At 58.2% G+C, this 228,320-nt stretch carries 215 protein-coding genes, 1 tRNA gene, 3 pseudogenes and 1 other annotated feature (2 of these 220 running past the window's edge); of the genes and pseudogenes, 112 read left to right on the top strand and 107 right to left on the bottom strand.

Annotated elements, in window-relative coordinates; genetic code table 11:
• Window positions 1-516, top strand: partial view of a ribose-phosphate pyrophosphokinase gene (locus ACWPM9_RS07255; RefSeq protein WP_428187300.1) — the 3' portion only. It extends 417 nt beyond the left edge of the window; 516 of the gene's 933 nt are visible here — the last part of the coding sequence; its start codon lies off the left edge, out of view; its stop codon occupies window positions 514-516.
• Window positions 517-690: 174 nt separating this feature from the next.
• Window positions 691-2,892: a methyl-accepting chemotaxis protein gene (locus ACWPM9_RS07250; RefSeq protein WP_484757242.1), complete on the top strand. Its 2,202-nt coding sequence runs from the start codon at window positions 691-693 to the stop codon at window positions 2,890-2,892.
• 243 nt (window positions 2,893-3,135) lie between these two features.
• On the opposite strand, the gene ACWPM9_RS07245 is transcribed toward ACWPM9_RS07250, so the two are convergent.
• Entirely contained in the window at window positions 3,136-5,229 is a 2,094-nt protein-coding gene (locus tag ACWPM9_RS07245) for a putative bifunctional diguanylate cyclase/phosphodiesterase (protein ID WP_484757241.1), read from the bottom strand.
• Between the two features lie 284 nt (window positions 5,230-5,513).
• Here ACWPM9_RS07245 and ACWPM9_RS07240 point away from each other — a divergent pair, with 284 nt between their 5' ends.
• From ACWPM9_RS07240 to ACWPM9_RS07220, 5 genes are all read left to right on the top strand, one after another.
• Window positions 5,514-6,134, top strand: coding sequence for a 50S ribosomal protein L25/general stress protein Ctc (locus ACWPM9_RS07240; RefSeq protein WP_428187303.1), 621 nt, complete (start codon window positions 5,514-5,516; stop codon window positions 6,132-6,134).
• Window positions 6,135-6,358: 224 nt separating this feature from the next.
• Window positions 6,359-8,734 (top strand): EAL domain-containing protein, encoded by a 2,376-nt coding sequence (locus ACWPM9_RS07235; protein WP_484757240.1) that lies wholly within the window; start codon window positions 6,359-6,361, stop codon window positions 8,732-8,734.
• A 36-nt stretch (window positions 8,735-8,770) separates the two neighbouring features.
• Window positions 8,771-9,511, top strand: a complete 741-nt coding sequence (locus ACWPM9_RS07230; RefSeq protein ID WP_484757239.1) for a substrate-binding periplasmic protein — start codon at window positions 8,771-8,773, stop codon at window positions 9,509-9,511.
• 64 nt (window positions 9,512-9,575) lie between these two features.
• Entirely contained in the window at window positions 9,576-10,313 is a 738-nt protein-coding gene (pth, locus tag ACWPM9_RS07225) for an aminoacyl-tRNA hydrolase (RefSeq protein ID WP_484757238.1), read from the top strand.
• Between the two features lie 102 nt (window positions 10,314-10,415).
• Window positions 10,416-11,384 carry an oxygenase MpaB family protein gene (locus tag ACWPM9_RS07220; RefSeq protein ID WP_484757237.1) on the top strand — a complete coding sequence of 323 codons (969 nt, stop codon included), beginning with the start codon at window positions 10,416-10,418 and terminating at the stop codon, window positions 11,382-11,384.
• Here ACWPM9_RS07220 and clpS read toward each other — a convergent pair.
• Entirely contained in the window at window positions 11,362-11,670 is a 309-nt protein-coding gene (gene clpS, locus ACWPM9_RS07215; protein WP_428187308.1) for an ATP-dependent Clp protease adapter ClpS, read from the bottom strand. The two genes, ACWPM9_RS07220 and clpS, sit on opposite strands and share 23 nt — an antisense overlap.
• 289 nt (window positions 11,671-11,959) lie before the next feature.
• Between clpS and ychF the strand changes: the two genes are divergently transcribed.
• Window positions 11,960-13,063, top strand: coding sequence for a redox-regulated ATPase YchF (gene ychF / locus ACWPM9_RS07210; protein ID WP_428187309.1), 1,104 nt, complete (start codon window positions 11,960-11,962; stop codon window positions 13,061-13,063).
• 71 nt (window positions 13,064-13,134) lie between these two features.
• Here ychF and ACWPM9_RS07205 read toward each other — a convergent pair whose 3' ends face one another.
• Window positions 13,135-14,292, bottom strand: coding sequence for a hypothetical protein (locus ACWPM9_RS07205; RefSeq protein WP_484757236.1), 1,158 nt, complete (start codon window positions 14,290-14,292; stop codon window positions 13,135-13,137).
• 307 nt (window positions 14,293-14,599) lie between these two features.
• On the opposite strand from ACWPM9_RS07205, the gene ACWPM9_RS07200 reads away from it, so the two are divergent.
• The 5 genes from ACWPM9_RS07200 to ACWPM9_RS07180 are packed head-to-tail and all read left to right on the top strand — an operon-like array spanning window position 14,600 to window position 17,521.
• Window positions 14,600-15,070: a MaoC family dehydratase gene (locus ACWPM9_RS07200; protein WP_484757235.1), complete on the top strand. Its 471-nt coding sequence runs from the start codon at window positions 14,600-14,602 to the stop codon at window positions 15,068-15,070.
• Window positions 15,071-15,072: 2 nt separating this feature from the next.
• Window positions 15,073-15,534 (top strand): MaoC family dehydratase, encoded by a 462-nt coding sequence (locus ACWPM9_RS07195; RefSeq protein ID WP_428187312.1) that lies wholly within the window; start codon window positions 15,073-15,075, stop codon window positions 15,532-15,534.
• An 11-nt stretch (window positions 15,535-15,545) separates the two neighbouring features.
• Window positions 15,546-16,019 (top strand): glutathione peroxidase, encoded by a 474-nt coding sequence (locus ACWPM9_RS07190; protein WP_484757234.1) that lies wholly within the window; start codon window positions 15,546-15,548, stop codon window positions 16,017-16,019.
• Between the two features lie 16 nt (window positions 16,020-16,035).
• Entirely contained in the window at window positions 16,036-16,875 is an 840-nt protein-coding gene (locus ACWPM9_RS07185) for an AraC family ligand binding domain-containing protein (RefSeq protein ID WP_484757233.1), read from the top strand.
• A 34-nt stretch (window positions 16,876-16,909) separates the two neighbouring features.
• Window positions 16,910-17,521, top strand: a complete 612-nt coding sequence (locus tag ACWPM9_RS07180; protein ID WP_484757232.1) for a LysE family translocator — start codon at window positions 16,910-16,912, stop codon at window positions 17,519-17,521.
• A gap of 35 nt (window positions 17,522-17,556) precedes the next feature.
• Here the strand turns inward: ACWPM9_RS07180 and ACWPM9_RS07175 are convergent, their stop codons facing one another.
• The 4 genes from ACWPM9_RS07175 to petA all read right to left on the bottom strand — a co-directional run bounded on the left by ACWPM9_RS07175 (window position 17,557) and on the right by petA (window position 20,982).
• Window positions 17,557-18,099, bottom strand: a complete 543-nt coding sequence (locus tag ACWPM9_RS07175; protein ID WP_484757231.1) for an adenine phosphoribosyltransferase — start codon at window positions 18,097-18,099, stop codon at window positions 17,557-17,559.
• 116 nt (window positions 18,100-18,215) lie between these two features.
• Window positions 18,216-19,097 carry a cytochrome c1 gene (locus ACWPM9_RS07170; RefSeq protein WP_428187317.1) on the bottom strand — a complete coding sequence of 294 codons (882 nt, stop codon included), beginning with the start codon at window positions 19,095-19,097 and terminating at the stop codon, window positions 18,216-18,218.
• A 23-nt stretch (window positions 19,098-19,120) separates the two neighbouring features.
• Window positions 19,121-20,389, bottom strand: coding sequence for a cytochrome b (locus tag ACWPM9_RS07165; protein WP_428187318.1), 1,269 nt, complete (start codon window positions 20,387-20,389; stop codon window positions 19,121-19,123).
• Window positions 20,390-20,403: 14 nt separating this feature from the next.
• Window positions 20,404-20,982, bottom strand: coding sequence for a ubiquinol-cytochrome c reductase iron-sulfur subunit (petA, locus tag ACWPM9_RS07160; protein WP_484757230.1), 579 nt, complete (start codon window positions 20,980-20,982; stop codon window positions 20,404-20,406).
• A 378-nt stretch (window positions 20,983-21,360) separates the two neighbouring features.
• Here petA and ACWPM9_RS07155 point away from each other — a divergent pair, with 378 nt between their 5' ends.
• Window positions 21,361-22,257, top strand: coding sequence for an endonuclease/exonuclease/phosphatase family protein (locus ACWPM9_RS07155; RefSeq protein WP_428187320.1), 897 nt, complete (start codon window positions 21,361-21,363; stop codon window positions 22,255-22,257).
• Here ACWPM9_RS07155 and ACWPM9_RS07150 read toward each other — a convergent pair whose 3' ends face one another.
• On the bottom strand, window positions 22,258-24,144 hold the full coding sequence (locus ACWPM9_RS07150) for an ABC transporter ATP-binding protein (protein WP_484757229.1): 1,887 nt from the start codon (window positions 24,142-24,144) through the stop codon (window positions 22,258-22,260).
• Between the two features lie 237 nt (window positions 24,145-24,381).
• Here ACWPM9_RS07150 and ACWPM9_RS07145 point away from each other — a divergent pair, with 237 nt between their 5' ends.
• Window positions 24,382-26,307: a HAMP domain-containing methyl-accepting chemotaxis protein gene (locus ACWPM9_RS07145; RefSeq protein WP_484757228.1), complete on the top strand. Its 1,926-nt coding sequence runs from the start codon at window positions 24,382-24,384 to the stop codon at window positions 26,305-26,307.
• A 75-nt stretch (window positions 26,308-26,382) separates the two neighbouring features.
• Here ACWPM9_RS07145 and ACWPM9_RS07140 read toward each other — a convergent pair whose 3' ends face one another.
• The 3 genes from ACWPM9_RS07140 to ACWPM9_RS07130 form a co-directional block, all read right to left on the bottom strand.
• Complete coding sequence (locus tag ACWPM9_RS07140; protein WP_428187323.1) at window positions 26,383-26,805, bottom strand: DMT family transporter; 423 nt, start codon at window positions 26,803-26,805, stop codon at window positions 26,383-26,385.
• A complete protein-coding gene (locus ACWPM9_RS07135) occupies window positions 26,805-27,272 on the bottom strand; it encodes a DMT family transporter (protein WP_484757227.1) in 468 nt (155 codons plus the stop codon). The genes ACWPM9_RS07140 and ACWPM9_RS07135 overlap by 1 nt, the downstream gene beginning before the upstream one ends.
• A gap of 162 nt (window positions 27,273-27,434) precedes the next feature.
• Window positions 27,435-29,291: an ABC transporter ATP-binding protein gene (locus ACWPM9_RS07130; RefSeq protein WP_428187325.1), complete on the bottom strand. Its 1,857-nt coding sequence runs from the start codon at window positions 29,289-29,291 to the stop codon at window positions 27,435-27,437.
• Between the two features lie 403 nt (window positions 29,292-29,694).
• Here ACWPM9_RS07130 and ACWPM9_RS07125 point away from each other — a divergent pair, with 403 nt between their 5' ends.
• Window positions 29,695-30,156, top strand: coding sequence for a tRNA (cytidine(34)-2'-O)-methyltransferase (locus ACWPM9_RS07125; protein WP_484757226.1), 462 nt, complete (start codon window positions 29,695-29,697; stop codon window positions 30,154-30,156).
• Window positions 30,157-30,165: 9 nt separating this feature from the next.
• On the opposite strand, the gene ACWPM9_RS07120 is transcribed toward ACWPM9_RS07125, so the two are convergent.
• Complete coding sequence (locus tag ACWPM9_RS07120) at window positions 30,166-31,122, bottom strand: flagellin N-terminal helical domain-containing protein (protein WP_484757225.1); 957 nt, start codon at window positions 31,120-31,122, stop codon at window positions 30,166-30,168.
• A gap of 156 nt (window positions 31,123-31,278) precedes the next feature.
• Window positions 31,279-31,539, bottom strand: a complete 261-nt coding sequence (locus tag ACWPM9_RS07115) for a hypothetical protein (protein ID WP_428187328.1) — start codon at window positions 31,537-31,539, stop codon at window positions 31,279-31,281.
• Between the two features lie 170 nt (window positions 31,540-31,709).
• On the opposite strand from ACWPM9_RS07115, the gene hemF reads away from it, so the two are divergent.
• The 3 genes from hemF (at window position 31,710) to ACWPM9_RS07100 (ending at window position 33,284) form a co-directional block, all read left to right on the top strand.
• Window positions 31,710-32,624 (top strand): oxygen-dependent coproporphyrinogen oxidase, encoded by a 915-nt coding sequence (gene hemF, locus ACWPM9_RS07110; protein ID WP_484757224.1) that lies wholly within the window; start codon window positions 31,710-31,712, stop codon window positions 32,622-32,624.
• An 86-nt stretch (window positions 32,625-32,710) separates the two neighbouring features.
• Window positions 32,711-32,986, top strand: a complete 276-nt coding sequence (locus ACWPM9_RS07105) for a hypothetical protein (RefSeq protein ID WP_428187330.1) — start codon at window positions 32,711-32,713, stop codon at window positions 32,984-32,986.
• A 112-nt stretch (window positions 32,987-33,098) separates the two neighbouring features.
• Complete coding sequence (locus ACWPM9_RS07100; RefSeq protein WP_428187331.1) at window positions 33,099-33,284, top strand: DUF1059 domain-containing protein; 186 nt, start codon at window positions 33,099-33,101, stop codon at window positions 33,282-33,284.
• Between the two features lie 10 nt (window positions 33,285-33,294).
• Here ACWPM9_RS07100 and ACWPM9_RS07095 read toward each other — a convergent pair whose 3' ends face one another.
• The 3 genes from ACWPM9_RS07095 to ACWPM9_RS07085 are packed head-to-tail and all read right to left on the bottom strand — an operon-like array spanning window position 33,295 to window position 35,803.
• Window positions 33,295-34,545, bottom strand: coding sequence for a CCA tRNA nucleotidyltransferase (locus ACWPM9_RS07095; RefSeq protein ID WP_484757223.1), 1,251 nt, complete (start codon window positions 34,543-34,545; stop codon window positions 33,295-33,297).
• Window positions 34,542-35,183, bottom strand: coding sequence for a CoA pyrophosphatase (locus ACWPM9_RS07090; RefSeq protein ID WP_428187333.1), 642 nt, complete (start codon window positions 35,181-35,183; stop codon window positions 34,542-34,544). The genes ACWPM9_RS07095 and ACWPM9_RS07090 overlap by 4 nt, the downstream gene beginning before the upstream one ends.
• Window positions 35,180-35,803 carry a DUF1285 domain-containing protein gene (locus ACWPM9_RS07085; RefSeq protein WP_428187334.1) on the bottom strand — a complete coding sequence of 208 codons (624 nt, stop codon included), beginning with the start codon at window positions 35,801-35,803 and terminating at the stop codon, window positions 35,180-35,182. The genes ACWPM9_RS07090 and ACWPM9_RS07085 overlap by 4 nt, the downstream gene beginning before the upstream one ends.
• Before the next feature lie 160 nt (window positions 35,804-35,963).
• On the opposite strand from ACWPM9_RS07085, the gene ACWPM9_RS07080 reads away from it, so the two are divergent.
• The 8 genes from ACWPM9_RS07080 (at window position 35,964) to ACWPM9_RS07045 (ending at window position 44,846) form a co-directional block, all read left to right on the top strand.
• Entirely contained in the window at window positions 35,964-36,971 is a 1,008-nt protein-coding gene (locus ACWPM9_RS07080; protein ID WP_428187335.1) for an AAA family ATPase, read from the top strand.
• Window positions 36,972-36,994: 23 nt separating this feature from the next.
• Entirely contained in the window at window positions 36,995-37,915 is a 921-nt protein-coding gene (locus tag ACWPM9_RS07075) for a DUF58 domain-containing protein (protein WP_484757222.1), read from the top strand.
• Window positions 37,912-40,716: a DUF4159 domain-containing protein gene (locus ACWPM9_RS07070; RefSeq protein ID WP_484757221.1), complete on the top strand. Its 2,805-nt coding sequence runs from the start codon at window positions 37,912-37,914 to the stop codon at window positions 40,714-40,716. Before ACWPM9_RS07075 ends, ACWPM9_RS07070 begins: the two co-directional genes overlap by 4 nt.
• Before the next feature lie 9 nt (window positions 40,717-40,725).
• A complete protein-coding gene (locus ACWPM9_RS07065; protein WP_484757220.1) occupies window positions 40,726-42,795 on the top strand; it encodes a hypothetical protein in 2,070 nt (689 codons plus the stop codon).
• Between the two features lie 272 nt (window positions 42,796-43,067).
• Window positions 43,068-43,571 (top strand): hypothetical protein, encoded by a 504-nt coding sequence (locus ACWPM9_RS07060; RefSeq protein ID WP_484757219.1) that lies wholly within the window; start codon window positions 43,068-43,070, stop codon window positions 43,569-43,571.
• An 82-nt stretch (window positions 43,572-43,653) separates the two neighbouring features.
• Window positions 43,654-44,055: a helix-turn-helix domain-containing protein gene (locus ACWPM9_RS07055; protein ID WP_484757218.1), complete on the top strand. Its 402-nt coding sequence runs from the start codon at window positions 43,654-43,656 to the stop codon at window positions 44,053-44,055.
• On the top strand, window positions 44,052-44,318 hold the full coding sequence (locus ACWPM9_RS07050) for a hypothetical protein (RefSeq protein WP_484757217.1): 267 nt from the start codon (window positions 44,052-44,054) through the stop codon (window positions 44,316-44,318). Before ACWPM9_RS07055 ends, ACWPM9_RS07050 begins: the two co-directional genes overlap by 4 nt.
• A 108-nt stretch (window positions 44,319-44,426) precedes the next feature.
• Complete coding sequence (locus tag ACWPM9_RS07045; RefSeq protein WP_484757216.1) at window positions 44,427-44,846, top strand: GNAT family N-acetyltransferase; 420 nt, start codon at window positions 44,427-44,429, stop codon at window positions 44,844-44,846.
• On the opposite strand, the gene ACWPM9_RS07040 is transcribed toward ACWPM9_RS07045, so the two are convergent.
• On the bottom strand, window positions 44,817-45,404 hold the full coding sequence (locus tag ACWPM9_RS07040; RefSeq protein WP_484757215.1) for a GNAT family N-acetyltransferase: 588 nt from the start codon (window positions 45,402-45,404) through the stop codon (window positions 44,817-44,819). The genes ACWPM9_RS07045 and ACWPM9_RS07040 overlap by 30 nt on opposite strands.
• 266 nt (window positions 45,405-45,670) lie before the next feature.
• Between ACWPM9_RS07040 and ACWPM9_RS07035 the strand changes: the two genes are divergently transcribed.
• Window positions 45,671-46,684 carry a glutathione S-transferase family protein gene (locus ACWPM9_RS07035; protein ID WP_484757214.1) on the top strand — a complete coding sequence of 338 codons (1,014 nt, stop codon included), beginning with the start codon at window positions 45,671-45,673 and terminating at the stop codon, window positions 46,682-46,684.
• On the opposite strand, the gene ACWPM9_RS07030 is transcribed toward ACWPM9_RS07035, so the two are convergent.
• The gene (locus tag ACWPM9_RS07030; protein ID WP_484757615.1) at window positions 46,662-47,144 is read right to left on the bottom strand and encodes an NUDIX domain-containing protein; all 483 of its coding nucleotides are present in this window, start codon (window positions 47,142-47,144) and stop codon (window positions 46,662-46,664) included. The genes ACWPM9_RS07035 and ACWPM9_RS07030 overlap by 23 nt on opposite strands.
• A gap of 50 nt (window positions 47,145-47,194) precedes the next feature.
• Here ACWPM9_RS07030 and ACWPM9_RS07025 point away from each other — a divergent pair, with 50 nt between their 5' ends.
• Complete coding sequence (locus ACWPM9_RS07025) at window positions 47,195-48,103, top strand: metallophosphoesterase family protein (protein WP_484757213.1); 909 nt, start codon at window positions 47,195-47,197, stop codon at window positions 48,101-48,103.
• On the opposite strand, the gene ACWPM9_RS07020 is transcribed toward ACWPM9_RS07025, so the two are convergent.
• From ACWPM9_RS07020 to ACWPM9_RS07010, 3 genes are all read right to left on the bottom strand, one after another.
• The gene (locus ACWPM9_RS07020) at window positions 48,093-48,902 is read right to left on the bottom strand and encodes an alpha/beta fold hydrolase (protein ID WP_484757212.1); all 810 of its coding nucleotides are present in this window, start codon (window positions 48,900-48,902) and stop codon (window positions 48,093-48,095) included. The genes ACWPM9_RS07025 and ACWPM9_RS07020 overlap by 11 nt on opposite strands.
• 3 nt (window positions 48,903-48,905) lie before the next feature.
• A complete protein-coding gene (leuA, locus tag ACWPM9_RS07015; RefSeq protein ID WP_484757614.1) occupies window positions 48,906-50,618 on the bottom strand; it encodes a 2-isopropylmalate synthase in 1,713 nt (570 codons plus the stop codon).
• Window positions 50,619-50,996: 378 nt separating this feature from the next.
• The gene (locus tag ACWPM9_RS07010; RefSeq protein WP_484757211.1) at window positions 50,997-52,178 is read right to left on the bottom strand and encodes a benzoate/H(+) symporter BenE family transporter; all 1,182 of its coding nucleotides are present in this window, start codon (window positions 52,176-52,178) and stop codon (window positions 50,997-50,999) included.
• A 316-nt stretch (window positions 52,179-52,494) separates the two neighbouring features.
• On the opposite strand from ACWPM9_RS07010, the gene ACWPM9_RS07005 reads away from it, so the two are divergent.
• Together ACWPM9_RS07005 and ACWPM9_RS07000 are read left to right on the top strand one after the other, a co-directional pair.
• Entirely contained in the window at window positions 52,495-53,589 is a 1,095-nt protein-coding gene (locus ACWPM9_RS07005) for a carboxynorspermidine decarboxylase (protein WP_428187348.1), read from the top strand.
• A gap of 51 nt (window positions 53,590-53,640) precedes the next feature.
• The gene (locus tag ACWPM9_RS07000; protein ID WP_484757210.1) at window positions 53,641-54,879 is read left to right on the top strand and encodes a saccharopine dehydrogenase family protein; all 1,239 of its coding nucleotides are present in this window, start codon (window positions 53,641-53,643) and stop codon (window positions 54,877-54,879) included.
• Between the two features lie 89 nt (window positions 54,880-54,968).
• On the opposite strand, the gene ACWPM9_RS06995 is transcribed toward ACWPM9_RS07000, so the two are convergent.
• Window positions 54,969-55,805, bottom strand: coding sequence for a DpnII family type II restriction endonuclease (locus ACWPM9_RS06995; RefSeq protein WP_484757209.1), 837 nt, complete (start codon window positions 55,803-55,805; stop codon window positions 54,969-54,971).
• The gene (locus ACWPM9_RS06990; RefSeq protein WP_484757613.1) at window positions 55,806-56,792 is read right to left on the bottom strand and encodes a DNA adenine methylase; all 987 of its coding nucleotides are present in this window, start codon (window positions 56,790-56,792) and stop codon (window positions 55,806-55,808) included.
• A gap of 611 nt (window positions 56,793-57,403) precedes the next feature.
• On the opposite strand from ACWPM9_RS06990, the gene ACWPM9_RS06985 reads away from it, so the two are divergent.
• From ACWPM9_RS06985 to ACWPM9_RS06975, 3 genes are all read left to right on the top strand, one after another.
• The gene (locus ACWPM9_RS06985; protein ID WP_484757208.1) at window positions 57,404-57,562 is read left to right on the top strand and encodes a hypothetical protein; all 159 of its coding nucleotides are present in this window, start codon (window positions 57,404-57,406) and stop codon (window positions 57,560-57,562) included.
• 69 nt (window positions 57,563-57,631) lie between these two features.
• Window positions 57,632-58,135 (top strand): hypothetical protein, encoded by a 504-nt coding sequence (locus tag ACWPM9_RS06980; RefSeq protein ID WP_484757207.1) that lies wholly within the window; start codon window positions 57,632-57,634, stop codon window positions 58,133-58,135.
• Window positions 58,136-58,236: 101 nt separating this feature from the next.
• On the top strand, window positions 58,237-59,403 hold the full coding sequence (locus tag ACWPM9_RS06975) for a metallophosphoesterase (protein ID WP_484757206.1): 1,167 nt from the start codon (window positions 58,237-58,239) through the stop codon (window positions 59,401-59,403).
• Here the strand turns inward: ACWPM9_RS06975 and ACWPM9_RS06970 are convergent.
• Window positions 59,400-60,263 carry a DMT family transporter gene (locus ACWPM9_RS06970; RefSeq protein WP_484757205.1) on the bottom strand — a complete coding sequence of 288 codons (864 nt, stop codon included), beginning with the start codon at window positions 60,261-60,263 and terminating at the stop codon, window positions 59,400-59,402. The genes ACWPM9_RS06975 and ACWPM9_RS06970 overlap by 4 nt on opposite strands.
• A gap of 108 nt (window positions 60,264-60,371) precedes the next feature.
• Here ACWPM9_RS06970 and ACWPM9_RS06965 point away from each other — a divergent pair, with 108 nt between their 5' ends.
• The gene (locus tag ACWPM9_RS06965) at window positions 60,372-61,775 is read left to right on the top strand and encodes an aminotransferase-like domain-containing protein (protein ID WP_484757612.1); all 1,404 of its coding nucleotides are present in this window, start codon (window positions 60,372-60,374) and stop codon (window positions 61,773-61,775) included.
• A 72-nt stretch (window positions 61,776-61,847) separates the two neighbouring features.
• Here the strand turns inward: ACWPM9_RS06965 and ACWPM9_RS06960 are convergent, their stop codons facing one another.
• Both ACWPM9_RS06960 and ACWPM9_RS06955 read right to left on the bottom strand, forming a co-directional pair.
• Window positions 61,848-63,326, bottom strand: coding sequence for a SulP family inorganic anion transporter (locus tag ACWPM9_RS06960; protein ID WP_428187356.1), 1,479 nt, complete (start codon window positions 63,324-63,326; stop codon window positions 61,848-61,850).
• Between the two features lie 68 nt (window positions 63,327-63,394).
• Window positions 63,395-63,450: a sequence feature (sul1 is cis-regulatory element that is thought to sense ions involved in sulfur or methionine metabolism; They are found in Alphaproteobacteria), on the bottom strand.
• Between the two features lie 144 nt (window positions 63,451-63,594).
• A complete protein-coding gene (locus ACWPM9_RS06955) occupies window positions 63,595-64,179 on the bottom strand; it encodes an ATP-dependent Clp protease proteolytic subunit (RefSeq protein WP_428187357.1) in 585 nt (194 codons plus the stop codon).
• 305 nt (window positions 64,180-64,484) lie between these two features.
• On the opposite strand from ACWPM9_RS06955, the gene ACWPM9_RS06950 reads away from it, so the two are divergent.
• Window positions 64,485-65,828, top strand: a complete 1,344-nt coding sequence (locus ACWPM9_RS06950) for an HD-GYP domain-containing protein (protein ID WP_484757204.1) — start codon at window positions 64,485-64,487, stop codon at window positions 65,826-65,828.
• Window positions 65,829-65,831: 3 nt separating this feature from the next.
• On the opposite strand, the gene ACWPM9_RS06945 is transcribed toward ACWPM9_RS06950, so the two are convergent.
• A complete protein-coding gene (locus ACWPM9_RS06945) occupies window positions 65,832-66,263 on the bottom strand; it encodes an Lrp/AsnC family transcriptional regulator (protein ID WP_484757611.1) in 432 nt (143 codons plus the stop codon).
• Window positions 66,264-66,388: 125 nt separating this feature from the next.
• Between ACWPM9_RS06945 and ACWPM9_RS06940 the strand changes: the two genes are divergently transcribed.
• Together ACWPM9_RS06940 and ACWPM9_RS06935 are read left to right on the top strand one after the other, a co-directional pair.
• Window positions 66,389-67,507 (top strand): saccharopine dehydrogenase family protein, encoded by a 1,119-nt coding sequence (locus ACWPM9_RS06940; RefSeq protein ID WP_484757203.1) that lies wholly within the window; start codon window positions 66,389-66,391, stop codon window positions 67,505-67,507.
• Between the two features lie 210 nt (window positions 67,508-67,717).
• Window positions 67,718-69,055, top strand: coding sequence for a putative bifunctional diguanylate cyclase/phosphodiesterase (locus tag ACWPM9_RS06935; protein ID WP_484757202.1), 1,338 nt, complete (start codon window positions 67,718-67,720; stop codon window positions 69,053-69,055).
• Window positions 69,056-69,127: 72 nt separating this feature from the next.
• Here the strand turns inward: ACWPM9_RS06935 and ACWPM9_RS06930 are convergent, their stop codons facing one another.
• From ACWPM9_RS06930 to ACWPM9_RS06905, 6 genes are all read right to left on the bottom strand, one after another.
• Window positions 69,128-70,588: an aromatic amino acid transaminase gene (locus ACWPM9_RS06930; RefSeq protein WP_484757201.1), complete on the bottom strand. Its 1,461-nt coding sequence runs from the start codon at window positions 70,586-70,588 to the stop codon at window positions 69,128-69,130.
• Between the two features lie 225 nt (window positions 70,589-70,813).
• A complete protein-coding gene (locus tag ACWPM9_RS06925) occupies window positions 70,814-71,131 on the bottom strand; it encodes a BrnA antitoxin family protein (RefSeq protein ID WP_484757200.1) in 318 nt (105 codons plus the stop codon).
• Complete coding sequence (locus ACWPM9_RS06920; RefSeq protein ID WP_484757199.1) at window positions 71,107-71,391, bottom strand: BrnT family toxin; 285 nt, start codon at window positions 71,389-71,391, stop codon at window positions 71,107-71,109. Before ACWPM9_RS06920 ends, ACWPM9_RS06925 begins: the two co-directional genes overlap by 25 nt.
• Before the next feature lie 121 nt (window positions 71,392-71,512).
• Window positions 71,513-74,074 (bottom strand): GcvT family protein, encoded by a 2,562-nt coding sequence (locus ACWPM9_RS06915; protein ID WP_484757198.1) that lies wholly within the window; start codon window positions 74,072-74,074, stop codon window positions 71,513-71,515.
• A gap of 228 nt (window positions 74,075-74,302) precedes the next feature.
• Window positions 74,303-75,994 carry a methyl-accepting chemotaxis protein gene (locus tag ACWPM9_RS06910; RefSeq protein WP_484757197.1) on the bottom strand — a complete coding sequence of 564 codons (1,692 nt, stop codon included), beginning with the start codon at window positions 75,992-75,994 and terminating at the stop codon, window positions 74,303-74,305.
• Between the two features lie 278 nt (window positions 75,995-76,272).
• Window positions 76,273-77,736 (bottom strand): protein adenylyltransferase SelO, encoded by a 1,464-nt coding sequence (locus ACWPM9_RS06905; RefSeq protein WP_484757196.1) that lies wholly within the window; start codon window positions 77,734-77,736, stop codon window positions 76,273-76,275.
• A 267-nt stretch (window positions 77,737-78,003) separates the two neighbouring features.
• On the opposite strand from ACWPM9_RS06905, the gene ACWPM9_RS06900 reads away from it, so the two are divergent.
• Window positions 78,004-79,506 carry a S10 family peptidase gene (locus tag ACWPM9_RS06900; protein ID WP_484757610.1) on the top strand — a complete coding sequence of 501 codons (1,503 nt, stop codon included), beginning with the start codon at window positions 78,004-78,006 and terminating at the stop codon, window positions 79,504-79,506.
• A 173-nt stretch (window positions 79,507-79,679) separates the two neighbouring features.
• The gene (locus tag ACWPM9_RS06895) at window positions 79,680-80,252 is read left to right on the top strand and encodes a HupE/UreJ family protein (protein WP_484757195.1); all 573 of its coding nucleotides are present in this window, start codon (window positions 79,680-79,682) and stop codon (window positions 80,250-80,252) included.
• A gap of 76 nt (window positions 80,253-80,328) precedes the next feature.
• Here ACWPM9_RS06895 and ACWPM9_RS06890 read toward each other — a convergent pair whose 3' ends face one another.
• The 3 genes from ACWPM9_RS06890 to ACWPM9_RS06880 form a co-directional block, all read right to left on the bottom strand.
• Entirely contained in the window at window positions 80,329-82,563 is a 2,235-nt protein-coding gene (locus ACWPM9_RS06890) for a putative bifunctional diguanylate cyclase/phosphodiesterase (RefSeq protein ID WP_484757194.1), read from the bottom strand.
• Between the two features lie 224 nt (window positions 82,564-82,787).
• Window positions 82,788-83,252 (bottom strand): preQ(1) synthase, encoded by a 465-nt coding sequence (queF, locus tag ACWPM9_RS06885; protein ID WP_428187371.1) that lies wholly within the window; start codon window positions 83,250-83,252, stop codon window positions 82,788-82,790.
• Window positions 83,249-84,163 carry a cation diffusion facilitator family transporter gene (locus ACWPM9_RS06880; RefSeq protein WP_484757193.1) on the bottom strand — a complete coding sequence of 305 codons (915 nt, stop codon included), beginning with the start codon at window positions 84,161-84,163 and terminating at the stop codon, window positions 83,249-83,251. Before ACWPM9_RS06880 ends, queF begins: the two co-directional genes overlap by 4 nt.
• Before the next feature lie 279 nt (window positions 84,164-84,442).
• Here ACWPM9_RS06880 and ACWPM9_RS06875 point away from each other — a divergent pair, with 279 nt between their 5' ends.
• A complete protein-coding gene (locus ACWPM9_RS06875; protein WP_428187373.1) occupies window positions 84,443-85,009 on the top strand; it encodes a dual specificity protein phosphatase family protein in 567 nt (188 codons plus the stop codon).
• A gap of 257 nt (window positions 85,010-85,266) precedes the next feature.
• Here ACWPM9_RS06875 and ACWPM9_RS06870 read toward each other — a convergent pair whose 3' ends face one another.
• Window positions 85,267-87,456, bottom strand: coding sequence for an anthranilate synthase (locus ACWPM9_RS06870; protein WP_484757192.1), 2,190 nt, complete (start codon window positions 87,454-87,456; stop codon window positions 85,267-85,269).
• A 299-nt stretch (window positions 87,457-87,755) separates the two neighbouring features.
• On the opposite strand from ACWPM9_RS06870, the gene ACWPM9_RS06865 reads away from it, so the two are divergent.
• Window positions 87,756-88,580, top strand: a complete 825-nt coding sequence (locus ACWPM9_RS06865; protein WP_484757191.1) for an extensin-like domain-containing protein — start codon at window positions 87,756-87,758, stop codon at window positions 88,578-88,580.
• A gap of 50 nt (window positions 88,581-88,630) precedes the next feature.
• On the opposite strand, the gene ACWPM9_RS06860 is transcribed toward ACWPM9_RS06865, so the two are convergent.
• The 3 genes from ACWPM9_RS06860 to putA form a co-directional block, all read right to left on the bottom strand.
• Window positions 88,631-90,796: a TonB-dependent hemoglobin/transferrin/lactoferrin family receptor gene (locus ACWPM9_RS06860; protein WP_484757190.1), complete on the bottom strand. Its 2,166-nt coding sequence runs from the start codon at window positions 90,794-90,796 to the stop codon at window positions 88,631-88,633.
• Window positions 90,797-91,069: 273 nt separating this feature from the next.
• On the bottom strand, window positions 91,070-92,749 hold the full coding sequence (locus ACWPM9_RS06855) for a formate--tetrahydrofolate ligase (protein ID WP_428187511.1): 1,680 nt from the start codon (window positions 92,747-92,749) through the stop codon (window positions 91,070-91,072).
• A gap of 176 nt (window positions 92,750-92,925) precedes the next feature.
• Entirely contained in the window at window positions 92,926-96,045 is a 3,120-nt protein-coding gene (gene putA, locus ACWPM9_RS06850; RefSeq protein ID WP_484757189.1) for a bifunctional proline dehydrogenase/L-glutamate gamma-semialdehyde dehydrogenase PutA, read from the bottom strand.
• Between the two features lie 110 nt (window positions 96,046-96,155).
• On the opposite strand from putA, the gene ACWPM9_RS06845 reads away from it, so the two are divergent.
• The 3 genes from ACWPM9_RS06845 (at window position 96,156) to ACWPM9_RS06835 (ending at window position 98,161) form a co-directional block, all read left to right on the top strand.
• Window positions 96,156-96,617, top strand: a complete 462-nt coding sequence (locus ACWPM9_RS06845) for an Lrp/AsnC ligand binding domain-containing protein (RefSeq protein ID WP_428187378.1) — start codon at window positions 96,156-96,158, stop codon at window positions 96,615-96,617.
• A gap of 163 nt (window positions 96,618-96,780) precedes the next feature.
• Complete coding sequence (locus tag ACWPM9_RS06840) at window positions 96,781-97,503, top strand: helix-turn-helix transcriptional regulator (RefSeq protein ID WP_428187379.1); 723 nt, start codon at window positions 96,781-96,783, stop codon at window positions 97,501-97,503.
• 202 nt (window positions 97,504-97,705) lie between these two features.
• A complete protein-coding gene (locus ACWPM9_RS06835; protein WP_428187380.1) occupies window positions 97,706-98,161 on the top strand; it encodes a PAS domain-containing protein in 456 nt (151 codons plus the stop codon).
• Window positions 98,162-98,199: 38 nt separating this feature from the next.
• Here ACWPM9_RS06835 and ACWPM9_RS06830 read toward each other — a convergent pair whose 3' ends face one another.
• The 6 genes from ACWPM9_RS06830 to ACWPM9_RS06805 all read right to left on the bottom strand — a co-directional run bounded on the left by ACWPM9_RS06830 (window position 98,200) and on the right by ACWPM9_RS06805 (window position 105,432).
• Complete coding sequence (locus ACWPM9_RS06830) at window positions 98,200-99,309, bottom strand: DUF2333 family protein (RefSeq protein ID WP_428187381.1); 1,110 nt, start codon at window positions 99,307-99,309, stop codon at window positions 98,200-98,202.
• A complete protein-coding gene (locus ACWPM9_RS06825) occupies window positions 99,302-100,600 on the bottom strand; it encodes a DUF6638 family protein (protein WP_484757188.1) in 1,299 nt (432 codons plus the stop codon). Before ACWPM9_RS06825 ends, ACWPM9_RS06830 begins: the two co-directional genes overlap by 8 nt.
• Window positions 100,597-102,516 (bottom strand): AAA family ATPase, encoded by a 1,920-nt coding sequence (locus ACWPM9_RS06820; protein WP_484757187.1) that lies wholly within the window; start codon window positions 102,514-102,516, stop codon window positions 100,597-100,599. The genes ACWPM9_RS06825 and ACWPM9_RS06820 overlap by 4 nt, the downstream gene beginning before the upstream one ends.
• Window position 102,517: 1 nt before the next feature.
• Complete coding sequence (locus ACWPM9_RS06815) at window positions 102,518-103,666, bottom strand: hypothetical protein (RefSeq protein WP_428187384.1); 1,149 nt, start codon at window positions 103,664-103,666, stop codon at window positions 102,518-102,520.
• Between the two features lie 61 nt (window positions 103,667-103,727).
• Window positions 103,728-104,816 carry a hypothetical protein gene (locus ACWPM9_RS06810; protein WP_428187385.1) on the bottom strand — a complete coding sequence of 363 codons (1,089 nt, stop codon included), beginning with the start codon at window positions 104,814-104,816 and terminating at the stop codon, window positions 103,728-103,730.
• A 229-nt stretch (window positions 104,817-105,045) separates the two neighbouring features.
• Entirely contained in the window at window positions 105,046-105,432 is a 387-nt protein-coding gene (locus tag ACWPM9_RS06805) for a c-type cytochrome (protein ID WP_484757186.1), read from the bottom strand.
• A gap of 385 nt (window positions 105,433-105,817) precedes the next feature.
• Here ACWPM9_RS06805 and ACWPM9_RS06800 point away from each other — a divergent pair, with 385 nt between their 5' ends.
• The 8 genes and pseudogenes from ACWPM9_RS06800 to ACWPM9_RS06765 all read left to right on the top strand — a co-directional run bounded on the left by ACWPM9_RS06800 (window position 105,818) and on the right by ACWPM9_RS06765 (window position 112,928).
• On the top strand, window positions 105,818-106,771 hold the full coding sequence (locus ACWPM9_RS06800; protein ID WP_484757185.1) for a choline ABC transporter substrate-binding protein: 954 nt from the start codon (window positions 105,818-105,820) through the stop codon (window positions 106,769-106,771).
• Between the two features lie 142 nt (window positions 106,772-106,913).
• Complete coding sequence (gene choW / locus ACWPM9_RS06795; protein ID WP_484757184.1) at window positions 106,914-107,708, top strand: choline ABC transporter permease subunit; 795 nt, start codon at window positions 106,914-106,916, stop codon at window positions 107,706-107,708.
• A complete protein-coding gene (gene choV / locus ACWPM9_RS06790; RefSeq protein ID WP_428187389.1) occupies window positions 107,705-108,757 on the top strand; it encodes a choline ABC transporter ATP-binding protein in 1,053 nt (350 codons plus the stop codon). The genes choW and choV overlap by 4 nt, the downstream gene beginning before the upstream one ends.
• Window positions 108,758-108,803: 46 nt before the next feature.
• Window positions 108,804-109,298, top strand: a pseudogene (locus ACWPM9_RS06785) (HugZ family pyridoxamine 5'-phosphate oxidase); the annotation flags it as partial.
• Window positions 109,299-109,662: 364 nt separating this feature from the next.
• Complete coding sequence (locus tag ACWPM9_RS06780) at window positions 109,663-109,980, top strand: ArsR/SmtB family transcription factor (RefSeq protein ID WP_428187390.1); 318 nt, start codon at window positions 109,663-109,665, stop codon at window positions 109,978-109,980.
• Window positions 109,981-110,466: 486 nt separating this feature from the next.
• A complete protein-coding gene (aptA, locus tag ACWPM9_RS06775) occupies window positions 110,467-111,795 on the top strand; it encodes an omega-aminotransferase AptA (protein ID WP_428187391.1) in 1,329 nt (442 codons plus the stop codon).
• 235 nt (window positions 111,796-112,030) lie between these two features.
• Window positions 112,031-112,306 carry a hypothetical protein gene (locus ACWPM9_RS06770; RefSeq protein ID WP_484757183.1) on the top strand — a complete coding sequence of 92 codons (276 nt, stop codon included), beginning with the start codon at window positions 112,031-112,033 and terminating at the stop codon, window positions 112,304-112,306.
• Between the two features lie 238 nt (window positions 112,307-112,544).
• Window positions 112,545-112,928: a hypothetical protein gene (locus ACWPM9_RS06765; RefSeq protein ID WP_484757182.1), complete on the top strand. Its 384-nt coding sequence runs from the start codon at window positions 112,545-112,547 to the stop codon at window positions 112,926-112,928.
• A gap of 7 nt (window positions 112,929-112,935) precedes the next feature.
• Here the strand turns inward: ACWPM9_RS06765 and ACWPM9_RS06760 are convergent, their stop codons facing one another.
• The 5 genes from ACWPM9_RS06760 to ACWPM9_RS06740 all read right to left on the bottom strand — a co-directional run bounded on the left by ACWPM9_RS06760 (window position 112,936) and on the right by ACWPM9_RS06740 (window position 116,087).
• Window positions 112,936-113,748: a transglutaminase-like domain-containing protein gene (locus tag ACWPM9_RS06760; protein WP_428187394.1), complete on the bottom strand. Its 813-nt coding sequence runs from the start codon at window positions 113,746-113,748 to the stop codon at window positions 112,936-112,938.
• 9 nt (window positions 113,749-113,757) lie between these two features.
• Window positions 113,758-114,033, bottom strand: a complete 276-nt coding sequence (locus ACWPM9_RS06755; protein ID WP_428187395.1) for a DUF1488 family protein — start codon at window positions 114,031-114,033, stop codon at window positions 113,758-113,760.
• A 146-nt stretch (window positions 114,034-114,179) separates the two neighbouring features.
• The gene (locus ACWPM9_RS06750; RefSeq protein ID WP_428187396.1) at window positions 114,180-114,329 is read right to left on the bottom strand and encodes a hypothetical protein; all 150 of its coding nucleotides are present in this window, start codon (window positions 114,327-114,329) and stop codon (window positions 114,180-114,182) included.
• The gene (locus ACWPM9_RS06745) at window positions 114,322-114,624 is read right to left on the bottom strand and encodes a hypothetical protein (protein ID WP_428187397.1); all 303 of its coding nucleotides are present in this window, start codon (window positions 114,622-114,624) and stop codon (window positions 114,322-114,324) included. The genes ACWPM9_RS06750 and ACWPM9_RS06745 overlap by 8 nt, the downstream gene beginning before the upstream one ends.
• Window positions 114,625-115,409: 785 nt before the next feature.
• Window positions 115,410-116,087: an SDR family oxidoreductase gene (locus ACWPM9_RS06740; RefSeq protein WP_484757181.1), complete on the bottom strand. Its 678-nt coding sequence runs from the start codon at window positions 116,085-116,087 to the stop codon at window positions 115,410-115,412.
• 136 nt (window positions 116,088-116,223) lie between these two features.
• Between ACWPM9_RS06740 and ACWPM9_RS06735 the strand changes: the two genes are divergently transcribed.
• The 6 genes from ACWPM9_RS06735 to ACWPM9_RS06710 all read left to right on the top strand — a co-directional run bounded on the left by ACWPM9_RS06735 (window position 116,224) and on the right by ACWPM9_RS06710 (window position 120,736).
• The gene (locus ACWPM9_RS06735; protein WP_484757180.1) at window positions 116,224-116,619 is read left to right on the top strand and encodes a rhodanese-like domain-containing protein; all 396 of its coding nucleotides are present in this window, start codon (window positions 116,224-116,226) and stop codon (window positions 116,617-116,619) included.
• An 83-nt stretch (window positions 116,620-116,702) separates the two neighbouring features.
• Window positions 116,703-117,572, top strand: a complete 870-nt coding sequence (locus ACWPM9_RS06730) for an aldose 1-epimerase family protein (protein ID WP_484757179.1) — start codon at window positions 116,703-116,705, stop codon at window positions 117,570-117,572.
• A gap of 87 nt (window positions 117,573-117,659) precedes the next feature.
• A complete protein-coding gene (gene ade / locus ACWPM9_RS06725; RefSeq protein ID WP_428187401.1) occupies window positions 117,660-119,354 on the top strand; it encodes an adenine deaminase in 1,695 nt (564 codons plus the stop codon).
• Between the two features lie 55 nt (window positions 119,355-119,409).
• A complete protein-coding gene (locus tag ACWPM9_RS06720) occupies window positions 119,410-119,673 on the top strand; it encodes a type II toxin-antitoxin system Phd/YefM family antitoxin (RefSeq protein WP_428187512.1) in 264 nt (87 codons plus the stop codon).
• Window positions 119,674-119,675: 2 nt separating this feature from the next.
• Complete coding sequence (locus ACWPM9_RS06715) at window positions 119,676-119,942, top strand: Txe/YoeB family addiction module toxin (RefSeq protein WP_428187402.1); 267 nt, start codon at window positions 119,676-119,678, stop codon at window positions 119,940-119,942.
• 8 nt (window positions 119,943-119,950) lie between these two features.
• Complete coding sequence (locus tag ACWPM9_RS06710; protein WP_428187403.1) at window positions 119,951-120,736, top strand: potassium channel family protein; 786 nt, start codon at window positions 119,951-119,953, stop codon at window positions 120,734-120,736.
• Between the two features lie 33 nt (window positions 120,737-120,769).
• Here ACWPM9_RS06710 and ACWPM9_RS06705 read toward each other — a convergent pair whose 3' ends face one another.
• Window positions 120,770-121,114, bottom strand: a complete 345-nt coding sequence (locus ACWPM9_RS06705) for an Atu4866 domain-containing protein (RefSeq protein WP_484757178.1) — start codon at window positions 121,112-121,114, stop codon at window positions 120,770-120,772.
• Between the two features lie 34 nt (window positions 121,115-121,148).
• Window positions 121,149-121,286 (bottom strand): hypothetical protein, encoded by a 138-nt coding sequence (locus ACWPM9_RS06700; RefSeq protein ID WP_428187404.1) that lies wholly within the window; start codon window positions 121,284-121,286, stop codon window positions 121,149-121,151.
• A 193-nt stretch (window positions 121,287-121,479) separates the two neighbouring features.
• On the opposite strand from ACWPM9_RS06700, the gene ACWPM9_RS06695 reads away from it, so the two are divergent.
• Complete coding sequence (locus ACWPM9_RS06695) at window positions 121,480-122,385, top strand: AraC family transcriptional regulator (protein WP_484757177.1); 906 nt, start codon at window positions 121,480-121,482, stop codon at window positions 122,383-122,385.
• Between the two features lie 2 nt (window positions 122,386-122,387).
• Here ACWPM9_RS06695 and bglA read toward each other — a convergent pair whose 3' ends face one another.
• Window positions 122,388-124,028, bottom strand: coding sequence for a beta-galactosidase BglA (gene bglA, locus ACWPM9_RS06690; protein WP_484757609.1), 1,641 nt, complete (start codon window positions 124,026-124,028; stop codon window positions 122,388-122,390).
• Between the two features lie 207 nt (window positions 124,029-124,235).
• Between bglA and ACWPM9_RS06685 the strand changes: the two genes are divergently transcribed.
• Entirely contained in the window at window positions 124,236-125,300 is a 1,065-nt protein-coding gene (locus tag ACWPM9_RS06685; protein ID WP_484757176.1) for a glycosyltransferase family 4 protein, read from the top strand.
• Window positions 125,301-125,304: 4 nt separating this feature from the next.
• Here ACWPM9_RS06685 and der read toward each other — a convergent pair whose 3' ends face one another.
• The 3 genes from der to ACWPM9_RS06670 form a co-directional block, all read right to left on the bottom strand.
• Entirely contained in the window at window positions 125,305-126,726 is a 1,422-nt protein-coding gene (gene der / locus ACWPM9_RS06680) for a ribosome biogenesis GTPase Der (protein ID WP_428187407.1), read from the bottom strand.
• 32 nt (window positions 126,727-126,758) lie between these two features.
• Entirely contained in the window at window positions 126,759-127,430 is a 672-nt protein-coding gene (locus ACWPM9_RS06675; protein ID WP_428187408.1) for a tetratricopeptide repeat protein, read from the bottom strand.
• Window positions 127,431-127,532: 102 nt separating this feature from the next.
• A complete protein-coding gene (locus ACWPM9_RS06670; protein ID WP_484757175.1) occupies window positions 127,533-128,120 on the bottom strand; it encodes an NnrU family protein in 588 nt (195 codons plus the stop codon).
• 125 nt (window positions 128,121-128,245) lie between these two features.
• Between ACWPM9_RS06670 and ACWPM9_RS06665 the strand changes: the two genes are divergently transcribed.
• Window positions 128,246-129,238, top strand: a complete 993-nt coding sequence (locus ACWPM9_RS06665; protein ID WP_484757174.1) for a polysaccharide deacetylase family protein — start codon at window positions 128,246-128,248, stop codon at window positions 129,236-129,238.
• 63 nt (window positions 129,239-129,301) lie between these two features.
• Here the strand turns inward: ACWPM9_RS06665 and sbmA are convergent, their stop codons facing one another.
• Both sbmA and ACWPM9_RS06655 read right to left on the bottom strand, forming a co-directional pair.
• Window positions 129,302-130,549: a peptide antibiotic transporter SbmA gene (sbmA, locus tag ACWPM9_RS06660; RefSeq protein WP_484757173.1), complete on the bottom strand. Its 1,248-nt coding sequence runs from the start codon at window positions 130,547-130,549 to the stop codon at window positions 129,302-129,304.
• A 218-nt stretch (window positions 130,550-130,767) separates the two neighbouring features.
• The gene (locus tag ACWPM9_RS06655; RefSeq protein ID WP_484757172.1) at window positions 130,768-131,952 is read right to left on the bottom strand and encodes a YbfB/YjiJ family MFS transporter; all 1,185 of its coding nucleotides are present in this window, start codon (window positions 131,950-131,952) and stop codon (window positions 130,768-130,770) included.
• A 157-nt stretch (window positions 131,953-132,109) separates the two neighbouring features.
• On the opposite strand from ACWPM9_RS06655, the gene ACWPM9_RS06650 reads away from it, so the two are divergent.
• A complete protein-coding gene (locus tag ACWPM9_RS06650) occupies window positions 132,110-132,340 on the top strand; it encodes a hypothetical protein (protein ID WP_484757171.1) in 231 nt (76 codons plus the stop codon).
• A 122-nt stretch (window positions 132,341-132,462) separates the two neighbouring features.
• Here ACWPM9_RS06650 and map read toward each other — a convergent pair whose 3' ends face one another.
• Window positions 132,463-133,212 carry a type I methionyl aminopeptidase gene (gene map, locus ACWPM9_RS06645; protein ID WP_484757170.1) on the bottom strand — a complete coding sequence of 250 codons (750 nt, stop codon included), beginning with the start codon at window positions 133,210-133,212 and terminating at the stop codon, window positions 132,463-132,465.
• Window positions 133,213-133,240: 28 nt separating this feature from the next.
• Window positions 133,241-134,317 (bottom strand): LLM class flavin-dependent oxidoreductase, encoded by a 1,077-nt coding sequence (locus ACWPM9_RS06640; RefSeq protein WP_484757169.1) that lies wholly within the window; start codon window positions 134,315-134,317, stop codon window positions 133,241-133,243.
• Window positions 134,318-134,535: 218 nt separating this feature from the next.
• On the opposite strand from ACWPM9_RS06640, the gene ACWPM9_RS06635 reads away from it, so the two are divergent.
• From ACWPM9_RS06635 to ACWPM9_RS06610, 6 genes are all read left to right on the top strand, one after another.
• On the top strand, window positions 134,536-135,309 hold the full coding sequence (locus tag ACWPM9_RS06635) for a 3-hydroxybutyrate dehydrogenase (RefSeq protein ID WP_484757168.1): 774 nt from the start codon (window positions 134,536-134,538) through the stop codon (window positions 135,307-135,309).
• 57 nt (window positions 135,310-135,366) lie between these two features.
• On the top strand, window positions 135,367-136,836 hold the full coding sequence (xdhA, locus tag ACWPM9_RS06630) for a xanthine dehydrogenase small subunit (protein ID WP_484757167.1): 1,470 nt from the start codon (window positions 135,367-135,369) through the stop codon (window positions 136,834-136,836).
• Window positions 136,836-139,199 carry a xanthine dehydrogenase molybdopterin binding subunit gene (gene xdhB, locus ACWPM9_RS06625; protein ID WP_484757608.1) on the top strand — a complete coding sequence of 788 codons (2,364 nt, stop codon included), beginning with the start codon at window positions 136,836-136,838 and terminating at the stop codon, window positions 139,197-139,199. Before xdhA ends, xdhB begins: the two co-directional genes overlap by 1 nt.
• A gap of 4 nt (window positions 139,200-139,203) precedes the next feature.
• On the top strand, window positions 139,204-139,995 hold the full coding sequence (gene xdhC, locus ACWPM9_RS06620) for a xanthine dehydrogenase accessory protein XdhC (protein WP_484757166.1): 792 nt from the start codon (window positions 139,204-139,206) through the stop codon (window positions 139,993-139,995).
• Window positions 139,996-140,165: 170 nt separating this feature from the next.
• A complete protein-coding gene (locus tag ACWPM9_RS06615) occupies window positions 140,166-141,746 on the top strand; it encodes a sulfotransferase family protein (protein WP_484757165.1) in 1,581 nt (526 codons plus the stop codon).
• A gap of 396 nt (window positions 141,747-142,142) precedes the next feature.
• Complete coding sequence (locus ACWPM9_RS06610; RefSeq protein ID WP_484757164.1) at window positions 142,143-143,051, top strand: LysR substrate-binding domain-containing protein; 909 nt, start codon at window positions 142,143-142,145, stop codon at window positions 143,049-143,051.
• Between the two features lie 23 nt (window positions 143,052-143,074).
• On the opposite strand, the gene ACWPM9_RS06605 is transcribed toward ACWPM9_RS06610, so the two are convergent.
• Complete coding sequence (locus ACWPM9_RS06605; protein WP_428187421.1) at window positions 143,075-143,413, bottom strand: hypothetical protein; 339 nt, start codon at window positions 143,411-143,413, stop codon at window positions 143,075-143,077.
• A 231-nt stretch (window positions 143,414-143,644) separates the two neighbouring features.
• Here ACWPM9_RS06605 and puuD point away from each other — a divergent pair, with 231 nt between their 5' ends.
• The 5 genes from puuD to ACWPM9_RS06580 all read left to right on the top strand — a co-directional run bounded on the left by puuD (window position 143,645) and on the right by ACWPM9_RS06580 (window position 148,846).
• Window positions 143,645-144,883 (top strand): urate hydroxylase PuuD, encoded by a 1,239-nt coding sequence (puuD, locus tag ACWPM9_RS06600; RefSeq protein WP_484757163.1) that lies wholly within the window; start codon window positions 143,645-143,647, stop codon window positions 144,881-144,883.
• A complete protein-coding gene (gene guaD / locus ACWPM9_RS06595) occupies window positions 144,880-146,184 on the top strand; it encodes a guanine deaminase (protein ID WP_484757162.1) in 1,305 nt (434 codons plus the stop codon). The genes puuD and guaD overlap by 4 nt, the downstream gene beginning before the upstream one ends.
• Window positions 146,185-146,438: 254 nt before the next feature.
• Complete coding sequence (locus tag ACWPM9_RS06590; RefSeq protein WP_484757161.1) at window positions 146,439-147,017, top strand: TetR/AcrR family transcriptional regulator; 579 nt, start codon at window positions 146,439-146,441, stop codon at window positions 147,015-147,017.
• A 94-nt stretch (window positions 147,018-147,111) separates the two neighbouring features.
• A complete protein-coding gene (locus ACWPM9_RS06585; RefSeq protein ID WP_484757160.1) occupies window positions 147,112-147,594 on the top strand; it encodes a hypothetical protein in 483 nt (160 codons plus the stop codon).
• A gap of 100 nt (window positions 147,595-147,694) precedes the next feature.
• The gene (locus ACWPM9_RS06580; RefSeq protein ID WP_484757159.1) at window positions 147,695-148,846 is read left to right on the top strand and encodes an alpha-hydroxy acid oxidase; all 1,152 of its coding nucleotides are present in this window, start codon (window positions 147,695-147,697) and stop codon (window positions 148,844-148,846) included.
• Window positions 148,847-148,848: 2 nt separating this feature from the next.
• Here ACWPM9_RS06580 and ACWPM9_RS06575 read toward each other — a convergent pair whose 3' ends face one another.
• The 5 genes from ACWPM9_RS06575 to ACWPM9_RS06555 all read right to left on the bottom strand — a co-directional run bounded on the left by ACWPM9_RS06575 (window position 148,849) and on the right by ACWPM9_RS06555 (window position 152,466).
• Window positions 148,849-149,589 (bottom strand): metallophosphoesterase family protein, encoded by a 741-nt coding sequence (locus ACWPM9_RS06575; RefSeq protein WP_484757158.1) that lies wholly within the window; start codon window positions 149,587-149,589, stop codon window positions 148,849-148,851.
• Window positions 149,590-149,601: 12 nt separating this feature from the next.
• Window positions 149,602-150,342 carry a metallophosphoesterase family protein gene (locus ACWPM9_RS06570; protein ID WP_484757157.1) on the bottom strand — a complete coding sequence of 247 codons (741 nt, stop codon included), beginning with the start codon at window positions 150,340-150,342 and terminating at the stop codon, window positions 149,602-149,604.
• A 2-nt stretch (window positions 150,343-150,344) separates the two neighbouring features.
• The gene (uraH, locus tag ACWPM9_RS06565) at window positions 150,345-150,701 is read right to left on the bottom strand and encodes a hydroxyisourate hydrolase (RefSeq protein WP_428187429.1); all 357 of its coding nucleotides are present in this window, start codon (window positions 150,699-150,701) and stop codon (window positions 150,345-150,347) included.
• Window positions 150,698-151,198, bottom strand: a complete 501-nt coding sequence (locus tag ACWPM9_RS06560) for an ureidoglycolate lyase (RefSeq protein ID WP_484757156.1) — start codon at window positions 151,196-151,198, stop codon at window positions 150,698-150,700. The genes uraH and ACWPM9_RS06560 overlap by 4 nt, the downstream gene beginning before the upstream one ends.
• A gap of 233 nt (window positions 151,199-151,431) precedes the next feature.
• A complete protein-coding gene (locus ACWPM9_RS06555) occupies window positions 151,432-152,466 on the bottom strand; it encodes a glutamine synthetase beta-grasp domain-containing protein (RefSeq protein ID WP_428187431.1) in 1,035 nt (344 codons plus the stop codon).
• A 400-nt stretch (window positions 152,467-152,866) separates the two neighbouring features.
• Here ACWPM9_RS06555 and ACWPM9_RS06550 point away from each other — a divergent pair, with 400 nt between their 5' ends.
• Entirely contained in the window at window positions 152,867-153,049 is a 183-nt protein-coding gene (locus ACWPM9_RS06550) for a DUF2735 domain-containing protein (protein ID WP_428187432.1), read from the top strand.
• A 24-nt stretch (window positions 153,050-153,073) separates the two neighbouring features.
• On the opposite strand, the gene alc is transcribed toward ACWPM9_RS06550, so the two are convergent.
• The 5 genes from alc to ACWPM9_RS06525 all read right to left on the bottom strand — a co-directional run bounded on the left by alc (window position 153,074) and on the right by ACWPM9_RS06525 (window position 157,623).
• Window positions 153,074-154,096 (bottom strand): allantoicase, encoded by a 1,023-nt coding sequence (gene alc / locus ACWPM9_RS06545; RefSeq protein ID WP_428187433.1) that lies wholly within the window; start codon window positions 154,094-154,096, stop codon window positions 153,074-153,076.
• A 1-nt stretch (window position 154,097) separates the two neighbouring features.
• Window positions 154,098-154,592: a 2-oxo-4-hydroxy-4-carboxy-5-ureidoimidazoline decarboxylase gene (gene uraD, locus ACWPM9_RS06540; protein WP_484757155.1), complete on the bottom strand. Its 495-nt coding sequence runs from the start codon at window positions 154,590-154,592 to the stop codon at window positions 154,098-154,100.
• A 4-nt stretch (window positions 154,593-154,596) separates the two neighbouring features.
• Window positions 154,597-155,517 (bottom strand): allantoinase PuuE, encoded by a 921-nt coding sequence (gene puuE / locus ACWPM9_RS06535; protein ID WP_484757154.1) that lies wholly within the window; start codon window positions 155,515-155,517, stop codon window positions 154,597-154,599.
• Window positions 155,518-155,633: 116 nt separating this feature from the next.
• Window positions 155,634-156,341, bottom strand: a complete 708-nt coding sequence (locus ACWPM9_RS06530) for a DUF1045 domain-containing protein (protein WP_428187436.1) — start codon at window positions 156,339-156,341, stop codon at window positions 155,634-155,636.
• Between the two features lie 106 nt (window positions 156,342-156,447).
• A complete protein-coding gene (locus tag ACWPM9_RS06525; RefSeq protein WP_484757153.1) occupies window positions 156,448-157,623 on the bottom strand; it encodes an NAD(P)/FAD-dependent oxidoreductase in 1,176 nt (391 codons plus the stop codon).
• Between ACWPM9_RS06525 and mnmC2 the strand changes: the two genes are divergently transcribed.
• On the top strand, window positions 157,622-158,347 hold the full coding sequence (gene mnmC2, locus ACWPM9_RS06520; protein WP_484757152.1) for a tRNA (5-methylaminomethyl-2-thiouridine)(34)-methyltransferase MnmC2: 726 nt from the start codon (window positions 157,622-157,624) through the stop codon (window positions 158,345-158,347). The genes ACWPM9_RS06525 and mnmC2 overlap by 2 nt on opposite strands.
• A 12-nt stretch (window positions 158,348-158,359) precedes the next feature.
• Here mnmC2 and ACWPM9_RS06515 read toward each other — a convergent pair whose 3' ends face one another.
• Window positions 158,360-162,394: a response regulator gene (locus ACWPM9_RS06515; protein WP_484757151.1), complete on the bottom strand. Its 4,035-nt coding sequence runs from the start codon at window positions 162,392-162,394 to the stop codon at window positions 158,360-158,362.
• A gap of 263 nt (window positions 162,395-162,657) precedes the next feature.
• On the opposite strand from ACWPM9_RS06515, the gene ACWPM9_RS06510 reads away from it, so the two are divergent.
• Complete coding sequence (locus ACWPM9_RS06510; RefSeq protein ID WP_484757150.1) at window positions 162,658-164,244, top strand: trimethylamine methyltransferase family protein; 1,587 nt, start codon at window positions 162,658-162,660, stop codon at window positions 164,242-164,244.
• Here the strand turns inward: ACWPM9_RS06510 and ACWPM9_RS06505 are convergent, their stop codons facing one another.
• Window positions 164,245-164,925 (bottom strand): helix-turn-helix transcriptional regulator, encoded by a 681-nt coding sequence (locus ACWPM9_RS06505; RefSeq protein ID WP_484757149.1) that lies wholly within the window; start codon window positions 164,923-164,925, stop codon window positions 164,245-164,247. It lies immediately after the preceding gene.
• An 84-nt stretch (window positions 164,926-165,009) separates the two neighbouring features.
• Here ACWPM9_RS06505 and ACWPM9_RS06500 point away from each other — a divergent pair, with 84 nt between their 5' ends.
• Window positions 165,010-165,309, top strand: a complete 300-nt coding sequence (locus ACWPM9_RS06500) for a hypothetical protein (protein ID WP_428187442.1) — start codon at window positions 165,010-165,012, stop codon at window positions 165,307-165,309.
• Between the two features lie 112 nt (window positions 165,310-165,421).
• On the opposite strand, the gene ACWPM9_RS06495 is transcribed toward ACWPM9_RS06500, so the two are convergent.
• Window positions 165,422-165,994, bottom strand: coding sequence for a cytochrome b/b6 domain-containing protein (locus ACWPM9_RS06495; RefSeq protein ID WP_484757148.1), 573 nt, complete (start codon window positions 165,992-165,994; stop codon window positions 165,422-165,424).
• A complete protein-coding gene (locus ACWPM9_RS06490; protein ID WP_428187444.1) occupies window positions 165,994-166,260 on the bottom strand; it encodes a PepSY domain-containing protein in 267 nt (88 codons plus the stop codon). Before ACWPM9_RS06490 ends, ACWPM9_RS06495 begins: the two co-directional genes overlap by 1 nt.
• Before the next feature lie 133 nt (window positions 166,261-166,393).
• Here ACWPM9_RS06490 and ACWPM9_RS06485 point away from each other — a divergent pair, with 133 nt between their 5' ends.
• From ACWPM9_RS06485 to ACWPM9_RS06465, 5 genes and pseudogenes are all read left to right on the top strand, one after another.
• Complete coding sequence (locus ACWPM9_RS06485; RefSeq protein ID WP_484757147.1) at window positions 166,394-166,747, top strand: PepSY domain-containing protein; 354 nt, start codon at window positions 166,394-166,396, stop codon at window positions 166,745-166,747.
• Window positions 166,747-167,412 (top strand): response regulator transcription factor, encoded by a 666-nt coding sequence (locus ACWPM9_RS06480; RefSeq protein WP_484757146.1) that lies wholly within the window; start codon window positions 166,747-166,749, stop codon window positions 167,410-167,412. The genes ACWPM9_RS06485 and ACWPM9_RS06480 overlap by 1 nt, the downstream gene beginning before the upstream one ends.
• The gene (locus tag ACWPM9_RS06475; protein WP_484757145.1) at window positions 167,409-168,779 is read left to right on the top strand and encodes a sensor histidine kinase; all 1,371 of its coding nucleotides are present in this window, start codon (window positions 167,409-167,411) and stop codon (window positions 168,777-168,779) included. Before ACWPM9_RS06480 ends, ACWPM9_RS06475 begins: the two co-directional genes overlap by 4 nt.
• A 29-nt stretch (window positions 168,780-168,808) precedes the next feature.
• Window positions 168,809-169,720 (top strand): purple acid phosphatase family protein, encoded by a 912-nt coding sequence (locus ACWPM9_RS06470; RefSeq protein WP_484757144.1) that lies wholly within the window; start codon window positions 168,809-168,811, stop codon window positions 169,718-169,720.
• Between the two features lie 327 nt (window positions 169,721-170,047).
• Window positions 170,048-171,442, top strand: a pseudogene (locus ACWPM9_RS06465) (DEAD/DEAH box helicase); the annotation flags it as partial.
• Between the two features lie 59 nt (window positions 171,443-171,501).
• Here the strand turns inward: ACWPM9_RS06465 and ACWPM9_RS06460 are convergent.
• Window positions 171,502-172,386, bottom strand: a complete 885-nt coding sequence (locus ACWPM9_RS06460; protein ID WP_484757143.1) for a DMT family transporter — start codon at window positions 172,384-172,386, stop codon at window positions 171,502-171,504.
• 12 nt (window positions 172,387-172,398) lie between these two features.
• Between ACWPM9_RS06460 and ACWPM9_RS06455 the strand changes: the two genes are divergently transcribed.
• From ACWPM9_RS06455 to ACWPM9_RS06440, 4 genes are all read left to right on the top strand, one after another.
• The gene (locus tag ACWPM9_RS06455) at window positions 172,399-172,539 is read left to right on the top strand and encodes a hypothetical protein (protein ID WP_484757142.1); all 141 of its coding nucleotides are present in this window, start codon (window positions 172,399-172,401) and stop codon (window positions 172,537-172,539) included.
• Window positions 172,540-172,769: 230 nt separating this feature from the next.
• The gene (locus ACWPM9_RS06450; protein WP_428187451.1) at window positions 172,770-174,179 is read left to right on the top strand and encodes a circularly permuted type 2 ATP-grasp protein; all 1,410 of its coding nucleotides are present in this window, start codon (window positions 172,770-172,772) and stop codon (window positions 174,177-174,179) included.
• Between the two features lie 9 nt (window positions 174,180-174,188).
• Complete coding sequence (locus ACWPM9_RS06445; protein ID WP_428187515.1) at window positions 174,189-175,130, top strand: alpha-E domain-containing protein; 942 nt, start codon at window positions 174,189-174,191, stop codon at window positions 175,128-175,130.
• Window positions 175,131-175,156: 26 nt separating this feature from the next.
• Window positions 175,157-175,981, top strand: coding sequence for a transglutaminase family protein (locus tag ACWPM9_RS06440; protein WP_484757141.1), 825 nt, complete (start codon window positions 175,157-175,159; stop codon window positions 175,979-175,981).
• Window positions 175,982-175,994: 13 nt separating this feature from the next.
• Here the strand turns inward: ACWPM9_RS06440 and ACWPM9_RS06435 are convergent, their stop codons facing one another.
• A complete protein-coding gene (locus ACWPM9_RS06435) occupies window positions 175,995-176,867 on the bottom strand; it encodes a LysR family transcriptional regulator (protein ID WP_484757140.1) in 873 nt (290 codons plus the stop codon).
• 77 nt (window positions 176,868-176,944) lie between these two features.
• Between ACWPM9_RS06435 and ACWPM9_RS06430 the strand changes: the two genes are divergently transcribed.
• Window positions 176,945-177,910, top strand: coding sequence for a quinone oxidoreductase family protein (locus tag ACWPM9_RS06430; RefSeq protein WP_484757139.1), 966 nt, complete (start codon window positions 176,945-176,947; stop codon window positions 177,908-177,910).
• On the opposite strand, the gene ACWPM9_RS06425 is transcribed toward ACWPM9_RS06430, so the two are convergent.
• On the bottom strand, window positions 177,907-179,280 hold the full coding sequence (locus ACWPM9_RS06425) for an FAD-dependent oxidoreductase (RefSeq protein WP_484757138.1): 1,374 nt from the start codon (window positions 179,278-179,280) through the stop codon (window positions 177,907-177,909). The two genes, ACWPM9_RS06430 and ACWPM9_RS06425, sit on opposite strands and share 4 nt — an antisense overlap.
• A 149-nt stretch (window positions 179,281-179,429) precedes the next feature.
• Between ACWPM9_RS06425 and ACWPM9_RS06420 the strand changes: the two genes are divergently transcribed.
• Window positions 179,430-179,894, top strand: coding sequence for a hypothetical protein (locus ACWPM9_RS06420; RefSeq protein ID WP_484757137.1), 465 nt, complete (start codon window positions 179,430-179,432; stop codon window positions 179,892-179,894).
• A gap of 10 nt (window positions 179,895-179,904) precedes the next feature.
• Here ACWPM9_RS06420 and ACWPM9_RS06415 read toward each other — a convergent pair whose 3' ends face one another.
• Window positions 179,905-180,369 (bottom strand): MarR family winged helix-turn-helix transcriptional regulator, encoded by a 465-nt coding sequence (locus ACWPM9_RS06415; RefSeq protein ID WP_484757607.1) that lies wholly within the window; start codon window positions 180,367-180,369, stop codon window positions 179,905-179,907.
• 302 nt (window positions 180,370-180,671) lie between these two features.
• Here ACWPM9_RS06415 and ACWPM9_RS06410 point away from each other — a divergent pair.
• A tRNA-Arg gene (locus ACWPM9_RS06410) sits at window positions 180,672-180,748 on the top strand.
• Window positions 180,749-180,856: 108 nt separating this feature from the next.
• Here the strand turns inward: ACWPM9_RS06410 and ACWPM9_RS06405 are convergent.
• The 12 genes and pseudogenes from ACWPM9_RS06405 to ACWPM9_RS06350 form a co-directional block, all read right to left on the bottom strand.
• Window positions 180,857-181,156 (bottom strand): hypothetical protein, encoded by a 300-nt coding sequence (locus ACWPM9_RS06405; RefSeq protein ID WP_484757136.1) that lies wholly within the window; start codon window positions 181,154-181,156, stop codon window positions 180,857-180,859.
• Between the two features lie 434 nt (window positions 181,157-181,590).
• Window positions 181,591-183,327, bottom strand: a complete 1,737-nt coding sequence (locus tag ACWPM9_RS06400) for a prohead protease/major capsid protein fusion protein (RefSeq protein ID WP_484757135.1) — start codon at window positions 183,325-183,327, stop codon at window positions 181,591-181,593.
• 467 nt (window positions 183,328-183,794) lie between these two features.
• On the bottom strand, window positions 183,795-187,676 hold the full coding sequence (locus tag ACWPM9_RS06395) for a hypothetical protein (RefSeq protein ID WP_484757134.1): 3,882 nt from the start codon (window positions 187,674-187,676) through the stop codon (window positions 183,795-183,797).
• Between the two features lie 355 nt (window positions 187,677-188,031).
• The gene (locus tag ACWPM9_RS06390; RefSeq protein ID WP_484757133.1) at window positions 188,032-188,193 is read right to left on the bottom strand and encodes a hypothetical protein; all 162 of its coding nucleotides are present in this window, start codon (window positions 188,191-188,193) and stop codon (window positions 188,032-188,034) included.
• 86 nt (window positions 188,194-188,279) lie between these two features.
• Window positions 188,280-188,525 (bottom strand): hypothetical protein, encoded by a 246-nt coding sequence (locus tag ACWPM9_RS06385; RefSeq protein ID WP_484757132.1) that lies wholly within the window; start codon window positions 188,523-188,525, stop codon window positions 188,280-188,282.
• Entirely contained in the window at window positions 188,522-188,821 is a 300-nt protein-coding gene (locus ACWPM9_RS06380; protein ID WP_484757131.1) for a DUF6074 family protein, read from the bottom strand. Before ACWPM9_RS06380 ends, ACWPM9_RS06385 begins: the two co-directional genes overlap by 4 nt.
• On the bottom strand, window positions 188,811-189,371 hold the full coding sequence (locus ACWPM9_RS06375; protein ID WP_484757130.1) for a hypothetical protein: 561 nt from the start codon (window positions 189,369-189,371) through the stop codon (window positions 188,811-188,813). The genes ACWPM9_RS06380 and ACWPM9_RS06375 overlap by 11 nt, the downstream gene beginning before the upstream one ends.
• Before the next feature lie 447 nt (window positions 189,372-189,818).
• Window positions 189,819-190,028 carry a helix-turn-helix transcriptional regulator gene (locus ACWPM9_RS06370; protein WP_484757129.1) on the bottom strand — a complete coding sequence of 70 codons (210 nt, stop codon included), beginning with the start codon at window positions 190,026-190,028 and terminating at the stop codon, window positions 189,819-189,821.
• Between the two features lie 69 nt (window positions 190,029-190,097).
• Window positions 190,098-190,670: a hypothetical protein gene (locus ACWPM9_RS06365; protein WP_484757128.1), complete on the bottom strand. Its 573-nt coding sequence runs from the start codon at window positions 190,668-190,670 to the stop codon at window positions 190,098-190,100.
• A complete protein-coding gene (locus ACWPM9_RS06360) occupies window positions 190,667-191,593 on the bottom strand; it encodes a tyrosine-type recombinase/integrase (protein ID WP_484757606.1) in 927 nt (308 codons plus the stop codon). The genes ACWPM9_RS06365 and ACWPM9_RS06360 overlap by 4 nt, the downstream gene beginning before the upstream one ends.
• Before the next feature lie 78 nt (window positions 191,594-191,671).
• Window positions 191,672-191,878 (bottom strand): annotated as a pseudogene (locus ACWPM9_RS06355) (Arm DNA-binding domain-containing protein); the annotation flags it as partial.
• A 221-nt stretch (window positions 191,879-192,099) separates the two neighbouring features.
• Window positions 192,100-193,005: a LysR family transcriptional regulator gene (locus tag ACWPM9_RS06350; RefSeq protein ID WP_484757127.1), complete on the bottom strand. Its 906-nt coding sequence runs from the start codon at window positions 193,003-193,005 to the stop codon at window positions 192,100-192,102.
• 100 nt (window positions 193,006-193,105) lie between these two features.
• On the opposite strand from ACWPM9_RS06350, the gene ACWPM9_RS06345 reads away from it, so the two are divergent.
• Both ACWPM9_RS06345 and ACWPM9_RS06340 read left to right on the top strand, forming a co-directional pair.
• Complete coding sequence (locus ACWPM9_RS06345; RefSeq protein ID WP_484757126.1) at window positions 193,106-194,269, top strand: MFS transporter; 1,164 nt, start codon at window positions 193,106-193,108, stop codon at window positions 194,267-194,269.
• Between the two features lie 12 nt (window positions 194,270-194,281).
• Complete coding sequence (locus tag ACWPM9_RS06340; protein WP_484757125.1) at window positions 194,282-195,319, top strand: aldo/keto reductase; 1,038 nt, start codon at window positions 194,282-194,284, stop codon at window positions 195,317-195,319.
• A 165-nt stretch (window positions 195,320-195,484) separates the two neighbouring features.
• Here ACWPM9_RS06340 and ACWPM9_RS06335 read toward each other — a convergent pair whose 3' ends face one another.
• Window positions 195,485-196,408 (bottom strand): LysR family transcriptional regulator, encoded by a 924-nt coding sequence (locus ACWPM9_RS06335; protein ID WP_484757124.1) that lies wholly within the window; start codon window positions 196,406-196,408, stop codon window positions 195,485-195,487.
• Between the two features lie 92 nt (window positions 196,409-196,500).
• On the opposite strand from ACWPM9_RS06335, the gene ACWPM9_RS06330 reads away from it, so the two are divergent.
• On the top strand, window positions 196,501-197,511 hold the full coding sequence (locus tag ACWPM9_RS06330) for a DAPG hydrolase family protein (RefSeq protein ID WP_484757123.1): 1,011 nt from the start codon (window positions 196,501-196,503) through the stop codon (window positions 197,509-197,511).
• A gap of 209 nt (window positions 197,512-197,720) precedes the next feature.
• Here the strand turns inward: ACWPM9_RS06330 and ACWPM9_RS06325 are convergent, their stop codons facing one another.
• The 3 genes from ACWPM9_RS06325 to ACWPM9_RS06315 form a co-directional block, all read right to left on the bottom strand.
• The gene (locus ACWPM9_RS06325; protein WP_428188858.1) at window positions 197,721-198,182 is read right to left on the bottom strand and encodes a hypothetical protein; all 462 of its coding nucleotides are present in this window, start codon (window positions 198,180-198,182) and stop codon (window positions 197,721-197,723) included.
• A 137-nt stretch (window positions 198,183-198,319) separates the two neighbouring features.
• Entirely contained in the window at window positions 198,320-199,078 is a 759-nt protein-coding gene (locus ACWPM9_RS06320) for a hypothetical protein (RefSeq protein WP_484757122.1), read from the bottom strand.
• 100 nt (window positions 199,079-199,178) lie between these two features.
• Window positions 199,179-199,652: a hypothetical protein gene (locus ACWPM9_RS06315; RefSeq protein ID WP_484757121.1), complete on the bottom strand. Its 474-nt coding sequence runs from the start codon at window positions 199,650-199,652 to the stop codon at window positions 199,179-199,181.
• 220 nt (window positions 199,653-199,872) lie between these two features.
• On the opposite strand from ACWPM9_RS06315, the gene ACWPM9_RS06310 reads away from it, so the two are divergent.
• Window positions 199,873-200,640, top strand: a complete 768-nt coding sequence (locus tag ACWPM9_RS06310) for an autoinducer binding domain-containing protein (protein ID WP_484757120.1) — start codon at window positions 199,873-199,875, stop codon at window positions 200,638-200,640.
• 802 nt (window positions 200,641-201,442) lie between these two features.
• Here the strand turns inward: ACWPM9_RS06310 and ACWPM9_RS06305 are convergent.
• The 3 genes from ACWPM9_RS06305 to ACWPM9_RS06295 form a co-directional block, all read right to left on the bottom strand.
• On the bottom strand, window positions 201,443-201,997 hold the full coding sequence (locus tag ACWPM9_RS06305; RefSeq protein WP_484757119.1) for an RNase H family protein: 555 nt from the start codon (window positions 201,995-201,997) through the stop codon (window positions 201,443-201,445).
• A 179-nt stretch (window positions 201,998-202,176) separates the two neighbouring features.
• A complete protein-coding gene (locus ACWPM9_RS06300; protein WP_428188864.1) occupies window positions 202,177-203,817 on the bottom strand; it encodes a radical SAM protein in 1,641 nt (546 codons plus the stop codon).
• A 179-nt stretch (window positions 203,818-203,996) separates the two neighbouring features.
• On the bottom strand, window positions 203,997-204,794 hold the full coding sequence (locus tag ACWPM9_RS06295) for an inositol monophosphatase family protein (protein WP_484757118.1): 798 nt from the start codon (window positions 204,792-204,794) through the stop codon (window positions 203,997-203,999).
• A gap of 381 nt (window positions 204,795-205,175) precedes the next feature.
• Between ACWPM9_RS06295 and cysP the strand changes: the two genes are divergently transcribed.
• The 7 genes from cysP to ACWPM9_RS06260 all read left to right on the top strand — a co-directional run bounded on the left by cysP (window position 205,176) and on the right by ACWPM9_RS06260 (window position 211,132).
• Window positions 205,176-206,162 carry a thiosulfate ABC transporter substrate-binding protein CysP gene (gene cysP, locus ACWPM9_RS06290; RefSeq protein WP_428188874.1) on the top strand — a complete coding sequence of 329 codons (987 nt, stop codon included), beginning with the start codon at window positions 205,176-205,178 and terminating at the stop codon, window positions 206,160-206,162.
• A 95-nt stretch (window positions 206,163-206,257) separates the two neighbouring features.
• On the top strand, window positions 206,258-207,079 hold the full coding sequence (gene cysT, locus ACWPM9_RS06285; protein WP_428188875.1) for a sulfate ABC transporter permease subunit CysT: 822 nt from the start codon (window positions 206,258-206,260) through the stop codon (window positions 207,077-207,079).
• A gap of 4 nt (window positions 207,080-207,083) precedes the next feature.
• Window positions 207,084-207,974, top strand: a complete 891-nt coding sequence (cysW, locus tag ACWPM9_RS06280) for a sulfate ABC transporter permease subunit CysW (RefSeq protein ID WP_428188876.1) — start codon at window positions 207,084-207,086, stop codon at window positions 207,972-207,974.
• Window positions 207,971-208,990 (top strand): sulfate/molybdate ABC transporter ATP-binding protein, encoded by a 1,020-nt coding sequence (locus ACWPM9_RS06275; protein ID WP_484757117.1) that lies wholly within the window; start codon window positions 207,971-207,973, stop codon window positions 208,988-208,990. The genes cysW and ACWPM9_RS06275 overlap by 4 nt, the downstream gene beginning before the upstream one ends.
• A gap of 130 nt (window positions 208,991-209,120) precedes the next feature.
• A complete protein-coding gene (locus ACWPM9_RS06270; RefSeq protein WP_484757116.1) occupies window positions 209,121-210,239 on the top strand; it encodes a DmpA family aminopeptidase in 1,119 nt (372 codons plus the stop codon).
• 117 nt (window positions 210,240-210,356) lie between these two features.
• The gene (locus ACWPM9_RS06265) at window positions 210,357-210,758 is read left to right on the top strand and encodes a group II truncated hemoglobin (protein ID WP_428188879.1); all 402 of its coding nucleotides are present in this window, start codon (window positions 210,357-210,359) and stop codon (window positions 210,756-210,758) included.
• A gap of 5 nt (window positions 210,759-210,763) precedes the next feature.
• On the top strand, window positions 210,764-211,132 hold the full coding sequence (locus tag ACWPM9_RS06260) for a DUF423 domain-containing protein (RefSeq protein WP_484757115.1): 369 nt from the start codon (window positions 210,764-210,766) through the stop codon (window positions 211,130-211,132).
• On the opposite strand, the gene ACWPM9_RS06255 is transcribed toward ACWPM9_RS06260, so the two are convergent.
• The 4 genes from ACWPM9_RS06255 to pobA all read right to left on the bottom strand — a co-directional run bounded on the left by ACWPM9_RS06255 (window position 211,118) and on the right by pobA (window position 213,599).
• Window positions 211,118-211,519 (bottom strand): VOC family protein, encoded by a 402-nt coding sequence (locus ACWPM9_RS06255; RefSeq protein ID WP_428188881.1) that lies wholly within the window; start codon window positions 211,517-211,519, stop codon window positions 211,118-211,120. The two genes, ACWPM9_RS06260 and ACWPM9_RS06255, sit on opposite strands and share 15 nt — an antisense overlap.
• 51 nt (window positions 211,520-211,570) lie before the next feature.
• The gene (locus ACWPM9_RS06250; protein ID WP_484757114.1) at window positions 211,571-211,828 is read right to left on the bottom strand and encodes a hypothetical protein; all 258 of its coding nucleotides are present in this window, start codon (window positions 211,826-211,828) and stop codon (window positions 211,571-211,573) included.
• On the bottom strand, window positions 211,828-212,223 hold the full coding sequence (locus ACWPM9_RS06245; protein ID WP_484757113.1) for a DUF2325 domain-containing protein: 396 nt from the start codon (window positions 212,221-212,223) through the stop codon (window positions 211,828-211,830). Before ACWPM9_RS06245 ends, ACWPM9_RS06250 begins: the two co-directional genes overlap by 1 nt.
• Window positions 212,224-212,429: 206 nt before the next feature.
• On the bottom strand, window positions 212,430-213,599 hold the full coding sequence (gene pobA, locus ACWPM9_RS06240) for a 4-hydroxybenzoate 3-monooxygenase (RefSeq protein ID WP_484757112.1): 1,170 nt from the start codon (window positions 213,597-213,599) through the stop codon (window positions 212,430-212,432).
• A gap of 102 nt (window positions 213,600-213,701) precedes the next feature.
• Here pobA and ACWPM9_RS06235 point away from each other — a divergent pair, with 102 nt between their 5' ends.
• Window positions 213,702-214,601: a helix-turn-helix domain-containing protein gene (locus ACWPM9_RS06235; protein ID WP_484757111.1), complete on the top strand. Its 900-nt coding sequence runs from the start codon at window positions 213,702-213,704 to the stop codon at window positions 214,599-214,601.
• A gap of 3 nt (window positions 214,602-214,604) precedes the next feature.
• Here the strand turns inward: ACWPM9_RS06235 and ACWPM9_RS06230 are convergent, their stop codons facing one another.
• Window positions 214,605-214,982 (bottom strand): FliM/FliN family flagellar motor switch protein, encoded by a 378-nt coding sequence (locus tag ACWPM9_RS06230; RefSeq protein ID WP_484757110.1) that lies wholly within the window; start codon window positions 214,980-214,982, stop codon window positions 214,605-214,607.
• A 185-nt stretch (window positions 214,983-215,167) separates the two neighbouring features.
• Window positions 215,168-215,602: a hypothetical protein gene (locus ACWPM9_RS06225; RefSeq protein WP_428188887.1), complete on the bottom strand. Its 435-nt coding sequence runs from the start codon at window positions 215,600-215,602 to the stop codon at window positions 215,168-215,170.
• A 266-nt stretch (window positions 215,603-215,868) separates the two neighbouring features.
• On the opposite strand from ACWPM9_RS06225, the gene ACWPM9_RS06220 reads away from it, so the two are divergent.
• The 4 genes from ACWPM9_RS06220 (at window position 215,869) to ACWPM9_RS06205 (ending at window position 222,579) form a co-directional block, all read left to right on the top strand.
• Window positions 215,869-217,233, top strand: a complete 1,365-nt coding sequence (locus ACWPM9_RS06220; protein WP_484757109.1) for an NAD(P)-dependent oxidoreductase — start codon at window positions 215,869-215,871, stop codon at window positions 217,231-217,233.
• A gap of 23 nt (window positions 217,234-217,256) precedes the next feature.
• Window positions 217,257-218,570, top strand: coding sequence for an NAD-dependent dihydropyrimidine dehydrogenase subunit PreA (gene preA / locus ACWPM9_RS06215; protein ID WP_484757108.1), 1,314 nt, complete (start codon window positions 217,257-217,259; stop codon window positions 218,568-218,570).
• A gap of 244 nt (window positions 218,571-218,814) precedes the next feature.
• Window positions 218,815-221,508 (top strand): bifunctional diguanylate cyclase/phosphodiesterase, encoded by a 2,694-nt coding sequence (locus tag ACWPM9_RS06210; RefSeq protein ID WP_484757107.1) that lies wholly within the window; start codon window positions 218,815-218,817, stop codon window positions 221,506-221,508.
• Between the two features lie 135 nt (window positions 221,509-221,643).
• Window positions 221,644-222,579, top strand: coding sequence for a DMT family transporter (locus tag ACWPM9_RS06205; protein ID WP_484757106.1), 936 nt, complete (start codon window positions 221,644-221,646; stop codon window positions 222,577-222,579).
• Here ACWPM9_RS06205 and ACWPM9_RS06200 read toward each other — a convergent pair.
• Window positions 222,565-223,233, bottom strand: a complete 669-nt coding sequence (locus ACWPM9_RS06200; RefSeq protein WP_428188892.1) for a TetR family transcriptional regulator C-terminal domain-containing protein — start codon at window positions 223,231-223,233, stop codon at window positions 222,565-222,567. The two genes, ACWPM9_RS06205 and ACWPM9_RS06200, sit on opposite strands and share 15 nt — an antisense overlap.
• Before the next feature lie 298 nt (window positions 223,234-223,531).
• On the opposite strand from ACWPM9_RS06200, the gene ACWPM9_RS06195 reads away from it, so the two are divergent.
• The 5 genes from ACWPM9_RS06195 (at window position 223,532) to ACWPM9_RS06175 (ending at window position 227,766) form a co-directional block, all read left to right on the top strand.
• A complete protein-coding gene (locus tag ACWPM9_RS06195) occupies window positions 223,532-224,785 on the top strand; it encodes a Zn-dependent hydrolase (protein WP_484757605.1) in 1,254 nt (417 codons plus the stop codon).
• Between the two features lie 40 nt (window positions 224,786-224,825).
• Window positions 224,826-225,020, top strand: a complete 195-nt coding sequence (locus ACWPM9_RS06190) for a hypothetical protein (RefSeq protein WP_484757105.1) — start codon at window positions 224,826-224,828, stop codon at window positions 225,018-225,020.
• Between the two features lie 102 nt (window positions 225,021-225,122).
• Window positions 225,123-225,881 (top strand): class II aldolase/adducin family protein, encoded by a 759-nt coding sequence (locus ACWPM9_RS06185; RefSeq protein WP_484757104.1) that lies wholly within the window; start codon window positions 225,123-225,125, stop codon window positions 225,879-225,881.
• Between the two features lie 36 nt (window positions 225,882-225,917).
• On the top strand, window positions 225,918-227,375 hold the full coding sequence (hydA, locus tag ACWPM9_RS06180) for a dihydropyrimidinase (protein ID WP_428188895.1): 1,458 nt from the start codon (window positions 225,918-225,920) through the stop codon (window positions 227,373-227,375).
• Window positions 227,376-227,385: 10 nt separating this feature from the next.
• Window positions 227,386-227,766, top strand: coding sequence for a hypothetical protein (locus ACWPM9_RS06175; protein WP_484757103.1), 381 nt, complete (start codon window positions 227,386-227,388; stop codon window positions 227,764-227,766).
• Between the two features lie 2 nt (window positions 227,767-227,768).
• Here the strand turns inward: ACWPM9_RS06175 and ACWPM9_RS06170 are convergent, their stop codons facing one another.
• Window positions 227,769-228,182 (bottom strand): cupin domain-containing protein, encoded by a 414-nt coding sequence (locus ACWPM9_RS06170; protein WP_428188897.1) that lies wholly within the window; start codon window positions 228,180-228,182, stop codon window positions 227,769-227,771.
• Between the two features lie 124 nt (window positions 228,183-228,306).
• Between ACWPM9_RS06170 and ACWPM9_RS06165 the strand changes: the two genes are divergently transcribed.
• A protein-coding gene (locus tag ACWPM9_RS06165) for an ABC transporter ATP-binding protein (protein WP_428188898.1) crosses the window boundary here: on the top strand, window positions 228,307-228,320 show its start. It continues 778 nt past the right edge of the window; only the first 14 of its 792 coding nucleotides appear in the window; the start codon lies at window positions 228,307-228,309; the stop codon falls past the right edge of the window.

The raw sequence follows: 228,320 nt of genomic DNA, 5'->3' as shown, positions 1-228,320 counted from the left end.
GACAACCTGTTCGCCGTGCCTGTACTGGCCCGTGACGTCAAGGAACACTACGACCTCAAGAATGTCGTTGTCGTTTCGCCAGACGTTGGTGGTGTGGTGCGTGCCCGTTCGCTTGCCAAGCGTCTCGACGGCCAGTTGGCCATCGTCGACAAACGTCGCGATCGGCCAGGTGAATCTGAGGTGATGAATATCATCGGCGACGTCGCCGGCAAGGACTGTATCCTGATCGACGACATCGTCGATTCCGGTGGAACGCTCTGTAACGCAGCAGAAGCACTGTTGAAGAACGGTGCGACCAGCGTCACGGCCTATATCACGCACGGCGTTCTCTCAGGCGGCGCGGTTGCCCGTGTTACCTCGTCGAAACTGCGTGAACTGGTGATCACAGACTCCATCCAGCCAACCACGGCGGTGCAGTCAGCGCATAATATTCGCGTTCTTTCGGTCGGCAGTCTCCTGGGCGAAGCAATCAACCGCACCAGTGCCGAGGAATCGGTATCAAGCCTGTTCGACTGAACAATTCGGATCGCCTCGTAGGTATTATGCAACCTACTTAACAGTCCTGAAAGTAATTTGACTGAAACTCCCGGCATATTTATTGCCTGGAGGGGTCATGTTATGTCGGGTAAGTCATTACAAACTAACAAATTTTCAGCACTTTCGTCGGTCAAGGCGAAATTTGCGGGCCTGGTGATCGGAGCCACACTGGTATCCTGCCTCGCTGTCAGCCTGATCAGCTATCAGATTGGCAAGGATGGCCTGATTGAGGCGAGCAAGCTGCGTCTCGACGCCGTCGCCGCCAACCAGAGCAAGTCGCTGCTCGGCTACAACAAGCGCATCGACCAGATGATCAGCGAAATTGCGCAAAACTCGGTGATCGGCGAGACCGCCGATTCCGGCGCCAATCTTCTGAGTATTGACAAGGCCGCCATTCAGGCCGCTTTTCAGGACAAGTCGAAGAGCATCGAAGAGCGTGCAGCCTATACTGGCGCAGATCAAAAGATCCTCTACGGCGTCCGTCATAGTGCCATTCACGGCATTCTGGCCAGCGCGCGCAAGAATGCCAATATCAGCGATATCTATGTCATCGATCTGAACGGCACCTTTGTCTACACCGTCATCAAGGGTGACGAGTTTACCTCCAACATCTCCGATCCTCAGAATGCTGAACTCAAGTCCTTCTACGACCAGGTCGACAAGGGCGCGGACGATCAGATCCACAATTCGGGTTTCATCAAATTCAAGACCGAAGATGGTGACATCTCCGCCTTTGTGGGCAAGCCTCTGGCCGTCTCTGTGTGGGGACAAACGGTCAAGCGCGGCGTCATCATGGTGCGCGTCTCTGCAAACAAACTGTCTGAAATGGTGGCACCGGATGGTCTGGGCACCACGATCAGTGAGGCTTTCCTGTTGTCTGCCGATGGCACTTTGCGCAGCGGAACCGTCGGCGCAGGTGGTATAGCCTCGGCCCTGACAGATGCCGCAAAGTCGGGCCAGAAGGGTTCAGTCTTCGCAGCGGCTGGCGATCACCGCAATTTCTACTCCTACATGCCCGTCGACCTCTTCGGTGAGCGTCACTTGCTCGTCATCGGCCAGCAGGAAAGCGAAATCCTTGCCTCCGCCAATGATCTGGCTTTCTGGGCCTTCTTCGCAACACTTGCCGTCCTCGCCTGCATGGGCACCGTCGGTGTGTTTGTATCCTCAAGCCTCACACGTCCTCTGGTCGACCTCGCCGACCTGATGAACCGTCTGAACAATGGCGAGAAGGACATCGACATCAAGGCCGTTACCCGCAAGGACGAAATCGGCACGATGGCGCGCGCACTGGAATCCTTCCGTCAAAGTGCCCTCGACAAGGATCGCATCGAAGAGCAGGCGGAAGCGCGCGGTCACGAGATCGAAGAAGAGCGTCAGCAGCGCGACGCTGAGAAGGCCAGAAGCGCACAGGAACTCGAAGAAGCCGTCTCTGCGCTCGCAACCGGCCTTCAGAACCTGTCCAAGGGCAAGCTCGACCTTCGCATCGATCGCCCCTTCGTGCCGTCCCTCGATCATCTGCGCCTCGACTTCAATCAGTCGGTGGAACAGCTGGAATCGACCATCCGCACGATTACCAGCAGCGCCGACACGATCCGCGGCGGTTCTGCCAATCTTCGAAGCGCATCGGAAGACCTCGCCCATCGCACGGAGCGCCAGGCAGCCTCGCTCGAGGAAGCAGCGGCAGCACTTGGCGAGATGACAGACCTCGTGGGCAACTCGCTCAAGCGTTGCGAGACAGCTGTCGAAGTCACCGCGGATACGCTTTCGGGTGCAAACGCCTCCTCGTCTGTGGTCAACGAAGCGATCGTCGCCATGGAGCGCATTGAAAGCTCGTCCTCCAAGATCCGCCAGATCATCGATGTGATCGACCAGATCGCTTTCCAGACAAACCTGCTGGCACTCAACGCTGGCGTGGAAGCTGCGCGTGCTGGCGAAGCCGGCAAGGGCTTTGCGGTTGTCGCTCAGGAAGTCCGCGAACTGGCCCAGCGGTCATCCGCCGCTGCACGCGACATCAGCCAGTTGATCAACACCTCGACCAAGGATGTTGAAGGCGGTGTGGCACTGGTGCTGAAGACGGGTGAAAGCCTGCACCTGATCGAGGACAATATCGCCCTGATCAACGACCATATTGGCGCCATTGCAACAGCCGCCCGCGATCAGTCCACACGCCTGGGTGAAATCAACTCCTCGGTCAACGAACTCGATCAGGTCACCCAGCAGAACGCGGCCATGGTGGAAGAAACGACCGCTTCCGCCTTTGCCCTGTCGAGCGAGGCTGATGCCCTCAACGAGCAGGTCGGCATCTTCTCGGTCAGCGGCGCCTCGCCACAAGCGGCATCCCGTCGAGCCGCCTGAGCCGTCAACAAAACCAAACAGGCTGAACCCCGCGATGACCGAACCGTCATCGCGGGGTTTTCCGTTTTGCCAATGATGACTTCGATACAGCAGCGGCTGATCGCTTTGGGTCGTCATGGAAAGTCAAAAGACGTCTTCGGGGCAGTTGATGTGCTGCAAGGCATCTCGGCGCAACGCTCGCACTGCCGAAATTCCAAACCGGTCCAGCGAGCAGCGCAGTGCTGGCCGCCGGCCCCTGCCCCGTCACGCAGCCGAGCGTGACTTATCGTTCTCAGGAGCAGCCTTGGGATCAGGTTCGACCGCCGTCACCGTCACGACGTCGTTGACATCACGCTCGATACCGGCACGCGGCAGCGGTCGGCCGTAAAGAAACCCCTGAACCTGCTGGCATCCCTCCTGCCGTAGAAAGGACATACTCTCTTCGGTTTCAACGCCTTCTGCAAGCACAGGAATGTCCAGGCTGGCTGCAAGAATAAGCGTGGAGCGAACGATAGCCGCAGACTGCCGGTTGGTGGACACACTTTCGATGAAGCTGCGGTCAATCTTGATCTTGTCGAATGGAAACAGCTGTAGCGTCGACAGCGACGAATAGCCTGTCCCGTAGTCATCCATGGCAATACGGACGCCAAGCGATTTCAGTTGACGAATGACAACCAGCGCTCGTTGCTGGTCCCTGATGATACCGGACTCCGTGATTTCCAGTTCCAGACGCTTGGGATCGAGACCCGTCTCCTTGAGGATCTGACCGACCCTCGCCGGGAGATTGTTGTCAGCCAACTGCCCGGGTGCCACGTTGACGGCCACCGACAACGGATTACGCCAGCTGGCAGCCTCTCGGCAGGCCCGTTCCAGTACCCAGTCGCCGATATTATTGATAAGCCCGGTTTTCTCTGCGATGGAGATGAAATCGACCGGGGAAATAAACCCCCGCCTCGGGTGGTTCCAGCGGATCAACGCTTCAAAACCGATAACCTCACCCGAGGCTGTGTCGTTCTGCTTCTGGTAATAGAGTTCGAACTGTTGCGCCTGCAGTGCCTCGCGAAGGTCCATGGCCAGAACGCTGCGTTCTCGCGCAGCCTGATCCATACTCACATCATAAAAGCACACGTTGTTCGACCCATTCGCCTTGGCGCGATACATGGCAATATCGGCTTGCGCGAGAAGATCGTCAGCCGTCTCTGCCATATTGGGATAGACCGATATGCCGACACTGCTGCCCACCGTCAGTTGCTGGTTGTTCCATGCAATCGGCTCGCAGATCGCAGCGATCAATCGTTCGGCCAGCTGCGCCGCACCGGATCGAGTGAAATAGCTGGACTTGATCGCCAGAAACTCGTCGCCGCCCACGCGACCGAGAAACTCGTCAGGTCGCATTTGTAAGGACACCCGTTCGGCAACCACGCGCAAGACATGGTCGCCCGCCGCATGACCGTGCACATCGTTGATTTCCTTGAACCTGTCGAGATCGAACGAGACCAGGGCAATGCTGGGCGAACGCCCGTCGGGATCGTCGATGACGGCTTCGAGACGGTCCATAAGAGCCGCACGATTTGGCAACCCGGTCAGCGCATCATGCATCGAGAGATGTCGATAACGCTCGACGCTCGCCCTCGTCGACTGGAAATCGATGAGATAGCTCACCGCCCCCAGAAGAAGAATGACAATCATCACGGCAACCACGACGACCGCCAGAATGCCAGCCGGCACGATTTCCATCGGTACCGCGCTGGTCGCGTTCGGAATGATCGTCAGCCCCGCCATGCTGATGAAATGGGTCAGAGCAATTGCCATAACAAAGGCAAGCACAGCACCGTATCTACAAAAAGGTGTAATGGGTCGACCGATACGGCTGGTCGCAAGCGCGCCAAACACGGCCCCGGCAATCAGCGATGCGATGACATTGCCCTGGTTCCAGACCAGGTCCCCATAGACCTGATAGGCCGACATGCCCATATAGTGCATCAGAGCAATACCGAGACCGACAAGGACGCCGCCGGCTTCAACGAGCGGGCCCCGAACCTGCGCAGTGGCGATGAAAAAACCCAGCGTTGTTGCGACGATCGCGGTGCCCAGAGACAAAAGTGTCATTACCGGCTCATAGCCCGCAGCGAAACCCGTCGAATAGCCAAGCATCGAGACGAAATGCGTCGTCCAGATGGTGGAACCACCAACGATACCGGACAGGGCCAGCCAGCATAGACGCGTGACACCGCGTGTGTTCCGCGCACAGGAAAACAGCCGCATCGTCAGCACGCTTCCGACGACGCAGATTGTTACGGCAGCAAAGAGCAGAAATGGATTGTGTTCTGTGGCGATACAGGAAAGTACGTTGAGCATAGCAAGCCTTTACGAATATTCGAATTTCGGTAATTAACAGTTGTCAATTTCCAAATGCTTGTCGCCCGTGGTTAGCGTTTGATGAATTACGCATTAAGAGCGCGACGGCCCAGCTGCCGAGCAGATCCCTTGCAATCCATACGGTCTTGGTCTATAGCCCGCCGGTCCGCGCAGACACCCTTGGAGGCAATGCGGATGAGGCGCCCTGCAAAGGGTTCCTGCAGTTTCCGTCAAAAGGCAGTTTGTCGACGAGAAACTCTCCAGTAACACTGAAAGGACTAGCCATGAGCCACGAAACTTATGAGCTCAAGGCCGAAGCGCGCGACCGGGTTGGTAAGGGGTCCTCCCGCGAACTACGCCGCAACGGTTTCATTCCCGCTGTCATCTATGGTGACAAGCAAGACCCTATTTCGATCACGCTGAGCACGAATGAAGTGACGAAGCGCATCCATGCTGGTGGTTTCATGACCACCGTGGCAACGATCGTTCTCGACGGCAAGAAGATCACCGTTCTGCCGAAGGACTACCAGCTCGACCCGGTTCGTGACTTCACGATGCATGTCGACTTTTTGCGTGTAACCGCCAAGAGCCAGGTTTCGGTTCAGGTTCCGGTTCACTTCATCAATGAAGAAAAGTCCGGCGTAAAGGTTGGCGGTGTTCTCAACATCGTTCGCCACGAAGTCGAACTGCATTGCCCGGCCAACGCCATTCCGGAATACATCACGGTAGACCTGGCTGGCCACAAGATCGGCGACAGCCTGCATATCTCGCACGTAACCCTGCCAAAGGGCGTGACACCGGTCATCGCTGATCGCGACTTCACGATCGCAACGATCGTTGCACCTGCAGGCGGCGTTTCGGACGAAGAAGAAACAACGTCGAGCGAAGATTCGGGCGAAGCATAAGCTGCACGCCCGCCTTCAAGGCTCTGAACGATTGCATCCCGCCTCATCGAGGCGGGATTTTTTATTGCCAACGATGTGCCCGTTTTTTCTGCATGATTTGTTAAGCCTGCCGCTTCAGCCGGATTTAAACATTTCCTGCAAGTCTAAGGAGAATTTTAGAGTGCGAGGCACAATCGACGCCGGGCACTGGTATTTTAACGAGGACGGGACGAGGCAATATTTCTATGACCCATTCGGTCGAGAACCGGTTTTTCGCCATTATTGCGACGGCGGTTTTCATAATGGTCGTGCCACTTTTTGCGCTCTTCCTAACGTTGTCGACGGAGCGCGCGACGCGCGAACTCGAAAACAACATCACGATATTGACGGAAGCCAATGCTCAGGCACTGGCAAAGCCCATCTGGGACTTTGACGAAGAAAGCGTGCGACGCATTGCCGGTACTGTCTTGTCTGATGCCGCCGTGCACAAGATCTTGGTCCGCGACGAGGTTGGCAACATTCAGGTTGCAATGCCTGTCTTCCCGACCTGGCCGGACAATTCGCTGACCCAAAAGACGCAGGCCATTGTCTATGAAACGGTTGACGGTCCAAAGACCGTCGGATCTCTTACCGTCTACTATCAGCGACAGGATTTCTTCTCCAGCTTTGAACAGGGAGAGGGATACATCATCTCTATCTTCCTGGTCGCCGTGATCGCGGTGATCGGAGCTGCGGTCCTCGGCAACAGGTTGATGATCGTCAAGCCGCTCTTGAAGCTGACGGCAGCGATTGAAGCAACGCGTCAACTTGGCTCACGGCACCATGTCGACTGGCAATCCAACGACGAGATCGGCCTTCTCGCCAACAGTTTCAATTCAATGCAGATCAAGTTGGAGCAGGAAGAGCGCGAACTGAAATTGGCACATCGCCGCGCCACCGAGATCTACAATATGACACCGGCAATGCTGTTCTCCACGGATGAGGAAGACCGGATCATCGGTGTCTCGGACTACTGGCTGCTGGCGACAGGATATGAACGCGCAGACATTTTGGGGACCCATTTCGCCGACATGGTTCCAGCCGGTCATCTGGATCATTATCTGCTGCGTAAATCCCAGCGCGAAGAAAATTCGCTGGTCTGGGAATGCACCACAAAATTCGTGTGCGCCGACGGTCGTGTACTCGACGTCCTGATCGTCGAAAGCTCCAAGAAGGCCGAAGATGCAGATCAGCCGCTCGCGCTGAGTGTGATGACCGATATTACGGCGTTGAAGCATTCGGAAGCACGCAATCACAAGCAAGCCATCACGGACCATCTGACGGGCTGGATGAACCGTCAGGGTTTCGAGGCCGCACTTGACGTGAAGATACGCGAAGCGGATCAGGCAAATTTGCAGCTCGCATGCCTGTTTATCGACCTCGATCGCTTCAAATGGATCAACGACAATCTCGGACACCAGGCTGGCGATATCGTGCTGCGCAGGGTCGCCACCCTTATTACCCCGCAGCTGCCGCCCGGCTCCATCGGCGCGCGCCTTGGCGGCGACGAGTTTGCAATCCTGGTTCTGTCTGCCAATGCCGAAATGGATGCCTTGCGTCTGAGCGAGAGCATTTGCGCAATCTTCGAAAAGCCGTTTGTCGTCAGCGGCACGACGGCCCGTCTGAGCGCGAGCATCGGTGTCGCCATCTATCCCGAGCATGCGGCCAACGCGGAAGAACTGCTGCAGAAATCGGACCTTGCCATGTACAGCAAGAAGCACGATGGCAAGAATGGCGCTCAACTCTACGATCCGCGCTTCCAGGACAACACCCGGCAGCGGGCAGAGATCGAACAATCGATCGAACTCGGCTTGGCCAATGACTGGTTCCAGGCCTATTTGCAGCCGATCGTCGACCTCTCTGATGGCACCGTAATCGGTTACGAGTCCCTGATGCGTCTCGACCATCCCGACAAGGGTCTCCTGCCGCCTTATGACATCATCACGGTGGCGGAGGAAAATGGCTCCATTATCCGCATCGGCACGTGCATTTTTGAAAAGGCGGTCGACAACCTCGTCAAGCTCTCCGCAGCCACCGGAGACCACAGCACCTATCTCGCCATCAACTATTCGCCGCTGCAGTTCGAGCCAGATCTGCCACTGCGGCTTGCCGCGATCCTCTCGCGCAACGATATCTGCCCGACCCGCATCGTGATCGAAATCACCGAGGCCATGCTTTTGCACGACAACCCGGTGGTTCACACCACGCTTGATGAATTCAAGCGTCTCGGTTGCCGCATCGCGCTCGACGACTTCGGCACCGGCTACTCGTCGCTGAGCTACCTGAACCGTTTCCCGGTCGACATCATCAAGATCGACCAGAGCTTCATCCGCTCCTTGATCGAGGGGGATCCGGCCAAGCGAAAGAAAAGTCACATCCTCGCCGAAGGCATCACCGACATGGCCCGCCGGATGGGCTGCTCGGTTGTCGCCGAAGGCATCGAGACGGGCGAGCAATGGGAAATCGTGCGCGATTTCGGTGCCGAATATGGCCAGGGCTATCTGTTTGCCAAACCTCAGAGCCTGGACGATCTGCTCGAACGCCACATGTGGCTCACAGAGAAATCAGCGGAAACGGCATAGGCAGCAATACTGAACTGCCAACAAGGGAGCAGCAGCATGAAATTCATCTATCCCATACTCGCTCTTCTCGCCGCAGCGCCGGCTGCAGAGGCCCAGAGCGTCAAGTTCACCACAGAAGAGTATCCGCCCTATAATTATCGCGAGGGTGACGGCTACGGCGGCGCAGGATATGAACAGGTCGTCGAGATGATGAAGCGCGCTGGCATCGACTACACGGTCGAACTGATGCCATGGGCGCGCGCAATAGCGCTGGCCGAATCCGAGCCGGATCACTGCGTCTTCACCACCGCACATATTCCAGAACGCGATGCGCGTTTCAAATGGATTGAACCCTTGGCGATCGACCGCAACTTCATGGTCTTCAAGCAAGGCTCTGGCGTCGAGCCCGCCAATGCCGACGAAGCAAAGGCCTATATCGTCGGGACACAGCGTGACGACTATACCCAGTCCCTGCTGGAGCGGCAGAATTTCCCCAAGATCGACCTTGCCACCAATCTGGATCTCACCTTGAAAAAGCTCTTGGCCGGACGCATCGACCTGATGCCCCTGTCGGAAAAATACTACATGCAGTTGAAGGCCGCCGGAAACCCGATCAAGGCGGCATTTGTGTTTTCCACGCAGACATTTTCCATTGCCTGTAACATCGCCTTCCCCGAAAATCTGCATGAACGCATGCAGGCTGCCTTGAGCGAAATGATCGAGGACGGAACCCAGTCGGCCATTCTCGCCGCCCACGGCTTGGGCGGTTTGGGCGATACCACGGACGAACTTCAGTAAAAACGGGTTGACATGATCGGCGTTTCGCTGTGGTGAAGGCCTGCCAACAGATGGAACGCCGCTCATGATCATCATTGCCGGTCTCGGGAATCCGGGCGCAAAATATGCAGACAACCGCCACAATATCGGCTTCATGGCCGTGGATGCGATCCACCGCCGCTACAATTTTTCCGGCTGGTCGAAGAAGTTCAAGGGCGAAATCTCCGAGGGCGAGATCGCCGGAGAGAAAATCCTGCTGGTAAAGCCGGCGACCTTCATGAACCTTTCAGGCGAGTCTGTCGGCGAGGCCATGCGGTTCTACAAGGTTGCGGTTGGCGACATGATCGCCATCCACGACGAACTCGATCTGGCGGAGGGTCGTGCCCGGCTGAAGATCGGCGGCGGACATGGCGGCCACAATGGCCTGAAATCGCTGGATGCCCATTGCGGCAAGGACTATCGCCGGCTGCGTCTGGGCATTGGCCATCCAGGCAGCAAGGAGCGCGTGAATGGCCACGTGCTCGGCGACTTTGCCAAAGCGGACCGCGAATGGCTGGAGCCGCTGCTGGATGCCATTGCCGACAATGCCGAATTGTTGGTGAAGGCGCAGGATTCTCAGTTCTTGAACAAGCTGGCGCTGGCCACCGGCGCGCCGGCAGATGAACCCGCCAGAAAGCCACCGAAAGCGCCCAAGGCACCAAAGGCACCCGGTCCTGCAGGTCAGTCTCATATCCGCCAGGCACGCAACCAGGCCCCGCCGAAATTGCCTGCCACCGGTCCAATGGCCGAGATGCTGAAACGAATGTTCGCCAAGAAGGACTAAATTACCAGGCGGCACAATTTCGCCCTGCAATTGTCCTGAAGTCATGCACCATTGGAACCTCAGGCCGGAATTCAGCATTCCAAGGCCGGAGGAGTTACAAACATGATGCTTGCGCTTTCCCCCCTGCCCGTTCCCGCCCTGCTGAGCCGCAGGCTCGATGCTTACGCGCAAACCCTGTCGCAATCCAAGGGCATGCATTTCGACTTCGCAAGGCCTGTGGGCGAACCTGCACTGATCGCGGCGAACTCCGTGGCATGGCAGATTTTCAAGAACCCGTTGACGCTCCACATCGGCGGCATTTCAGCCGTCATCCTTGAACTCGCCGAGCCACAGGTCCGCGACGGGTTGTGGCAGTCGCCCACCTTCCGCACCGATGCACCGGAGCGATTGAAGGCTTTGGCACTTGCCAAAATGATCGCCGTCTATGGTGCCAAAAGTGCGGCCGAGCGCATGATCGATGGGACAGACCAGGGCATAAGCCGCAAATCTGCTGCCTTGCCTAAAGGCCGCGCCCGTCTTGCAGAAGATCCGATCCTCCTCGACTGGGTACAGGCGGCGTCAAGTTTCAGCGCTATCGAAGCCTATCACCGTTATGTCCGTCCACTCACGGATGCGGACCGCAATACCTTCCTTGCAGAAGGCCAGCATGTCGCGCAGCTCTATGGAGCCAAAAGCGCCGCTGCCTCGCTGGACGATCTTGACCTGCTATTCGATGTCATGCGCAACCGACTTGTCAAATCGGCTGTCATCCATGACTTCCTCGATACCATGCAGCATGTACGGTCTTTGCCGGCACCGCTGCGACCGCTTCGCGGCATTTTCGTCAAGGCTGCGATTGACGTCCTGCCACCTTGGGTGCGCGACCGGTTGGATCTCTGGAGCCACTGGTCGCTCAGCAGCACGGAACGACGGATTATCAATACACTGGCCAGAGCCGCCGATCGGCTGCTATTGCCATCGTCAGCACCGGTACAGGCCTGCAAGCGGCTCGGTCTTCCGGCAAGCTATCTCTATGGAAAAGGCAATCCCGAGGACGCAAATCCCTGCCCTACTCCTCAGGCTCTGCGGTAAGCATCAGCGGAAAGCCGGCCTCCTTGGCAAGATCCATCGCCTCCGACACCTTTGTCTCGGCGATATCCTTGGTGCACACCACCACGACTGCACTTCCCATCTTGTGCGCCGTCATCATTACCCTGCGTCCAGTGTCCTCGCTCATGCGAAACACGGCCTTTAAGACAACCGTGACGAATTCGCGCGGTGTATAGTCGTCGTTAAACAGGATGACCTTGTAGAGCTTCGGCTTTTCCAGCTTCGGCTTCGTTTCAGTCTTGGGCTTCACAATGGAATTGCCGCTCATCGCGTAGTATCTCCCAAGCAGCCGCCATGGCAGCTCCGAGAGCTGAAAGGCAAACATGCAATGCTGAGGGTATTGGGCGCAGCCCCATCATATCGCAGCGCATTGCCAAGCACAACGCCAGACCACTATGCGCGACGTCCGGATGGATTAAGTTCAACGTCCTTTGCCCTTTAAATACGGCAAAAATGCCCGACAAACAAACGCTTTACCCGCCGTGAGTCTTGACCCCGCCCCGCCTTTATCCCATAGGCACGGCAAGGAAATTACAGACCGGAATGGATATCGGACCATGGGCTTCAAATGCGGTATCGTCGGACTGCCCAATGTCGGCAAGTCGACCCTCTTCAACGCACTGACCAAGACGGCGGCGGCGCAGGCTGCCAACTACCCGTTCTGCACGATCGAGCCGAACACCGGCGAAGTGGCAGTCCCTGATCCGCGCATGCAGACGCTGGCAAACGTCGCAGGGTCCAAGGAGATCATCCCGACCCGCATCTCCTTCGTCGATATTGCCGGTCTGGTGCGCGGCGCCTCCAAGGGTGAAGGCCTCGGCAACAAGTTCCTCGCCAATATTCGCGAAGTCGACGCCGTGGTCCACGTCCTGCGCTGTTTCGAAGATGACGATATCACCCATGTCGAAGGCAAGATCAATCCGGTCGGCGATGCCGATACCATCGAGACCGAGCTCATGCTCGCCGACCTCGAAAGCCTCGAGCGCCGTGTCGATCAGGCCCGCAAGCGCGCTTCGTCGAAAGACAAGGAATCGCTCGCCCAGCTGCCGGTGATGGAAGAAGTCATCAAGCTGCTGCAAGAAGGCAAGCCGGCCCGCATCCTGTTGAAGACGCTGGCCGCCGACGAGATCGAGGTTCTGAAGGGCCTGAACCTCCTCACCTCTCATCCGGTTCTCTATGTCTGCAACGTCGCTGAAGGCGATGCTGTCGACGGCAATGCCCATACCGCAGCCGTTGCTGAAATGGCAAAGGCGCAGGGCGCAGAATGCGTCATCATCTCAGCAGCAATCGAATCCGAAGTGGCCCAGTTGCCAGATGAAGAAGCCCAGGAATTCCTCGGCGCGCTGGGTCTCGAAGAAGCAGGCCTCGATCGCCTCATCCGAGCCGGCTACAATCTGCTCGACCTCATCACCTATTTCACGGTCGGCCCCAAGGAAACGCGCGCCTGGACCATCGAGCGTGGCACCAAGGCACCGGCTGCAGCCGGCGTCATCCACACCGATTTCGAGCGTGGCTTCATCCGCGCCTTCACCATTAGCTATGACGACTACATCACCTTCAAGGGTGAAGTCGGTGCCAAGGAAGCCGGCAAGGGCCGCGACGAAGGCAAGGAATATGTCGTCCAGGATGGCGACGTGATCCACTTCCGCTTCAACACCTGACCAGCTGACGATCCCCAATCTGAAAAAGGCCGCCTTTCGATTGAAGGGCGGCCTTTTTTATTGCGTGAGGACTATCGCAGTGGCGGCAGCTTTGCCTTCATCGCCTCGGGCAACAACTTGAAAATCTGGCGCCGGAACCAGGCCCAGCCAACCCCGATTGTCAGCACCAGCACCCCGACCAGAAACAGCGTCACGAAGACGAACGAGCCGACCTGGATATTGGCGCTCTCGAAGATGGCGTAGATGGCATAGCCCATCGACAGCAGACCGGATGTCACGAAGGCACGGCGGTCGATAATCACCCCGATCGCCATGAAGCAGGCAACGACCAGAATCGTCAACACGGCCTGACCAACACCCGCCCCCCCAGTAATTCCAAAGCCGAGCCCGGATATTTCGCCGACATAGAAGAAGGCAAGCGTCGTCGACAGCAGGAACGGTGCCGTCAGCAGGTGAAGCCAGAAGGCCACATCCGAGCGCCGCGTTTGCCGCACCGGATCCTTGAGATCAAACATCATCGCGACCGTAAACAGAGAGATAGCGGCGGCAAACAGAATGGACAGGGTCAAAAGCCGATGGCTCTCGACCATATCGGTGACACTCAGCACCTGCCCGAGAGACGTGATGATCAGGGCAACGACCAGTGCCACAATGCTGGCAATGCAGAGCGACAGCGACAAGGGCACACGATAGCGCCAGTGAAAGCCGGCCAGCAGCAGAGGATAGGGCGCGACAAAAATCAGCACGAAGAATGCCTCGGACGCCGTATCGGGGGCCAGCGGCTCCACGAAAGCCTGCAGAATTGCGGAGATCGACAGGATAAAGGCAATGGTCAGCGCCACGGCTGGAAGTGCAAGCCGCTGCCGACGCACGAGAATTTCCGCCAGCAAAATTGTAAGCGGCAGCAGCAGAAAGACAGAACCAAGTCCGCTCGCCCCGATCAGCGCCACCACGATACCGATGGTGATGAGGATGTCGTGAAATCCGCGAATGAAGCGCGGCGCCTCGCTCTCGAATGCAGGGTTCTCCGGCTCGGCAGCCGTATCCAGCCCATATGGGTCGTCAGAAACGGTCACCGCCAGGCGCGGCTCGACCACGCCGACACCCTTGCGCGCCAGATACGTTTCCAGTGGCGCCGACTGTTCGTCGGTGATCAGGCCGTCGCTGGCGGCGTCGCGTAATATCGTTTTCAGGTTCGTCATCGGCAGTCCCTGTTGCATCGCGCTCAATGCGAAATTCGACAATTCATTCGCGCGCAACTTAGCGACAATTTCCCCGCCAACAACCCCTCGTGCGACAAGGATGCAAATGCATGAAAGGGCCACGTGAGCCAGATAGAATTTTGCGCCGATCAAGCCAGACATTGCCCATGAATTTCAATATCTTAAGCGTTAAAAGTTGAATCGATTAACAAACGCCCGACACGTCCATATGACGCACCCTGTGTTCTCCGCAAAAGTTGTCGATTCAAAGCATTCCTTGAAATTGTCAGTCTCGAGCGCCATTCTCCAGACAAGAAAGAACAAGGAAGCACCAGTGTCGTCTCCCAAACTTTTCTATGAGGATTTTGAGCCCGACCGGGTCTTCGACTTCGCCCCGAAAACGGTCTCGGCAGAAGAGATCGTCGACTTTGCCAGCGAGTTCGACCCGCAACCCATGCACCTGTCAGAAGACGCCGGCAAGGCATCCATTCTTGGTGGGCTCGCAGCATCCGGCTGGCATAGCAGCTGCATAATGATGCGCATGATGATTAATGCCTATCTTCTTGATTCTGCATCAGAAGGCGCTCCAGGCATCGACATCATGGAGTGGAAGAAACCGGTACTGGCCGGCGACACACTGACGGGACGGTCGATCGTCACGGCAGCGCGCCCCATGCGCTCGCGCCCCCATATCGGTATCGTCACTTTCCGTCACGAACTGGACAACCAGCGCGATGAGCGGGTGCTGGTCTCAGAAAACTCGATCATGTTCCGTCGCAGGAATGTCGAAGGAGATACGCAGTGAAAATGGCTGAGCTCTATCCACTGGGCCAAAAGACAGCCATCGGCCAGGCCAGGTTTGATGCAGACGACATCATTCGTTTCGCCAAAAAGTTCGATCCCCAGCCTTTCCATACAGATGCGGAAGCGGCAAAGGACTATGTCTTCGGTGCACTCTGCGCCTCCGGTTGGCATACCTGCTGTGCCTGGATGCGGTGTTTCGTCGATTACTGGAAGGCCGAAACAGAGCGCATGGCGCGAGAGGGCATCGAACCGCCCAAGATTGGCCCGTCGTCCGGTTTTCGCGAACTGCGTTGGTTGAAGCCTGTCTATGCTGGCGACACGCTGGATTTTTCTGTCTCGCTGTTGGAAAGCAGAACGCTTGAAAACCGGCCGGGCTGGATTTTTCTCTCCACCGAAGGCGAAGGCATCAATCAGCACGGCCAACCCGTGCTACGCTTCAAGAGCAGCCTGCTGGAATTCATCTGAAGGACACGATCATGAACGTCCACGACTTCATCGCCACCGATATCGATGGCAAGGAGCGCAAGCTCCGCGACTATGCCGGCAAGCTGATGCTGATCGTCAACACCGCAAGCGCCTGCGGCTTCACCCCGCAATATGAAGGCCTGCAGGCCTTGCAGGAAACCTATGCCGACGATCTCGTGGTTCTGGGCTTCCCCTGCAATCAGTTCGGCGCGCAGGAACCCGGCAGCGAGGAAGAGATCAAGACCTTCTGTGATCTGAACTACAAGGTCCGGTTCCCGCTCTTTGCCAAGATCGACGTGAAGGGCGAGAATGCCCATCCCCTCTTCCAGTATCTGACCCATGACAAGCCGGGTATCCTCGGCACCGAGGCAATCAAGTGGAACTTCACCAAGTTCCTGATCGCCCGCGACGGTGAACCGGTCGCCCGCTATGCGCCCCAGACAGAACCGAATGCCATCATTCCGGATATCGAAAAGGCGCTGTGAACCGAGGCAAATGCCCATGAGCGATTTCGCCATCCACGCCACCGGCCTTGAGGGTCTCATCGCTGTCTCCGCAAAAAGCGCGCACAGCTTTCCAAAGCATAGCCATGACGAATTCGGCATCGGGCTTCTGGTCGCAGGCGGCCAGCTCTCGGCGTCCGGGCGCGGACAGGTGGAGGCAAGCACAGGCGATATCATCACGGTCAATCCGGGTGAAGTGCATGACGGCATGCCGATCAGCGGCAGGCCAAGACGCTGGCATATGCTCTATCTCGCCCCCTCCCTTCTGACATCGCTCGCAGCCGGGATATCACAGGCACGTTGCGACGCATTGGAGTTCGAGACTCCGGTTCTGTCCAGCCGCCTGCGGAGCCGGCAGTTCGAACAAGCCTGGACAGCCGCGCTTGGTTCAGCAAGGGACGCCGGATTGTTGCAGGAGGAGACGCTGCTCTCCCTCATGGCCGGGATGTTGCAGCCGGCAATCCCAGAGCGCCGACCGGCCATCGGGTCGGGTATCGAGCGGGCCAAGGCCTCTATCGATGACAATGTCAGCGACAATCCCTCGCTTGCTGAGCTGGCCAAGACGGCAGACCTCAGCCGTTTCCAGACGCTTCGCGCCTTTACCCGCGCCACAGGCCTGACCCCGCATGCCTATATTCTGCAACAGCGTGTTTTGAAAGCACGCAGAATGATTGCCAGCGGCAACACGCTCGCAACTGTTGCGGCCGATTGCGGCTTTGCCGATCAAAGCCACATGACGCGCGAATTCAGCCGTCGCTACGGCATGCCGCCTGCCCGCTTTCAGCGCGCGATGCTCGGCTGCAATCCTGTTCAAGACCGCACTCCAAACCACGGCTAATCTCCTCCGATCCCGAACGAAGAGGAGCATTGTGTTGACACCTGAATTTCTGCTGACCGCCCTTGTCGTGGTACTGATACCGGGCACTGGCGCGCTCTACACGATCGCCATGGGATTGACCGCCGGGCGTCGTGCCGCGCTTCTCGCATCGCTTGGCTGCACAGCCGGTATCCTGCCCCATATGGCCGCGGCCATCCTCGGTCTGGCGGCGGTTCTGAAAAGCAGCGACACGGCCTTCTCCATCGTCAAGATCGCGGGCGTCACCTATCTGATCTATATGGCGATCACCATGCTGCGCTCAGGTCTGGGCGGCACGTCAGCGTCACCAGAAAAACAGAAGCGCGGTTTGGGTATCGTCACCCATGCGGTGATGATCAACCTGCTCAATCCCAAGCTGTCGCTGTTCTTCCTTGCCTTCCTGCCGCAATTCGTCGATCCGGAGGTTGGTAATGCTGTTCCAGCCCTGTTGCTCGACAGTGCAGTCTTCATGGCGATGACCCTGATCGTCTTTGCACTCTACGGCCTGTTCGCAGCCGCCATGCACAGACATGTGCTGGAACGCCCACGCGTGCTGCTGTGGCTGCGCAGAGCATTCGCCGGCGCATTCCTCGCCATGGGCCTGAAACTCGCCCTGACACAACGTTAGAAGCGAGCCGACTGGGTTTTGGCAACCAGCTTTGTCTAGTGGCCCGAAAATTCGACCAACGTGCGCACATCGACGCCCATCGCTTCGAGCTTCTTGCGTCCCCCCAGATCCGGCAGATCAATCACAAAACAGGCCGAGACGACATCGGCACCGATCTGCCGCAACAGCTGAACCGCACCGACAGCGGTTCCCCCCGTTGCAATCAGGTCATCCACCAGGATCACCTTTTCGCCCGGCTGCACCGCATCGACATGCATTTCCATCTCGTCCACGCCGTATTCCAGGCTGTAGGCAATACTGACCGTCTCATGCGGCAGCTTGCCCTTCTTGCGGATCGGCACGAAGCCGGCGGACAGCTGATGCGCCACCGCGCCGCCCAGGATGAAACCGCGTGCCTCCATGCCGGCGATCTTCTCGATCTTCAGACCGGCATAAGGCTGCACCAGTTCATCCACGGCACGCCGAAAGGCGCGCGGATTTCCGAGCAGGGTCGTGATGTCACGAAAGATAATCCCGGGCTTTGGGTAATCCGGAATGGAACGAATGGAAGAGGCAAGTTCCTCGGCGAGTTTGCTCATGGGGCACGTCCAAAACAATGGAAGGAAAATCGCCCGGACCCTATCAACTGGGCCGGGCGCAAGAAACAAAAAAGGCGGCCGAAGCCGCCTTTTTTCATGTCCTGAACCTTGGAGGCTCAGTGTTCTTTATTGGCGTATACCGACTTCTTCGTGAGGTACAGAAGAGCCGTGAAGATCACCAGGAACACCATGACCATGAAGCCGGTGCGCTTGCGCTCTTCCAGATGCGGCTCGGCCGTGAACATCAGGAAGGCAGAAACGTCGTGGGCATACTGGTCCAGGGTTTCAGGCGTACCGTCATCATAGGTCACAACACCATCTGAGAGCGGTGGTGCCATGGCGAGAGACTTGGCGCTGATGAAATACGGATTGAAATGCGTACCTTCCGGGACTTCGACACCTGCAGGCGGTTCCTGGTAGCCGGTCAGCAGCGAGTAGATATAATCCGGGCCGCCTTCCTGATACTGGGTGAACATATCGAAGATGAAGGTCGGGAACCCACGCTCGACGCCACGCGCCTTGGCAAGCAGCGACATGTCCGGAGGCACAGCGCCACCGTTCGATGCAGCAGCTGCCTCATCATTGGCGAAAGGCGACGGGAAGTGATCGGACGGTGTGGCAGCACGGTTATACATGTCACCGTCTGCATTTGGACCGTCTTCGACTTCGTATTCAGCCGCCAGCGCCTTCACCTGATCCTCGGAATAACCGAGATGTTCCAGCGTGCGGAACGAGACCAGCTTCATCGAGTGGCAGGCCGAACAGACTTCCTTGTAGACCTTCAGACCGCGCTGAAGCTGGCCCTTGTCATAGTGGCCAAACGGGCCGGCAAAGCTCCAGTCGACGTTCTTCGGCTTGAGCACCGGGTAGTGCAGCGCCTTTTCAGCGTGCTCCACGGCCTGTGCCAGATCATGCTCTTCCTCGGCCTTGACGGCTGAGGCGAACCCGATGCCGGCAACAACGGCCAGCGACAGGATGCTTGTAGCGAGCTTTTTCATAGTCTTTTCCCTCTCTCGCGACCTTAGGCCTGTGCCCGGGCGGATTTGCCGTTCTTCTCAAGAACCGCCTCGGTAATCGAGTTCGGAATGCGCCGCGGCGTCTCGAACAGACCCAGAAGGGGCATGATCACAAGGAAGAAGCCGAAGTAGTAGAGCGTGCCGATCTGCGACATCACCACATACAAGCCTTCCGCCGGACGCGAACCGAGCCAGCCGAGCAGGATCGAGTTAACGACGAAGATCCAGAAGAACAGCTTGTACCAGGGACGGTAGACAGCCGAGCGGACCTTGGAGGTGTCGAGCCAGGGCAGGAAGAACAGGATGAGGATCGAACCGAACATCACCAGAACGCCACCAAGCTTGGAGTCGATCGGGCCGACATTGAAGGTGATCGCACGCAGCATCGCGTAGAACGGCAGGTAATACCATTCAGGAACGATGTGAGCCGGTGTCTTCAGCGGGTTGGCCATGATGTAGTTGTCGGCATGCCCCAGGAAGTTCGGCATGTAGAACACGAACCATGCATAGACGATCAGGAAAATCGAAACACCAAAGGCATCCTTCAACGTCGCATAGGGCGTGAATGGAACGGTATCCGTCTTCGACTTCACCTCGACACCCGTCGGGTTGGTCTGGCCGGTCACATGCAGTGCCCAGATATGCAGGATAACGACACCGGCAATCATGAAGGGCAGCAGATAATGGAGCGAGAAGAAGCGATTGAGCGTCGGCTGATCAACGGCAAAGCCGCCAAGCAGGAACTGCTGGATCCACTCGCCCACCAGAGGAAAGGCCGAGAAGAAGCCGGTAATAACGGTGGCACCCCAGAAGGACATCTGACCCCAGGGCAGAACATAGCCCATGAAGCCGGTTGCCATCATCAGCAGGTAGATGACAACGCCGAGGATCCAGAGGATTTCGCGCGGCGCCTTGTAGGAACCGTAATAGAGACCGCGGGCAATATGCAGATAGACCGCGATGAAGAAGAACGATGCACCATTGGCATGCATGTAGCGCAGCAGCCAGCCATGGTTCACGTCACGCATGATCTTTTCGACGGAATCGAAGGCAAGGCCCGTGCCGGCGACATAGTGCATGGCAAGCACGACACCGGTCAGGATCTGGACCAGCAGCATGACCGCCAGCATTGCGCCAAAGGTGTAGGCATAGTTCAGATTGCGCGGTACCGGAAAGGCGATGAAACTGTCGTAAACCAGGCGAGGCAGCGGAAGACGCGCGTCCACCCATTTCTCGATGCCGCTTGCTGGCTGGTAGCTAGAATGACCACTCATATTCTCGTATCCCCTCAGCCGACTTTGATCACAGTGTCGGAAACGAAGCCATAGGTCGGAATGTGCAGGTTTTCCGGCGCAGGACCTTTACGGATACGGCCCGCGGTATCGTAGTGCGAGCCATGGCAGGGACAGAACCACCCGCCAAAATCGCCGGCCTGACCGAGCGGAACGCAACCCAGATGGGTGCAAACGCCGAGCATGACCAGCCAGTTTTCCTTGCCTTCGCCTGCAGAACGATCGACGTCGGTCGCCTTGGCATCATCTGCAATATTGGCATTGCGCGCGACAGGATCCTTCAGGTCACCCAGTGCGACAGCCTTGGCCTCCTCGACTTCCTTGTCCGTCCGGTTGCGGATGAAAACCGGCTTGCCGCGCCACTTGACCGTCAACGACATGCCCGGCTCCAGAGCCGCAACGTCGACTTCAATCGATGCGAGAGCGAGTGTGGAAGCATCAGGGCGCATCTGGTCGATAAACGGCCATGCAACTGAAACTGCACCGACCACGCCGGCCATACCCGTTGTCAGATAAAGAAAATCGCGGCGAGTAGGCTCGCCCATGGTTTCGCTGTTCGTATCGTGTTCGCTCACGGTCAACCAATCCTTTTCGCATTGTGCTGCGACAAACCGCACTGCCCCCAAAGGTTGGGAATCAGACTCCGCCATAAAGATGACATAGATTCCCCCTCATTCGGGCGCGTTCTAAGCTTGATAGCGAATTATGTCCAGCCTTGACAGGGGGATAGGGCACAATGACGCGGAAATAGTTGGGGGCAATGATCGGACTGAAGTAACTGGCTACCAAGGCTTCCTTGCCTTGTGTTCGGCTTGGCGGATATTGCTACCCTCAGAGTTGTGGGGCATGGTCCAACGGTCGTCAGCCCATGTTTCAGCAATCTGGATTTCCCGAAGATGCGTCACTGCCTCAGTTGTGCCCTATGCGCCTTTCTTTCACTGGCGCTAGCCATCATGGCGCTGCGCTACGTTACGGACTTCTGGCTGCTTTCACTCGTCTACAGTTTCCAGACCCATGCGGGCATCGCCTGCATCGCCGCAGCTGTTGTATGCATTTTCATGAAACGGAACGTTTTGACTGTCGGCTTGCTCGCCATCTCGGTCTTTCTCACGGGCCATTCCATCGTCATGAAACAGCAATTCGTGCGGCAAGCTGTCGCAGCACCTGCCGGCAGCCAGAAAGTCCGGGTGCTCTCCTTTAACATGTTGAACGAAAACTTTGCCAATTCCGAGCGCATTGCCGATTACTTGCTCGATTCGAATGCTGATGTCGCCTTCTTCATGGAGGCAAACCCCATCGCCTCGCAGTTGGAAAAGCTCGCCACGAAATACCCGTACCAGTCAGGCTGCGGTCCGAAAATGCCTGGCTGCGAATATTCTATCCTGTCAAAGTTTCCGATCAAATCGGAGTTTACGGACAGCTTGAGCGATATCCGCCGGAACCATTTCGGCGTCATCGAAACCGAGATCGCCGGCAAGACGGTCCGTTTTGCGCTGGCTCATCTGACCAAGCCCTATTTCGACAACTATCATGAACTCGAATTGCGCAGGCTGTCGCTTTATCTGGATGCCTTCGGCGGCACGATCATTCTGGGGGGCGACTTCAACTCCAGCAGCATTGCCCCCGATATGCAGCGTTTTCTCAAGGACAGTTCCCTGTCGAAGACGGGACCTGAACCGGCAACCTGGCCGATTGCGGCTGGACGCTATGGCATTGCAATCGACCACATTTTCGTGACCGATGACGTTACCCCGCTGTCACTGCAGCGGATTCCGGATTCCCTGGGTTCCAACCACTTTGGCATCATTGCAGACGTGGCGATCGGTGACGGTCCGCGGTCCCGACCTTAGTCAGTCCTTGATCGCTTCAGCCGGATCCATGGGATCGCCGGCAATAAACCCGCCGGACTGTCGCGCCCAGAGTTCGGAATAAAGACCGCCCCGCTCCACAAGTTCGGCATGCGTGCCCTGTTCGATGATGCGGCCCTTGTCCATCACCACCAGACGATCCAGTGCCGCAATGGTCGAGAGGCGATGGGCGATGGCAAGCACTGTCTTGCCCTGCATCAGCCTTTCGAGATTCGACTGGATGGCAGCCTCCACCTCGGAATCGAGAGCCGAGGTCGCCTCATCCAGAACCAGAATGGGCGCATCCTTCATCATTACCCGGGCAATGGCGATACGCTGTCGCTGCCCACCGGAAAGCTTGATCCCGCGTTCGCCGACATGCGCGTCGACCCCCTTGCGCCCACGCTGATCTTCCAGCTTGTCGATAAACGCCATAGCCTCGGCGCGCTCGGCGGCCCGCACCAATTGCGTTTCCCCGGCATCTTCGAGACCGAACAGGATATTGTCGCGGATCGAGCGATGCAGCAGCGCCGTATCTTGCGTTACCATGCCGATATTGGTGCGCAGACTTTCCTGCGTGACGGTGGAGATGTCCTGCCCATCGATCAGGATCTTGCCACCCTCGACGTCGTAGAAGCGCAGCAAAAGGTTGACCAGCGTCGACTTGCCGGCACCGGACCGTCCAACGATACCGACCTTCTCGCCGGGCCTGATGGCGAGTGTCAGGTGATCGATGGCCCCGGACTTTTTGCCATAGTGAAAGCTCACATCCTCGAAGCGGATCTCAGGCTTCGACACGACCAAGGGCTTGGCGGCGGCATCGTCGACAAGGCCGATAGGCCTGGAAATCAATTCAGCTGAATTCTGGATGGTGCCGATATTGCGCATGATGCCGTTCATCTGCGTCATCATGCGACCGAGAAGCATGTTGAGCCGCAAAACCAGTCCCAGTGTAAAGGCAACGCCACCGGCGGTCATCTGCCCCTTCAACCAAAGGTCAATGGAGAGCGCTGCAATCATCGTGATCATGATGCCGGACAGAATGGCCTGTGAGGCCCTGACACCGGTAATTAACCGCGCAAAGGGTTTGAGCGAATCCTGGAAGCGCTCGAAACCCTGGCGGATATAGTGATCGTTCTGCTCTTCACGTCCGAAGAGCTTCAACGTCTGTATATTGCTGAAACTGTCGACCAGGCGACCGTTCAACATTGAACTCGTCTCTGCCGTCTCACGGGCATGGCGACGAATGCGCGGCACGAAATAGCGAGCGAGAAAGCCGAATACGACGATCCAGCAGCCGATGATTGCGGCCAGCCGCCAGTCCAGCTGGCCGACCAGCGTCATGGTGGAGACGGTGTAGATCACCATGAACCACGCCACCTGCAACAACGATGTGAGAAGATCGCCGGTTGCCTGACCGGCAGACCAGACCTTGGTGACAATGCGCCCGGCAAAGTCATTCTGGAAAAAGCTGAGCGACTGCCGCGCCACATGGGCATAGGCCTGCCACCGGACCAGATTGAAAAAGTTGAGAACAATCGCCTGCTCTTCCACCAGCGCGCCAATGGTGACCACGACGAAGCGCCCGATCAGCACGACCACGCCCATGACCAGCAATTCCGGACCATGCGCGTCGACAAGACCGTTCCAGCCGGCATCCTTTGGCACAGTGTCGAGCATATCGACCAGGCGTCCAACGAACCAGAAGAGGGCTGCCTCCAACACGGCAACGGCCCCGCCGAACACTGCCATGGTGGCAAACGCCCACTTGGCTTTGGACACATAGAACCAGACAAACGCCGCCGTTCTGGACGGTGGCTGCAATTCGTCACGATGTCCGAATGGATCGATCCAGTTTTCGAAGAGGCGGACAACGCTTTTAATGATCATGACGATGCATATAGGCGGCTTTGACGACAAGACAAAGCCCGGGCGGATTAATACGGCGTGCCACAATCAAAATGTGTCAGACAACATCGCCTGAAATCGCAATTTTATGTCCGTTGTTAACGATTAAAGGACGTATGCAATCTATTTTCCAAACCAGATAGCAGGTCGGCATTCGCATAAGTGACCAGCTTCTTCAAAGTTTGTATTTTTTGAATTTGGAAAAATCCGATGCGCTTCATGAAGATAAAAATTCTGCTGCCTTTGTTGTTCGGCATCACAGTCATTCTCGGACTTGTTCAGGGTGGAGTTGCCATGTCCTCCCTCACCCAGATGAAATCGCACATCAACGAAATTGCCAATGAACGGTTGCCGAAGACCGTCATGCTTGGCGACATGCGCCTGGCCGTCGCGGAAGTGCGCCGCGCCTATGCCGTGCTTGTGGCCTCCTATAGCCCCGACGAAATTGAACATGCCACCGCAGGTATCAATAACAAGCTGGCCGCTCGTGATCAGGCCTTCGCAGCCTACGCTTTAGAAGCAAAACGAGGAGAGACCAAAGCGCTTATTGACGATCTCAACGCCAAAACAGCTGCCTATGATGTGCTTGCAAAGCAGTTGGTGACGCTCAAGGCGGACGGCAAACTGCTGGACGTGATGACACTTTATACCGGTGGCATGAATACTGCTGCGACCGAAATGAGCGATCTTCTCGACCAGATGATCACGAACAATAGCAGTGTGGCCGATCTGGCGACCGAGCAGGCCGACCAAGCGTCGAACTTCGCCCAGTGGCTCACCATTGTCGTTGCCCTCCTCGCGCTTGCTGTTTCTGTCAGCGCCGCTGTGATGAGCACTTTGCGCATTGCAAAACCGATCGACGGTATTACGGGAGCGATGAAAAAGCTCGCCGGTGGCGACATCGACAGCCATGTCCCCTATGCCGAGCGCACCGACGAGATTGGCGATATGGCGGCAGCAGTTGAGGTCTTCCGTCAAAACGCAATCGAACGCGTCAAGCTGGAGCGCGATGCAGAAGCCAACCGTTCGTTGAGCGAAACACAGCGCAAGGCAAGCGAGGAGCAGAAGGCCAGCGAAGCAGCCGAAATTCAGTTCGCTGTCGATCAACTCGGCAACGGTCTGTCACAGCTCTCCGACGGCGACCTCTCAGTCCGTCTCGACACCGCTTTCACCGGCAGCCTCGATCAGTTGCGTAACAACTTCAACGACTCCGTCTCCAAGCTCAACAAGGCCTTGAGCGCAGTCGGTGAGAATGCCCGTGGGATCGATGCCGGAGCGCAGGAAATCCTCTCTGCAGCCAATGACCTGTCCAAGCGCACTGAACAGCAGGCGTCGTCCATCGAACAGACCGCTGCAGCCCTGGAAGAAGTCACAACCGGGGTGAAGGATTCGGCCGTTCGCGCCGAAGACGCCGGCCAGCTGGTAGCCAACACCCGCACCAGTGCCGAACAGTCCGGCAAGGTGGTTGCCGACGCCATCGACGCAATGAACAAGATCGAAAAGTCGTCCGGCGAGATCTCCAATATCATCAGCGTGATTGACGACATTGCCTTCCAGACAAACCTGCTGGCGTTGAATGCCGGTGTTGAGGCGGCCCGTGCAGGTGAAGCCGGCAAGGGCTTTGCGGTTGTCGCGCAAGAGGTCAGAGAGCTTGCCCAGCGATCTGCCAATGCCGCCAAGGAAATCAAGGCATTGATCACCACCTCGGGCGTTCAGGTTCACAACGGTGTGCAGCTCGTCCGCAAGACCGGCGAGGCGCTGAGCGAGATTGCCGAACACGTTCAGCAGATCAATGGCAATGTCAGCGCCATCGTGACCTCGGCCCGCGAACAATCGACCGGCCTCCAGGAAATCAATGTGGCGGTCAACCTTATGGACCAGGGCACACAGCAGAATGCAGCCATGGTCGAGCAGTCGACGGCAGCCAGCCACAGCCTCGCCCAGCAGGCAGCCACGCTCAACCAGTTGCTCGCTCAGTTCAGGCTGGACGGTCGAGCAGCGACAGCGCCGAAGAGCGCCGTGACCGCGACGGCTGGAAGCCGCCCTGCCCCATCGCCGGCCCGCGAACTGGGACGTCGCATCTCCTCAGCGTTTGGCGGCAGCGCCGCAGCGCAAAAAATCGAGGCGGAGTGGACCGAATTCTGATCTCTACGACCAGAAATGGGAACGACGAAAAGGGGCAGCGATGCCCCTTTTCTCATGGAGCGAGATCTCGCCCGCTCACTTTGAAAATCGCGTCAGATAAATGCCGAACAGGATCAGCGCCACGCCCACCGGCTGGCCGATGTGAAATCCTGCCGTTCCTCTCGCATAATCAATGACAAGCCCGGTGATGATCTGTCCGCCGATGATGAGAAGTGCCGAACGGTTGGCGCCCAGACGCGGAAATACATAGGAACTGATCGCCACGAACAGCGCACCGATAATGCCGCCGGAAAAGGCCCAGAGCGGCGTCGAACCGAGAAGGGCAATGCCCTCGCGATGCAGCGTGACGATATAGACCGACAACAACAGGAAGCCGATCATGTGATTCCAGAAGGAAGCACTGAATGCGCCGCTCTCCATGGTCAGACGCCCGTTCAATGAACGGCTCATGCCGACAGCAGCACCTCCTGCAAGCGCGATAATGACAGACGACAGCATCACGCCCCTCCCGAGAAGATGATCAGTGCACTACCGCCAATCACACAGACAGCCGCGATCAGATCGAAGCGGTTGAGCGCCCGTTTCGGTGTCCCGAACAGTCCCCACACATCGGAGAGGAGACCGAACAGGATCTGCCCCACGAGAAGGAGTGACAATCCGCCGGCCAGCGCCAGTTCGGAATTCACGGCAATGGAAGACAGCGCCACGGCAAACGCGCCCGGAGCGCCGCCGAAATAGGACCATAGGGGTGCCCTTTGTCCCGACACGCCCTTCGGCCCGCGCCGGCCGGCGATGGCCAGATTGCCCAGCACCAGAAAGAAGGCCGCAAGCGCGCCGACGCCGTGAACGATCCAGGACGCGGTAAACGGCGTGGTATAGGCCGCAAGACCGCTGTTGATCGTCACCATTAAGGCCAGCAGAATGCCGGCAAAGGCACCCCACAACCAGTCAGCATATCGCCGCATGAAATCAGGCTCCTGAATTGCGCGGGACCAACATCCCGGAACCGTCGCTTAAGCGACGACGGCCCGAAGGCCAATCGATATTTCTGCAGCTAGCCTATAGAAAAACTAAAACGCCCTGCCGTTTGACACCGGCAGGGCGTTCATCTGTTGGAGCGCGAAAGCTTATTCGGCCGCCGCTGTCTCGGCATCTGCCTCATCGGCCAGGAAGCCACCGGACTGGCGGTTCCAAAGGTCAGCATAGACGCTGGCATTGGCAACCAGTTCGGCATGGGTACCGGTCTCGATGATCCGGCCTTTGTCCAGAACGACCAGCCGATCCATTTGCGTCAACGTCGAAAGGCGGTGCGCAATCGCAATCACGGTCTTGCCTTCCATCAGCGAGAACAGGCTTTCCTGGATCGCCGCCTCGACTTCGGAATCCAGTGCCGAGGTTGCCTCGTCGAGGATCAGGACCGGTGCGTTCTTGAGGAACACACGGGCAATCGCGATGCGTTGGCGCTGTCCGCCGGAGAGTTTCACACCGCGTTCGCCGACCTGCGCATCCAGACCCTTGCGGCCCTGCATATCGACCAGGTCCTCGATGAAGTCCCAGGCATTGGCACGCTTGGCCGCTTCGATCACTTCCTCATCGGTCGCATCCGGACGACCATAGGCGATGTTGTCACGGATCGAGCGGTGCAGCAGCGAGGTATCCTGCGTGACCACGCCCACCAGCGACCGCAGGCTTTCCTGTGTCACCTCCGAAATGTCGTGACCATCGAGAAGAATGCGCCCTGCCTCGAGATCGTAGAAGCGCAGCAACAGGTTCATCAAGGTTGTCTTGCCGGCCCCGGAGCGTCCGACCAGACCGACCTTCTCGCCCGGATGGATCGTCAGCGAGAAGTCCTCGATGATGCCCTTGTCCTTGCCGTAATGGAACCGGACATGGTCATAGACGATGCCGCCATTGTCGACCTTGAGATCCTTGGCCTTCTCGCCATCGATGATGTCGTGCGGCTTGGTCATCATGCCCATGCCGTCATAGACGGTACCGATATTCTCGAACAGGCCGGACACTTCCCACATGATCCACTGCGACATGCCGTTGATACGCATGGCAAGACCGATCGCAATCGCGATCGCGCCGACAGAAATCGTGCCGCCCAGCCAGAACATGATGCTGAGCGTGGCAATTGAGAACAAGGCGATGGCATTGTTGATGTCGACCACGATGTTCAAAAGCGAAATCTGGCGCATCTGACGATGGACTGTGCCGAGAAAGGCATCCATGCCGCTGCGCGCATAGCTCTCCTCACGACCCGCATGCGAAAACAGCTTCACCGTTGCGATATTGGTGTAGCTGTCGACGATACGACCGGTCATCAAAGAACGCGCATCGGCCTGCTCGCTCGACAGTTGGCGAAGCTTTGGCACGAAATACCACAGGATCAGGCAATAGAACACGACCCATAGCGCCAGCGGCAGCACCAGACGCCAGTCGACAGCAAACACCAGCGCCAGCATCGAGACGAAGAAGCTGATCGCATAAACGAACACGTCGATGATCTTCATCACGGATTCGCGCACGGCCAGCGATGTCTGCATGACCTTGGTGGCCACGCGCCCGGCAAACTCGTTGGCAAAGAATGTCATCGAGTGCCGCAGCAGGAAGCGGTGCATCTGCCAGCGGGCAATCATGGGGAAACTGCCGGCCAGAACCTGATGCATGGTGATCGAATGCATGGCGCCCAGAAGCGGCAGGCCGACAAGCACCAGCAAGCCCATCCACAACAGCTTGCCGCTTTCATTCTGCATGAAGGTTGCCCGGTCGGCGGTCGACAGCCAGTCAACGATATTGCCGAGAAACTGGTAGAGGAAGACTTCGCCGACAGCGATCGCCATCGAGCAGAAACCCAGAAGAACCAGCCAGCCGGCAGTCGGTTTGGTATAATGCCAGCAGAACGCGACAAGCCCCTTCGGCGGCAGGTCAGGCTGCTCGGCAGGATATGGATTGATGCGATTTTCGAACCACGCGAACATTAAAATGCTCCAGTAAAATGACCGGGATCCGCTTCGAAGAAAGTCTGCCAATGCGAAAAACGCGCAGACGAAAGACGGACCTTGGCTGTCTTATATGCGAGGCCGTGTATCAGCCGCGCGACGAATCAATGGAAAAAACAGAAGAGAACGACCAGAGGTCGCCTAACTCAACAGCCTGGGAAAATCCGGCGGCGAGAGGCGTTTACAGTCGGAATTGATCATCGAAAGCCTCCCTTTGTGAGTGTTGAAGATCAGCACTTCTATCCCCGCGCATGTCATTTGAAAAGCCGCAATCGTTTGTCAGGCGGATTGAACGACGCAGAGCTGTTGCCGGAAGTCCACAGAAAGGCAATGGCGGCAACAACGACTTGAGGATGTTACCCCTGATCGCGTAACAAGGCGCATGACGAAACTCCGCATCGCCCTCTACCAGCCGGATATTCCCGGCAATACCGGAACCATCCTCAGGCTCGCTGCCTGCCTTGGCCTTTCTGTCGACATCATCGAGCCTGCCGGCTTCGACCTCTCCGACCGCAATCTGAAACGCGCCGGCATGGATTACCTGGCAGCAGCCAGTCTCACCCGGCACGTCAACTGGGATCGTTTCGAGGAATGGCGCGTGGCCAGCGGACGCCGTCTCGTCCTTGCTTCGACCAAGGCGGCGGTCCGGTATGCCGATTTCACGTATGGTGAAGATGATATTCTGCTGTTCGGCCGCGAGAGCGCCGGCGTCCCGGACCGTGTCCATGACAAGGCGGACGCCAGGATATTGATCCCGATGGTCGAGGGACAGCGTTCGCTCAACCTTGCAATGTCGGTTGCGATGATCACCGGCGAAGCCATGCGGCAGACCGGATTTCCCTGACGCAAACTGTTACATGAACAGAGTCAGCATCGACTTCATGTTGTTGGCAATGTTCAGCCCCTGCGTCTGCAGCTGCTGCTGAACCTTCTGAGCGGAGAAGCGCACGGCTTCTTCTTCCATATCCGCATCCACCAGTCGTCCGACACCGATTTCGGTGATATCCTGAAGGTCTCGCAGGAATTCACTGTTCTGGCTGATACGATTACTGGTCGCACCAAGGGCGGCTCCCGCATCGGTCAAGCCGGACATCATCGAGTTGACGGCAGAGAGCATACCGTCGATTTCTTCATTGGTCGTATTGGCATCCAGCTTGATTTCGCTCGAGCTCGCAGGTGCCGGCACCGTGGAGCCGGCATCCATCAGGTAATAGTCATAAGACGAACCGTCTTTGGTCGTTCCCGAATAGCTGCGCGTCAAGATGCCGTCGCTGGCATCCCCGGCACTCATCAAGGTGGAGGTAGCGGTATCGAAGTCGATCACGTTGACGGAGACACCCGCATCGCCGTTGTCGCTGACGGACGCGACCATGGATTCGACACCGGGCGTTTGCCCAGCATCGAGGTTCAGCCAGTTTTCGCCATTGAAGGACGAGGATCTGGCGACTGTGCCCAACTGCTCCTTGAGCTGGGTGATCTCGGCATTGATGGCGGTCTTGTCGGAGCCCACTGCCTTTGCCAGAACCAGCCGGGACTGAATTTCGCCAACGATATCGGTCGCCGCCTGCATGCCCAGAGCAGCTGTGTCCGAAAGTGCCGCAGCAAGTCCGGTCGCATCTTCCGCAGACGACAGGGACAGGTTCTGCGACCGCATGGAGGTTGCGATCGACCAATAGGCAGCATCGTCGGACGCCTGATTGACCTTCAGACCGGATGAAAACCGCTGCTGTGACTGGATGAGCGCCTTGTTCGAACCGGTGAGGAGCGACAGCGCGGACGACGCGGTAGAATTGACTGATACACTCGTCATTGCGGCTCCCCGACATTTACGTTCGACAGCGGCCCTAAATTAGAACCGTCACACATGATGCCAGAGAGGCTTTGCCGCACCGTTTAGGGAATTGCTAAAATTTTAGCAGATACGCATTTATTGAAGAAGTAGAGCCGACATGCACAATGGCATGCATCAATCTGCCGTTGGCAGGCGGCGCATGGTAAATTCGACCCGGTCGCCTTCAAGCATCCGCCAGCTCTCCACTTCGGTCCAGTAAGCGGCCTTGGGAAAGCAATCGAACCATTCGCGCGCCTTGGCTCTGGCCTCTTCCACGTCGAGGCAAAAGGTCTCGCGCACGAAATGTCCGCTGGACGTCTTGCTCGCGTCCAGCCTGTGCCGGGAGATCCGGCGTTTTAGCCCTTCAAAAGGCGGTGGCCCGGGTACTCTTGCCATAATACCAACCTCATCCATCTTGAGAATAGTGCCGTCTGACGCCATTTGCGAGTCTAATTTCGGGGGAAGAAAGCGCCCTTTTGCTGGTCCCGGCGAGAGTGAACTGATAAGCGAACCCTCATGCTAGGGGCGACCGCTAGGACCACGCTTTCGGCGTGACAGGGAATGACATGGAACGACCAGAACTGCCGATCGGCCTGCCGGCTGACATCGAAGACAAGAAGATTGCGGCGCGCACATGGTTTGAAACCCTGCGCGACACCATCTGCACGACCTTCGAAACCCTGGAAGACGAAGTCGCCGGCCCTCTGTCGGACCGTGACCCCGGCCGCTTCGTGCCGAAGGACTGGCAGCGCGATAATGGCGAAGGCGGTGGCGGACGCATGTCGATGATGGAAGGCCGCGTCTTTGAAAAGGTCGGCGTTCATACCTCCACGGTCCATGGCGAATTCTCGCCGGAATTCCGCCAGCAGATCCCCGGCGCCGAGGAAGATCCGAGATTCTGGGCCTCCGGCATTTCGCTGATCGCCCATCCGGTCAATCCCAATGTGCCGGCCGTTCATATGAACACCCGCATGGTCGTCACCACCAGCAACTGGTTCGGTGGCGGCGCCGATCTGACGCCGGTGCTGAACCGGCGGCGCACGCAGGAAGATCAGGACACACGTCTGTTCCATCGCGCCATGGAGATCGCCTGTAACCGTCACACTGCCATCGCCGACTACAATCGCTACAAGCAGTGGTGCGACGAATATTTCTACCTCAAGCACCGCAACGAACCGCGGGGCGTCGGCGGCATTTTCTTCGATTGGCTACAGACGCCTGAGGAAACCGGCGGCTGGAACGCGGACCTTGCCTTCGTCCAGGATGTCGGCCGTGCCTTCAACCTTGTCTATCCAAGGCTGGTGCGTGCCAATTTCAATCTGCCCTGGACTGAGGCGGACCGCGAGGAACAGCTGGTCCGGCGCGGTCGCTATGTCGAGTTCAACTTGCTCTACGACCGCGGCACCATTTTCGGCCTTAAAACCGGTGGGAATGTCGACTCGATCCTCTCCTCCATGCCACCAGCGGTGCGCTGGCCCTGATCACGCCGCAATTGCCGGGGAATACTATTTTGGGTGAAAGCCCATTGTATGCTATTTTTCTAATGTGAGTCGGGAGGAGAACTGACATGAGCACGAAAACTGGCATTGACCGGATCATTTCCGTAAGCGGAACGGATCGCGCAATGAACGCGCCGGAGGTCATAGACCGACTGGCCGAGCAACTACGGGCAAGTGGGGATATGGATCTACCCCACTCCTATTATGTCGAAGAGGTCAAGCTGAGGCTCGCCGGGCGAGATCTGCGCGACCGCGCAACGGCGAATGATGCCGAACGGATCATCCGCAGAGAAACGCGCGCATCCACCTCGTCCGTCTTTCATTCCTGGGCGATGCGAGACTAGATCGGGTCCCGAAACTTCAGGATGCCCTCATTTTTTGTTAGTATCGGGATCTTGCGTCCCTGCGCTTGCGTTGACTCTATGGACGTTGAACCCGTCAAAGAGGAGAAAAGCTATGAAGCGATATGAATGTGGTTCACTGGTTCCGGGTTGCGACTGGCACACCCGGGCAGACGAGGAGGCAGAAGTGGTGCGCCGTGCTGTCGAGCACATGCGCAACGTTCACGGCGAGACCATCATTCGTGAGAATATGGTCGAGAACATCAAGGCGCGCATTAGAAATGAAGCGAATGCAGCCTGACGTCTGATCGTCATTCCTCCCGAAAATCTTGCAGCCGGGCGATCAGTTTCGCCCGGTCAATGCTGAAATTCTTGTCCACCCATTCCGATTCAAGCGCCTTCAACACCGATCCCACTTTGGGTCCAGCGGCAAAGCCCGCCTCCAGCAGATCAGCACCGCTAAGCGGGAAGCCCGGCCGTTCAAAACCCTCAGCCCGTTTGAGCAGTCTGGAATAACGACCGACCTTTTCCATATCGGCGCTGCCTGTCCCGCCCCGTGCTGACGAAAGAGCAAGTTTCAGGCGGCTGACAATACCGTCACGCCCTTCCCGATAAAGCAGACGATCCAGTGCCGCCTCCTTCATGTCATCGGCAATGTCCGGAGCCTTGGCGAAACCGTCGAGCGTGGCCGTCTCTGCATTGGACAGGCGAAGCCGCCTGGCCATCGCCGCCAGTCTGTCCGCGTCGCGCGGCACAATCGCGGAAAGCCGCAACATGGGATCTGGGGACCAGCCAAGCGCCTCTTCGCAGGCCACCAGCGGCGCGATGGAATCGATGCCCCACTTCTCGGTCTCCGGAAGGATCGCAGTCAGGACGCCGGATTGGCGCATCCATAACAGTGCACGGCCCGGATCGCGCGCACCGAGCAGCTTCTTCATTTCAGCCCAGACCCGCTCTGCCGACAGCTGCCCCAGACGATCCCGCGCACGGGCGCAGGCCTTAAGCCCTGCGGCATCCGGACGACCGGAGCCATACCAGGCGAAGAACCGGAAGAACCTGAGCACCCGAAGATAGTCCTCGGCAATGCGTGCATCTGCATCGCCAATAAAGCGGATATTGCCTGCGCCAATGTCGTCCAGTCCGCCCACGAGATCGACGACCTCGCCGTCTGCGCCGACATAAAGCGCGTTCATCGTGAGGTCGCGACGCTGCGCGTCCTCATTCCAGTCCGCACCGAAGGCAACCTCTGCATGGCGCCCGTCGGTCGCAAGGTCGCGGCGCAGCGTCGTCACCTCGAAAGGCTTGCCATCGGCAACCAGCGTCACGGTTCCATGGTCGATACCGGTTGGAATAGCCTTCACCGCGGCTTTTTCCGCCCGCGCCATCACCTCGGCCGGCACCAGCGTCGTTGCAATATCGATGTCGCCTACGGCATGCCCCATCAGGCTGTTGCGCACGGCACCACCGACGATCCGGGCCTCACCACCATCCTCGTTCAACAATGCGAGCACCTTGCGCAGCGAAGGCTCGTTGAACCATGGCTGGGCAGAGAGATTGGTCATGCGTAGAGCCTTTCATAGAGCGTGCGCAGAATGCCCGCGGTAATGCCCCAGATATAATAGTCATGATAGGGCATGGTATAGAAATGACGGACTTTTCCCTGCCACATCCGACTGTCGCGCCGGTGATTGTGCGGGTTCATCAGGAACGATAACGGCACCTCGAACACCTCGTCCACTTCGTCTGGATTGGGCGTGATGGTAAAGCCGCGTTGCACCACCGCCAGCACCGGCTGAATACGAAAACCGGTTCCCGACAGATAGAGCGGCAACCGTCCGACGGTCTCGACGAAGGACGGATGAAGCCCGACCTCCTCTTCCGCCTCGCGTAATGCCGCGACCTCCGGTGTCGCATCCTCCTCGTCGATGCCGCCGCCGGGAAAGGCAATCTGGCCGGAATGCTTGCGCAGCGTCGATGTTCGCTGCGTCAGGATCACCTTGGCGTCTTCGCCATCACCATCGTCGACGATCCCGATCAGAACCGCTGCGTCCTTCAACCGGATACCTTCGATCTCGCGAATGCTTTGCGGGTTCAAAAGATGATCGCCGTGATCGCGCCAGGCATCCTCGACAGGCCCGCCCATCTGGTTGATGGCGCGTGCCCGGAATTCCCTCGCGGAGAAAAGACCGCTCTCACTCATCTGGAAAGCACGTCCAGTTCATTTGCCGGCATCACCGGGAACACGGCACCGCCGGAACGCACCGCAAACATGTCGACGCCGTCGACATCGATGGTCTCGCCCAGTTCGACGAGATCGTACATGACCGCTCGAGACACCAGTGCCTCCAGCCGCCCGCGGACGTGAAGATAGGGCTTCAACTCACTGTTTTCGCCCTGCATGACGAAGCGTAGCGGATGATCCGGGCCGGCCTCGATCACATCGCCGACATTGGTCCGGAAGGACAAAACCTGTCCGGTGCCCTCACCTGACACGCCCATTTCAACAGCGATGAAATGCGCGTCAGCGATGCGTATGCCAACCTTTTCCACAGGAGTTACGAGATAGGTCTTTCCGTCCTCATCCTTGCGCAACACGGTCGAAAACAATCGCACAAGCGGTGCCCGTCCGATGGGCGTTCCCATATAGAACCAGGTGCCATCGGCCCTGATCTCCATATCGATATCGCCGCAAAAGGGCGGATTCCAACGATCGATGGGCGGAAGTCCACGCTTATTTCCGCCGCTCTGTTCTGCCGCGCGCGAAATCATCGCGGCAAGATCGCCGGCATCTTTCGTCGCTTTCAGGGTCTCGGCTGCCATCTTTGTGTCCCGGTTGCTCACTAACGGTTGTCCCTCACGAGATAGTCATTCGAAACGCGCTTGTCAGCCGTCGCCCCGAGGATAAGCTAACTTAGCCGGTGAAAAACGAATAGCCGGCCTGATTCGCCGGAAGCGACGCCAACCAGATGGAGTAGAGCCAATGGGGATGATTACCACGCCGGACGTCCTGGACGAGAAAGCCGCAGTCGAGGCGGCAGAACTTGCCCTTGCCGATATCGCCGGCATCCGCCAGGAAGTCTCCAAGGTCATTTTCGGCCAGGAGCAAGTGGTGGAAAACACCCTGCTGGCCATCATGTCCGGCGGCCATGCATTGCTGGTTGGTGTTCCGGGCCTTGCCAAGACCAAGCTTGTGACAACGCTCGGCGCCGTGCTTGGCCTCGATGCCAACCGTATCCAGTTCACGCCGGATCTGATGCCATCCGACATTCTCGGCACCGAGGTCATGGATCAGGACGAAACCGGCCGGCGCTCCTTCCGTTTCGTCAAGGGACCGATCTTCGCCCAGCTTCTGATGGCAGACGAAATCAACCGAGCAAGCCCGCGCACGCAATCGGCCCTTTTGCAGTCGATGCAGGAATATCACGTTACCATTGCCGGCCAGCGCTACGATCTGCCGGCCCCCTTCCACGTGCTCGCGACCCAGAACCCGCTTGAGCAGGAAGGCACCTATCCGCTTCCGGAAGCCCAGCTCGACCGCTTCCTGTTGCAGGTCGATGTCGGCTATCCGGCACGCGATGCCGAGCGCCAGATCCTGCTCGATACGACCGGCATGGTCGACGTCGAGGCCCAGAGCGTCATCACCTCGGAGCGTCTTCTGGAGATCCAGCGCCTCATCCGCCAGATGCCGGTCTCCGATGCCGTGGTCGACTATATTCTCACCCTCGTGCGCGCCGCACGCCCCGGCCAGGGCGACAAAGAAACCGACAAGCATGTTGCCTGGGGTCCCGGTCCCCGCGCCGGTCAGGCACTGATGTTGTGCGTGCGTGCCCGTGCGCTTTACGAGGGCCGTCTTGCACCATCGATCGATGACGTGCGCGCACTCGCCGAACCCGTTTTGCAACACCGCATGGCCCTCAATTTCGCCGCCCGCGCCGAAGGCATGTCGGTGCGCGATCTGATTGCCGGCCTTGTGAAGCGCGTCAGCTGAAACAGGAAGCAAGGTAGACGGACATGGCATCCATCGGCCAGATCGTCGAGCAGACACCCGGACGCGATGCGCTCGCCAGAGCGCGTCAGCGCGCAATCCTTGTGCCGGATTGCATGGTCGAGGCGCGACGCATCGCCAATACCGTGATTGCCGGCTGGCATGGTCGCCGCAAACGCGGCATCGGCGAAAATTTCTGGCAGTTCCGCCCCTTCACCGAAGGCGAAAGCCTGTCGCGCATCGATTGGCGCCGGTCGGCCCGCGACGACCATGTCTATGTCCGCGACCGCGAATGGGAGGCGGCCCACACGGTCTGGCTCTGGGCCGACATGTCTCCGTCGATGATGTACAAATCGACGCTTGCCGACGTTTCCAAGGAAAGCCGCGCCTTGGTGCTGATGCTGGCGCTTGCCGAAATTCTGGCCCGTTCGGGCGAACGCATTGGCTGCCCTGGCATCATGGAGCCTGTCTCGGCGCGTAACGCAGCCGAACGGCTGGCGACGGCACTGATCCACGCGCCTTTGACCACGGGAATGCCGGATACCGTGATGATCCGCGGACTGAGCGATGTGGTGCTGATCGGCGACTTTCTCGATGACGCCGACACCATCATGGAGAAAATCGCACCGCTTGGCCGCCGGGGCCTGCGCGGTCATGTGGTGGAGATTGCCGACCCGGCGGAAGAAGACTTCCCCTATAGCGGCCGTACGGAATTTATCGATCCAGAAACAGGACAAAAACTCGTGTCAGGACGCGCCGAAGGTATTCGCGAAGAATACCGCACGGCCTATCTCGCCCGCCGCGATGCGCTGGGCGAGGCATTGCGCAGACAGGGCTGGAGCTTCGTGCCCCACCGTACCGATCAGCTTGCCTCGCAGGCGCTGGTGGCTGTGCATATGTATCTCTCCGGCATGGCACCGGGCAGCGAGCGGGGAAGTAGCCGATGAGTGGCCTGCCATTCGCCTTCGCATTTCCGGCAGCCCTTGCGGCACTGGCCGCCCTGCCGCTGATCTGGTGGCTGCTGAAGCTCACCCCGCCAAGCCCCAGGCATGAGGTCTTTCCACCGCTGAAGATCCTCGCTCACGTTCTGCGCCGCGAGGAAACGCCGGCCAAGAGCCCCTGGTGGCTAACCCTTCTGCGCATCGCACTTGCAACCGTCATCATCTTTGCGCTGGCCGACCCGATCCTCAATCCGCGCAATGATGCGCTCTCCACCGATGGACCGCTGGCGATCGTCATGGACAATGGCTGGGCAACGGCGGAAGACTGGGATCGGCGCATGCGCACGGCCCAGGCGCTGGTCGACGATGCCGAAAGCCGCGACATGCCGGTTTCCATCGTCCTCACCGCCGATCGCCTGAACGATGCAACGCCGTCGAGTGCCGCCATCGCCCGCGACAAACTCGCCGCCGCCCGCCCGCACCCGTTGCAGGTGGACCGCGACCGTGCCGTCACAGCGCTGGAAGCAGCCCTTCAGGGTACCCGCCCCGGAACGCTGGCCTTCCTGTCCGATGGCATGGCCGTGGGCGATGACGACAAAACCGTAAGCCGGCTGGCCGACCTGTCCCCGCACGAACTGCGCCTCATCGAAGGCGATGGCAGCGCAGCACTGGCCATTACCGGTGCCCTCAACGAAGCAGACAGCCTTGATGTCACCGCCACGCGCCTCAACAGCGGTGGCGCCCAGCGGATAAACGTCGATGCGCTGGACAGCCAGGGCCGCCAGATCGCCTCGGGCACGGTCGAATTTGCAAGCGGACAGTCCACCGCATCAGGCAAGATCGAAGCCCCCTTCGAGCTGCGCAATGATTTCGCCCGCCTTTCGGTCGCAGGCGTTTCCAGCGCCGGCGCAGTCCATCTGCTCGACGATGGCTTCCGCCGCCGCCGGGTGGCACTCTTGACCGGCGACAGCAGCGATGATTTTCAGCCCTTGCTGGCACCGCTCTATTATATCCAGCGCGCACTTCAGCCCTATGCCGACCTGATACAGCCCGGTGTGCCGGACCTCGCCGTCTCCATTCCGGAAGTCCTGCAGCAGAACCCATCCGCCATCGTCATGGCCGATATCGGACGTCTGCCGGAAAATGTGTATGAACCCATGCAGAAATGGCTGCAAAATGGTGGCACGCTGATCCGCTTTGCCGGACCGCGACTGGCAGCCGCGCCAAGCGACGATCCGCTGGTGCCGGTGATCCTGCGTCAGGGCGAACGCGAACTGGGGGGAGCGCTTTCCTGGGCCGAGCCGCAGCCGCTGGCTGACTTCCCCGCTTTCGGCCCCTTTGCCGGCATGGATCAGCCGGAGGGCGTGCTGGTGCGCCGTCAGGTACTGGCCGAGCCGACGCCGGATCTGGCCGAACGCACATGGGCCAGCCTTGCAGATGGCACGCCGCTGGTGACCACCCGCGAAACGGGCCGTGGCCGCATCGTTCTCTTTCATGTCACCGCTGAGGCGACCTGGTCCAACCTGCCGATCTCCGGAGAATTCGTCGAAATGCTGCGGCGGATCGTGCAACTGTCCAACGCGACCGCCAGCATCAGCGACAATGGCGCAAGGGCCGAGAGCCTGCCGCCTTACCGGCTCCTCGACGAACGCGGTGCGTTGACCGCTGAAACCGCAAGCGCCCGCCCGATCGAGACCGGAACCAACCGCCCGGTAGCAGCCACGATCGACAATCCTCCGGGCCTCTATGGCAGCGAGGATGGCTTTGTCGCGCTCAACCTTCTGGCACCTGCAACCGTTCTGCGCCCGCTTGACACTGCTGCCTCCATGCCCCTGACCAACGCACCGCTGATTGGCGCCGTCACCACGCCGCTGAAGCCCTATCTGTTCATGCTCGCTCTCCTGCTGTTGTTGGCGGACGGCATCATCGTCCTGTTCATGGGCGGCGCCTTTTCGCGCCGCGCGCGCTCGTCTGCGGCAACGGCTGCCATGATCGGTCTTGCCGTCGTGCTGGCCATGCGCCCGGATGTGGGCCTTGCAGACGACAGCCGCCCCGGCGACCAGCAGTTCATCGAACATCTCGACAACACCCGTCTCGCCTATGTGATTACCGGCGAAGACGATGTGGATCGCCTGTCCGAACGCGGCCTGATCGGGCTCACCGACTTCCTCACCTATCGCACCACGCTGGAACCCTCGGCACCGGTCGCACTCGATATATCCAGGGACGAGCTTGCCTTTTATCCCATCATCTTCTGGCCCATTTCCGCAACAGCGCCCATGCCGACTGCCGCCGCCATCAGCCGCATCGACGCCTATATGCGCTCCGGCGGCACGGTGTTCTTCGACACCCGCGACCAGTTCAGCTCTTTAAACGGCGGTGGCGGATCGAGTGCCAATGGCGACCGGTTGCGCGCCATCCTTGCCAATATGGACATCCCCCCGCTGGAGCCCGTGCCGTCAGACCACGTTCTGACCCGCTCCTTCTATCTGCTCAACAATTTCCCCGGCCGCTACAATGATGGCCCCCTCTGGGTCGAGGCCCGGCAGGAAGCGCGCAACTCCAATGCCGCCCTTTCCTCCTCGGGCGACGGCGTGACGCCGATCATGATTACCGGCAACGACATGATGGGCGCCTGGGCCGTTGACGATCAGGGCGCGCCGCTGTTGCCGACCGTTCCCGCAAGTGAACGCCAGCGCGAACTCTCCTACCGCTCCGGCGTCAACATCATGATGTATATGCTGACCGGCAACTACAAGGCAGACCAGGTGCACATTCCCGCTCTCCTCGAACGGCTTGGCCAGTAAGGGGGCGCAATGACAATCGAATTCTCCCCGTTCCTGCCCTGGTCGGCTCTGGCCGTCTTTGCAGTCCTTGGCATTCTGATATCGCTGGCCGGCCTGCGCTCGCATATCCGCGGCACGGTGGTGCGCCTTACAGCATTCGCAGCCCTGTTGCTGGCGCTTGCCAATCCGGTCGTGCTCAATGAAAACCGCGAGGCTCTGTCCACCGTTCTGCCCGTCATCATCGACCGCAGCCAGAGCCAGGATACGCCAGAGCGCGTGGCCATGACCGACGAGGCGCTCAAAGGTCTGCAGGAACGCCTTGCCCGCTTTCCCCAGATCGAGCCGCGCATTGTCGAGGTCACAGGCGCGCAAGATTCCGACACGCCGTCCACGCGGTTGTTCGAGGCCCTGTCGGCCTCCATCGCCGATGTTCCGCCGGCGCGTGTTGGCGGTGCTGTCTTCGTTACCGATGGCCAGATCCATGACATTCCCGCCAATGCCCATGCGCTGGGCTTCGACGCTCCTGTTCATGGCCTGATCACCGGTCGCGAAGGCGAAACCGACCGGCGCATCGAAGTCGTGCGCGCACCCCGCTTCGGCATTGTCGGCGAGGATCAGGAGCTGACGCTGCGCGTCTTCGACGACGGTACACCCGACACGGCGCCCGCAACTGTGACCGCCCGCATCAATGGCGAACCGGCCGGCACCTTGCAGGCGATCCCCGGCGAGGAAACGCCCTTCTCCTTCAAGGTGCCACGCGGCGGAAACAATGTGCTGGAATTCGATGTCGACGGCCTGCCCGGCGAAGTCACCGAGGCCAATAACCGCGCCATTCACCTGATCGAGGGCATTCGCCAGAACCTGCGCGTGCTGCTGGTGTCGGGCGAACCCCATGCCGGCGAGCGCGCCTGGCGCAATCTGTTGAAATCCGACGCCTCGGTCGATCTGGTGCACTTCACCATTCTTCGCCCGCCGGAAAAGCAGGACGGCACACCGATCAACGAATTATCGCTGATCGCCTTTCCCACCCGCGAACTCTTCGTCGAAAAGATCAATGATTTCGACCTGATCATCTTCGACCGCTACCAGCATCGCGGCGTGCTGCCGATCCTCTATTACGATTACATCGCTGAATATGTGCGAAATGGCGGCGCGCTGCTGATCGCGGCAGGACCGGAACATGCCGGCGAGGATTCCATCGCCATCACGCCGCTGTCCAATGTGCTGCCGGCCGCCCCCACCGGGGATGTCCACCAGGCCGGATTTTATCCGCGCCTGTCGGATATCGGCAAGCGCCACCCGGTCACCCGGGGACTGGATGGATCGGCTGCCGAGCCGCCAAACTGGGGTCGCTGGTTCCGCAGCGTCGATGTTGTCCAACCGGGCGGCGAAACGGTCATGACGGCGGCGGACGATCGCCCGCTTCTGGTGCTCAATCGCGAAGGCAAGGGCCGTGTGGCCATGTTGCTGTCCGATCAGGGCTGGCTGTGGGCACGTGGCTTCGAAGGCGGTGGCCCCCATGTCTCGCTCTATCGCCGCATCGCCCATTGGCTGATGAAGGAACCGGAGCTCGAGGAAGAGGCGCTGACCGCCAGGGCCAATGGCCGAAGGCTGGAAATCCACCGCCAGACCATTGGCGACGATCCGGGCGAAGCAACGATCGAATATCCCTCCGGCCGCACAGAGACCGTGCAGCTGACGCAAACCGAGCCCGGGCTGTTTACCGCCGAACGCCGCATGGAAGAAACAGGCCTCTTCACCGTCACCAACGGCGATTTCTCCGCGCTCGTCCATGTCGGCGCGGTGGATGCACCCGAATTCAAGGCCATGGTCTCCACCACCGACAGCCTGAAGCCCATCGGCGAGGAAACACGCGGCATTACCACCCGCCTCGACAACGGCAATGGCGGCCTGCGCCTCCCCGACATCCTGCCCGTCCGCGGCCAGGTCCGCGTGGCCGACAACCGCCGCCTCACCGTACGCATGACCGACGAAACCGTGCTGAAAAGCGTCGATACGCTCCCTCTGTTTACAGGATTTGCAGGACTCGGCGTACTGCTGCTGGCGATCTCCGCGATGTGGTGGCGTGAGGGGCGGTAATGGGCCTTGGGCGTGGAGTGAATACGCCACTCTGTGCGGGACCGTTGTTTACTTCCGGCCCCCGAACCAGCGCTCCTCGGCAAACGGAGGGAACACGTTTCCGAATGCTGTGATGGCCCCAAGGGTACGCCTGCTCCACGTCTGCCAGTAAAGCGAATTACACGATGTTCACGCACCTCAGCCTTGCGTGCGAACCACATTTCTTCCCGCGATAGTTGATTGATGCGCCTGAATGGTGCTTGATGGAGTTGATGGGGGAGTGGGGGGCGCGCATGAAGACATTGGTTGTTCATTTCACGAGCGGCTTCACTGACGGCCCTCCGGGGCTCGACAAGCTCGGCACGAAGAGAAAATCAGTGAAGGAAGCAGCCTTTCAGCGAATTCATTGCCGTCTTCTGCAGATCGGAAAGATCTGCCAGAACGGCGAGTGGCTCGGATTGAGCCACCTGCAAGAGCCTGCACATTCCAGGTCCATTTACCCGCCGCGGATGTTCGGTGCCTTCCTGAGTGACCTTGACCACCGCGACCAGGGAGACTGCCTCTCATTCGCCGGCCTTGCCCAGCTTTCGGACCAGGATCCTGAAGGGTATTTCACGCGCTACGATGCTCGCCTGGAAGATCTGCACTGCGCGGTTCTCTTCACTTTGCTACCGTCGCCCCGTCTTGTGGTCTTCGGGATCGGCGACAAGACCCACATTTCCGGCCTGCTTTACACCTTACGGTCCGTCGAAACAGCAAAAGAGGTCATTGCCGCCGCACGTGCGCTCCGCACGTAATGTTGACTTGCAAGGCAACATCCTCTATCTGTTGTCTTGGAAGGCAACACTTGATGTGTCCTTCAGAACAAAGGAGGCGTAGATGCCTTACGCAGATGCTGTAGCAAAAACCGCCGCAACGACCTTCTATGCCGAGAAGGACGACGCGCCGGAAAAGGGTGTCGCCAAGGCGCTTATGGCGCCAGGTGACGAGACGCGATTCGACGCGATGTTCGACACGATGTCGCCAGATGAACGCAAGGCGATGTTCGACGGCATCGGAAAGGATGTGGCCCGTGTCGCAGGTGCGCAGGCACTTGCCTCCATGCTCCGCGATAGCGGGTTGAGCGGTCGGGAAATCGATGCCCGTTTCGGCTATGATCATGCCGCTTTGTCACGCACGGCAAATGGGAAATCGGTTTCGGGTCCGACGCTCTGGCGCCTTTACGCACTGGCCGAAGCATTGGGATTCGACATCGAGTTGAAGGTGACCGAGCGGAAATGACCAACGCCGAAGCTCTCGCCTCGTTGCTGGTAATGCTGCCCGCAATCTGGGCTGCGGTGCATCTGGGCCTGTCCCGGTTCGCCGAGCTTCGCTCCGACCGTCTTGAACGCCAAGGCGCGCCAGACTCCGACGTCACCATGCTGCGCAAACGCGCCCGAACCCTGCAGGATATGTCGCGGCTCATGCCGAACTGGATGCTGCTGATCCTGCTTTTTGCCCTCGTCTGGCGCGTGATCCTGCTCATATCGGACCTCGCCTGCTGAAGAAGTCCAGCTCACCGCTTCGATGACGCAAGCACTCCAAACACCGGTGCCTCATTATCAACCTCTCCCCACCTCGACACCCATTCCAAAACCACCTACACCTCCCCCATGCAGCCCAAACTTACCCTCACCCACACAGTCCCCGATGAAGACCGCGAGGCGATCCTTGCGGAATTGCTGGATTATAACAACGAGATCCTCGGCGAGAGTTCACGCGGCGAGATCTATATTCCGTTGAAGGATCAAGAGGGTGAGACCGAGGGTGGGCTGATTGGCTATATCGGCCGCGGCTGGCTTTATATCGAGCTTTTATTCGTGCCCGACCACCTGCGCGGCAAGGGACTGGCCGGCAAGATGTTGCGGATGGCCGAAGAGGAGGCGAAGGATCGCGGTTGCACAGGCGTCTATATCGACACGCTCAACCCCATCGCCCGCCGCGTTTACGAACGGCAGGGCTATGAGGCTTTCAGCACGCTGGACGGATTTTCCAGAGGCTCGTCACTGACCTGGCTCAAGAAGAAGTTCTAGCGGCGCGTCGATCACCGCGCGACTGCCCGTTGTCATCTGCGATGCGCGGGCATGCGCGTCCGGCCTCCAGGCAATCACGCCCTTCAACCGTGCATGCACATCATTGCCGATAGGCACCACCAGCACCCGGCCGGGGTCGACCGGACCTGGAAAATCAAGCGCCTTCCAGCCGACCTTTTCAAAACCGAGCGGCATGTAATAGGGCGGATCCCCGATCAGGATCACGGCTTCGGAGCCGGCCCGCCGGGCAGCCTCGATGGCAATACGCACCAGTTCGCGGCCAATGCCCATATTCTTGTGGGAGGGCCGAACGGCGAGCGGCCCGAGAAGATGGCCTTTCACGGCCCCTGCCATCACCGGCGTCATGATCACCGATGCGATCGTCTCGCCGTGATCGGCGCAAACGAAGGAGAGCGAGCGGTCATGCGGCCCCTGCTCACGAATGCGCGCTGCTGCCCGCGTGTGCCGGCCGGGACCGAACGCTTCTTCATTGATAATCTCGATGACGTCGTCATGCGACGCATCCTCGGTGAGGTAGACAAGGCTGTGGGTGTTCATGAGCGAGACCGTAAATATCAGGACAAACAAGACGACAGGCGGATGCAACGCGCGGGTGGCGTTCTCAAAGCATCAGCGTCGTCGAAGGGTCCTGAATACGGTCATGGGGTCGCTTCCATCGAAAAAGTGAAGGCCTCGATACCAGCAAATTTTCTTGCCGTCCAACGGAAAACGCACTGTTCATAGTTACGCCCCTCGCTTTCCTGAGCCAGGGCCTTATTTTTGAGAGCATAGCAAAACAACGGAACAACCGGAAGGAAACTCCCATGGGAAGGCTCGTAGACGGAAAATGGCAGGACATCTGGTACGACACCAAGTCGACCAAGGGACATTTCAAGCGTAGTGAATCCGGTTTCCGCAACTGGCTGACAGCCGATGGCGAGGCAGGTCCCTCCGGCACAGGCGGCTTCAAGGCGGAGTCTGGTCGCTACCACCTCTATGTGTCCTATGCCTGTCCCTGGGCACATCGCACGCTGATCTTCCGCGCCCTCAAAAACCTGGAAGACCACATTTCCGTGTCGGTCGTCGATCCGCTGATGCTGGAAAATGGCTGGGAGTTTAAAAAGGGCAACGGCGCCACCGGCGACGACCTGTTCAACTCCGATTTCCTATACGAAGTCTATCTGCGCGCCGAGCCTGCCTATAGCGGCCGCGTGACCGTGCCTGTTCTGTGGGACAAGAAGACCAACACCATTGTCTCCAATGAATCAGCCGAAATCATCCGCATGCTGAACACGGCCTTCAACGCGATTACCGGCAATAGCGACGATTATTACCCGCAAGAGCTGCAGGCGGAAATCGACGAGGTCAACAAGCGCGTCTACGACACCGTCAACAACGGCGTCTACAAGGCGGGCTTTGCCACCACCCAGGAAGCCTATGAGGAAGCAGTCGCGCCTCTGTTCGAAAGCCTCGACTGGCTGGAAGAGCGGCTGACCTCAAAGCGTTACCTGCTGGGTGAGCGCCTGACCGAGGCCGACTGGCGGCTGTTCACCACGCTGATCCGCTTCGATGCCGTCTATGTCGGACATTTCAAGTGCAATATCCGCCGGATTGCCGATTACCCGGCGCTGTCAGCCTATATGCGCGACCTTTATCAGGTAAAGGGCGTGGCCGAGACCGTGCACATGGACCACATCAAGAACCACTATTACCGCAGCCACAAGACGATCAATCCGTCAGGCGTGGTACCGGTTGGTCCCGAACTCGATTTCGACCGGCCGCATGGTCGCGACAAGCTTTCGGAAGCGCTCGAAATCACCAAATATCGTCGGGCCTGACACCGGCCTGCAAATCCCTCAGACGGCGGCGCGTTGCCGCCGTCGTGCCCTCCGGCAACGCATCGAGATCGAAAAACCCGCATTCCACAATCTCATGATCCGGCAATCGTTCGGCGCTCTGGCGCACATTCACCCGGTAGAAGATCACGTGGTCGCGCTTTGAGGCGCTGCGGTTGTAATAGACGTGGATCATCTGCGGCTCGCCCAGGATTTCCAGATTGCCCTCTTCCCGCAACTCCTTGACCAGCGCACCGCGCGCTGTCTCGCCCCGCTCAATTCCGCCGCCCGGCATATACCAGCCCGGCACATAGGAATGGCGCACCAGAAAAATCCGTCCCCGATCGTCGAAGCAGGCAGCCCGCACGCCCATGGTCATCCCGCGAGACAAGGCAAAATAGCTGTGAATGAGCTTCAAAATGAGCCGAGGAACACCGTGTGGCACCTCCGCGTTGGGTTTCATGTCACTCAACGTGCTTGCTCCCGTGCATGCAGGCCTCTAAGAAAAGCACCATGTTCAAGCTCGCCCACATATCCGACGTCCATCTTGGCCCCCTGCCGAAGCTGACGCTTCGCGAACTGGCCTCCAAGCGTATCACCGGATATGTGAACTGGCACCGCAACCGGCGCAAGCATCTTTTCTCCAATGCGCTGGAGTTGATGATGTCGGGTGTGAACCAGCACGCGCCCGACCATCTGGCGATCACCGGCGATCTGGTCAATCTGGCAACCGGCATCGAAATCCGCGCCGCAGCAGATTGGCTGAAGCTCACCTGCGATCCCGTCAAAACCACATTGGTGCCTGGCAATCACGACGCCTATGTCCCCGGCGCGCGCGACAAGGCGCTGGCTGCCTGGTATGATTTTGTCCGCGGCGACAATGATCCGCTGATCTTCGACAAGGAGCACAGGCTGTTTCCGACCATCACGCGTCGCGGCCCGGTGGCGCTGATCGGCTGTTCCACCTCCAATGCCACCCTTCCCTTTTCCGCGAGCGGCTATTTCAGCTCGCGCCAGGCGCGCGAGACCGTCGATCTGTTGAAGGCAGCCGGCGAGGAAGGTCTGTTTCGCGTCGTGCTGATCCACCACCCGCCGATCCGCGGAGCGACCACGCCGCACAAGCGCATGATCGGCATTCGCCGCTTTGCCGCAACCATTGCAACCGGTGGCGCTGAGCTTGTGCTACATGGCCATACGCATTTGAACACGATCAACTATCTGAAGACCCGGGACCGCAATGTGCCCGTGGTCGGCATAGCGTCCGCCTCGCAAGGTCCCGGTGCCACCAAACCGCCAGCGGCCTTCAACCTGTTTTCCATCTCCGGCCAACAAGGCGCCTGGAAGCTTCACCTCGACCGCCACAGCCTGAACGCCAAGGCAAGCGGCATGGAGATCACCTGTCGTCAGGATTTCAGTCTCTGACTGAAATTGAAGACCGAGGGATCCGACCGCGCGACACCATATCGCGCAGCAGGTTTGACACCTGAACCGGACATTCGTCCACCAACATATGCCCTGCGCCCACGATGCGCTTTAGCACGACATTGCCCGGCAGATTGGCAGATTGTGCAAACGGTAAAATGCCATCCTGATCGCCCCACATCACTTGAACCGGCATCGGCAGTGTCGCGATCTCGTCCATCGGCAACCTGCCCTGCACGATTTCGTCGGCGCTGCGGGTCAGGATCGCATCCAGCACAGTGATCAGGGCCTCTCGACCGCCCGGAAGACGATGGCTGGCCAGAGCGTGTTCAACCGCTTCGGGCGAGACAGGCGCGTGAGGCCCAGCCATCGCCACCATCGCCTGCCGCATTTCATCAGTCGTCTGCGCCTTGGCAAAATCTCTCAAGGCACGGTGATGGATTGAAGCACCGATTCCCCCCGGCGCCAGCAGGCTCGCGGCTATCACCCGCTCCGGATGGCGCAAGCAAAGGATCGCCGCCAGCGCTCCACCCATGGAATGACCGGCGACGAGGAATGTCTCCACGCCGCGCCGATCGAGATCGGCAATGACGGATTTCGCCATCCGCCCGGCCCCGCCGGTGCCGGCATCGCCAATGGAGCCGCCATGGCCCGGCAGGTCATAGGCAATTACTGGGCAAACGCCGTCCCACTGCGCCATCACCGCTTTCCAGATATAGGCACCGCCGCCAAAACCGTGCAGAAGCACAAGCGGCGGCGATGCTGTCAGATTGCCGGAAATGACGGCATCGAGCGCCATGGATCAGGCCATCTTCTTGTCCAGAACCCGGTTGGCAGCCGAAACGATGGCTTCGAGCGAGGCCGACACGATATTGCTGTTGATGCCGGCACCGAACAGCTTGCCGCCCCCATGCTCGACTTCGACATAGGCGATGGCAGATGCGTTGGAGCCATGCTGCAATGAGTGCTCGGAATAATCAGCCACCGAAAGCTCGATGCCGAGATAGGCAGACAGCGCATTGATGAAGCCGTCGATAGGGCCTGTGCCGGTCCCCTCGATCCTCCTTGTCTCGCCGTTGTCGGTAATCTCGGCGGCGACCACCCTGACGCCCTTCTTGTCGGCACCGGCTGGATAGGTGTGGTGATCGACAAACTTGATGCGGCCTTCCGGCTGGGTGACATAATGCTCGATGAACTTCTCATGGATGCGCTTGGACGGAAGCTCCACGCCCTCTTCATCGGTAATCCGCTGGATTTCCTCGCGGAACTCGACCTGCATCCCGCGTGGCAGGTTGATGCCGTAATCCTCATTCAGGATATAGGCGATGCCGCCCTTGCCCGACTGCGAATTGATCCGGATGATCGCCTCATAGGTGCGTCCCACATCCTGCGGATCGATCGGCAGGTAAGGCACTTCCCAGACAGGGGAATTGGCTTTTTTGATCGCCTTCATGCCCTTGTTGATCGCGTCCTGATGCGAGCCGGAAAAGGCCGTATAGACCAGTTCGCCCACATAAGGATGACGCTCGGGAATGACCATCTGGTTGGAATATTCGTAAACGGCCTTGATGCGCTCGATATCGGAGCAATCCAGTTCCGGATCGACGCCTTGCGTGTACATGTTGAGCGCCAGAGTGACGATATCGACATTACCGGTCCGCTCCCCATTGCCAAACAGCGTGCCCTCGACGCGGTCGGCACCCGCCATCAGACCCAGTTCGGTCGCTGCAATGCCGGTGCCCCGGTCGTTATGCGGATGGAGCGAGATGATCACGTTCTCGCGGTTGTCGATATTGCGGCACATCCACTCGATCTGGTCGGCATGAATGTTCGGCGTCGACATCTCCACCGTGGACGGCAGGTTGAGGATCAACTTGTTGTCCGGCGTGGGCTTGATGATATCGATGACCGCATTGGAAATCTCCAAAGCCACGTCGAGTTCCGTGCCGGTGAAGCTTTCCGGGGAATACTGGAAGCGGAAACCGCCGCCTGCCTTCTCCGCCATGTCCGTGATCATCTTGGCTGCATCGACGGCAATCTGCTTGATCCCGGCCACATCCTTGGCGAACACCACGCGGCGCTGCAACTCACTGGTGGAATTGTAGAAATGGATGATCGGCTTGTGAGCGCCCTCCAGCGCCTCGAACGTGCGGGTAATCAGTTCCGGTCGGCATTGCACCAGCACCTGCAGGGACACGTCCTTGGGTACCCCGCCCTGCTCCACACACCAGCGCGCAAAGTCGAAGTCGGTCTGCGATGCGGAGGGAAAGCCAATCTCGATTTCCTTGAAACCCATGTCCAGCAACAGCTTGAACATGCGTTCTTTGCGGTCATGCCCCATCGGGTTGACCAGCGCCTGATTGCCATCGCGCAGATCCACGGAGCACCAGATCGGCGCCTGGGTGATGGTCTTTGACGGCCAGGTGCGGTCCTGAATATCGATCTGCGGATAGGGACGATATTTCTGTTCGGCGTCCGGCATACCCTGTTTGACGGAATGGTTCTTCAAAATCATTGTCTTCGTCTCTTCCTCTTCCCGCAATGCAAGGCGCTCATAGCGCATCGTCGGCTCACTTGCGACGGCAAATACGGAAACCCTTTCGGGTCAATTTAGTTGAATTCAGGATGTCAGAGGAGCTGTCGCCACGCGGCTTTCCGGCCGCCGGGCGCTCCTCAATGGACCCGGCAACCGCGGATAAGAAGGAGAAGCGAGTTTAGGGCGAGTGTCGACGCGCCGGCGCTCATGCGGCCAGCGGCGAATGAAGTCGAATTGATGTCGCCCGAAATCTTCATGGAATCGTCTATAGCCAAGAAGAAGCGGAAGGGCAAGCATGTCATTTGCCGCAACGGGAGGCTTTGGAGCCATGGAAACAGCCATGGAAATATGAGCGCCTCATGCGCGCGCCCTTGCCACCCGCAGCAGTACCAGGATCATGCCACCGCCGATCAGCCCCCAGAAGGCACCGGAAATGCCTGCAAAGGAAACACCCGATGCCGTCAAGAGGAAGGTCACGGCGGCCGCCTCGCGCGTTTCGACATCCTTGAAGGCTGCAACAGCCGAACCGGAAAAGGCCCCGATCAGTGCCAGACCGGCGACCGCCTCGATGAGAATTGGTGGTGCAAGCGAGACGAAACCCGTCACGGCACCTGCAGCCAGACCAAAGATCACATAGCCGATGCCGGCAATGATGGCGGCCCAGTAGCGTTTCTTCGGATCGGGATGGGCATCCTCACCGGCGCACATGGCAGCCGTAATCGCTGCCAGATTGACCGCATGGCCGCCAAAGGGCGCGGACAGCACCGAAAAGACGCCCGTCACCGCAAACAATGGACCCGGCGCCGGATCATAGCCATTGACCTTCAGCACCGCGATCCCCGGAATATTCTGCGAGGCCATGGTGACAATGAACAGCGGCAAGGCAATCGAGATCAGCGATGCCGGGGTGAATGCCGGCATGACGAATTCGACCGGCGGTGCCAGTGAGGCCGCCCACTGCGCCATCGCGCCTTCCGGCAGATCGACACCGAAGATCATCACCACAACAAACACAGCCAGCGCCGCCGGGACCGCCCAGAGCCGCTTGAACGCGGCAACCACCGCCCATGCGACCACGATCGGCAGCGCCAGGGCCGGCAGAGACCCGATGGCCTTGAACGGCGCAAAGCAGAGACCCAGAATGACGCCCGACAGCATGGCATTGGCAAGCGGCGCCGGAATGGCAGCAACGGCGCGGCCGAACGGCCTGACAAGGCCGGCGACGACAATCAGCACCGCGCAAACGAGAAAAGCACCCACGGCGACCGGAAAGCCACCTTCTGGAATGCCAGCAGACACCAGCAATGCCGCCCCCGGCGTCGACCAGGCAATGGAGACCGGCAGCCGTGTCCAGACACTGAGCACGACAGCGCAAAGTCCCATGGACACGGACAGCGCCATCACTCCCGACGCCGCCTCGAAATCCGTAGCACCGACGCCCTTCAGCCCCTGAAGCACCACGGCAAACGAACTGGCGAAACCGACAAAGGCCGTGAGCACGCCCATGAACAGGCTTTGGATGGAAAGATCTTTGAGCATGGCGCGACCCTGGCGATGAGGGAAAGGACGATACCAAGCCAAAATCAAATCCAGCGCCTGCTGGCAAGGCCATTCTAGGCCAAAGTGTCCGGGATGGAGCTTGCCAATTTCGGACGGCTCATGCCCTCTGAAAGTTGCAGCGATCCCTTAAATAAACGACATTAGAAGGCGATAGCGCAGTCTGGTACTCTTCCTTCAGAGCTTTCCGACCGCACAAATGCCATTTTTTGGACCAATCCCCGCTCTAAAGCTTGCGTTCCGCCCCCCTTTTTCCTATTGCCCCCTGCATTGTCCCTACGGGAAGGAAACGGTCTTCATGGAAACGCCCTACTACCTGATCGACAAGTCGAAGCTCCTTGAGAACATGGAGAAGATCGCAAGGCTCCGGGAATTGTCCGGTGCCAAGGCCCTTCTTGCGTTGAAGTGCTTCGCCACCTGGTCGGTCTTCGATTTGATGCGCGAGTATATGGATGGCACCACATCCTCCTCGCTCAACGAAGTGCGCCTCGGACACGAGCGCTTCGGCAAGGAGACGCATGCCTATTCGGTCGCCTATGCCGATTACGAGATCGACGAAGTCGTATCCCATGCCGACAAGATCATCTTCAACAGCGTCGGCCAGTTGCAGCGTTTCGAAAGCCAGTCCTCCGGCATCATCCGTGGTCTGCGCCTCAATCCGGGCGTCTCCTCTTCGACCTTCGATCTGGCTGATCCCGCCCGTCCCTTCTCGCGCCTTGGCGAATGGGATCTGAACGTCGTCGAGCCCGTGATGGACATGGTCTCCGGCTTCATGATCCACAACAATTGCGAAAACGGCGATTTCGACCTGTTCGACAAGATGCTCGGCAATATCGAGCAGAAATTCGCACCGCTGTTGAAAAAGGCCGAATGGGTAAGCCTTGGCGGCGGTATCCATTTCACCGGGCCGGACTATCCGCTCGAAAAATTCGCCGAACGGCTGAAGCGGCTCGCAGGCGAATACGGCGTGCAGGTTTATCTCGAGCCAGGCGAAGCCTCGATCACCAAATCCACCACGCTCGAAGTGAGCGTGCTCGACAAGCTCTACAACGGCAAGAACCTTGTCGTGGTGGATTCGTCCATCGAAGCGCATATGCTGGATCTTCTGATCTACCGCGAAAACGCAAAGGTTTCCCCTAACCAGGGACCACATCGTTACATGGTCTGCGGCAAATCCTGCCTGGCCGGCGATATCTTCGGCGAGTTCGATTTCGAGAAAGAACTCAATGTCGGCGACCGGATCTCCATTCAGGATGCAGCCGGTTATACGATGGTCAAGAAAAACTGGTTTAACGGCGTGCAAATGCCGGCAATCGCCATCCGTGAACTGGATGGCAGCCTCAGGACGGTCCGCGAGTTTTCCTATGCGGACTACGAACAAAGCCTGTCTTGAAACCCCTCAAGACAGGTTCTGACGATTGGACTTAAGGAGTTGGTCCCCATTATGAAGAAGAACGTGCTCATCATCGGCGCCGGCGGCGTCGCCCAGGTGGTCGCCCACAAATGCGCCCAGAACAACGATGTCCTCGGCGACATCAACATCGCCTCGCGCACCAAATCCAAATGCGATGCGATCATTGCCTCCGTTCACGACAAGAAGGCGATGAAGCAGAACGGCGTGCTGGAAGGCCACGCGCTTGACGCGCTCGACATCGAGGCCACCAAGGCGCTGATCAAGTCGACCAAATCCGAGATTGTCATCAATGTCGGCACAGCCTTCCTCAACATGTCGGTCTTGCGCGCCTGCATGGATACGGGCGTTGCCTATATCGACACCGCAATCCATGAAGAGCCGAACAAGATCTGCGAGACCCCGCCGTGGTACGGGAACTACGAGTGGAAGCGCGCGGAGGAATGCGCTGAAAAGGGCATCACCGCCATCCTCGGCGCCGGTTTCGATCCGGGCGTCGTCAACGCCTATGCCAAGCTTGCCAAGGACGAATATCTCGACAAGGTGACCGACGTCGACATCGTCGATATCAATGCCGGCAGCCATGGCAAATACTTCGCCACCAATTTCGACCCGGAAATCAACTTCCGCGAATTCACCGGCGTCGTCTACTCCTGGCAGAATGGCGAATGGCAGACCAACAAGATGTTCGAGATTGGCAAGGACTACGATCTGCCGGTCGTCGGCACGCGGCGCGCCTATCTCTGCGGCCATGACGAAGTGCATTCGCTGGCCAAGAACATGGACGGCGCCGACGTGCGCTTCTGGATGGGCTTTGGCGATCACTACATCAACGTCTTCACCGTGCTGAAATCGATCGGCCTCTTGTCCGAACAGCCGGTCAAGCTTGCAAACGGCGACGAAGTCGTGCCGCTGAAGGTCGTCAAGGCCTGCCTGCCCGATCCGGCATCGCTTGCGCCTGAATATGAAGGCAAGACCTGCATCGGCGATTTCGTCAAGGGAACGAAGGACGGCAAGGAAAAGACCGTCTTCATCTACAACGTCGCCGACCACAAGGACGCCTATAACGAAGTGGGAAGCCAAGGCATCTCCTACACCGCCGGCGTCCCCCCGGTCGCCGCCGCCATGCTGGTGGCGACAGGTGAGTGGGACGTGAAGAAGATGGCCAATGTCGAAGAACTGGCACCGAAGCCGTTTATCAGCATCTTGAACAAGATCGGCCTGCCAACGCGGATCAAGGACGAAGACGGCGATCGGGCTGTGGAGTTCTGAGAGCGCGGGTTAGCGTTTGACGATTGAGGGAATGCAGACCCCGCCGGAGCGATCTGGCGGGGTCCGCTGAACAGGAACATGCAATCCATCTATAGCTGAAGAATGCCCTTAAGGCTCTCCAAGTCTTCGCGGAATTCGCCCCGCATACTGGTCGTGTAGATTCGCGCTATCTTGCCCTGATTTTGCCTGTCCACAATCTTCTTGAGGTCTGACAGACGATCTTTCCAGGTCATTCCGTCTGTCACGAACAAGAGGTACGTATCTCGACGCATTGCATCGATGATGGCATCTAAGTCGCCTATAATGTCGCTCATCTTGGACCCGGTTGCGCCGTAACCTTTAACTTCAATCACAATCCTCGGACGTGATCGATCCGGAACAGCAACATCGCATTTCGCTGATTTGCCATCCGCCCCTGTGAAAGTACAGCGGGTCTCGTAATTTGAACCGAAAACGTCCCGGACCATAGTCTCAGCGAGATCCTCCAGGCCCCGTCCACGCTTCTGCCCCGAAATCGCCGAACCCCGACCAGATCTCAGCCGCTCAACAAGAATGTCGCTCCACACAGGTTTGTGGTTGATCGTTACGGTCATCGCTTGCGGGACACCGAGATCATCGAGGACGTCAAGAAAACGAGCTTTATCTTTCTTGTATCTCGTTACCCCGATCCCACCGCCTCCGAGAAGTCGTCGCAACTCTCCTGACATGGTATCATCAGATAGCCCGAGAAACAGACGAACGCATAGCAACCCACGTTCAAAGCTGCGATCGAGCAAGTCAGCGACATCGGCCTTTTCGTAAGACGCTTTTGGACTAATCTCGGTTAGTGCGGCAATCGCATCAGCTGCTTTCTCGTCCATCCAGTCGACGGTCAGTGGACTTAAGCTGTTGACAACTTCCTCGACTGTTTGATCTTTGGGCTGCATTTACTGGCCTACGATTAAATATTCAGTGACAGACGCTCTTGCCACACCGCCGTGGGTTCCAAAGTGATACCTGTGAGGCTTCTCAAAAACACTAACAGTCTGTTTATATTTGGACATCAGGCTTACAAGTTGTTCGAGGTCAGGAAATCCGTTCGAACTATAGGACAAAGCAATCTTGCTTCTTGCGAAGCGTGAGAACATACGGTCAAATGCGTCAATCGCCTCACGCCTATAACTGAAAGGCGTGTAACGCTTCGCAATTTTTTTCACTTTTGTAGTCTGGTCGATTGGGAGGCCCTGCCAGTAGCAGGAAAGCCCCTCTAAAAAGTGGTATCGCTTCGTATAGCAATTATCGTCCGACCGCGGCACGTACGGCGGGTCGAGGTAGACGAGATCGACCCTTTTGTTTTCAATGGAGAATACATCAGATCGAAGCGACACGTTCTTTCGTCCATTATCGAACGTGGCATTGTTGTAAACCTCAATCTGTTCAATGAAGTGCTCTTCAAGCGAAAGCCTGAGATCTCTACGACCGTCGTCATATCGGGACAAATCACCAGAAATCGTAAAGACGCCCCGAGGTTGACGCTTGAGACACGAGCGAAATAGTGCTGCGAATGCCAAGGCCTGTTCATAGGGATCTTGTAGTTGGCGAATATTTCCTGAAACGCGATCGAGGAACCTCAAGTCCTCGAGTGTATAGAAAACATTGTGGAAGTTTTTCTCGATAAAATCATGCACCGGCGGGGTAAGATCCAGCAACTGCCTGACCGCCCTTCCGTCAAGATGCACGCGGTTGTTTTCGATTGTCGCTTTTGCAACCATGCTCGAAAAATTCATGAAATCCGAAGCGACAACACGGCGATCCATGCTCTTAAAAAGGTACCCGACACAACCGGTTCCCGAGAACGGATCGAGAACACTTTCGAAATCGACCTTGTGTAGGGTTTCAAATATCCACGGTAGGAGCCGGGATTTTGAACCCATGTATCGGAGATCAGGGTAACACAACGCTCGAGGCGGAATCACTTCTATCCGTTCAAGTTGCTGAACCGCATGCAGGGGAACCACATTTGAAACCGAAGACGCCCTTGAGCTTTGAGTCATCTGCTTTCAACCTCATTCAATAGGGAACCGCGACAGATTGCCAGATCTAGCCGACGCATAGACCAAGACGTAAACGATCCAGAAAGCGGATGCAAAACATCTCTTGGAAGAGTTGCGCCATCCCGCGCAATGCAATCACGGAACCACCTCAACGTGAGGGAAGTCCGAGCGCGGTTCTGTAAACAGATCTGGCGTTTCGCATTGCCGCGGCCCCGTCCCACAACGCCATCATCCTCTGCGGCGGCGACAAGCAGGGCATGAGTTAGACGCTGTTTTACAAGCCCCTGATCCGCAAGGCCGATACCCGCTTTCGGCCTGGCTGAGGGAGAACCTCAATGGACGCTGACTGAAAAAACCACCGCGCCGAACTGCGGGACGATGTCCACGCACGCCTAGATATCAAGCGCGACGAGCGCCGTCTTGGCAAGGCACTGGCCGAGGTCCGCAAGGCCATACAGGCCACCCAGTAGGATGTCGCTGCTCGAGCGGGCATGCCCCAGAACACCGTCTCGAAGATCGAACGCGCCGACGATGTGCTCCTCTCCTCCGTGGTCCGCTATATGCGCTCGATCGGCGGCGGCGTCGAACTCATGTTGAAGACCCCCGATGGCAAGGAAAGCCGTGTCGATCTGACAACGGACGCGAACTGAGGATATCCACCGGGTCCCCGCCATGCTAGGAGCCAGCCTCTCCATATATCCCAACGACCACGAGCCATCATGACCCCTGCCCTATACGCCGATACCATCGCTGACCTGCGCACCCTCTTTGCCGAACTCGACGGGACCCCGGAGCTGTTTCAGACCTTCGATGTCCATCTGGAGCTGGCAGCCGCGGGCGGTGTGATGGTCTATGAAACCAGGCGCGCCAGGGGGCTGACGGACAGCCTTTATTACGGCCGCTCGGTCAAATCCGGCACCAACCAGCAGGTATCCCAGGCCACGGCCTTTGCCGCGATTGATCGCTTCCTGGCACTCGGCCAGTTTCTGGCCCTGTCCGGCAAGGCTGCGCAGGACGCCGTGGTGGATGCCGATTATCCCCATTGCGCGGTGCGGTTCGCCTACCGCAAGAAGGGGCATCCCAAGGCACGTTCCATGCGCATGGTGTTCATCGGCTTTAACGACGACGCGGATGCCCTGGCCTATGCTGAAAAGGGAAAAGACAGCGCCGCCTTCGTGACCGACAGGCCCCTGAAGGGCGACCTGGCTTACGAGTGGATGTAATCCCAAGGCCATAATTTCGCCTGCGGCTTGATCCGACGCCCGCTTTGACCCAATTAGGAGAGCACACGTCGCAAGGCGGCTCGCCACAAGGCTCGGACCCCATGTTTCATCTGATCTTCGGCCTTCCCTGGCTTTATGTCGTCATCCGCTTCATCCAGCCGCTGCCCTGGCCCTTTGCCCTGAAGGCAATGCTGGCGATTGTTCTGCTGATCGCCTCGCAATACCACCTGATCAGCCGCCTCTCCTCCGGCTCGGTCTTTGCGCCGGAATTTCCGCGCGCACTGGTCATCGGTTTCAATCTGGTCTTCGGTGCCATTGTCCTGCTCGCCGTATTCCAGATCGCGCTGGATCTCATCACCCTTGTCATCATGGCCCTCCGATGGCAGGCCATCTCCATTCCGCCGGGCGCTCGTTATGCGCTAGGCGTCACAGCATTGGCACTATCCGCCTTTGGCGTGACCCAGGCCATCCGCGTGCCGCCGCTGAAAGATATCGAGATTGCCATTCCGGGCCTGGCACCCGAATTTGACGGGTATCGCCTGCTCCAATTGACCGATCTCCACATCAGCCGGCTTTTCCCGGCACGCTGGGCAGAAACGGTCGTCTCGCGGGCCAACGCACTTGAAGCCGATCTGATCGTCGTCACGGGAGACTTCATCGATGGCAGCGTCGAGCATCGCCGGGCAGATGTCGCCCCGCTTGCAAAGCTGAATGCGCCCGATGGCGTGTTCTCCATTCCCGGAAACCACGAATATTTCTTCAGCTACCGCGCGTGGATGGATCATCTGCGCAGTCTGGGCCTGCCCCTGTTGGAAAACAGTCATGTGGTGCTGAAGCGCGGCAATGCCGAACTGGTGCTGGCCGGCGTGACCGATCTCTCGGCCAGTGGCCATGGTTCCCCGCCACCGGACCTTGGCGCAGCTCTCAAAGGAGCGCCTGCCCAGACACCTGTCATTCTTCTGGACCACCAGCCCATGCGGGCGCGCATTGCCGCCAAATCGGGGGTCGCCCTCCAGCTTTCGGGCCACACCCATGGCGGCATGGTTTATGGCCTGCACTGGCTGGTCGCGCGCGGCAATAATGGCTTCGTCTCCGGCCTCTACGATGTCGACGGCATGTCGCTCTATGTCAACAACGGCACGGCACTCTGGCCGGGCTTCGCCCTTCGCCTCGGCATCCCTTCGGAACTCACGCGCATTACGCTTCGCCGTGGACCGGACCGGGCATCGGACGGCCGATCCGAGGGGAACCGACTGCCTGCTCTTTAGCGCGCAAACCGGCGCGCACCGGCAACGCAGGCGACCACCGCAATGGTCGCCACCGCCATCGACCAGCTCACCACCTCGCCCAGCAGGCTGGCAGCCAGTGCTAACCCGAAAAACGGCTGCAACAGTTGAAGCTGGCCGACAGCTGCAATTCCGCCCAGCGCCAGCCCACGATACCAGAAGACGAAGCCGATCAGCATGGAAAACACCGAGACATAGGCAAGCCCCGCCCAGGCGCTGTCGCCAATGCCGACCAGACTGTCCGGATGCGTTGCGATGGCAATGGCAAGCATCATCGGCAGCGACAGGATGAGTGCCCAGCAGATCACCTTGAGGCCACCAAGCCTGCGCGACAGCCGTGCGCCCTCGGCATAGCCAAGTCCACAGACGATGACCGCCAGCACCATCAACAGATCGCCCACCAACGATGCTTCGCCGCCGCCCATCAGAGCAAAACCGGCGACAATGGCGCTACCGGCCAGCGAGAAAAGCCAGAACGCAAGTCGCGGGCGCTCGCCGCCGCGCAAGACGCCGAAGCTCGCCGTAGCAAGGGGCAGCAAGGCGATAAACACCAGAGAATGGGCCGAGGTCACGTGTTGCAGCGCAAGCGCCGTCAGCAACGGAAACCCGATGACCACGCCGAAGGCGATGACCGCCAGCGAAACCAGATCCGACCGCTGCGGCCGCTGTCCGCCGACCACCCGCACCAGAACAAGCGCCAGGGCACCGGCAATCGCTGCCCGCGCCGAGGTCAGGAATACCGGATCGAAGCCGCTGACAGCCACGCGCGTCGCCGGAAGCGATGCGGAAAAGATCAGCATGCCGATGGCACCGTTGATCCAGCCAATTGTGGTCTTCTCCATGGTCGCACTCCTGCACTGTTTTACCCTGTCTAACGCGCGACCGCTGGACGGGGCAGAGACAGAACAGTACAATTGACGCAAACTGTATTGATGACAGAAGCAACACGGATGGCGGATTTCACCATGGAAGAGATAGCGAGCGGCACCCGTGTGGAACGGGTGATGACGGATATCCGCCGTCGCATTGCCGAACGAACCCTGCAGCCCGGGGCAAAACTGCCGTCAATCCGCATGGGGGCAAAGGCGATGAGCGTCTCGCCCTCCACCATGGTCGAGGCCTATGACAGGCTAGCCGCCGACGGCATTATCCGCGCAAGACCAGGTTCCGGCTTTTACGTTGCAACACCGCAGGCGCCCCTGGTTCTGGCCGACCTCGCCCCGCGACTGGATCGCGCTGTCGATCCCTTCTGGGTATCACGCCAATCGCTTGAGGCAGGGCGCGCGGTGCTGAAACCCGGTTGCGGATGGTTGCCGCCGTCCTGGATGCCCGAGGAGGACCTGCGCCGAAGCCTGCGCAGCCTGTCACGTGCCGATGCCGCAGATCTGACCGATTACGGCACACCGCTTGGGCTGCCCGCCTTGCGCGCGCAGCTGTCGCGCCGCATGGCAGAGCACAGCATCGAGGCTTCACCCGACATCATCATGCTCACCGAATCCGGGGCGCAAGCGCTCGACCTGCTCTGCCGCTTCTTTCTCGAACCTGGCGATACCGTTCTGGTGGACGATCCCTGCTATTTTAATTTCCTGGCGCTTTTGCGCGCGCACCGGGTCAAGGTGGTCGGCGTCCCCTACACCGCGAACGGGCCGGATCTGGAGCAATTTGCAGCAGCGCTGGCAGATCATGCGCCGCGGCTTTATCTCACCAATTCCGCACTCCACAATCCCACGGGTGCCACCCTGTCACCGGTCACTGCACACAAGCTGCTGAAGCTGGCCGAAGAAGCAAAACTGACGATCGTGGAAGACGATATCTTCGCCGATTTCGAACACGAGCCCGCCCCCCGTCTTGCCGCCTTCGACGGTTTTGAGCGCGTCGTGCATATTGGCAGTTTTTCAAAGACAATCTCGGCCGCAGCCCGCGTCGGCTATATTGCCGCCAGGCCCGCCTGGATCGAGGGCCTGCTCGACCTGAAGATCGCCTCAAGCTTTGGCGGCCCGTCGCTTTCCGCCCAGCTGGTCTCCTCAATCCTGAAAGACGGAAGCTATCGACGCCATATGAACACGCTCAAACCGCGCCTTGCCGCCGCCATGGGCGCCACCACTCGCCGTCTCACCTCTCTCGGCCTTACGCCGCTGATCGAACCGCGCGGCGGCATGTTCTTATGGTGCCAATTGCCGAACGGTCTGGATGCCACCGAGATTGCCCGGCGGGCACTGGAAGATAACGTCGTCCTTGCCCCCGGAAACGTCTTCTCGGTCTCGCAGACTGCCACGCACTTCATGCGCTTCAATGCCGCACAATGCACCGAGCCACGCGTGTTTGACGTTCTCGAGGCCGCGATGCGGACCTAGCTATCGCGGTATACGAAAAAGCCCGGCACTCGCGCGAATGCCGGGCTCCACCCTTCCAAGCCATCGACTGCTCTAATGCGCCGACGCCATTTTTGCGTTTTCGTCGGTATGTACCGCAAAGCGATCCAACATGTGGCTGGATGCCTCATTGGCTCCGATCACCTCGACTTCGACATTGTGGTGGCGATATTTCAGCACCACCTTGTCGAGCGCGCCAACGGCGGTGATATCCCAGAAATGGGCCTCGTGCACGTCAATGACGACCTTCTTCAGCGGTTCGATGAAATCGAACGCCATGATGAAGGTCTCGGCGGAGGCGAAGAACACGGCACCATCCACGTGATAGGTGCGGGTCTTGCCATCGTCCGTGAGCGTCGAGCGCACATGGAAGAGACGGGCAACCTTGCTGGCAAAGAATACACCGGACAGCAACACGCCAACCAACACGCCCTTTGACAGGTCATGCGTGCCGACAGTCACGGCCACCGTCGCCAGCATCACGAAGGACGACGTGCGCGGATTGCTCTTCAGTTCCAGGATCGAGCGCCAGGAAAAGGTGCCGATCGAAACCATGATCATGACCGCAACCAGCGCCGCCATCGGGATGATGCGAACGATGTCGTCAAGAACGACGATCAGGAACAGCAGGAAGGCGCCAGCGATAAATGTCGACAGACGACCGCGGCCGCCAGAGGTGACGTTGATCACCGACTGGCCGATCATCGCACAACCGCCCATACCGCCGATCATGCCGGATGCAATATTGGCGGTGCCCTGGCCGATGCATTCCTGGCTCTTGGAACTGGCCGTATCGGTCATGTCGTCGACAATCTGCGCCGTCATCAGCGATTCCAGCAGGCCAACGGCTGCAAGCCCCACAGAATAGGGGAAGATGATCTGCAGCGTCTCCCAGGAGAACGGAACCTGCGGCAATGCAAAGATCGGGAACGAGGATGGCAGTTCACCGAGATCGCCAACAGCGCGGATATCCATCCCGGTAAAGACGGCAATCAGCGTCAAAACGACGATTGCCACCAGCGGCGACGGAATGGCCTTGGTCACATAGGGGAACAGATAGATGATCGCCAGACCGCCGGCCACCATCAGATAGGTGGCATTGGCCACACCGATCAGTTCGGGAAGCTGCGCCATGAAGATCAGGATGGCGAGCGCATTGACGAATCCTGTGATCACCGAGCGCGACACGAAGCGCATCACCCGACCGAGTTTCAGGATGCCGGCGCATATCTGGATGACACCCATCAAAAGCGTTGCGGCAAACAGGTATTCCACGCCGTGCTCGCGCACCAGCGAGCCCATCAGCACGGCAGTGGCAGCGGTGGCCGCCGAAATCATCGCCGGACGACCGCCGACAAAGGCAGACACGCAGGCAATGGCAAAAGAGGCAAAGAGGCCGACCTTGGGGTCGACACCCGCAATCACCGAAAAGCCGATGGCTTCAGGGATCAGGGCAAGAGCCACAACGATACCCGAGAGCACATCGCCTCGGACATTGTGGAACCATTCGCGTTTATAGTGGACAAGATTCATGAAATTTTCCGCAAAAGTAGTGCACCGGACCGAAGATATTCCGGTCGTTCAAAGGTTAGATGCTGATGCGTTGTCTGGCGGATCGGCGGCCAGAAGAGCCACCCGGGATTTCACCGGGTCCGGGGTGAGTAGGCCGCTTATAGAAAAACGGCAGCAATGTGACAATACGCAACTTGTGCGTCGCAGTAGAAAACATCACAGAACAAAGCCCCCGGCGGAATTCCGACGAGGGCCTTGATGAAATTGTGTCCGACGGCTTTGCCGATGATCAGCCGATGTCGGCTTCCGATTCGATGATCTTGCCAACCAGACCGTATTCCTTGGCTTCTTCGGCCGAAAGCCAGAAGTCGCGGTCGATGTCCTTGGCAATTTTCTCTTCCGACTGACCGGTGGCCTTGGAATAGAGCTTGATCAGGCGCTTGTTCATCTTGATCACTTCGCGGGCCTGGATCTCGATGTCCGAGGCCATGCCGCGCGTGCCGCCAGACGGCTGGTGGATCAGGAAGCGCGTATTGGGCAGGCTCAGGCGCTGCTCCTTCGGCACGGAAATATAGATCAGCGAACCGGCAGATGCCGCCCAACCCGAGGCAATCACCCAGACCTTGGGCTTGATGAACTTGATCATGTCATGGATCGCGTCGCCCGCTTCCACATGACCGCCCGGCGAGCAGACAAATACGCGGATATCTTCATCCGATGCAGCAGCAAGTGCCACCAATTGTGTGCAGACCTTCTGCGCAAGCTCCATGGTGATGCCACCATAGATGAAGATCGAACGCGACTTGAAAAGGTTCGCTTCCGTTTCCTTGCCGATCGGCAGTTCCTTGCTCTTGTCGTCGTCGTCTTCATTCATCGGAGGCTGCTCCAGCGTTTCTTGGTGTCTTCTGAATTCCGCACATAATGCGACTCAAGGTCTAAAACAATGGCGCGCAAACGGAAAGGCCGGGTTGTGCTTTATCTCCTCTATGTCGGCAAAGATGGTAAACCCGCTCGCTATTCACAGCGACCAGCTCCGTTTTGCCCGATCTATGCTCTGCCGGACGACTTCGCCTCGTTTGGCAGCACAGGAGTGCCACGCCACCTCGAGGCTAGTTCCTCCTGCCCTACATACCCGGTATTAACCCGATCATCGGATAATGGCCGAAACGGGAAAAGCCCATGACACAAGAGATCCGACTGGCCGAAATCATCGAGGCGCTGAGCCACGCACTGGACCTGACCGAAGGCCAGCCGCCCGGCCATTGTATTCGCTGCTGTTATATCGGCATGAAGATCGGTTCAGCACTTGGACTGCCGGAAGACGCGCTGCAGGATCTGTTTTACACCCTTCTGCTCAAGGACCTCGGCTGCTCGTCCAATGCGGCGCGGATTTGCGAGCTTTATCTGACGGATGATTTGAAGTTCAAGAAGGACTTCAAACTGGTCGACGGCTCCTTTCCGCAGGTTCTGCGTTTCGTGCTTTCCCATACAGCCATGGAAACAAATCTTGCCGAGCGCTTCCGCAGCCTGCTGACCATTTTCAAGAACGGCGCTGAAATCTCGACCACGCTGATCCAGACCCGCTGCCAGCGCGGGGCCGAAATCGCCCGGCAGATGCGGTTTTCTGAAGAGGTGGCACAGGGCATTCTCGATCTTGACGAACATTTCGATGGTGGAGGCAAGCCCAACGGTATTTCCGGCGAGACACTGCATATCTTCGCGCGCATCGCCCTGCTGGCCCAGGTGGTCGATGTCTTCTTCATCGATGCGGGGCCGCAAGCTGCGATGGCCGAGGCATTGAAACGCTCCGGCACATGGTTCGATCCACGGGTGGTCGATGCCTTCATGGTCGTCGCAACCGAGGAATTCTGGCCTCACCTTGCCTCGCCCGACCTGGAGCAGGTCGTGCTCGGCTCCGAACCAGGTCGTAAGGCCTTGATGGCCGACGAGGACTATCTCGACGATATCGCTGCCGGCTTTGCCCGCGTGATCGATGCCAAAAGCCCCTATACCTCGGGTCATAGCGATCGCGTGGCCCTTTTCACGGACATGATCGCCGAACAATTGGACATGCCCATCGCGGAACGCCGCCGCCTGCAACGTGCAGCACTCCTGCACGATATCGGCAAGCTCGGGGTCTCCAGCAGCGTACTCGACAAGCCCGGCAAGCTGGACAATGACGAGTGGGGCCAGATGAAGCGGCATGCCGAATTTTCCGAAACCATTCTGTCGCGCATCACAGCCTTTGCCGATCTTGCCAGGATTGGCGGCGCGCATCATGAAAAGCTGGACGGCAGCGGCTACCCCCGCGGTATCAAGGGCGATGACATCACCATGGAAACGCGCATTGTCTCGACAGCAGATGTCTTCGATGCGCTGACCGCCGACAGGCCTTACCGCGAAGCAATGCCGGTGGCCAAGGCTCTTGCCATCCTTTGGGAAGGGGCTGGAAAATCCCACGACCCGATCTGTATCGAGGCGCTGGAACGCGCACTTGAAAAGGCCGAACTCGCGGCCGCCTGACACCTATCGCGAGATCCGCGTCGACAGGATGATCGACGACAAGGTGCGCTCCACCCCGGAAATTTCGCCGATCACATCGATCAACCGGTCGAGATCGGCAATCGAGGGAGCGGCAATGATCGCAATCAGGTCAAAGGTACCGCTCACCGAATGCAACGTGGTGACCTCGCGGATCGCCGAAAGCTCCGATGTCACCTGGGCAAGCGATTTCGGCGCAATGGTAATCAGCACATGGGCGCGCACCAGACCCGACAGATAGGCTTCTGACAGTTTCACCGCATAGCCGGCGACAACGCCTTCTCGCTCCAGCCGCTCAAGCCGCGTCTGGACTGTCGTGCGTGACAATGACAGCCGCCGCGCCAGCTCTGCGACGGGCATACGGGCATTTTCACTAAGAAGCGCCAGCAATGCGCGGTCGTGATCGGTGATCTGCATAATGGTCAAACCCTACGTCATATCGATAAATTCTATAGGTCAAATCGTATAAAACGTCACTAGGAATCGACATCTCCCACGCGCACACTGAGGGCATTGAAAATCAGGCCAGAAGGGAACTATCCATGAGCACGGACACCCCAAAAGAGATCGTCGTCATTGGCGCGGGCAAGATTGGCGGCGCCATTGCGCTGATGCTGGCCGCAAGCGGCGACTACCACGTCACAGTCGCCGACCGCAGCGCCGAGCAGCTTTCGGGCCTCGACAGCCACGATGCCCTCTCCACCGCCGAACTGGATATCACCGACGGCGGCGCTCTGACCCGATTGCTCTCCGGAAAGTTCGCGGTGCTCTCTGCCGCCCCCTTCCATCTGACCGGCGCGATTGCCGAAGCCGCCGCCACGGCGGGCACCCATTATCTCGACCTCACCGAAGACGTCGCCACCACACGGAAGGTCGAGGCACTGGCCGATGGCGCCGATTGCGCGCTCATTCCGCAATGCGGCCTCGCCCCCGGCTTCATTTCCATCGTCGCCCACGATCTGGCGAAGAATTTCGACAAGCTGGACAGTCTGCGCATGCGCGTAGGGGCGCTGCCGCAATATCCGTCCAATGCGTTGAACTATAACCTCACCTGGTCGACCGACGGACTGATCAACGAATATATCGAGCCCTGCGAAGCCATCGTGGAAGGCCGCATGATCACGGTGCCGGCCATGGAAGAACGCGAGGAATTTTCGCTGGATGGTGTAACCTATGAGGCCTTCAACACCTCCGGCGGCCTCGGCACACTGGCTCGAACGCTCGAAGGCAAGGTGCGCACCATGAATTACCGCACCATCCGCTATCCCGGCCATCAGGCCATCATGCGGGCGCTGCTGAACGACCTCAACCTGAAGAACCGCCGCGACGTGCTGAAGGACCTGTTCGAGAACGCCCTCCCCGCCACCATGCAGGACGTCGTGGTCATCTTCGTGACCGCCTGCGGCTGGAAGGACGGTCGCTATCTTCAGGAAACCTATGCCAACAAGGTCTATGCAGGCGTTGTCGCCGGCAAAAAGATGAGCGCCATCCAGATCACAACAGCCTCAGGCATCTGCGCAGTCCTCGATCTTCTGGCCAACGGCACCCTGCCGCAGAAGGGGTTTGTGCGACAGGAAGAGATTGCGCTGGACGCCTTTCTGGCGAACCGCTTCGGCAGCGTCTACGACCCGGAGATTGCGGGGATGAAGAAGGCCGGTTGAGTTTCTCCGGAGGGGCGGTCGACGGCAGCAGCCGCGGCCGCCATGTCTGCCTTTCCCTGCTTCACCAAAAGTCTGAACAATTTGATCATCTAAATAGAGGTTTTCTTTAGCGGACTAAGTTAGGCGTTCCTGAATTTCGACCTCCTGCCGGCATTGTGCTGGCGCGCATGGGCGGTGGATCCAGAGCGTTTGGGCAGGATTGAGCGGGATATGATCGGTAAGAGCAGCGCGGAGCACAAGGTCGCTCGGGTGATTCACGTCTATCAAGGCGTATCGCTTGGCGTGGCTGTCCTCGCATTCTTCTGGACCGTGCTCTTCGTCGTTAACGGCCTCCCGCTCATGGCGCTGGCCGAGTTCTGCCCCGTCGTCACCGCGCTTGTCTGCTTCGTTCTCGTCACCCGCAGACACTTCGACCTATTCCTGCTTGTCGCACAGATCAGTTTCTTCATCTTCATCATCGGCTTCAGCCTGATGTTCGACCTGCCGCAGAATGGCGCGCCCCGCGCCACATATCTCTTTCTGCCGGTTCTCGGCATGCTCGCCTATATCAACCACTTGCGCCGCCACTCCAGGATGCAGCTGTCGGTCATCGCCGCCAGCCTTGTCGCCTTCGTCGTCCTGTGTGGGGCCGACCTGCGGCTGCCTTTCGCGCAGCCGATGCCGCCAGAGCTGCATCGGCCCTACATCTGGCTCAATTCGACCGTGGCGGCCATCATGTTCTGCGGCACGATCTACGCCCTGCAGCAGCGTCTGGCCGTCCCCCGCGGCATCGCTCGCGATCTTGTGGCAGCGCTTCGGCATGGCGGGCTCAGCCTTGCCTACCAGCCCCAGACCGACCGACACGGCCATATCCTCGGTGCGGAAGCGCTTCTGCGCTGGAACCATCCGACCCGCGGCCCGGTCTCGCCCGGCACCTTCATTCCCGCCGCCGAGGAAATGGGCCTGATGCCGATGATCGGCACCTTCGTGCTGGAACAGGCGCTGGAAACACTCGCCCGCTGGCAGGCCGATCCCAAGCTCAGCTCGCTTAGGCTCTCCGTCAATGTCAGCGCCAGCCAATTCAACGAAGACGATTTCGAAGCGACGTTGCATGGCCTTCTCGACCGCTATCACATCGATCCGACACGCCTGCGCCTGGAGCTGACCGAAAGCGTGCTGATTGCGGGACTTGAACCCGTCGCTGCAAAAATGATTGCGCTGAAAAAGCTTGGCCTCACCTTCTCGCTCGACGATTTCGGCACCGGCTTTTCCTCGCTGGCCTATCTGCGCCGTCTGCCGGTGAGCGAACTCAAGATCGACCGCAGCTTCGTCGCCACAGTCGCCGAAAACGACCGCGATGCCGCCCTTGTGCGCTCGATCAGGGCTATTGCCACCGATCTCGGTCTCGAAACCGTGGCCGAAGGGGTGGAAAACCCGGCCCAACTCGCCTTTCTCTTGACGACCGGCTGTCGGATCTTCCAGGGCTACCTCTTCGGTCGCCCTGCCCCGCGCCTCGACTTTGAAACCGCCGTCAAGGCCGAGCCCGTGCCACAAATCCGGATCGCCTGAGCCATAGGCTGAACGGCCCTGACGACCGCGACCCGTCTATGCGGCACACTCTGCGACGGCGACAGAAAGCTGCTAAATGCAGCCTTCCGCCTTCAGCGCTGCAACGATTGCCTCTGCATCATCGGTGCCCATGCCGGCAATGTTCATGCGACCGGAATTGGCCATATAGACGGCGTGGTTGGTGCGAAGGGCAATCGCCTGCTCCTTGGCCATGGACAGCGTCGAAAACAGTCCGCGCTGATCGCGGATAAAGGCAAGCGACGGATGGGCGCTGGCCAGAGATGCACGGTTGCCATTGACCCGCGCGCACATTTCCAGAAGCTCTTCTTTCCAGATCGCCACGAGTTCCGGACGCTCCAGCACGATGCGCACGATGGCCGCTCCATGATCCGGTGGCATCGACCAGGACACGCGGGCGAGCATGGACATGCCGCTCATGGCATTGACGGCGGTTGCGCCATCGCGCGAGAGCACATAGAGCGCGCCGACGCGGTCGCGATAGACGCCGAAATTCTTGTCGCAGGAATAGGCAACCAGCGCCTCGTCGACGGCCTCAAGCACCATGCGGGTTCCGGCAGCATCTTCATCCAGGCCAAGGCCAAGACCCTGATAGGCAAGATCGATGAAGGGGATCAGGCCCTTTTCTACGACGAGCGCGGTCACGTCCTTCCACTGGTCGAGCGACAGATCGATGCCGGTCGGGTTCTGGCAGCAGCCATGCAGCAGCACCACATCGCCCTTGGCAGCGCCCTTTAGCGCATCCATCATCTTGTCGAATTCAAGCCTCTGGCTTTCAAGGTCGATATAGCCATAGGTCTTGATGGTGAGGCCTGCCGCTGTAAAGATCGGCTGATGGTTCGGCCAGGTCGGCGTGCCGACCCAGATCGTCGCACCCGGCTTGGCAGCCGCGATCAGGTCCGCACCGAGCCGCAGCGCCCCGGTGCCACCGGGCGTCTGGATGCCGCAGAGCCGGTCGCCGAAGGGGTCTGCCTTGCCGAAGATGATCGGCTCCAAGAGCGTGACGAAACCGAGATCGCCTTCAGGGCCGAGATATTTCTTGCTTTCCTGCGTCTCATGCAGGATCGCCTCGGCCTTCTTCACGGCGCGCATCACCGGCGTATTGCCCTGGGCATCGCGGTAGACGCCGACGCCAAGGTCGATCTTGCCCGCGCGCGGATCCTGCTGGAAGGCCTGGATCAGCGCCAGAAGGGCGTCGGGAGCTTGGGCGGAAAGGGCATCGAACATCATGGTCTCCGGATCATATCGACAGGCGCCGTGTGCGAGGGTGCATGAAAGCCCCGCGACGCCGCCGGGACCGGAGAAAAGCGATACAGACATTGCCGGGGGGATGGCAAGGGCGATGTTGGTGTTTGGGGGTAGCGATTGGGGTGGTGGCATCTGCTCCGCCGCGAGCGGTACGGCTGAAAGCGATAGCCCCATCGCCCTCACCGGCTTGCGCACAGTCCCAAACTCGGGAGTGCCATTTTCGCCCAGTGCCTTGTAGAGGCTCTTTCGACCGATGCCCGCTCCCACGAAAAACTTGAAAAGACACCCCACCCGACAACCACAAAGTGGAGGATTAGGAGGCTCAGCATAGCAATACACAAAAGCACCATCTGCCGGGCAATAGCTAAACGATGCACAGACATCTATCCACACACGGAGGCTGTGGCCTTCTCAAGGCAACGACGTCAAGACAAGCCTGCAATCAAAAGAATGCGCGGCCTCTCAACCAACGGCCTCATTGTCCCTCCCCCCTCAAATCCCGACCGCCTTGCGCAGCGCCGCGTTCAGGCGCCCCTGCCAGCCCTTGCCGGTCTCGCGGAACTTGGCGATGACGTCTTCGTCGAGCCTCAGCGTGATCTGCTTTTTGGGATGCGCCACCGCTGGGCGACCGCGCGAGCGGCGGTGGTTATCCATGGCCTCGAAGAAGGCAGGTGGCAAGATCTCCGGCGCCGGGCGCATACGCGCCAGTTCGTCGTCACTCAGTTCCGGAAACTCGACCGCATCCCAGTCTTCGCGGTCATAACCGCGACCAGTCTCGAATGTCTTCAGTGTCTTGCCTTTGGTGGCCATGGGAGCCTCCTTCTCTCTCTGTCGCTTGCCGGGCGAAAGCTGATGATCGATATGGCTTCCGATCCGAGGATGGCGAAGATAACGGCTGCCGTTCCGTCACGGAAATATCCGATCGCCTTCAGTCGTCGCCGGCCATCCGCATCCGGCCTGCCGTCTTCGACAACGGCATGCTCCCAATCAAGTTCGCTGACGTCGGCGAAGTCGAAACCATGCTTTTCAAGGTTGGCACGCCGCTTGGGCTCATCCCAGACGATCTTCATGATTAAATGTAGCTACATTTAACAGCTATTTCAAGACAGACGCATCAAGATGCGTGAACGTAAAAAACCCGCCGGTCTCTCGACCGACGGGTCCATAACCCTCTGAGCGGACCGCCCCGCCTCAGCTGCGTGGCTTCAAATTCTCCGGATCATACAGCGGCTTGTAACCGACGGCCGCCACTTCCACCGGATAGGTCTCCGAGAAATACTCCACCTGCAATGTCCGACCCACCTCGCAATAGGCATGCGGCAGGTAAGCGAGCATGATATTCTTGCCGATGGTCGGGCCGTAAGCGACCGACGTTGTGTAGGAAATACGGCCCAGCTCGTCGACCAGCGTCTTGCCGGTGTCCGGATCCATGACCGGCATCGATCCGACGGGATAGCGCTTCACGCCACGGGCATCCGTGTTCTCCGTCATCACCAGTGTGCACAGCATCGCCGGCTGATGGGGCCTAGCCTTGTATTCCAGATGCTTGGCCTTGCCGCGAAAATCGGCCTCCTTGACCTTTGGACGGGCGAGATCCGCCTCGATCAGGTTATACTGGGTCAGAAGGTCGGCATTCTGCAGCCGCAGGCTTTTCTCCATGCGGCGCGAATTGGCATAGGTCTCGACGCCAACCGGCATAACCCCGGTTTCGCGAAGCGCGTCCCAGACGGCCAGCCCGTCTTCGTATTTCATATGCAGTTCCCAGCCCTGCTCGCCGACATAGGAAAGCCGGAAGGCAGACACGGTCTTGCCGGCAATCAGGATCGGCTTGATAGCAGCAAAGGGGAAGTTTTCGATGTCGAGACCTGCGGGATCAGAGACCACCTTCTTCAGCGTGTCGCGGGCATTCGGGCCCCAGATGCCGATGGTGATATACTTCTCCGTCACGTCGGTAATGGTAACATCGAAGCCCTTATCCTCGGCGGTGCGCTTCATGTAGTGAAGGTCGCGCGGGCCGGCATCGGCACCGTTGATCAGCCGGCAGCGGTCTTCCATACGGATGACGGTAAAATCGGCCCGCACCATGCCCTCGTCGTCGAGGAAGTGGGTATAGATGCCCTTGCCGATATTGTTGTCGCCGCCGATCTTGGCCGCACACAGCCATTCCAGCAGTGCCACGTGATCGGGCCCCTCGATATCGACCATATGGAAATGGCTGAGATTGATGATACCGCAATCCTCAGACAGCGCCAGATGCTCGGCATTGGAGACGCGCCAGAAGTGGCGGTTGTCCCACTCGTTTTCGCGCACCGGAACCTTGTCGCCATATTTTTCCAGCAAGGCATCGTTGGATGCATAGCCATGGGCGCGCTCCCAGCCGCCCAGCTCCATGAAGTGGCCGCCCAACGCCTTTTCACGCTCGTAGAATGGCGAGCGCTTCACGCCACGGCTGGACGCATAGGGCTCGCGCGGATGCACGGCCGGGAAGTAGATCTTCTGCGCGGCCTCGTAGGCGCGATCGGCGATAAACTCTTCCGTCAGCTGGTGCGGATAAAAACGGGCATAGTCGATCGAGTTATGGTCGATCTCGGTGCGGCCATCGGTCATCCAGTCGGCAATCAGCTTGCCGTAGCCGGGACCGTCCTTGACCCAGATGGCGACGCAATACCAGAGACCGCGCACCTTCTGGCTTTCGCCGCAGGAGGCTCCGCCGGCAGCAGAGACCTGCAACAAGCCGTTGAAGGAGTGGCTCTCATTATAGCCGAGCTCGCCGAGGATCGGCGTCAGTTCCATCGCCTTCTCAAGCGGCTCGAGGATCTGCTCCATATCCAGATCGCGCTGTGACGGCGAAAGCCGCGCCTCGTGCTTTTCCAAGAGTTCGCGCGGATGGCACATGCGCGGATTGGTCTGCTCGTAATAGCCCCACTCGATCTGGCCGCCTTCGGTGGTCTTCGGGTCGCCGGTGTCGCGCATATAGGCGGAGTTGCCCTGATCGCGCAAAAGCGGAAAGCCGATTTCCTTGCCGGTGCCTTCGAACTCGTTATAGGGACCGAAGAAGGTCAGCGGATGATCGACCGGCATGACGGGCAAGTCCTCGCCCACCATCTCGGCAATCAGGCGGCCCCAAAGTCCGGCACAGACGATGACGTGATCGGCCATGATGGTGCCGCGATGGGTGACGACGCCCTTGATCCGGCCACCCTCGACGATCAGGGATTTTGCCGGCGTATTGCCGAACATCTGAAGCTTGCCGGACTTTTCGGCCGCATCTACCAGCTTGCCGGCAACCGTCTGCGAGCGCGGGATGACGAGACCGGCGTCGGGATCGAACATGCCGCCCTGCACCTGGTCTTCCTCGATCAGCGGGAACATGGCCTTGATTTCGGCTGGATCGACCAGTCGCACATTGGTGCCAAAGGCCTTGCCCGAGGTGACCTTGCGCTTGATCTCTTCCATCCAGGCGTCGTCGCCGGTGCGCGCCACTTCCAGGCCGCCAATGCGGGCGTAATGGCCCATCTTCTCGTAGAAATCGATCGAGTATTGCGTGGTCCAGACCGACAGATAGTCGTGGCTGGTGGTGTAGCAGAAGTCGGACGCATGGGCCGTCGAGCCGATATCGGTCGGAATGCCCGACTTGTCGATACCGACGATATCGTCCCAGCCGCGCTCGATCAGATGATGCGCAATCGAGGCACCGACGATGCCCCCGAGACCGATGATGACGACTTTTGCCTTGGTGGGAAACTCTGCCATAGCCTCGAATATCCTGAATGCCGGAGTGGAAAATCAAGGCCGGATATTAGGGCGAGGCCGATGCGCAAAACAGCCTGTCTGCGACATAGATGATCAGGGAGACGACGAGCAGCGATTGGCATTTTCAGTCGTTATCGTGTCACCGCCTGTCACCGCGGAGGCATGATCTGATCGTCGGCGGAGAGCAGACCGCACACGCCCCGCAAAAAGGCGTGTGCGTGGCATGCATCAGGATGCTTGGCGAAGAGGCGGTTGGCGGTGCCCGGCAGCACGGTCACGCACCTTGAAGCGGCGGATCAATTGCGACAATGCGTTCGCCTCGTCGGACAGGTTCCGGGAGGCCGCATTGGCTTCTTCGACTGTAGCTGCGGTCTTCTGGCTCCCCTGATCGACTGCGTTGATCGCATGGTTGATCGACTGGATGGCAGTTGCCTGATCGGCGTTACCAAGCGAGATTGCCTTGACTTCCTCGTCCATCGCCATGACCTGATCGGCAATCCGGCTCAGCGCCGTTCCGGTGTCGTTGACGAGATCGACGCCGGATGCGACGGCGACGCCGGATTCCTTGATCAGCGACTTGATCTCCTTGGCAGCGCCCGCCGAGCGCTGGGCAAGCTCTCGCACTTCCTGTGCGACCACCGCAAAACCCTTGCCGGCCTCACCTGCACGCGCAGCTTCGACGCCGGCATTGAGTGCAAGCAGATTCGTCTGGAATGCGATTTCATCGATCACGCCGATGATATTGGTGATCTGTCCAGCCGACGCGTCGATCCGCTTCATCGCCTCTATTGCATTGGTGACGATCGCGCTGGAGGTTTCCGCATTTTTGCGGGTTTCCTCAACCATGCCGCTTGCCTTGGCGGAGCGACGGCTGGCATCGTTCACGGAGTTGGTGATGTCACCGAGAGCAGCCGCCGTTTCTTCGACTGAAGCTGCCTGCTGTTCGGCCCCCCGTGCGATCTGATCGGAGACCGACATGATCACCTGCGCATTGGTGGCAAGCGCGTCGGACGAGTGGATAATCGCCTCCACGGTCGCCTCCAGCGCCCGGGCCGCAGAGTTGAAATCTTGCTTGGTCTGCTCCAGTGCTTTGTCGATGTCCTGGCTGATCTCGATGGTCAGATCACCGGCTGCAAGGTCGCTGATCGCCTTGCCGATCATCTCGACTGCCACCATGCGCGAGGTGATGTCGGTCGCAACCTTTATCACCCGGTAAACCTTGCCACGGCTGTTGAACATCGGCGTATAAGCCGCCTGAATCCAGACCTGATTGCCACCTTTGCCGATGCGAATGAAATTGTCGGCGATGAACTCGCCTGCACGCAGACGCTCCCAGAACTTGTCGTAGTCAGAGGTTGCAACATAGTCTTTCTGGCAGAACATCCGATGATGCTTGCCGATGATCTCATTTTGATCGTAACCCATGGTCTTGCAGAAATTGGTGTTGGCGTTGACGATCGTGCCATCCACCTCGAATTCGATGATCGCCTGCGATTCACCGATCGCTCGGATGCGGTTGGCGTCGTGCAGCGCAACAATCTTCGACTGGGTGATGTCGCTGGCAACCTTCAGAATGCTCTGCACCTTGCTGCCGCGCATGACCGGGTTGTAGGAGGCCTCGATCCAGACATCCGCACCGCTCTTGTTGATCCGGCGAAACTGTCCCTGCTTGAATTTGCCACTCGCCAGATCACGCCAGAAGGTCTGGTAGTCGGGTGAAGAGGTAATGGCCTCCTCACAGAACAGGCGGTGATGCTTGCCCACGATTTCGTTGAGCTCGTAGCCTAAGGCCCGACAGAAATTCTCGTTTGCGTCGAGAATAACCCCGTCCGGCGAAAACCAGATCAAGGCTTGCGAACGCGACAGCGCGTCCATGTCATTACGATAGGAAGAACGACCAGACCTTGAAAAGAATGACATTTTACGTGGCTCCAAATTTTCTATAAATTTAGAGGCAACTAATTAAAAAAACAAAAATAATTCGGCAAGATTCAATTCAAGCGTGCATATAGAGGAGATGGCGCCCCGCAATGCCTGACGTCTCGCTTCTGCGCCAAACGCTCGGGCCTCCAGCGGGCACCGATGGCCGCACATCTCCCCCTTAACTCTGCAAGTCCAAGCGAATGGAAACACCACTGTGCGACGCGTGGCTCCGCGCTCACAGCCGGCTTGCATAACTCCTGCTGCCAGTCATCTCCTCAGGTTCCGCAAAATGTCCGGGTCACCCGCTCCTCGGGCGCAGGCGGCACCCGCAAATCGTCATAGGCGACGTCATCGACATAAGGCCGTTGCAACGCGGTCGTCAGGCGCTCGAAGAAAGAAAAATCATTATAGGTCGCGGCCTGAATGGCCTCTTCGATGCGGTGATTGCGCGGAATCAGCGCCGGATTGACGGCATCCATCGCGGACTGGATCTGCTCCGGTGGGCCTTGCCCGTCGATACGCCGACGCCATAATGAAAGCCAAACGGCGAAATCGTCACCATTGCCAAGAAGCACACGCAAAGCCTCTTCCCCGGCACCGCCGGCGACTTTTCCAAGCGCTCTGAATGTGAGCGTGAAATCGGCACTCGACCGATGCATCAAGCCAAGCAATCCGTTCACCAGATCAAGATCGCCTTCGGCCTCACCGTGAAGACCAAGCTTTGCGCGAAACGCCGATAGCCATCGATCCTGAAACACCCGGCCAAACTCCACCAGCGCCGCATTGGCAGTTTCGACGGCCTTTTCCTCATTGTCGTCCAGCAGCGGCAGCAGGCATTCCGCCAACCGCGCAAGGTTCCACTGGCCAATGCCCGGCTGGTTGCCATAGGCATATCGTCCCTGCCGGTCGATCGAGGAGAACACCTTGCCCGGATCATATTCATCGAGAAAGGCGCAAGGGCCAAAGTCGATCGTCTCGCCGGAGATCGCCATATTGTCGGTATTCATCACCCCGTGAATGAAGCCAACCGACATCCAGCGCGCAATCAGCCCGGCCTGTCGCGCGGCAATGGCATTGAGAAGTGCGCAATAGGGTGCAGATTGCGTCTTCGCCTCCGGATAGTGCCGGTCAAGGACATGATCGGCCAGCGCCTTCACCGCGTCGCCATCGCCGCGCGAGGCAAACAGCTGAAATGTACCGACACGGATATGACTGGCGGCAACGCGGGTAAACACCGCGCCGGCCAGCAGGGTCTCGCGATAGATATCCTCGCCCGTTAAAACGGCAGCAAGCGCCCTGGTGGTGGGGATGCCAAGCGCAGACATTGCCTCCGACACGATATATTCGCGCAACACCGGCCCCAACGCCGCACGACCGTCACCATTGCGCGAAAACGGCGTTTCGCCGGCCCCCTTGAGCTGGATGTCGCGCCGTTGACCTTTGCTGTCCACCACCTCGCCCATGAGGATCGCCCGGCCATCGCCAAGCTGTGGATTGAATTGTCCGAACTGATGCCCGGCATAGGCCATGGCAATGGAGGCCGCCCCCTCGGGCAATACATTGCCGGAAAAAATGCCCGCCAGTTCGTCATCAGAAAGCCCCGCAAGGTCGAGCCCCAATTCATCGGCCAACGGACGATTGACCCGGATCAACTCCGGCTTCGACACAATAGCCGGCGCAACGGGGCGGAACATCCGATCCGGCAAACGGGTATAGGAATTGTCGAAGGCAATCTGCATGTGGCTGTCCCTTTATAAATCCGTTCCCCCAATATGGCGCAGGAGCCATTCGGTACAAGGTTTCCGGCAGCCCCGGGCATACGACCGGTGTCGAGGCAGAACGGGAGGTCAAGCCTGGCCAGTCGCGCGAAGAAACCGAGAAGCACTGCATCAGCCAGCACAACAATGCCTATATGTCGTGTATGTTGCCCTCTTCAACCGATGCGACCACAACGCAGGAGCGACAATACAGTGCCTTTCCGCCGTTTCGATCTGATCGCCTGCCTGATGACAGCCCTGTTCATCATGCCCGTCTCTACATTTGCACAGGAAGATGCAGCCGGAGGCACCGAGGATACCGCGGAGGTCGAACGACAGGATGCACCGCCATCGGAAACCACGACCGGCATCTTCTCTCTATTGCCTCCAGACTCCACAACCGAACACGTCTTGCACGGTCGCGACCGCGACCTGACCTATACGGCGACTGCCGGCACGCTTGATCTTTATGCAGGCGATGGCACCCAAAATGCCAAGATCTTCTACACTGCCTATGTCGCCAAGGATGGCGGCACGGACCGCCCCCTCACCTTCGCCTTCAATGGCGGTCCGGGTGCGGCTTCGGCCTATCTTCATCTGGGGCTGGTCGGCCCCAAGATCCTCGCCTTCGGCAAGGACGGTCATGACGGTACCCGGCCCGAGCTCACGGACAATCCCGACAGCTGGCTCGCCTTTACCGATCTCGCTCTGATCGATCCCGTCGGCACCGGCTGGAGCAGAGCCAAGAACGACAGCACCGCCCGGAATTTCTACAGTGTCGATGCAGACGCCGAGAGCCTCGCAAAGGTCATCGCCCTGTACACCCAAAAGAATGAGCGCCTCGCCTCACCCAAGTTCCTGCTGGGCGAAAGCTATGGTGGTTTCCGCGCAGCCAAGGTCGCAACGACGCTGAAAAAGAGCCAGGGCATCCTCACCTCGGGCATAGTGATGCTTTCACCGATGATAGATGGTCGCTTCCTGCCGGTTGGTCAGCTCGATCCTGTATTGGCAGCGGTGCAGCTGCCGTCCCTGGCGGCAGCGAAGCTGGAACGCGAGGGGCAATTCAGCGAAGCGGCGGTGGCTGATGCCGAGCGCTTTGCCATGACCGACTACCTGGTCTCGCTGGCAGGGCCAACGCCAACGGGCCTGGAAGCAGAGCAGTTGTATAACCGCATCGCCGATCTGACCGGCCTGCCCACAGAAGCCGTCAGTGAAACGCGCGGCTTTGTCGGCAATATCTATACCAAACAGGCGGCCGGTCCGGGCCACATCGTCAGCGCCTATGATGCGAGCGCGCCAGTGGCCGACGCCTATCCCGAATCGGGCGGCGATCACAATGATGATCCCGTTCTGGAGGGTTTCACCCGCGCCTATGGCCCGGCCTTTGCCAACTATGCCCGCCATGAGCTCGGCTACCTCTCGGACATGACCTATACGCTGCTCAGCACCGAGGTAAACCGTCGCTGGGATTGGGACGGCAGCCGCGGCGAGGCAGATGCCTCGGGAGATCTCAGGGATCTTCTCTCCGTCATTCCCTCCTTCAGGCTGGCGATCATGCATGGCTATAGCGACATTCTCACCCCGTTCGGAGCCAGTCGCTATGTGCTGGATCACTTGCCCGCCAACCTCGCCGAAAACCGCGCGGAACTGTATGTCTATCGTGGCGGACACATGTTCTACACCGATGCCGATTCGCGTCGACTGGCGACCGACGACGCGCGCCGGTTCTATGCGAACGAAGGCACGAACTGACCGAGATCTCATCCCCCCGCTGAAACACAGGACGTCGCGGACAAGCTGGCATACGGCAGAATTCGCCATGGACAGAGGAAAACGGGTTACGCTAGTCTGCTTGCCAGTTTATAGACGGGACTGGCGCGACTGATGTCCAGGCGCCATGTCGACCAAATGAGGGACAAGACAATATGATGAAACGCATTTCACTCACCGCAGCCATTTTTGCCGCCGCCTCGGCACCAGCTTTTGCCCACCTTAATCCCGCTGAACACGGCTCATTCATGGCCGGTGTCTCGCATCCGTTTTTCGGTGCTGACCACATCTTGGCCATGATCGCAGTCGGTCTCTGGGCCTCGCAAATCGGCGGTCGCGCGTTGATCGCTGTGCCCGCAGCCTTTGTCGGCACCATGGCTCTCGGTTTCGTTCTGGCCATTGCCGGTTTCAGCTTGCCCTTCGTTGAGCCTGCCATCCTCGCATCCGTCATCGGCCTTGGCCTTCTGGTCGCAACCGCTGCGCGCCTTCCGGCCTCGGCTTCGGCCGCCGTTGTCGGCGCTTTCGCGCTCTTTCACGGCTATGCCCATGGTGGCGAACTGGGGGCCGCTGGCGCGATGCAGTTCGGCATTGGCTTCCTGATTGCAACCGCGACCCTTCATGCCATTGGCGTGGGCGCGGGTCTGGGTCTTTCCCGCCTCGGTCCGACAGTGACGCGCGTTCTGGGCGTCGTCACCGCTCTGGGCGGCGCGGCTCTGGTTTTCGGCTGATCCAGCGATAGTCTGTTAAACGGAAGACGGCGGGCTTATGGCCCGCCGTTTTTGATTGCGCCGTGTTCGATACGTTTTAACCGGCTCGTTCCAAAACACCATCGAGCGGGGCCTTGGCCAACCGCAACAGCGCATCGATATCCTCCTCCGCGATCGGGCGGGAAAACAGGAAACCTTGAAGGCTGTCGCAGCCAATGTCCTTCAGGAACGCATACTGCTGCTCCGTCTGCACACCTTCCGCCGTCGTCAACAATCCCTTGGCACGAGCCATGTCGATGATGGCCCTGACGATGGTTTCATCGCACTTCGATGTCCCGATACCGTCGATGAAACGCTTGTCGATCTTCACGTGATCGACCTCCATGCTCTGCAGCCTGGCGAGACTGGAATAGCCAACCCCGAAATCGTCCAGCGCGATGGTAATGCCAATGGCCCTGAGCGCCATGATATTACGGCTGCAGCTATCCGCATCTCTTATCCAGGCGCTCTCGGTAATCTCCAGTTCCAGCCTGTTGGGATCGAAGCCGGCGCGCGACAGGATCGCCGCGACAGAGAGCGAAAAATTCGGATCGCTCCACTGCACCGGCGACACGTTGACCGAGACCCGAGACAATGGCCAGTTCATGCTTGCGCGACAGCTCTCTTCAAGCACACGAAGCCCGATCTGTTGAATAACCCCCGCTTCCTCTGCCAGGGGAATAAAGGCGTCCGGCAACAACTCTCCACGCGACGGATGCATCCATCGAACCAGCGCTTCAGCGCTATCGATCTGACCGGTGAGGGTTGCGTATTTGGGTTGGTACAACACCTTGAACTGGCTCAGATCGTTAACGGATGCCTTCAACTCCCGTTGCAAAGCCATCTGCTCCTGATCCCGCGCCTCCATATGCACATCGAATATCGCATATTGACCCCGCCCACTGGATTTTGCGGCATAAAGCGCCACATCCGCCTGGCGCACCAGTTCGCCGCGATCCGTTTCATCGCCAGACCAAAAGGCAACGCCGATCGAGGTACCGACGGTGATCTCATGCTCTCCAAAGGAGATAGGAACACCGGTGACAGATAATATCCGTTCACAAAGTTCGCCGGCGGCGGACACCGACTGAACGGGCACGACCGCGTTGAATTCATCGCCGCCAACGCGCGAAACAAGCGCCCCTTCTGGCATTTCAGACCGGATTCGGTCAGCGATCGCGGCAATCACGGCATCGCCGGCGGCGTGACCATAACTATCGTTGATGTGCTTGAAGCGATCGAGATCGAGATAGAGCACGGCCAGCGCTTGGTGTTCGATTTCTCTTTTGTATAGCAATCGTTCAAACCCGCCCTCGAAGGATGCGCGGTTCAACAGACCGGTCAAGGCGTCATGAGTCGCCAGATAGTGGATCCGATCTTCCTGCGCCCGGTTGACCTGTCTGCGGCGATGAAGAAGAACGGAGAATGTCACGATGACGATCGTGATCGAACCGTAGAGCGCGGCCAGGTAGGGCAGGATCGACTTGAGGAAGACCAGACCAGGACGAACCGGGCTCCAGATGAAGTATCCGAGAATACTGCCGTCCGTCTTCTCAAAGGCCATTGAGGCGTCGAAATTCGATGTTTTATCGACCGGAGAAAAATGCAGGTCCTGGAAGCCATACTCATAGGAAAGTTCGTTCAAAAGGGCGCTATCGAGCCGCCGCACGGCCACATGAATATACTCCCGTCCCGGGGCCTGGGTAATCATGCCTGTATCGGATATCACAGGCTTGAGACTGACAATCGCCGGACGCCCCTCGACATAATCGATGTCAGAGACACCGGGCGAGAGATTGCCATCGCCGCCAATTTCGACCTCACCATCAAGAAGACGGCGTCTCAGTGCTTTCGCCATAGGACTGACGATAGCGCGCACCGTTTCAAAACGTCCATTGTCGGCCCGTTCCCCACCTGATGAGGCATAGACCGGCTGATCGTCACTATCGATGACAAAGGCGTAGTCGTGGCCGAAATAGCTGTGCATCCAGCTGCCAAGATTGTTATCGATCCAATCGTCTTTCTGCTTGCCTTGCGGGGCAGACAAGTACCGGACACTATCGTCCCATATCGTCGCACTCTCCTGTTCGTGAGCTATGTGATATCGAAATGTATCGGTCAGGCGCCTGACGATCTTGATTTCACGTTGCGTCGACACCTCGTCAACCGCGCTCATAACCCAACCAAGTGCCGCAACGATCAAAAGCGCCGCAAACGCCGTTCCAAGCACGGAAAGGCCGACCACGCGCATGGGTATCGCTGCAGATGCACGTTTCCCGATCAGGCCCGTCATTCAGCTCCTCACAAATTAGAATTGCCTGAATTAAAGGGAAAATGTTAAATTTTAGAATGAATTAATGTGCGCAATCTTAGTGAAGTGCGTTTTAATGCGCCAAACGAAGTCGGGCCTTCCGCCTGGGGCGCCCTCGACGCGCAAACTGGAATCACTTTCCAAGCGACAACAACTAGAAGCCTGAAAACACAAAAATGTTAGAGATGGCTACTATTAATAACGGCTCATCCGCGACCGCGATAGGTCGGCACACCCTGATCCGGCAACCAGACACCTTTGGGCGCCTCGCCGGTCTGCCAGAAGACATCGATCGGGATACCACCGCGCGGATACCAGTAGGCTCCGATCCGCAGCCATTTCGGATCGAGCAGTTCCACGATGCGCTTTGCAATGTAAACGGAGCAATCCTCGTGGAACGAGCCGTGATTGCGGAAAGAAACGAGAAACAGCTTGAGTGACTTCGACTCGACCAGCCAATCGTTCGCGATATAGTCGATCACGATATGCGCAAAATCCGGCTGACCGGTCATGGGGCAAAGCGAGGTGAATTCCGGCGCGGTAAACCGCACGACGAAGTCTGTACCGGCATTGCTGTTGGGAACCCGTTCCAGCACCGCAGCCTCCGGGCTCACGGGCGCGTCCACATTGGTACCGAGCTGCGTCAGCCCTGAAACATCGGTCATGCTCATTGTCCAGTCTCCTCTACATTGACACGCACGCCGTGGGCTTCTTCGCTTTCCGGCTCGACATGGATTGTCACGCGTGATCCCGGCAACACCTCGTGGATGGCAATTTCAAGGCGATCACAGATCTCATGCGCTGCACCGACGGGCATATCCGCAGGCACCACGAGATCGAAGCTGACGAATGTCGCAGCCCCTGCACGTCGGGTGCGGAGATAGTGTGCGCCAAGAGAGCCGGCAGAATGCGTGGCGATCGCAGCCTTGATCGCCATTTCCTCATGCGCTTCCACCGCCTTGTCCATCAACCCGCTGACAGAATGCGAAATCACCTTCCAGCCCTGCCAGATGATGTTGAGTGCGACCAGAATGGCAAGGAGCGGATCGAGAATGGCGTAACCGGTGATCACCACCAGAATGAGCCCGATAAGCACGCCCACGGATGTGACCACATCCGACATGATATGATGCCCGTCTGCCAGAAGGGCCGGCGAGCGATGCGCCGTGCCGACACGAACCAGCAGACCGGCCCAGATGAAATTGATGACACCCGCCACCGCATTGATGGCCAGCCCGAGCACAGGCGCATCCAGCACCTGCGGATCCCAAAGCGCCCGGACCGCCTCATTCAGAATGAGCAGCGCCGCGACCACGATCAGCACGCCTTCGAGAACAGCCGACAGATACTCCGCCTTGTGATGCCCGTAGGGATGGTCGTCGTCGGCCGGCTTGTGCGCGTAGCGGATGACGAAATAGGCGATAAAGGCAGCGATCACGTTGACCGTCGATTCAAGGCCATCCGACAACAATGCTACGGAACCCGTCAGCCACCAGGCGACAAGCTTCAGGCCCATCACGCCAAAGGCGAGCGGGATACCCCAGAAAGCAATACGTTGAACAAGATTGTCTGTACGAGCCAAAACGCTGGACCTTTGTTGCAGTTGCGAGCGACTTGCAGTGCACAAATCAAAAACGACGAAACCGCCCACGGCTGGCGCGGACGGTTTATGGCGCCGCATTAGGCCAATTGCCACAGCCCGTCAATTGCAACACCCTTCCCGATAGCGACTGCACACAGACAATCAAAGCACCCGCCTCAGTACATTTAATTTGATGAATATACCGTGACGCGCTATCAAGCCGCCGCAATCATCGTTAATGAAACATGGTGCCAATTGCGTGCTGCCGGGAGGAAACCGATGAAATTGACGTCCATTGCACGCAATGCCGCCCTGGTCTGTATGGCAGCAATGCTTGGCCTCGGCGCCTGGATCGGTTACCTCTATGTCTCCGGCAATTTCCACGAAGTCGTACCCGGCAAATTCTACCGTTCGGCGCAGCTTTCGCCCGAGGCGCTCGGCCGCTACATCGATCGCTACGGGATCAAGACCGTCATCAACCTGCGCGGCGAAAATCTGAGCAGCGACTGGTATAATCGCGAGGTCGAAGCCGTCCGGGCGCACAATGCGACCTTCGTCAATTTCCGCATGTCAGCCAAGCGCGCGCTAGATAGCCAACAGTCCGAAGCGCTGATCGCGACCATGCGCAATGCCGAAACTCCGATCCTCGTCCACTGCCAGGGCGGCGCAGACCGCTCCGGCCTCGCCTCCGTCATGTATCTTCAACAGATCGCGGGCGTCGACGAGGAAGCGGCTGAGTGGCAGCTCTCCCCCCTCTATGGCCACATAAACCTGCCATTCATGAAGAGCTACGCCATGGATGACACATGGGAAGCCTTTGAGAAATATATCGGTTTGCCGAGCTAAGGCTTATTGTGGATGGAAAATATCGTCGTCTCGGTTCAGTTTTAAACTGAACAGTGGACCTCAGTATCGGCAACTCACGATGAAGCCCATTGCTCCAATTCCGCTTACCCAAAATGATCAAACTTTGTCAGAGCAACTGAAACAATGGCTCTACCGATCACCGTATTTGGTGGGCACATTCCTGGTTGCTCTGGGAAGCATATGGGCCACTGTCTAGGGGCAAGACGGGGCACGGACGGCGCCCCGTCCCAAACGGTTTAAGCAGCCTTCACCTTCGTCCGCCTGGCAAGATGCGCCACAACATTCTCGATCATCCGCATGCCGGCATCATGCCCAAGCGTCATGATCGATTCCGGGTGGAACTGTACGGCGGCCACCGGCTCCTTGGTGTGTTCAATACCCATGATCGTGCCGTCGTCGCTTTCCGCCGTGATCATGAAATCGCGGTCGAGGGTCGACGGATCGGCAAAGATCGAATGGTAGCGACCGACAGTCACTTCCTTGGCAAGGCCGGAGAACACGATACCCGGCTCCAGCACGCGGATGCGCGAAGGTTTGCCGTGCATCGGCACTGCCAACTGGCGCAGCTCTCCACCATAGGCTTCCGCCAGCGCCTGCAGGCCGAGGCAGACCCCGAAGATCGGCAGATTGCGGGCCCGCGCCTTCTTGATGGTCGCCTTGCAATCGAAATCGGCAGGCGTGCCAGGACCGGGTGAGAGCACCACAAGGTCGGGCTTCATCCGGTCGAACACCTCTTCGGCAACCGGAGTGCGCACCGTCGAGACGGTCGCGCCGGTCTGGCGGAAGTAATTGGCAAGCGTATGCACGAAGGAATCTTCGTGGTCGACCAGCAGGATCTTGACGCCCTGCCCCACCTTGGCGACCCCACGCTGGGATTTGGTATCATTGCCGGACTTGGCGTCGCGTACAGCTGCAATCATGGCGGATGCCTTCAATTCGGTTTCGGCTTCTTCCTCATGCGGGTCGCTATCGTTGAGAAGCGTGGCACCGGCGCGGACTTCGGCGATGCCATCCTTGATCCGGACTGTCCTGAGCGTCAGACCGGTATTCATGTCGCCGTTGAAGCCAACCATACCGATGGCACCGCCATACCAGGCACGCGGGCTCTTCTCATGTTGCTCGATGAAGCGCATGGCCCAGAGCTTCGGCGCACCGGTGACCGTCACCGCCCAGGCATGGGACAGGAAACCGTCAAAGGCGTCCATATCGTCGCGCAAACGCCCTTCGATATGATCGACCGTGTGAATAAGCCGCGAATACATCTCGATCTGGCGGCGACCGATCACCTTGACCGAACCCGGCTCGCAGACGCGCGACTTGTCGTTGCGATCGACGTCCGAGCACATGGTAAGCTCGCTCTCATCCTTCTTGGAGTTGAGAAGCTTCAGGATCTGTTCGCTATCGGCAATCGGATCGTCGCCACGCTTGATGGTTCCGGAGATAGGGCAGGTCTCGATGCGGCGACCGGAGACGCGCACAAACATTTCCGGCGAGGCACCGACCAGATATTCCTGATGCCCGAGATTGATGAAGAAGGAATAGGGAGACGGATTGATCTCCTTCAGCCGCTTTGAGATTGCTGAAGGCTTGCTGTCGCAGCGCTCCATGAACTTCTGTCCGGGAACCACTTCAAACAGATCGCCCTTGCGGAAGCTCTCCTTGGCCTTGGTGACCAGCGCTGCATATTCACCCGGGCGGTGATCGCCCCTTGGCGGGATCGTATCGGTCGGCCGGAACGGTTCAGGCGCAATCTCTTGCGACTTGCCATAGGTGGTCACACCACCCTTTTCAAAATCATAGCGATCGATCCACGCCTTGGCGGCATGATGGTCGACCACGATAATCTCATCCGGCAGGAACAACACCATGTCGCGCTGATCTTCGGGCCGCTCGAGCGACAACTTGATGGCATCGAACTGGAAGGCGAGATCGTAACCGAAGGCGCCAAACAGCCCGATGGCAGAATCGGCCTCGGAATGGAAGAGATCGGTGATCGCCCGCAAAACGGTAAACACCGTCGGCATTTTCGAACGCTCTTCTTCCATGAAAATGCGGTCTGGCTCGTTGATGGTGAGATCAAGTCGCCGATCCGTTCTCTCGCCCAGTGTGAGCTCAGATACCGTCTTCAGGCGCTCGGCGATGAAGGACAGCAGCACTTCACCGCGCTCGTTGAAGGCTTCGATCCAAACCTTGCGACCGAAGGACGAAAGCCCGAGCGGTGGATCGACGATGGCGGTATCCCAACGCGTATAGCGACCGGGATATTCATAGTTGGATGAAAACACCGCACCGCGACGCTCGTCCAGCTTGTCGATCGCTGAACTGATCGCATCTGCATAGGAGACCGGCCGGCGGCTACGCGTAACGGCAATGCCGCCGCGCGTCTCATAGGTTTCTCCGCCGTCATCGTGAATAACCGTCACCATAGTTTTCTGCTCCCTGTTCAGGCCCGGCCCCGGGCGCTGAATACAAAAAAGCCGCCTCAGGTTTTCCGGGCGGCTTCATCACACTCTGTCGTTCAGACATGACTGGTCAAGGCCGCGTTAGCGTGCCCACCACCAGTTACCAATGTTCTGCGACATGTTCATGGTGCGAATTGTTAGCCTGCGTCGATCCTTTGCGCAAGTGCAGATATGACATGCGATCCCGTCCATTTCTGCCATCAAGGCAACCTATGGAGTTTTGATGCGTTTGAACTTGGCGGAAACTTGTAGAAGGCGATCACATGCGACGGACGACCATCACCACCCTGGCGATTCTTTTGCTCCAGACATGCGCATTCGCAGCGACCGATTTGCCCAAACAAGGCCCGCTCCCCGACAGCAAGCCGACAGCGACGAAGCCGGCAGAGACATCGGTAGAAAAGCCGGACACGGAAACCGTGACCGACAAGAAAGACAAGACTGAAACCGAAGCGGAAGAAGAAACCCCAAATCCCGAAGAGGAGAAAGAAGTCAAAGCACCAGCGCCCCCGCCCGTTGAGACGGAGGATCCAGCCGCCTATGCTGGCTGCATTGCAGATCTCAAATCCATCGGCGCAAGCTTCAGGGAAGTGGATCGCATCGATGACGGCAATGGCTGCGGCATCGACAAACCACTCATCGTCGACAAGGTCCTGCCCGGCGTCTCGCTATCGCCGCCCGCCACGATCCGCTGCGAGACGGCTCTTCAGCTCGCGCGCACTTCCAAGCAGTTCATCATTCCCGCCGCTCGCACGGGCTTTCCCGGCAAAGCAGCGCTCACCTCCATCAACCAGGCATCCGGCTATGTCTGCAGGCTTAGAAACAGTGCCAAGACCGGCAAGATCTCCGAACATGCCCGCGGCAACGGCATCGACATCGCCTCGCTGAGTTTCGGCAAGACGACGGTGCCGATGCGCATTGTGAAGCAGGAAGACAGTACGCTGGAAGACGCTTTCCAGCGTACATTCAACGCCGCAGCCTGCCTTTACTTCACCACTGTCCTCTCCCCCGGTAGCGACGCCGCCCACCAGGACCACATGCATCTGGACGTGATCGAGCGGCGCGGCGGGTATCGCTATTGCCGGTAGAAATGGAAAAGGCGGCATCCGCAAAGATGCCGCCTTTATAGGCTGAAGACTTAGAAGCGTTTTGTCAGCGAGACTTTGAAATAGCGCCCGCTTTCCGAATAGAGGTCACTCAACGTGGACGCTTCCTTTACCTCGAGTGCATCGAAATAGGTCTTGTCGAAAACGTTGTAGACTCCTGCCTGAAGACGAAGCCCCTGAAACTGCTCGGGCTCCCACCAGCCGGTGAGATTCACAATGCCATATCCGTCGGGCTTGGAGGATGCGGTGGAGTCATTATCAACCGCAGCAGAAGCAATCAGGCTGGCGTCTGCGCCCCAAGTCTCCTGCTCGAAACCGACCCCGAATATGCCCTTGAGCGGGGCGACAGACGCGAGCAGTTCGCCTGTGTCGATATCCTCGCCATAGGCATAAGCAACGGATCCATGGAGATTGAAGCCGCTCGTAAACGTCTTGTGGGCGCGCACTTCCACACCGGATATGCGCACCTTGTCACGATTGAAGTATTCGATCGAGCCGAAAGCATACCCGGCAGTTGTGACCGTATCGGTATCAATGAAATTCTTGTAGCGAGTGGTGAACGCCGTGATGCGCCCTCCAAAGTCTTCGTCGCCCAGATTAGCACCGAGTTCGAAGCCATAGCTGGTCTCCGCTTCAAGATCGGAATTGCCGAAAGAGCGATAGAACGGCGCGTTATCGTAATTGACATAGAGCTGAGTGACATTGGGTGCCTTGAAGCCCATGGCAAACTGGGCAAACAACTCGACATCAGGACGGACTTGATAGGCAGCCCTTAGCTTTGGTGACAATTGCCAATCACTCTGTCCGTCCGGCAAGCCGGCATAACCGCTATTATTCTCGTAACCCGCGGTCTCCTTCGGGTTGTAGTCATACCAGTCGAAGCGAATGCCAGGCGTTACGGTCAAGCCAGTCTGTCCGACCTCGATCCTGTCCTCCATATACAGACCAAGCTTCGCGGCATCCGTCTCAGGCATGTCGGCCTGATTGTTATGGTAGAAAGCGCAGTTCGACACATAGGTCACGTCGCATGTATCATGACCGACCTGTATCTGCGTTGTGGTGGCAAACGAAAAATCCCCACCCATTGTCAATCTATGGATGAGATCGCCCGTCACGAAATCGCTGTTCACAAAACCCGCGAAGCCGAAGGCCTGCTCTTCATTGGTACTGATGCGCCCATATCCGCCCTTCGGATCAGTCAGCCGCTCACCATCAGTCCCCTCTTGCCGCTCGGTATGCTGCCAGTAGAGTGTCGCGAAGGCAGACGAGATCAGGCTATCCTCTGCAATTGCTTCGTAGCTGTAATCCAGGGAAACGCGATTTCTCGTATTGTCGACAAGGTTATCATAATCATCCGGAGCATAACTGGAGCCCTGCTCACTCTTCAAATTCGTGGTCGAGTCGAAATTGAAATGTTCCGCCGTCAGACCGATCTGATGTCCCCCCTCGAGATCCTGCCGGATTTTGAAGAGAATATTCCGCTGATCATACTCTTCCGGATCTGCCTTGGTGCGGTTCGCTCCGTATCCGCCGATATCGCCTCCAGTCTTTGACTCGTGACCTTTCTTGTAGCTTCCCTGAAACAGGATCGACGTATTCTCGATCTTCTTGGCGATGGCCGCAGAACCTCCAATTGATTGGTCCTTGCCGTCAAACGTGACCTTGGCCACACCGCCAAAATCCTGCCCCCCTCCGATCAGGTCCTTCGGCTCCAATGTTCTGAGAAGGACGGCACCGCCCAGTGCGCCCGAGCCTGCCCGGCTTGAGTCACCGCCACGCAAGATGTCGACCGATGACAACGAGGAAAAATCGTAAGTGTTGGCACCGCCATAGCTGGCCCTGACCCCGTCCGAGAGATAGGGGATTGGAATACCGTCGATTGTCGTCAGCACACGATCTTCCTCGAGGCCGCGAATGTTCACGCTCTGCGTTTCGGCCACCCAGGACACACCCGGCTCCGTGGTGTTGCCAAGATCATCGAGACTCGTGATATCCTTCTGCGCAATCTCCTTTGCCGTAGTCTGCGTGGCGAGCGGCGTATCCTCGACCGAGCCGGCGGGAACACGTTTTCCTTTAACGACAATGGTTCCAAGCTCGACGGCGCCGTCTTCGGCATCCTGTGCAAAAGCAATGACAGGAACGGAAAATGCGGCCAGCGCGGTGCAAGCCAGCAGCGACGCGCGGAGTGAATTTGACATGAGACCCCCTTGACGGATCCGCGCGAAGACGCGCCGTGCACAGCGATATGCCGGCCAGGATCCGTTACGAACTGATTGAGATGTGGTGGGTTGCTTTTGGCTGCCTGCCGCTAGCCATATAAAACATGATTTTTTAAGTCAATTTAAAAATCATGATTATTAAACTCATGTTATTCTTTTCAGATCGTCTCATACACGACGCCGGCAATCGCGGCCGCACCAGGGCTGCGGCTCACGATTTGAATCACCATATGAGGTAGTTGGCGGATGGGCTTAGAAAAGTCCCTCTATCTGACCGATATCGTTGAGAAAAATCCGCTCAGACGATGGCGAGCGTGGCAAGCCCGGCATGGTCATGATCTCGCCGGTGATTGCCACCACAAAGCCGGCACCGGCAGACAAACGGACCTCACGTACATGCACGCTATGGCCTTCCGGCGCACCGCGCAGGGTCGGATCGGTGGAGAATGAATATTGTGTCTTGGCAATACAGACCGGCAAGTCGCCATAGCCCTGCTCTTCCCAGGCCTTCAACTGGTCGCGCACCGCTTTGTCCGCTGTCACCTCGCCCGCGTGATAGATCTTGGATGCAACCGTTTCGATCTTTTCCAGAAGAGACAGATTGTCGGGATAAAGCGGCTTGAACTGTGCCTGACCGCTATCGGCCAGTTCGGCAACGCGCCGGGCGAGCTCTTCAATGCCGGCTGAACCTTCCGCCCAGTGCCGGCACAAAATGGCGTCGCAGCCCAGATGCGAGACATAGTCCTTCACCGCCTCGATTTCCGCCTCGGTATCGGAAATGAAGTGGTTGATGGCAACCACCACCGGAACGCCGAATTTGCGCACATTGGCAACATGCCGGCCCAGATTGGCGCAGCCCCGCGTCAGCGCCTCGACGTTTTCGGTGCCAAGATCCTCCTTGGCGATGCCGCCATTCATCTTCAGTGCCCGCACCGTCGCAACGATGACGGCGGCAGCCGGTTTCAGCCCGGCCTTGCGGCATTTGATGTCGAAGAATTTTTCCGCCCCCAGATCGGCCCCGAAGCCGGCTTCCGTCACGACATACTCGCCAAGCTTGAGCGCCGTTGTGGTGGCAATCACCGAATTGCAGCCATGGGCGATATTGGCAAAGGGACCGCCATGAACGAAGGCCGGATTGTTCTCCAGCGTCTGCACAAGATTCGGCTGCATGGCATCCTTCAGCAGCACCGTCATCGCGCCATCGGCCTTGATGTCGCGGGCAAAGACCGGGCTCTTGTCGCGCCGGTAACCGATGATGATATTGCCGAGCCGCTGCTCCAGATCCTTCAGATCCCGAGACAGGCACAGGATCGCCATGACCTCCGAGGCGACCGTGATGTCGAAGCCCGCTTCGCGCGGATAGCCGTTGGCCACACCGCCCAGCGAACAGACGATCTCGCGCAAGGCGCGGTCATTCATGTCCATGACCCGACGCCAGGTCACGCGGCGCGTGTCGATATTCTGCTCGTTACCCCAGTATATGTGATTGTCGATCAGGGCGGCGAGCAGGTTATGGGCCGAGGTAATCGCGTGGAAATCGCCGGTGAAGTGAAGGTTCATATCCTCCATCGGCACCACCTGCGCATGCCCACCGCCTGCAGCACCACCTTTCACGCCGAAGCAGGGGCCAAGCGAAGCCTCGCGAATGCAGATGACCGCCTTTTTGCCGATCCGGTTCAACCCGTCGCCAAGCCCGACGGTGGTCGTGGTCTTGCCCTCGCCTGCAGGCGTCGGATTGATGGCGGTCACAAGGATGAGCTTGCCGTCGGGCCGGTCTTTCAGCCCGGCAATAAACCCGGCCTCAACCTTCGCCTTGTCATGGCCATAGGGAATGAGATCCTCGGGCACCATACCAAGCTTGGCACCGATCTCCATGATCGGCTGTTTTTTTGCCGCGCGTGCGATCTCGATATCCGACTTGATCTCCGCCATAAGTGTCACCTCTCCTGCGTCCATTGGCCGTTCCGGCTTTGCGCCGGATTAGAGCCTGAACGAAGGTGGAAGGCGAGTGCTTTTCGGCCAAGTCCCCTGCCAAATTTGGCTAAATGGGCTGGAAAGGGCTGTCCATCGGGCAGCCCTCTCTTCTGTCAGAGGCACCGAACGAGCGCTCAGCCTTCGCCAAGGGCAATCAGGCTGGCATTGCCACCGGCTGCCGCAGTGTTGACGGAAATCACCTGCTCGACCGCAAAGCGCAGCAGATAGGCAGGACCGCCGGCCTTGAAGCCGGTCCCGGACAGGCCTGAGCCGCCAAACGGCTGCGTACCGACAACAGCACCGATCATGTTACGATTGATGTAGATATTGCCGGTGTCGAGAGCATCCGTCACCATGCGCACGGTCGCCTCGATCCGGCTGTGGACGCCAAGTGTCAACCCGTATCCGGTATCACCGATCGCCGCGATCACCTTGGGCAGATCCTTGGCCTTCCAGCGCACCACATGCAGCACCGGCCCGAAGACTTCGCGCGTCAGCGCCTCGGCCTTGTCGAGCTCGATGATGTGCGGCGCAAAGAAGTTGCCGGTATTCGGCGTGGTGCCGGCGTAGCGCACCTTCTGTGTCTTGCGCATCTCGTCCACATGGGCGGTCAGCATGCCCTTCTGCTTTTCGTCGATCACCGGCCCGACATCTGTGTTCGGAAGCGATGGATCGCCAAGGTTCAACTCCATTGCCGCCCCTTCGATCATCTCCAGCATGCCATCGGCAATATCGTCCTGCAGATAGAGAATGCGCAGCGCCGAGCAGCGCTGTCCGGCAGACCGGAAGGCAGACATCACCACATCATCCGTCACCTGTTCGGCAAGCGCCGTGGCGTCGACGATCATGGCGTTGATACCGCCGGTCTCTGCAATCAGCGGAACAATCGGCCCGTCCTTGTCCGCCAGTGTGCGGTTGATCGCCTTGGCCGTTGCCGTTGAGCCGGTAAAGGCAAGACCGGCAAGCTTCGGATGCGCCGTGATGGCCGCACCGATCTCCGGACCACCCGGCAAAAGGAAGAGCACGTCTTGCGGAACGCCTGCCTGATGGAACAGCTTGACGGCTTCAAACGCAACAAGGGGTGTCTGGGGTGCCGGCTTTGCGATCACCGCATTGCCCGCGACGAGTGCGGCAGAGACCTGACCGAGGAAGATCGCCAGCGGAAAATTCCAGGGCGAGATACAGGCAAAGACGCCGCGTCCGCGCCACATCAGGCGATTTGTCTCACCGGTCGGGCCGGGCATGGATTCAGGCGCCGTAAACTGGCGACGCGCCTCAGCGGCATAATAGCGGCAAAAGTCGATCGCCTCGCGGATTTCGGCAATGCCGTCATCCAAAGTCTTTCCAGCCTCTGCCGAAAGCAGCGCCAGAAAACGGTCGCGGTTTTCTTCCAGCGCATCGCCCATCTTGTCGAGGCATAGGGCGCGCTCGTCAACGGGCCGGCGCGACCATTTGGCAAAGCCCTTTGTGGCAGCCGCAAAGGCGCGATCCACATCCGCCGGTGCTGCATCGCGCACCGAGCCGACCACGCGGCTGCGGTCGGACGGCGACAGAACCGGACGCGCCTCGCCCTGGCCCGTTGCCCCCGGTGCCAATGGCGTTGCATCAACTTTGGCCGCCTTGCTGTCGACACGTACGAGCAAGGCGTCCAGAGTTTCGCGGTGGCCGAATTCCAGGCCGGAACTGTTCTTGCGCGCGCCGTAGAGGCCATCGGGCATCGGGATCTGGTTATGGCGGGCGCTCACACCCTTGCCAAGCCCGAGACGCTCTGCAGGTCGCTCCAGCAGCGAACGTATCGGCACATTCTTGTCGCCAGCAACGGCGACAAAAGAGGAGTTGGCGCCATTTTCCAGCAAGCGGCGCACCAGATAGGCCAGAAGATCGCGATAACCGCCAACCGGTGCATAGATGCGGCAGGCAATGCGTTCATTGCCCGATAGTAGATTGTCATAAAGCGCCTCGCCCATGCCATGCAGACGCTGGAATTCGAAGCCGCTGCGGTCGGCACCGGCCAGTTCCAGAATGGTCGAAACGGTGAGCGCATTATGGGTGGCAAATTGCGGGAAGATGCGCTTTCGCTTTTCCAGCATCTGCGCCGCACAACCGAGATAGGCAAGGTCTGTCGCCGGCTTGCGCGTCCACACAGGATAATCGTCCAGACCGCGCTCCTGCGCCCGCTTCACCTCGGTATCCCAATAGGCGCCCTTGACCAGCCGCACCATCATGCGGCGGTTATGGGTCTTGCAAAGAGTGTCGACGAAGTCGATCACCTCAGGCGCACGCTTCTGATAGGCCTGAATGGCCAGACCGAATCCGTCCCAGCCATCCAGCGACGGATCTGCAAAGACGGCAGCGATCACATCGAGCGAAAGCTCCAGACGGTCGGCCTCCTCGGCATCCACGGTGAAGTTCAGCTGATGCGCCTTGGCCATCTGCGCGAGCTTCAACAGATCCGGTACCAGTTCGCGCATCACCCGCTCACGATGGGTGGCCAGATAACGGGGATGAAGGGCCGAAAGCTTGACGGAAATGCCCATACGGTCGGGCAATTCCTTGCCCTTGGCGTTCTTCGCCATGAAGGTGCCGATGGATTCGATCGAATCCGCATAGGACTTGAAATAGCGCTTGGCATCCGCCGCCGTGCGGGCACCCTCGCCCAGCATGTCGAAGGAGTGGCGGTAGCCCTTCTGTTCGCTCTTGGCGGCCCGCGACAGTGCTTCCTTCATGGTCTCGCCAAGCACGAAGTGATGTCCGAGGAACCGCATCGCCTGACGGGTAGCATTGCGAACCGTCGGCAGCCCAACCCGCTTCATCAGCCCACGCACCACGCCTTCCGGCGTCTCACCGGGCCGGATGACCTTGGCCGACATGCCGAGTGCCCAGGCCGAAGCCGAAACGAACCAGCTTTCGGCGCTGCTTTCGTGCTGGCTCCAGCCGCCTTCTTTCAGCTTGTCCTCGATCAGCTTGTCCTGCGTATGAGCATCCGGCACGCGCAGCAACGCTTCTGCCAGAACCATCAGCGCTAGCCCCTCGCGCGTGGACAGCCCGTATTCCCGAAGGAAATCCTCGACACCGCCGACAGAGCCGGAATCGTTCCGGATAGCCTGGATGAACTTCGTCGCGCGTCGGTCAATCGACTGCTCCTGGCTCGACGAAAGCGAAATCTGCCCCGCCACATCGCGCAACAAGCGATCATCGTCACCGCCAAATGGGGCGTCGAACTGGGAAATCTCGGTCATAGCTGATGCACTCATGGTTGCCTCCGTGGTTGATGCAGCATATAAACGAATTTGCAGATAATCTCACTAAAGATGAATACTCAAACGGTGAAAGTAACTGCAATTATTCCTGAAGGTAGTGTTTTATGAAAGAAATCGACAAGGTCGACCGCAAGATCCTCAGAGCGCTTCAAAACGATGGGCGCTTGACCAATGTCGAGCTCGCAGATCGCATCAACCTGTCGCCGACAGCGACAGCCGAGCGGGTACGCCGCCTGACCCGCGACGGTGTCATCACAGGATACATGGCAATTCTGTCACCGCAAAAGCTCGACCGCGAACTGATCGTCTTTATTGAGGTCAAACTGGACCGCACCACACCGGACGTCTTCGATGCCTTTGCCCGGGCCGTGAAACGTAGCGACGACGTGATGGAGTGCCACATGGTTGCCGGCGGCTTCGACTATCTTGTGAAAGCGCGCGTTTCGGGGATGGACGCCTACCGCAAATTTCTATCCGATGTGATTCTGGCACTTCCGGGGGTTAGGGAAACCCACACCTATGCTGTGATGGAAGAAATCAAGGACACCGGACACATTCCTGTTTGACTTGCGGTAAACACTAAACCCTGTCTTTGCGCTCCAATTGCAAGGAATGACAAAGGATATGCGCGGAGCGGATAATTCATGACAAAAAAAGACTAGCTTTTGTTGGAACATGATATATTTGTTAACGGTAACATACCAATCACGGTAATTTTAGAAATCAGAAATGATCATTGCGGAGCGCCAATCGCTGTTGAACAGCGAAATTTCGGGTTGTGAAACAAAAACCCAATTCAGTGAGGTGATGCATCGCATCGCCCATGAGTTCGGCTACGCCTATTTCGCCGTGATGACTGCCCCCGGGCCGAACGACAGTCTGGCAGCGCCGCTGGTTCATTACGGCTCCGTCCCGCTGCCATTCCTGCGCGAATTTGACCGCAACCACTACCTGCGTGACTGTCCTATTGGTGGCCGTGTGAAGGACAGCGTTCTGCCTCAGATGTGGCGCATCAATGACCCGAACATCGCCTATCGCTTCGATTGCTCCGACGCCATGTGCGAACTTTTCCTGCGCTTTGGCATGTCGTCCGGTGTCGTACTCAATTTCAATTCCGTCGATTCGACCCGCTTTCTGATCCGCTTCTACGGCAGTCGTCCTCTGCTTAACCAGTCTGAGCTCAACGAACTCAGCATGGTATCGCTTCACGCATTCGACGTCTTTGACCGTATGCGGCGCATAGAACTCTCCGCCCCCAACGCCTTGTCTGCCCGCGAGCTGGAAGTCGTCAGATGGACGGCTCAGGGCAAGACCTCGATCGAGATTGGGCAAATCCTCTCGCTGTCTGATCACACGATCAATGCCTATATGACAAATGCCATCAAGAAACTGGATTGTGTCAACCGCACCCAGCTCGTGGCCAAGGCGATCCGGTTGAAACTAATTAACTAACTTGTAATATAAGACTGCGAACCGGGTGCGCCAGGCGGCATGCGTGGGAAGGACAAGAATATCGTGTGATATGCTTTGCCCATATACCGTGTCGCAGGATGCACCTGATCGCTTTACGCCACGCTAGCAGGCGACGGACATTGAGCATTTGGATGGACGGGGAGCGGTCCTCGCCTATCCTGAAGACACGAAGGTGCACAGCTTGCCAACACATTTTGACCAGCATTCAGATCCTGGCCTGCATGATGGCAACGCTGTCGGCATTTCCAATGCCGAAATTGTCGAGCTTGTCACAGCCTTTCGTTACTATGGATTTTTCCGGATCGATCTCGATAGCGGGCTCCTGTATGCCACGCCCGATGTCTTCAAAATCTTCGAGATGACCTATCACGACGGCCCCCTGAACATGGTCGAGTTCGGACACAAGATCCATCCGGAGGATTTGCCGATGGTCATGGAGGCTTTCGAACGCGCAAGCGTTCATAACGAAACCTACCACAGCATATACCGTGTGCGCCGCAAAGACGGTAACCACCGCTTTGTACGCACGGTGGGAAAATACCGTGAGAAGGCTGGCACAGCAGGCGAAGTGGTCGGCGTCACCTACGAGTTTTTCGAGCGCCTGCGCACCGTGGGCTTCTCGTCCGAAAAGCAATAGCGAAAAGAGGCAGTTTCCCACCCCTTCCCTGTGGGCGGCTAACGGTCGAGCACAGTCCGCAACTCCACCATGTTGGAGCGCACGCGCAGAATGTAAAAGCCCATGGTGGCCAAATGGGTGGGCATGATCCAGCCGTCTTCCGCACCATTGGAAATGATTGCCGGCTGCACTCTCAATGCAGCCTCGACCTGCTCTTCCGTCTGCATCCAGAGGCTCTGCAGATTGCGCTCGCGGATCACGTCCTGAAAGTCGGCATGCGTTGCCGCAAGAATGGCACGCAGCGCATAGAGCTGGCCGTAAGCAAACCAGAAGCGATCGTCGGCACGTGTGTCGAACCAGCCGGCATTATAATCCTCCGACCGACGGCGCAGGATATCGGACGTATTGCCAAGGTCGCTCGCCGCCCGGTCGAGCAATTGCATCAGATTGTCCGCTCTTGTGTCGAAGACGGATTTGCACTGCTGCAGATCGGCATTGAACTGGCGCCAGTAGCGTATCGCAGACCGGTAGGTGGCAGGTGTCGTCGAGCGAAAGCCCAATGGATGGATGCCAAAATACCAGGCCTCCTCGTCATACTGGATACGCCCGCGCGCTTCCTGAAGATCGCTGTTGATACCGGATGTGCCGCGGACTCGCCCCAGATTGTCGGCAAGCTCGATTGCCACGCGCCGAACCACCTGATTCACACCGCGCTGGAAAGAGGCCTTGTTGTCGAAGAAGGGCGTATTGTCCCAGTCGATCCCGAAGAAACCAAGCTTGTAGAGGAGTGTCGACGACACCCATGCATTCTGGTTGACGTTGAGATCGGTCAGATCCGCAGCGACCGTTGCAATTGCCGAGTTCTGGCACGCATTGGGTTGATCGGGCAGTTTTTCACCGGCCGCGACCGTGCGCTTGGCGAAGTCATATTTCTCCACCATCTGGGTGTCGAAACCATACCAGATCTGCGTGCGCCAGAAGAACCATCCGTATGACGCGACCAGCACCGCCAGGACCAGGATGATAGGTCCCTTGATCAGCCAGTTGCGATCCTTGTACCAGCCATGGGCGGCGAGAAACGGCCAGAGCAGCCAGGCGACAACAAGGCCGACACCCCGCCCGATCGCGCTGAAGATGCGCTGGAAAAACGCGATGATCGGATCAAGCATTCGTCTCGTCTCCTATGTCGTAAAGCTGCTTTCGGAAGCGTTTCTTGTCCTGCAGATATGTTGCCGTCAGTCGTGATACAACAAATTCGCGGTAGGTTTCGCGATATCCCTCATAAGCCTGATAGAAACCCTGTTTGTCGAAGATGAAGCGGGACACGAAGTCGGCTGGATTGAACTGGGCGATCAGCCTGTTGGTCAGCCATTGGTCCGGATGCTGCGGCGCTGCCCGGATCAGCATGAAGCGCTGCCTGGCCGAGATCTCCTCCATACGGATATTGCCGGTGCGGGCGATTGCGCGCTGCATATCCATCAAGAAGGGATAGCTTCCCTCCTCCGCCACCAGACCGGCATTGCGCTGCGCCCAGGTCTGCAACCAGATCCCATCGATCTTCGACATATCTGTGTCTGGCTCAGAGCGCTCGGCAAGCGCCGTCAAAGCCATGTCGGCCCGATGCCTGTAAAGTCCCGAAGCTTCGACCCAACTGGCGCGCGGCAACTCGATGCGGCCGGTGCGGGCCAGAAAGTCGAAAATGCGCGACGGATCGTCAAGCCCGATATAGCTTACCTGCCACGGACGCGAGCGGCGGAAACCCGGTGCCTCGGGATCGCAGATCACCGTCGTGTTCTTCTCGTCGACGAAGATGAACACTCCGCCGAAATGGTTTGCCCAATAGGCGTCATGGCGAAAGACCAGCTTGTCCGGCACCAGTACATTCTGGCGGATATCCCCGGTCAGCTTGACCAGCTCCACCATCCGGTTGAGCATGGCATCGTCACGCCAGGCATTGTCGGAACTGCGCAGGCGATCGGCAAGCTGGCGCAACTCCGCAGCTTTGCCGAGAAGATCCTCGGCAGACAGGACCCGAAAACGCACCTCGTTGATGGACAGCAGATCCTCGAGTGTCTCCACCCGCGCGACCGAATCCTCGATCTCGCCATAGAGCGCGTCCTTGATCGTGACCGCGTTGATCGCCCGTACATTGGCGTCAAAGAACTCGTGCATCAGGCCTGCGGTATTGGAAAAACTCGTATGCACCACCGGGAGGTTTTCCTGATCCGGCGTCATGATGATGAAGCGTCGATTGACCCGGTCAGGATCGAGATAATCCTTGTCACCCAGCTCATCTGCAATCTGCGGCGAAAACCCGGTCATATCGATATCGAAGCTTTCGAGCTGCGTTCCCCGCAGTCCGAACCCGGCCAGCGCCTTGTTGTATCGTTCGATCAGATGCGGCTCGCGAATCGTCAGCAACCGCCCATAGATCAGCTCAGCTTCGAGAAGGCGGTTCATCCCTGCCACCGTCCATCGCGTTTCATCGCTTCGATCTCGGCGATGGCCTTTTCGCGCTGGCGTTCACGGCGGATAATGTCGGAGACGGCAGCATTGTCGGATTTGTCGGTGTAGCGGAATTCGCTGTCGGCGTAGCGGTTGACCTCCTGCAGGATCATGTCCATCGTGATCGGCCCGCGCAGCGCCTCGATCATCGCTTTCTTCTCGTCATAGCCTTTGTGCATGAAGGCCTGAGGCGTTTCGAACCACTCGTCCGGCAGTTCCACATCCATGGCCCGCATCTTGATCGCATCGGTGATGTTCTTGATCGCACGCCCGGTAAAGCGCGGTTCCGCCAATTTGATCTCATGCAGATAGGCGCCGACATCGGCAAGGGTCCTGATCTTTCCATGCGCCGTCTCGTAGCGCTCCCAGACAGACACCAGCCCCGCCTCCTTCGGCTGGCTGTGCTGCGCATAGGAGGTGGCAACCGCACGCTTGATCTCCTGGTCGGCAAAGAGCGTATGGTCGCCCAGAGGCAGTGAGTGGTTCTTGCCGATCAGAAGCGCAAAGATGTCGATATAGTCGTGTTCGGTCTGCGGACCATCCACCAGCCAGCGCGCACCCGCCCGCTGACGCAGCGCATCGTCGACATTTTCCGGATAGTTGGAGAACATGCCGAAACTGCAATTGCCGCGCACCACGGTCGAGGCCCCGGCAAAGCTCTCCATCAAAACGGCAGTCACTTCCTGCTGGCCGGCTGATGCCCGGTCATCGGCGCGCTTTGCCGCCACCTGATCGATATCGTCGATCGTGCCGAAGCCGATGGCGCGGGGATTGAGGACATTGTTGATGAATTCCTTGGCATTCTGGCCGGATTTACCCTGATAGGACGAAATCTGGTCGACGCCGAAATTCTCGTAATGGAAGGCATACCCTGCGACCTGGCAGTAATCGTTCAGCATGCCCGCCAGCATCTGGATGAGTATGGTCTTGCCTGTTCCCGGCATGCCGTCGCCGATAAAGGTAAAGAGAAAGCCGCCAAGCTCGACAAACGGATTCATCTGTCGGTCGAAGTCGTAGGCCATCATCATCTTGGCAAGCTTGAGCGCCTGATATTTGGCAATGTGGTTGCCGACGATCTCTTCCGGCTTCTTGAAGGTCATCACCAGCGGCTTGCGCTTCATGCCGGGCGCCACATCGAAACCATCCAGGGTAAAATCGTCCTGGTCGATGCGGATATGCGTATTGTCCAAACCGGCAAGTCCGGTGAAGCGCGCCTTGCGGGAAATCAGTCCTTCCAGCGCCTCGCGGGCAAAGGCACGCGCCCGCGCGGTCAATGCCTGGTCATCCGGCGACCCGGAAATGGCTGCATCAAGTCCGGCCATCATGCTTTTCAGGGCATCCTGCGGTGTATCGAACAGGAAATCCGGCTCACGGGTGTCGTTGACCGGTTCTCCCTCGCCCGCCAGCGTCGATGCCAGATAGGCAGCAAAGGTGAAGGACGCGACATAGGCCGAGGCTGCCAGCAGCGCCTTGAACTGCTCGGCATCCGCCCCTTGAAGCGGTGCCGACCGGTTGCGCGCCTGAAGCGCTTCCAGATTGCTCTGTCGTGCGAAAACATCTGCCACCGCAAGCGCCACCTGCGCCCCGCGCCGCGCCCGGTAAAGAACCGCATGGCTTTGCGGCGACATCAGCGGATCGCCGGCCTTCAGAGAGGCAATGGTCTTGACCAGTTCCACCTCACGCGTGCGGCGCACCGAACCTGTGGCCACGGGCGAGACGAAACGTCGACCGGTCCCCGCAAGCGATGGGCCCGACTGGCTGTCGCCCTGATCCAGGACGATCGTGCGCGTCACCAGTCCCTGCGCCACCGCAAGATGCTTTTCGATCTCGTCTTCGTGGATTGTCGTCAGCCCCGCATTGAGTGCGTTCATCTCAGACCTCGCTCACCACATTATTTCCTGAAATCACATGCACCCGGTAATTGCCGAAGATCGACGCTGCCTCACCGGATGCGTAGAGCGCCTGATAGGCATCATGGGGCACCAATGCGTGTTTCTCGAAGGAGGACACGCCCATGCGCGCCGCCTCCAGATCGCCCGTATCGATGTGGAATTCCTCGGCCGCCGGCGTCGTCGAAAAAATCCCACGCTTTTCCGGGCGCTCTTTCTTGGAAAAGATCTCCTGCATCGTCCAGGTCAAAAGCCAGGCATTTTCAGGCTTGCGTACGCGCGTCAGGATCTCCTGAATGCGATTGCTGTTTTCGGTCACGCCCGCCGCATAAAACGGCCCCAGCACCATACGGTGCAGATGCTTGGGGTGCAGCGAGGCAAAATCCTTGTCCATATTGCTGGCAATGGTGGCCGGCGTCAGCGAATAGGCGCTGTTCTTGCCGGCAAAGTCGTCGAACTGCGCCGCCAGTTCCGGATTGAGAAGCCCGCCAACGGGAAGCGGGATATCCACCGCGTCGTTCAACTTGCCGTCCCCGGTCACCAGCAGCCTGGCCACATTGGCAGCCGAATCCTCGATACCGGCGACATAGATCATCGGCAGCGTGTTTGAGCCATCGAACGCGGCCCAGGTCACGACGTAATAAGGCCGGCGCGTCGCAGAATTGACCGTCACCCGCACAGTCTCGGGCAACACGAAGGGCGAAAAGATCTCCCCCTTGCCGATCTGTTCCAGATAGAGCCTTTCCGCCATTTGCGACTGCAATGCCTCGGGCAATTCTTTCTGGCGAAATATGAAGTCGACCATTTCGGATCGAAGCGCGCCCGCTTCCGGTATCGACGCCAACCGCTTTTCGGCAGTCCCGCGATCGTTTTCCAGCTCCAGAACATTCTGGAAAACAGGGAAACCGCTTTCGGCACGGGATATGCGAAACTGCTCGGTAAAGCCGATCCGGTTTTCCCAGCACGCAAAGGAATTCTTCAATCGCTCGATGTAAGGCAGCAGCAGAGGCCCGGCACTTCCCGCACCCGGCACTCCAAGATCCGGCTTGGAGAGATAGATCGCAAGCCCGTTCAGCGCGGCTTCGACCGACTGGAAATAACGCGCGACCGGGCCATCCACGGCATTCAACATGGCGACGCCTCGACCGTGACGAAGAAGGATATCCCGCGACCGATCAACAAAGCCAAACCCATCACGGCTTCACGTAATCCGCCGCATTATGCTTGTCCATCACCGCCTGGAAGCGCCGTGCGAAGGCATCGTCGGCGAGCTTCTTGCGGCGCTGAATGTCCTGCGACGAGCGCATATTGGTCTCATGCAGTTCAAGAAGATCGCCGATATGACGCTGGGACGCCGAGCCGATGCCGGCCATGGTCTCTTCCGCTGCCGTATCCACCTGGCTGCCCAGTGTATTGATCTTGTGAGCGACATCCTGCTGTGCGGCAGTCTTCAACGAGTCTTCGAGTGCCTTGTAGAGAACGATACGCTGCTCGGTATCGATGGTCAGCTTGTTGATCAGCGTGTTCTGCGCAGCGATCTGGTTGTTGAGTGAATCCACGAAGGTCTGGAACATCGAGGTATAGCGCTCCAGCGTCTGACTCTCGGCCAGCAATTCCTGCTCCTTGGCCTGCGCCTGGTTATATTCGGTCGCAAGCTTGGAACGTTGGCCTTCAAGCTCTGTGCGGGCCGACTGGTCCGTGGAGGCTGCAATACGGTTTTCGATGTCCATCAACATCGGGTTAAGCTCGTTGATCTTCTGCTGCGTCGCCTCAAGCTCGGCGATTGTGCCCTTGCGCCGTTCGATGACCTGCACAAGGCTTGCCTCTGAACTCTTGTAGCGCTGATCCAGCACCTGACGCTGATCTTTGAGGATGCCGACAATGGTGTCGGACTTCGACAAAAGCTCCTGCAGATTGCCGGCAAGCGACATGTTGCGCACGCGTTCGGTGCGCATGCGCTGGGCCTTCTGCTTGGAGAACATACCGACGAATTTTTCGTAACCGGTATAGGTTTTCATGCTCTCGAATTCGGAGCCGAAAACATTGGTTGCGTCCTCAAGGCCGATGATCAGGTCGGCAATATTCGACTCCATCACCGCCTGCTGCTTGATGACATCCTGAATGCGGGCATTCTCGATATCGAATTGAGCATCACCGATCTTGGTATCCGCCTTGGCGAACTGGTCGAGAACAACACCCGATTGTTCAAGCTTGCCGCGCATATCGGTGACAATTCCGCGGGTCTTCTCGATTTCCGCGTCGAACGACTGTAGCGATGCCATGTCCTGCCTCTCCCTCTCGTGTATGGCGAACCGTATCGTCCGCAACCGTCTGCAATGCGCTGAACTTACAGCAGCAGCCTGATTTTAAAATAGCTTTTCACAACCTCCACATAGAAATGCCATGTGACAAGAACAAGTCTGCGCCGCTCGCTTGCCGACAAAGGCGAAAACAAAAAAGCCGGGACGACAAGGCCCCGGCCATTTGCTCTGGCAATGAAACCGCCGATGATCACTGCGCGGCAGACGGGTCCTTGAGATAGGCAATGACATTAGCGATGTCCTCGTCTTTTTTCAGGCCGGCAAACGCCATGGTCGTCCCCTTCACCAGACCGCGGGGATTGGGCAGATAGTCCGTCAGTTCCTCTTCCGACCAAACCATGCCATCAGCGCCGAAGGCCTTCATCGCCTTGGAATATTTGTAATCCTCAACAGAGGCCACCGGGCGCCCGACGACGCCCATCAAGGATGGACCGACCTTGTTGCTGGGCTCGGTGGCGGTGTGACAGGCAGCGCATTTCTTGAAAACCTTTGCACCCGCTGCGGCATCGCCATCGGCCAGTGCAGCACCCGCTGGCAGGATCAGCGCCGCGATCAGAGCAAGCTTGTAAATTGTCATGGAACTTTCCTCGTCATGTCGTGTTAAGTCCCTTGTTAAGACAAGGACGACTGTATTGAACTCTACATGCCTCTATCAGCCTTTTCGTTGTGGCGCCTTGACGCGGATCAAGGCTGCGGACTGCCTAACGTCAGGATTTTTGGGGTTTTACGGGAGTTCGGGGTCGACAACGGCGTCCTTTCTGGACTAGGCAATGCAGCCTTCGCAGCGGAGGCCGCATCTGACGGCCTCCCATCCCAGTCCCGCATTTCTTGCGGGCAAAATCCCGGGTTAACGCCGACACGTCGCAAAGCAGGCGGTCCATACGGCGCAAACACGCCATCATACTTGCATTAATGCGGTATTGAATGTTGACTTGGGAACAGCAAAAAAAGGGAGTACCTAAATGACTCACCCGTCTCTTCGCCGTATTGCACTCGCATCGGCAGCATCGCTTATTGCACTTTCCTCAACGGCATATGCCGCGGATTCGGAAAGCTGCAAGGCCGTACGCTTCTCCGACGTGGGCTGGACAGACATTACCGCAACAACCGCCACAGCGACTGTTGTGCTAAAGGCCATGGGCTATGAACCCAAGACAACCGTCCTGTCCGTGCCGGTCACCTATACCTCGTTGAAGAACAACGACATCGACGTCTTCCTCGGCAACTGGATGCCGGCGCAGGAAAAGGACGTAACTCCTTATATTGAAGACGGTTCTGTCGATTCCATCGGCACCAACCTTGAAGGCGCCAAGTACACGCTGGGCACCAATGCCAAGGGTGCGGAACTCGGCATCAAGGACTTCTCCGACATTGGCAAGCATGCCGATGAACTCGACGGCAAGATCTACGGCATCGAACCCGGCAACGACGGAAACCGTCTCGTCATGTCCCTCATCGAAGAAGACAAGATGGGCATGGGCAAGATGAAAGTGGTCGAGTCCTCCGAGCAGGGCATGCTGGCACAGGTTTCCCGCGCCAAAAAGGACGGCAAGCCGATTGTCTTCCTCGCATGGGCACCGCATCCGATGAATTCGAATTTCGACATCACTTACCTCACGGGTGGTGACGATACATTCGGACCCGACTTCGGTGGCGCAACCGTTCACACCAATGTTCGCAGCGGCTACGTCGAGGACTGCCCGAATGTTGGCAAGTTCGTAACAAATCTGAAGTTCTCGCTCGATATGGAAAACCAGATCATGGGCAAGATCCTCGACGATGGTGAGGATCCGGAAAAGGCTGCTGCCGAATGGCTGAAGGCCAATCCCGACGCTGTAAAGCCCTGGCTGGAAGGCGTTACCACCTTCGACGGTGGCGACGCAGCGGAAGCTGTGAAGACCAATCTCGGTCTGTAAGCAAGAATTCAGGGCCGGCGGCGCAAATGCACCGCCGGCCTTCTTCTTACCCCCACATCATTTCCAGTAATCAAGAACGGGCGGAGACCAAGTGGATTGGCTCACTGAAACTAAAATTCCGATTGGCCAATGGGCCAGAACAATGGTCGATTGGCTAACCGATAACGGCGACTGGTTTTTTGACTGGCTTGCCTATGTCTTGAGGCAGGTCATCGATGCCTTGCTATGGGTCTTGCAGGCACCTCCGGCTATTGCTGTCGTCTTGGCAATCAGCCTTCTGGCCTATGCCTTGCGTCGCTCCTTCAGCGTCGCGATACTGACTTTCCTGGGGCTGCTGTTGATCATCAACCTCGGCTATTACGAAGAAACGACAGAGACCTTGGCACTGGTTCTGTCTGCGGCCTTCGTCTGTATGCTGATTGGCGTACCCCTCGGCATCGCCGCAGCACGGCGCCAATGGGTCTATGCCATCATGCGACCGATCCTCGACCTGATGCAGACGATCCCCACCTTCGTCTATCTGATTCCGGCGCTCATCCTGTTCGGTCTCGGCATGGTTCCAGGCCTGATCGCAACCGTGATCTTCGCCATCCCGGCCCCGATTCGTCTGACGCGCCTTGGCATCATCTCCACGCCACCGGCATTGGTGGAGGCAGCCGTCGCTTTCGGCGCAACACCGACACAGGTGCTGCGCAAAGTGGAACTACCCTATGCCCTGCCCCAGATCATGGCGGGCCTGACGCAAACGATCATGTTGTCTCTGTCCATGGTGGTCATTTCCGCACTGGTTGGCGCAAGCGGTCTTGGCGTTCCGGTCGTTCGTGCGCTCAACACCGTCAATGTCGGCATGGGCTTTGAATCGGGTCTTTGCATCGTCATCCTTGCGATCATCCTCGACCGCATGTTCCGCGTACCGGAAGAAGGAGACGGCAAATGAGTGATGCGATCATCTTTGAAAATGTCGATATTGTTTTCGGCAAGAACAACGAACGTGCATTACCCCTGATCGACGCCGGAAAAACCCGTGACGAGATCGGCGAGGAAACCGGCCTCGTGCTGGGGGTTGCCGATGCGTCGCTGAGCGTCAAGGAAGGCGAAATCCTGGTACTCATGGGCCTTTCCGGCTCCGGAAAGTCGACGCTGTTGCGCGCCGTCAACGGGCTTGCCCCGGTTGTCCGTGGTGGCGTGACCGTCAACACCGCGACGGGTCCGGTTAATCCCTATACGGCCAACGCGAAGTCGATGCGCGATCTGCGCATGCACACCGTTTCGATGGTGTTCCAGCAGTTCGGCCTTCTTCCATGGCGCACCGTCGCCGACAATGTCGGCTTCGGCCTTGAGCTGGCAGGCATCCCGGAAGCCGAGCGCAAGGAGCGGGTCACGGAACAATTGGAGCTGGTGAGCCTTGGCCAGTGGGCGGACCGCAAGGTCAACGAGTTGTCGGGCGGGATGCAGCAGCGTGTCGGCCTTGCCCGCGCCTTTGCCACCGGCGCACCGATCCTGTTGATGGACGAGCCCTTCTCGGCGCTCGACCCATTGATCCGCAATCGCTTGCAGGACGAATTGCTGGAGTTCCAGGCGCGGCTGAAGAAGACCATTCTCTTCGTCAGCCACGATCTGGATGAAGCCTTCCGTATTGGCAATCGCATCGCCATCATGGAAAGCGGACGCATCATCCAGTGCGGCACGCCGCAGGAGATCGTCAAGAACCCGGCCGATCAGTATGTTGCCGATTTCGTGCAGCACATGAACCCGATAGCCATGCTGAATGCCCGCGACGTCATGAAAGGCGGCGTTGGCACCGTCAGCGAGGGATCGGTGGCCGGCACCGCAGGACCTGATACGCCACTGGTCGAAATACTCGACGCGCTTGCCCGTCAACCGGGCACGATCGGCGTGGTCGAAAAAGGCTCGATCATTGGGACCATCAGCGCCCAGGATATCGTCGCCGGCCTCACCCGTCACCGCATGCGCGAAGCCAGTTGAGAAACCGGGGCCGGCCCTTCTGGGGCCGGCTCCGTCGGAGATATAGATGGCAGACAAGCCTTCCGTGATTCGCGACACCGACAATGAAGCAAGAGAGCTTGCCCGAGAGCTGATCCGCAAGGCCCGTTATGTCGGGCTGGCCGTAATCGACCCCCAGAACGGATTTCCGCAGATAAGTCGCGTTCTGCTTGCCACCGATGCGGGCGGCATACCGTTCATTCTCGTTTCGTGCCTTTCGGCGCATACGCAGTCTTTGTCTACCGATCCACGATGTTCATTTCTGGCAGGTGAACCCGGCAAGGGCGATCCCCTCGCCCATGCGCGCATCTCCGTGCAATGCCTGGCAGAGCGTGTTGAGCACGACACAGATGTACACGAGACGCTCAGAACGCGTTTTCTGAAGCTCCACCCAAAGGCCAAACTCTATATCGATTTTGCCGATTTTGGCTTTTTCCGGCTGGTCCCCCAGAGCGCGAGTCTCAATGGCGGCTTCGGCCGTGCATACAATTTGTCCAGAATCGACCTGCTTGAACAGAGGCCCATCGACACCTGAAATCTGGTAGCACTGCGTGGCGCACTACAAGATTTTGGGATTGTCATCGCACACGCGGCATCAAAATTCACGCCGTTGATTTTCATCTGAATATCGAGAAAATTCGATAAAACGCATACTATATGGCTGATTTTTATCGAATTTATGGCAATTCTGCGCTCAAATCACACGGCAGACAGCCATTTCAATGAAGCTAAAATTAATTTCGTAATACCTAAAAAAGCATACTCGATACCTTAAATTTAGGCATATACAATTTTTGCCCAGTTGGTACACTTTTAGAATACGAAATTCACGGATTGCAAACGGGCACTCCGGTTGGCGGACCCGCGTTTAAGGAAAGAATGATCGTATGAAAACGAAATCATTGTCTGAACAGTCTAACGTTGCGGCAGGTCTTTTGTCGGCGATGGCAAACCCAAAGCGTCTGATGATCCTGTGCAGCCTTGTTGAAGGCGAAGTACCGGTTGGCGTACTTGCAAATCAGGTGGGCTTGAGCCAGTCGGCCTTGTCACAACATCTCTCGAAACTGCGTGCACAAAAGCTGGTAAAGACCCGCCGTGACGCGCAGACCATTTATTATTCCAGCACCTCTGAATCGGTCATCAAGGTCCTTCAGACACTGGAAGATATTTATTGCCAGACAGAAGCCAATCGTTCTGCCGCATAAGTTAGCGCTACCATTGCGTAGTTTTAACGCTTTCGGTGGATAATGATAACCTGGCCTTCTTGCCACGGCTTTTTTAAATCACGTTATAAACATTGCAGATTGGCCGGCTTCCTTTGCGGAAGCCGGTCTTTCTTTTGAACGATCGCATGAAAAAAGAAGACTTCAGCCGGTTAGGGCTGAAGTCTTGATGGCCATGTCGCCGCGTGCCGGAAGCCGAGGACTGCCCTCCGCGACTCCCGCGACGACCGGACCGATCATGCACCAGCGAACTTGCGCTAGGCTTTTCTCCTCTCCCCCTCAGCATCGGCGCCCAACAATTTTCGCACCGCATTCATCAATGACGCGTTGCGGATCCATGACGTTTTCTGATGCCATCTTGACGGTCCAATCGGCGCTGATAACGTGACGCCGCCCTTGCCAAAGGGACAGCTTTGCCGCCAGCCGGGCCTAAGGTCGCCCAGCGCATGCGGGCTCATGGAGAACAGAATGTCCAACCGAATGAATACGACGCCCAACGACCTGCGTGCCTTCTGGATGCCCTTTACGGCCAACCGTCAGTTCAAGAAGGAACCGCGCCTTTTCGTCGGCGCCAAGGATATGTATTACACCACCCATGATGGCCGTCAGGTGCTCGATGGCACCGCTGGCCTCTGGTGTGTGAACGCCGGTCACTGCCGTCCCAAGATTACCGAGGCGATCCGCGAGCAAGCTGGCGAACTCGATTATGCGCCCGCCTTCCAGCTTGGACACCCCAAGGCCTTCGAACTGGCCAACCGCCTGGTCGACATTGCGCCGGAAGGCATGAACCACGTCCTCTATACAAATTCAGGCTCGGAATCGGTTGAGACAGCGCTGAAAGTTGCGCTGGCCTATCACCGCGTAAAGGGCGACGGCTCGCGGTTCCGGCTGGTCGGTCGCGAGCGCGGCTACCACGGCGTCAATTTCGGCGGCATTTCGGTCGGCGGCATCGTCTCCAACCGCAAGATGTTCGGAACGCTCCTGACCGGCGTCGACCACATGCCACACACCCACCTGCCCGACCAGAACGCCTTCACCAAGGGGCAACCGGAGCATGGCGGTGATCTGGCGACCGAACTCGAGCGCATCGTGACCCTGCACGATGCCTCGACTGTGGCTGCTGTCATCGTCGAACCCATTGCCGGCTCGACTGGCGTGCTGATCCCGCCGAAAGGCTATCTGCAAAAACTGCGAGACATCTGCACCAAGCACGGCATCCTGCTGATATTCGATGAGGTCATCACCGGCTTTGGCCGTCTGGGCGCACCTTTCGCGTCGCAGTATTACGACGTCAAGCCCGACATGATCACCACCGCCAAGGGCCTCACCAATGGCGTGATTCCCATGGGCGCTGTGTTCGTCACCTCAGAGATCCACGACGCCTTCATGAACGGTCCGGAACACATGATCGAATTCTTCCATGGATACACCTATTCGGGCAATCCGATTGCCTGTGCAGCAGCCCTTGGAACACTCGATACCTACAAGGAAGAGGGCCTGTTGACGCGCGCAGCCGAGATCGCGCCCTATTGGGAGGAGCAGCTTCATTCGCTCAAGGACTGCCCCAATGTCATCGACGTCCGCAATACAGGCCTGATCGGTGCCATCGAGCTGTCCCCGATCGCCGGAGAACCGACGAAACGTGCCTTCACAGCCTTCCTCAAAGCCTATGAGTCGGGGCTTCTGATCCGCACAACAGGCGACATCATTGCTCTGTCTCCGCCTTTGATCATCACCAAGGAGCAGATCGACGAGTTGTTCGACAAACTGCGCAAGGTGTTGATGAATAACATCTGATCGGCATATCAGAGCTGATGAAAAGCGGTCGGTGACGACCGCTTCTTTGTCTGTTGCAGGCACGTCTTGCGCAACTGCAACGTCGCCTTTATCCTCGGCACCACAAATCATGGCCGATCTTTGATACCGGTGACGGTCACAGGGTTGGACAAACACTTAGCAAGCCGGGCACGCAGCCTCGGTGGCATCACGTCACCCGCTTCGATTGCAAGGCAGGTCCCATCAGGAACAATCCATGGTCGACCCGGACAAGCCCAGCGCCAAAACATCTGACACGCAGCCGGGAAAAAGCAGCACCGGCACAGCGCAAGCCAGCGATCCATGGGCCAATTTCAAGAGTGATCTGATGGCACTTGAGCAGGCCGCGCGAGACGAACTCGCATCCCGCGACCCGAACGAGCAGGATGCTGAGCACCCCCCGGCGAGCGCGCGGCTGTATGGCGACGACGACACAAACGAGAAGCAGAGCGAGGACGATACCTCCTTCGGCAACCGCTCCATCATCATCTGACGGGCGCACTGGCGCGCAGTTCTCGGTTCAACGCAATACACTCTCTCCGGTCGCCAAAACTCCGCCATCAGCGGGCAGCACTTGCAGCAACGCGACCGCAGCCCCACCTCTATGAAAAGGCTCGGCCTCGGCTGCACGGCCATGGCGCTCTATCAGAGCGAGTGACGCGGAGTTTATCGCGCCTTAGGATTTTGTCGGCAATATATGCGGACAGCACAGCTGATCAGGAGAAATGTCGATGGTCGAACGCGTTTCCCGTATTTCATCCTCTGCGTCGTCTTCATCCACGCAGATCGACAACAGCCTTGCCATTGGCTCAGAGCCCTACAATGCATGGGTCGCTGCCCGTCAGGACAAGATCAATGACGACCTGAGAGAAAGGGCGCGCGAGCACGCCAGTGATCCCGACGGCCACCACAAATCACCCGAAGACGAAGCCGAGGAAGACGCCGACGCAAGAATGCAGGCCCGCCATGCGCGCCAACTCGGTGAACCGGATGACCGTGTCGATACGGCAGAAGAACCGCATGAGGATTGCACATTGTCAGGCGAAAGCGATCGCATAGGCACGCGCAATTTCGACGACGATACCCCGTTCGGTGAGCGCTCCGTCATCGTTTGACGAAACGCTACTCGACGGCTTGAACTTCGTAGGTCCAGACGCGAAACCCATTCAACACATGTGGACCGAACGAATTGATCAGCGGAATATCCGCCGCATCACGCCCACGCGCGACAACGATCCGGCCAATGCGCCGCTTGTTGTTGCGTGGATCGAATGTGTACCATTTGCCATCCAGAAACACTTCCATCCAGGCGCTGAAATCCATCGGATCCACCACCGGAACACCGATGTCACCGAGATGCCCATTCACATAGCGGGCTGGAATATTCAGGCTACGGCACAAAGTGACGGCAAGATGGGCATAGTCACGGCAAACACCCACGCGCTCCTGAAACGCCTCATAGGCCGTGCGGGTAGACCGTGCCTGCATGTAATCGAAGCTGATATGCTGGTGCACAAAGTCACAGATCGCCTGGACTCTTGCCCAACCCGGCTGGGTCTCCCCGAACTGGTCCCAGGCGAACTGGCTCAATCGGTCGGTTTCGCAGTAGCGACTGCCCATCAGATAGACCAGACACTCATCCGGCAGATCCTGAACAGCGATTTCGCGGGCGTCTGGTGCCACTTCGTCGAGTTGCCCATCATCCTCGATTGTCGCATCGCCCCAGATGGTCAGATTGCCCGCAGGCGCGACCAGCCGTCGGCAGCGATTGCCGAACATATCATGATAGGTGGTCGTCAACAGATCGGGATTGGTGATGATCTTTTCCGGGTCGCGGATATCCGCCGTTCGATCATCGTGGACAGACAGAAGGCAAACCATCGCGGTCGGTTGCTCGCAGGTCAGCGTGATTTCATAGCCGTAACGTATCAGCATTCAGTCGTCCTAGCGAAAATCGTTGGATGTCAGGGTGTAGGTGGGCTGACGCCCCCGCTGATAGAGCTTGTGTGCCGCCTTGCGGATGGCATCGACAGATCCGTCAAAGGCCGTCAGGCAGGCGGCTTCCGACGTGCGCGTTCCGCACATCTCTGCGCCCGGCCTGTCGAGTGCTCCGACTTCAACGAAGAAGCGAATCTCCGACATGCCATCATGCCCGATGAACCGGATGGCCTTTCGCGTTTCGTCATAACTGCGGCTGGGATTGAGAAAAACAAGCGACATGATTGGCACTCCTTTGGAAAGTGTCGTTCAGCTCGGGTGACCAATCGGTATGCCGCCATGAACGCATTCAGGGAAAACAGGCATGTCAGGACTTATCCCGGGCCCGCGGCCATATCAGCGCGCGGGCACATACGCCTGCCTTAGTCTTAGCTCTTGCCCTTGGACTTGGACCAGGCGGCTGACGGACTTGTTGCGTCTTTCACCTGGCTTCCCTGAGCGGATACCTTCGGTGCAGCGCTTTTGTCTTTTTTAGGCTTTCTGATCTCGCGCGAACTGCGCACTTGTCCCTTAGCCATGACCGAAGGTCCTCTCCATCAGGTTCGAACCGGTCTTGGCTTTGGCACGGCCAACAAGTTCGAGCATATCTTGTGTCGTTACGCGTTCGTGACGTTCATCTTCGCTGCGAACCCGGTACTGCGGCAGGTTTTCGCGAACGGGAAGCTGTGCGGTGATCTGATAGACGGCAGACTGCTCTGCCTTCATCGGCAGCGAGCTTTTCATCCGCACGGTCTCACCGATTGCGAAGATATGGGTGGCGGAATCCACGGCACGCACTCTGCGCGCCTGCGGCCTGTAAGTCGTATTGGTCATGATGATAGTCCCTTTGAGTGTGCATCGACCCCCATCAGGCATGCCTGACAAAGATCCTGGGCGGGCGACCCCACAGCTGCCAGAAAACGTCTGGATGGCTGGATTGCGCCGGTGCGATGCGAAGCGAAATAGTGGGATGTAAATGGCCCACGATCTGAAGAATGCGATTTTATAAACTTGGGAAGCCCTGCGAAAACTGCTCTTCGCTGGTAATCCGTTCGGTCCGGAGTGAAGCCCTGCTGCCAGTACATCCGTGGTCAGCGGGAGAAATCAATCCGGATACGAACAGAAACGACATAAGCGCCCGAAGGCTTAATGCGTTCACAATCGAGAATTCGGAGGATAATGGCGGGTCTCTGACACCGCAACAAGCCAAGTCGGCCAAATCAACGTGAAATAACCATGCGCCTCAATTGTGTTTTATACAAGATGGCCGCGTCATTATTTCTTGTTTTGGCGTAAATCGACAGAAGTTCCGCCAGCCGATTGCGCTCGAAATGTGTTCGACCCTTGTAGTCATGGGCTCAGGTGTGCATCATAGAGCATCGACGGCATTCATGCAGGGCACCGTCGACGGAAGTGTTTTCGACTTCGCCCCAACAAAGGAGGACAGCATGTCTTCCATCGTCCAATACATACGCGCCTACGATGAATCCCGGATACCGGGTCTTGCAGTCATGCTTTCGAGCCTCTCCGCCGTGATCTATTTCCTGCTCAACGGCTGGCTCTGGTAGAGAAAGGTCGATTGGCTGGTCTGCGGTTCGCAACGCGACCGGCGGCAAATGCTAGTCTGCGTAAATCATCTTGCGTGTCATGCCGCCGTCCAGCGTGAGCACCTGCCCGGTCATGAAACCGGCGGACGCAAGGTAAAGCACCGCGTCGGCAATATCGTCCGCGCGCCCAACCCGCCCGACCGGATGCTGCTGATGATCGGCATCGCTCAGGCGTTCACCGTCCGAAATCCAGCCGGGAGCAATGGCATTCACCCGGATCTTCGGTCCAAGACTGATTGCCAATGCATGGGTAAAGCCGACAAGCCCACCCTTGGAGGCAGCATAAGCCTCCGTGTTCGGCTCCGACATGAATGCCCGCGTCGACACCATATTAACGATCGAAGCCCCCTCTCCCATCAACGGTATCGCCGCCCGGCTCATCAGGAAGGCACCGGTCAGATGACTGTCGGTCACCTTGCGCCATTCGTCGAGCGAGAGCGTTTCAATCGGCCCGCGATCCGGATTGGCAATCCCGGCATTGTTCACCAATAGATCCAGCCTGTCCCAGCCAAGGCCCGCAAGTGCCTCGGCCACGGACGCCTCATCGCCGACATCGCAGGTGAAATGACGGACACCGTCCTCACGCACCTCAAGGTCGAAAGAAGCGACCTCATATCCATGGGCCAAAAGACTCTTGCAAATTTCTGCACCGATAAGGCCGGCACCACCTGTCACGATTGCTTGTTTCATGAAAGCGAAAGCAGACAGCCTGCCGCTTTGTTCCGCACCAGATGCCCTTTCCATGGCGAGCGCACCGGCAAGCATGCTAACCTGCCGCCGAGGACGCCCATACCGGCACACAGGCGCGCCGCATTCAAAGGGAGGAATGGTCGTGAAAAAAGGGTACAAACAGCTTCTGGAGGAAGCCAACGCCAGTATCGACGCCGTCACGGCAGCGGAGGCGATTACTCTTCATGGTGAGACGGATGTGGTTTTCGTCGATCTGCGCGATCCGCGCGAACGAGAGCGCGAGGGCACGATCCCCAATGCCTTTTCCTGCCCGCGCGGAATGCTGGAATTCTGGATCGATCCGGAAAGCCCCTATGCCAAGCCGGTCTTTGCCGAGGACAAGCGCTTCGTCTTCTTTTGCGCCAGTGGCTGGCGCTCGGCGCTTGCCACCAGGACCGCACAGGATATGGGCCTGGACAAAGTCTCCCATATATCCGGCGGCTTCACCGCCTGGCGCGATGCTGGCCATCCTGTGGAAGCGATATCGCGCTGACGGCACTTCAGCCCAGGAAGAACGAGCGCCTTTCATCCGAATCCGTTACCTTGCGGCGCAACAACCGGCTGAAAGGATGAACCATGACCGAAACGATCCGCCTCGACAATGGAGAGCTTTCCGTCGAAGTCTCGTCGCTCGGCGCCGAAATGCAGTCGCTCGCAAGCGCTGACGGGCGACAATGGCTGTGGAACGGCGATGGCGAATGGTGGTCCGGCCGATCCCCCATTCTCTTCCCCATCGTCGGAAAGGCGCCGGAGGACACATTGGCGATCAACGGCAAAGCCTATGCCATGAAACAGCACGGCCTGGCCCGACGCCGCGAATTTGCGCTGATTGGCTCCGCCTCCGACGTCTGCCGTCATCAACTGGCAGCAGACGATGAAACCATGGCAAGTTACCCCTTCGACTTCAGACTCGAACTCGAGCACCGCCTCACCGGTCGCGTACTCACTGTCACCGCCACGGTCACAAATGTCGGTTCCGAAAGCATGCCCTATGGCATCGGCTTTCACCCGGCCTTCCTCTGGCCTTTGCCCGGCGCAACCGGCCTGCCGCATCGGATAACGCTCGAGAATGGCAAAGAGCCGGATCTGTTTCGGCTGAAGGACGGCATGCTCTCTCCGGAAATACACCTGTCCCCGTTTATCGGCGGTCACCTGATGCTCGAACACCGCCAATTCGAGGCAGATGCCATGATCTTTCCCGAAGGGGCCGGCGACGGCCTCACCTATGACGTCGCAGAAGGCCCGGCGCTGAAATTCACCTTCCGCAATCTGCCCAATCTGGCGTTGTGGCAAAAGCCCGGCGCACCGTTCATCTGCATAGAACCCTGGCACGGCATGGCAGCACACCTGGATGGCAGTGCAGAACTGACCGAACGCCCCTTCACCGCCGCTTTGGCACCCGGCGAGAAAGCAAGCTATGGCTTTTCTGTCGAACTGCCCGCCTGAGCCGAGAGACGGCCATTCCCCTACCATTTCCTCAGCCCGCCTCGCCGGGCTAGGATGACGACTGACTGAAGAATAGGAGACACGCAGATGAGCACGCTGGAACAACGTATCGACCAGGGCACAGGCCGGCAAACGGCAGATATCGTGCTGAAGGGCGGTCGCCTCTTCGATCTCGTCACCGGCGAACTCGTGGCCTCCGACATCGCCATCTGCGGCGACACCATCGTCGGCACCTGCGAGAGCTACGAGGGCACCGAGGAGATCGACATCTCCGGCAAGATCGTCGTGCCCGGCTTTATCGACACGCATCTGCATATCGAAAGCTCGCTGGTGACCCCGCATGAATTCGACCGCTGCGTGCTTCCCTATGGCGTCACAACAGCCATCTGCGATCCGCATGAGATCGCCAATGTTCTTGGTACCGAAGGCATCCAGTTCTTTCTCGACTCGTCGCTCGAAACCATCATGGACATCCGGGTCCAGCTGTCCTCTTGCGTTCCGGCCACCCATCTGGAAACCTCCGGTGCCGATCTGCCGATTGAAAAGCTCCTGCCCTTCCGCGACCATCCCAAGGTGATCGGCCTTGCCGAATTCATGAACTTCCCCGGCGTGATCCACAAGGATCCGATCTGCATGGCAAAGCTGGAAGCCTTTCAGGGCGGACACATCGACGGCCATGCGCCGCTTCTGTCGGGCACTGGCCTCAACGGCTATCTCTCCGCCGGTATCCGCACAGAGCATGAATGCACCAATGTGCCCGAGGCCATGGAGAAGATCCGCAAGGGAATGCATATTCTGGTGCGCGAAGGCTCGGTCTCCAAGGACCTGCACGCTCTGATGCCGATCATCACCGAACGCCTGTCGCCCTTCCTGGCGCTCTGCACCGATGACCGCAATCCCCTCGATATCGCCGAGGAAGGCCATCTCGACTATATGATCCGCACAGCCATCGCCCATGGCGTCGAGCCGCTGGCGATCTATCGCGCCGCCTCCATTTCCGCCGCACGCGCCTTCGGCCTTCGCGACCGCGGCCTGGTGGCACCCGGCTGGCGGGCCGATCTGGTGGTTATCGACAGTCTGGAGAATTGCAAAGCCGAGATGGTGTTCTCCGGCGGACGCCCTGTGACCGATGCCCTGTTCGACACCCGCAAAGCGGTCGCTCCCGTCGGCCTCGACAGCGTCAAGGCACGAACCGTCCTCGCCAGCCAGTTTGCGGTGCCGGTGACGGAAGGCGAAACCCCGGTCATGGGCGTGATACCGGGCAAGATCATCACCGATCATCGCCGGTATGTGCTGCCCTCTGCCGGCAACCAGACCGGCATCGACCTCGACCGCGATATCATCAAGGTCGCTGTCATCGAGCGTCATGGCAAGAATGGCAATCATGCCAATGGTTTCGTTCAGGGTTTTGGCTTGAAGAAAGGTGCGATAGCCTCCACCGTTGGCCATGACAGCCACAATATCTGCGTGGTCGGCGTCGACGAAGATGACATGGCGCTCGCCGCCAATCGCCTTTCCGAGATCAAGGGCGGATTTGTGGTGGTCGCGGATGGCAAGGTCACCGGCGAAATCGCCCTGCAGGTCGCCGGGCTGATGAGCCTTGAACCTTTCGAGACCGTGCGTGACACACTGCACGACCTGCGCAAGGCAGCCTATGCACTCGGCACCACGCTGGCCGAACCTTTCTTGCAGGTCGCTTTCCTTCCGCTACCCGTCATTCCGCATCTGAAGATTTCGGATAAGGGCATGGTGGATGTCGACAAGTTCGAACTGATTGGCTGAGGGATTGGCAAGCACCAAGACTTGTACCATATTATGGACAACTAAGGAGTTGGCAATGGACACCATATTTTTCTCGCGTGCCCGGGCCGAGCTTGCAGGCTTGCTCGACAAGGTGAACGACGACGCAGCACCAATCGAAATTGTGAGGCGCGACAAACCATCTGCGGTGTTGATGGGGAAGGAAGAATACGACAGTCTCGTTGAAACAATTCACCTTTTGTCATCGCCAACAAATGCCGAGCGACTGGTGCGAGCAGGACTTGATATCGCAAATGGTGATTTTGAGCTAAAGGACAGCAAGGCTTTGCTGGGAACCTGAACGTGAATTCGGCTTTCTCATCAGGCGGATGGGAGGACTATGTCCATTGGCAGGCAACCGACCGCAGGACGCTTGAACGCGTCAACGACCTTATCAAGGACGCACTACGCCATCCCTTCAACGGAATAGGCAAACCTGAGCCCTTGCGCGGGACCCTCAAGGGTTTCTGGTCTCGCCGGATCACTCAGGAACATCGGCTCGTATATCGAGTTGTCGGTCAAGGTGATGATGAGGTTCTCGTCATCGCGCAATGTCGCTATCACTACTAGGAAAAGCTATGCCCGCTGAAGCGGCCCCTCCATCACCGATGCTCCGTGAACGTCTTGCCCGCCTTTATTTCGGTCAGGATACCGCTGCCATACGCTTTCAAATCGCCTTGATGGTGATCGATCTTGCGATTATCGGCTTCTTTCTGGCAGGTCCCTATCTGCGCGACCGTCCAAGCTATCTCATTCTCGATTATTCCATAGCGGTCTGGATCGCTGCCGAGCTTGTCGCCCAGTTCGTCGCGTCGCCCACCCGGAAACGGATTTTCCTGAAACCCATGACCTGGGTGGACATATTCGTCCTTTGCACACTGCTCTTTCCGCAGTCGCTGTTCAACTTCGCTTTCCTGCGCGTTGCCCGCATATGGGCTGTGGCGCAGAGGCCGGTATTCAAGATGATGATGCGACGTCTGGGGCTGAAGGAACAGGCCGATGTGGTCACGGCCTTCATCAATCTTTTCGTCTTTCTCTTCCTGGTTACCGGATTCGTCTATTCCTTCTTCTTTTATCGGGAGGATGCCGGCACCGGCTTCATCGACGCCTTCTATTTCACCGTCGCAACCGTCACCACCACCGGCTTTGGCGATATCACTTTGCCCGGCACCTTTGGCAAGCTCACCTCGATCATCACCATGATCATCGGCATCTCGTTGTTCGTGCGTCTGGCCCAGGCGATCGTTCGTCCCTACAAGGTGACGTTTCCATGCCCGGAATGCGGTCTGCAGCGCCATGATGCCGATGCCGTCCACTGCAAGGCTTGCGGTCACATCCTGAACATTCCGGACGAGGGCCTGTGAGCCCTCGCCCGTCGCCGCAACATCTATATTCGCTCAGTCGCGGTGCAAAACCATGCCGGCGTGATAAAGCACCCCGCCCCGGAAATCGCCGTCAGCGGTAAAGCCGGTATCGTCGACATAGTCGATGTGATCGCCACTCACCGCATAACGTCCCTCATATGCACGCTCCCGTGCCCCCCGTGCTTCGACATAGCGTCCATTGGGGAGCAGTTCGTGACGGATATGCCCGTCCTCGGTGGTCCAGAGCCCCACATAGGCCTGAGATTGTTCGCTGGTCATTTGTCTCTCCTTGGAAGATGCGAATGGGTCGGACCGCCAGACATGTTTTCCGTCCAGGCTCACGATTGTGAGCATCAGGATGAAGGTGAACGCTGCCATTGTTGCGGCAAAACCGATGAGACTATCCGGCCCCCTAGCCATTCGGCTCGTACCGGGATTCTGTGGCGTCGCGATGGCTGCGGATACGGCTCATCACACGACGCGAGAACTTCGCGCCTGTTTTCAGGATCCAGCGGAAAGGACTTTCCAGAATGCACTGCATTGCGGCCATGGCTGTTCTCCATATCAGACCCGCCCTGTTTGGCGGTGTTGATCATATGGGGAAAGCCTCGATGAGGTGATAGAACATATCTCCGGCAAGATTGCACATTCCTCCAGAACTGCATCTGCTTGCATTCAAAACGGTCAACCCCACTTATATGCTCTTCCAGCCACAGGAACTGGACCGTCTACCGGAGAAGAGCATGAGCATTGCCCGCGATATCGCTGAAATGATTGCACAACACGCCGCCGAAGACGGGATACATGCGACCAGCATACCGCGCTTGTCGCTTGTTCGAATGTCGAAGCAGACGGAACCTGTCCACACGGTACAGACACCATCCATTTGCATGATCGTACAGGGACGAAAGCAGCTGATGCTTTGCGAACAGGTGATCGATTACGGACCGGGCAAACATATCGTCATTTCGGTCGACGTTCCGATCATTGGCCAGATCATCGAAGCAACGGATGATGCACCCTATCTTTGCCTGCGCCTCGACCTCGATCTGTCTGTTTTGAGCGAACTCGTGCTGGCGATGGACTGGACCACGACGGAGATCAGCAGTACCGGCTGCAAGGCCATCGGCATTGGCGAGACCTCAGAGGAACTTCTGGGGGCGGCCCACCGGTTGGTCAGCCTGCTGGATGCGCCGGACGACGCGCCCTTCCTTGCCCCGATCATAGAGCGTGAAATCCTCTACCGCCTGCTGAAGAGTGAGCATGCAGGCCTGTTACGCCAGATCCTCACGCCCAACAACCGCCTGCAAAACGTCAATCGTGCGATCGGTTGGATCAAGGCGAATTTCCAAAAACCGCTGCTGATAGAGCATCTGGCGGGCGAAGCGCGCATGAGTGCATCATCGCTGCACGAGCATTTCCGTCAGGTCACCAATATGAGCCCGCTGCAGTATCAAAAACAGCTACGCCTTCAGGAGGCCCGCCGCCTGATCTTCGCGCACGGCATGGACGCGGCAACAGCCGGCCGCCGCGTGGGCTACGATAGCCCATCGCAGTTCAGCCGCGAATACCGGCGGCAATTCGGAGCGCCGCCCCTGCAGGATATCGGGCGTCTGCGCGTCCAGCCGGAGCGCTACACCGAAGCCTGAAATCAGACCCGGGCGCAGAAACAGTCGAGGCTATCGAGCGAAATCTCATGGCCCTTGATTGTGGCCTGCGATCCCGGCATCGGCACAACATCCCTGACAGTCAGGCCCTTGGGCAGATGCTCCACCTGCGGTCCGCGACGCAGATTGAAGACGAACAGCAGTTTTTCCTCGCCCTTGCTGCGAACAAACGTCAACAGATCCTCGGTGATGTCCAGAAACTCGATATCCCCGTCACGCAATGCTTCATGCTCACGACGAAACGCCAGCGTAGCGCGGTAATGGGCCAGAACCGATTCCGGGTCTCCGTCCTGGTCCTTGACCGCCAATGCCTGATGCGCATCGGGAACCGGTAGCCAGGGCGTACCGCTGGTAAAACCCGCATGCGATTTGCCAGCATCCCAGGGCATCGGCGTGCGGCATCCATCCCGTCCCTTGAAGCTTGGCCAGAAACGGATCCCGTAGGGGTCGCGCAGATCCTCGAATGCAAGCTCTGCCTCCGGCAAACCGAGCTCTTCGCCCTGATAAAGGCAAATCGAGCCTCGCAGTGTCGCCAGGACAGAAATGGCAAGCTTGGCAATATCCGCACGTTCGCTCTCATGTTGCATGAAGCGGCTGACATGGCGGTTGACGTCGTGGTTGGAAAAGGCCCAGCACACCCAGCCATCGGTCACCGCCGCCTGGAACGCTTCCACGCAGTGTCGGATATGGCTTGGCGTAAAATCGGGGCCTAACAGGTCGAAAGTGTAGCACATATGCAGCTTGTCGCCGCCGCTGGTATAGTCTGCCACGGTCTTCAGCGACCGTGCACCGTCGCCCACTTCTCCAACCGTGGTGCGCCCCTCGTATTGATCGAGCAACGCCCGGAATTTCTTCAAAAAAACAACGTTTTCCGGCTGTGTCTTGTCATGCAGGTGATGCTGCATGCCATAGGGATTGACGTCCGGTGCATCGAGGCCGGCATCGTCGCTATCGGGCACATGAGGTGGATTGTCCCGCAATTCCTTGTCATGAAAATAGAAATTCACCGTATCGAGACGAAACCCGTCCACGCCGCGATCGAGCCAGAACTTCACTGTATCGAGAAGCGCCTCCTGGACGGCAGGATTGTGGAAATTGAGATCGGGCTGCGATGTGAGGAAATTGTGCATGTAATACTGCTTGCGCACCCCATCCCATTCCCAGCCCGGTCCGCCAAAGATCGAAAGCCAGTTATTGGGCGCAGTGCCATCCTTCTTCGGATCGGCCCAGACATACCATTTGGCCTTGGGGTTATCCCGGCTCGACCGGCTTTCGACAAACCATGGATGCTTGTCGGATGTGTGCGAGATGACCTGGTCGATGATCACCTTTATGTCGAGGGAATGGGCCTTTTCCATCATCTCGTCGAAATCGGCCAGCGTCCCGAACATCGGATCGACATCGCAGTAATCGGAAACGTCATAGCCCATGTCCGCCATCGGCGATGTAAAGAACGGCGACAGCCAGATCGCATCGACGCCCAGCGAGGCAATATAGGGCAAGCGTTGGGTGACCCCCTTCAGGTCGCCGATGCCGTCTTTGCTGGTGTCCTGAAACGAGCGTGGGTAGACCTGATAGATCACCGCACCGCGCCACCAGTCTTCGCTGGCCTGGGTCTGCGTCATCGATTTCTTCGGGGATGTTCTGGACATGGCGGGGCTCCGTGGGAGGGTTCCTGAGCGACGTGACGAATCGGCGGCTAGCCGACACTATAGAAGAACCGCACCGCAGCACGATGGTTCCCGTTCAAGGGGGCTGACCGGCCCTGACATCAAACTGTAACAACAACATCACATAAGGGTCGGACCATCCGCGAGGAGGCTGCGCACCGCATGCCAAGATTGACGATCGTAACCGACGCCTGGCACCCCCAGGTCAATGGTGTGGTCCGCACCATTGAAAACACCAATCGAGAACTGGCGCAAATGGGCGTCGACGTATCGATGATCACGCCGGAACGCTACCGCAGCATCCCCATGCCCACCTACCGCGAGATACGACTGTCGCTGGCGACCTATGGGCAGGTTCGCAAGGCCCTTGAAGATCAGAACCCCGACTATCTGCACATCGCCACGGAAGGCCCGCTTGGTCTGATGGCGCGTGCCTGGGCATTGCGAAACGGCAAGGCCTTCTCGACCAGTTACCACACCCGATTTCCCGAATATGTGGCAGCCCGCTTCCCGGTCCCGCTCAGCTGGCTTTATGCCTATGTGCGCTGGTTTCATGGAAGAAGCGGCGCCTGCATGGTGGCAACCGAGAGCCTGAAGAAGGAACTGGCAGGCAAGGGGCTGACCAACCTGCGCATCTGGAGCCGCGGTATCGATACCACGCAGTTTCACCCGCAAGCTCAGGAGGTTGCACCCTTCGATCTCCCCCGCCCGATCTTCATGACGGTCGGCCGCGTGGCGGTCGAGAAGAACCTGTCGGCCTTTCTCGAACTGGATTTACCGGGTTCAAAGGTCGTGGTCGGCGATGGCCCGGCACGCGCCGATCTGCAGGCGCGCTATCCGGATGCCCATTTCACCGGGGTGAAATTCGGCAAGGAGCTGGCCGACGCCTATGCGCAGGCCGATGTCTTCGTCTTCCCGTCGAAAACCGACACCTTTGGCAACACCATTCTGGAAGCGCTGGCATCCGGCGTTCCTGTGGCCGCCTTCCCCGTCACGGGTCCTATCGACATCATTCCAAAGCACGGCATGGCCGGCGCGCTGGATCAGGACCTGCGTGCAGCCTGCCTGAATGCTCTGGATCTATCGAGAACGGCCGCCCGTCACCTGGCAGAAAGCTATTCCTGGCGTTCGGCGTCGCGCCAGTTTTACGACAACGTCATCGCAGCCGTTCAGACCCGTCGCGAAAAGACCTGCCGCACGACGGCCCGTCAGCCCGGAAAGGCCTGACGGGTCAGCGCTTCTTGCGACGATTGGCGAAGGGGTTGTCTGCTGCCTTGTAATGGATGCGGATCGGCACACCGGGCAGATTGAAATCTGCGCGCAAACCATTGATCAGATAACGCGTATAGCTTTCAGGCAGTGAATCCGGTCGCGTGCAGGAAATCATGAAGGCCGGCGGGCGGGCCTTGACCTGCGTCATGTATTTCAGCTTGAGGCGACGACCCGATACGGCCGGTGGCGGATGCTGGGTCTGCTGACTGTCCAGCCAGCGGTTCAGCTTGGCCGTCGATACACGCTGGTTCCAGACACGGTCTGTATCGACGATCGACTGCATCAGCTTTTCAAGCCCGTAGCCGGTCTGTCCGGACATCGGCACAGCACGAATGCCGCGTGCCTGCGGCAAAAGCCGCTCGGTCTTTTCGCGCAGTTCTGCCAGAACCTCCTGCGGGTCCTCGACCAGATCCCACTTGTTGAACGCCAGCACAGCGGCACGACCTTCGCGCAGCACCAGATCGACGATCTGGATGTCCTGTTTTTCAAACGGAATGGTCGCGTCAAAGACGATGACCACTGTTTCTGCAAAACGGATGGCGCGCAGCGCATCGGCAACGGAAAGCTTTTCGAGCTTTTCCTGAACACGCGCCTTGCGACGCATGCCGGCGGTGTCGAACATCTTGATGATGCGGCCACGCCAGTCCCATTCAACCGAGATGGAATCACGGGTGATGCCGGCTTCCGGACCGGTCAGCAGACGGTCCTCGCCGATAAAACGGTTGATCAGCGTCGACTTGCCGGCATTCGGACGACCGACGATGGCAACCCGCAACGGCTTGGTCTCGTCGTAGACATAGTCTTCGTCGTCCTCGTCCGTTTCCGACCGCGGCAGGGTGACATCCGTTTCAGCTTCTTCGAAGTCCTGCGGCGGAAACGCCCTGTCCTCACCCAGAGCCTCAACGATCGCATCGCGCAGATCGATCATGCCGCCGCCGTGCTCAGCGGAGATAGGGCACGGATCGCCAAGCCCAAGCGTAAAGGCATCGTAGAAACCGGTGTCCGACCCCCTGGCTTCAGACTTGTTGGCAACGAGCACAACAGGCTTGCCCTTGCGCCGGATCATCTCCGCCATTTCCTGGTCGACCGGGGTCAGCCCCATCTTGGCATCAATGACGAACAGCGTCAGATCGGCCTCTTCAATGGCAAGTTCCGTCTGGGCCCGCATACGGCCCTGCAGGGTATCGGGAGCGGCTTGCTCGAGACCGGGAGTGTCGACGATACGGAATCTGAGGTCGACCAGCTTGGCTTCCCCCGGACGTCGGTCGCGGGTCACACCGGGCGTGTCATCGACAAGCGCCAGCTTCTTGCCAGCCAGACGGTTGAACAAGGTGGATTTACCGACGTTCGGACGACCGACGATGGCGATGGAGAAGCTCATTTCAGTCTTCTTTCTAGCTCACCAGCAAGCGCTTACGAGGCGCCCTGGGATGCAATGATGTCGTCCAGCAGCATCTGCGCGCGGCTGCGGACATTACCCGGCGTTTCCGGGTCTTCTGTAATTTGTTCGAACCATTCGCGCGCACGGCCAAATTCACCGGCCTTGTAGGCGGTAAGCCCAAGGGCTTCGCGCGCCGAATGACGCATCGGATTTTCAGGCACAGCCATGACTTCGACTTCGGCTGAGACCCGGTCATAGTCACCGCTGTCAATGAGCAGCCATGCAGAACGAAGACGTGCCACATCGCGGATGGCATCCGGGGCAGACGTATCCTTGGCAATAGCGTCAAAGCCGCTGACCGCTGCATCGGTATGGCCCTGTTGCGCCTGAATGGTGGCAGCGCGCATTTGGGCAAGCACCGGATAGGAACCGTGGCCATCCTTCTCAAGAGCTTCGAGCGCGGCCAGCGCCTCGTCATTCTTGCCGTCCTTGGAAAGCTTGAGCGCCGCCAGAAAGCGGTCGCCGGAACCGGAGGCCTGAGTATTCAGCCAATACTCATAACCGCGATAACCGGCAGTGCCGACAACGATCAGCAAAGCGAGACCGATGATGATCTTGCCAAAACGGCGCCATACATCCTTGACCTGATCGGAACGGAGTTCCTCATTCACTTCGCGGATAAAGCTGTCGTTTTCATCTACCATGTCATTCTCCGGCTGGCCGCCTGCAGTATTTTGAGATCGAAACGGCCTTCTAGCGACAAATCCAGCCGGTTGTAAGGGGGCTAGCGCTAAAAGCGCCTATATTTAGAGGCTCATCGCCGGCAATGGCGCGACGTTGAATAACAATTCATGCAGCTTGAGGATGAAAGCAAGCCAGACGACGACGCCGAGAACGAGTGCAAGCAGGTCATAACGCGTGGAAACGAAAGGCCTGAGCGTGATCTCTCCGGCGCGCTGACGGCGCTTCAGGGTGATGCGCATGAAGACGCCCCATGCCAGGAAAGCACCGAACATGATGACCGAGGCCAGATCGCCATTGGCAAGCAGGTGGGCGGTTGCCCAGATCTTGATGGATAGCACCATGGGATGCTTGGTCTTGGTGGCGATATGGCCGGCCGGCAAAACTGCCGCCACAAGACAGACCATGGCAAACAGCATCAGGGTCAAGGCGATATGCGCTGTCCAGACGGGCGGGAACCACAGATTGACGGTCGGCGCCTGGCTGTAGCCGTAGACGATAACCGCAATCGACACGATGCTGACGAGCGAATAGACGGCGCGCCAGCCTTGCACGCCGAGCTTGGCAATCATCGAGGTGCGCGCACCCGGTGCAAAACTGCGCAATGAATGCGTTCCGATAAACATCAAAACACCGATAATGAGAATGGCCATTTGTCCTCGCCCCTGGGTCAGGTTTCCAAGGCTTGGCATAAAGCGCCCGGAGGTAAATTTCCAGCCGTTTCAAAGCTTGGCCGCAATTCAGTGGCACCGAGGCCGCCAAACATTACGAGGTGCCCATGTCGCGTTCTCTCTACGCCCTCTCCGTCCTTGCGCTCAGCATCGCTTCGCCGCATGCCACGAAAGCTGCCGACCCGCAGAAACAGCTGGTGCTGATTTCCTTCGATGGTGCCGGCGACAACAAGCTGTGGGACAAGAGCCTTGCCATGGCAAAGGCAAGCGGTGCCCACTTCACCTATTTCCTCTCCTGCACAAACCTGATGACGCGCCAACAGGGCGCCGCCTACAAGGCGCCCGGCATGAAGGCCGGACGCTCCAATGTCGGCTTTGCCGTGTCAACCGAAGACGTGCGCACGCGCCTCGACCATATCTGGAACGCCCATCTGCAAGGCCACGAAATCGCCAGCCACGGCTGCGGTCATTTCGACGGCAAGGACTGGACCAAGGCCGATTGGCTGAAGGAAATGCGCAGCTTCGATAATGTGGTTCTGAACGCCTGGCAGACAGCCGGCATCGCGAACAAGGAACCGGAAGGCTGGCGCGACTTTGCAACGCACGGCATCAAAGGCTTTCGCGCACCCTACCTCTCCACCAGCGACAGCCTGCACGCAGCCGAACGCGAAGCCGGCTTTACCTTCGACGCCAGTCTCGTCACCAACGGACCGCAATTGCCGGACACGGAAAAAGGAATGACCGCCTTCGGCCTGCCCCTCATTCTCGAGGGACCGAAGCAACGCCGCATTATCGGCATGGACTACAATCTGTTCGTTCGCCACTCCGCCGGAATGGACAATCCGTCCCGCACCAGAGAGTTTGAGGAGCGCGCCTATCAGGCCTTCCGCGCAGCCTTCGACGAACAGTATGACGGCGACCGCATCCCACTCCAGCTCGGCTTCCACTTCGTCGAAATGAACGCCGGCGCCTATTGGCGGGCCCTCGACCGTATCGTGAGCGAGGTCTGCGGCATCAAAGATGTAGCCTGTGTGAGTTATTCCGAGGCCATGCAGTCCGTCAATGCGGAACGGCAGGAGCCAAAGAGCGTCAGCCAATAACGAAAAATCCCGACGCCAGGACGCCGGGATCTTCCATGTTCAAAAGTGGACAAAGCGAAACGCTTACTCGCCCTTCTCCAGATATTCCTGATCGAGATCCGGCAGCGGCTCGTTGTCGATTGCCGCTTCGAAAGCACGAAGACGTTTGTAGATCGACATCAGCTCCACCACCGTTGGCCACACATTGACCAGATACTGGAACGAGTTGGACACCTGACCGAAGGCCGTCGCGATCTGCTGGTAGATACCATAGGTGATCTTTACCGCCACGATCGTCGGCACGAGGAAGAACAGCAGAAACAGATTGTCCGCCTGTCCATAGAATGAACGTGCGAAGTTGAAGTAGAGATAGTGGAAATAAAGGCGGAAATAATTCGTGCGCACATGGCTGTACAATTCACGCACCGTCATCGGCTGGGCGCGGTCAGCATTATCCTCCCCGTAGACGAGCTCTTTACGATAGGCCGCTTCCACCCGCTGGTTCTTGAACTCAAGGCCCGGCAGTTTGATGCCGACGACGGCGAGCAACCCCGTACCGAACACTGACCACACAAGTGCAAGCCAGAACAGGCTATGTGGAATGGCACCCAGGATCGGTAGATCGGTCACGTATTGCGACAGCGAAAACAGGATCGGCAGGAACGCAATCAGGGTCATCAGGGCGTCGATCAAAGACACACCAAGTCCCTCGAAGGTCGATGCAAAACGCATCGTGTCTTCCTGCACACGCTGTGAGGCACCTTCGATATAGCGAACGCGCTGCCACTGAGACATGTAGTAATTGTTCATCGCGGTGCGCCAGCGGAAGACATAGTGACTGACGAAGAAACGAACGACGACAAAGACAATCACGTTCAGGAAGGCGATCCCCATGAACAACACCATCAGGTCGTAGAAGTTCTGCGCCGTAATGCCTTCCTTGCCGGCAAGGGCATTCTGCAACAGGTCGCCGAATGGCCGCCGCCAGTTGTTGATGGCAACGGACACCTGGACACCGAAATAGGTGGTGAAAATGATAAAGGCCGAGCCCCAGATCGACCATATACGCCAGGGTTGGTCCTTGGCATAAAACTGCCAGAACAGGCCGAAACTCACGGTCCAGACGAGAGCGTAGAGATAGAACCAGAGATAATCCCGCGTGACGAAGAAGCCCAGACTGATGGACGGGGCTTCATCCGCACCCAGTGGCGGCATACCCAGCGCGGTCCCCATCTGATCTCCGTAGAAAAACCAGATGAGAACAGACAGCAACGTCCAAATCGCGGCTGAGGAAAAGAACAGTTTCGGCTTTGGGAAGAATGATTGAAACACAGGCGGGGCACTTTCATGCAAGAGCGGCGAAGACAGGGCAAGCCCTGTCAAACTTCTTGAGTGCCGTGAAACTAAGGCAGAATTTATTCGCCAGCAATGGCAACAATCCAACCTTGCAACATTGTAATGTCATCCGCGCTTTTTGCGTGTGCACGCGCGGAGTTTGAACGAACGCCCGGCGATCGTTTGCCCCGTGAAATGCCGCATATCAGGGGATATCAGTCGGCCAACCGCCTGTAGACCGGGACAACCAGCAGAACGCACAGACAAAGTGCAACCGCTGCAAGCACAGTCGCAACTGTAAAGCCACCGGTCGCCTGCGCCACCCATCCAGCCACAAGCGGCCCGACGATCTGACCGACACCGAAGGACGCTGTCATGAAGGCAAGCGCCCGGCGGGGACTTTCAGGCGCCAGACGCCGCCCGATTCGAAGACCATAGGCCGTGATCATCACGAAGGTCGCGCCAAGTGCTGTGCCCCCGATCATCGGTGCCATCGATGCGGGAAGGACGACAGTCGACATCACACCCGCAGCTTCCACCAGGAGGCCGGTGATATAGGCGCCAGCCAGCCCGATCCGGAGCATCACAGGACGCCACACAAACAGCGAGATGGCAGCAGCGATACCGGTCAGGAACCAGGTCAGGAACTCGACCGTCGGTCCGGCGTCGCCCATACGCGCCATGGTGACGATAAAGGTGGCGGTGATGACATAGCCAAAGCCGAACACACCGTAAGAAAGCGTAACGAGGACCAATGGCAGGCGCCAGACGAGCGGTGGCTCGCGAACCACGCCCGACGGAATATGCGGTGCATGCGGAAGGTAACGCCACACAAACAACAGCAGCAAGATCGTGATACCGGCACCATAAAGCCAATCGGTGCGCCAGAGGCCAGGATCGCCACCGCCGTGAAGCGCTGTGACGAACACCATCAGGGAAGACAGCGCGATGCCCATGCCGACACCGCCGAAATGCGTGGCTTGCGCATGTTCGCTGCCACGCGCTGCCGCATGCGCGAGGACAATCGACGAAATGAAGATCATGGCAAAGGCGCTGGCGATACCGGCCACGAACCGGATGGCGATGAAAACCACCACGCTGCTGGTGACCCCCATGGCCGCCAGCATGAACGAACTGACAAGCAGCGCCAATAGCCCCACCAATCGTTCGCGGCCCGCCGCCCAGCCATAGGCTGCCAGAATGGCACCAGCCAGATAACCGACGAAATTTCCAGCGGCAATCAGCCCTGCCTCTGCCGATGACAGCGGAAGATCGGCCATCATGCCCGGAAGAATAGGGGTGAATACAAAACGTCCGAAACCCATGGCGGATGCCATCGCCACGGCACCCGCAAGCGCGGTGCCAACCAGTCCAGTGTCGCCCGTTTTGATGATCGTCATGGCCGGGATATCGCACCCGGTCCCCAGACTGACAAATCATAAATTCTGATGCCGCCATTCATGCGACTGAAGAGCATCGGCGATGGAGCAAGCCGTTGATGACTTGTTCTTGGCGCAAAATCCGCTACTGGAGGGGAAAAATTCAAAGGAGCATCCCATGAGCGACCTGACCGTGCAGCAGGCAACCGACGCCATCTACGTCTCGATCAACAATGACAATGAAGATATCGACGCCCATGTGGCAGCACTGAAAGCCGCCATGGCTCGCGAAGGTGCCAGGGAAGCTGTGTTCGAAACAAAGAAACTGGCCGTGCCAAACCGCCAGGGTCGCAAGATGATGCAGTCCTACTTCCGCAAGAAGGGCATCACCGTCACTTTCACGGACTGACCTATTGGCGCGCTGACCACGTTCCCCGCTTTTGACTCTCAGTCGAAGCGGGGTCGGCCTGCTGCACCGTCATTCGGGATAACAGAGGCCGAGTTTCAACTCGGTGGCAAACCGCGCCTGTCTCAGTCCACCATGGTTACGACCAGCGGGCCGTTGCGGGTCACGACCACCGTGTGCTCGAACTGCACGGTTGGTGCCTTGGGACTGGAATAGAGCGTCCAGGGATCGTCACCATCTTCCGCCCATTGACCGCCGATCGACAGGAACGGTTCGATGGTGAAGACAAGCCCCTCCTCCATGATCCGGGTCTCGTCGGGATCGGGCCATGTGGCCAGTTCCTTCGGCTCCTCGTGCAGCGAATAGCCAACGCCATGGCTGGCGAGATTGGAAATCAGCGTGTAGCGGTTCTTCCTGGCGAAGGTGCCGATGGAATTTCCGATACTGGCAAGCGGCTGACCGGTTTTCACCTGGTTGATACCGACCCACATGGCCCGTTTGCCATCGCGCAACAGGCGTTCCATCTTGGATGTGGTTGGCGGCACCGCAAAGGACGCGCCAGCATCGGCGAACACGCCGTCTTTCTCGGCTGACACATCGATATTGACGATATCGCCGGCACCGATCACCCGGTCGCCGGGAATGCCGTGCGCCACTTCCTCATTCACACTGATACAGGTCGCGCCGGGAAACTCGTAACAAAGCTCCGGCGCCGAGCGCGCGCCATTGTCTTCCAGCAGCTTGCGACCGATCTGATCGAGCTCAAGCGTGGTGATCCCCGGCCTCAGTGCCTCGCTCATCGTCTTGATGGCAAGCCCGCACAGCCGTCCGATCTCCTTGAGCTTCTGCAGTTCGTCGTCAGTCTTTACAATCATGGTTTTCCCGTCCGGATGAGACTTGGCCTCACCCGGTCTGTTTTTCGTCGGCGCCCGCTTTCGCGTTCTTTGCCTTCTCGGTCAACGCCTTTCTGACAATCGGCGCCACTTTGGTGCCGAACAGCTCGATGGCCCGCATCAGTTCCTTGTGCGGCATCAGGCCTATGGCCATCTGGATCAGGAAACGGTCGTTCTGGAAGATGTCGTGATGAGCGATGATCTTTTCGGCCAGCGTTTCCGGATCGCCGACGAAGATCGCGCCATGGGGTCCGCGCTGCATATCGAAATGCGCCCGCGTCATGCCCTGAAAGCCGCGTTCGCGACCGATCCGGTTCATCACGGCAGCCTGGGGCTCGTAGAAAATGTCGGCGGCCTGCTCGGTCGTGTCGGCCACAAAGCCGTGCACATTGATCGAGGTCTTCAAGGTCGCCGGATCGCGCCCCACCTTTTCAGCCGTCTTGCGATAGAGCTCGAACAGCGGCGCAAAGCGACGTGGCTCGCCGCCAATGATTGCAAGCGCCAGAGGCAGGCCGAAATAGGCAGCCCGCGCGACCGAATTGGGTGTGCCACCTACGGCAATCCACAGCGGCAGCGGATCCTGAAAAGGTCGTGGATAGACTGGAAGACCTGGGATCGGTGCCCGCGTTTCGCCAGACCATGTCACGGTCTCATTGTCGCGCAGCTCCATCAACAGTTTGAGCTTTTCGTCAAACAGCTTGTCGTAATCGTCGAGTTCATAGCCAAACAGCGGGAAGCTCTCGATGAACGATCCGCGACCGGCCATGATTTCAGCACGACCGCCCGACAACAGATCGACCGTCGAATATTGCTGGAACACACGCACCGGATCATCCGATGACAGCACGCTTACGGCGCTGGTGAGTCGGATATTCTTGGTCTTGACGGCAGCCGCTGCCAGAATGGTGGCGGGAGACGAGGCCATATAGTCAGGCCGGTGATGCTCGCCAAGGCCGAACACATCGAGCCCCACCTGGTCGGCAAGCTCGATCTCCGCCATCAACTCGTCCATGCGCCGCTTGGCCTCTGCGCCCTTGTTGGGCGCGTCCGGGTCGACATCTGCGAAGGTATAAAGGCCAAGTTCCATGGGGTTTCCTCGTCTGTGAAAGCTTTGCAAACAGATAGTGCAGCAGCCCTCCACCGCAAAGGCCGGATACAGAAACAGTGCGTCACTGGACCTTTCGGCAACTGCGTTATGCCCGTGACGATGCCAAATACCGGATTGCGCCGGAAACCCGTTTCCGCTTAACCTCCCAGTCTATTGCGGCGCAACACAGCGCTCCAGTTTCGGGGGGAACAGATCACATGCCAAAAACAGTCGTCGTCACCGGTTCGACCAGCGGTATAGGGCTTGGCATAGCAAGGGCCTTTGCAGCGGACGGCGCCAACGTGATGATCAACGGTTTTGGCGATCGAAGCCAGATCGAAGAGATCCGCAAGGGTCTGGAAAGCGGCGGAGGCCGCGCGCTCTACCATAGCGCAGATATGACGAAGCCGGACGAGATCGCCGACATGATGGCGGAAGCCGCCGCCCAATTCGGGATGGTCGACATCCTCGTCAACAATGCCGGAATCCAGCATGTGGCACCGGTCGAAGACTTTCCCACCGACAAATGGGATGCCATCATTGCCATCAATCTGACCAGTTCCTTTCACACGATGAAAGCAGCGATCCCGGCGATGAAGGCGAAGAAATCCGGTCGCATTATCAATATCGCATCCGCCCATGCGCTTGTCGCCTCTCCCTACAAGGCGGCCTATGTGGCAGCAAAGCACGGCATCATGGGTCTGACCAAAAGTGCTGCCCTCGAGCTTGCCGAATTCGGCATCACCGTAAACGCCATCTGTCCGGGTTATGTACTGACACCGCTGGTCGAAAAGCAGATTCCGGACACCGCCAAGGCCCGCGGCATATCCGAGGCCGAAGTCAAATCGGACGTCATGCTGCGACTGCAGGCCACCAAGGAATTCGTCTCCATAGATGAAGTGGCGGCCACAGCGCTGTTCCTGGCAAGCGACGCCGCCAGGCAGGTTACCGGCACGCATATCTCGATTGATGGCGGCTGGACCGCGCAGTAGACTGATTAAGACAATGCGAAAAAGACCCCGCCATCCGGGCGGAGAAGAGGCAAGGGCATGAGTGACAGCATCCGTTTCATTTTGAATGGCGAGGACATCGCACTCACCGATGTCGGATCGACGGAAACGCTGCTGGACTTCCTCAGGCTGCGACGCCGGTTGACCGGCACCAAGGAGGGTTGCGCGGAGGGCGATTGCGGCGCCTGTACCGTGCTGGTCGGACGCCTTGCCGATGGCAAGCTCTGCTATGAAACCGTCAATGCCTGCATCCGTTTTGTCGGCTCCTTGAATGCGACCCATGTGGTGACGGTTGAGCATCTGGCCGCAAAGGACGGCACACTTCACCCGGTCCAGCAGGCCATGGTTGACCAGCACGGGTCACAATGCGGTTTCTGCACGCCGGGCATTGTCATGTCGCTCTACGGTTTGTGGCTGACGGCCAGCAGCCCGTCTCGCGCCGATATCGAACGCGCTTTGCAAGGCAATCTCTGTCGCTGCACCGGCTACGAGCCGATTGTGAAGGCCGCCGAACAGGTGGCAGCCCAGCGTCCGTCTTCGCTCTTCGATCCGATTGAGCGCGACCGTGCCGATATAAGCGCGCGCCTCTGGTCCCTGTCAGACGGACGAACCATCGCCATGAACAGCAATGGCGGACAGCTCGTCGTGCCGGGATCGGTTGATGACCTGGCCGAGATACTCGCTCAACAACCAAAGGCGACAATTGTGGCCGGAGCAACCGATGTCGGTCTCTGGGTCACCAAGCAGATGCGTGACATCGATCCTGTTGTCTTCGTCAATCATCTCCCGGAACTGCAAACGACGACTGTTTCGCAAGAGGGCATCACCATCGGCGCTGGCGTCACCTATGCGCAGGCATTTGCGACACTGGGCCGCGAAATTCCAGCCATCGGCCGCCTGATCGACCGCATCGGCGGACAACAGGTGCGCAATATGGGCACCATCGGCGGCAACATCGCCAACGGCTCCCCCATCGGCGACACGCCGCCTGCCCTTATTGCATTGGATGCGAGAGTGACCTTGCGCAGCAAGGCCGGCAGCCGAACGATCGCGCTCGAAGATTATTTCATCGATTACGGCAAGCAGGACAGGAAAGAGGGCGAATTCGTCGAAAGTGTCTTCGTTCCAAGGCCCGCTGCCAAACTTCACTACGCGGCCTACAAAATCTCCAAGCGCCGCGACGAGGATATCTCCGCACTCTGCGGTGCATTCCTTCTTGGGCTTAATGACGAGGGCACTGTCGACACCATCCGCATCGCGTTCGGGGGGATGGCCGCGACACCGAAACGCGCGAAAGCCGTGGAAGCCGCCTTGATCGGACAGTCCTGGACCCAAGCCACTGTCGACGCAGCACGAACAGCCTTTGAGGAGGATTATCGACCGCTCACCGACTGGCGCGCCACCGCCCAGTACCGAACGCTGACAGCCAAGAACCTGCTCACCCGGTTCTTCCTGGAAACCTCGGGCCAGGGCCAGGAATTGCAGCGTTTTGCGCTGGAGGAGGCATGATGGACAAGAGCCCCATAATCGACAAGGCCGCCTTTATCGCCGCCACGGATATCAAAGGCCCCATGCATGCGGCGCGCGCCCATGATTCAGCGCATAAGCATGTCGCCGGCACCGCGGAATATATCGACGACATTCCCGAACCGGCCGGCCTGTTGCATGGTGCCATCGGCATGTCAGATCGGGTTCATGCAGAGATCGTCTCGATGGATCTATCCGATGTCGAAAGCGCTCCGGGTGTTGTCTGCGTGCTGACATCGAAAGATGTTCCCGGCGTCAATGACATCGCCTCGGGAACCCATCACGATGAACCGCTGCTGGCCGACAAGACGGTCGAATTTCACGGTCAGGTGATGTTTGCCGTGGTTGCCGAAACGCGGGACGCCGCACGGCGCGCTGCGCGCCTCGCAAAGATCCAATATGCCGACCTGCCCTTCTGGACGGATGTGGAAGGCGCAAAGACCAACGGATCGCCGCTGGTGACACCCGGAATGGTTCTGAAGCGCGGTGATCCGTTAACCGAACTGGATAGCTCCGACCATCGCCTGAAGGGCCGGATGGTGATCGGTGGTCAGGAACATTTCTACCTCGAAAGCCACATCGCCATGGCCGTGCCGGGCGAGGATGACGACGTCACCGTCTGGTCCTCCACACAGCACCCCTCCGAGATCCAGCATATGGTGGGCCATGTGCTCGGCATTGCCTCCAACGCCATCACCGTCAATGTCAGGCGCATGGGGGGCGGCTTCGGCGGCAAGGAAACGCAAGGCAACCAGTTTGCAGCCCTTGCCGCGATTGCAGCCAAGAAGCTGAACCGCGCTGTCAAATTCCGCCCCGACCGGGACGAGGACATGACGATGACGGGCAAGCGTCACGATTTCGTCGTTGATTACGACGTCGCCTTCGATAGCGCGGGTCGTATTCACGCGGTGGATGCCAATTTCGCCGCCCGCTGCGGTTACTCCGCCGATCTCTCTGGCCCCGTGACGGACCGCGCCTTGTTTCATGCGGATTCAAGCTATTTCTTCCCCCATGTGAGGCTCACCTCCGAACCGCTTAAAACCCATACGGTTTCCAACACGGCCTATCGCGGCTTCGGTGGTCCTCAAGGCATGGTGGGTGGAGAACGGATCATCGAGGAAATCGCCTACGCTGTCGGCAAGGACCCTCTCGAAATCCGCAAGCTGAATTTCTATGGCGAAGCCGGTTCGGGGCGCGACATCACCCCCTATCATCAGGCAGTGGACGACAACATCATCGCCCGCGTCGTCGATGAACTCGAAACCTCCTGCGACTATCAGTCCCGCCGTCGGGAGATCATCGCGTTCAACAAGACGAGCCCGGTGATCAAGAAGGGCATTGCACTCACGCCGGTCAAATTCGGCATCTCCTTCACCATGACTGCCTTCAATCAGGCCGGCGCCCTGGTCCATGTCTATCAGGATGGATCGATCCACCTGAACCATGGCGGCACGGAAATGGGTCAGGGCCTGTATATCAAGGTGGCCCAGGTGATCGCCGATTGCTTTCAGGTCGATATCGACAAGGTCAAGATCACCGCGACCACCACGGCCAAGGTGCCGAACACCTCGGCAACGGCCGCCTCCTCGGGCTCTGATCTCAACGGCATGGCCGCCTATGATGCTGCGCGCCAGATCAAGGAACGGCTTCTGGCCTTTGCCGTCAGGCACTACCAGGTGCCGCCGGACGAGGTCGAATTCATGCCCAACCGCGTGCGCGTCGGCGAGGAGGAAATTCCCTTCCCGGATTTCATCAACAAGGCCTATTTCGCCCGCGTCCAGCTGTCTGCTGCGGGCTTTTACAAGACGCCGAAAATCCATTGGGACCGCGCCGCCGGACGGGGAACGCCCTTCTATTATTTCGCCTATGGCGCCGCCTGTACGGAAGTCTCGATCGACACGCTGACGGGAGAATATCTGATCGACCGCACCGACATTCTCCACGATGCCGGCAAGTCGCTCAATCCAGCCATCGATATAGGCCAGATCGAAGGCGGCTTCGTGCAGGGCATGGGCTGGCTGACAACGGAAGAATTGTGGTGGGACGACAAGGGTCGCTTGAGAACCCATGCGCCGTCCACCTACAAGATCCCGCTTGCCTCCGACCGCCCGAAGATCTTCAACACAAAGCTCGCGACCTGGTCTGAAAATGCCGAACCCACCATCGGCCGCTCCAAAGCCGTCGGCGAACCACCCTTCATGCTGGCAATTTCAGTGCTGGAAGCCCTATCCATGTCCGTCGCCAGTGTCGCCGATTACAAGATCTGCCCGAAGCTGGACACTCCGGCAACTCCCGAGCGGATATTGATGGCCGTGGAGCGATTGCGGAACGCAAGCGGTGCCTGAAAGGATGGCGAACACGCTCCCGACCTTCCTGTCGACGCACCCCGATACCGTCCTCGTCGAGATTATCGGCGCCAAGGGGTCCACGCCGCGGGAAGCAGGCGCCTTCATGGTGGTGGCGGAAGAGGCCTGCTTTGGCACCATTGGCGGTGGGCAGCTGGAGTTCATGGCAATCGACCATGCCCAGGCTTTGCTGCGCGGAGAGGACAAGCCGCTGGAACTCGATATCCCGCTCGGTCCCGAGATCGGCCAATGCTGTGGCGGCAGGGTGGCGCTTTCGTTTGAGCGCGTGGATATGCTGGTGGCGGCGAGGCTTGTGGCCAAGGATCTGGCGGAGCGCGAAGAGGACCCCGATGTGTTCCTGTTCGGTGCCGGCCATGTTGGGTTGGCATTGGCGCAGGCACTGGCGCCCCTGCCCGTCCGTGTGACCATTGTGGAGACCCGCCCCATTGCAGAAACGCTTCCCGCCGGCGTCAATCTTCGCCATATTGCCATGCCCGAAGCCGAAGTAGCGTCAATTGGCGCAGGCGGTGCGGCAATCATCCTCACCCACGATCATGCGCTGGACTTCCTGATCGCCAACGAGGCGCTGGCCCGGGAAGACCTTGCCTATGTCGGCATGATAGGCTCGACCACAAAGCGCGCCACCTTTGCCTCTTGGCTTGCCCGGGAGGGCGTACCCGAAGCCAGGCTGGAGCAACTGATACTCCCGATCGGCGGCAAAACGGTGAGGGACAAGCGGCCGGCCGTGATCGCGGCCATGGTTGCCGCTGAACTGATGGCAGCGCTCGCGCGCTGAACTGCGATTGTCCCAACGGCAGCCACCTACATGCCCGCGCGAAAGGCCCGGACAAGCCAGAACGACCAGTGTGAGGCTGAATGTCCATGGAACCATGGCTTAAGCACTTCGCGGTGCCACCTCCATGTGACCCTGAAGCTCTCGAACGTCCAAACGGGAAGGAGAAAACGATGAATCACGCAAGTCGTCCGGTAGCGGCTCTCGCCCTTTTGAACGAACTCGCCAACGGCCAGAGCTCAGAGACCAGCAGGACGAAACCGGAGCTGACGTCCAAGCAACGGTCTGGACAACTGTTGCAGACTGCCATCCTGTGCCGCGCCCGGCGCGACTATGATACCGCAGCCAGGCATCTGTTGGAGGCAACGGAACTAGATCCGTTGAACGCAGAACTATTCTTCCTGCTCGGCACGACACTCCACCAGTGCGGCAAGCCCCAGCTCGCCCTTCGTGCCATGCGGCAGGCCTCGGAACTGGCCCCTGAAAACGCATCGGTGCTGACCAATCTAGGCCGCATTCTGCTGGATCTGGAACGAGATGAGGAAGCAGAAACGATCCTCCGCTCCGGCCTGGAACAGGCACCCAACGATCCTGTTATCCTCAGAATGCTCGCCACACTGCTTCGCGACAAGGGCGATGGCCCCGGCGCACGTTGCCTTTGGCTGCATCTGCTGACGCAGCAGCCGGCAGATGCGGAGGCGCGATACAATCTTGCCCATGGCCCGGATTTCCATCCGGATGCGACCTGGATTGCCGAGACGGAACGGCTGGCGAAAAAGACCTCGGATGCAACGGACTGCGCCATGCTCCTCTTTGCCCTGTTCCGCGCCCATGAAAGGTCTGACAACCCTGATCTGGCCTTTGCGGCCCTTGAGCGCGGCAATCAGGTGTGCCGATTGAGCTTTCGTCATGCCCCTCAGATCGAGGAAGCGCTGTTTGCGGCACTGCAATCCCACTTCGATGCCGCCTATTTTCAAGCGCCGCCACGGGACGACCAGCGATCGCCGATCTTTATTGTCGGCATGCCACGATCCGGCACCTCGCTTGCAGAACAAATACTTGCCAGCCACCCCTGCGTTCATGGCGGCGGAGAACGAGCGGAATTGACCGAACTGGTGGTTGAGTACCTGGCAGATCCCAGGCACCCTCGATTAATGCTCGACGGGTTCGAACCGCATGCACCCAAAGCAAGCATCATGGCAGACCGCTATCTTACGGCACTGAGACAGGTCGCCGGCGGCAAACCGCGCTTCACCGACAAGATGCCGCTCAATTTTCGCTGGATCGGTATCATCAAGACGCTCTTTCCAAACGCACGGATCATCCACTGCACCCGCCCGCCCATTGAAAACTGCATGTCGATCTATGCCAGCCTCTTCGGCTCCGAAGGCAATCGCTATGCCTATGAGCAGCAGGAACTGGGTCGCTATTATGCCGCCCATGTCCAGTTGATGCAGCACTGGACAAATGTGCTGGGAGAAGATCACATCCTGCATTTCGATCTGACGGCACTAAAGCAGGACCAGGACGGGCAAACACGCCGCCTCCTCGAGTTCTGCAGCCTTGAATGGTCTGACGCCTGCCTGTCGTTCGAGCGCACCAACCGCGCGGTAAAGACCCTCTCGGCGGCCCGCGTACGTGAGGGTCTCGACCGCTCGAAGGATCGCCGGACGGAAATGTTCAGACCCTTCCTGGCTCCCTTGGAGGCGACCCTTCGGGACGCGCGCATCGATCCTGACCATCACTGGAATTGATTCTCGAAGCAGGCGCGAGTGCCGCACGGGATTTGCCACTGCTGGAGCACTGAAGCCGCAATCATAGAAACCACCGCCGCTCTTCGAACGGTGCCGGGTATCGTGAAACACCGCGGCGCTCGTCCGCGCTATGCCGCCGACGGCCATCCAGAAGACCTATATCCCTGCGCTGGTCGTCCGACATCAAAATGTCGGGACGCTTCGACAGGCACCGGTGTGCAATAGCCGCAACTGCGCGCTGGAGCAGGCGCAACACGGCCTTCGGCAATGACATGATCATAACCGTCTTCCCTTCCCTATAGGACTGTGCAATTCATCTATCGTGGATGAGATAGCGCTGAATCATAGGGATATTCCAACGAGTATATCATCTGCATGGATCAAGAGGACTCATCCATGAAAATGTCGAGAAACTTTCCGCTCAACGGCTTGCGCGTGTTTGAGGCGGCGGCAAGACATTTAAGCTTTACGAAGGCCGGCGAGGAATTGGGGCTCACGCAGACGGCGGTGAGCTATCAGATCAAGCTGCTGGAAGAGACCCTTGGCCAGTCTCTGTTCTTACGCCGCCCACGTCAGGTGACCCTGACCGACGCAGGCCGAAAGCTGGCGCCCAAGGTGACGGAAGGGTTTGCCACATTGACGGAGGCGGTTGGATCCTTGCGGCAAGACGCCAATGACACACTCACCATCAACGCGCCCATGACCATTACATCGCAATGGCTGGCGCGCAGGATTGGCACATTTCAGATGCAGCATGCAAATCTGGCCGTTCGTCTGGATACGACGCAGTCCATCATCGATTTCTCGCGGGTGGAGGCGGACGTCGCAATCCGCATCGGAAAGGGAGAATGGCCGGGTCTCACCAGCCACCTGCTTCTGCGTGGAGCCTTCACGCCCATGCTCAGCCCGAAGCTGGCCGAGACGATCGGTGGTATCGAGCACCCGTCCGACCTCTTGAAACTGCGGATCATCGATCCCGGTGATCCCTGGTGGCGCATATGGTTCGACGCGGCAGGTGTGCCGGATGCAGATCTGAAAAAGCACCCCCGAAGCCAACTCGGCGTGCAATCCTACGAGGCAAACGCAGCCATGGCGGGACAAGGCGTCGCCATTCTGACGCCTGCCTATTATGCGGAAGAAGTTGCAGCCGGCCGCCTGGTACAGCCGTTCGACCTCTCCTGCAATGACGGCAACGACTGTTGGGTCGTCTATCCCGAACATCGGGGAAGGACACCCAAGATCAAGGCGTTTCTTGACTGGATCATGGCGACGGCAAGCGTCGATTGGCCGATACCGACGCCATGATCAGGCCCGACGGAACGCATCTTTCAAAAGGCCATATCCGGCGCATAGAAACAACGCGGGGTATTTTCATCCGGATAGAGGCATAAATGATACTCGCTGTCCTGCGAGCGTCGCGCGGTCGTCTGGGGGAACTGGTAGATATGCTCGCGCGTGACAAGTCTGTGTTCACCGGCCTCGATCTGCACACGATAACCGCCGCCGATAATCTTCACACTGCTGGACGGGATCATCTGGCAATCCCCCGTATGGTTATTGCCGTTGCAACAATAGGCCTCATACCGCCAGCCAGAAGCGGCATCATGGGCCAGTACACTCAATGGAAACGCGGACGCAAACAATACGCTTGGGAGGATAATGCGCATGAGCTGTTCTCCATTCGAGATCAGCCGCCGGTGCTACGCAAACCACCTTCCTCCGGCGGCACTGCGGGATGATCGTAACATATTCGTCATATACGTCCTATCGCATGAAATGGGGGACATTTTATTGCACTGCAAAAAAACACGATAAATCGCCCTCACAGCTGATCTCGCCCTTCCCTTCCTCCCCCAGTTTTTGCAATGTGGACGGTGGGGAATAGAAAGGGACACTGCATGTACGAATACGCCATTGCCTGGGAATGGTTGGCCTTCGCGGTCCGCTGGCTGCACGTCATCACGGCCATTGCCTGGATCGGATCGTCTTTCTATTTCATCGCGCTCGACCTCGGTCTCGTCAAACGAGACCACATGCCTGCAGGTGTTTCCGGTGAGGAATGGCAGGTCCATGGCGGCGGCTTCTATCACGTCCAGAAATATCTCGTGGCGCCCGCCTCGATGCCGGAACACCTGACCTGGTTCAAATGGGAAAGCTATTTCACCTGGATGTCCGGCTTTGCCATGCTGGCGGTCGTCTATTACGGCGGCGCAGATCTCTTCCTGATCGACCGCCATGTCCTGGATATCAGCCAATGGCAGGCCATAGGCCTTTCGATGGCGTCCCTGGCCGTCGGCTGGATTATCTATGACCTGCTGTGCAAATCGCCTGTCGGCCGCAATACCTGGGGCCTGATGGTCATTCTCTATGGCGTTTTGGTCGCCATGGGCTGGGGCTATATGCAGATTTTCACCGGTCGCGCCGCCTTCCTGCATCTGGGTGCCTTCACGGCCACCATCATGTCGGCCAATGTCTTCTTCATCATTATTCCCAACCAGAAGATCGTGGTGGCAGACCTCAAGGCCGGTCGCACGCCCGATCCCGAATATGGCCGCATCGCCAAGCAGCGCTCGCTTCACAACAACTACCTGACGCTGCCGGTCATCTTCTTCATGCTGTCGAACCATTATCCGCTGGCTTTCGCCACCGCCTATAGCTGGATCATCGCAGCGCTCGTCTTCCTCATGGGCGTCACCATCCGGCACTGGTTCAACACCACCCATGCCCGCAAGGGCCGCCCTACATGGACCTGGCTTGCAACCGTCCTGATCTTCATCGTCATCGCCTGGTTGTCCACGGTGCCGAAAGAAGCGCACGAGGATGAACTGTCGGTGGCACCGGTCAACCAGCGCTTTGCCCAGAATATCCACTTCGATGCGGCCCGTGATGTGGTCCTGTCGCGCTGTTCCATGTGCCATGCGGCAGAACCCGTCTGGGAAGGCGTGATACGCCCACCCAAGAATGTCATGCTCGAAACAGATGCGGAGATCGCCGCCCATGCCCGTGAGATCTATATCCAGGCTGGACGCAGCCATGCTATGCCGCCCGGCAACATTACCGAGGTGACGCCGCAGGAGCGGGCATTGTTGACCGCCTGGTTCGAAAGCGCTGTCGCCGAAGACAAAGAGATCCAATGACACCCCTTCTGATTCGCGCCCGACTTTTGTCCTTCAAGCGCGCACCGCAGTCCATCGATGACAGCGCATCCTATTTCTATGAAGACGATGGCGGACTGTTGATCGAAGATGGCCTGATCTCCGCCTGCGGCACCTTTGCTGACATCAAAACCAGGGCGCCAGCAGACTGCACGGAAATAGACCACCGCCCGCACCTGGTCATGCCGGGCCTTATCGACGCCCACGTCCATTTCCCGCAAATGCAGGTCATTGCATCTTATGCAGCCAACCTGCTGGAATGGCTGAACACCTATACCTTCCCGGAGGAATGCCGCTTCGTCGAAAGCGCCCATGCGGCCCGCATCGCCACGCATTTCTTCGACGAACTGCTGCGCAACGGCACCACCACGGCCGCCGCCTATTGCTCGGTGCACAAGGCCTCCGCAGACGCCTTCTTTGCCGAAAGCCTGAAGCGCGGCACCTTCATGATTGCCGGCAAGGTGATGATGGACAGGAACGCGCCCCAGGGTCTGCTCGACACCCCGCAAATGGGTTACGACGAAACCCGGGCGGTGATCGAACAATGGCATGGCAAGGGCCGCAATCACGTGGCCATCACCCCACGGTTTGCGATCACCTCCACGCCGGAACAGATGGAAGCAGCCGCAACGCTGGCGCGCGAATATCCCAATCTCCACATTCAGACCCATCTGTCGGAAAATCTCGACGAGATCACCTATACCTGCGAGCTTTATCCGGATGCTAAGGACTATACGGACGTCTATGCTCGCTACGGCCTTTTGCGGGAAAAGGCGCTTTTCGGTCACGCCATCCACCTGTCCGATCGCGAAGCCGATGCCATGAGCGATGCCGGAGCCATCGCCGTCCATTGCCCCACATCCAACCTGTTCCTCGGCTCCGGCCTGTTTCCGATGCGCAAGTTTCAAAACCGCGAAAAGCCGGTCCGCATGGCTGTCGCATCTGATGTCGGCGGTGGTTCAAGCTATTCCATGCTCAAAACAATGGATGAAGCCTACAAGATCCAGCAGTTGCTGGGCGAACGGCTCAACCCGCTGGAAAGCTTCCACATGATGAGCCTGGGCAATGCCGAGGCACTCTCCCTTCAAGACCGCATCGGCACACTGGAACCCGGAACGGATGCGGATCTTGTTGTCCTCAACGCAGCCTCGACGCCAGCCATGGCCTTGCGCATGGAGACCGTGACAACACTCGCAGAAGAGCTCTTTCTTCTGCAAACCCTTGGCGACGACCGGGCTGTGGTCGAAACCTATGTAGCGGGAACGGCAAGCAAGCCCATGTGATGAACCTCACCGCCAACATGGCGCTTTGCACGTTGGTAATGTCACTGACGGTCGGCAGGCACAGGTTCGGCGTTATGGCGATCCCCACGTCATAAGCTGGATCGCCGGTCGCAGCCGAATATGTGGCCATCGCAGTGGCATGCGGCCATGAACGGTCGAGTCCAATCGCAGAATGCATACTGTCCTTAAGCGTATCGGCACCACATGCTACAGCCGGGATTGACAATCTACCTACTAGTAGGTAATCGAACTGAATGAGCAATCTTCGTACCACTGCCGATCAAATTCTGGACTGCACGCGCTCGCTGGTCATCGCCGGCGGCTATAACGGTTTCAGCTATGCCGACATCGCTGCCGTTGTCGGCATCCGCAAAGCCAGTATCCACCATCATTTTCCGGCGAAATCCGACCTTGTGCGGACGCTCGTCAATCGCTACCGCCAGGAAGCAGAAGCCGGCCTTGCGGGTCTCGACAGTGCCATCGCCTCACCCGCAGCAAGGCTACGCGCCTATGCCGGCTATTGGGAGACCTGCATTCTCGACGACACAGCATCGTTCTGCCTCTGCGCCCTGTTGGCCGGACAAATGACCATGTTGCCCGAAGATGTGGCGCTGGAGGTTCGCACGCATTTTCAAACCTTGTCCGCCTGGTTGACCGCGGTCCTGTCAACGGGGGCCAACCAGGGAGAGTTCCACCTGTCAGCGCCACCAGCCGCGGAAGCCGACGGCTTTATGGCAAGCGTCCATGGCGCCATGTTGTCGGCACGTGCCTATGGAGATCCCGCAACATTCGCGTCCATCATCCAGCCGGCCTTGCAACGCCTCGGTTCTTGAGCATCCCAGCTCCGTCGTGCAATTTACCCAATGAGCCTACCAACTAGTAGATAGATGTATTTAGCCCTCCAACACCATGTCAAAGGAAATCTCCATGTTCGGAATCTCACCCCTCGGCTGGGTTCACACCCTTTCCAGTCTGCCCGCCATACCTGCCGCCCTATACATGCTGGCAACCCGCGGTCGTATCGCCCCGCAAACCCGTCCCGGCGCCATCTATTTCATTTGCATGCTGATCGGCGCCCTCACCGTCTTTCTCGTGGCCCACCAGCAGATCAGTTATGTGATCGGTGTTGCCACTCTTGTATTCCTGTTGGCAGGTTATGGCGTCGGTCGGCTGACCGTCCTCGGTGGTGCACGACGCTATATCGAAACGATCTGTCTAAGCCTGACCGTCTTCCTCTTGATGGTACCTGCGGTCAGCGAGACACTGCGTCGCGTTCCGGACGGTCATCCCTTCGTCACCAGCCTTGACGCACCACTGCTGATCGGTGTGCAGGCGCTTCTTTTTGTTGCGCTCGTGGTCGGCCTGTCGGTCCAGCTTGTCATAATATGGCGACAGAACCGCGCCGGCTGAAGGAAAATGCGCAGCACACGACGGATAACGCGCCATTCCTGTTCACAGACTTTCCCTGCCCGTGCTATCCGGTCAGGGAAAACGTGGAAAGGTTTGTCGAATGGGCGCACCGCTGGAAATTGCCGACCTCAAGAAAATGGCCAAGCGCCGCGTCCCTAAGCTCTTTTTCGACTACGCCGACAGCGGCTCCTATACCGAAAGCACCTACCGCGCCAACGAATCCGATTTTGCCAAGGTGAAGCTTCGCCAGCGCGTGCTGGTGGATATGACCAACCGGTCGCTGGCCACCACCATGATCGGGCAGGATGTATCCATGCCCGTCGCACTTGCGCCGACCGGCCTGACCGGCATGCAATTTGCCGATGGTGAGATGCTGGCGGCGAAGGCTGCGGAAGAATTCGGCGTGCCCTTCACACTCTCAACCATGAGCATATGCTCGATCGAGGATGTCGCCTCTGTCACCACAAAGCCCTTCTGGTTTCAGCTTTACGTGATGCGCGATCGCGATTTTGTCCTCAACCTGATCGAACGGGCCAAGGCGGCAAAGTGCTCGGCACTGGTGTTGACCGCTGACTTGCAGATCCTTGGCCAGCGCCACAAGGATATCCGCAATGGTCTTTCCGCACCGCCGAAGCTGACGCCAAGGCATTTGATGCAAATGGCCATGTGCCCGCGCTGGTGCTGGCACATGCTGCAGACTGAGCGCCGCACATTCCGCAATATTCATGGCCATGTGAAGAACGTGACCGACCTGTCATCCCTCAATGTCTGGACCAACGAGCAGTTCGACCCGCAACTGTCGTGGAAAGATGTCGAATGGATCAAGGAACGCTGGGGCGGCAAGCTCATCATCAAGGGCATCCTGGACGCGGAAGATGCCGTCCTGGCGGCACAAAGCGGAGCCGATGCCATCGTCGTGTCGAACCATGGCGGCCGCCAGCTCGATGGCGCGCTCTCAACGATCTCGATGTTGCCCAGAATCGTCGACGCAGTCGGAGACCGCATTGAAGTACACCTGGATGGCGGCATCCGCTCGGGCCAGGATGTGCTGAAGGCCGTTGCCTTGGGCGCGAAGGGCACCTTCATCGGCCGCCCCTTCCTCTATGGCCTGGGCGCCATGGGCAAACCGGGAGTGACAAAGGCGCTGGAGATCATCCGCAGGGAAATGGATGTGACCATGGCGCTCTGCGGCAAGCGGGAAATCGGTCAGATCGACGGCAGCATCATTGCTGAGAACCCGTTCGCGGCCTGATTTCAGCCCGCCCAACCGCTGGTCAGGACCTCGGCCCAGCCCTCAAATCCCCGCTCCCTCGCCAGCTTCGCCGCGGCCATATGGTCGTAGCGAACCTGTCGAAACGACGTCTGCCAGCCGCGCGAAGACTTTTCCAGGATCGCATAGCAGGCAACCGGTGCGCCCTGCTCCAGCCGGTGCTCCCAGGGCTTGTGATAGGCAAAACCGTGACAGCCCACGCTACCCGGATTGACCACCATGCGCCCACCTGAAATTGAAACTGCCCGCTGCACATGGGTATGCCCGCACAGGATCAGGGGATAATCGACGCCCACAGCCTGATCTTCGATGTGAGCACGGTCACTCATGCGGAAATAGCCTTCGGGCGTGAGCGTGTCGAGCCACATCCGGCTGTCGCTCTCCGGTGTGCCGTGGCAGAGCAGCACCTCATCGGCGACCACTTCCGTGAGAGGCAGGAACCGCAGCCACTCCAGATCCTCGTGACGCAACAGCGGATAGGCAGGCTTTTCCCAATCGCCCAATGCCTCCGGATCCTCTTCCACCAGCGCCCGGTCATGATTGCCCTGCACCGTGGGAAGCTTGAGCGGTGCCAGCAAGGCCGCGGTCTTGCCCGCGTCGATGGGACCTGAAAACACATCGCCCAGATTCACGGTGATATCGACGTTCTGAGCGGCGATATCCTCCAGCACGGCTTGGAGTGCCAGATGATTGGAATGAATATCGGCGAGTGCCGCAATGCGCATTGAAGAAAGTTCCTAACGTAGGTCGCCATAGGCAAGTGCACTTGCCCATTCGGCCCGGCCATTGGCGGCGGCAAGGGCCGACATGGCCATATGGTCGTAATCGACCTGCTGGAAGGCAATATGCCAGTGGTCCTCGATCTTTTCGCAGATCACATAGCAGGCGCGTGGATGGCCGACCTCCACCTTGTGCGGGATCGGCAGGTCATCATCATAAGCAGGACAGCCGACGCTGCCCGGATTGACGATCAGCCGCCCATCGGAAAGGCGCATTGATCGCGCGATGTGGCTGTGCCCGCACAGGATCAGCGACTGCGGAATATCCCTGGCAATCGCCTCGATCTCGGCCAACGGCTTCAAATGAAATTTTCCACCGTCTGAGACGGTTTCCAGCCAGTAACTGTTGTCGTTTTCTGGTTGTGCATGACAGCAATAAACGTCATCGCGCCAGACCATATCGACCGGCAGGCCACGGATCCATTCGAGCGCGCGGTCATCAAGCTGAGAAAAGGCAATCGCGTCGGACGCCCCCATCTCGGTCGAATCCTGCTCGATCAGGTAGCGGTCGTGATTTCCCCGCACCGTTGGCAGGTCGAGAAGCAACAGCGTTTCTGCCACCTTGTCAGCTTCCAGCGGCCCGGAAAAGCAATCGCCCAGATTGACGATATCGCCGATGCCCTTGGCTGCTATGTCGGCAAGCACAGCCTCAAGCGCCAGCGCGTTCCCGTGAATGTCAGCAATCACTGCAAAACGCATCGTCAGCTGCCGCGATATGTGGAATAGCCATAGGGTGATATCAGCAGCGGCACATGGTAATGCGCGTCGGTGTCGGAGATACCGAAGCGGATCGGAATGACATCGAGAAATGGCGGATCCGTGAGCTCAGCGCCACTTTCCTTCAGATAGTCGCCCGCGTGAAAAATCAGCTCATATTGTCCGGGGATGAATTCATCGCCAGCCAGGATAGGCCCACCATCGACCCGTCCATCGTCATTGGTAAAGACCGTTCGGATCAATTCGGCCTCTTCACCCTTCATCCGCACAAGCTGAATGCGCATGCACTTCGCAGGCTTGCCGAGCGCCGTGTCGAGAACATGCGTTGTCAGTCCAGTCATATCTGCGGCTCCTGGATGGTAAATGGGTTGAGGTAGAAAAACTCTTCGAGATTGTTGCCCGGACCGTCGCGATCCACAACGAGAAAATCGCACACATCCCCAAGAGCCATGAGCGGATGATGCCAGACATTGCGATGATAGTTCACGCCCTGTCCATCGCGCGCGAGAAAGACGCGCGGCTTGCCCGGTCGCCCGCGCTCATCTTCTGCGACGGCCACAAGAAAGGGACGCCCTGCAAGGGGTGAAAAACTCTGACTCCCGAATGGGTGCCGCTCCATCATGTCAATCGCATACGGGAAAGCACGAGGCTGCCCGCGAAAGATATTGATCACAACCCCCGCGCCCTCACCCGAAGCCTCTGCGGAAGCGAGCCCATGAAAGCGCTCGGTCGTTCCCCCATTGATAAGACGCATCGTCGAGGGCACCGCCTCGATCACATCGCCGAACGGCGCAAAAGCTGCCGCAGTCAGCGGCTTGATGGCCAGAATGTCAGCCATGATCATTTTCCTCGCGCGTGCTGCCTAACCTGCTGGACATTGGCAAATCATACTCTTGTGTCATTTCGTCTTTGCGACCGTCGGAACTCTACCGTGCGCCGCCACACTCCGTAAAGCAGCCATATCGGACGTCGAACAAACCGCCCATAACGAAAAAGGCGCCGACCGAAGTCGACGCCTTTTATGTTTACTGTCCCTTTTGGGATCATTCCCCCTGGAAGTCAGGTCTGAAATCAGGCCGCTGCTGCTGCCGATTCTTCCACTTCAGAAATCGTCTTCAGAACCTGCGAAGCGATGGCATAGGGGTCGCCCTGCGAGTTCGGACGGCGGTCTTCAAGGTAGCCCTTGTAGCCGTTGTTGACGAAGGAGTGCGGAACGCGGATCGACGCACCACGGTCAGCAACGCCGTAGGAGAACTTGTTCCATGGAGCCGTTTCGTGCTTGCCGGTCAGACGCATATGGTTGTCCGGACCGTAAACAGCGATGTGGTCTTCCAGGTTCTTGTCGAACTGGGCCATGAGCTTTTCGAAATAGTCCTTGCCGCCCACTTCGCGCATGAACTTGGTCGAGAAGTTGCAGTGCATGCCCGAACCGTTCCAGTCGGTATCGCCGAGCGGCTTGCAGTGCCATTCGATGTCGATGCCATACTTTTCGCAGATCCGAAGCAGCAGGTAGCGTGCCATCCAGATCTGGTCGGCGGCCTTCTTGGAGCCCTTGCCGAAAATCTGGAATTCCCACTGACCCTTGGCCACTTCAGCATTGATGCCTTCGTGGTTGATGCCGGCTTCGAGGCACTGGTCGAGATGCTCTTCAACGATTTCGCGTGCTACCGAACCGACGTTCTTGTAGCCGACGCCCGTGTAGTAAGGACCCTGCGGAGCCGGATAGCCCTGCTCTGGGAAGCCCAGCGGACGACCGTTTTCGTAGAAGAAGTATTCCTGCTCAAAACCGAACCATGCGTTTTCATCGTCAAGGATGGTCGCGCGGCTGTTCGACGGATGCGGGGTAACGCCATCCGGCATCATCACTTCGCACATCACGAGAGCGCCGTTCTTGCGGTCCGGATCTGGGTAGATCGCCACGGGCTTCAAAACGCAATCGGAGCTGCGGCCTTCGGCCTGTTCGGTCGACGAACCGTCGAAGCCCCAAAGCGGAAGCTCTTCCAGGGAAGGGAAGGTGTCGAACTCCTTGACCTGCGTTTTGCCACGCAGGTTTGGTACCGGCTTGTAGCCATCGAGCCAGATATACTCGAGCTTGTATTTGGTCATAGTGCTCTCTCTTTAGTCCGGCGCCTTTCATGGGCGCACCAGAGGGGTCGAATCTCCGGTAAAAACCGGAGGCCGTCACATTACATGCACATAGCGTGCCACTTTGCTCTCTACATTAGAAAAAATGTGAAATCCGACATCCGCGCCGGCAGTGGAACCCGACAACCCGCCTTTTCATTAAGATTTGCGGCCTACAATGAGAGCATCGTTCAAGCTTGGGCAAGCTTCGCCTGCCACAATATTGAGCGAGGCAGACATGATGAAATTGCGACCATGTCACTTTTTGCCGCGTACATGCCCATATTTTAGGCATTTTGCACTTTTTGTGTGCGTCCCATTGCGAAATATGTTAGGCAATTACCATCGAACGAGGAGTCGATGAAGAACGAGAGGCAGGAGCATGACAACGAACATTGTTCGGGAATCGGCCACGATCTACGAGTTCCCGGTAAAAAATCCGCAGAAACTGCGGGAAATGCGTGAAAGACAGCGTATGGCAAGCCTTTACGTGATGGAGAGCGGCTGCGGCAGCTGGTATCACGAGGACGCCATCCGCGAAGCAGACGAGACGCGCAAACAGTAAGCGCGTCCCATGCCAGGCGACTGATCAGGCCTTGGTGCCGATCAGCCGCAGACGCATGACGCCGCCATCCGGATGCATGGCGAAACGCACATGCGTGACAGGGCCGATATCGGCAAGTGCCTGGCCAGAGAAGGTGTGTTCCTTGTCCATCTCAAGCTTCTGGCGCCCCAATATCGGCATCCAGAGTTCCGAAGCAGCAATGTCGGCCTGGCTCAGCACATCGCCAGCGTCAGGGAGATAAGCCCCGAGCAATTCACAGCTATCGGGGTAATTCCCCTTGAAGAAATGCGTATCCACGACCACACGGGATATGTGCCCGGCATGCCCGAGCCGGATGATCGCCCAGTCGTGGCCCGGACCGCGACGACGCTTGGTTTCCCAACCATCACCCATATTGATGCCACGCCCCGTCGACAGCATCTTGTCCGGATGGCCGTAATGGGCATCAGACCAGGCCAGCGATTTGGACCCATGGAAGATATAGGCGAGATCGATTTCGTCCTGATCCCCGATCTTCGACCAGTCGAAATAGGCGGCACCATAGACCCGCAGACGTGCCACACCGCCATCAGGATAGATATTCAGCCGCAGATGCGTCCACACCTTGTCCTGACCGACATTTTCAAAGAAATGCTGCGCTGACGGACCCAGATCATGCTTGCTCACCAGCTCGGTCCAGACCGTGTCGTCAACCGGCTCACCATCGGCAATATAGGCAGCCTCGATGGAACAGGCTGGCGGATAATTGCCCGTGAAGAACCGCGTATCCACATCGAAGCCGAAGATGCGACCGGGCATGGCGAGCCTGACAATGGCCCAGTCGTGCCCGGGCACGCGCTTGCGCCGGCTTTCCCAGCCATCCATGTATTTGCCGTTGTCGTCATAGAGGTCCGGATCGAATTCCGCCGGACGATCTTCCAGCATGCGTGACAGCGGCGCAAAAAACTCGTCGCTGGACGCAATCCCGACGGCCCCCAGCCGCGCCGAGGCGAGATTAATGGCGCCGGCGGCAAAACCGGGCATGTCTACTGTGGAAATTTCGGGCATATCAGGTCTCCGGAAGAAGGGCTTCGAGGCGCAGTCGGGCGATTTTCTCAACCTGCCCGCAGGCGGTCGCAAACTCCACCTCGATGCTATTGTCAATGCGCGCTTCAAAAGCGGCTAGAATATCGGTTTTGTCGAGGCCTTTTACAGCAATAATAAAGGGAAAACCGAAGTCCCGCGTGTAGCGCTCGTTGAGTTGCGTAAAGCGGCTGAACTCGGCCTCTGTCAGCCGGTCGAGCCCGGCACCGGCCTGCTCGTTGCGGCTATCCTCGGTCAAGTCCCCCGAAACAGCCAGCTTTCCGGCAAGATCCGGATGCGCGCACAACACGCCCAATCGCGCGTCACGTGTCGCGCTTCGAAATTCCTCACAAAGCGCGGAATGCACTGCCGCAGCCGTCAGGGGCAGCGCGATCGTGCCGGCATCCCAGGCACGTTCAGCTATAAAGGGCGAATGCTCAAAAACCCCGCCATAGCTGGAAATGAACTCGTCTCTGGTCATAGGCTCACCATGCCGGCTTGTGGTGTTCATGCCAGTGGCGGGCGATATCGATCCGCTTGGGCACCCAGACCTTCTCGTGACTGGTGACATAATCGATGAAACGGGCAAGGGCTGCCGCCCGACCGGGACGACCGACGAGCCGGCAATGCAGTCCGACACTCATCATCTTCGGTGCGCCGTTCTTGCCCTCCTCATAGAGAACGTCGAACGCGTCCTTGAGATAGGTGAAGAACTGGTCACCGGAATTGAACCCTTGAGGCGTTGCAAACCGCATGTCGTTGGTTTCCAGAGTATAGGGAATGATGAGAAACGGCTTGCCGTCAGCGTCCGGTACCCAATACGGCAGATCATCGGCATAGCTGTCGGAGGAATAGACGAAGCCGCCCTCCTCCATCACCAGCTTCAGCGTGTTGTCGGACGGCTTGCCCTGATACATGCCGAGCGGATGGGATCCGGTCAGCTCCTTGTGCAGCCGTACGGCTTCAAGAATGTGCTTTTTCTCTTCCTCTTCGGAATAGTCCTTGTATTCCAGCCAGCGATAGCCGTGCGAGGCAATTTCCCAATCCGCCTCCTTCATTGCGGCCACCGCTTCCGGATTGCGCGCCATGGCAAGCGTTACACCATAAACGGTCACCGGCACCTGTCGCTCTGTAAACATGCGCCACAAGCGCCAGAAACCGGCGCGCGAGCCATATTCGTAGATCGATTCCATATTGAGATTGCGCTGGCCGGGCCAAGGCTGCGCGCCGACGATCTCCGACAACAGGCTTTCCGAGGCCCTGTCGCCATCCATGATGCTGCTCTCGCCACCCTCTTCGTAATTGACGACGAATTGAACGGCGATCCGCGCCGCGTCCGGCCATTTCGGATCGGGCGCATTGCGGCCATAGCCGACGAGATTGCGGGGATAGGTCTTGGTTGTCATACGGTCATCCTGGCTCGTGATGACGCAAACGGTAAGCAGGACAACTCCATATGTCGAGATACAAAACCGGAAACAGTGCGCTGCCATTTAGGCAATGCGGAACAGCTTGAGTGCAATCAGGCGATCTTGCGCGCCGATACTCGTCCCATCGGATGCAGGGAATGCACCATAAAAGGCGCACCCGGCTCGCGCTCGACAAACAGCGCCAGATTGGTAAAGGGCACGGGCCGGTGCAGCAGCGGCTCGAAGTAATCCCGGAGCGCCCGGTCGATCCGCGCCATATGCGTCGCCTGCACAGGGCCGGTCAACGGCATCTGGAAGCGGTATTCCTCCATCACATGAGGATTTCCCCAGCGATGCAGATTGGCAAATTGCGGTGCCGTCAGATGATCTGGATTGCGCCGCTCGATCTCAGCTTCCGTAAGAGGCGCGGCATAAGCGTGGAAATGCTGAACCACGGTCGCCGCAAGAGTCTCGATTTCGGCACAGGGCAACCTGAGACCCAAACCGAAGTGATTGCTGAACCGCATGACCTCGAGGCTTTCAATGACGAAGGGCTCGACCGTGCCGGCAAACCGCATGAGTTCACGCAGCAAGGCCGGCTCGCTCGTATCGGCATGCAAGGCAAAGGGCGCCTTCAGTTCAGCATGAAATCCATAGCGGCGCGGCAAGGCTGTCTGGAAGGCGATATCGTGGTGATAGACACCCAGACTGTCCGGATGCTCGACCTCTTCGCCCGAATAGACGCTGCGACCCAGCCAGCTTGCGCCAGCCAGTGTCAACGGATCGCCATAAGAAGGCGTGAAGAAGATGGCGTAGCGCATGGCATTCCTCGTCCGTTCGGGTCACATCGGCGTTAATCACCGATTGCTCATGCAGATAGGTGATTTGCATGACAATTTGACGAAGAATCAGAGGGATGGCTCGCGTTTAGCGCGAAGCCGATTCCAGATGCGCAGAAAAGAGGAAGGATGCAGGCAGATCGGTAGTGCGATCGCCGACCAGGGCCAGGACCGCATCTGCCAGCTGATGCGCCACCCCGAAGCTCACCTTGAAGCCGCCGGTAAACGCCAGAATATTGGAGTGAGCCGGATGCGGGCCGATCATGGGATCGCGCCCAATCGCCTTGGGACGCAAGCCGGCCCAGCGCGCGATCACAGGCGCATCGGTCAGAACCGGAGCAATCCTGCGGGCCTCGGCAATCAAGGTCTCCAGTTGCGCATCGGTATCGTCTGCGGAGGAAAAACTGTTTTCACTGGTACTGCCGATCGCAACAATCCCATCATCGTGCGGAACGACGTAGAGACCATCGCGAAAGATCAATGGCCGATCCTCCAACCCCTCAGCCTTCATCAGGGCCGCCTGCCCCTTGACCGGCATACCCAGGGGCTTTTTCGTCGGTTCGCCAAGCCCTTGCAGCAATGGGAAGGACTGATGCCCAGCCGCAATCAGGCAATGCCCGAACACAACTGTATCGCCATCGGAAAGGCTTGCACTGCTGGCATTCGGCTGGAGCGCAGCGACACTGGAATTCTCAACGATCCGCACATGCTTGGCCCGCCTGAGCAGCGTGATGAGAACGGCGAGCAATTGCCGTGGCGACACCCGGCCGGCAAGCGTATCGTGCACGATCCCATGTGCCGCCACATCGGCAGAGGGCCAGCCGCCGATCATCGGCCTATCAAAGACCTCCCAGCGAAAATCATGACCTGTTGCCAGCCAGTTCACCTTCGCCTCAAGCGCTTGCCGCTCCGCCGTTACACGATGATGCGCCGTGGGCAGCGGAATGATCCGCCCGCAACGCCGATAGCCTGACTTCAATCCGCTTTCGGCTTCCAGCCGATCGATTTCCTCTTCAAGCGCAATCAATGCGGTGAACTGGAATTGCTTTTTCGGGTTCCATCGCTCCGGCGCATGCGCCATCAGCGCACCCAGAACGCCACCGCTTGCACCCTGCCCCAGAACACCGGCATCCACGAGCAATGTGTTGATGCCCAGCCGCTCGGCCTTGAGTGCAGCCCAAAGTCCCATAATGCCGCCGCCGACAATCAAAAGATCGACGGAAGATTGACCGCCGGCTCCGGTCAGAATATCGGCTTCAGGCATGACAGTTACAAATCTCGATCCAGCGGATAAAAATGAGGACAATGCCCTCGTCTGGCACGAGGGCGATATGCCTTATTCAACCGCCTTTGGCGACCACTTTTATTGCCAGACCGATGGCAGGCTTGAATGTGGTCATGTCTTCATGGCCGGCAACGGCCTGCCGGAGCGCTGGCATTCGGCCGGCGATTTCCGCATCGGCGAGCTCGGTTTCGGCACCGGTCTGAACGCCTGCGAAACCTGGCGGCAATGGAAGCTGGAACGCAAGCCGGGCGGACACCTGCATTTCACATCCTTCGAACTCTATCCGATGAGCCGGGACGCGATTGACCGCGCCCTCGCGCATTGGCCGGAACTGGATGCCGAAAGACAGGCGCTGACCGCACTTTGGCCCGATACTCCGAAAGACGTGATCGATATAACGCTGGACGACGCCACACGCCTGACGGTGGTGTGCGGGAATGCCCTGCCCAATGTCCGATCGGCGCAGGCCCTGTTCGATGCCTGGTATCTCGATGGTTTTGCCCCCTCGCGTAACCCCGATATGTGGTCACCTGAACTGATGCAGGCCGTCCACGACCGCACCGCGGAAAACGGCAGTTTCGCCACCTATGCCGCCGCCGGTTTTGTCCGTCGCAACCTGATCGCAGCCGGCTTCAATCTCGAGCGCCGCAAGGGCTTTGCCGGCAAAAGGGAAATGCTGTGCGGGGTAAGATCGGCGGGCTGACCGTCACAGCGATCAGCCCTGAGCGCCTTTGGACGATGCGCGCGCGTCGGCGAAATCCTTCAGCCAGACGGCAATCTTCTGTTCCAGCAGTTCGGGACTGATCGGTTTGGAGAGATAATCGTCCATTCCCGCCGCCAGACACATGTCGCGATCGCTGTCGAGCGCATGCGCGGTTACAGCGACGATCGGCACATGCTGCCTGGCACCCTTCAGGTTTTCCTTGGCGCGAATGGTACGGGTTGCCTCGTGTCCGTTCATCACAGGCATGGAGACATCCATGAGGATCATGCGCGGATTGTCGCGCTCCCAAGCAGCGACTGCTTCCTCACCGTTCTGCACAATCTTGAAGCTCAATGGGGTCGCCTGAAGGATCTGCGTGAAGACGATCTGGTTCACCTCGTTATCTTCTGCCACCAGCACATCGAGATCACTGCCCCCCTGCGGGACAGTGTTTTCAGGTTTTGCCGGCTCCGGCGTCGGCTTGGCTGCCACGGGAAGGTTCGGGGCGTTCCCGGCAGATGGAGCAGCGTTCAAACCGCGTTTCAGCCGTGCCGCCCGCGTCACATCGATAATGGCCTTGCGCAGCATGCTGGCCCGCGCCGGCTTCATCAGGTGCGCCTGAATATTGAGTTCATCCAGAATATCGTCGTCACCAACCATGTCCATGGAGGTCAAGAAGATGATGGCAATCTCGTCGAAGCGGTGATCGGCACGAATGCGCCGCGCGAGCTCAACGCCATTCATCTCCGGCATATGATAGTCGATCACCAGGGCATCGACATGCAGGCCGAGCCGCACGGCTTCGTCGAGAAGGGTGAGAGCCTGCCGACCGCCATCAACGGCCACGCCGTCGAACCCCCAGCTGGCCAATTGTTCAGACAGGATCTGCCGGTTGATCGGATTGTCGTCGATCGCGACGACACGGGCATCCTTGACCAGCAACGGTACGCCCTCTTGCGGCTTGCTGTCGGTCGAGATGGCGAGCGGAATATGGATCGAGAAGGTTGATCCGGCTCCCACCGTGCTCTCGACCTCCATATGTCCACCAAACAGGTCGACGAGACCGGCGGTGATTGCCAAACCCAGCCCGGTTCCCTCATGGCGGCGCGTGGAGGATGTATCTACCTGTGAGAATTTCTCGAAGATCGACTGCCGCATGACCTCCGGGATACCAATTCCGGTGTCTTCGATACGCACGGACAGCATCATCTGCTCATTCGACTGCGGCTCTCCGGATACCTCGATCAGGACATGCCCCGTCTCGGTGAACTTGATGGCATTGCCAAGCAGATTGGTGATGATCTGACGGAACCGCCCGGCGTCGCCCTGCAAAAGGTGACGCATGGCTGGATCAGCGCGAACGATCAGTTCGAGATCCTTCTCGGAGGCCGATGCCGACAGCAGCGTGGCAACATCCTCGATTGCTTCGACGGGGTCAAATGTCGCCTTGCGCAGTTTCAACTGGCCGGCGTCGATCTTGGAGAAATCCAGAATGTCATTGATGATCGTCAGAAGCGCATTGCCCGATTTGACGATGATGTCGACAAAGGTCTTCTGTCGCGTTTCAAGCTGCGATTTAGACAAAAGCTCGGCCATGCCCAGCACACCATTCATCGGTGTGCGGATTTCATGGCTCATATTCGCCAGAAACTCGGATTTCACCCGGTCCGCCATCTCGGCCCGTGCCAGAAGTGCCTTGAGCTCGAGTTCGCGATCCTTCACTTCTGTCATGTCGGTGAAGACCAACATCCAGTGTCCGCGACCGCTGACGATTGCTTCCACTTGCACCCAGGTCGTTCCGTCAGCCAGAAATGTCAGCGAGAAGTTTTCGTTGGCGCGAATGCTCTCATGCCATTCCCTCAGAAGCGGCAAGGCTTCCGCTCCGAAATCGCCGCGCCGCGCGCAAAAAGCAAAGCAATGACGCCAGGCATTTCCCTTATCCAGAAGGGAGGCCGGGGCATTGAGCATGCGTGACAGCGCGATGCTGTTTTCGATGATCACGCCGTCCTGGATGATCGCAAGTCCCTGAGACATCACTTGTGTGGCGTCCTGCCACAAATAACCCAGACGTTCGAGCTCGGCGCGCGCCTTGTCGATTTCGATTTCTCTCTCGCGCAGGTCGGTCATATTGGCATAGACAAGCAGGATCTTGTTGTCCGGCATGCGCTTGGATGTAATCGACACGAGCTTTCCGTCGACGCCGGACAACTCGCGCTGAAGCGTGCCTTCGAGCTGGCTCAACTCTTTCGCACGATCCTCGAAATTCTTGTCAAATGTCTCGTCTTGGGCCCAGGTCCAGCCCCGGTGGTAATTCGCCTCGGAAAGGTCGCGGAAACTCACGCCTTCCAGCGGACGGTCCACCGACAGATCCCAGATCTCGTAAACCTTCTCATTGGCGAACTCGATGTTGAGGTCCTCTGTCAGGATCATCACGCCAACCGGCATGGTCCGCATGATGCCTTCCAGATAGTCGTTCAACCGTTCTGCCTCAGACCGGGCTTGGATCAATTCCTTCTTCTGGGCAACCAGCGCGCTCACATCGGAGATCGAACCGACGATATAATGTTGCCCGCTGGGCAGGGTAATCCGGTTGATCCGCGTGATCGCTGACATTTTGCGCTTGTCGACAGTCTCAAAGTCATGTTCGCGCTGGACACTCTTTCCTGTCGTCAGGATCTCGTTGTTCTCGTCCTCGAAACGCTTTGCTTTGTCGGTAAAAAGATCGCTTTCGCGCGTCCCGTAAAGTGTGTCGCGGGTCTTGCCCAACAACGTCTCATAGGCGGCATTGACGAAGACAAGGCGGTGATCATCGTCCCGGACGAACATCGGCACCGGCATCTGCTCTATCGCCGCGCGAAACAACGCGGATTCTCGCTCATGCGCACGCAAGTCCGAGACATCGATATAGCTGAGGAGATATTGCCCGGTTTCCAGAGGCTTCCCACGCACGGAAAGCGACGTCCCATCCGGACGTTCGAATTGCCAGGAAGCGGTAAGCTTGTTTTTAAGCTTGTCCTTGCGATCAGCAAAGATCTCAGCAGGGCTGGGGCCTTCGGGATCGTAAATGCCACGCTTATGGCTCCCCACGATCATATCCAGATATGAACGCCCCGTCAGCTTGGACGCATCAGGCACTGCCCACATCCGGGTGAAGGCCTCATTGGCATATTCGATGCGGAATTCATGATCGAGGAGTAGGATGCCGACAGGCATGGCGCGCAACAGGCTTTCGACTTGCGCCCGCAATATCTCAACCTCGTGCTGAGCTTCACTCAACTGCGTTTCGCGCGCTTTCAGTTCTGACATATTGGTGAAAGAACCGAGCAGATAAGGCTTGCCATCGTCACCGATAATGCGACGTCGGCTGGTAAGCACATGAACGGGCGACGTTGGCGTGCCGAATATTTCTTCGTTTTCAAATGCCGTGCCATCGTCAAGAACGCTTTGATTGAGCTCGTAAAGATGTTGTCCGACATCTTCACCCATCGTTTCAATCTCGCTCTTGTCGAGCAGATCAATCTTGCGAAGACCCAAGAGATCGCAATAGGCCTTGTTGACGATCAACATCTTATGATCGGCATCGCGCAGGAATGTCGGCGACGGCAGCTCTTCTATAATCGTCTTCAAGAGACCATCGGCCACGGGGAGGTTCTCATTCGCCTGTACCGGTGCAGCGGCCACAGGCGGCAGATCCGCCTCCCCGTCCAGAAACTCTCCGAACAGATAGAGGCTCTCATCCTCGTCGACGAAACGCTCGATCATGACGCCGCGGCGTCCCGGCCCATCCGGCTCGAAACTCAAGGCTTCCTGCTCTTCGCCGAAAACGAGCGCCTTGCACTCGATATCCTCAATCGCCTTGTCTTCTCTGCGGCCGAAGAGTTCGAAGCTGGTCTTGCCAATGAAGTCATCCGGCGAAAGGCCGAAGAAGCGGGCATAGGCGGCATTCACCACGACATGGCGAAGCTCGCAGTCCTTCACATAGGCAGGCTGCGGCAGGTCGCCAATTCTCTCACTTGCGAGCTTGAGCAAGCTGCTGTGCCGCGTCAAAAACGCCTCCTCAAAACCAGTCTTCTTCGCCGCCGGACGCGGTCTTTGTGTAAAATCATCAAAATACTCGGCCTACCGGCAACGCGACTCAGAACAAGATAGATCCAATTCGTTAACCATTCGCAACATGCGCAAATACTGAATCGCCTGTCCCTGTATCTTGTCCAATGTTCCAGATGAGCCGGGTGATTGTCGCATTTGGCGGAAGAAATATTGTTTCAACTCTGTCAAATTCAGGGTCTATCAAAAGGAACGGTATTTTCATGACGGATGATATCTCCACAGCCTTGCCCGAGACTGATAGTAACGCACCCGCTCCTGAGCGCCGACGCCGATCGTCGAGCAGATCAGGGGAACGTCAACGCACGGTGCCGGATCGACACTACAGCAGCCTTGTCAACCCGACTGCCCACAGCGAACTGCTGTCTGCCGATGCACTGGAGAATATCCACCAGGCCTCGTTGACGGTTCTCGAGGACGTCGGCATGGATATCATGCTGCCCGAGGCGCGGGACTATATGAAGCGTGCCGGCGCAGACGTTCATCCAGGCTCCGACCGCGTGCGCTTTGATCGCAACCTGATCATGCAGTTGATTGCCTCGGCACCGTCGCAGTTCACCCTTCATGCCCGCAATAGCGCCCGCAATGTCGCCATAGGTGGCCGGAATCTGGCCTTTGCCCAGATCGCATCCGCACCTTTTGTCAGCGATCTTGAAGGTGGACGACGGGCCGGCAATCAGGCGGACTACCGTAAGCTGTTAAAGCTCGCCCAGTCCTTTGACATCATTCATATGACCGGCGGATATCCCGTCGAACCGACTGACATCCACGCATCCATACGCCATCTGGACTGCTTGTCTGACCTGGTCAAACTGACCGATAAGCCATTCCATTGCTATTCGCTCGGTAAACAGCGCAATCTCGATGCGCTGGAGATCGCACGCATCGGCAGAGGCATCACGGCGGAACAGATGGAGATGGAGCCGACGCTCTTTACCGTCATCAATTCCTCCTCTCCTCTCAGACTGGATGGCCCGATGCTTCAGGGCATCATCGAAATGTCCTCCCGCAACCAGCCCGTGATCATGACTCCGTTCACCCTGGCGGGGGCCATGGCCCCGGTGACGATTGCTGGCGCCTTGGTCCAGCAGAATGCCGAGGCTCTGTGCGGCATAGCCTTCACCCAGATGGTGCGAAAGGGCGCACCCGTCATTTACGGCGGCTTCACATCCAACGTGGACATGAAGACCGGTGCACCTGCCTTTGGCACACCGGAATACATGAAGGCCGTGATCGCCGGTGGTCAGCTTGCACGCCGCTACAACCTGCCCTACCGCACCTCCAACACCAACGCCTCCAACACGGTCGACTCCCAGGCAGCCTATGAATCGGCCTTCTCGCTCTGGGCCCTTACGCAAGGCGGCGGCAACTTCATCATGCATGCCGCCGGCTGGTCGGAAGGCGGGCTTACCGCATCCTTCGAGAAGTTCATTCTGGATGTCGACATGCTGCAGATGGTGGCCGAGTTCCTCAAACCGCTCGATACATCGCCGGATGCCCTGGCACTCGATGCCATCCGCGAGGTCGGCCCAGGCGGCCACTTCTTCGGAACAGCGCATACGCTGGCACGCTATGAGAGCGCCTTCTATTCCCCGATCCTGTCTGACTGGCGCAACTTCGAGACATGGACCGATGCCGGACGCCCGACCACATTCGAACACGCCAGCCGCGTCTGCAGGCAAACACTGGACGCCTATGAGCGGCCACCGCTGGATCCGGCCATAGAGGAAGAGCTCGACGCTTTCGTTGCAAGACGCAAGGAAGAAGGCGGTGTACAGACCGACTTCTGATCAGCCCTTTTGCAGTCGCTGCAGATAGACCTCATAGGCCTGATGCGGCTCCAGGGTGAAACGGTCTGACAGCATCTGCCAATCCTCGATCCTGTCGACGCGAAAGTCACGGAAATCATCGCGCATTTCGCACCATGCCGTCACCAGCCAGATGGTACCAAATGCGCACAGCGCCACAGGCAAGATCACACGCTGGCTGCGCTCGCCGTCCAGCGAATGATACGCGATCCAGATCTTGCGGGTCTCGCCGATGGCACGCCGCATCTCCGACAGACTTTCCGTCGGTGGCTGCGAGGCAGAGCGAAAAGCATGGATCGGCGCGCCGACAAGACGCTGCCGGTGATCCTCAGGCAGGATATCCAGCATCTTGTCGCGGGCTTCGCGCGCTGATTTCCCAAGCTTTGGATCGCCCAGCATCTCGACCGCACGCAATCCGAAGGCCAGCGCCTCCAGTTGCTCGAATGTAAAGGTGAGCGGCGGGGCATCGAACGCCTCACGCAGCATGTAGCCGACGCCCCGTTCCCCCTCGATCGGAGCGCCCGATGCCATCAGATGTTCCATATCGCGATAGATGGTGCGAGGTGCCACCTCCATCTTCTCGGCAATCTCGGCCGCCGTCATCGCTCGACCGGAGCTGCGCATGAGCTGAATGATGCGAAATAGACGATCTGCAGGACGCATCGGCGAGCTCCTTGAAGGCTATGGCCACAAGGTTGTCAGTTGGACAATGCTAGGTCAAGCCATCTGCAACGGAGACAAAGAAGAATGACAGACACAAACGTTCTCGAAATCGCTATCTGCACGATCACGGATAGCGCAAAGGCCGAGATTGCACGTCGCGCGGCCATGCAAGCCGTACAAAACTATCCCGGGTTCCTCTCGTGGCGCGCACTCACCGGCCATGGAGACCGGCAGACGGTCGCCGACCTCGTCGAATGGAAAGATATGGACTCAGCCGAGAAGGCGGCCGCCTTGGTCCGCACCGATCCGGCCTTTGCCCCCTATATGAAGACAATCGTATCGGTAAAGCTGATGCAGCATTTCGACACGACAGATGTGATCTGAGACGCTTTGAAGCGAACGTCGGATCACGGACGCAAGGAAGCCCGAACGCGGGGGCACGTTCGGGCTTCTTCCACGCCGTTCGGCAGATGAAGGCGTGGACGGGGCTGCCAATTCAGTCGCGCCGCTTGCGTCCGGTAATCATGGCGCGAACGAGATTTTCTCGATGCTCGAGGCTCGCAAACAACACGCCGCCGATATGCAGGGCGATCAGTCCGAGCGTCGTATAGACCAGTGTCTTGTGCGTGACTTCCACCCACCCGACGCCCCACCACGCATCCGTCGTCATCATATAGCCGGTCGCAACGATACCGGTGATCATCGACAGCAGCGCGATCACCATCGCACCGCCGGCGGGATTATGACCGATATAGCGCTTGGCCCGCATTCCGGCGCTTTCAATGAGAAACCGTGCGACCGTTCGCGGATGGTAGAGGAAATTGACGAAACGGGCATGGTGCGAGCCGAACAGGCCCCAGACGACCCGGACGGCGATCGAAAAGCCGATCGCATAGCCCGAATAGATATGCGCCGTCTTCCACTCGTCGCCGGTGAAAAAGGAAAAGGTAAACAGCGCGACCAGAGACCAATGAAAGACGCGCACGACCGGATCCCAGACCCGCACCGTGTCCGGCCGCCTGTCGCGGCCGGCAGGTGAGCCGGGCTGAATGTGCTCGGCTGCGCTCATCAGTCTTCACCGACCTGTTCACCCGTTTCGGGATTGAACAGCGCTTCGATTTTCTTGCCGTCCTTGATACCGTAGACCTCGAAGCAACCGTTTTCGACCTTCACCTGACGGACATCGAAGCCCATGCCGGTCGCCTTTTCCTTCATCTGGTCTTCGGTCATCCACTTTTCCTTCGGCACATCACCGCACGACATGTCGTTTTCCGCATGGGCAAACCCGACAAAGGCCGTTGTTGCGAAAAGCGAGGCAAACATGATCTTTTTCATCGTAAAGTCCTTAGGATGTTGTCGGCCCGGCATCATTGCCCGGCCATGGATTGCAACCTAGTGGACCTGGACTGAGGGAAGACTGACGAGAAATGTCAGCGAAACTTCAGTCTTGTGATGGTATTGAGAAGGCATGAGACATGCCCCCAAGCATCCCGTGATCACATTTGCCGCGTGCAGCACCGCCTTGATGGCTGTGCTGATGCTTGTCGTTGCCCATGCGCATGCCGGCAACGCGCATGAAGAACACCACGAACAGGAACACGACCGGGTGCTCGATGATGTAACGAGCGGCCGCATCAAGTCACTGTCGGAACTGCGCCGCACCGTTCTGTCACGGGTCGATGGGACAATTGTCGATATCGAAATCGAGCGCTGCAACGACAAGAGCTATTACGAGTTTCGCATCTTGCGCAGCGACGGTCGCGTCGTCGAGGTTGAAGTCGATGGAGAAAGCGGACTAATCCTGCAGGTGGAGAACGACTGATGCGCCTTCTCCTCGTCGAAGATGATCTGCGAATTGCGCGCGATGTGACCGCAAATCTCGAACGCGCCGGCTATAACGTGGTTCACGAGACCGATGGTGAGGCTGGCTGGTTCTCCGGCGACGAAGAAGAATTTGCAGCAGCCATTCTCGATCTCGGCCTGCCCGGCCTGGATGGCCTGTCTGTTTTGAAGCGTTGGCGTGCAGCCGGACGCACGATGCCCGTCATCATTCTGACGGCGCGCGGAAACTGGCAGGAGCGTGTCGAAGGCATCGACGCCGGTGCCGACGATTATCTGGCCAAGCCCTTCCAGATGGCAGAGCTTCTGGCGCGACTGCGCGCCATCATCCGCCGCAGCTCCGGCCAGGCCAACCCGCTGCTCGAATTTGCCGGCATCACCATAGATCCACGCAGCAAGACCGTTCATCGCGGCGACGAGCAGATCGACCTGACGCCGCTCGAATATCGTTGCGTCAGCATTCTGGCCCTCAACCACGAGCGCCATATTTCCCAGATCGAACTCACGGAACAGCTATATGCGCAGGATTTCGAGCGCGACAGCAATTCGGTCGAAGTTCTGATTGGCAGGCTCCGCAAGAAGCTTGGCAAGGATGTTATCGCGACACGCAGGGGATATGGCTACCGCATCGGCGGGGCGCCGGAATGATCCAATCTATCCGCGGCCGTTTTCTGATCGTGTCGGTCCTCAGTGTACTGGCGGCAATGGCACTTGCTGGTTTCGCGCTGGTGGCACTCTTTACCAACAGTCTCGAACGGCGAATCCATCAGGAACTGACCGACCATATCAACAATATTACCGGCGCACTGACCTTTGCTGCCGATGGCACACTCTTGCCCCCCGTCCGACCGATAGACGCCCGCTTCGATCGGCCGTATAGCGGCCTGTACTGGCAGGTGGAAGACGATCACAAGGGCGTGCAGCTGCGATCTGAATCGCTCTGGGATTATGTTCTTCCCCTCCCCGTCGATGACCAGAAGATCGGTGAAACAGACCGCTATTCTCTCAAGGGGCCCGACAATTCACAGGTGATCATCCAGGAACAGATGCTTCTCTTTGCGGCCCCGGATGGACAACGGCCGGTGCGGGTTGCGGTGGCGATGGACGCGAAGGTGCTGACGAAGGCACGCAACGACTTCGCCGAAGACATCATCCCCTATATGGTGGCAATCGCGGCCTTCCTGATCGCCGCTTCGCTCGCGCAGCTGACCTTCGGCCTCAAGCCCCTGTATTCCGTGAGTGAAGGCCTCAATCGCATTCGCGAGAGACAGGCAGAACGCCTGACCGGCCCCTTCCCGCGTGAGCTTTCAGCCGTCGTCGAAGCCGTCAACCGGCTGCTGGAAGCACAATCGGAAACCATCAAGCGCGCCCGTTCGCGCGCAGCCGACCTGGCCCACGGGCTGAAGACGCCCCTTACTGTCTTGTCCAACGACGCCGAGACGTTGAAAGAACGCGGAGAAAAGGACATTGGCGAGGAGCTTGCCCATCTCGCGACGGTCATGCGATCGCATGTGGATCGCGAACTGAGCCGGAGCCGGATCGCAGCAACGGGTGCGCTATCGGGAAAGAGCGCCGATCTGTCACTCGGTGTCGAGCGCATTGTCCGAACGCTCAAACGCACCCCGCGCGGCGAATATCTGGACTGGCAGGTGACGGTCGCCACCAACACTCCGGTTCCACTCGACCAGCAAGACCTTGAAGAAATGCTCGGCAATGTCATCGACAATGCCGTCAAATGGGCACGCTCCTCCATCCTTATCCAGTTCGACGAGAAGAGCCGCCGTCTTGTTATTGAAGATGATGGCCCGGGCGCAAATCCGCACGATATCAGCCGGCTGATGGAACGCGGCACGCGACTGGACCTCACCACACCTGGAACAGGTCTCGGCCTCTCCATCGTCCACGACATCGCCACCGCCTATGATCTGTCGATCTGCATCGAGAACCGGCTGTCTGGCGGATTGCGCTTCACTCTTAATTTCACGCCAGACCTTTCGGCCCGGACCACGCCCTGAGCTGAATCAAAAAGACAGGTAGCCCTATCATGGAATTGAAAAGACGCCATTTTCTGCTGGGCGCATCTGCGCTCACCCTCGCAAGCCTTTCCAGTCACGCATGGGCGACTAAAGCCGACGACAACCTGTCCTTCCTTGTTCTTGGCGATTGGGGCGATGAGGCAGTCGAGGCGGATCAGACAGCCGTTGCCGACGCCATGGCCAAAGTCGCCGAGCAGCAGGCGGTCACTTTCATTATTTCCACCGGCGACAATTTTTACGAAGCTGGCGTATCCAATATCAAAGATCCCAAATGGACCTCGACCTTCGAAGCCATCTACAAGGCACCGGCACTGCAACTCCCCTGGTATGCCGTGCTCGGCAATCATGACCATAAGGGCAATGTGGATGCGGAACTGGAATATGGCAGCGTCGATCCACGCTGGAACATGCCGTCCACCTATTACACCATGAGCAAAAGCGTGGGCTCGAAGACGGCAGATTTCTTCTTTCTCGACACCGAGGTCCTGATCCAGAACGGCATGATCACAGAATGGTTTGGCTGGGCAAAAGCCGATCAACTGAAATGGCTGGAACAGAAACTTGCGGCCAGCACGGCCGATTGGAAGATCGTGGCCGGCCACCATCCCCTCTTTTCCGGGGGCGCACATGGCGACAATAAAGAGCTGATCCGTATTTTGAAGCCGCTTTTCGTCCGGTATGGCGTCAATGCCTATCTCTGCGGGCACGATCACGACCTGGAAGCGCTCAGCGATAACGGCGTCTCCTACTTTGTCTCCGGCGGCGGCAGCAAGGGGCGACCTGTGAAGCATCACGACAAGAGCCTTTTCTCCCGCTCCGAACCCGGCTTCCTGCTGATGGAACTCTCAGCGAATGGTAGCAATGCGACTTTCTACGGTCGCGACGCCAAGCCGCTCTATAGTGAAAAACTCGCCAGTTGACGGTGATCTGCAGCCCTCTGTCGAACTTCGTGCGACAGCTGACGGTTGCACTGCAAAAACATTTGCTTGACTTTCAGACGCTTTGAGCCCAAATGCAGGTCAGCTTTCACCTTCCGGCCGCCGCGTGAGCGCGCCTTGCGAACAGACTTCGCGAAGAAGGACAAAAGCGCACAGATGAAGAGGCCGCACTTTGCGGTCGCAGCGCTGGGAAGCATTTTCCAACACACAAGTTCCCACTTCACGCGGGGTTCTTGACGCCAAGAGCAGGCAGGATCGCAAGACGCGATCGTGCCCGATTGCTGTTGGCGCCCCCGAAAGGCAATTGAATTGACCACTTTTGAAACCCTCGGCCTGTCCCACAAAATCGTAAAGACGGTTGAACAGCTCGGCTTCACTACCCCGACGCCGATCCAGGCCCAGGCCATCCCGCAGGTTCTCGAAGGCCGCGACCTCATCGGTCTCGCCCAGACCGGCACCGGCAAAACGGCAGCCTTTGGCCTGCCGATCATCGAAATGCTTCTCAACAACGGCGAACGCCCGCAGGGCCGTTCAACCCGCGTGCTCATCCTCGCACCGACCCGCGAACTGGTGAACCAGATCGGCGACAACCTGCGCGACTTTCTGCGCAAGACGCCTTTGAAGATCGTACAGGTCGTCGGCGGCGCCTCGATCGGCAAGCAGCAGATGATGCTGGAACGCGGCACCGACATTCTGGTCGCCACGCCCGGTCGTCTTCTTGACCTGCTTGACCGCAATGCCGTCAGCCTGCGTCACGTCACGCATCTCGTTCTCGACGAAGCTGACCAGATGCTCGACCTCGGCTTCATCCATGATCTGCGCAAGATTTCCAAGCTTGTGCCGCCGAAGCGCCAGACCCTGCTGTTCTCGGCCACCATGCCGAAGACAATTGCCGATCTCGCCGCCAACTTCCTGACCAACCCGGTCAAGGTCGAAGTCAGCCCTCCCGGCAAGGCAGCAGACAAGGTGGAACAGTATGTCCACTTCGTAAACGGCCAGAACCACAAGACAGAACTGCTCAAGCAGATCCTGACGGCAAATCCAGATGGCCGCACCATCGTTTTCCTGCGCACCAAGCATGGTGCCGAGAAGCTGATGAAGCATCTGGAAATCGTCGGCTTCTCGGTTGCCTCCATTCACGGCAACAAGAGCCAGGGCCAGCGTGAACGCGCGCTCAAGGGCTTCCGCGACGGCAACATCAAGACACTGATCGCAACAGACGTCGCGGCCCGCGGCATCGACATCCCGGCCGTCAGCCACGTCTTCAACTACGACCTGCCGGAAGTGCCGGACGCCTATATCCACCGTATCGGTCGTACGGCCCGCGCCGGTCGTGAAGGCATCGCAGTTGCATTCTGCGCCCCTGACGAAGGTGGCCTGCTGCGCGATATCGAACGTCTGATGGGCATCGAGATCGCAGTTGCAAGCGGCGAACCGCATGCGACCTTGAACCGCCCGGTCCGTCCCCAGCGTCGCGCCGGCGGTGGCGCCAATCGCAACCATGCTGGCAAGGGTGCTGGTGCACCGAAGAGCCATCGTGCAAAGCGTCCAGGCGAAGGCCAGGGCGCCAAGGCTGCCGGCGACGGTCGTCCGGCCCGCAGCGACGGCCGCAAGCCAGGCGGCAACAAGGGTGGCTTCGGCAAGCCCGGCGGTCGCCCGCAGCGCTCCGCCAACCAGGGCGGCGGCCAGCGTCGCCAGCGTCAGGAAGCCTGAGCAACAAATTGAAGTAACAACGAAAACGGCACCCTCGCGGTGCCGTTTTTTTATGCTTGGCGCTCAGCCCCGCGCCGATTGGTCAGATACACCCCGACCACAGCCAGAACCGTGCCAATGATCATTGGCACAGTCAGTCTTTCGCCAAACACGATGGCGGCCTCAAGCGCAGCAAGCGGCGGCACAAGATAGATCAGCGATGCGGCCTTCGACACGGCCCCGCGCCGGATCAGATAGAGCAGCAGCAAGATTGCACCCATGGAGATACCGACCACGGACCAGATCATGGTCACAAAAAAACCGATCTGCCAGTCGACGTGCAAATCCTCCAGCAACATGGCCGCCGGCAAGGTCACAGCCACCGCCCCCACATATTGCAATGTGGCGACGGAGCGAAGGTCTCCGTCGCGCACAAAGCGCTTGTGATAGAGCGTTCCGAGCGTGACAAAACCCATGCCGATGACATTGATCATCACCGCAAATGCCGGAATGGCGTTGCCTCCCAGCGCGAAGAGGTTGGGCAGAACGGCAATCCCGATGCCTAAAAAGCCCAGGCCAAGCCCGACCTTTTGCCAGATCGCCAGTCGCTCGCCAACGATCAACGGCGCTGCCACCGCCGTCATCAAGGGCTGCAGTCCGGCAATGATCCCCGATATCGCAGCGGGCACACCCTGCCCGATCGCCCACCATACCATCCCCAGATAAAGTCCGTGCAGAAACGCGCCGGACAGGATGACATGGACAATGGACATCCGCCCGCGCGGCCATGCGACACCGGCAACGCGACAGAGCCCGTAGAAGATTACGGCCGCAACCGCAAAACGGATTGTCAGAAAGGTGAGAGGGTCGGCATAAAAACCCGCATATTTTGCAGCCACCCATCCGGTAGACCACAGAAAAACGAAGATGGCGGGCGCCAGGCGATCCAGGGTCATTAAATATCCAGAATGAAAATGATGTCGCGAGAGGGAAACTATCCCGCTCTTGTTGCGTTAGTTATCGGGGAGCAAAAGGTCAAAGCAGTTTTGCTGATGTCTGCATCCAATTTCGGTGAAGGGTCGATTGCACTGGACTTTGATGCTGAATGACTAAATTATGGGCATCACCATAATTTATGGATCAAAGTCAGGGCAAACCTGAATTGATTGCGGCAAAGACCGCTGGGGCCACGAACAATAGAAGGATGAAATACGCTGGCCACACAGGCCGTTTCCGGTTTTCCGGAGACCCGACACAGTATGTTGCGTGAACTGTGCACGGTTCTTGCATTGCAAGAAGTGTTGTACTCAATGAACATAAAAAAGGGGAGTCGGCGCCATTGGCATTTGATGAAATGATATCTGCGGGGGACGCACCGCGGGGGCCATACCAGAAGTATCACGAGTGGTATTCCAGCCAGGATCCGGCGCATCTGATTGCAAAATCGAAGGACGCCGAAAACATTTTCCGCAGGACTGGCATTACCTTCGCTGTCTACGGACACGCCGATAGTTCTGAAAAACTCATTCCCTTTGACATTATTCCACGCATTATTGCTGCCCAGGAATGGCGAAAACTCGCCCAGGGTATCGAGCAGCGCGTGATCGCGATCAACGCCTTCCTGCACGACATCTACCACAAGCAGGAAATCATCCGCGCCGGTCGCATACCGCGTGAACTGATCGAAAAGAACGACACGTTCCTGCCAGAGATGATCGGCTTCAAGCCGCCAGGCGGCGTCTATACCCACATCGTCGGCACCGACATCGTGCGAACGGGGGAAGGCCAGTTCTACGTCCTTGAGGATAATGCCCGCACCCCCTCTGGCGTATCCTATATGCTGGAAAACCGCGAAACCATGATGCAGATGTTCCCGGAGCTTTTCCAGCTCAACAAGGTACAGCGCGTCGAGGACTATCCCGACCTACTGCGTCAGTCGCTGGCAGCGGTGGCGCCGCCCGGTTGTCGTGGCAAGCCGCGCGTCGCCGTCCTCACGCCCGGCATCTACAACTCCGCCTATTACGAGCACTCCTTCCTCGCCGACATGATGGGCGTAGAACTGGTTGAGGGCTCGGACCTGCGTGTCGTCGATGGCAAGGTAAAGATGCGCACGACGCAGGGTTATGAGACGATCGACGTGCTCTACCGCCGCGTCGATGACGACTTTCTCGACCCCCTCACCTTCCGTCCCGACTCTGCGCTGGGAATTCCGGGCATCATGGATGTCTACCGTGCCGGCAACATCACTATCGCCAATGCACCCGGGACCGGCATTGCCGATGACAAGGCGATCTATTCCTACATGCCGGAAATCGTCGAATTTTATACCGGTCGCAAGGCGATTCTCGAAAACGTGCCCACATGGCGCTGCTCAGAACCCGATAGCTGCAAATATGTGCTCGAGCATCTGGAAGAGCTGGTCGTCAAGGAAGTGCACGGCTCGGGCGGCTACGGCATGCTGGTTGGCCCGACCTCGACCAAGAAGGAGCGCGCGATCTTCGCCGAGAAGCTGAGAGCAAGGCCCAGCAATTATATCGCCCAGCCAACGCTGTCGCTCTCGACCGTTCCGATCCTGGTCAAAAAGGGCATTGCCCCGCGCCATGTGGATCTCAGACCCTATGTACTGGTCTCCGACAAGGTACGCATTATTCCGGGCGGGCTCACCCGCGTGGCCCTCAAGCAGGGTTCGCTCGTCGTCAACTCCTCACAAGGAGGCGGCACGAAGGATACCTGGGTGCTGGAGGACTGAGCCATGGTGATGCTGGGAAGAACGGCCAATGGCCTATACTGGATGTTCCGCTATATCGAGCGGGCAGAGAATGTCGCTCGCATCGTCGATGCGGGCCTGAGAATGTCGCTGACGCGCACCGGCGCGTCCGATGACGATTGGGACGGCGTTTTGCAAAGTGCAGACGTGCGCGAAACCTTCTGCGAGAAATACGACAAGGTCACCTCTGCCGACGCGGTGGATTTCCTGCTGCGTGACCGCGCCAATCCCGCAAGCGTAATGTCGTGTGTGGAAGCGGCACGCAACAATGCACGCATGGTCAGAACAGCCCTCACCCGCGAAACATGGGAAGCGGTCAACGAGTTCTGGATCGAACTGAAACATGTCCTCGCCCGCAGGCTCAAATCAGCCGATCTGCCCGAGGTCATCGACATTATCAAGCGTCGTGCCGGTCTGGTGCGCGGTGCCTTCCACGGTTCGATGCTGCGAAACGAGATCTACAACTTCGCCCGCATCGGCACCTTCGTCGAACGCGCCGACAATACCAGCCGAATTCTCGACGTGAAATACTACGTCCTGCTTCCGGCCATCAGCGAGGTTGGCTCGTCACTGGATAACATGCAGTGGGAATCGATCCTTCGGTCCGTCTCCGGCCACCGGTCGTTCCGGTGGGTCTATGATGGCGAGTATAACGCTGCCAATATAGCCGACTTCCTGATCCTCAACGGACAGATGCCGCGATCCCTCGCCTATTGTTACGAGAAGATCGTCTCCAATCTCGGCTACATCGCCAAACGATACGGCGAACGCGTCCCGGCAGATGATACAGCTGCGGAGATCAAGCGTACCCTGGAAACGGTTGGCATTGAACACATCATGGAACAGGGGCTGCACGAGTTTCTCGATACCTTTATCTCGCGCAACAACCAGCTCAGCCAGGAGATCACCGAAGGCTATCGTTTCTACAAATAGAAACGAGCCCAGCAGGAAATGACGTCATGCGCCTGAAGATCACCCATACGACCGAATACACCTATGACAAGCCGGTGCAATACTCGTTGCAGCGATTGCGGCTCACCCCCTGCATCGGCCCTGGACAGAATGTCCGCAGCTGGAACATCAAGGTGGACGGTGCTGTTGTCGAAGCCGGTTATAACGACCAGTTCGGCAATCACGTCCATCTCGTCTCGACCGAGGGTGAAACCCATGCCGTCAACATCGTCGCCTCTGGCGAGGTGGAGACGGAAGACAGAACCGGCGTTTTCGGCCCGCATCTGGGTTTTGTGCCGCTCTGGCTTTATCTGCGCGACACGCCCCTGACCAAGCCGGGAAAATTGATACGCGAACTTGCCCGCAGCCTGTCCGGCGATAATCCGCTGGAGGTCATGCATTCCCTGATGAATACGATCAGTGAGACGGTCAAATATGAAACCGGTATGACCACAGCCACAACCACGGGCGAACAGGCGCTGGAAAGCGGCACCGGTGTGTGCCAGGACCATGCCCACATTTTCATCTCGGCGGCACGCCTCCTCGACATTCCGGCCCGTTATATCTCCGGCTACTTGATGATGAACGGCGTCGAACAGCAGGTGGCGACGCATGCCTGGGCGGAGGCCCATCTTCCCGGCCTTGGCTGGGTTGGCTTTGACGCTGCCAACAATATGTGCCCGGACGACCGCTATGTGCGCCTCGCCACAGGCCTTTGCTATGAAGATGCCGCGCCTATTTCCGGCATGCGTTTTGGCGCATCTGGAGAGGACCTGAACGTGACGGTCGTTGTCGAACAACAGGGGCAGAGCCAGTCGCAAGGCCAGAGCTGATCGTCAATATTGGTTAGTGCCGGGGTGACAGCCCCGGCAGTACCTCGGCCAGAAAATCCATCGTCGCACGAATGCGCGGCGCCTGTCTCAGATCTTCATGGACCACGAGCCACATTTCCCGAACAGGCGGCTTGAGCTTGGTGTCGAGCGGTTTGATACCGGGAAAAAGCTCACCGACGAAATCGGGTAACAAAGCCACGCCCATGCCTGTGGAAATCGCTTGTGCTTGCGAATAGGCGTCATTGCTGCGTGCGACGATGTGACGTCCGCCAAGAACGGTATCGAGCCAACGCATCTGCGGAAGCACTGCATTGTCCACATCATAGGTGACGAATGGCCAATCCGCCTCGGACTGTTCAAAGTCCTCTGCGGCATAAAACCGAAACGTCACATCGAAAAGCTTTCGGATGACCAGTCCCGGCTGGGTCGGGCGCGACATGCGAAGCGCGATATCCGCCTGCCGACGATTGAGGTCGGCACTGCCGATATCGCCGACGAATGTCGGCACCAGAGCGGGATAGCGCTCCTTGATCAAGGGCAGTGCGCGACAGAGAACGCAGGTGACGAAGGCGGGAGGCGCGCTGACAAGCACGTCGCCGGCAATATCCGGTTGCGCGCCGGCAGCAGCACGCAACACGGCCTGCATCGCCGTCTCCACCTCGAGACCCAGATCTGCAAGCCGTCGCCCCTCATCGGTGAGCATGACCGCGCGCGTCAAGCGGTGAACCAGACGCACGCCAAGCGCATCTTCCAAAGAGGCAAGCCGCCGCCCGACTGTGGTGTGATCGACATGCAGGCTGCGGGCCGCCGCAGACAGGCTTCCTTCGCGTGCCACGGCCAGAAAGCAACGATAGTCATCCCAGTTCATGTGTGCATTTTCACCCATCCATGTCGCGATAATGTGGAATACCGCAGATAGGCGCCAATGCCTAGATTGGTTCCATCAGAACCCGGAGACACATCATGAACCAACAGCTTGAATTCGACACGCCCGGCGGGCCCGCACAATTGGCATGGCGAAGCGCAGAGACCGTCGACCCCGGCCCCAACGACGTGCGCATACGCCAGACGGCAATCGGCGTGAACTATGTCGATATCTATTTCCGCCAAGGCCTCTACCCCATGCCAAAGGGTGAAACCGTGCCGGGTGTGGAAGCGATCGGCGTGATTGACGCCGTTGGAACACGCGTGAAGGACTACCGCATCGGAGATCGCGTTGCCTATGCGGGCCTGCCTGTGGGTGCCTATCGCCAATACCGCAACATCGCCGCCGAAAGACTTGTAAAAGTGCCAGACAGCTTGCCCGACACGGCCATTGCCGGATCGCTACTGCGCGGCATGACAGCCCATTTGCTGCTCGATGTCGTTGGCCAGCTGCAACCGGGCAAGAGCGTCCTGATCCATGCGGCAGCGGGAGGCCTTGGACTGATCCTGGTGCAATGGGCAAAACGGCGCGGCGCTCGTACCATCGGGACCGTCAGCACCACCGACAAAGCCGCAATGGCTCTCAAGGCGGGCCTCGACATTCCCGTCCTCTATCGCGACACAGATTTCGTTGAAGAAACGCTGGCTGCAACCGAGGGCCGGGGCGCAGATCTTGTCATCGACGGTGTCGGGGGTGACAATCTGGTTCGCAGCATTAAGGCCACCAGGGCCTTTGGCACGGTGCTGAATATCGGTCAGACCGCCGGCCCTGTTCCGCCGCTCGATATCCAGCTGCTGACAAACCGCTCCCTTATGCGTCCAAGCGTACTGGCCTATCTGGCCGATCCGATAGCCTATCGATGCGCGGCAAAAGGCTGGTTCTCCAGACTGGAGGCGGGTCTCGATGTCTCCGGCGGTCACGACTACGCTTTTGCCGATGCCGCAACCGCCCATGCCGATATCGAAAGCGGCCGAACCAGCGGCGCCGTACGCCTCATTCTTTAATGGATACGCACGCCCTGCCGCTGAAGCTCGGCCTGAACCTCGGGCATGGAAATTCCGCCCAACTCAGCCCCCGTCTTCACCGACAGGGCAGCAGCAACACCTGCGCCCTGTCCGGCGACTGCGCAGCACGCCATGTTGCGCGTGGCGGCATGGGCAATCTTGTCACCGCCAATGGCGCGGCCGGCCACCAGCAGGTTGCGCACCCCCTTGGGCAACATCGAGCGGTAAGGGATCTGCATGTAACGACCGGTGGTCGGCAGGATCAGCACACCATAACCGTCGATAAACTCGGGATAGATGCCGATCGTATCCTCGAACCGCCCTTGATGACGGGCGTCTGCTTCCGTCATGTTGTAGACCGCATCGATCTTGCGGGTATCGCGAATGCCGATGGACATGCCGAAATTGCGAAGCCGGGCCGTTTCGCAGCCCGGTTGAAAACGCTTGAGCGCCTCGATTGCCAGCATCGACTGCCTGCGTCCCTCGATCTCGAAACGGGTGAGACTGTCCGGATCGGTCCCGTCGCATCCGGCCAAATGAATGAGGTTCATATAGGTGAGTTCACCGCTGTCATGCGGCACACCCCAGGTGCCGGCGATCGTATTCAGGTGTTTCGGGATCAAGCCCTCTTCGATGGCCTGCGCGAAAGGCTTGGAGAGAAAGGGGGAAAACATCTGGTCTTCCTTGCCCGATGTCTCGATCTTCCATTCACCGGTCGACCAGTCGCCATAGGTCTGCGGATCGGCTTTAACGCCCGCCATAAAGGCCGATTTGTCGACTCCCGCCAGATGGAACATCACGGAGGCCGCCTGCATGTCTTCAACCGGAGTCTTGAACACCGCCGCACCGGCGCGCGTGGCGATATCGGCATCGCCGGTGGCATCGATCACCCGCTGGGCAAGGATGGCCTCGCGGCCGGCTTTTGATTCGACGATGATGCCAATAATCGCATCGCCCTCCATGATCGGAGCGACGAATTGCCGGTGAAGCATGGCGTGGATGCCCGCCTCCTCCACCAGGCGGTCGGCCACCAGCTTGAAGCCTTCCGAATCGAGTTCGTAAGAAAGCGACTGGCTTTCTGGAGCCGCAGCCCCCATGGCCTTGGCCCGCTCCTCGAACTCCCAGCCGATCCCACCAGCCTCGACCGTCTTCTCGTGCCGGTACCAGGCGAAACCTTCGACACCAACGACCGTGATATTGCCGCCAAAACATCCGAAACGCTCGACCAGTGTCACTGCCACCCCGCTTCGCGCCGCCGCAAGTGCGGCAGCAAGACCACCGGGACCGGAGCCCACGACCAGCACATCGGTTGAATGGATGACCTCCACCGCTCTTTGAGGCTCGATGATGTATCGCGGCGTGACGGGCATGCAGACGGTCTCCTGTCGAAGGGCGTATCAATTCGGCGCGATCCTGCAACGGAACGGACCGACAATTCAACCATACCAATTTGGCACCCCGGCTCCGGCAAGCCCCGCGCCACCTTGCGCGCCTAAGCCATAGAAGCGGAGATCATTTGATGTTGTTTGGACAATCAATTTTTCAGTCAGTGCTGGAACGTCTTGCCGAAGAGGCGGAAGAACTGGAGCCGGATGCGGCAGCGCCCGGAGCCTACAAGCTGCGCGGCTTTGGCGCCGCCTTCATTGCAGAAAAGGCGGAGCCGTCGAAGGCGGCCTTCGAACAGCATGCCGCCGCCTATCAGGAAATGGCAGAAGGCGGCCCGCCACCCCCGCAGCCAAAGCCGGAATGCCAGGAACCCGAGCCCCGGATGCCGCCGCACCTGGAACGCCTGTCCGTTGTTGAAATTCTCGAAGATCTACAGCTGTCGCAGTCAGATACGCCGGCACAACTGTCCGAGAAACGCCGCACCTTTGCCAGAAACAATCATCCTGACCGGCTGGCGCCGCAGTTTCGCGAACAGGCGACCAGCCGCATGAAGATTGCCAATCTCCTGATTGACGAAGCGATGAGCCGCGCGCGCTGAATGAGCAGCATCAGCCTTCCGTATAGAGCCGCCCCAACAACGCGCATAATTCCGCACTCGCTTCTGGACCGCCCAGCAACTCCGTTATGCGCTGCTCATATCCCTGCCAGACAGGCCGGATCTCGTCCAGATAGGCAAAGCCCTCAGGCGTGAGATAGAGCGACTGCACGCGCCGGTCCACTTCGGACTTGCGCCGTTCGACGAATCCGCGTTGTTCGAGACCATCGACAATGGCAACGAAATTCGCACGCTGCACGCCCAGGGCCTGCGCCACTTCGCTCTGCTTCAAACCGGAATTTTTCGTCAACAGCATCAACAAGGCAAAATCCGCAGGCCGCAACCCCTTGGCCGCCAGCGTCTCGTTGAAATTTTGCATAACCGAAAGATGGGCGCGTCTCAGACGGTACCCAACGGCGTCGGCAAACATCGAAAAATCAATTTCAGCTTCAGATTCTTTATTAAAATTATCGGCCATCCCCAAGCCAGTCTATTGTTGTCCCCAGATCACGGGTACACTTCAATCGCGATCCACACAATATTTAACAGGCTACAGAACAGAAAAAGAATCTCAAGCCCTTTCCTAGACTTGGGACATTCTGCGAAGACTTTTATAGTCATAAACTGTCTCAAGGCGCCGCTAAACATCCACACAGAGCTTCAGCAGACCGACGTATGTCGGTTAGTTTCAAGGCAGGACGGAAAAGCATATTTTCACGATTGATGCTGACCAAACTCTGCGCTATGAAGCCATCACACAAAGCGGCCCAAAACCGCCATGCACCCGTAGCTCAGCTGGATAGAGTGTTGGATTCCGATTCCAAAGGTCACAGGTTCGAATCCTGTCGGGTGCGCCAATTCATTCACTTAAGTGACTGTAATAAAAACAGAAATTACCGAGTTCTGTCCGCTGCACATAAATCTGTTCATAACATTTTGATGTGCGTTAGCAGGTTCGGCTGCCCCTAGACCATTAACCGAAGATCGTACTCGGTGGTGCAGGTGAGCGCCCCATAGGCAAGCAGGCAAGCAAACCGTCGCTCTGCATCCTCCGTAGTCGCAGGTGCCCTAGACCGTAATTCCTCGGCAATTTCGCCAAGCCTTCCGTCAGCATCGTCCTGCCAACGAAGCAACTGTGCACATCCGTCGGATACGGGTCGATTTCCTTCATCCTCAAGCGCCGCAACGATCCGCATTGAGGCCCGGAACAAGATGGCGAGGTCTCCAATCGGTGCTGTTTTCAATGTGTTGTGAAAGTCATTCATGTGGTCCTCATGGGTTGGTGGCGCCCCCATGAAGTTCCGAGAAGCGCAGGTCGTCAACAAATAAAATGTAATTATATCAATAAAATACGCCATGTATCGGCTAGCAATACGCGGCGTATAAAAATGAGGTGAGATGATACTGAGAGTATCAAAAATACAGGGGTTAGCGCTCAACGAGCCACCACATTTTTCGTGATAAGCTATCTGCTCGAACTGTCACGATCTCGAATCGCCCAGAGCCTGTGTCCCTTCTTGAGGGGCGCCCCTCACTCCCGCGGCAAAGAAACGCGGGGTCCAGGGGCGATGCCGGGCTCTAATCGGCGGATGTCCTTTCGGACTTACCGCACCGGTCGACGGAGTGGACAGCCGGCTGGCGTATGGGGTGGTTTTTAGGAGGCACCCACTCCGTCATCAGGCTCCCCAGCCCGAATTCTTTAGGTACCGGCGTTCTGCACGGCAAATCTATAGTCAGTGATGCCCGCACCGAAATAATGATCGATCCGATATTCAACGCCGTCATAATCAAATCCCCAGCGCTCCTTGAGACGGGGAGATTCGAATCCGGAAAGGTAGGAGTGCTGAAGTCCGCGACCCATCGTGTCTTCTACCGATGCGAATAGCATCCATGCCTTTTCGGACAGGAGTGCATCTACACGCGGCTCATACACGGGCACCAGAGAACGGATCGCCTCGGGAATAGCCTGATCGGCTGTCTGCGGCACTGTAGACGCCTGAGTAAGCATCTGGGCCGTGATTTCGTGGTCAGTACCAACGAACAGATACTTCGGCGAAATATTGATCAGGTTGCCATCCATGTCCTTCTGTTTGCGGAATTGCTTACGAGCCTCGATCACGCTCGCCTGAGACAGGGCCGCACTGGTGGCTATGTTGTTGTGGTCGGCGTGGAAGAGAGTGTTGCCGTTTTTCAGCTTCCCATTCAGTGCCGCGTTCCAGACAATGTCGCCTTCAAGGCGGGCTACCTGCCGCCCCCATGCTGCGATCGCACGTGCAAATGCGCCCAACTGATCGTTTATCAGCATAGCCTCGGTCAGGCCGAAGACCTTGCCGTAGTGCGCCATCGTAAAGCCTTCTCCACTCTCACGGATGCTACCTCGCTTGTACTCGCCCTTCTCGGACACCTTCTCGAGGCTCGGCGCATCGCCCATTTCGATGACATGGACCTCGCGCAAGTCTTGGACCACATTGCGATTGGAGATCAGGTTGAACGTTTCTGCGGCTGCTTCATAGGTCGAAGATAGCGTCGTATTGACGACGCTGTTCATCACCGAGGGGAAGTCCGATGTGGTATGCAAGGAGCGCTCAATCACTTCCCTTGGGGAGCCGCTACTGCTCTGACCAGAATGGTCCAGCAGTTTCCGCATCATGCCAACGGTATCGAGACCTCGATACTCCTGTGCGCCATCCTCCAGTTTGGCCGTCAGTCCATGGCGATGCAGAAGCGAGTTTGCCGCAAGACGGCGGCGGGTGTCGGTTTCATCCACCATGCCTCGCATGGAGGAATGCGGAAACGTCGGAGCCTTTTCTTGTTCTTCGACCAAGTAGTTCAGAACGGCGGCGCGAAATTGCTCGACATCCATGTCTTCTGCAAGGGCTTGTCGAAGCAGAGGATGGTGTTTTTTAAGGCATACCAGGTCCGCAATGGCGCGAATGGTCTGTACACGATCGGCACGGGTGAGCGTTTCCGTCATGGAGGTTTCCTCATTATTGTGATTGGCGCGGGTAGTTGCATTGGGGTCAGCCGGAACGTTTACGATGCTCAGTTCCATTGGTTGCCAACGTGTTGCGCGGACCACCGGCACTCCGCCCAGCGGGCTTTCATTGCGTTCTATTTCGAGTAGCTGATAGCCGACGCTGACAGAAAAGCGATGCCCGTCTTCCAAGTCTCGGAAGATGCCTTCAGCTTTGTCGTTGCGTGAGAGTTTGATTGTCACTAATGCAGCATCTCGCACAAACCGAAGCGAACCCGGGACAACCGAGCCTAGCCGCGCGTCGACACCGAAGGCTTGGTGGCTATCCAGCAGTGCCATGTTTTCAATACGGGCGGTATCGATTGCTTCGCGACGGCACACTAGCACCTCATCGAACTGCCCTTCACAGTCTTGCCTTCGCACCGGCGTTTCGGTTGCTAGGACCGCATCAATCGTTCGCATTCGGGGATCAAAGGATGTGAGCGAGCCGACTGCTCGCGTTGAGAAGACTATCATCGTATTCGGTCAGTGCCTCCAGCCTGATCGGGGGGAGTTTACAATGATAACAATATGTGATGAGTCTACTGTGTTGCGCAACTTGTATTGATGTTTATGCGCAGGATCTGGGCCCCAATGAAGAAGATTAATTTCAGTTGCAGGGTGACAGTGAACTACGGCGGCAGATTTATACAGTGCGCCAATCCAATCTGATTCCTGTCCGCAACGAATTACAACCAGGTGGGGAACCGCACTTGATTAGCCGCGATAAGGCTAGGGACGCGTGCAATGGGCCGTTAAGCTGTCCCGGTCGGTCATAAGGTCGTCTGTAAGCCAGATTTAGACAGGTGGGTAGCAATGGCGAACAGCGAGTCGAAATCGCTGCTCGGTCACGTTCCCGTGCTTTGGCACCGATCCACCCACAATACCAGTTACTCAGAACAAATGACAAATTGCTTTGCAATATCTGCAAATGTACAGGTTGTGACGGCGTATAGCTCGGCGATCTTTGAAAACTGGATGGGCGTTGACTGACTGAACAACAAGACCCTTTCAATGCGTTCGACATCAAATCCGACAAACTGAGATAAATGTGCGATATTGGCCTCAATGTCTTCACACCGATCGAGATGCTTTTTTAGATCATCACGTTTGCCGTTTGCTTTCAAAACGCCTTTGTAATTGGCGAGCCGTCTCGCGATTTCGCCGATTGTTTTGTCAAATGACAGGTCTTTGCATTCAACAATCAGGACGCGCTTTTGCATTTTGTCCCATGCAAGGACATCCACATCACCAAATGCCGGGTTTTTCTTCCTGTTGAGAATCTGGCCGTCCGACAGATTGGCTTGTGCATCCCATCCGGTGGTCCGGAGTTTCTCAGCGACTTTTTCATTGAACGCTTCCCCCTGATCGCCGTTCACTAGTCCAACCCATTTGAACATTAGGCCGTCTTGTTTGAATATTCGCTGATCAAGCGCACCATCTCTCGCGTCGCAAACGAATTTCGCAATGTTCATAATAATCATCGCAGGCGCAATTAAGCAGTCCGGATCGTCAATATTTTCGAGCTGAATGATCGGTCGAGAAACCAGCGAGAGTTGCCGTTGGAATTGCCAGGGGAACCAAGCAGAACTCATATATCCTTCAGGCGACACATCCCACTTCTCACGTGGAATGGACGAAAATGCTTGAATACAGGCAGCAACAATTTCAGAAGAGAGAGCAGTTTTGCTGCAAAGCCGCTTAATCAGGTCTGACATTTTCATCTGAAGTACCGCTTTGCGATCAGCCACCAGCAATGAGTCAAAGCCGCCGACAAAAGCCTGCAAGTTATCTACAGTAAAACCATATTCCTCATGCCAAGCTTCCTCAAACTGCCGATCGTGATCAGAATGCGTCTGCTCTGATTTTTCTTCGGCACCTCCGTCAGATGCCGAAGCGTAATTCTCGATGTATGTCTGCGCAGAGTTTCTAAGTGAACTGGACTGGAAATGCTCACCAAAAGGCTGAATGATTTCCTCAGAAAACTCATGGTTCATCATCACTTCACCGGCAGGCGAAATTTTGATCTCCGGGGGCATCATTCCTGCGACCATAGCTTCAGAGTATCCGCCCATGTGGTGTATCAACGATGCATGAGCTAGCATCTGCGCGAGGTCATAGTTCCCCGGCTTTAAACCGCCATTGAGCGGACTTTCACAAATTGCCGCTTCTATTGCTATCCGCGACGACAGGCTTGCTGCGTTGAAATTCCCGATTTGTTTTATGGCTTCACGCGTTGCCAGAGATTTATCCGAGCTCAACGCTTCAACGGCACCGTAGGTCCGTTTCCACGTATCCATTTCTGCAAACAATGCTTCTTGATTTCGAAGCAACTGCTCGATGAGCATACATTTGTCGAACTGCGCAACGTTGGCTTTAAAATTCTGAACCAGCTCATTCACCAGCTTTCTCAGGTAAGCCTTACATTCATTAATCCCTTCAATGTGGCTACCCTCGGATGGCTTTCTGCAAAGCCAGCCCAGACCCAAACGGGTATAGGCATCGTCCATCTTCTCAATAATTTGAAACCTATCGGGCAGATCGCTTTTGATGTAGTCGCGCAGTTGAGGAACGGAAAATGCATGGAAGTGACGAGCGCTATCGGTTTTAACCACTTCATTGACGGTGGCATCTATTTCGTCCTCATCCGGTGCTTCAGACAATGCAGTAAAGCAAGACCGTATGAGCGCTCGGACGATAGCCCGTTCGCCAAGGTTATCGGGGCGGCGACCAGCCGAAATAAACCCTTCTTTCACATCGAAAGTGACCGAAGCGCCGGTATCGTCACTTCTAATGCTAACCAGCACAGAAACGTCATCAGTAGTTGGTATTGGATCACTTCCAACCGGCAACCTGCGATCCAGATAATGAAAACAGCAAGATACGCGAACACCATCTTGAGTACGCTTAAGTTGATCGAAATGCTGGAATACCAACTCACCCCAATGCATCGTCATGTTGCCAAGGTGAAATCTGGTTTCGGGTTCCAAGTCAGGCGACGTATTGGCTTCAACCCAATAAGTTCCGCGCTGTCCAATGTAGACAGACCGAAATATCCGTTCTTCCAGGGCAGTTATATCGGCATAGAACGGCGATAGGTCTTCGGTGCCGTATCGGGGAGTACCGTGCGCTCTTCGCAGTTTTGCTACTGAGCCGTCAGGTCTCGTTAAAGTCCGCACGTCGACCGACAGATATGCTGTGTGGCGCAGCCTTAGATTACAGTTTAGAGGAATATTGAAGAAGCCTTGTCCGGACTCATTGAGCAGGTCATCATCCATCTTTTCGTGCGGGATAATGTGACCATTATTCCCTTTGATCCACGCGAAGAGATTGAGAAAACCATTAGCGTTCATGACCTCAATATTCAAACGGCCTAACGCATCGCTTGCATCCAACACGCGAAGTAGGTCGAGAGTTTGAAATGACGGAGTTCTGCTTAGCGTGGTCGCATCGTGCGCTGGGATCATCTCTATTCGCCAACCTGAAGGGTTTTTACCAAGCCCCAGCCCCAATGAACGCCCCCAACCACAACCGATTACGAATGTCACCCCCTCCCGAAATCCGTCTACAGATGCATATGTTTGGTACGCGTGATCGACAGAAGTGTTAACAAAATCACTGATTTTTTTTATTGGATTGACTCCAATGAAACCACCATTGTCAAAATCTTCGAAGCCATCGACAAAAAACAAGAAGTGCAAATACCTTCCCGGATCTATTTCCTTCACGACCTGGGACGCATAAAAACTTTCGTATCGCTGCATCTCGAGCCGAGGAGCCCCCCCCCCCAAGAAACTCTCATTCGCAAAATGCATCGTATAGGCATTTGCAAGCGCTGCATGAAGGCTCTCTTCCATGCCTGCTTGGATGCAGCGTGCAATAAGAAAACATCTGATCGCCGTACCGATCAGGCCGGGTTGATAGACGACTAGCCCATTTTCCGTGGGATAGATTGGTTTAAAGTCGAGTGGGCTATGTCCGGGACAATAAGCCTCCAGATTCTCCACATCATTGCTGCTAACTATGAAAGGACGCAGCGAATTGGGAGCAATTTCGAGATCCTCCAATTCCTGGAGCGTAAATGTCGCCCGCTTGCGCAATTCTGCCCAGATGCGATCATCAGGTTTTCTTATATTCGAGACCGGCGTAGTGTTACCAACACCGTACACCGGAATTCCAGTTCGTTCGGCCAGTGCATCTGACAACCGGAGTAAACTGTAGACGGCAGCTTTCAGCGCCCGATAGGAGCCATTATCGGGCATGTCGTCCAGAATTGTCAAAAACAACTGCGTGTGAAATCCATTGCCTTCCGCGTTGCCTTCAAACAAGCGGAAATCACCTGCCTTCATTGAAGCGATTGACATAAACACGTCTTCCGCCGCGTCTTCTTGCCGACCACATGTGCCCTTATCCAGTTGATTGAACCACGCTACGATCTGCGCTCGGGATGGGCGCTTTTTTCCTTTCGCGCATAAGAATGCCAGATGGACTAGCACTTCTAGCCGATAAGCGTTTGACTGAAACTCTGGCAGTGTGAGCATCGACCCCATTATGGCCAAGCAATGCTCTAACGAACAACTCGACAAGCCGTGTGCGACAAGCGAGTATTCTTTGACAAATTCACCGTAGTTGGAACTCATTTTCGGAAAATTGAGCGCATCTGGCGGCAAAGTGCCCTCAATCGAAAGCTTTGCCATTTCCATGTCGGGCGAACCTGACTTTCCCTTCATGAAATCAGAGATAGCTTTGAGAATATCATCTTCGTTGTTCAAAGCATTCCCTACCTAATGTTGTGCGTCGCTCAACTTGCTGGAGAATCACGAAGCGACGGCTGACTGTATACCCCAAGCGACTTTTGGTTGAGTCGCGGCAACGATGTGTGCCCCATCTCAAATTCTGACAAGTTGAGCAGGAAGACATTTAAACCCACTATGCAGACGTCTGCTCTGAGGATGCAGCCAGTTTTCGCTCGTATGGAATAGGTAAGCCTCGGAAACATTTCGAATTTCTGCCCTCCAGATCCAGAAGAGCAAAAAGCGGAACCGGAACTCCAAAAATAGTTCGGCAAAAACTGCTCAATCATTGCGCTGCCGCGTCCCCGCGGACGGCCCCCTCACCCAGGAGAACCTATCCCGGGGGCGTATGCGCTTCCCCCGTCAGATCAAGTGGAACAAGACCGAGCGCATCGGCGACCATTCTCGCCCCGTCCAAGGCCTCAGCATAGGTCGAGCATGCGCCGATGAAGTCGCCATCCCACAGTCCACCGCGGAAGTTGATCGCAAATGGCATTCCTGCGCTGCCCCCTTCCACAAACGGGTATGCGGAAGTGGGGGGCTTCCAAATGATCACAACAGGTTCGGAGATATCTACATCGATCAATGAAGCCTCCCCTCGCCCTGCTCACACAGAAGCAGCGCAATCCATTCCTGCAGATAGCTAAGCACGGCTTCTGCCTGCTCTGGAGTGTCACAGTTGGCGAATGGTGCAATCCTTTCCCCTTGCCGGCCCATTACGACCCATCGCTCCCGCAGCTGTTCAAGCTGGATGATAAAAGCCTCACAATCGATTACAGCGGTTTCGTGGGTAATGCTCGCCATGCGGACATAGAATTCGGCTTTCATGCTGCACCGCCTTTCCGCACAGTTCGTCTCATGCGAGTGACTTCATTTTCGACAGCTAGAAAGAATTGCTCCAATTCGGCTTGTATCGTCTCCTCAGCCAGACCAAGTCGGTCCATCTGTTTGCGCACACTAGCGGTGACCTGTTTCAGGTAGAGATTTGAGGCTTCGCGGTCCTGGGACTTGGTGAGCAATATCGAGGCGGTGCGCCGAATTTTACCTGTCCGCCGAGACATTGGGAAGATGAGAAGTTCGGACGGATGCTGCAAGTTGAACAGACGAAGGTCATCACGCTGCATCAGAAGCACTCCCCATGGTATATCTATATGTGTCCGCTGTACGGGACTGTGAAATGGTCAAATCGGGCTTCACAGTCCGCTCTGTGGGACTGTCGTGGGCCTTTTCAGTTGCTTTTTTGTATGTGGTGTCCCGTGGGTGGGACTGTGTGTCCGCTGGACGGGACTGTTGTTTTTCTTCCGGCACCCACCTCATAAAGGTTTTGGTCGGCAATTCGCCTGTTACGTCACATGGGTATTCCGTAAGACGCCACTCCGTGACGGCGCGGTTTTTCACGTGGAAGGCACTCGGCTTCGTTTTGCAGATGAAGCCGACCTTCTCCAGCTTGTCCAGCGCACGGTCCGCTGTGGTGCGCCCCATTCCAAGCTCATCAGCCAGTTCTCGGCATCCAAGCCCAATCCTACCGTTGTTCAATCCGTTGTAGCGCCATTTCACCTCCAGATAGGCATTTCGTTCGACCGGGGACAGTTCTTTCCATGCCTTGCTGCGCTTCACATAGGCATCGAGCATTATGAATTTCTGCCTGCCCTTGCGCTTGTATTTACTGCTCATCACGACCTCCTGTGGGTGAGAGCGTAAAAGTCTCTTTCAATCGCTTCGAGGATGTCAGAAGGAACGCCTAGGCTTAAGAGCCGATCGTGCCAGAAACTTTGCAGCGCCCCTTCGACACTGATGGGGGTAGACCATTGGTTACGCCCTTCAGGCCAATTCACATAGACCTCAATGGTAGGGTTGAGAGCGCGAGTAGCCATATCGACGGTCAACTCGTAACTGTATGTAGTCCGCGAATCCGTTTTCACTGTGCTTTGACTTTTCATCCGAATGCCCTCCGCACCAACCGGAACCGTTGAGCCAGGCCAATCGCCTCGCACGTCTCAACTGAAGTCAGCCCAAATCTTTCGCGGATAGCAGGAACAGGAAAGCGGACGTGCTCCGGTTGGTCCGCCAACCACATGGCGGCCTCCTCGACCGCTGCACTGTGTTCGTGATCGAGGCCGGTCATCGGGCGACCCCACTGCAGCGGTCGGCAATGCGAGCTTTAATCCACTCGATCACTTCCGCTCGAACAAACGCAACGCGCTTTTCGCCGAGCGACACGGCTTGTGGAAATCGGCCTTCCGACCGATAGCGATTGACGGCCGTGCGGCTCAAGCTAGTTAGCTCGCAAGCGTCGTTCAGAGAAATTAGCTTTGGAGAGTTGTCGTTCATTTGTCACCTCGTCTTTGTCGAACAAGGCGACCATCGCGGAAACGGCCAATTCTTCCTATGAAGCGACCATTAGCTTTTCAGGCGGTTCGCTGCATAGTTCATTTCGGCGCGGATAATTTCGATTTCTGCAAGTCGCAATTCGTCCTGGAGGTGCTTAACTGCCGTAATGGCTTGTCGAATACCAAGAGGCTCACCAGCCGCTTTACAAACTGGTCCGATGGCTGAACGGAAGAAAGCCGCCACTTGAGTGTCAGCATCACTCAGGACAACGGAATCGACAAATCCTGAGAAAACGCCGAAAGCGTCGTGGATGAAGTGTAGGCGTGCTCGCCTGTGCCTTTTTGGGCTTTCTGCCAAATACAGCTCAAATTTCCATCGTTCGACCTCGCTCGCAATCCTCCTCCGATGTTGTTCGTCTGACCGACCGTTGAGCAGAGTACCAACTAGTTCCAACGCTTCCAGTTTTTTACGAACACCATCCGCCGTGGTCATGCGCACGCGGGTGATATAGCGACATGCAAATGCCTCAAGAGCGGCCAAAATCTCAGCGTCCGTCGCCTCGTTTGTTCCAAAACAGATCGCGCCTGGCAGAGAGGTGAGGATCGCGCCTCTCTGCACTGTGTCATAGGCGAAGATCCTCATGACACGCGCTCAAGACGCAATACGCCATCAGGTGCGCCCCCGACGTATGCCGCCCATGCGTCCATCAATTGGCGACGCTTTTCAAGCGCGTCACCTCGCCGATACGCTCTCTCGACGCTATCGCCGACGGCATGTGCCAGCGCAGCTTCTGCTACCTCGCGCTGAAAGTTGGTAGCTTCGGCGACCCAGTCCCGAAATGTACTTCGGAAACCGTGGACTGTGTACTCGCTGCCTCCTGCCGACTTCAACGCCTTTGCTAGGCTCATATCTGACAAGGCGCTATTCTGTTTCGCGCCTGGGAAAACAAGTCGATCAGTGGCACGTTCGCGCATGGTTTCGAGAATCGTCACCGCACGATCACATAGGGGAACACGATGCTCACGGTCGGACTTCATCCGCATAGCTGGAATAATCCAGACCTTCGCGGTGAGGTCGATTTCCTCCCACGTAGCCCCCCTCGCCTCGCCTGATCGCGCGGCAGTTAGAATTGTGAACTCCAGTGCCCTCGCACCAACGCCTCCAACCGCACCAAGCTTCTCGAAGAAGTCAGCGACATCGCTGAAAGGCATCGCGGCATGGTGTCCTCGCACCAATTTCTTCGGCGGTGGCAGGATCTGGTCTAAGTGGCCTTTCCATTCAGCGGGATTGTCACCAGAGCGTAAACCTCGCGCCTTAGCATGGTCGAGAACGAGCTTCACACATTCCCGTATATTGCCGGCCGTCTCCGGCTTATCTGCCCACATCGGACGGATAGCCTTTAGCACGTCTTCGGTAGAAACGGCCGCAATCGGCACCTTGCGAATATCCTTCGCGTGAACTTTGGCGAAGCGTAGCCATTTAGCCAGGGTCTTGTCCGACTTCCATTTCGATTTCATGGCGGCAATGTACTCGTCTGCAGTTTGCCCGAACGATGCTACCTTCACCGCCGCTTTCCGTTCGGAAAGCTCCGTCTTTGGGTCTCCTCCTGCGCCAATAATCTCACGGCACTCCTGCGCCTTCGATCGCGCCGCGGCTAGCGATACATGACCCGCCCCCGAACCGTATGGGCCGAGCCCAATCTCGCGGCGGTTGCCATATCGGCGCCAAACGAAGATCCAAGACCGGCTGCCAGACGCCTGAACACGGAGGTAAAGCCCGTCACCGTCGCCGTGGACACCCGGTTTCAAAGTGCTCTTGATCTTGGAATCCGTGAGTTTGTGCCGCGCCACCGTTCATAACCTTTTTCATAACCTATGGTGTTTCCAATATGGTCAACCACTGCGACCATTTCGGCATGAAAGTTATGAAAATCAATGGGGGAGTATCAATAAAGTCAACAGTTTCAGATAATTGACGCCTGTCGGGTGCGCCATTTCTCCTAAATAAGTTCTGGCGAACTGATTTCCGCCGATTGCCCGATATTCCCGCTTTTACGCTGTAGCCACCGGCTTCAGGAAATCCGACCGCGCTCCGCGAGAAAATCAAGCAGCGCCCGCACTCGCGAAGGGAGTGGGCCGCCCTGACCGATATGGATCGCGTGGAAGGCTTCGCGGTCGCCGGGGTTCAGAGGCTCAAGTACCGGCACAAGGCGGCCAGCGGTGATGTCGTCGCGCACCGTGAAAGCGGCAAGGCGCGCAAGACCCGCGCCACCGCGCGCGAGCCGCCGCAGACCTTCCCCATCACTCGCCTGAACCCTTCCCATGGTCGGCACGACGACGACGTCGCCGTTCTTTTTCATCGGCCAGCCATCGACGGTGCGGAGATAGCCGAAACCAAGGCGATTGTGTCGGTCGAGGTCCTCGACCGTTTCCGGCGTGCCGAAACGAGCAAGGTAAGCGGGGCTACCCACCACCACCATCGCCGTATCGCCGAGCTTGCGCGCGACGAGGCTCGAACTCTTCAGCGGCCCAGCGCGAACCGCTACATCGGTTCTCTCCGCCATGAGATCGACGACCAGATCGGTCTGCACGAGGTCGAGGGTGACGCCCGGATAACGGTCCAGAAACTCCGGCAGGATCGGCGCGAGCACGTGCGTGGCATAAGACGCGCTGGTGTTGAGGCGGATGCGCCCCACCGGCTGTTCTCCGGCGCCCGCGCTTCGCTCGGCGTCCGCAATGTCGGCCAGGATGCGTGTCGCGCGTTCGTAGAACGCGCAACCTTCTGGCGTGAGTTGGAAGGCGCGCGTCGAGCGGTTGACCAGGCGGGCGCCGAGCCGAGCCTCCATCCGGGCGACGAGCTTGCTGACAGCGGAAGGCGTTATCCGGCACGCCCGCGCGGCGGCCGAGAACCCGCCGCGTTCCACGACGCAGACGAAGACTTCCATTTCTCCGGAGCGGTTGATCTCGGATCGCGACATTGGTCTTTCAATTCATAAATGATGTTCCAATCGGCACACTATATCATGTGACCTTTGCCGTCTATCTCTTGTCCCGAAACTCAATCGTGCGGGACAGATCATGCCGTTGGCTCTTTACGCCCTGACGGCCGGAGCCTTCGGCATCGGCGTCACAGAATTCGTCATCATGGGATTGCTGCTTGATGTCAGCGCCGATTTCGGCGTGTCGATCGCGGCGGCAGGCCTCTTGATTTCAGGCTATGCGCTCGGCGTCGTCGTGGGTGCGCCGGTGCTGACGGTGTTGACCGACCGCTGGCCTCGCAAGACCGTGTTGCTCGGCCTGATGGTGATCTTCATCGCCGGTAACGCCGCCTGCGCGCAGACCCCGAGCTATGGCTTCCTCATGGCCGCACGGGTGCTGACCGCACTGGCGCACGGCACCTTCTTCGGCGTCGGATCGGTGGTAGCGACCGGTCTCGTCCCAGCCGATCGCAAGGCGTCGGCGATTGCCGTGATGTTCACCGGGCTGACGGTTGCCACCATCCTCGGCGTGCCGCTCGGCACATGGATCGGCCAGTATTTCGGCTGGCGCGCAACTTTCGCGGCCGTCACACTGGTCGGGCTTGTGGCTTTCGCGGTTATCGCGATGCTCGTCCCGACAGATCGCGAGACGCCCGCAGCCGGGGACTGGCGTTCCGACCTCGCCGCCATTCTCCGAGCGCCCGTGATGCTCGGTCTGGCCACGACCGTGCTCGGTTATGCCGGTGTCTTCGGGGTGTTCACCTACATCGCGCCGATGCTGACGCAAATCAGCGGCTTCAGCGAGGCGGCGGTGTCCCCGATCCTGCTGGTATTCGGTGGCGGTCTCGTCATCGGCAACCTGATCGGTGGCAAGCTTGCGGATCGTAACCTTCTCGCCACCATCTTCGGCACGCTTGTCGCGCTCGCCGCTGTGCTGGCGGCGATGGCGATCGGGCTTCATTCTCCCTTGTCGGCGGTGGTCCTCGCCGGTCTCCTGGGCGCGGCCGGTTTCGCGACCGTAGCGCCGCTCCAGATGTGGGTGCTGTCCAAGGTGGAAGGGACCGGACAGAGCCTGGCATCCTCCTTCAACATCGCCGCTTTCAATCTCGGCAACGCCATCGGGGCGTGGGCGGGTGGCGTGGTGATCGACCACGGCCCCGGACTGGCCTTCGTGCCGCTCGCATCAGCCCTGTTTCCCGTGGCGGCAATGACCGTCGCGGTTCTTGCGGTCGCGACAGACCGCCGCTCTCTCACCACCATCTGAAAGGAATATTCCATGAATTATCGCTCTCTCGGCCATTCCGGCCTCAAGGTGCCCGTCTTGAGCTTCGGCGCGGGCACATTCGGCGGCACGGGGCCGCTGTTCGGCGCCTGGGGCAACACCGATGTCGAAGAAGCGCGCCGCCTCATCGCCATCTGCCTCGAAGCGGGCGTCACGCTGTTCGACACGGCCGATGTCTATTCCAATGGCGCTTCCGAAGAGGTGCTCGGGGCTGCCCTCAAAGGGCGGCGCGATCGCGTGCTGATCTCCACCAAGACCGGCCTGCCCATGGGCGACGGACCCAATGAGGCCGGTTCGTCACGCTTCCGCCTGATCCGGGCTGTCGAGGATGCATTGCGGCGGCTTGGCACCGAATATATCGACCTCCTGCAACTGCACGCCTTCGACGCCGCGACCCCGGTGGAGGAGGTGCTGTCCACGCTCAACACGCTGGTGCGTGACGGCAAGGTCCGCTATGTCGGCGTCTCCAATTTTTCCGGCTGGCAGATCATGAAGGCGCTTGGTGTTGCCGATCGCCACGGCTGGCCGCGCTATGTCGCTAATCAAGTCTATTACTCACTGATTGGCCGCGACTACGAATGGGATCTGATGCCGCTCAGCGCGGATCAGGGCCTCGGCGCGTTGGTCTGGTCGCCGCTCGGCTGGGGTCGTCTCACGGGAAAGATCAGGCGTGGTGCGCCTCTGCCCGAAGGAAGCCGTCTTCATGAGACGGCAAGCTACGGGCCGCCGGTGGAGGACGAGCATCTGTTCCGTGTCATCGATGCCTTGGAGGATGTGGCGGCGGAAGTTGGTAAGACAGTGCCGCAAGTGGCGCTTAATTGGCTAACCGAGCGGCCGACCGTGTCCTCCGTCATCATTGGCGCGCGGAACGAGGCGCAGCTTCGCCAGAACCTCGGCGCGATCGGTTGGAAACTCTCATCCGAGCAGATCGCCAAGCTGGATCAAAGCAGCGCCGTCAACGCGCCATACCCGCATTTTCCCTATCGTCGTCAGGAGGGTTTCGCGCGGCTCGATCCGCCGGTCGCGGGATAGCAATCGCGGCGAGGCCCCACACAGTAGTCCTCCTCGGCCTAAGGGGATGCTATAGCATAGACCTAGTTCTCGTCTTCGCCCGGCGCGGCGCGCCATCGCTTTTGTCCAGCGCCGCTATATCGCCACCATTTTCGCGGAAAGCGGGAAAATCGTGGAAGCGGTGGCCTATAGTTTCCTCCCGCGCAGACATCTGAGCCCTTCGACGACGAGATCGCGCAAGAAGCGGTGTGCAGGGGCTTTGTCGCTGGCCGCATGCCACATCAGCATCAGCTTTGCTGGCGCAAGGCGGATTTCTTCCGGAAGCGGCCTGACGGACAGGCCGAAATGCTCGGCGAAACGTTCCGCCACCTGGGTGTGGACGGCGGCGATCATCGGCGCCTGGGAAACGATAGAAGGCACCGTCAGCAGATGGGGCGTTCGCAGAGCGATATGCGGCCACACGTCCAGACGTCCCAACGCGTCGAGGATCGCGTCTCCGTCCGCTCCCTCGACCACCACCATCGGATGACGCCTGTAGTCATCAAGCGTCATCGCTTCACCGATGGCGACCAGGCTGGCATTGAAAACCGTATGATACCCTTCGTGATAGATCACGCGCTGCTTGTGGTAGCTTCTTCCCCCGGCGAAGGTGCCGATGGCGAGATCGAAGACGCCCATCTCCAGACCGTCGGCGACATCGACACCGTCTATGGGGATCAACTTGAGCGTGACGCCGGGCGCCTTTTCAAGCAAGAAGGCTGAGACCGCGGGAATGAGGATTGCTTCGGCGCTGTCGGTCACACCAAGCCGAAAGGACATTTGCGCTGTTGAAGGCTCAAATGGCATTTGCTCCGCAAACAGCATGCGTATCTTCCGCATGGTCGCGCGAAGTTCGACTTCGAGACTGACGGCTTTTTCCGTCGGCACCATGCCGCCCGCGCTTCGCACCAGCAATTCGTCCCCCAGCAAGCGCCGAAGGCGCGCCAAATTGTGACTCATGGCGGGCTGACCGAGAGAAAGACGCCGCGCCGCGCGCGATACATTCTTTTCCTCCAGGAGGGCCTCCATCGAGATCAGCAGGTTGAGGTCGATGTTTGCGATATCAGTCATGTCGATTTTAGCCATTAACCAGATCAATTTGATTAATGATGAGCATGGCGTAGTTTCAGGGTCAAGCATCGAATTTCGCCAAGGAGCTCGTCATGACCCATACGCTGTCCCGCCGCACCCTTCTCAAAAGCGCCCCAGCCGCAATCGTCGGCACCACGTCTGCCGCTATCCTGTCCCATTCTGACCTGGCGCAGGCGGCCTCCGCTGCCGAACCCGCAGCGCATCGCGACGCCTACGGGGAGTGGAGCGCGCTTACTTACCTCTCTCTGGAATGCCAGAAGCAACGCACCGCCAATGAGCAGGCCGTGGGCGCCACCCCGTATGCGCCCTATCTCGACACGGATCTCTCGGTCCCCTCGGCGTCGGCGAAAGCCCTCCAGTTCGGCCCGCTCGACCCCGGCGAGGTGCCGACGCCGAGCGCGCAGAACCTCAACCGCCTGATCGACCCGTCCTTCAAGACGAAAGACAACGGCTATGCGGTGCTGGATGGCCAGATGGCCTATGCGCAAAGCCGCATCGTCATGCCCGGCGTCACCACCGAGATGTTCAAGTGGTGGTTTACCTGGCATCCGGTCGAAAAAGAGCGCTACATGCTCTGGTTTCCGCAGGCGCATATCGACACCAGTGTCGCCGACCCGTCCCGCCTGAAAGATACGTCGCTGAGCTATGAGAAGCGGCTCTTCAACAATCCCAATCGTATCCAGGAATGGATTGGCCCGAGCCGTCTCGACGCCATCATCCATTTCTCCGAACCGGCAACGCTCGGCTTCGACGCTCAGGCCCTGGCGCGAGAAGGCTTCACCGCCAGCGCCAGTGCCGTGTGCTATGCAACGCCGGCACCCGATATCCCGTTCACGCTGATGGTCCATATTGCCCGCGATACAAGTGCCGGCATGGAACTCTTCAGCCGATACTGGATCGGAGCCCATGCGGACATGGCGCGCTTCGCCAATGCGGAAAAGGCTCCGGCAATGCTGCAAAAGATTGGCTTCAACGAACAGGTTGCGGTATCAACGGCCTATGAAATGTCGGTTCACGACATGACCGAGTTCAACCATCTCGCGCGCATCCTGCCCGGCATTCATCACGCATTCGGGTCATGAGGGGCGGGAGCCAAAGTCGGCCATAAGCGCTCTGATCAAAAGAGGGCCATATCGTAGACACAGCTCTCGTCTTCACCCGGCACGGGGCGCCATTTCGCTTTTAGACGTACCGGAGACCTAGGTCACATCGCGTACCCAAGACATGGGTGACAATGTCGTGCCGAACGGGGTGTCGATGGTTTGCAAACAGCCGATCATGGCAGAACACATCAATTTCCATTGCACCAGGTTTTCGGAAGCACTTCGGACCAGGTTTCGCAATAGGGGTGACCGTAGAACGGCACATCCGTCGCGCTGACGACAAAGGCAGCGACGGTCCACTGATTCCGTTTGCGCTCCAGCAGGCTGTAGGTGCTTGGCTCTCTCTCGGGATCGTAGCCATATTTGCGGGCATCGGGCGTCGATGCCATGTCGATTTCCTTGCCGCCGGGCCTTTGCGCCACCAGCAAAGCATACGCCCGATCGCCAAAAACCGTGAGGTCGTGTACCACGAATTCAACGGGTGCTCCGAAGGTTTCGACGGCGGGAATGCGCACCGCATCCAGGATCTGCGTGCGTTCCTTCGAGCCGCGTTCGGGCTCATAGGCCGATTGCGCCTGCACCGATGCCGCCAAAAGCCCAACACCGGCGGCAACAAGGGCAATCCTGTTGACAATACCGACACAGCGCATTTCGGATATCTTCCTCCTCAACCAATTCTGACTATGCATCTTTCACCCTAGGAATGATCGACGGATCGGCATGCGCGGATCGGCATACCGAAGCCGTGAAAAACAAACGATGATGTGGCAAGCCAGGCTTTGCCTGCTCACTGCTGAATGGATAGCAGCAGTTGCATCACGAATTCCCTGTCCTGATCGAGCGTGCGCGTGCCGTAAAAGACCTTTTTCACGAGAGTGGCGTCATTTTGCAGTTCGGCCTCCATCACCTTGCCGTTTCCCTTTCCTTTAGCCGTAGAGCCCTTCAAGAGGCGGTTCTTGCCGCCAACCGGGTCAATGACCCGTATCATTCCATTGACGAACACATCACCCTTCGTACCGGCCAGCCAGAAGATCACCCCGCGGGAGACGAATTCGGTTCCCTTTTTCGGCGGAATTTCGGCGTGATAGACATAGGCGACATCGAGCCCTGCAATCTTGGTTTCCTCGACCGCGCTGAAGTTCAGGTAGGTCGCCTTTTCCACCGCCATGTCGCGAAGGATGCCGACGAAAGACTTGACGAATTTCTGCAGGCGTTTGCCCTTTCGCTGCTCACCGTCTTTGTCGATGCTCGCATGGCAGTTTACGTAACCCTTGATTTGCGGATTGAAAAAAAACGCATCGAACGGTCGTGGATTGAGCTTCGTGTCAGAGCCGAAATCGTAGAAATATTCGGTATATCCTTTTTTCGTCTTCTCCTTCGGCTCAAATTTCCAGGTCGAATCCAAAGCCATGGAAAACCCGCACGCGGGCATGGAAACAGGCTTGGGGTCATAGGGCAGCAGATTGGGATCGTAGAGTTCTGCGGCCTCGGCTGAAAGACGCCCGATGGCAAGAAGAAGAAACGCCGAAAACAAAAATCTAAGCATCGTCTATGCCCTTCTAAAATTTCAAACTGCAAGCAGCATTACGGCAAGGCAAATATCGCCATACGGACATTTACTGTCTGCGCGCTGCAGCGGAGGAATATTACTTTGAAAGCGAAATCCACTGCCGCTTGTTGGTGATGCTCAGCAAGATCATCTGCTTTCCCTTGATGAAGGGCATAAAGTTCCCTTGTCCGCCGCCGCCTTTGAGGGAAACCAGTATCGGGGAGTTCGGTTCGTTCTTGTTGCTCAGGAAACCGTAGCTGGTAAAGGCTCCGCTCGATTTACCGGAACCGTAGGTGATCTTGTTGCCTGAACCGAAGGTAATGGTGCCTTTCACTCCCTTGTAGGTCGAGAATTTCCAGGTGCCGGAAATCGGCACATTATTCTGCTTGTGCGTCGGCACGCGCCAGCCAGCCGACTTTCCAGCTGCCGCTGCCCGCATAAGACCCGGGAGACCGCCCTTGAAGCCCGGAACGGCAGCGATCAGCGCGCGCTCGCCCGCCGCATATCCCGAACTAACCGCTGCGAGTGCGGTGAAGGCCACCACCACCAGGGAAATTAGGTTCTTCCGCATTTCAAACTCCTATCCTTTCTTCGACGACCGTCAAAATCTCCCACGCACCGCAACATTCGTGTTTACGATGGCCAGATTTGATGGTGAGATGCATGTTGTGAATGAGTATCAGCGCCAGTATTTCGGCCTGCCGGTTTCAAGAACCACAGACCATTAAGTCTCGGGAAACACTAGCAGCCGTCAAACGAAGAAAAAACCTGACAACGTTGAGAGGGGAAGCATGACAAAGCTGCAATCCGCCGCCGAAGCCATTCTCAATGCGCAAGCGCAGGAAGAAGCATTTGGCGTATATTGCGATTTCGTCGGCCATTACGGCTACGACAAGGCAGTCTTCTCCCTGATGACAGATCACCCCTCCATCGGCGAAAAAGCGCTGCACGGATTTCTGACAGTCTATCCCGATGACTGGATGAAATATTACCGGCAGTACGACTGCCACGAAGTCGATCCCGTTTTTCAACTCATCATCAGCAGGCCGGGCGCGTTCTTTTGGGCACAGGCGATCTCGAAATTGAGTGAGACGCCACGCTTTCAGGGACGGATACGCGGCGAGTGGCAAAGGCTGTTACAGGAAGCCGCGGATGCAGGCGTGTCTGATGGCATCAGCGTATCCATCGTCAATGCATCGGGCGAAATTGCCGGGTTCGGGATTTCGCGCGCGCAGCCCGACGACGAGCATAACATCAAAAGTCTCGCGGATATTTTTCTCTTGTCCTCGGTCTTCCACGATAAATATCTGGGCTTTTATGAAACAGGCGCAGCTCCGCATTTGACCGAACGGGAAAGGGACGTCTTGAGCTGGTCCGCATCAGGAAAGACAGACTGGGAGATTTCCGAAATAATCGGGATTTCAAGAACGACCGTGCGGTTTCACTGGAACAACATCTTCCAGAAAATGGGCACAAACAACAAAATGGCGGCGACCGTTAATGCCGTCCGGCGCAAGCTCATCATCCCCGATACGCTCCAATCCATCATGACCGAATAACGTTCAGCGACAAAACACAGGCAGCAGCAAAGCCATGGCGAGACACTCGGCCGCACTATTGCCCAGCGAAATCCTTAGGATTTCACGCCTCTGACTGCCGAACTTGGCGGCGGCGAAAGCTATTTTGGATAGTCTGTGCAGCTTCGCTGTTCTGCGGCTGGATGCTTCACGCCATCTGTTCAGGCTCAACGTCGTCTCCTCGGATCAGGAAAAACCGACCCTTGACGCCTTTCGGCCCCGCTCCAGATCCCACCATTGGGGTTTGGAAGGATGCGGAGGTCGGGCGCGTGCCTGCTCCAGGGAATAAGGGCGATGATGCGGCTTTCGTGTCGTGGCAGCGAGGTGGGGCGCGCCCGTTTGGTCTTGGCTGTGAATTCAACGTGATGGCGTCATCCGCTCGGGTTCTCGCGCACCAAACCCGCCCCTATCGGTCATGGCCCGTTGGCGTCGATCCCTCATGCACAGACCAGGTCCGAGGTGTTTTGCCCCTGCGCCCTCAATATCGCACTGACCGGAGCGGACAGACTGCATGTCGTCCGCCGATCAGTGTGATCCAAGCGGCCCCGCACCCTGCCTGCCGCGCCCGCATATCGACCCCGCGACCCCGCAAGCGCCGAAAGCAAGGCTTGGCTGACCAACCCATGTCTTATGTCAGGACAAGGAGGGCTATCAGCAAAAAACTGGGCACAGAATGACCAGGCCCGGACGTTCGAGGATTGTTGAATGACTGTTCGTCGACGGCAAGCCAATGGGCTGCATTTTCGCCGATGCTGGGGGGGCGATAAGGCCGATGTCGTGAAGTTTATAAACGCCGTGGATGATCGTGACGAGGGCGAGAAGCGCCGTTGCATCCCAGACCTTGTGTCAGCGCCGCCCGCGCCGCTTCGTCAGCAAGGTCGTTGCCGACGATACCTGTATGCCCTTTGCATAATCGAATTGTGATCTGCGGATTGCTGTCGAGTGCGCCATCGAGCTCTTGCCAGAGGGCAAGGTCTGGAATCGCACGGCGTCTCTGATGGGAATTCGCCCTCACCCGCTTCCAGCCATTGCGGCGCCATATGAACCTCCACCGGCTCGATCCTTCGACGACATGGGCCGAGTCTGTCCAGATGGTTGCGGGCGCCGATGGCGCTTCTGCCACGAGCCAGGAAAGGGCTTTCACCATGGACAAGACTTCAAACGTGTTGTTGGAGGGGCCGCTCGACGCACCTGCAGCCTTATGGACCTGACGGTCACCATCCATGACCACGAAGGCCCATCCTCCAGACAGGGAGGCGGCATCGAAGGATCCGTCGGCATAGACTTGCAAGGCTTCTATCATTGCAGACAGCATATCACCGACATGAACTGCCGCCATAAATATCGAAAATACAAGTGTGAGCTATTACCGGAAGCTTGGTCCTGGCGGCCACCACGGGCGCGCCAGCCACGCCTCGCCAGCTTATCTTCGAAAAACGCAGACCACCCCGAAATTCGCCCCGGCTCGACGACTAAGCAAGATAGACTGCACTTCGCACATCGACATTATGCGAAAAACTAGGCGCTAACATGCGCGAAATTGTCAACCGGCAGGCATGCCCCAGGATGCTTGCCCAACACCGCCGACCGCATGAAGTCATCGAATGCGTCATCAAAGACTATGCCGAAGTGATCAAAATAGCCGGCCCATACAGGATCGCTGCTGCTGATGCGAGATGCTTCGGACCAATGAAATTCGGCCCCATCCCTCTGCCCAAGATTGGCCTTGGCAATCGCCAGGCAATAATGGCCGAAAGCATGGTTCTGATAGGTCCGGGTGATGTACTGGAAATAGCTGTCGGCGGCGGCGTAATCGCCAGTCTGCAAACGGTATGCGTTGACGAAATTCACATCCAGATTCATCAGATAAGCGGCTTCCGATATATATTCGGCGGTGAATTCCTTCGTATTGATCACATTCTCGCCAAAGAGAAAGCCGGATACGAGGAATTCCGCATTGGGATCGATATAGCCCTCCGTGAGGCACTGCTCATAGAGCAGGGACCCTTTGATCGGGCTGGCAACGGAGATGCTGCACAAATCGATACCCCATTCGATGATCTTGTCGCGCGTCGTCTGGCGATGCACATCGGTCTCTCCCGGAAGCCCCACCACAATAAACGCGATAACCCAGATATTGTATTTGCGCAGCGCATCGATGACGGGCTGCACATGGGCAATTTTCATCGGCTTGTTGACGAGATTTCGAATGACCCATTCGTCGCCGGATTCCACCGCGATACGCACCGAGCGCACACCTGCCGCATACATCAGCGCCACCAGTTCCTCGTCCATATAGGTCGGGGAAAGGCCGTTCGGCAGTTCAATCCTCAGGTTGAAGGGCGCGAGGCGTCGGAAAATCTCCTTTGCCCGGTCTCTGGCGAGCAAAAGCATGTCATCATAAAAGATCAGGCAATTGGCACCGTACAAGTCGACGATATTCGCCACATGCGCAATCAGTTCGTCCACACCCGCATAACGCATGGAGCGATCATTCTCGCCGGAATGCCAGCAGAATGAGCATTTGAATGGACAGCCCCGTGAGGTGACGATCGGAAAGGCACGCAAGTCATCCAGGTATCGGCTATCGAGCGGATTGAACGAGACCTTGCGATCATATTGAAAAACGTCGATCAGCGAATAGTCGATGTCGATGACATGATCGAGATTGTTCAGCAGTCTTTTCTGCGGTCCGGTCTTGCTGGAGATATCCTTGCGCGACACCCACGAAGGATGCTCCTCGACTGCGGTAAAGAGATCCTCGGACATCAACAGGTCGTGGAACGGTATCTCCCCTTCCGAGAAGCAGACGGCATCGAGCTCCGGCTGGTTCTGCAAGATTTTTTTGGCGATGGGAGAAACGGCTGGGCCTCCGCAAACAACCAGGGTTGATGGAGATACCCGCTTTGTCAGTTCTATGATGGGAGCAATAGAAAAATACGCGTTGTCGAACATGACCGATATGCCGAGTATATCAGGCCGAAATTCGTGCAGCTTTGCCGTCAAAATTCTCTCGACATCAGGGAGTTTGTCCTGGCTTACCGCCAGATCCAGAATATCGAAATCAGCCAGCCCGTCATTGTGCTTGATGATCGACAGGACACCGTAGGGGTAGTCCTGGATATTGCCGGCGTTGCCCTCTGATCGCAGATGGGTCACGACAACAAAAAGCACCTTTCGGCGAGGGAGCTCAGAAGCTCCGCTCAAAGCCCCATGGATGTCATGTTGAAAACTTGGTCCCGACAGCATGTTTGTCACAGCGCACCCACCACAAGAGAATCAGCGTTACCGCATATATAATGACCTCAGGTTGCAGCAAATGTCTGGTGCGAAACTGACTACACCGTCAAAGCCTTGAACTGAGCGGCCGCCTGCGGTGCGCAAGCGAATGCCGGGCCTCTGCTGGACAACCCGTTTGCAACCAGGAAATCATCGGCCACACCACCGGCCTCGGTCACCAGCAACAGGCCCGCAAGGCAATCCCAGGATGACAGCTGTGGTTCGTAAAAACCAAGATAGTGACCGGCCGCGACATGAGCGAGCGACAGGGCCGCAGATCCGTTGCGCATATGCATACCGCCGGCCGAAAGAAGGCCCTCGATCACCTGCCCCACATGGCGGCTCTGTTCCGGACGACTGGCCCCGACCACGAAAAAACCACCCGACAGCGGCGTTTCGAAATCGACCGAGATGGGGCGATCGTCGCGAAAGGCCCCTGCCCCTTCGGCGGCATGATAGAGCTGGCCCGTCATGGGGTCATAAATGATCCCGATCACCGGCCGCCCCTCCTTCAGCACCGCAATCACCACACACCATGACCGCAGGCCATGCAGAAACGAGGACGTGCCGTCGATCGGATCGATCACCCAGGTATAGTCGCTCTCAGCCTCGCTCTGCCCATGCTCCTCGCCCACCAGTCCATCGAGCGGAAACGCATTGGCAATCTCGGCGCGAATCAAGCGCTCCACCTCACGATCAGCCTCGCTCACAAGATCCTGACGGCTGGTTTTGACCTCGACCTCAAGCGTTTCGTAATTCTCGAAATATTCTTTCGCCTTCTCGCCAGCTTGGCGGATGATGCGCTTTCCCGAGTTGAGACGCGCAGCAATGCCACGTTCGAGATCCTGTTCCTGCATGAGGTTTTTGCTTTCTGGGGTGATTGTCTCCGATTGCGCGACGGCGATCGGCTGGTGGGGAGAATAGCGACGGAAGAAGCTCGGTATACAGAACTGTTGAATCTATCGGTACAGCGAAAACGCGCACGGCTGGTAGCGAAAGAGTGACACGACGCTCCACAGACCCAATTAATAGCGATTTATGACGGACGCATGTCGCTTTCGCCTCGAATATAACCGTTCAACACGAGCGTCCCGCCTCCCTTTGGAATGGCTATCGCCCTTCGGGGCCAGATTGAGAGCAAATTTCTCCAATCTCCGGCAATCGCAGGTCAGCGCTTTCTCGTCGCTGAGCTGCCGAAGCTGTAGTTTCCGCTCCACGACATTCGTCTGGAGATTTTCATGAAACGCATTCTCATCATCGGTTCGGCCATTGCCGCCCTTCTCGCCGGCCAGGCATCCGCCGAAGAACCGAAGACCCTTCTCAACGCCTCTTACGACATCGCCCGCGAAATATTCGCCGCCGAAAACGAGGCTTTCGTCAAGGAACATCCCGGCATCACCATCGACCAGTCGCACGCCGGCACCTCGAAACAGGCCCGTGCCATCGTCGAAGGACTGGAAGCCGACGTTGTCACCTTCAACCAGGTCACCGACATCGATTTCCTCGTCAAGCAAGGCTTTGTCTCGGACGACTGGCAGAAAGACTTCCCCAACAACGCCTCGCCCTTCTACTCCTTCCCGTCCTTCCTGGTGCGCGCAGGAAACCCGAAGAACATCCGGGATTGGGACGACCTCGCCCGTGACGATGTCCAGGTGATCTTCCCCAACCCGAAGACCTCGGGCAATGCCCGCTACACCTATCTGGCTGCCACCGCCTACGCCAAACAGGCCTTTGGCGGCGACGAAGCCAAGGTTGAGGAATTCGTCAAGAAGATCTTCGACAACGTTCCGGTCTTCGACACGGGAGGCCGCGCAGCGACCACCACATTCGTCGAGCGCGAAACCGGTGACGTGCTGATCACGTTCGAAGCTGAAACGCGCGGCATTGCCAAGCAATACGGCACCGACAAGGTCGAGCCGGTGATCCCGTCCATGAGCCTGCTGGCTGAATTCCCGGTGGCCATCGTCGACAAGGTGGTCGACAAGCGTGGCAGCCGTGATCTTGCCAAGACCTATCTCGACTTCCTCTACACCGAGGAAGGCCAGCGCATCGCCGCCCAATTCGGTCATCGCGTGCAAAACGAGACGGTTGCAGCTGAATTCAAGGATGAGTTCCCGGCAATCAAGCTCGTCAATGTGGACGACGAGTTCGGCGGCTGGGACAAGATCCAGAAGGAGCATTTCGGCTCTGGCGGCATCCTTGACGGCATTTACGGCAGCCGTTGATCGGTCTGAAATCGAACCAAGTTCAAACCCGGCGGTTCTCTGCCGGGTTTTCCCCATGAAGAAGAACAAGCGCCCGTGACAACAGGAAGCACATTGTGAGACGCAACGTCCTGCCCGGATTGCACCTATCGCTCGGGATCACCCTTTTCTATGTCGGTCTGATCGTCGTGCTGCCGCTGGCAGCCCTGATCTACAAGGCCGGCAGCCTGGGTCCCGCTGACTATTGGGCGATCATTTCATCGCCGCGCTCGCTTGCAAGCTATCGCGTAACCGCCCTGTCGGCCTTGGCCGCTACCGCTTTCAATCTCGTATTTGGCCTGGCGCTCGCCTGGGTGCTCACACGTTACCGGTTCCCCGGTCGCCGCATGATCGATGCCATGATCGACCTGCCCTTTGCCCTGCCGACGGCGGTTGCCGGCATCGCACTGACGGCGCTATTTTCCACCAATGGCTGGTTCGGTTCGATTCTGTCGGATGTCGGCATCAAGGTTGCCTATACGCCGATCGGCATCATGATCGCCATGTGCTTCACCAGCCTGCCCTTCATCGTGCGGACCGTGCAGCCGGTGCTGGAAGATCTCGATCCGGCACTGGAAGAGGCGGCCCAATCGCTCGGCGGCTCCGACTGGACGATCTTCCGGAAAGTCATCCTGCCGCTTCTGATGCCAGCACTTCTGGCCGGCACATCGCTGTCCTTCGCCCGCTCGCTCGGCGAATTCGGCGCCATCATCTTCATCGCCGGAAACCAGCCCATGTCGACAGAGATCACCGCCCTGCTCATCTATATCCGCTTGGAAGAATATGATTATCAGGCAGCCGCCGCGATCGCCTCGGTGCTGCTCCTGACGGCCTTCGTCATGCTGGCCGTTACCAACTGGCTGCAGTCGCGCGCCCTGCGCTACACGGTGAGAGGATGACCCGATGAGCTCCGCCTCTTCCCGCAAAACGCCGCCGCGTGTTGGCGATGGTCCTGTCTTCCGCCGGGTGCTGATCGGTATCGTGCTGATCCTCGGCGCGCTGTTGATCCTTGCTCCATTGATCGTCATCGGTGTCGAAGCCTTCCGCGAAGGCGTCGGCGTCTATCTGGCCACCTTGAAGGACCCGGACACCCGCCACGCCATCATGCTGACAGTGATTACCGCGCTGATTGCCGTGCCGCTCAACACGGCATTCGGTGTCGCAGCAGCCTGGGCGATCACAAAATTCGACTTCTGGGGCAAGCGCCTGCTGCTGGTGATCACCGAGATCCCCTTCTCCGTCTCGCCCATCGTCGCCGGTGTGTCCTATCTCTTCGTCTATGGCCTGCAAGGCATCTTCGGTCCGCTGCTCGACGCCTATGATGTGAAGATCCTCTTTGCCCTGCCCGGCATCGTGCTTGCCTCGATGTTCGTGACAGCCCCCTTCGTCGCCCGCGAACTGATCCCCCTAATGCAGGCGCAGGGTCGCGATCTCGAAGAGGCCGCCACCTCGCTCGGCGCGTCTGGCTGGCGCACCTTCTTTTCGGTGACGCTGCCCAATGTCAAATGGGCGCTGCTCTATGGCGTAGTCCTGTGCAATGCCCGCGTCATGGGTGAATTCGGCGCTGTTTCCATCGTATCGGGCAATATCCGCGGGCAGACCAACACGCTGCCGCTCCATATCGAGCTTCTCTATCACGACTATCAGGCGGCCGGCGCCTTCGCCTCTGCCTCCGTACTCGCCGTGATTGCCGTCTTCACCATCATCGCCAAGGTTGCGCTGGAGCGTCAGGGCGCAGGTCGCCGCTCCAAGCTCGCCAACCCGTCCAACGCTGCCAATGGGGCAACACCATGAAAATCCGCCTGGAAAATGTCGTCAAGACCTTCGAAACCTTCCGCGCCGTGCGCGATGTCTCGCTTGAAATCGAAAGCGGCGAGCTGGTCGCTCTGCTCGGCCCCTCGGGCTCGGGCAAGACCACCATTCTGCGCATGGTTGCAGGGCTGGAATATTCCGACAGCGGCCACATCCATTTCGGCGATCAGGATGCCACCGACATTCCGGTCCGTGATCGCGGCGTCGGCTTCGTCTTCCAGCATTATGCGCTCTTCCCGCACATGACAGTGGCCGAAAACATCGGCTTCGGCATGGCCGTGTCGAAGGTGAAGCGCTCCAAGGCGGAGATCGCCAGCCGCGTGACAGACCTGTTGCGCCTCGTGCGCCTCGAAGGTCTGGGGGACCGTTTCCCGGCACAGATTTCCGGCGGTCAGCGCCAGCGTGTGGCGCTTGCCCGCGCGCTGTCGGTCGATCCAAAGGTCCTGCTGCTGGATGAGCCATTCGGCGCACTCGATGCCAATGTCCGCCACGATCTGCGCCGCTGGCTGCGCGAGATCCACCGCGAGCTGGGCATCACCACCATCTTCGTCACCCATGACCAGGAAGAGGCGCTGGATCTCGCCGACCGCGTGATCATCTTGAAAGACGGCAAGATCGTGCAGGAGGGGACGCCGCGCGAGGTCTGCCGCGATCCACGCGATGCCTTCGTCCTGAACTTCCTCGGCGATTCAAACCGGATCAGTGCCACCGTCACGAAGGGTCGCGCCATCGCCGGAGATACGGATGTCGCCGCGCCCGGCATTCCGGACGGCCCCGCCAATATTTTCGCCCGTCCACGCGATCTTGACTGGTCGCCAAAAGGTCCCGGCATCAGGGCGACAGTGACCCGCGTCCTTGACCGCGCCGGAGAACGCCGCGTGATTGCCGAAACGGAGAACGGCGAAGCCCTGGAATTCGACCTCGATCCCGAACGCGAGGTCACGGCCGGTGACATCGGCTACGCCACACTGCACCGCGCCAAGGTATTCGCCGCCTGAAGGTTGCCCGGTCAAAGCCGGCACCATCTCAGCCGACAGCCGCGCGATTGGCCTGTCTCACTGGAGACTCCACTGGCGAATATTGGATCGATCCTGCTAGACATGACATCGGTTTGAGCAGGAGACACCGATGACGATTTCAGCGCCCCATCTTTCGACGCCATCGGGCAAACCGCGCGCGCGTCGTTTTGCCATTCCCTTCGATGGCGAAGCCGGACCACACAATGCCATTACCGATGTCCCTGGCGTTGCTGTCGGTTACAAGACGCTGATCAGCGGCGATGGCGAATTGAATGTCGGACAAGGACCGGTGCGAACCGGCGTGACGGCCATCATCCCCCGTCCCGTCGACAAGCTCGACATTCCGCTCTTTGCCGGCATGTTTTCGCAAAACGGCAATGGCGAGCTGACGGGGTCTCATATCATCGAAGAGATCGGTGCCTTCAATTTTCCAATCACGATCACCAACACCCATTCCTGCGGCGTGACGCGTGACGCGACGCTGCGGTGGATTCACAATGTGCGGCCGGACGTGATCGACACCGCCTGGGGCTTGCCGGTCGCCGGCGAGACCTATGACGGTTTCCTCAACGATATCAACGGACACCATGTAACGGCTGAACACGTGTTTGAGGCACTTGAGAACGCGGTGGAAGGTCCGATCGAGGAAGGCAGTGTCGGTGGCGGTACCGGCATGATCACCTGTAATTTCAAGGCTGGTTCGGGCACGTCCTCGCGCATCGTGCGGTGGCAGGATCAGAGCTTCACGCTCGGCGCATTCGTTCAGTCGAATTTCGGCCAGCGTCGCAATTTGACGATTCGTGGCAACCGCGTGGGTCCCGATCTTGTGGAGCCAAAGCTGATCGAGCAGTCTACCCGCGCCGAAAAGGGCTCGATCATCGCAATCATCGCCACCGACGCGCCGTTTTTGCCGCATCAGTTGAAACGTCTGGCACGCCGCATTCCGCTCGGTATCGCCATGACCGGTGGCTATGGCTATCATTCCTCCGGCGATATCTTTCTGGCCTTTTCAACGGCCAATGCTATCGGTGCCACCGCTGAAAGCGGTCGCTTGGCAACGGCTGATTTCATTCCGGACGTCGACATCGACCCCTTCTTCGATGCCATCGTCCAGACGGTCGAGGAAGCGATCCTCAACAGCCTTGTCGCCAATGAGGACATGACCGGTCGCGATGGGAACTTTGTACCGGCCTTGCCGAAATCCTGGCTGGAAGAGCATTACGGTTAGGCAGCCAGCCGTCCGGTCTCCGGACGGCGCCAAACATATTGCCGCACCGCCAAGGTCATCATTGCCGATGTGCCGTCGAAGCGGATACAAACAGGCAAACATCGGCAGGACGGACCCTTGAGCGAAGACGACGGCAAGACAATCACCCTTTATGAAGCGATTGGCGGAGACGATACCGTCAGAAAGCTCACCCACCGTTTCTATGAGCTTATGGATACGCTTCCGGAAGCCGCGCGCTGCCGTGCCATCCACCCGAAAGATCTCTCCGGCAGTGAGAACAAGCTCTACGAATATCTGTCCGGATATCTGGGCGGTCCCCAGCTCTACATTGAAAAATATGGCCACCCAATGCTGCGACGTCGCCACTTTGGTGCCGCGATCGGTACCGCTGAACGGGACGAATGGCTCTTGTGTTTTCAGCGCGCCATGGACGAAACCGTAGACCATCCGAAACTGCGCGAAATCATCTGGGCGCCAGTGGAGAGACTGGCGCACCACATGCAAAACAAGGACGAGTGACGAAAATGGGTTTTTTGGAACGCAATCAACCGTTCATCGTGCTGCTGGCTGGCCTGATCGGGGCCTGTGGCGTGGCACTGGCGGCATTGGCAACCCATACGGGCGCGAGCCTTCTCGGCCCTGCCTCCACCATGTGCCTGGTTCACGCACCCGCCATATTTGCCCTTCTGGCGTGTGCCGAAAAACTGGGGACTGCGCGTCTGTCGGCCATTGTGCTGGCCATTGGCACAGTGGTTTTCGCAGGCGATCTGAGCTTGAAACAGTTTTATGGAGTCAGCCTTTTCCCCATGGCAGCACCGTTGGGCGGGCTGACAATGATTGGCGGCTGGCTGATTGCTGCCGCCGGCGGCCTGTTCAGATCAGGCCGCTCGTAAGACCGCAGAGGTCACCGGGCTTCGAAACAACAATAGATTTCCATGCGGGTCACGCACATGGAAGCTTGTCACGCCGCTCTCTTCGCAGACATCGCGCATCGAGCTGGCAACACCGCGCTGTGTATATTCGTCAAAAAGTTCGACCGCATTGCTGGCGCGGATCATCACAGAACTGTTGGCTGCAATCTCGTGATTTTGGCAAAGCCAGAACCACAGTTCCATACGGCCACGGCGGAAGACGCAATAATCTTCGCAATGCGCCTGAACTTCTTCGAAACCCATATGGTTCACGTAGAAGTCTTTGGTTTGATCGAAATTCATCGAGGGAAGAATTGGCAGGACGTCGACAGAGTCGAGATCCATATTGACCGGAGGTTTCGCACCCATGCGATTGGGTCCTTGAGAACGGGCCGAGACCGGAATGGCCAAATCGAACGATCACCCGCTTCTGCGGCTTGCGTTCCTTTGCCATTGCGGCACTGGGAAGTTGATAATCGTCGCAGACATGTCAAACGACATGCGTAACATGGTACTGCCGGCCCTCTCGTGCAAGGCCGGTATCTTCACGATTTCGGCAACCAGGGCCGAACTGGTTAATGTATCGTTTTGCACGTCATTATACGCACCCCGCCCGTCTTCACAATCATTGCCGGCGCGTTTGCGCAAATCGCCCTGCACAAATTCGTCATCGTCCATCAATTTTGACCCTTGTCATTCAATGTCTGCAGCGCGCGCTCCAGGCTGGATTTCGAACCATTGCGCAATGGAATGAATGTCTTCCCGAACTTCTTGCAACCCGTTTTGACCCTGAGACACGCATCGTGGCTGATACAGTCGATGGGGCAGAACACACAGTCGACGGATGGCAATACGGTATCGATCCGGGAAACCGCCTCGCGCAATCCGCCATCGTGATGGATGAGTTCAGCGCCAAAATTGCTGGCGATGCGCCTTAGATGCGCAACCTGGCAATCACGTCCGCCGACATAGAGGAAACTGCGAATATCCAGCGTCCTGCTATCCTCGCGCGCCGCCGGCTGAACGGTCTCAATACTCTTGCTCGCCTTCGGCTTTCGTCCTTTTTTCGCCATTGGATGGCCTCCCTCTTCTGCTCTGGTCCATCAAGGATTCGGTGAAGTCGAGGCAGACACTACAAAACTTGAATTTTTGAGTAAAGATTAAACTTGATAATTTTCATCACCTTTATTCGGGTGATGCATTTTACCGCAAAAGCGAGCTGAGGCGAGCGTGCTCGGAACGCTGCCTCAGGGTCTTGTGGATTGCCGTCTTGTCGATTTCAGTACGGAAGCCCGACATAATTTTCGGCCATGGCAGTTTGCGCGGCAGTGGACGAGGATAGAAAATCCAGCTCTGCCTCCTGCACTTTCTGCCCGAAATCGCCCTCATCGGGAAAGCGATGCATGAGCATGGTCATGGACCAGGAAAAACGCTCGGCCTTCCAGATCCGCGCCAAGGCGCGTGCAGAATAGCCGTCAATGCCGGCACTGGAATGATCGGAATAGTAATCCCGAAGGCCATCGAACAGATAACGAATATCGGATGCCGCCAGGTTCAAGCCCTTGGCACCCGTTGGCGGCACGATATGTCCGGCATCCCCGGCCAGAAACAGACGCCCGAAGCGCAACGGCTCGGCAACGAAGGACCGAAGCGGCGCGATGGATTTCTCCAGCGAAGGCCCGGTGGTCATCGCCTCGGCGACGGGACGGGGCAAACGTCTGCGAATCTCATCCCAGAAAGCCTCATCAGACCATTGCTCCACCTTGTCGGAAAGCGGGACCTGAACATAGTAGCGCGAGCGGGTATTGGAGCGCTGCGAACAAAGCGCAAAGCCTCTTTCGTGATTGGCGTAGATCAACTCATGATGCACCGGCGGCACATCGGCGAGCAATCCCAGCCAACCGAACGGATAGACCTTCTCATAGGTCTTGAGCCCCCGTCCCTCCACGGCTGCGCGGCTGGGACCGTGATAGCCATCGCAACCGGCAATGAAGTCGCAGTCAATCCGATGCGTCGTGCCATCTTTCTCGTAAGTGACGTAAGGTGCACCTCCCTCAAAGTCATGGGGCGTGACATTGGCAGCGTTATAGATCGTCACGCCGCCTTCGTGCGCGCGCTGATCCATGAGATCCCGCGTCACCTCGGTCTGGCCATAGACCATCACGGACTTGCCCGTCAGACCTTGCAGATCGATGCGCTGATGGCCTCCGGCGAAGGCGAGCGAAAAACCGTCATGGACAAGGCCCTCCTCATGCATGCGTTTGCCGGCACCGGCCTCATCCAGCATACCGACCATACCGGCTTCCAGCACACCCGCTCGGATCCGTCCCAGAATGTACTCTCTATCCACCCGATCTACGATGATATTGTCGATACCGGCATGGGACAGCAGCTGTCCGAGCAGCAGTCCGGACGGGCCTGAGCCGATGATGGCAACCTGTGTACGCATGATCATATCCTCCTGCCTTAAGGATAAGAGGGCACGACTTGCATTCAATGGAATATTCCGCCAATTATTTGGACAATTCAACCATCGCCCGGACACCAACCGATGAACCAGCGCATACCGACCTATAGTCTCTATGGTGAGGAAACGGCCTCTGCACGTGAGTTCTGGATGCATGCCGAGTCGATTGCGAGCCGCAGCCGGTTGCACCAGTGGAAAATCAACGCACATCGCCATGATGCGCTATTTCAAATTTTGCACATCCGCAAAGGCAGCGGGATAGCGGTTTTGGGCGACGTTCAGCAGCAATTATTGGCACCCTGCGCCATCGTCATCCCCGAAGGCCATCGCCACGGCTTTACCTTTTCCGATGACATTGACGGCGCAGTGATCACCGTTTTGGCCCGTCATTTCCCCATATGCCGGCCCGGTCACCCCGGCCTTGGCGACTGGCTTCATTCGCCGCGCCTCGTCTCGATAAAGAGTGAACACGACGATGCCCGCTACCTGACAGAGACCCTGGACAGGCTGGAAAATGCGATTGCGGAAGGAAGCGCCAGACCCGTGGTCATGGCAGAGGCTCATCTGGCAACGGCCCTGATGTTGCTGCGACGCATGGAAGCGCCAAACGTCTCGCCGGAAGAAAATCGCGACAGATCGCGCTTCGACGCATTGATGGCATTGATACAGGTCGGTTTTCGGGAGCGCTGGCCCGTCGACGTTTATGCCAGCCGGCTCGGCCTTTCAGTCACGCATCTCAACCGCATTGCCCATGCCTTTGCGGGCAAGCCCGTCAGTCACCTGATCGCCGAGCGACAGATGACGGAGGCAAAGCGTGAACTGGTCTTTGCACAGATTACCATCCAGCAGGTCGCCGATGCCTTGGGCTTTGAAGATCAGGCCTATTTCAGCCGCTTCTTTTCACGCCATGCCGGCCTGCCTCCACGGGCCTGGCGCGAGCAGGAACACCAACGCCTCACCAGAAACGTGGCGCCTCAATCGTAAGGTTCAGCTCTCAGTATTGATCGACAGCATCCGCACACCGATCAAATTATCGGCATCATCGGCCACGAGTTCGGCAAAGCCGATAGTGCGCCCGTTAACCTGCAGTTCGACCGGCTCGCCGAAATGTGTGTCGAGTGAGAAGCACTGGCCTTTGGAAGCGGCCATCAGTTTGGCAACCGAGATTTTCATCCGGCCGATCACCACCTCGACCTGAACCGGAATGTCTTCAACATTGCCGGGCCTGGCGGCGCGCTTGGCCACATCGATCATGAAATCACGTGTCGAAGACCCGCTCTGCGGGTGTATTTCACGCACAGGCAACGCCGTGCTGTCGGCGGAAATACCTATCGCATCTGACACACCGTGACGGTTGACGCTCATTTACAATACCTCTTGAAACGCAATGACTTTTTTTGGTCTAAGAGGTTGCTTTAGCGCGCAACGGACAAGGGTTTCAGTGCAATCAAATTTCAACCTTAACAGATGGTAAAAATCCACAGGCCACGGACGAGATCCTATGGCGGATAGCGGCTGCAATGAGACCTGAAAAACTGAGATCGACGATGTCAGTGCTTGTCCGCACGCCGCACGATACGCGCTTCGATTGCGCGAACGCTCTCCCCTCTCAGCCGCTTGAGGGTGCTGAGCGGAAAGGTGATCTGGCACAAGGCGTCGATAAAGGCAGGATCTTCGCGGTTTGAAAAGGTGACCGTCATCTCACCGTTTTCGACCTTGCGGCGGGCGCAGGTGATGAAAATTTCGCGTTCGCCCAGACACAGGTAAAAATGCTCCGGCAGATACTCCAACATGCTGGAATGGAGAACGGCACCGCCATCGGATAGACCGACGATCCGGACCTGAGCAGCCTGGAAGGATTTCACCCCCGCCACGGGAAAAACGGCGCGAGCCACAAGATTGGCTTTGCGATGGGTGGCATCGCTGCCGTCCACGCCTTCGTAAAATTGCGCCAGATAGTGTCGTTGTTTTTGAGTGGACGTCATGACGGCCTATAAGAAAATTTTAACGTTAATAAAGTGTGAATTTCTCTAGCAGCGCGCGAAGATGGAATCAATCCCGCGGCATAGCTCGTCCCCCGCCGATCGAGCGGCACCCGAAAGATCGCCCGTCGCACAATTCAAGGCGGCTGCGGACGCTTCAGAACACCGCATTCGCAAGGGTGAAATCGTTTTTTTACCGTTTGATAAATTTTAAAAACCGGGTTAGCCTCTTCGCAGTCGCACCACAAAAAACGATAGAGGGAACTGCGATGCGAAGACTGGAACCGGGCCTCAAGGCCGGGCGGCTTGACGCTGCCGAATACGAAAGCAACTTTTCCGACCTGCATCCACGGCTTGGCGACCACGAGGCCCTTGTTGCGTCAGACCGTTGTTATTTTTGCTACGACGCGCCGTGCATGACGGCCTGTCCCACCGCCATCGACATTCCGATGTTCATCAGACAGATTTCCACGGGCAATCCGATGGGATCGGCAAAGACGATCTTCGACCAGAATATTCTGGGCGGCATGTGCGCCCGCGTCTGTCCCACCGAACAGCTCTGCGAGGAGGCCTGCGTTCGCAATACCGCGGAAGAACGCCCCGTGGAAATCGGCCGCCTACAGCGCTACGCAACTGATATTGCCATTGCCGAGGGCCATCAATTCTACCAACCGGCGCAAGCGTCAGGAAAAAAGGTCGCCGTGGTCGGTGCCGGCCCAGCCGGTCTTGCCTGCGCGCATCGCCTGGCCATGAACGGTCATCTGGTCACGATTTACGACCACAAGGAAAAGGCAGGCGGCCTCAACGAATACGGCATTGCCGCCTACAAGACGCCCAATGATTTTGCCCAGACGGAAGTGGATTACATTCTCGGCATCGGCAATATCGACGTCATCAACGGCGAAATGCTGGGGCGCGATTTCACGCTCACTGATCTGAAATCGAAATTTGATGCCGTCTTTCTCGGCGTCGGTCTCGGCAACGTCAATGGTTTGAACATTCCAGGCACGGATACCAACGGCATACTCGATGCCGTGGAATTCATCTCCCACCTGCGCGAAGCCGATAGCAAGGCCGACATACCGGTCGGTCGCAATGTCGTCGTCATCGGCGGCGGCATGACCGCCATTGATGCCGCCGTCCAGTCCAAGCTGCTGGGTGCCGAAACCGTGACGATCTGTTATCGCCGCGGCAAGGAACACATGAATGCCTCCGAATTCGAACAGGATCTGGCAACCTCCAAGGGCGTCGTTATCCGCCACTGGCTACAGCCGAAGGAACTCGAACACGAACACGGCCATGTCAGCGCGATCAAGCTTGAATATACCCATCTTGAAAACGGATTGATGAAGGGCACCGGCCATATCGCCCAGATCGCCACCGATCAGGTTCTGGTGGCCATTGGTCAGAAGCTCGACACCTACGGCATGGACACACTGAAGACCGAAGGTGGCAAGATCGCCATCGACGCCGAGGGGCGCACCTCGCTGCAAGGCGTCTGGGCCGGCGGCGATTGCGCAACCGGTGGAAAGGATCTGACCGTCTCGGCTGTCGCCATGGGCCGCGATGCGGCCGAAAGCATCCATCGTTCTCTCGCCGCGCTCAGCGTGGCGGGGGCAAGTGCTGTCGCTTGAACCGGGAATGAGAGGATAAAATCATGGCTGATCTTCGCAATAATTTCGTCGGCATCAAGTCACCGAACCCCTTCTGGCTGGCCTCTGCCCCGCCAACCGACAAGGCCTACAATGTCGAGCGTGCCTTCAAGGCGGGCTGGGGCGGCGTTGTCTGGAAAACGCTGGGCGAGGAAGGACCGCCGGTCGTCAACGTCAATGGCCCGCGCTATGGCGCCATCTGGGGCGCAGACCGCCGTCTCCTGGGTCTGAACAATATCGAACTCATCACCGACCGTCCGCTGCAGATCAATCTGCAGGAAATGAAGATGGTCAAGAAGAACTGGCCGGACCGCGCACTGATCGCATCCATCATGGTGCCGTGCGAGGAGGAGAGCTGGAAATCGATCCTCCCCCTGGTTGAGGAGACCGGTGCTGATGGCATCGAGCTCAATTTCGGCTGTCCCCACGGCATGTCCGAGCGCGGCATGGGTGCCGCCGTCGGTCAGGTGCCGGAATATATCGAAATGGTCGTGCGCTGGTGCAAACAGTATAGCCGCATGCCGGTGATCACCAAGCTTACGCCCAATATCACCGACATCCGCAAGCCCGCCCGCGCGGCGAAATCGGGTGGCACGGATGCGGTGTCGCTGATCAACACGATCAACTCCATCGTTTCGGTCGACCTTGACAGCTTCGCCCCCAACCCTACGGTCGGCGGCAAGGGCTCGCACGGAGGATATTGCGGCCCGGCCGTCAAGCCGATTGCACTCAATATGGTGGCCGAGATCGCCCGGGATCCGGAAACAGCTGGTCTGCCGATCTCCGGTATCGGCGGCATTACCACCTGGCGCGATGCGGCTGAATTTCTGGTGCTGGGTGCCGGCAATGTGCAGGTTTGCACTGCGGCGATGACCTATGGCTTCAAGATCGTCGAGGAGATGATCACCGGCCTCAACGACTGGATGGATGCCAAGGGCCACCGTAATCTCGACGACATTACCGGCCGTGCCGTCCCGAACGTCACCGACTGGCAGTATCTCAACCTCAACTACATTGCCAAGGCCCGCATCGATCAGGATGCCTGCATCAAATGCGGCCGCTGTCACATTGCCTGCGAGGACACCTCCCACCAGGCAATCACCAGCATGGTCGATGGCCTGCGCAAGTTCGAGGTCATGGAAGACGAGTGCGTGGGCTGCAATCTGTGCGTTAACGTCTGTCCCGTGGAAAACTGCATCACCATGGTCGGTCTGGAACCCGGCGCGATGGACGAGCGCACCGGTAAGCCGGTCGACCCCAACTACGCGAACTGGACCACCCATCCCAACAATCCGATGGCCGTTCAGGCCGCGGAATAGCATCCTCCAGCGCCCGGCTCTGTCCGGGCGTTTTCTTGTGCACGCCCAAATTGACCAGGTTTGCGATGCACTGATACGCAGAGCCTCCGGATCGACACCCTGAACTAGCGCCACCTGAGTAGACTGCATTTCAACAGTCTGATTTAGAAAGCGTTCAACAATAGCGAGTACTTTAACGAAAATTCGTCGATGTGCTTCCAGCCCGTCGCCGTTATTGTTGGTGGGTCGGGGGGCCGGTCTTTAGATGACCACACGCAGAAAAGGCGATCTCAGCTGGGCGTCGTTTTATGCATCGATTGCATATTACGCACCGGCGTTTATCGTCGTCGTGGGCGTTTTCCTGGCTGTCACCTACGCAACCCATCAAAACGAAAAACTTAACCTCGAGAACCTTCGCACCAACACGACCGAGAGTCTGGGGCGCTTGAGGGCCGGCCTTGAAGGCAACATTGCCGCCAATATCCATATGATGCAGGGCATAGCGGCGACCCTTGAAGCCGAAGGCGATGTGATTGCGAAAGATCGCTTTGAAACCATCGCCCGGCACTTGCTCTCTCATCCCTCGCAGTTGATCAGTGTGTCCGCATCTCCTGATCTTGTCACACGCTATGTCTATCCAACCGGTGGATATATGGGGCATCTGAACTGGAATTTGCGGCGCGACGCCAAACAGCATGCCGCCGTGGCGAAGGTTCAAAACGAGGGAAAAATAGTGGTGACCGGGCCGATCACGCTGCGGGACGGCAAGACCGTTTTGGTCGTGCACTATCCCATAGTCCAGGAAACCGGTGCCGCCGGCCGCACATTTTGGGGCGTCTTGTCCGGTCTGGTCGATCTCGACAAACTATATGCCGACAGCGGCTTGCCGGCTGAAAGCTTGAATGTGGCGATTGTCGCCAACGAAGGCGAAGAAGGCACGACACACACGATTTACGGAAACCCTTCTGCTGTGTCTGACCATCCCGTCATCACGACCGTGAACTTCGGCACGGATCAGTGGCAGATCTTCGCGGTACCGGCATCCGGTTGGTATACAGCGCCGGCCAACGCGTTTCTTTTCAAGCTGCTCGCCTGCGTCATCGGCGTAATGATCATCGGACCGGTTCTTTGGGTCGCCAGTCTGCTGCGGGAACGCCAGGAAAACATATCCGCACTGCGTCAGCGCGAAGAAGATCTGCGGACCATCTCGCACCGGCTGGAAATTGCGCTGGAAGCCTCGAAGATCGGCGTCTGGGAACTGGATGTCGGTAGCGGCATACTCGACTGGGATGCGCGCATGTTCATGCTCTTCGATGAAAAACCGACGGATGGGCAGAACAATTATGCCACCTGGCGAGGCAGTGTTCATCCCGATGATGTGGAAGACGCAGAGCGTACACTCCACGAGACGATCAAAACCGGCCGTGACTTCACCAACGAATTCCGCATCGTCTGCCCCTCCGGCGAAGTCCGCCATATCCGCGCCTATGGCACGATGTATCGCGACTCGGCCTTCCGCAAGAAGATCGTCGGCGTCAATTGGAACGTGACGCGCGACATGCGCCTCCAGCAGGAATTGCGTAAGGCGAAATTGCAGGCAGACAAGCATAACCAGGAACTGGAACGTGCCCGCCAGCATATGGAACACAATTCGCTGCACGATGCGCTGACGGAACTGCCCAACCGCCGCTATCTCGATCAGCATTTGAAAGCAGCGGATGCCAGCGAGGGGCCGCACTCGACCTATACGTTACTCCACATCGACCTCGACCGGTTCAAGGAAATCAACGACACGCTCGGACACGGTGCGGGCGATGAGATCCTGCGCCATACCGCAGCACGACTGCGCGAAAACATCCGCGGCGGCGACTTTGCCGCCCGCATTGGCGGAGACGAATTCGTGGTCGTCTGCGCTGGCCGGATCGATGCGCCCAGATTCACGGACCTGGCGAGACGGCTGATCGATGCCGTCAACATGCCGGTCCGCTATTCCGGTCAGGACTGCCGTGTTGGCGCCAGCATCGGCATCGCCTCTCGCTCCAATGCGGACCTCAAGGCCGAGCAATTGCTGATCAACGCCGACATAGCGCTTTATGAAGCCAAGCGGCGTGGTCGTAACCGTGTCGAGCACTACACCGATGCAATGCGCTCCCTGGCAGTCGACAGCAAGCGCACCAATGACGCGATCTTGCGCTCTATCGAGAGAAACGAGTTTGTCGCGCATTTCCAGCCGCAATTCGATTCCCACACGCTGGAAATCGTGGGCGTAGAGGCACTGGCAAGATGGGATCATCCGGAAAAGGGCATGCTGGACCCCAGCCACTTCATCAAGGCGGCAGAAGAACTCAATGTCATTGCCAAGATCGACGCAGCCATTCTCGACCAGTCCCTGTTGCAGATGACCCGGTGGACGGCAACCGGCCTCCACATCCCCAAGGTCTCGGTCAATATCTCCGCCCAGCGCCTGTTCGACGACATGCTGGTGGAGCATCTAGAGGAACTGAATGTCAGGCCGGGAACCTTGTCCTTCGAGCTGCTGGAATCCATTTCTTTCGACGACAAGAATGAGAGCACCAACAAGGCGCTGGCCGCAATCAGGGCGCTGGGTATCGATATCGAAATCGACGATTTCGGCACCGGCTACGCCTCCATTCTCAGCCTGTTGAAACTCTCTCCGCGCAGGTTGAAGATCGACCGCCAGTTGACCAGGCCCATTCTTGAATCTGAGCCACAGCGTCGCCTGATCTCGTCCATTGTCGATATTGGCCGATCACTGAATATCGAAATCATCGCTGAAGGCGTCGAAACAATGGACCATGTGTCTCTGTTGCGTGATCTTGGCTGCCAGACACTTCAGGGCTACGCCCTGGCGCGACCGATGAGCGCCAATGATTTCGCCATTTTTGCCAAACAACGCAACTGGTTCCCCAGGCAGCCGGCATCCGGGTTAAGTGCCTGAGCAATCGGCTCCCCACCGCTCTGCACCAAAGTTTGGCGCAACCCGGACTTTCCCGGTCAGTATACTGCGTGATAGACCGGCGGGTGCGCGCAGCCGCCTGCGCTCGGCATTCCCGTCCGTGAGAACCCCGTTTCCATGACCAATACAGTCCAAAGCCGTCCGGCATCCCCACACAACAGTCACGCAAAGGGTGCGGAAAAACTGCGCGCGCATCTTGCCATGATGCTGTTTGCTGCGCTGATCGCCGGTTCCTTCTCGCTGGGCGGGATCGCCACGCAATATGCCGACCCGACGGCCATCCAGGCTCTGCGCTATTTCTTCAACATGTGCCTGCTGGGCGGACTTTACCTGATCATCGTGCGCAAGCCGATCAGATTGCCACCGCAGCCGGTAAGGTATCTGGCCTTCGGCGGACTGATGGGCATCTACATGCTCACAATGTTCATAGCGCTGGAGTTCACGAATCCGGTCTCCACCGGCGCGGTTTTCACCCTGATGCCTTTGATCAGTGCCGGCTTTGCGCTTGTTCTCTTGCGCCAGCGCACCAGAAGCGGTGTCCTGCTCAGCCTCGTGATCGCCGCCATCGGCTCCGTCTGGGTCATATTCCGCGGCGATGTGGACGCGCTTCTACGCTTTGATGTCGGTCGAGGCGAGATGATCTATTTCATCGGCGTTCTTTGCCACGCGATGTATGTGCCGGTCATCCGGCTGCTTGATAGGAAGGACCATCCGCTGCTGTTCGGTTTCTGGCAGTCGGTGGTCATATTTCTCATGCTGTTTGCCATCGCCGCCCCCGAACTTTGGGAAATCGATTACGCCAGCCTGCCAGCGATCGTATGGATCACCATTGCCTATCTCACCATCGCAACCACAGCACTGACGGTTTTTCTGCTGCAATATGCTTCCATGCGCCTGCCCGCGCCAAAGGTTCTGGCTTACGGCTATCTGACGCCGTCATACATCATTGTCTATGAGGGCCTTCTCGGCCATGGATGGGCCGCAGCGCCAATCTTTCTCGGTGCATTGGTCACGGCCGGTGGCCTGGTGGTAATGGCACTATTGCCCGATTGATCGGGATCTGGATGGCGCAGAGCCCATAAGGCTGCGAATGAAAAGACCCTCCAGAAACTCGGCAGCATCCTCGAAACGCGTCTCGCGCGCCGCGCCCTCGCCCAGCACCGCTCGCACCTGAACATCGAAATCGGCATAATGCTGCGTGGTCGACCAGATGGAAAAGATCAGATGGCGCGGATCGCAAGGCGCGATCTTGCCCTCGGCAATCCACACCTCGATGATCTGGGCCTTCTCATCCACAAGTTCCTTCAGCGGCCCATGCAGCATATCCTCGATATGCGGTGCGCCCTGAATGATCTCATTGGCAAAAAGTCGGCTTTCCCGGGGAAAATCCCGCGCCATTTCCAGTTTGCGGCGAATATAGGAGCGCAGTTCGTCTTCAGGATCGCCGATGGTGTCGAAAGCCCTGAGCGGCTCCAGCCAGTTCTCCATCACCCGATCGATCAGCGAGCGGTGGATCGCCTCCTTGGTGCGGAAATAATAGAGAAGGTTCGGCTTGGACATGCCGGCCACTTCGGCAATCTGGTCAATCGTTGAACCGCGATAGCCTGCGGTGGAAAAGACATCGAGCGCGGCTTCCAGTATGCGCTCTTCCTTTTCCTCTTGGATACGGGTCCGCCGGATCGTCTGCGCCGCCCTGGGTATGGCCATTATCGTCTTTCTTAACCGGCAATCGTCAAAGCTGAGCCTGACCTGCTGCCTTCATTTCCAGCACTGTTTTATTTTTATGCAATTATCCGCACACCACACTGTTTTTTCGCGTTTTCCGTCTTGAGTGCCGCGCCGGAAATTGTAAGGTTTACCAATCGGTCAAATTATCCGCGAGAAGTCCAACAAAGGCAACGTGCGATATAGCCGGCGTGAAAACAAAAACAAACGCGCCGCGGCCAGGGGAACGAAGGGAGACATGCAGCTTGCATGATCTCCGGAAAAACAGGTGAGGTTTATCATGGTGGCGGCACCCGGCGAAAACTTGCGCATCAATTCCGATCGTCTTTGGGATTCTCTGATGGAGATGGCCAAGATCGGTCCCGGCATCGCAGGTGGAAACAACCGCCAGACGTTGACCGATGAAGATGCCGAAGGTCGCTCGCTATTTCAGAAATGGTGCGATGACGCCGGCATGACCATGGGCGTCGACCGGATGGGCACCATGTTTGCCACCCGTCCCGGCACCGACCCCGATGCCCTGCCCGTCTATGTCGGCTCCCATCTCGACACCCAGCCCACCGGCGGTAAATATGATGGCGTGCTCGGCGTGCTGGGCGCACTGGAAATCGTGCGCAGCATGAATGACCTTGGCATCAAGACCAAACACCCGATCGTTGTGACCAACTGGGCCAACGAAGAAGGCGCCCGCTTCGCGCCGGCCATGCTGGCCTCTGGCGTTTTCGCCGGTATCCATTCGCTCGATTACGCCTATAACCGCAAGGATCCCGAGGGCAAAACCTATGGCGATGAACTGAAGCGCATTGGCTGGTTGGGCGAGGAAGAGGTTGGCGCGCGCAAGATGCACGCTTATTTCGAACTGCATATCGAACAGGGTCCGATCCTTGAAGCCGAAAACAAGGACATCGGCGTCGTCACCCACTGTCAGGGCCTGTGGTGGCTGGAATTCACCCTGACCGGCAAGGAAGCGCATACCGGTTCCACGCCCATGAACCTGCGGGTCAATGCCGGCCTTGCCATGAGCCGCATCCTGGAAATGGTGCAGACCGTGGCGATGAGCGAGCAGCCGGGCGCTGTCGGCGGTGTCGGTCAGATGTTCTTCTCACCCAATTCAAGAAACGTGCTGCCGGGCAAGGTCACGTTCACAGTCGATATCCGCACACCGAGCCAGGAAAAGCTCGACCGCATGCGCGCCAGGATCGAGGCCGAGGCCGCCAGCATCTGCGAAGCTCTGGGCGTTGGCTGTTCGGTCGAGGCCGTTGGTCATTTCGATCCCGTGACATTCGATCCAACGCTGGTCGAGAATGTCCGCAACGCGGCAGAGCGGCTGGGCTACAGCCACATGAACCTGATCTCCGGCGCCGGCCACGACGCCTGCTGGGCCGCAAAGGTGGCACCGGCCACCATGGTCATGTGCCCCTGCGTCGGCGGCCTATCCCACAACGAGGCCGAAGACATCTCCAAGGAATGGGCCACCGCCGGCACCGACGTCCTCTTCCATGCCGTGATCGAAACCGCGGAGATTGTGGAGTAGGCCTTATGGTACTGTATTCATTGTCAAAGAGGATGGATCGATGTCCGAAAAGCTCATCGACGAGACCCTCAAGCGCATGCAGGACACGCTCGCCCTACATACCCAGAATCGCCTTGAGACGAAGGAGCGGCTGGGATTTCTCGACCAACAGTATGCGCGCATTTCTCGGCGCGGTGACCCTCCGGGCGAGCGCCTCGAACGCGTTGAAAAGCACCTCGACCTCGCGGACGTTTGATTATGTCGCACGCTATCGCCGCATTCGCCGGTTATTCACCCGAATGATCACACGGCAGACCCATGCACTGTCGCCAGCTGTTCAATTCAAGGAGTCCATCCTATGAACGAAGCCGTCCGTATCGACACACAAATCAGCACAGAGCGCCAGCTCCGCATCGACCTTGCCGCAGCCTTCCGCCTGGCGGCACGCTTTGGCTGGAACGAGGCCGTCGCCAATCACTTTTCCGCTGCCGTCTCGCCGGATGGCAAGCAGTTTCTGATCAATCCGCGCTGGCGGCATTTCAGCCTGGTCAAGGCCAGCGAATTGCTGCTGCTCGATGCCGATGACAAGTCTGCCATGCAGCGCAAGGATGCGCCGGATCCGTCCGCCTGGTCGATCCACTCCGCCATCCACCGCGAGGTGCCGCATGCCCGCGTCGTGCTCCATCTGCATCCACCCCATGCAACAGCACTGGCAGGCCTGAAGGACCCGTCGATCAAGCCGATCGACCAGAATACCGCCCGGTTCTACAACCGCATGGGCATCGATCTTTCTTTCGGCGGCATCGCCACCGAAGAGGCGGAAGGCGAACGTATTGCAAGGACAGTCGGCAACCATTCGACCGTGATGATGGGCAATCACGGCGTCACCGTCATGGCAGAGACGGTCGCAGAGGCCTTTGACGAGATGTATTATCTCGAGCGCGCCGCCCAGACGATGATCCTTGCCTATTCCACCGGCCAGCCCCTTTCCATCATGAGCGACGAACTGGCCGAACAGACGGCCCATGAATGGGACACCTACAAGGGCGCGGAATTGGCCCATTTCGAACAGATGAAGACGATACTCGATGCTGAAGACGGCAGTTACGCCGACTGACGCGCACGGGCAAACGACAATAAAAGAGGGAAGCCAATGAGCAGCAAGGTCATCAAGAACGGCACCGTGGTCACCGCCGATCTCACCTACAAGGCCGATGTCAGGATTGAAGGCGGCGTCATTACCGAGATCGGCCCCGATCTGAAGGGCGATCAGGTTCTTGATGCAACCGGCTGCTATGTCATGCCGGGCGGCATCGATCCGCATGTCCACCTCGAAATGCCGTTCATGGGCACCTATTCCTCCGACGACTTTGAAAGCGGCACCCGGGCGGCACTCGCCGGCGGCACCACCATGGTCGTCGATTTCTGCCTCCCCAATCCTGGCCAATCGCTGCTGGAAGCGCTGACCCGATGGGATAACAAGTCGACCCGCGCCAACTGCGACTATTCCTTCCACATGGCGATCACCTCCTGGAACGAACAGGTCTTCGACGAGATGAAGACCGTGGTTCAGGACAAGGGCATCAACACCTTCAAGCACTTCATGGCCTATAAGGGTGCGCTGATGGTGAATGACGACGAGATGTTTGCCTCCTTCTCGCGCTGTGCAGAACTGGGCGCACTGCCCCTCGTCCATGCCGAAAATGGCGACGTGGTTGCAGCCATGTCGGCAAAGTTGCTGGCCGAGGGCAATAACGGTCCCGAGGGCCATGCCTATTCCCGCCCGGCCGAAGTCGAGGGCGAAGCCACCAACCGTGCCATCATGCTGGCCGACATGGCCGGCGTTCCGCTCTATGTCGTGCACACCTCCTGCGAACAGAGCCATGAAGCCATCCGCCGCGCCCGCCAGAAGGGCATGCGCGTCTATGGCGAGCCGCTGATCCAGCATCTGACCCTCGACGAGAGCGAATATTTCGACAAGGACTGGGACCATGCCGCCCGCCGTGTGATGAGCCCGCCCTTCCGCAACAAGCAGCATCAGGATTCACTCTGGGCCGGTCTGCAGTCCGGCTCGCTGTCCGTGGTTGCCACCGACCACTGCGCCTTCTCCACCGAGCAGAAGCGCTTCGGCGTCGGTGACTTCACCAAGATCCCCAACGGCACCGGTGGCCTTGAAGATCGCCTGCCAATGTTGTGGACCTATGGCGTCTCCACCGGCCGCCTGACGATGAATGAATTCGTCGCGGTCACCTCGACCAATATCGCCAAGATCCTCAACGTCTACCCGAAAAAAGGCGCGATCCTGGTCGGCGCAGATGCCGATATTGTGGTATGGGATCCATCACTGTCCAAGACCATCACCGCCAAGAACCAACAATCCGCCATTGATTACAACGTTTTCGAAGGCAAGGATGTCACCGGTTTGCCGCGTTTCACGCTGACCCGCGGCGAAGTCGCCATCGAGGAAGGCGCCGTCAAGGCCAAGGAAGGCCACGGCAAGTTCGTCAAGCGCGAACCGTTTCAGGCGGTCAACAAGGCCCTTTCCACCTGGAAGGAGCTGGTATCGCCTCGCAAGATCGAGCGCACCGGCATTCCAGCGACGGGCGTTTAAGGAGTTTCAAATGCCGCGCATCCCGCGCACCGCCGCAACCACAGTCATGCTGCTTGCCGCCGCAAGCCTCGCCTTTGCCGACACGCTGCCCTTTGATGGCGCTTACGGCAATGCCGCCGGCTGTCTTTACGCCCAGACGGGCGTGGAGACCGCGTCAGAGGAGATGTTTCTGCTCACGCCGGAAGGTGTGACCACATCGGTTTCCTATTGTGGCTTCGAACAAGTGCTGAATTCGACGCCGCAACGCTTTGCCGTGCGCGCCGCCTGTCATGGCGCCGACACGGTCGCCAAGGCGGCTCTCGACATGAACGTCATCGCCGATGGCGTGAATGCCTATTCGCTGCGTCTCGACGACGGCACGACCTGGGGGCCGCTCGATAGATGCCAGTAGGCTCAGATCTCCACCAGCCCATCCAGATCCGGCAGCAGCACGACGCTTTCCTGCTCGTTGGGATCGGTCCGCGCGATGATCGCGGTACAGGGCACGTTGGAGAGATTGGCCGGCAGATGCGGCACACCGGCGGGGATATACATCAATTCGCCCGCATGCAGGACCACATGGTTTTCAAGCCGCGCGCCATACCAGGTATGGGCCGAACCGGAGAGCAGATAGATCGCCGTCTCATGGGCTTCATGCATATGGGCTCTGGCCCGGGCACCGGCCGGCATGGTCAAAAGATGCATGCAGAGACGGTGGGAACCGACAGTCTCGGCAGAAATCCCCTGAAAGTAGCTGAGGCCCTGCTTTCCGTCGAAAGCATTGCCGGGCTTCACGATTTGACAGGTCGGTTGTGATGCTGGGTTCATTGTCACGCTCCTGGGTCAGGCGGGCTTCGCCCCAAACGTTCAACAAGCCGGGTCGTCCCGGCCATCCCATCATACCACGCCGGGCACGCTTGTACCCCGCGCGAAAAGCGAGTGGCTGTCACTGATGAGTTCGTCCGA

It is taken from the genome of Agrobacterium sp. H141, from assembly GCF_057158725.1.
This window is presented reverse-complemented; position numbering and strand designations above follow the sequence as displayed.

Coding starts and splice junctions, on each gene's coding strand:
- ACWPM9_RS06710 (WP_428187403.1), top strand. CDS start 119,951: ATGCCCGCTGAAGCGGCCCCTCCATCACCGATGCTCCGTGAACGTCTT.
- hydA (WP_428188895.1), top strand. CDS start 225,918: ATGAGCAGCAAGGTCATCAAGAACGGCACCGTGGTCACCGCCGATCTC.
- ACWPM9_RS06400 (WP_484757135.1), bottom strand. CDS start 183,327: ATGCGAACGATTGATGCGGTCCTAGCAACCGAAACGCCGGTGCGAAGG.
- ACWPM9_RS06655 (WP_484757172.1), bottom strand. CDS start 131,952: ATGACGATCATCAAAACGGGCGACACTGGACTGGTTGGCACCGCGCTT.
- ACWPM9_RS06770 (WP_484757183.1), top strand. CDS start 112,031: ATGGTCGACCCGGACAAGCCCAGCGCCAAAACATCTGACACGCAGCCG.
- ACWPM9_RS06275 (WP_484757117.1), top strand. CDS start 207,971: ATGAAAATCCGCCTGGAAAATGTCGTCAAGACCTTCGAAACCTTCCGC.
- ACWPM9_RS06570 (WP_484757157.1), bottom strand. CDS start 150,342: ATGCGTTTTGCAGTGATTGCTGACATTCACGGGAACGCGCTGGCGCTT.
- ACWPM9_RS06505 (WP_484757149.1), bottom strand. CDS start 164,925: ATGCGTCCTGCAGATCGTCTATTTCGCATCATTCAGCTCATGCGCAGC.
- ACWPM9_RS06490 (WP_428187444.1), bottom strand. CDS start 166,260: ATGAAAAAGATCATGTTTGCCTCGCTTTTCGCAACAACGGCCTTTGTC.
- ACWPM9_RS06810 (WP_428187385.1), bottom strand. CDS start 104,816: ATGGCATCGCTACAGTCGTTCGACGCGGAAATCGAGAAGACCCGCGGA.
- ACWPM9_RS06900 (WP_484757610.1), top strand. CDS start 78,004: ATGACAGCCCTGTTCATCATGCCCGTCTCTACATTTGCACAGGAAGAT.
- ACWPM9_RS06260 (WP_484757115.1), top strand. CDS start 210,764: ATGGGTTTTTTGGAACGCAATCAACCGTTCATCGTGCTGCTGGCTGGC.
- ACWPM9_RS07060 (WP_484757219.1), top strand. CDS start 43,068: ATGAAGACATTGGTTGTTCATTTCACGAGCGGCTTCACTGACGGCCCT.
- ACWPM9_RS06210 (WP_484757107.1), top strand. CDS start 218,815: ATGACCACACGCAGAAAAGGCGATCTCAGCTGGGCGTCGTTTTATGCA.
- ychF (WP_428187309.1), top strand. CDS start 11,960: ATGGGCTTCAAATGCGGTATCGTCGGACTGCCCAATGTCGGCAAGTCG.
- ACWPM9_RS06335 (WP_484757124.1), bottom strand. CDS start 196,408: ATGACTGATATCGCAAACATCGACCTCAACCTGCTGATCTCGATGGAG.
- ACWPM9_RS06415 (WP_484757607.1), bottom strand. CDS start 180,369: ATGGCCGATAATTTTAATAAAGAATCTGAAGCTGAAATTGATTTTTCG.
- xdhA (WP_484757167.1), top strand. CDS start 135,367: ATGAGTGACAGCATCCGTTTCATTTTGAATGGCGAGGACATCGCACTC.
- ACWPM9_RS06375 (WP_484757130.1), bottom strand. CDS start 189,371: ATGAGCAGTAAATACAAGCGCAAGGGCAGGCAGAAATTCATAATGCTC.
- ACWPM9_RS07005 (WP_428187348.1), top strand. CDS start 52,495: ATGGAAACGCCCTACTACCTGATCGACAAGTCGAAGCTCCTTGAGAAC.
- ACWPM9_RS06470 (WP_484757144.1), top strand. CDS start 168,809: ATGGAATTGAAAAGACGCCATTTTCTGCTGGGCGCATCTGCGCTCACC.
- ACWPM9_RS06865 (WP_484757191.1), top strand. CDS start 87,756: ATGCGACGGACGACCATCACCACCCTGGCGATTCTTTTGCTCCAGACA.
- ACWPM9_RS06895 (WP_484757195.1), top strand. CDS start 79,680: ATGATGAAACGCATTTCACTCACCGCAGCCATTTTTGCCGCCGCCTCG.
- xdhB (WP_484757608.1), top strand. CDS start 136,836: ATGGACAAGAGCCCCATAATCGACAAGGCCGCCTTTATCGCCGCCACG.
- ACWPM9_RS06440 (WP_484757141.1), top strand. CDS start 175,157: ATGCGCCTGAAGATCACCCATACGACCGAATACACCTATGACAAGCCG.
- ACWPM9_RS06805 (WP_484757186.1), bottom strand. CDS start 105,432: ATGACAATTTACAAGCTTGCTCTGATCGCGGCGCTGATCCTGCCAGCG.
- bglA (WP_484757609.1), bottom strand. CDS start 124,028: ATGACGCAGACCCAGGCCAGCGAAGACTGGTGGCGCGGTGCGGTGATC.
- ACWPM9_RS06675 (WP_428187408.1), bottom strand. CDS start 127,430: ATGGTAGATGAAAACGACAGCTTTATCCGCGAAGTGAATGAGGAACTC.
- xdhC (WP_484757166.1), top strand. CDS start 139,204: ATGGCGAACACGCTCCCGACCTTCCTGTCGACGCACCCCGATACCGTC.
- ACWPM9_RS06745 (WP_428187397.1), bottom strand. CDS start 114,624: ATGACCAATACGACTTACAGGCCGCAGGCGCGCAGAGTGCGTGCCGTG.
- ACWPM9_RS06975 (WP_484757206.1), top strand. CDS start 58,237: ATGTTTCATCTGATCTTCGGCCTTCCCTGGCTTTATGTCGTCATCCGC.
- puuE (WP_484757154.1), bottom strand. CDS start 155,517: ATGACAACCAAGACCTATCCCCGCAATCTCGTCGGCTATGGCCGCAAT.
- ACWPM9_RS06420 (WP_484757137.1), top strand. CDS start 179,430: ATGTTGTTTGGACAATCAATTTTTCAGTCAGTGCTGGAACGTCTTGCC.
- uraD (WP_484757155.1), bottom strand. CDS start 154,592: ATGACCAGAGACGAGTTCATTTCCAGCTATGGCGGGGTTTTTGAGCAT.
- ACWPM9_RS07045 (WP_484757216.1), top strand. CDS start 44,427: ATGCAGCCCAAACTTACCCTCACCCACACAGTCCCCGATGAAGACCGC.
- ACWPM9_RS06825 (WP_484757188.1), bottom strand. CDS start 100,600: ATGAACCGCCTTCTCGAAGCTGAGCTGATCTATGGGCGGTTGCTGACG.
- ACWPM9_RS06990 (WP_484757613.1), bottom strand. CDS start 56,792: ATGGGTTCAAAATCCCGGCTCCTACCGTGGATATTTGAAACCCTACAC.
- ACWPM9_RS06550 (WP_428187432.1), top strand. CDS start 152,867: ATGACAACGAACATTGTTCGGGAATCGGCCACGATCTACGAGTTCCCG.
- pth (WP_484757238.1), top strand. CDS start 9,576: ATGATCATCATTGCCGGTCTCGGGAATCCGGGCGCAAAATATGCAGAC.
- ACWPM9_RS07040 (WP_484757215.1), bottom strand. CDS start 45,404: ATGAACACCCACAGCCTTGTCTACCTCACCGAGGATGCGTCGCATGAC.
- ACWPM9_RS06310 (WP_484757120.1), top strand. CDS start 199,873: ATGACAAAGCTGCAATCCGCCGCCGAAGCCATTCTCAATGCGCAAGCG.
- ACWPM9_RS07155 (WP_428187320.1), top strand. CDS start 21,361: ATGGCGCTGCGCTACGTTACGGACTTCTGGCTGCTTTCACTCGTCTAC.
- ACWPM9_RS06250 (WP_484757114.1), bottom strand. CDS start 211,828: ATGGACGATGACGAATTTGTGCAGGGCGATTTGCGCAAACGCGCCGGC.
- guaD (WP_484757162.1), top strand. CDS start 144,880: ATGACACCCCTTCTGATTCGCGCCCGACTTTTGTCCTTCAAGCGCGCA.
- ACWPM9_RS06325 (WP_428188858.1), bottom strand. CDS start 198,182: ATGCGCTGTGTCGGTATTGTCAACAGGATTGCCCTTGTTGCCGCCGGT.
- ACWPM9_RS06195 (WP_484757605.1), top strand. CDS start 223,532: ATGGTGGCGGCACCCGGCGAAAACTTGCGCATCAATTCCGATCGTCTT.
- ACWPM9_RS06315 (WP_484757121.1), bottom strand. CDS start 199,652: ATGCGGAAGAACCTAATTTCCCTGGTGGTGGTGGCCTTCACCGCACTC.
- ACWPM9_RS07170 (WP_428187317.1), bottom strand. CDS start 19,097: ATGAAAAAGCTCGCTACAAGCATCCTGTCGCTGGCCGTTGTTGCCGGC.
- ACWPM9_RS06760 (WP_428187394.1), bottom strand. CDS start 113,748: ATGCTGATACGTTACGGCTATGAAATCACGCTGACCTGCGAGCAACCG.
- ACWPM9_RS07065 (WP_484757220.1), top strand. CDS start 40,726: ATGACAATCGAATTCTCCCCGTTCCTGCCCTGGTCGGCTCTGGCCGTC.
- ACWPM9_RS06345 (WP_484757126.1), top strand. CDS start 193,106: ATGCCGTTGGCTCTTTACGCCCTGACGGCCGGAGCCTTCGGCATCGGC.
- preA (WP_484757108.1), top strand. CDS start 217,257: ATGGCTGATCTTCGCAATAATTTCGTCGGCATCAAGTCACCGAACCCC.
- ACWPM9_RS07235 (WP_484757240.1), top strand. CDS start 6,359: ATGACCCATTCGGTCGAGAACCGGTTTTTCGCCATTATTGCGACGGCG.
- ACWPM9_RS06200 (WP_428188892.1), bottom strand. CDS start 223,233: ATGGCCATACCCAGGGCGGCGCAGACGATCCGGCGGACCCGTATCCAA.
- ACWPM9_RS06380 (WP_484757131.1), bottom strand. CDS start 188,821: ATGCAGCGTGATGACCTTCGTCTGTTCAACTTGCAGCATCCGTCCGAA.
- ACWPM9_RS06370 (WP_484757129.1), bottom strand. CDS start 190,028: ATGAACGACAACTCTCCAAAGCTAATTTCTCTGAACGACGCTTGCGAG.
- ACWPM9_RS06350 (WP_484757127.1), bottom strand. CDS start 193,005: ATGTCGCGATCCGAGATCAACCGCTCCGGAGAAATGGAAGTCTTCGTC.
- puuD (WP_484757163.1), top strand. CDS start 143,645: ATGTACGAATACGCCATTGCCTGGGAATGGTTGGCCTTCGCGGTCCGC.
- ACWPM9_RS06385 (WP_484757132.1), bottom strand. CDS start 188,525: ATGAAAGCCGAATTCTATGTCCGCATGGCGAGCATTACCCACGAAACC.
- ACWPM9_RS06190 (WP_484757105.1), top strand. CDS start 224,826: ATGTCCGAAAAGCTCATCGACGAGACCCTCAAGCGCATGCAGGACACG.
- ACWPM9_RS07055 (WP_484757218.1), top strand. CDS start 43,654: ATGCCTTACGCAGATGCTGTAGCAAAAACCGCCGCAACGACCTTCTAT.
- ACWPM9_RS06455 (WP_484757142.1), top strand. CDS start 172,399: ATGAAAATGATGTCGCGAGAGGGAAACTATCCCGCTCTTGTTGCGTTA.
- ACWPM9_RS07135 (WP_484757227.1), bottom strand. CDS start 27,272: ATGCGGCGATATGCTGACTGGTTGTGGGGTGCCTTTGCCGGCATTCTG.
- map (WP_484757170.1), bottom strand. CDS start 133,212: ATGATTGTAAAGACTGACGACGAACTGCAGAAGCTCAAGGAGATCGGA.
- ACWPM9_RS06730 (WP_484757179.1), top strand. CDS start 116,703: ATGACCGAAACGATCCGCCTCGACAATGGAGAGCTTTCCGTCGAAGTC.
- ACWPM9_RS06950 (WP_484757204.1), top strand. CDS start 64,485: ATGACACAAGAGATCCGACTGGCCGAAATCATCGAGGCGCTGAGCCAC.
- ACWPM9_RS06855 (WP_428187511.1), bottom strand. CDS start 92,749: ATGGCGGAGATCAAGTCGGATATCGAGATCGCACGCGCGGCAAAAAAA.
- ACWPM9_RS06605 (WP_428187421.1), bottom strand. CDS start 143,413: ATGCGCATTATCCTCCCAAGCGTATTGTTTGCGTCCGCGTTTCCATTG.
- ACWPM9_RS06665 (WP_484757174.1), top strand. CDS start 128,246: ATGTCGCGTTCTCTCTACGCCCTCTCCGTCCTTGCGCTCAGCATCGCT.
- ACWPM9_RS06685 (WP_484757176.1), top strand. CDS start 124,236: ATGCCAAGATTGACGATCGTAACCGACGCCTGGCACCCCCAGGTCAAT.
- ACWPM9_RS06720 (WP_428187512.1), top strand. CDS start 119,410: ATGGACACCATATTTTTCTCGCGTGCCCGGGCCGAGCTTGCAGGCTTG.
- ACWPM9_RS06870 (WP_484757192.1), bottom strand. CDS start 87,456: ATGGTGACGGTTATTCACGATGACGGCGGAGAAACCTATGAGACGCGC.
- ACWPM9_RS06940 (WP_484757203.1), top strand. CDS start 66,389: ATGAGCACGGACACCCCAAAAGAGATCGTCGTCATTGGCGCGGGCAAG.
- ACWPM9_RS07075 (WP_484757222.1), top strand. CDS start 36,995: ATGGCATCCATCGGCCAGATCGTCGAGCAGACACCCGGACGCGATGCG.
- ACWPM9_RS06555 (WP_428187431.1), bottom strand. CDS start 152,466: ATGACCAAATACAAGCTCGAGTATATCTGGCTCGATGGCTACAAGCCG.
- mnmC2 (WP_484757152.1), top strand. CDS start 157,622: ATGACAGTTACAAATCTCGATCCAGCGGATAAAAATGAGGACAATGCC.
- ACWPM9_RS06860 (WP_484757190.1), bottom strand. CDS start 90,796: ATGTCAAATTCACTCCGCGCGTCGCTGCTGGCTTGCACCGCGCTGGCC.
- ACWPM9_RS06445 (WP_428187515.1), top strand. CDS start 174,189: ATGCTGGGAAGAACGGCCAATGGCCTATACTGGATGTTCCGCTATATC.
- queF (WP_428187371.1), bottom strand. CDS start 83,252: ATGAGCATGACCGATGTTTCAGGGCTGACGCAGCTCGGTACCAATGTG.
- ACWPM9_RS07000 (WP_484757210.1), top strand. CDS start 53,641: ATGAAGAAGAACGTGCTCATCATCGGCGCCGGCGGCGTCGCCCAGGTG.
- ACWPM9_RS06500 (WP_428187442.1), top strand. CDS start 165,010: ATGACAGACACAAACGTTCTCGAAATCGCTATCTGCACGATCACGGAT.
- ACWPM9_RS06705 (WP_484757178.1), bottom strand. CDS start 121,114: ATGGCAGCGTTCACCTTCATCCTGATGCTCACAATCGTGAGCCTGGAC.
- ACWPM9_RS07230 (WP_484757239.1), top strand. CDS start 8,771: ATGAAATTCATCTATCCCATACTCGCTCTTCTCGCCGCAGCGCCGGCT.
- ACWPM9_RS07240 (WP_428187303.1), top strand. CDS start 5,514: ATGAGCCACGAAACTTATGAGCTCAAGGCCGAAGCGCGCGACCGGGTT.
- ACWPM9_RS06935 (WP_484757202.1), top strand. CDS start 67,718: ATGATCGGTAAGAGCAGCGCGGAGCACAAGGTCGCTCGGGTGATTCAC.
- ACWPM9_RS06965 (WP_484757612.1), top strand. CDS start 60,372: ATGGCGGATTTCACCATGGAAGAGATAGCGAGCGGCACCCGTGTGGAA.
- ACWPM9_RS06185 (WP_484757104.1), top strand. CDS start 225,123: ATGAACGAAGCCGTCCGTATCGACACACAAATCAGCACAGAGCGCCAG.
- ACWPM9_RS06945 (WP_484757611.1), bottom strand. CDS start 66,263: ATGCAGATCACCGATCACGACCGCGCATTGCTGGCGCTTCTTAGTGAA.
- ACWPM9_RS07010 (WP_484757211.1), bottom strand. CDS start 52,178: ATGCTCAAAGATCTTTCCATCCAAAGCCTGTTCATGGGCGTGCTCACG.
- ACWPM9_RS07150 (WP_484757229.1), bottom strand. CDS start 24,144: ATGATCATTAAAAGCGTTGTCCGCCTCTTCGAAAACTGGATCGATCCA.
- ACWPM9_RS07145 (WP_484757228.1), top strand. CDS start 24,382: ATGAAGATAAAAATTCTGCTGCCTTTGTTGTTCGGCATCACAGTCATT.
- aptA (WP_428187391.1), top strand. CDS start 110,467: ATGTCCAACCGAATGAATACGACGCCCAACGACCTGCGTGCCTTCTGG.
- der (WP_428187407.1), bottom strand. CDS start 126,726: ATGAGCTTCTCCATCGCCATCGTCGGTCGTCCGAACGTCGGTAAATCC.
- ACWPM9_RS06340 (WP_484757125.1), top strand. CDS start 194,282: ATGAATTATCGCTCTCTCGGCCATTCCGGCCTCAAGGTGCCCGTCTTG.
- ACWPM9_RS07245 (WP_484757241.1), bottom strand. CDS start 5,229: ATGCTCAACGTACTTTCCTGTATCGCCACAGAACACAATCCATTTCTG.
- ACWPM9_RS06255 (WP_428188881.1), bottom strand. CDS start 211,519: ATGGGTGCGAAACCTCCGGTCAATATGGATCTCGACTCTGTCGACGTC.
- putA (WP_484757189.1), bottom strand. CDS start 96,045: ATGAGTGCATCAGCTATGACCGAGATTTCCCAGTTCGACGCCCCATTT.
- leuA (WP_484757614.1), bottom strand. CDS start 50,618: ATGATTTTGAAGAACCATTCCGTCAAACAGGGTATGCCGGACGCCGAA.
- ACWPM9_RS06525 (WP_484757153.1), bottom strand. CDS start 157,623: ATGCCTGAAGCCGATATTCTGACCGGAGCCGGCGGTCAATCTTCCGTC.
- ACWPM9_RS07125 (WP_484757226.1), top strand. CDS start 29,695: ATGACGAAACTCCGCATCGCCCTCTACCAGCCGGATATTCCCGGCAAT.
- ACWPM9_RS06765 (WP_484757182.1), top strand. CDS start 112,545: ATGGTCGAACGCGTTTCCCGTATTTCATCCTCTGCGTCGTCTTCATCC.
- ACWPM9_RS06435 (WP_484757140.1), bottom strand. CDS start 176,867: ATGGGTGAAAATGCACACATGAACTGGGATGACTATCGTTGCTTTCTG.
- ACWPM9_RS06590 (WP_484757161.1), top strand. CDS start 146,439: ATGAGCAATCTTCGTACCACTGCCGATCAAATTCTGGACTGCACGCGC.
- ACWPM9_RS06475 (WP_484757145.1), top strand. CDS start 167,409: ATGATCCAATCTATCCGCGGCCGTTTTCTGATCGTGTCGGTCCTCAGT.
- ACWPM9_RS06170 (WP_428188897.1), bottom strand. CDS start 228,182: ATGAACCCAGCATCACAACCGACCTGTCAAATCGTGAAGCCCGGCAAT.
- ACWPM9_RS07095 (WP_484757223.1), bottom strand. CDS start 34,545: ATGACCAATCTCTCTGCCCAGCCATGGTTCAACGAGCCTTCGCTGCGC.
- ACWPM9_RS07165 (WP_428187318.1), bottom strand. CDS start 20,389: ATGAGTGGTCATTCTAGCTACCAGCCAGCAAGCGGCATCGAGAAATGG.
- ACWPM9_RS06700 (WP_428187404.1), bottom strand. CDS start 121,286: ATGGCCGCAATGCAGTGCATTCTGGAAAGTCCTTTCCGCTGGATCCTG.
- ACWPM9_RS06840 (WP_428187379.1), top strand. CDS start 96,781: ATGATCATTGCGGAGCGCCAATCGCTGTTGAACAGCGAAATTTCGGGT.
- ACWPM9_RS07030 (WP_484757615.1), bottom strand. CDS start 47,144: ATGAAACCCAACGCGGAGGTGCCACACGGTGTTCCTCGGCTCATTTTG.
- ACWPM9_RS06845 (WP_428187378.1), top strand. CDS start 96,156: ATGAAAGAAATCGACAAGGTCGACCGCAAGATCCTCAGAGCGCTTCAA.
- ACWPM9_RS06230 (WP_484757110.1), bottom strand. CDS start 214,982: ATGAGCGTCAACCGTCACGGTGTGTCAGATGCGATAGGTATTTCCGCC.
- ACWPM9_RS07100 (WP_428187331.1), top strand. CDS start 33,099: ATGAAGCGATATGAATGTGGTTCACTGGTTCCGGGTTGCGACTGGCAC.
- ACWPM9_RS06530 (WP_428187436.1), bottom strand. CDS start 156,341: ATGCGCTACGCCATCTTCTTCACGCCTTCTTATGGCGATCCGTTGACA.
- ACWPM9_RS06405 (WP_484757136.1), bottom strand. CDS start 181,156: ATGAATGACTTTCACAACACATTGAAAACAGCACCGATTGGAGACCTC.
- ACWPM9_RS07020 (WP_484757212.1), bottom strand. CDS start 48,902: ATGGCGCTCGATGCCGTCATTTCCGGCAATCTGACAGCATCGCCGCCG.
- ACWPM9_RS06915 (WP_484757198.1), bottom strand. CDS start 74,074: ATGGCAGAGTTTCCCACCAAGGCAAAAGTCGTCATCATCGGTCTCGGG.
- ACWPM9_RS06220 (WP_484757109.1), top strand. CDS start 215,869: ATGCGAAGACTGGAACCGGGCCTCAAGGCCGGGCGGCTTGACGCTGCC.
- choW (WP_484757184.1), top strand. CDS start 106,914: ATGGTCGATTGGCTAACCGATAACGGCGACTGGTTTTTTGACTGGCTT.
- ACWPM9_RS06905 (WP_484757196.1), bottom strand. CDS start 77,736: ATGCAGATTGCCTTCGACAATTCCTATACCCGTTTGCCGGATCGGATG.
- ACWPM9_RS06955 (WP_428187357.1), bottom strand. CDS start 64,179: ATGAATGAAGACGACGACGACAAGAGCAAGGAACTGCCGATCGGCAAG.
- ACWPM9_RS06510 (WP_484757150.1), top strand. CDS start 162,658: ATGACGGATGATATCTCCACAGCCTTGCCCGAGACTGATAGTAACGCA.
- ACWPM9_RS07070 (WP_484757221.1), top strand. CDS start 37,912: ATGAGTGGCCTGCCATTCGCCTTCGCATTTCCGGCAGCCCTTGCGGCA.
- ACWPM9_RS06425 (WP_484757138.1), bottom strand. CDS start 179,280: ATGCCCGTCACGCCGCGATACATCATCGAGCCTCAAAGAGCGGTGGAG.
- ACWPM9_RS06365 (WP_484757128.1), bottom strand. CDS start 190,670: ATGAGGATCTTCGCCTATGACACAGTGCAGAGAGGCGCGATCCTCACC.
- ACWPM9_RS07185 (WP_484757233.1), top strand. CDS start 16,036: ATGAGCGATTTCGCCATCCACGCCACCGGCCTTGAGGGTCTCATCGCT.
- ACWPM9_RS06980 (WP_484757207.1), top strand. CDS start 57,632: ATGACCCCTGCCCTATACGCCGATACCATCGCTGACCTGCGCACCCTC.
- ACWPM9_RS06245 (WP_484757113.1), bottom strand. CDS start 212,223: ATGGCGAAAAAAGGACGAAAGCCGAAGGCGAGCAAGAGTATTGAGACC.
- ACWPM9_RS06925 (WP_484757200.1), bottom strand. CDS start 71,131: ATGGCCACCAAAGGCAAGACACTGAAGACATTCGAGACTGGTCGCGGT.
- ACWPM9_RS07080 (WP_428187335.1), top strand. CDS start 35,964: ATGGGGATGATTACCACGCCGGACGTCCTGGACGAGAAAGCCGCAGTC.
- ACWPM9_RS06485 (WP_484757147.1), top strand. CDS start 166,394: ATGAGACATGCCCCCAAGCATCCCGTGATCACATTTGCCGCGTGCAGC.
- ACWPM9_RS06585 (WP_484757160.1), top strand. CDS start 147,112: ATGTTCGGAATCTCACCCCTCGGCTGGGTTCACACCCTTTCCAGTCTG.
- ade (WP_428187401.1), top strand. CDS start 117,660: ATGAGCACGCTGGAACAACGTATCGACCAGGGCACAGGCCGGCAAACG.
- ACWPM9_RS06995 (WP_484757209.1), bottom strand. CDS start 55,805: ATGCAGCCCAAAGATCAAACAGTCGAGGAAGTTGTCAACAGCTTAAGT.
- ACWPM9_RS06330 (WP_484757123.1), top strand. CDS start 196,501: ATGACCCATACGCTGTCCCGCCGCACCCTTCTCAAAAGCGCCCCAGCC.
- ACWPM9_RS06320 (WP_484757122.1), bottom strand. CDS start 199,078: ATGCTTAGATTTTTGTTTTCGGCGTTTCTTCTTCTTGCCATCGGGCGT.
- ACWPM9_RS06960 (WP_428187356.1), bottom strand. CDS start 63,326: ATGAATCTTGTCCACTATAAACGCGAATGGTTCCACAATGTCCGAGGC.
- ACWPM9_RS06890 (WP_484757194.1), bottom strand. CDS start 82,563: ATGACGGGCCTGATCGGGAAACGTGCATCTGCAGCGATACCCATGCGC.
- ACWPM9_RS06635 (WP_484757168.1), top strand. CDS start 134,536: ATGCCAAAAACAGTCGTCGTCACCGGTTCGACCAGCGGTATAGGGCTT.
- ACWPM9_RS06610 (WP_484757164.1), top strand. CDS start 142,143: ATGAAAATGTCGAGAAACTTTCCGCTCAACGGCTTGCGCGTGTTTGAG.
- ACWPM9_RS07115 (WP_428187328.1), bottom strand. CDS start 31,539: ATGGCAAGAGTACCCGGGCCACCGCCTTTTGAAGGGCTAAAACGCCGG.
- ACWPM9_RS06750 (WP_428187396.1), bottom strand. CDS start 114,329: ATGGCTAAGGGACAAGTGCGCAGTTCGCGCGAGATCAGAAAGCCTAAA.
- ACWPM9_RS07130 (WP_428187325.1), bottom strand. CDS start 29,291: ATGTTCGCGTGGTTCGAAAATCGCATCAATCCATATCCTGCCGAGCAG.
- cysP (WP_428188874.1), top strand. CDS start 205,176: ATGAAACGCATTCTCATCATCGGTTCGGCCATTGCCGCCCTTCTCGCC.
- ACWPM9_RS06830 (WP_428187381.1), bottom strand. CDS start 99,309: ATGCTTGATCCGATCATCGCGTTTTTCCAGCGCATCTTCAGCGCGATC.
- ACWPM9_RS07035 (WP_484757214.1), top strand. CDS start 45,671: ATGGGAAGGCTCGTAGACGGAAAATGGCAGGACATCTGGTACGACACC.
- ACWPM9_RS06875 (WP_428187373.1), top strand. CDS start 84,443: ATGAAATTGACGTCCATTGCACGCAATGCCGCCCTGGTCTGTATGGCA.
- ACWPM9_RS06205 (WP_484757106.1), top strand. CDS start 221,644: ATGACCAATACAGTCCAAAGCCGTCCGGCATCCCCACACAACAGTCAC.
- ACWPM9_RS06460 (WP_484757143.1), bottom strand. CDS start 172,386: ATGACCCTGGATCGCCTGGCGCCCGCCATCTTCGTTTTTCTGTGGTCT.
- ACWPM9_RS06560 (WP_484757156.1), bottom strand. CDS start 151,198: ATGGCTGACATTCTGGCCATCAAGCCGCTGACTGCGGCAGCTTTTGCG.
- ACWPM9_RS06735 (WP_484757180.1), top strand. CDS start 116,224: ATGGTCGTGAAAAAAGGGTACAAACAGCTTCTGGAGGAAGCCAACGCC.
- ACWPM9_RS07090 (WP_428187333.1), bottom strand. CDS start 35,183: ATGAGTGAGAGCGGTCTTTTCTCCGCGAGGGAATTCCGGGCACGCGCC.
- ACWPM9_RS07050 (WP_484757217.1), top strand. CDS start 44,052: ATGACCAACGCCGAAGCTCTCGCCTCGTTGCTGGTAATGCTGCCCGCA.
- ACWPM9_RS07220 (WP_484757237.1), top strand. CDS start 10,416: ATGATGCTTGCGCTTTCCCCCCTGCCCGTTCCCGCCCTGCTGAGCCGC.
- ACWPM9_RS06480 (WP_484757146.1), top strand. CDS start 166,747: ATGCGCCTTCTCCTCGTCGAAGATGATCTGCGAATTGCGCGCGATGTG.
- ACWPM9_RS06920 (WP_484757199.1), bottom strand. CDS start 71,391: ATGAAGATCGTCTGGGATGAGCCCAAGCGGCGTGCCAACCTTGAAAAG.
- cysW (WP_428188876.1), top strand. CDS start 207,084: ATGAGCTCCGCCTCTTCCCGCAAAACGCCGCCGCGTGTTGGCGATGGT.
- ACWPM9_RS06390 (WP_484757133.1), bottom strand. CDS start 188,193: ATGCCATTTGCGATCAACTTCCGCGGTGGACTGTGGGATGGCGACTTC.
- ACWPM9_RS07105 (WP_428187330.1), top strand. CDS start 32,711: ATGAGCACGAAAACTGGCATTGACCGGATCATTTCCGTAAGCGGAACG.
- ACWPM9_RS06580 (WP_484757159.1), top strand. CDS start 147,695: ATGGGCGCACCGCTGGAAATTGCCGACCTCAAGAAAATGGCCAAGCGC.
- ACWPM9_RS06815 (WP_428187384.1), bottom strand. CDS start 103,666: ATGTTGAATGCCGTGGATGGCCCGGTCGCGCGTTATTTCCAGTCGGTC.
- ACWPM9_RS07190 (WP_484757234.1), top strand. CDS start 15,546: ATGAACGTCCACGACTTCATCGCCACCGATATCGATGGCAAGGAGCGC.
- pobA (WP_484757112.1), bottom strand. CDS start 213,599: ATGCGTACACAGGTTGCCATCATCGGCTCAGGCCCGTCCGGACTGCTG.
- ACWPM9_RS07085 (WP_428187334.1), bottom strand. CDS start 35,803: ATGGCAGCCGAGACCCTGAAAGCGACGAAAGATGCCGGCGATCTTGCC.
- ACWPM9_RS06800 (WP_484757185.1), top strand. CDS start 105,818: ATGACTCACCCGTCTCTTCGCCGTATTGCACTCGCATCGGCAGCATCG.
- ACWPM9_RS07175 (WP_484757231.1), bottom strand. CDS start 18,099: ATGAGCAAACTCGCCGAGGAACTTGCCTCTTCCATTCGTTCCATTCCG.
- hemF (WP_484757224.1), top strand. CDS start 31,710: ATGGAACGACCAGAACTGCCGATCGGCCTGCCGGCTGACATCGAAGAC.
- ACWPM9_RS06650 (WP_484757171.1), top strand. CDS start 132,110: ATGAGCGACCTGACCGTGCAGCAGGCAACCGACGCCATCTACGTCTCG.
- ACWPM9_RS06225 (WP_428188887.1), bottom strand. CDS start 215,602: ATGACGTCCACTCAAAAACAACGACACTATCTGGCGCAATTTTACGAA.
- ACWPM9_RS06985 (WP_484757208.1), top strand. CDS start 57,404: ATGCCCCAGAACACCGTCTCGAAGATCGAACGCGCCGACGATGTGCTC.
- ACWPM9_RS06235 (WP_484757111.1), top strand. CDS start 213,702: ATGAACCAGCGCATACCGACCTATAGTCTCTATGGTGAGGAAACGGCC.
- ACWPM9_RS06780 (WP_428187390.1), top strand. CDS start 109,663: ATGAAAACGAAATCATTGTCTGAACAGTCTAACGTTGCGGCAGGTCTT.
- ACWPM9_RS07120 (WP_484757225.1), bottom strand. CDS start 31,122: ATGACGAGTGTATCAGTCAATTCTACCGCGTCGTCCGCGCTGTCGCTC.
- ACWPM9_RS06670 (WP_484757175.1), bottom strand. CDS start 128,120: ATGGCCATTCTCATTATCGGTGTTTTGATGTTTATCGGAACGCATTCA.
- ACWPM9_RS07140 (WP_428187323.1), bottom strand. CDS start 26,805: ATGCTGTCGTCTGTCATTATCGCGCTTGCAGGAGGTGCTGCTGTCGGC.
- ACWPM9_RS07025 (WP_484757213.1), top strand. CDS start 47,195: ATGTTCAAGCTCGCCCACATATCCGACGTCCATCTTGGCCCCCTGCCG.
- ACWPM9_RS06575 (WP_484757158.1), bottom strand. CDS start 149,589: ATGCGCATTGCGGCACTCGCCGATATTCATTCCAATCATCTGGCACTC.
- ACWPM9_RS06615 (WP_484757165.1), top strand. CDS start 140,166: ATGAATCACGCAAGTCGTCCGGTAGCGGCTCTCGCCCTTTTGAACGAA.
- ACWPM9_RS06495 (WP_484757148.1), bottom strand. CDS start 165,994: ATGAGCGCAGCCGAGCACATTCAGCCCGGCTCACCTGCCGGCCGCGAC.
- ACWPM9_RS06970 (WP_484757205.1), bottom strand. CDS start 60,263: ATGGAGAAGACCACAATTGGCTGGATCAACGGTGCCATCGGCATGCTG.
- ACWPM9_RS06270 (WP_484757116.1), top strand. CDS start 209,121: ATGACGATTTCAGCGCCCCATCTTTCGACGCCATCGGGCAAACCGCGC.
- ACWPM9_RS07195 (WP_428187312.1), top strand. CDS start 15,073: ATGGCTGAGCTCTATCCACTGGGCCAAAAGACAGCCATCGGCCAGGCC.
- alc (WP_428187433.1), bottom strand. CDS start 154,096: ATGCCCGAAATTTCCACAGTAGACATGCCCGGTTTTGCCGCCGGCGCC.
- uraH (WP_428187429.1), bottom strand. CDS start 150,701: ATGACTGGACTGACAACGCATGTTCTCGACACGGCGCTCGGCAAGCCT.
- ACWPM9_RS06755 (WP_428187395.1), bottom strand. CDS start 114,033: ATGTCGCTTGTTTTTCTCAATCCCAGCCGCAGTTATGACGAAACGCGA.
- ACWPM9_RS06910 (WP_484757197.1), bottom strand. CDS start 75,994: ATGTCATTCTTTTCAAGGTCTGGTCGTTCTTCCTATCGTAATGACATG.
- ACWPM9_RS06430 (WP_484757139.1), top strand. CDS start 176,945: ATGAACCAACAGCTTGAATTCGACACGCCCGGCGGGCCCGCACAATTG.
- ACWPM9_RS06740 (WP_484757181.1), bottom strand. CDS start 116,087: ATGAAACAAGCAATCGTGACAGGTGGTGCCGGCCTTATCGGTGCAGAA.
- ACWPM9_RS06175 (WP_484757103.1), top strand. CDS start 227,386: ATGCCGCGCATCCCGCGCACCGCCGCAACCACAGTCATGCTGCTTGCC.
- ACWPM9_RS06695 (WP_484757177.1), top strand. CDS start 121,480: ATGAGCATTGCCCGCGATATCGCTGAAATGATTGCACAACACGCCGCC.
- ACWPM9_RS06305 (WP_484757119.1), bottom strand. CDS start 201,997: ATGGCGGCAGTTCATGTCGGTGATATGCTGTCTGCAATGATAGAAGCC.
- ACWPM9_RS06640 (WP_484757169.1), bottom strand. CDS start 134,317: ATGGAACTTGGCCTTTATACCTTCGCAGATGTCGACCCGGACGCGCCC.
- ACWPM9_RS06820 (WP_484757187.1), bottom strand. CDS start 102,516: ATGAACGCACTCAATGCGGGGCTGACGACAATCCACGAAGACGAGATC.
- choV (WP_428187389.1), top strand. CDS start 107,705: ATGAGTGATGCGATCATCTTTGAAAATGTCGATATTGTTTTCGGCAAG.
- ACWPM9_RS06295 (WP_484757118.1), bottom strand. CDS start 204,794: ATGCAGGAACAGGATCTCGAACGTGGCATTGCTGCGCGTCTCAACTCG.
- clpS (WP_428187308.1), bottom strand. CDS start 11,670: ATGAGCGGCAATTCCATTGTGAAGCCCAAGACTGAAACGAAGCCGAAG.